Source organism: Rhodococcus sp. ACS1, assembly GCF_002300155.1.
In the GTDB taxonomy this organism is placed as follows: domain Bacteria; phylum Actinomycetota; class Actinomycetes; order Mycobacteriales; family Mycobacteriaceae; genus Rhodococcus_F; species Rhodococcus_F koreensis.
Genome location: NZ_NSDZ01000006.1, coordinates 288,017 through 518,702, shown reverse-complemented (window position 1 = coordinate 518,702; position 230,686 = coordinate 288,017). Strand labels below are relative to the sequence as shown.

General features: G+C 66.6%; 199 protein-coding genes, 11 pseudogenes and 1 riboswitch (2 of these 211 cut by a window edge). Of the genes and pseudogenes, 114 read left to right on the top strand and 96 right to left on the bottom strand.

What is annotated here, in order from left to right; genetic code table 11:
- The 4 genes in view from CJ179_RS30960 to CJ179_RS30945 are tightly spaced (at most 36 nt apart) and all read left to right on the top strand, a layout consistent with a single transcriptional unit that may run on beyond the window.
- Positions 1-240 carry the end of a thiolase family protein gene (locus CJ179_RS30960; protein WP_072943220.1) on the top strand. The gene continues 930 nt to the left of window position 1, outside the view, so 240 of the gene's 1,170 nt are visible here — the last part of the coding sequence; its start codon lies beyond the left edge, outside the window; the stop codon is at positions 238-240.
- On the top strand, positions 237-1,022 hold the full coding sequence (locus tag CJ179_RS30955; RefSeq protein WP_072943216.1) for an SDR family NAD(P)-dependent oxidoreductase: 786 nt from the start codon (positions 237-239) through the stop codon (positions 1,020-1,022). Before CJ179_RS30960 ends, CJ179_RS30955 begins: the two co-directional genes overlap by 4 nt.
- A gap of 23 nt (positions 1,023-1,045) precedes the next feature.
- Complete coding sequence (locus CJ179_RS30950; RefSeq protein WP_095863953.1) at positions 1,046-1,855, top strand: enoyl-CoA hydratase/isomerase family protein; 810 nt, start codon at positions 1,046-1,048, stop codon at positions 1,853-1,855.
- A 36-nt stretch (positions 1,856-1,891) separates the two neighbouring features.
- Positions 1,892-3,712, top strand: a complete 1,821-nt coding sequence (locus CJ179_RS30945) for a long-chain fatty acid--CoA ligase (protein WP_072943213.1) — start codon at positions 1,892-1,894, stop codon at positions 3,710-3,712.
- Between the two features lie 55 nt (positions 3,713-3,767).
- Here the strand turns inward: CJ179_RS30945 and CJ179_RS30940 are convergent, their stop codons facing one another.
- Positions 3,768-4,967 (bottom strand): TetR/AcrR family transcriptional regulator, encoded by a 1,200-nt coding sequence (locus tag CJ179_RS30940; protein ID WP_095863952.1) that lies wholly within the window; start codon positions 4,965-4,967, stop codon positions 3,768-3,770.
- A 421-nt stretch (positions 4,968-5,388) separates the two neighbouring features.
- Between CJ179_RS30940 and CJ179_RS51495 the strand changes: the two genes are divergently transcribed.
- Positions 5,389-5,622: a hypothetical protein gene (locus CJ179_RS51495; RefSeq protein ID WP_179377700.1), complete on the top strand. Its 234-nt coding sequence runs from the start codon at positions 5,389-5,391 to the stop codon at positions 5,620-5,622.
- Here the strand turns inward: CJ179_RS51495 and CJ179_RS52980 are convergent.
- Positions 5,617-5,961, bottom strand: a complete 345-nt coding sequence (locus CJ179_RS52980; RefSeq protein ID WP_257015882.1) for a hypothetical protein — start codon at positions 5,959-5,961, stop codon at positions 5,617-5,619. The genes CJ179_RS51495 and CJ179_RS52980 overlap by 6 nt on opposite strands.
- Before the next feature lie 6 nt (positions 5,962-5,967).
- Between CJ179_RS52980 and CJ179_RS30935 the strand changes: the two genes are divergently transcribed.
- The 4 genes from CJ179_RS30935 to CJ179_RS30925 all read left to right on the top strand — a co-directional run bounded on the left by CJ179_RS30935 (position 5,968) and on the right by CJ179_RS30925 (position 9,328).
- Entirely contained in the window at positions 5,968-6,582 is a 615-nt protein-coding gene (locus CJ179_RS30935) for a CdaR family transcriptional regulator (RefSeq protein WP_257015879.1), read from the top strand.
- Complete coding sequence (locus CJ179_RS52975; RefSeq protein ID WP_257015859.1) at positions 6,479-6,793, top strand: hypothetical protein; 315 nt, start codon at positions 6,479-6,481, stop codon at positions 6,791-6,793. The genes CJ179_RS30935 and CJ179_RS52975 overlap by 104 nt, the downstream gene beginning before the upstream one ends.
- A 355-nt stretch (positions 6,794-7,148) precedes the next feature.
- Positions 7,149-7,610 carry an alkyl sulfatase dimerization domain-containing protein gene (locus tag CJ179_RS52970; RefSeq protein WP_244163800.1) on the top strand — a complete coding sequence of 154 codons (462 nt, stop codon included), beginning with the start codon at positions 7,149-7,151 and terminating at the stop codon, positions 7,608-7,610.
- A 518-nt stretch (positions 7,611-8,128) separates the two neighbouring features.
- Entirely contained in the window at positions 8,129-9,328 is a 1,200-nt protein-coding gene (locus CJ179_RS30925; RefSeq protein WP_095863951.1) for a Fic family protein, read from the top strand.
- Positions 9,329-9,512: 184 nt separating this feature from the next.
- Here CJ179_RS30925 and CJ179_RS52965 read toward each other — a convergent pair whose 3' ends face one another.
- Positions 9,513-9,647, bottom strand: coding sequence for a hypothetical protein (locus tag CJ179_RS52965; RefSeq protein ID WP_257015858.1), 135 nt, complete (start codon positions 9,645-9,647; stop codon positions 9,513-9,515).
- Positions 9,648-9,742: 95 nt separating this feature from the next.
- On the opposite strand from CJ179_RS52965, the gene CJ179_RS30920 reads away from it, so the two are divergent.
- Positions 9,743-10,993 carry a pitrilysin family protein gene (locus tag CJ179_RS30920; protein WP_095863950.1) on the top strand — a complete coding sequence of 417 codons (1,251 nt, stop codon included), beginning with the start codon at positions 9,743-9,745 and terminating at the stop codon, positions 10,991-10,993.
- Between the two features lie 225 nt (positions 10,994-11,218).
- On the opposite strand, the gene CJ179_RS52195 is transcribed toward CJ179_RS30920, so the two are convergent.
- Positions 11,219-11,380, bottom strand: a complete 162-nt coding sequence (locus CJ179_RS52195; RefSeq protein WP_167372226.1) for a hypothetical protein — start codon at positions 11,378-11,380, stop codon at positions 11,219-11,221.
- Positions 11,381-12,035: 655 nt separating this feature from the next.
- Entirely contained in the window at positions 12,036-12,518 is a 483-nt protein-coding gene (locus CJ179_RS30910) for a cupin domain-containing protein (RefSeq protein WP_072943200.1), read from the bottom strand.
- 257 nt (positions 12,519-12,775) lie between these two features.
- Here CJ179_RS30910 and CJ179_RS52960 point away from each other — a divergent pair, with 257 nt between their 5' ends.
- Positions 12,776-13,087: a hypothetical protein gene (locus CJ179_RS52960; RefSeq protein ID WP_072943199.1), complete on the top strand. Its 312-nt coding sequence runs from the start codon at positions 12,776-12,778 to the stop codon at positions 13,085-13,087.
- Between the two features lie 124 nt (positions 13,088-13,211).
- Here CJ179_RS52960 and CJ179_RS30900 read toward each other — a convergent pair whose 3' ends face one another.
- From CJ179_RS30900 to CJ179_RS30885, 3 genes are all read right to left on the bottom strand, one after another.
- Positions 13,212-13,988 (bottom strand): VOC family protein, encoded by a 777-nt coding sequence (locus CJ179_RS30900; RefSeq protein WP_095863948.1) that lies wholly within the window; start codon positions 13,986-13,988, stop codon positions 13,212-13,214.
- Between the two features lie 493 nt (positions 13,989-14,481).
- Positions 14,482-15,888, bottom strand: a complete 1,407-nt coding sequence (locus tag CJ179_RS30890; RefSeq protein ID WP_072943193.1) for a DUF2252 domain-containing protein — start codon at positions 15,886-15,888, stop codon at positions 14,482-14,484.
- A 759-nt stretch (positions 15,889-16,647) separates the two neighbouring features.
- Positions 16,648-17,451 (bottom strand): S-adenosyl-l-methionine hydroxide adenosyltransferase family protein, encoded by an 804-nt coding sequence (locus tag CJ179_RS30885; protein WP_257015857.1) that lies wholly within the window; start codon positions 17,449-17,451, stop codon positions 16,648-16,650.
- A gap of 545 nt (positions 17,452-17,996) precedes the next feature.
- On the opposite strand from CJ179_RS30885, the gene CJ179_RS51490 reads away from it, so the two are divergent.
- Complete coding sequence (locus tag CJ179_RS51490; RefSeq protein ID WP_179377698.1) at positions 17,997-18,215, top strand: hypothetical protein; 219 nt, start codon at positions 17,997-17,999, stop codon at positions 18,213-18,215.
- Positions 18,216-18,451: 236 nt separating this feature from the next.
- On the opposite strand, the gene CJ179_RS30875 is transcribed toward CJ179_RS51490, so the two are convergent.
- From CJ179_RS30875 to CJ179_RS30855, 5 genes are all read right to left on the bottom strand, one after another.
- On the bottom strand, positions 18,452-18,967 hold the full coding sequence (locus CJ179_RS30875; RefSeq protein ID WP_257015856.1) for a Clp protease N-terminal domain-containing protein: 516 nt from the start codon (positions 18,965-18,967) through the stop codon (positions 18,452-18,454).
- Positions 18,968-19,146: 179 nt separating this feature from the next.
- Positions 19,147-19,386 (bottom strand): hypothetical protein, encoded by a 240-nt coding sequence (locus tag CJ179_RS30870; RefSeq protein ID WP_072943188.1) that lies wholly within the window; start codon positions 19,384-19,386, stop codon positions 19,147-19,149.
- Positions 19,387-19,598: 212 nt separating this feature from the next.
- On the bottom strand, positions 19,599-20,108 hold the full coding sequence (locus CJ179_RS30865; RefSeq protein WP_143548928.1) for a hypothetical protein: 510 nt from the start codon (positions 20,106-20,108) through the stop codon (positions 19,599-19,601).
- A 231-nt stretch (positions 20,109-20,339) separates the two neighbouring features.
- Positions 20,340-20,804 (bottom strand): pyridoxamine 5'-phosphate oxidase family protein, encoded by a 465-nt coding sequence (locus CJ179_RS30860; RefSeq protein WP_095863944.1) that lies wholly within the window; start codon positions 20,802-20,804, stop codon positions 20,340-20,342.
- 298 nt (positions 20,805-21,102) lie between these two features.
- A complete protein-coding gene (locus CJ179_RS30855; RefSeq protein ID WP_095863943.1) occupies positions 21,103-22,158 on the bottom strand; it encodes a zinc-binding dehydrogenase in 1,056 nt (351 codons plus the stop codon).
- 486 nt (positions 22,159-22,644) lie between these two features.
- On the opposite strand from CJ179_RS30855, the gene CJ179_RS30845 reads away from it, so the two are divergent.
- The gene (locus CJ179_RS30845) at positions 22,645-23,208 is read left to right on the top strand and encodes an HD domain-containing protein (RefSeq protein ID WP_095863941.1); all 564 of its coding nucleotides are present in this window, start codon (positions 22,645-22,647) and stop codon (positions 23,206-23,208) included.
- 833 nt (positions 23,209-24,041) lie between these two features.
- Entirely contained in the window at positions 24,042-24,536 is a 495-nt protein-coding gene (locus CJ179_RS30840) for a hypothetical protein (protein ID WP_095863940.1), read from the top strand.
- Positions 24,537-24,931: 395 nt separating this feature from the next.
- On the opposite strand, the gene CJ179_RS50695 is transcribed toward CJ179_RS30840, so the two are convergent.
- Positions 24,932-25,915: a nucleoid-structuring protein H-NS gene (locus tag CJ179_RS50695; RefSeq protein ID WP_218834847.1), complete on the bottom strand. Its 984-nt coding sequence runs from the start codon at positions 25,913-25,915 to the stop codon at positions 24,932-24,934.
- A gap of 1,065 nt (positions 25,916-26,980) precedes the next feature.
- Here CJ179_RS50695 and CJ179_RS30825 point away from each other — a divergent pair.
- The 3 genes from CJ179_RS30825 to CJ179_RS30815 all read left to right on the top strand — a co-directional run bounded on the left by CJ179_RS30825 (position 26,981) and on the right by CJ179_RS30815 (position 30,278).
- A complete protein-coding gene (locus CJ179_RS30825) occupies positions 26,981-27,589 on the top strand; it encodes a hypothetical protein (protein WP_095863938.1) in 609 nt (202 codons plus the stop codon).
- Between the two features lie 308 nt (positions 27,590-27,897).
- On the top strand, positions 27,898-29,244 hold the full coding sequence (locus CJ179_RS30820; RefSeq protein WP_095863937.1) for a hypothetical protein: 1,347 nt from the start codon (positions 27,898-27,900) through the stop codon (positions 29,242-29,244).
- Positions 29,244-30,278, top strand: coding sequence for a glutamate ABC transporter substrate-binding protein (locus tag CJ179_RS30815; RefSeq protein ID WP_072951431.1), 1,035 nt, complete (start codon positions 29,244-29,246; stop codon positions 30,276-30,278). The genes CJ179_RS30820 and CJ179_RS30815 overlap by 1 nt, the downstream gene beginning before the upstream one ends.
- 140 nt (positions 30,279-30,418) lie before the next feature.
- On the opposite strand, the pseudogene CJ179_RS52955 reads toward CJ179_RS30815, so the two are convergent.
- Positions 30,419-30,527, bottom strand: a pseudogene (locus tag CJ179_RS52955) (citrate (Si)-synthase); the annotation flags it as partial.
- A gap of 592 nt (positions 30,528-31,119) precedes the next feature.
- The gene (locus CJ179_RS30805) at positions 31,120-32,367 is read right to left on the bottom strand and encodes a CdaR family transcriptional regulator (protein ID WP_179377697.1); all 1,248 of its coding nucleotides are present in this window, start codon (positions 32,365-32,367) and stop codon (positions 31,120-31,122) included.
- Positions 32,368-32,526: 159 nt separating this feature from the next.
- Here CJ179_RS30805 and CJ179_RS30800 point away from each other — a divergent pair, with 159 nt between their 5' ends.
- From CJ179_RS30800 to CJ179_RS30780, 3 genes are all read left to right on the top strand, one after another.
- Positions 32,527-33,996 (top strand): NAD(P)/FAD-dependent oxidoreductase, encoded by a 1,470-nt coding sequence (locus tag CJ179_RS30800; protein ID WP_167372255.1) that lies wholly within the window; start codon positions 32,527-32,529, stop codon positions 33,994-33,996.
- Between the two features lie 14 nt (positions 33,997-34,010).
- A complete protein-coding gene (locus tag CJ179_RS30795; RefSeq protein WP_095863935.1) occupies positions 34,011-34,943 on the top strand; it encodes an alpha/beta hydrolase in 933 nt (310 codons plus the stop codon).
- A 1,660-nt stretch (positions 34,944-36,603) separates the two neighbouring features.
- On the top strand, positions 36,604-37,797 hold the full coding sequence (locus CJ179_RS30780) for an RDD family protein (protein ID WP_095863934.1): 1,194 nt from the start codon (positions 36,604-36,606) through the stop codon (positions 37,795-37,797).
- A gap of 156 nt (positions 37,798-37,953) precedes the next feature.
- On the opposite strand, the gene CJ179_RS30775 is transcribed toward CJ179_RS30780, so the two are convergent.
- Positions 37,954-39,087, bottom strand: coding sequence for a BTAD domain-containing putative transcriptional regulator (locus tag CJ179_RS30775; protein ID WP_095863933.1), 1,134 nt, complete (start codon positions 39,085-39,087; stop codon positions 37,954-37,956).
- Between the two features lie 224 nt (positions 39,088-39,311).
- On the opposite strand from CJ179_RS30775, the gene CJ179_RS30770 reads away from it, so the two are divergent.
- Entirely contained in the window at positions 39,312-40,013 is a 702-nt protein-coding gene (locus CJ179_RS30770) for a hypothetical protein (protein ID WP_095863932.1), read from the top strand.
- Positions 40,014-40,676: 663 nt separating this feature from the next.
- Positions 40,677-43,034: an ATP-binding cassette domain-containing protein gene (locus tag CJ179_RS30765; RefSeq protein WP_095863931.1), complete on the top strand. Its 2,358-nt coding sequence runs from the start codon at positions 40,677-40,679 to the stop codon at positions 43,032-43,034.
- A 268-nt stretch (positions 43,035-43,302) separates the two neighbouring features.
- On the opposite strand, the gene CJ179_RS30760 is transcribed toward CJ179_RS30765, so the two are convergent.
- Complete coding sequence (locus CJ179_RS30760; RefSeq protein ID WP_095863930.1) at positions 43,303-45,189, bottom strand: serine/threonine-protein kinase; 1,887 nt, start codon at positions 45,187-45,189, stop codon at positions 43,303-43,305.
- A 333-nt stretch (positions 45,190-45,522) separates the two neighbouring features.
- Here CJ179_RS30760 and CJ179_RS30755 point away from each other — a divergent pair, with 333 nt between their 5' ends.
- A complete protein-coding gene (locus CJ179_RS30755) occupies positions 45,523-46,011 on the top strand; it encodes a MarR family winged helix-turn-helix transcriptional regulator (RefSeq protein ID WP_095863929.1) in 489 nt (162 codons plus the stop codon).
- Between the two features lie 150 nt (positions 46,012-46,161).
- On the opposite strand, the gene CJ179_RS30750 is transcribed toward CJ179_RS30755, so the two are convergent.
- The 3 genes from CJ179_RS30750 to CJ179_RS51485 all read right to left on the bottom strand — a co-directional run bounded on the left by CJ179_RS30750 (position 46,162) and on the right by CJ179_RS51485 (position 49,427).
- Positions 46,162-48,081, bottom strand: a complete 1,920-nt coding sequence (locus CJ179_RS30750; RefSeq protein ID WP_095864041.1) for a serine/threonine-protein kinase PknD — start codon at positions 48,079-48,081, stop codon at positions 46,162-46,164.
- 361 nt (positions 48,082-48,442) lie between these two features.
- A complete protein-coding gene (locus CJ179_RS30745) occupies positions 48,443-48,796 on the bottom strand; it encodes a DUF732 domain-containing protein (RefSeq protein ID WP_179377696.1) in 354 nt (117 codons plus the stop codon).
- 478 nt (positions 48,797-49,274) lie between these two features.
- Positions 49,275-49,427 carry a hypothetical protein gene (locus tag CJ179_RS51485; protein ID WP_179377695.1) on the bottom strand — a complete coding sequence of 51 codons (153 nt, stop codon included), beginning with the start codon at positions 49,425-49,427 and terminating at the stop codon, positions 49,275-49,277.
- A 542-nt stretch (positions 49,428-49,969) separates the two neighbouring features.
- Here CJ179_RS51485 and CJ179_RS51480 point away from each other — a divergent pair.
- On the top strand, positions 49,970-50,107 hold the full coding sequence (locus tag CJ179_RS51480; protein ID WP_179377694.1) for a hypothetical protein: 138 nt from the start codon (positions 49,970-49,972) through the stop codon (positions 50,105-50,107).
- Positions 50,108-50,235: 128 nt separating this feature from the next.
- On the opposite strand, the gene CJ179_RS30740 is transcribed toward CJ179_RS51480, so the two are convergent.
- Complete coding sequence (locus CJ179_RS30740) at positions 50,236-50,418, bottom strand: hypothetical protein (protein WP_095863927.1); 183 nt, start codon at positions 50,416-50,418, stop codon at positions 50,236-50,238.
- 157 nt (positions 50,419-50,575) lie between these two features.
- Between CJ179_RS30740 and CJ179_RS30735 the strand changes: the two are divergent.
- Positions 50,576-51,202, top strand: a pseudogene (locus CJ179_RS30735) (nitric oxide synthase oxygenase); the annotation flags it as partial.
- Between the two features lie 50 nt (positions 51,203-51,252).
- Positions 51,253-51,585 (top strand): hypothetical protein, encoded by a 333-nt coding sequence (locus CJ179_RS30730; protein WP_095863926.1) that lies wholly within the window; start codon positions 51,253-51,255, stop codon positions 51,583-51,585.
- A gap of 159 nt (positions 51,586-51,744) precedes the next feature.
- On the opposite strand, the gene CJ179_RS30725 is transcribed toward CJ179_RS30730, so the two are convergent.
- Both CJ179_RS30725 and CJ179_RS30720 read right to left on the bottom strand, forming a co-directional pair.
- Positions 51,745-52,632 carry an AraC family transcriptional regulator gene (locus CJ179_RS30725; protein ID WP_095863925.1) on the bottom strand — a complete coding sequence of 296 codons (888 nt, stop codon included), beginning with the start codon at positions 52,630-52,632 and terminating at the stop codon, positions 51,745-51,747.
- Positions 52,633-52,766: 134 nt separating this feature from the next.
- Entirely contained in the window at positions 52,767-53,525 is a 759-nt protein-coding gene (locus tag CJ179_RS30720; RefSeq protein ID WP_095864040.1) for an SDR family NAD(P)-dependent oxidoreductase, read from the bottom strand.
- A 210-nt stretch (positions 53,526-53,735) separates the two neighbouring features.
- Here CJ179_RS30720 and CJ179_RS30715 point away from each other — a divergent pair, with 210 nt between their 5' ends.
- The 4 genes from CJ179_RS30715 (at position 53,736) to CJ179_RS30695 (ending at position 58,035) form a co-directional block, all read left to right on the top strand.
- Entirely contained in the window at positions 53,736-55,112 is a 1,377-nt protein-coding gene (locus CJ179_RS30715) for an alpha/beta hydrolase fold domain-containing protein (RefSeq protein WP_218834846.1), read from the top strand.
- 283 nt (positions 55,113-55,395) lie between these two features.
- Positions 55,396-56,283: a hypothetical protein gene (locus CJ179_RS51475; protein ID WP_218834845.1), complete on the top strand. Its 888-nt coding sequence runs from the start codon at positions 55,396-55,398 to the stop codon at positions 56,281-56,283.
- 685 nt (positions 56,284-56,968) lie between these two features.
- Positions 56,969-57,454, top strand: a complete 486-nt coding sequence (locus CJ179_RS30700; RefSeq protein WP_179377703.1) for a serine/threonine protein kinase — start codon at positions 56,969-56,971, stop codon at positions 57,452-57,454.
- A gap of 323 nt (positions 57,455-57,777) precedes the next feature.
- Entirely contained in the window at positions 57,778-58,035 is a 258-nt protein-coding gene (locus CJ179_RS30695; protein WP_095863923.1) for a three-helix bundle dimerization domain-containing protein, read from the top strand.
- Between the two features lie 597 nt (positions 58,036-58,632).
- Here CJ179_RS30695 and CJ179_RS30690 read toward each other — a convergent pair.
- Entirely contained in the window at positions 58,633-59,652 is a 1,020-nt protein-coding gene (locus tag CJ179_RS30690) for a zinc-dependent alcohol dehydrogenase family protein (RefSeq protein WP_095863922.1), read from the bottom strand.
- Positions 59,653-60,000: 348 nt separating this feature from the next.
- Complete coding sequence (locus CJ179_RS30685) at positions 60,001-60,264, bottom strand: hypothetical protein (RefSeq protein WP_095863921.1); 264 nt, start codon at positions 60,262-60,264, stop codon at positions 60,001-60,003.
- A 578-nt stretch (positions 60,265-60,842) separates the two neighbouring features.
- Between CJ179_RS30685 and CJ179_RS52945 the strand changes: the two are divergent.
- Positions 60,843-61,034: pseudogene (locus CJ179_RS52945) on the top strand (transcription antitermination regulator); the annotation flags it as partial.
- 7 nt (positions 61,035-61,041) lie between these two features.
- Here CJ179_RS52945 and CJ179_RS30670 read toward each other — a convergent pair.
- Together CJ179_RS30670 and CJ179_RS30665 are read right to left on the bottom strand one after the other, a co-directional pair.
- On the bottom strand, positions 61,042-62,502 hold the full coding sequence (locus CJ179_RS30670) for a CYTH and CHAD domain-containing protein (RefSeq protein ID WP_095863919.1): 1,461 nt from the start codon (positions 62,500-62,502) through the stop codon (positions 61,042-61,044).
- A gap of 15 nt (positions 62,503-62,517) precedes the next feature.
- Positions 62,518-63,041: pseudogene (locus tag CJ179_RS30665) on the bottom strand (DUF6328 family protein).
- 146 nt (positions 63,042-63,187) lie between these two features.
- Between CJ179_RS30665 and CJ179_RS30660 the strand changes: the two are divergent.
- The 7 genes from CJ179_RS30660 to CJ179_RS30630 all read left to right on the top strand — a co-directional run bounded on the left by CJ179_RS30660 (position 63,188) and on the right by CJ179_RS30630 (position 65,987).
- Positions 63,188-63,391: a three-helix bundle dimerization domain-containing protein gene (locus CJ179_RS30660; protein WP_095863918.1), complete on the top strand. Its 204-nt coding sequence runs from the start codon at positions 63,188-63,190 to the stop codon at positions 63,389-63,391.
- 148 nt (positions 63,392-63,539) lie between these two features.
- A complete protein-coding gene (locus CJ179_RS30655; RefSeq protein WP_179377692.1) occupies positions 63,540-63,863 on the top strand; it encodes an ANTAR domain-containing protein in 324 nt (107 codons plus the stop codon).
- A gap of 10 nt (positions 63,864-63,873) precedes the next feature.
- Positions 63,874-64,113, top strand: a complete 240-nt coding sequence (locus tag CJ179_RS30650; protein ID WP_143548927.1) for a hypothetical protein — start codon at positions 63,874-63,876, stop codon at positions 64,111-64,113.
- Positions 64,114-64,288: 175 nt separating this feature from the next.
- Positions 64,289-64,687 carry a histidine phosphatase family protein gene (locus tag CJ179_RS30645; RefSeq protein WP_306454256.1) on the top strand — a complete coding sequence of 133 codons (399 nt, stop codon included), beginning with the start codon at positions 64,289-64,291 and terminating at the stop codon, positions 64,685-64,687.
- A 150-nt stretch (positions 64,688-64,837) separates the two neighbouring features.
- Positions 64,838-65,161, top strand: a complete 324-nt coding sequence (locus CJ179_RS30640) for a hypothetical protein (protein ID WP_095863916.1) — start codon at positions 64,838-64,840, stop codon at positions 65,159-65,161.
- A 112-nt stretch (positions 65,162-65,273) separates the two neighbouring features.
- Positions 65,274-65,459 carry a glyoxalase gene (locus CJ179_RS30635; protein WP_095863915.1) on the top strand — a complete coding sequence of 62 codons (186 nt, stop codon included), beginning with the start codon at positions 65,274-65,276 and terminating at the stop codon, positions 65,457-65,459.
- Between the two features lie 60 nt (positions 65,460-65,519).
- Positions 65,520-65,987 carry a hypothetical protein gene (locus tag CJ179_RS30630; RefSeq protein ID WP_095863914.1) on the top strand — a complete coding sequence of 156 codons (468 nt, stop codon included), beginning with the start codon at positions 65,520-65,522 and terminating at the stop codon, positions 65,985-65,987.
- Positions 65,988-66,347: 360 nt separating this feature from the next.
- Here CJ179_RS30630 and CJ179_RS30625 read toward each other — a convergent pair whose 3' ends face one another.
- Complete coding sequence (locus CJ179_RS30625; RefSeq protein WP_095863913.1) at positions 66,348-66,551, bottom strand: three-helix bundle dimerization domain-containing protein; 204 nt, start codon at positions 66,549-66,551, stop codon at positions 66,348-66,350.
- Between the two features lie 112 nt (positions 66,552-66,663).
- Between CJ179_RS30625 and CJ179_RS30620 the strand changes: the two are divergent.
- Positions 66,664-66,951 (top strand): annotated as a pseudogene (locus CJ179_RS30620) (transporter substrate-binding domain-containing protein); the annotation flags it as partial.
- A 518-nt stretch (positions 66,952-67,469) separates the two neighbouring features.
- Positions 67,470-67,820, top strand: a complete 351-nt coding sequence (locus CJ179_RS30610) for a hypothetical protein (RefSeq protein ID WP_179377691.1) — start codon at positions 67,470-67,472, stop codon at positions 67,818-67,820.
- On the opposite strand, the gene phoU is transcribed toward CJ179_RS30610, so the two are convergent.
- On the bottom strand, positions 67,821-68,468 hold the full coding sequence (gene phoU / locus CJ179_RS30605; protein WP_095863911.1) for a phosphate signaling complex protein PhoU: 648 nt from the start codon (positions 68,466-68,468) through the stop codon (positions 67,821-67,823).
- Positions 68,469-69,198: 730 nt separating this feature from the next.
- Complete coding sequence (locus CJ179_RS30595) at positions 69,199-69,546, bottom strand: three-helix bundle dimerization domain-containing protein (protein ID WP_095863910.1); 348 nt, start codon at positions 69,544-69,546, stop codon at positions 69,199-69,201.
- Positions 69,547-70,254: 708 nt separating this feature from the next.
- On the opposite strand from CJ179_RS30595, the gene CJ179_RS30590 reads away from it, so the two are divergent.
- The 3 genes and pseudogenes from CJ179_RS30590 to CJ179_RS30580 all read left to right on the top strand — a co-directional run bounded on the left by CJ179_RS30590 (position 70,255) and on the right by CJ179_RS30580 (position 72,758).
- Positions 70,255-71,685: a DUF2252 domain-containing protein gene (locus tag CJ179_RS30590; RefSeq protein ID WP_095863909.1), complete on the top strand. Its 1,431-nt coding sequence runs from the start codon at positions 70,255-70,257 to the stop codon at positions 71,683-71,685.
- A gap of 51 nt (positions 71,686-71,736) precedes the next feature.
- Positions 71,737-71,997, top strand: a pseudogene (locus tag CJ179_RS30585) (diacylglycerol kinase); the annotation flags it as partial.
- Between the two features lie 452 nt (positions 71,998-72,449).
- The gene (locus CJ179_RS30580; protein WP_095863908.1) at positions 72,450-72,758 is read left to right on the top strand and encodes a hypothetical protein; all 309 of its coding nucleotides are present in this window, start codon (positions 72,450-72,452) and stop codon (positions 72,756-72,758) included.
- A 154-nt stretch (positions 72,759-72,912) separates the two neighbouring features.
- Here the strand turns inward: CJ179_RS30580 and CJ179_RS30575 are convergent, their stop codons facing one another.
- Positions 72,913-73,563 carry an endonuclease/exonuclease/phosphatase family protein gene (locus CJ179_RS30575; RefSeq protein ID WP_095863907.1) on the bottom strand — a complete coding sequence of 217 codons (651 nt, stop codon included), beginning with the start codon at positions 73,561-73,563 and terminating at the stop codon, positions 72,913-72,915.
- A gap of 58 nt (positions 73,564-73,621) precedes the next feature.
- Between CJ179_RS30575 and CJ179_RS30570 the strand changes: the two genes are divergently transcribed.
- From CJ179_RS30570 to CJ179_RS30535, 7 genes are all read left to right on the top strand, one after another.
- Positions 73,622-73,879 (top strand): hypothetical protein, encoded by a 258-nt coding sequence (locus CJ179_RS30570; protein ID WP_218834844.1) that lies wholly within the window; start codon positions 73,622-73,624, stop codon positions 73,877-73,879.
- A gap of 253 nt (positions 73,880-74,132) precedes the next feature.
- Positions 74,133-74,345 (top strand): molybdopterin-binding protein, encoded by a 213-nt coding sequence (locus CJ179_RS30565; RefSeq protein WP_095863905.1) that lies wholly within the window; start codon positions 74,133-74,135, stop codon positions 74,343-74,345.
- A gap of 528 nt (positions 74,346-74,873) precedes the next feature.
- Positions 74,874-75,197: a transposase gene (locus tag CJ179_RS30560; protein WP_072951788.1), complete on the top strand. Its 324-nt coding sequence runs from the start codon at positions 74,874-74,876 to the stop codon at positions 75,195-75,197.
- Entirely contained in the window at positions 75,197-76,114 is a 918-nt protein-coding gene (locus CJ179_RS30555; RefSeq protein ID WP_095860366.1) for an IS3 family transposase, read from the top strand. Before CJ179_RS30560 ends, CJ179_RS30555 begins: the two co-directional genes overlap by 1 nt.
- Before the next feature lie 102 nt (positions 76,115-76,216).
- Positions 76,217-76,675, top strand: coding sequence for an SRPBCC family protein (locus CJ179_RS30550; RefSeq protein ID WP_095863904.1), 459 nt, complete (start codon positions 76,217-76,219; stop codon positions 76,673-76,675).
- A gap of 65 nt (positions 76,676-76,740) precedes the next feature.
- Positions 76,741-77,280 (top strand): hypothetical protein, encoded by a 540-nt coding sequence (locus CJ179_RS30545; RefSeq protein ID WP_143548925.1) that lies wholly within the window; start codon positions 76,741-76,743, stop codon positions 77,278-77,280.
- 299 nt (positions 77,281-77,579) lie between these two features.
- Positions 77,580-78,462 (top strand): IS5 family transposase gene (locus tag CJ179_RS30535; protein ID WP_257015854.1). Its coding sequence is split into 2 segments (ribosomal slippage): positions 77,580-77,930 and positions 77,932-78,462, totalling 882 coding nucleotides; the frame shifts between segments, so codons are not numbered across the junction.
- A gap of 314 nt (positions 78,463-78,776) precedes the next feature.
- On the opposite strand, the pseudogene CJ179_RS54095 reads toward CJ179_RS30535, so the two are convergent.
- Positions 78,777-79,131, bottom strand: a pseudogene (locus CJ179_RS54095) (helix-turn-helix domain-containing protein); the annotation flags it as partial.
- A gap of 552 nt (positions 79,132-79,683) precedes the next feature.
- Between CJ179_RS54095 and CJ179_RS30525 the strand changes: the two are divergent.
- The 3 genes and pseudogenes from CJ179_RS30525 to CJ179_RS54090 form a co-directional block, all read left to right on the top strand.
- Positions 79,684-79,989 carry a hypothetical protein gene (locus tag CJ179_RS30525; protein ID WP_095863900.1) on the top strand — a complete coding sequence of 102 codons (306 nt, stop codon included), beginning with the start codon at positions 79,684-79,686 and terminating at the stop codon, positions 79,987-79,989.
- A gap of 453 nt (positions 79,990-80,442) precedes the next feature.
- Complete coding sequence (locus tag CJ179_RS30515) at positions 80,443-80,895, top strand: histidine phosphatase family protein (RefSeq protein ID WP_095863898.1); 453 nt, start codon at positions 80,443-80,445, stop codon at positions 80,893-80,895.
- A gap of 113 nt (positions 80,896-81,008) precedes the next feature.
- A pseudogene (locus CJ179_RS54090) lies at positions 81,009-81,080 on the top strand (hypothetical protein); the annotation flags it as partial.
- Between the two features lie 68 nt (positions 81,081-81,148).
- Here the strand turns inward: CJ179_RS54090 and CJ179_RS30510 are convergent.
- A complete protein-coding gene (locus CJ179_RS30510; protein ID WP_095863897.1) occupies positions 81,149-82,120 on the bottom strand; it encodes an NAD-dependent epimerase/dehydratase family protein in 972 nt (323 codons plus the stop codon).
- A gap of 177 nt (positions 82,121-82,297) precedes the next feature.
- On the opposite strand from CJ179_RS30510, the gene CJ179_RS30505 reads away from it, so the two are divergent.
- Both CJ179_RS30505 and CJ179_RS30500 read left to right on the top strand, forming a co-directional pair.
- On the top strand, positions 82,298-82,966 hold the full coding sequence (locus tag CJ179_RS30505) for a TetR/AcrR family transcriptional regulator (protein WP_095863896.1): 669 nt from the start codon (positions 82,298-82,300) through the stop codon (positions 82,964-82,966).
- 383 nt (positions 82,967-83,349) lie between these two features.
- Positions 83,350-83,730, top strand: coding sequence for a hypothetical protein (locus CJ179_RS30500; protein WP_095863895.1), 381 nt, complete (start codon positions 83,350-83,352; stop codon positions 83,728-83,730).
- Positions 83,731-84,048: 318 nt separating this feature from the next.
- On the opposite strand, the gene CJ179_RS30490 is transcribed toward CJ179_RS30500, so the two are convergent.
- Positions 84,049-85,020 (bottom strand): CHAD domain-containing protein, encoded by a 972-nt coding sequence (locus CJ179_RS30490; RefSeq protein ID WP_095863893.1) that lies wholly within the window; start codon positions 85,018-85,020, stop codon positions 84,049-84,051.
- A gap of 178 nt (positions 85,021-85,198) precedes the next feature.
- On the opposite strand from CJ179_RS30490, the gene CJ179_RS30485 reads away from it, so the two are divergent.
- The 5 genes from CJ179_RS30485 (at position 85,199) to CJ179_RS30460 (ending at position 93,514) form a co-directional block, all read left to right on the top strand.
- Positions 85,199-85,672, top strand: coding sequence for a MarR family winged helix-turn-helix transcriptional regulator (locus tag CJ179_RS30485; RefSeq protein WP_257015853.1), 474 nt, complete (start codon positions 85,199-85,201; stop codon positions 85,670-85,672).
- A 98-nt stretch (positions 85,673-85,770) separates the two neighbouring features.
- On the top strand, positions 85,771-89,628 hold the full coding sequence (locus CJ179_RS30480) for a Pls/PosA family non-ribosomal peptide synthetase (RefSeq protein ID WP_095863892.1): 3,858 nt from the start codon (positions 85,771-85,773) through the stop codon (positions 89,626-89,628).
- A gap of 186 nt (positions 89,629-89,814) precedes the next feature.
- A complete protein-coding gene (locus CJ179_RS30475; RefSeq protein ID WP_095863891.1) occupies positions 89,815-90,729 on the top strand; it encodes a universal stress protein in 915 nt (304 codons plus the stop codon).
- A 293-nt stretch (positions 90,730-91,022) separates the two neighbouring features.
- A complete protein-coding gene (locus CJ179_RS51470; RefSeq protein ID WP_179377689.1) occupies positions 91,023-91,262 on the top strand; it encodes a hypothetical protein in 240 nt (79 codons plus the stop codon).
- Positions 91,263-91,309: 47 nt separating this feature from the next.
- Positions 91,310-93,514 (top strand): RNA degradosome polyphosphate kinase, encoded by a 2,205-nt coding sequence (locus CJ179_RS30460; RefSeq protein ID WP_095863890.1) that lies wholly within the window; start codon positions 91,310-91,312, stop codon positions 93,512-93,514.
- A 196-nt stretch (positions 93,515-93,710) separates the two neighbouring features.
- Here the strand turns inward: CJ179_RS30460 and CJ179_RS30455 are convergent.
- Together CJ179_RS30455 and CJ179_RS30450 are read right to left on the bottom strand one after the other, a co-directional pair.
- Positions 93,711-93,913, bottom strand: a pseudogene (locus tag CJ179_RS30455) (ferritin-like domain-containing protein); the annotation flags it as partial.
- 438 nt (positions 93,914-94,351) lie between these two features.
- Positions 94,352-94,966 carry an inositol monophosphatase family protein gene (locus CJ179_RS30450; RefSeq protein ID WP_241031249.1) on the bottom strand — a complete coding sequence of 205 codons (615 nt, stop codon included), beginning with the start codon at positions 94,964-94,966 and terminating at the stop codon, positions 94,352-94,354.
- 612 nt (positions 94,967-95,578) lie between these two features.
- Here CJ179_RS30450 and CJ179_RS30445 point away from each other — a divergent pair.
- Positions 95,579-96,616, top strand: coding sequence for an alpha/beta fold hydrolase (locus CJ179_RS30445; protein WP_095863889.1), 1,038 nt, complete (start codon positions 95,579-95,581; stop codon positions 96,614-96,616).
- A 443-nt stretch (positions 96,617-97,059) separates the two neighbouring features.
- Positions 97,060-97,374 carry a WhiB family transcriptional regulator gene (locus tag CJ179_RS30440; RefSeq protein WP_072951436.1) on the top strand — a complete coding sequence of 105 codons (315 nt, stop codon included), beginning with the start codon at positions 97,060-97,062 and terminating at the stop codon, positions 97,372-97,374.
- 202 nt (positions 97,375-97,576) lie between these two features.
- Here CJ179_RS30440 and CJ179_RS30435 read toward each other — a convergent pair whose 3' ends face one another.
- The gene (locus CJ179_RS30435) at positions 97,577-97,843 is read right to left on the bottom strand and encodes a helix-turn-helix transcriptional regulator (RefSeq protein WP_012687703.1); all 267 of its coding nucleotides are present in this window, start codon (positions 97,841-97,843) and stop codon (positions 97,577-97,579) included.
- 99 nt (positions 97,844-97,942) lie between these two features.
- Between CJ179_RS30435 and map the strand changes: the two genes are divergently transcribed.
- The 15 genes from map (at position 97,943) to CJ179_RS30360 (ending at position 114,417) form a co-directional block, all read left to right on the top strand.
- Positions 97,943-98,713, top strand: a complete 771-nt coding sequence (map, locus tag CJ179_RS30430; RefSeq protein WP_095863888.1) for a type I methionyl aminopeptidase — start codon at positions 97,943-97,945, stop codon at positions 98,711-98,713.
- 410 nt (positions 98,714-99,123) lie between these two features.
- Positions 99,124-100,554: an aldehyde dehydrogenase family protein gene (locus CJ179_RS30425; RefSeq protein WP_095863887.1), complete on the top strand. Its 1,431-nt coding sequence runs from the start codon at positions 99,124-99,126 to the stop codon at positions 100,552-100,554.
- A gap of 24 nt (positions 100,555-100,578) precedes the next feature.
- Entirely contained in the window at positions 100,579-102,555 is a 1,977-nt protein-coding gene (iolD, locus tag CJ179_RS30420) for a 3D-(3,5/4)-trihydroxycyclohexane-1,2-dione acylhydrolase (decyclizing) (RefSeq protein ID WP_257015851.1), read from the top strand.
- Positions 102,552-103,340, top strand: coding sequence for an HpcH/HpaI aldolase/citrate lyase family protein (locus CJ179_RS30415; RefSeq protein WP_095863885.1), 789 nt, complete (start codon positions 102,552-102,554; stop codon positions 103,338-103,340). Before iolD ends, CJ179_RS30415 begins: the two co-directional genes overlap by 4 nt.
- 11 nt (positions 103,341-103,351) lie before the next feature.
- A complete protein-coding gene (locus CJ179_RS30410; RefSeq protein ID WP_241031251.1) occupies positions 103,352-104,563 on the top strand; it encodes a Gfo/Idh/MocA family protein in 1,212 nt (403 codons plus the stop codon).
- A gap of 30 nt (positions 104,564-104,593) precedes the next feature.
- On the top strand, positions 104,594-105,523 hold the full coding sequence (locus CJ179_RS30405) for an NAD(P)-dependent oxidoreductase (RefSeq protein WP_095863884.1): 930 nt from the start codon (positions 104,594-104,596) through the stop codon (positions 105,521-105,523).
- A complete protein-coding gene (locus CJ179_RS30400) occupies positions 105,520-106,512 on the top strand; it encodes a Gfo/Idh/MocA family protein (RefSeq protein ID WP_095863883.1) in 993 nt (330 codons plus the stop codon). The genes CJ179_RS30405 and CJ179_RS30400 overlap by 4 nt, the downstream gene beginning before the upstream one ends.
- Positions 106,513-106,642: 130 nt before the next feature.
- Positions 106,643-107,482: a sugar phosphate isomerase/epimerase gene (locus CJ179_RS30395; protein WP_257015850.1), complete on the top strand. Its 840-nt coding sequence runs from the start codon at positions 106,643-106,645 to the stop codon at positions 107,480-107,482.
- Positions 107,483-107,683: 201 nt separating this feature from the next.
- Positions 107,684-108,463: an SDR family oxidoreductase gene (locus CJ179_RS30390; protein ID WP_072951176.1), complete on the top strand. Its 780-nt coding sequence runs from the start codon at positions 107,684-107,686 to the stop codon at positions 108,461-108,463.
- Positions 108,463-109,470: a Gfo/Idh/MocA family oxidoreductase gene (locus CJ179_RS30385; RefSeq protein WP_095863881.1), complete on the top strand. Its 1,008-nt coding sequence runs from the start codon at positions 108,463-108,465 to the stop codon at positions 109,468-109,470. Before CJ179_RS30390 ends, CJ179_RS30385 begins: the two co-directional genes overlap by 1 nt.
- Positions 109,467-110,330: a sugar phosphate isomerase/epimerase gene (locus tag CJ179_RS30380; RefSeq protein WP_095863880.1), complete on the top strand. Its 864-nt coding sequence runs from the start codon at positions 109,467-109,469 to the stop codon at positions 110,328-110,330. The genes CJ179_RS30385 and CJ179_RS30380 overlap by 4 nt, the downstream gene beginning before the upstream one ends.
- A complete protein-coding gene (locus CJ179_RS30375) occupies positions 110,327-111,307 on the top strand; it encodes a Gfo/Idh/MocA family protein (protein WP_095863879.1) in 981 nt (326 codons plus the stop codon). The genes CJ179_RS30380 and CJ179_RS30375 overlap by 4 nt, the downstream gene beginning before the upstream one ends.
- A gap of 140 nt (positions 111,308-111,447) precedes the next feature.
- On the top strand, positions 111,448-112,476 hold the full coding sequence (locus CJ179_RS30370) for a substrate-binding domain-containing protein (protein ID WP_179377688.1): 1,029 nt from the start codon (positions 111,448-111,450) through the stop codon (positions 112,474-112,476).
- A 61-nt stretch (positions 112,477-112,537) separates the two neighbouring features.
- Complete coding sequence (locus CJ179_RS30365) at positions 112,538-113,596, top strand: ABC transporter permease (protein ID WP_072951783.1); 1,059 nt, start codon at positions 112,538-112,540, stop codon at positions 113,594-113,596.
- A gap of 5 nt (positions 113,597-113,601) precedes the next feature.
- Positions 113,602-114,417 (top strand): ATP-binding cassette domain-containing protein, encoded by an 816-nt coding sequence (locus CJ179_RS30360; protein WP_095863878.1) that lies wholly within the window; start codon positions 113,602-113,604, stop codon positions 114,415-114,417.
- Between the two features lie 87 nt (positions 114,418-114,504).
- Here CJ179_RS30360 and CJ179_RS30355 read toward each other — a convergent pair whose 3' ends face one another.
- Positions 114,505-115,539: a LacI family DNA-binding transcriptional regulator gene (locus CJ179_RS30355; RefSeq protein WP_095863877.1), complete on the bottom strand. Its 1,035-nt coding sequence runs from the start codon at positions 115,537-115,539 to the stop codon at positions 114,505-114,507.
- Between the two features lie 882 nt (positions 115,540-116,421).
- Here CJ179_RS30355 and CJ179_RS30345 point away from each other — a divergent pair.
- Entirely contained in the window at positions 116,422-117,786 is a 1,365-nt protein-coding gene (locus CJ179_RS30345; RefSeq protein ID WP_095863876.1) for an HNH endonuclease signature motif containing protein, read from the top strand.
- A 119-nt stretch (positions 117,787-117,905) separates the two neighbouring features.
- On the opposite strand, the gene CJ179_RS30340 is transcribed toward CJ179_RS30345, so the two are convergent.
- Positions 117,906-118,205 carry a hypothetical protein gene (locus CJ179_RS30340; protein WP_072951124.1) on the bottom strand — a complete coding sequence of 100 codons (300 nt, stop codon included), beginning with the start codon at positions 118,203-118,205 and terminating at the stop codon, positions 117,906-117,908.
- A 269-nt stretch (positions 118,206-118,474) separates the two neighbouring features.
- Positions 118,475-118,771: a hypothetical protein gene (locus tag CJ179_RS52190; protein ID WP_206012489.1), complete on the bottom strand. Its 297-nt coding sequence runs from the start codon at positions 118,769-118,771 to the stop codon at positions 118,475-118,477.
- A 357-nt stretch (positions 118,772-119,128) separates the two neighbouring features.
- On the opposite strand from CJ179_RS52190, the gene CJ179_RS30330 reads away from it, so the two are divergent.
- Positions 119,129-119,413, top strand: coding sequence for a DUF1905 domain-containing protein (locus tag CJ179_RS30330; RefSeq protein ID WP_095863875.1), 285 nt, complete (start codon positions 119,129-119,131; stop codon positions 119,411-119,413).
- A 194-nt stretch (positions 119,414-119,607) separates the two neighbouring features.
- On the opposite strand, the gene CJ179_RS30325 is transcribed toward CJ179_RS30330, so the two are convergent.
- Positions 119,608-120,138 (bottom strand): DUF1772 domain-containing protein, encoded by a 531-nt coding sequence (locus CJ179_RS30325; protein ID WP_095863874.1) that lies wholly within the window; start codon positions 120,136-120,138, stop codon positions 119,608-119,610.
- Between the two features lie 392 nt (positions 120,139-120,530).
- Here CJ179_RS30325 and CJ179_RS30320 point away from each other — a divergent pair, with 392 nt between their 5' ends.
- Positions 120,531-121,037: a cupin domain-containing protein gene (locus CJ179_RS30320; protein ID WP_095863873.1), complete on the top strand. Its 507-nt coding sequence runs from the start codon at positions 120,531-120,533 to the stop codon at positions 121,035-121,037.
- Positions 121,038-121,211: 174 nt separating this feature from the next.
- The gene (locus CJ179_RS30315; RefSeq protein ID WP_095864034.1) at positions 121,212-121,829 is read left to right on the top strand and encodes a maleylpyruvate isomerase N-terminal domain-containing protein; all 618 of its coding nucleotides are present in this window, start codon (positions 121,212-121,214) and stop codon (positions 121,827-121,829) included.
- 4 nt (positions 121,830-121,833) lie between these two features.
- Here CJ179_RS30315 and CJ179_RS30310 read toward each other — a convergent pair whose 3' ends face one another.
- On the bottom strand, positions 121,834-122,244 hold the full coding sequence (locus CJ179_RS30310; protein WP_206016310.1) for a hypothetical protein: 411 nt from the start codon (positions 122,242-122,244) through the stop codon (positions 121,834-121,836).
- 240 nt (positions 122,245-122,484) lie between these two features.
- Here CJ179_RS30310 and CJ179_RS30305 point away from each other — a divergent pair, with 240 nt between their 5' ends.
- The gene (locus CJ179_RS30305) at positions 122,485-122,892 is read left to right on the top strand and encodes a VOC family protein (protein WP_095863872.1); all 408 of its coding nucleotides are present in this window, start codon (positions 122,485-122,487) and stop codon (positions 122,890-122,892) included.
- A 190-nt stretch (positions 122,893-123,082) separates the two neighbouring features.
- A complete protein-coding gene (locus CJ179_RS30300; RefSeq protein WP_095863871.1) occupies positions 123,083-123,448 on the top strand; it encodes a YtxH domain-containing protein in 366 nt (121 codons plus the stop codon).
- Positions 123,449-123,587: 139 nt separating this feature from the next.
- Here the strand turns inward: CJ179_RS30300 and CJ179_RS30295 are convergent, their stop codons facing one another.
- Complete coding sequence (locus CJ179_RS30295) at positions 123,588-124,880, bottom strand: wax ester/triacylglycerol synthase domain-containing protein (RefSeq protein WP_072951107.1); 1,293 nt, start codon at positions 124,878-124,880, stop codon at positions 123,588-123,590.
- A gap of 113 nt (positions 124,881-124,993) precedes the next feature.
- Entirely contained in the window at positions 124,994-125,608 is a 615-nt protein-coding gene (locus CJ179_RS30290; protein WP_072951106.1) for a TetR/AcrR family transcriptional regulator, read from the bottom strand.
- 247 nt (positions 125,609-125,855) lie between these two features.
- On the opposite strand from CJ179_RS30290, the gene CJ179_RS30285 reads away from it, so the two are divergent.
- The 3 genes from CJ179_RS30285 to CJ179_RS51465 all read left to right on the top strand — a co-directional run bounded on the left by CJ179_RS30285 (position 125,856) and on the right by CJ179_RS51465 (position 128,554).
- A complete protein-coding gene (locus tag CJ179_RS30285) occupies positions 125,856-126,803 on the top strand; it encodes a metal-dependent hydrolase (protein WP_095863870.1) in 948 nt (315 codons plus the stop codon).
- Complete coding sequence (locus CJ179_RS30280) at positions 126,803-127,960, top strand: hypothetical protein (RefSeq protein WP_095863869.1); 1,158 nt, start codon at positions 126,803-126,805, stop codon at positions 127,958-127,960. The genes CJ179_RS30285 and CJ179_RS30280 overlap by 1 nt, the downstream gene beginning before the upstream one ends.
- Before the next feature lie 435 nt (positions 127,961-128,395).
- The gene (locus CJ179_RS51465) at positions 128,396-128,554 is read left to right on the top strand and encodes a hypothetical protein (protein WP_179377687.1); all 159 of its coding nucleotides are present in this window, start codon (positions 128,396-128,398) and stop codon (positions 128,552-128,554) included.
- A 46-nt stretch (positions 128,555-128,600) separates the two neighbouring features.
- On the opposite strand, the gene CJ179_RS30270 is transcribed toward CJ179_RS51465, so the two are convergent.
- From CJ179_RS30270 to CJ179_RS50685, 8 genes are all read right to left on the bottom strand, one after another.
- Complete coding sequence (locus tag CJ179_RS30270) at positions 128,601-128,903, bottom strand: antibiotic biosynthesis monooxygenase (protein ID WP_095864032.1); 303 nt, start codon at positions 128,901-128,903, stop codon at positions 128,601-128,603.
- Between the two features lie 78 nt (positions 128,904-128,981).
- Entirely contained in the window at positions 128,982-136,115 is a 7,134-nt protein-coding gene (locus tag CJ179_RS30265) for a non-ribosomal peptide synthetase (RefSeq protein ID WP_095863868.1), read from the bottom strand.
- 151 nt (positions 136,116-136,266) lie between these two features.
- On the bottom strand, positions 136,267-137,253 hold the full coding sequence (locus tag CJ179_RS30260) for a glycine betaine ABC transporter substrate-binding protein (RefSeq protein ID WP_072941241.1): 987 nt from the start codon (positions 137,251-137,253) through the stop codon (positions 136,267-136,269).
- The gene (locus CJ179_RS30255) at positions 137,250-137,987 is read right to left on the bottom strand and encodes an ABC transporter permease (RefSeq protein WP_179377686.1); all 738 of its coding nucleotides are present in this window, start codon (positions 137,985-137,987) and stop codon (positions 137,250-137,252) included. The genes CJ179_RS30260 and CJ179_RS30255 overlap by 4 nt, the downstream gene beginning before the upstream one ends.
- On the bottom strand, positions 137,984-139,216 hold the full coding sequence (locus CJ179_RS30250) for an ABC transporter ATP-binding protein (RefSeq protein ID WP_095863867.1): 1,233 nt from the start codon (positions 139,214-139,216) through the stop codon (positions 137,984-137,986). The genes CJ179_RS30255 and CJ179_RS30250 overlap by 4 nt, the downstream gene beginning before the upstream one ends.
- The gene (locus CJ179_RS30245; RefSeq protein ID WP_095864030.1) at positions 139,213-139,851 is read right to left on the bottom strand and encodes an ABC transporter permease; all 639 of its coding nucleotides are present in this window, start codon (positions 139,849-139,851) and stop codon (positions 139,213-139,215) included. Before CJ179_RS30245 ends, CJ179_RS30250 begins: the two co-directional genes overlap by 4 nt.
- A 263-nt stretch (positions 139,852-140,114) precedes the next feature.
- Positions 140,115-141,032 carry a TauD/TfdA family dioxygenase gene (locus CJ179_RS30240; protein ID WP_095863866.1) on the bottom strand — a complete coding sequence of 306 codons (918 nt, stop codon included), beginning with the start codon at positions 141,030-141,032 and terminating at the stop codon, positions 140,115-140,117.
- A gap of 86 nt (positions 141,033-141,118) precedes the next feature.
- Positions 141,119-141,319 carry a hypothetical protein gene (locus CJ179_RS50685; protein ID WP_143051471.1) on the bottom strand — a complete coding sequence of 67 codons (201 nt, stop codon included), beginning with the start codon at positions 141,317-141,319 and terminating at the stop codon, positions 141,119-141,121.
- A gap of 417 nt (positions 141,320-141,736) precedes the next feature.
- On the opposite strand from CJ179_RS50685, the gene CJ179_RS30235 reads away from it, so the two are divergent.
- Both CJ179_RS30235 and CJ179_RS30230 read left to right on the top strand, forming a co-directional pair.
- Entirely contained in the window at positions 141,737-142,483 is a 747-nt protein-coding gene (locus CJ179_RS30235; RefSeq protein WP_072941249.1) for a YcnI family protein, read from the top strand.
- Positions 142,470-144,143, top strand: coding sequence for a CopD family protein (locus tag CJ179_RS30230; RefSeq protein ID WP_095863865.1), 1,674 nt, complete (start codon positions 142,470-142,472; stop codon positions 144,141-144,143). The genes CJ179_RS30235 and CJ179_RS30230 overlap by 14 nt, the downstream gene beginning before the upstream one ends.
- Before the next feature lie 36 nt (positions 144,144-144,179).
- On the opposite strand, the gene CJ179_RS30225 is transcribed toward CJ179_RS30230, so the two are convergent.
- The 6 genes from CJ179_RS30225 to CJ179_RS30195 form a co-directional block, all read right to left on the bottom strand.
- Positions 144,180-145,145: a MetQ/NlpA family ABC transporter substrate-binding protein gene (locus CJ179_RS30225; protein ID WP_095863864.1), complete on the bottom strand. Its 966-nt coding sequence runs from the start codon at positions 145,143-145,145 to the stop codon at positions 144,180-144,182.
- Positions 145,146-145,286: 141 nt separating this feature from the next.
- Entirely contained in the window at positions 145,287-146,141 is an 855-nt protein-coding gene (locus CJ179_RS30220; RefSeq protein ID WP_257015847.1) for an ABC transporter permease, read from the bottom strand.
- Complete coding sequence (locus CJ179_RS30215; protein WP_072941252.1) at positions 146,122-146,994, bottom strand: ABC transporter ATP-binding protein; 873 nt, start codon at positions 146,992-146,994, stop codon at positions 146,122-146,124. Before CJ179_RS30215 ends, CJ179_RS30220 begins: the two co-directional genes overlap by 20 nt.
- A 37-nt stretch (positions 146,995-147,031) precedes the next feature.
- Entirely contained in the window at positions 147,032-148,147 is a 1,116-nt protein-coding gene (locus tag CJ179_RS30210; RefSeq protein ID WP_257015846.1) for an ABC transporter substrate-binding protein, read from the bottom strand.
- A gap of 872 nt (positions 148,148-149,019) precedes the next feature.
- Positions 149,020-150,927, bottom strand: coding sequence for a family 2A encapsulin nanocompartment cargo protein cysteine desulfurase (locus tag CJ179_RS30200; RefSeq protein WP_083395861.1), 1,908 nt, complete (start codon positions 150,925-150,927; stop codon positions 149,020-149,022).
- Positions 150,899-151,831: a family 2A encapsulin nanocompartment shell protein gene (locus CJ179_RS30195; RefSeq protein ID WP_095863862.1), complete on the bottom strand. Its 933-nt coding sequence runs from the start codon at positions 151,829-151,831 to the stop codon at positions 150,899-150,901. The genes CJ179_RS30200 and CJ179_RS30195 overlap by 29 nt, the downstream gene beginning before the upstream one ends.
- 472 nt (positions 151,832-152,303) lie before the next feature.
- Between CJ179_RS30195 and CJ179_RS30190 the strand changes: the two genes are divergently transcribed.
- Genes CJ179_RS30190 through CJ179_RS30175 form a run of 4 tightly spaced genes read left to right on the top strand, consistent with a single transcriptional unit; the run spans position 152,304 to position 156,851 of the window.
- The gene (locus CJ179_RS30190; RefSeq protein WP_095863861.1) at positions 152,304-153,548 is read left to right on the top strand and encodes an LLM class flavin-dependent oxidoreductase; all 1,245 of its coding nucleotides are present in this window, start codon (positions 152,304-152,306) and stop codon (positions 153,546-153,548) included.
- 29 nt (positions 153,549-153,577) lie between these two features.
- Positions 153,578-154,549, top strand: coding sequence for an LLM class flavin-dependent oxidoreductase (locus tag CJ179_RS30185; protein WP_095863860.1), 972 nt, complete (start codon positions 153,578-153,580; stop codon positions 154,547-154,549).
- The gene (locus CJ179_RS30180; protein WP_095863859.1) at positions 154,546-155,772 is read left to right on the top strand and encodes an acyl-CoA dehydrogenase family protein; all 1,227 of its coding nucleotides are present in this window, start codon (positions 154,546-154,548) and stop codon (positions 155,770-155,772) included. Before CJ179_RS30185 ends, CJ179_RS30180 begins: the two co-directional genes overlap by 4 nt.
- A gap of 47 nt (positions 155,773-155,819) precedes the next feature.
- Complete coding sequence (locus tag CJ179_RS30175) at positions 155,820-156,851, top strand: aldo/keto reductase (protein ID WP_072941267.1); 1,032 nt, start codon at positions 155,820-155,822, stop codon at positions 156,849-156,851.
- 129 nt (positions 156,852-156,980) lie between these two features.
- On the opposite strand, the gene CJ179_RS30170 is transcribed toward CJ179_RS30175, so the two are convergent.
- Positions 156,981-158,045, bottom strand: coding sequence for an LLM class flavin-dependent oxidoreductase (locus CJ179_RS30170; RefSeq protein WP_095863858.1), 1,065 nt, complete (start codon positions 158,043-158,045; stop codon positions 156,981-156,983).
- Between the two features lie 30 nt (positions 158,046-158,075).
- Positions 158,076-159,185: an acyl-CoA dehydrogenase family protein gene (locus CJ179_RS30165; protein WP_095863857.1), complete on the bottom strand. Its 1,110-nt coding sequence runs from the start codon at positions 159,183-159,185 to the stop codon at positions 158,076-158,078.
- A gap of 380 nt (positions 159,186-159,565) precedes the next feature.
- Between CJ179_RS30165 and CJ179_RS30160 the strand changes: the two genes are divergently transcribed.
- The 3 genes and pseudogenes from CJ179_RS30160 to CJ179_RS30150 all read left to right on the top strand — a co-directional run bounded on the left by CJ179_RS30160 (position 159,566) and on the right by CJ179_RS30150 (position 163,087).
- A complete protein-coding gene (locus CJ179_RS30160; protein ID WP_095863856.1) occupies positions 159,566-160,795 on the top strand; it encodes an LLM class flavin-dependent oxidoreductase in 1,230 nt (409 codons plus the stop codon).
- Positions 160,796-160,829: 34 nt separating this feature from the next.
- Positions 160,830-162,197, top strand: coding sequence for an NtaA/DmoA family FMN-dependent monooxygenase (locus CJ179_RS30155; RefSeq protein ID WP_095863855.1), 1,368 nt, complete (start codon positions 160,830-160,832; stop codon positions 162,195-162,197).
- Between the two features lie 12 nt (positions 162,198-162,209).
- Positions 162,210-163,087, top strand: a pseudogene (locus CJ179_RS30150) (sulfite exporter TauE/SafE family protein).
- Here CJ179_RS30150 and CJ179_RS30145 read toward each other — a convergent pair.
- Together CJ179_RS30145 and CJ179_RS30140 are read right to left on the bottom strand one after the other, a co-directional pair.
- Positions 163,009-164,136, bottom strand: a complete 1,128-nt coding sequence (locus tag CJ179_RS30145) for an acyl-CoA dehydrogenase family protein (RefSeq protein WP_179377685.1) — start codon at positions 164,134-164,136, stop codon at positions 163,009-163,011. The pseudogene CJ179_RS30150 and the gene CJ179_RS30145 overlap by 79 nt on opposite strands.
- A gap of 156 nt (positions 164,137-164,292) precedes the next feature.
- Complete coding sequence (locus CJ179_RS30140) at positions 164,293-165,666, bottom strand: NtaA/DmoA family FMN-dependent monooxygenase (protein WP_095863853.1); 1,374 nt, start codon at positions 165,664-165,666, stop codon at positions 164,293-164,295.
- Positions 165,667-166,117: 451 nt separating this feature from the next.
- Between CJ179_RS30140 and CJ179_RS30135 the strand changes: the two genes are divergently transcribed.
- The 6 genes from CJ179_RS30135 (at position 166,118) to CJ179_RS30110 (ending at position 173,807) form a co-directional block, all read left to right on the top strand.
- Complete coding sequence (locus CJ179_RS30135) at positions 166,118-167,230, top strand: rhodanese-like domain-containing protein (protein ID WP_218834843.1); 1,113 nt, start codon at positions 166,118-166,120, stop codon at positions 167,228-167,230.
- Positions 167,227-168,411, top strand: coding sequence for an acyl-CoA dehydrogenase family protein (locus CJ179_RS30130; protein WP_095863852.1), 1,185 nt, complete (start codon positions 167,227-167,229; stop codon positions 168,409-168,411). Before CJ179_RS30135 ends, CJ179_RS30130 begins: the two co-directional genes overlap by 4 nt.
- A 56-nt stretch (positions 168,412-168,467) precedes the next feature.
- Positions 168,468-170,156, top strand: coding sequence for an ABC transporter substrate-binding protein (locus tag CJ179_RS30125; protein WP_095863851.1), 1,689 nt, complete (start codon positions 168,468-168,470; stop codon positions 170,154-170,156).
- A 74-nt stretch (positions 170,157-170,230) separates the two neighbouring features.
- Positions 170,231-171,181 (top strand): ABC transporter permease, encoded by a 951-nt coding sequence (locus tag CJ179_RS30120; RefSeq protein ID WP_095863850.1) that lies wholly within the window; start codon positions 170,231-170,233, stop codon positions 171,179-171,181.
- Positions 171,178-172,140 carry an ABC transporter permease gene (locus CJ179_RS30115; protein ID WP_095863849.1) on the top strand — a complete coding sequence of 321 codons (963 nt, stop codon included), beginning with the start codon at positions 171,178-171,180 and terminating at the stop codon, positions 172,138-172,140. Before CJ179_RS30120 ends, CJ179_RS30115 begins: the two co-directional genes overlap by 4 nt.
- Positions 172,137-173,807 carry an ABC transporter ATP-binding protein gene (locus tag CJ179_RS30110; protein ID WP_095863848.1) on the top strand — a complete coding sequence of 557 codons (1,671 nt, stop codon included), beginning with the start codon at positions 172,137-172,139 and terminating at the stop codon, positions 173,805-173,807. Before CJ179_RS30115 ends, CJ179_RS30110 begins: the two co-directional genes overlap by 4 nt.
- A gap of 197 nt (positions 173,808-174,004) precedes the next feature.
- On the opposite strand, the gene CJ179_RS30105 is transcribed toward CJ179_RS30110, so the two are convergent.
- Entirely contained in the window at positions 174,005-175,375 is a 1,371-nt protein-coding gene (locus tag CJ179_RS30105) for an NtaA/DmoA family FMN-dependent monooxygenase (protein ID WP_095863847.1), read from the bottom strand.
- Positions 175,376-175,398: 23 nt separating this feature from the next.
- Complete coding sequence (locus CJ179_RS30100) at positions 175,399-176,406, bottom strand: LLM class flavin-dependent oxidoreductase (RefSeq protein ID WP_373560163.1); 1,008 nt, start codon at positions 176,404-176,406, stop codon at positions 175,399-175,401.
- Between the two features lie 134 nt (positions 176,407-176,540).
- Positions 176,541-176,654, bottom strand: a riboswitch (SAM riboswitch).
- A 321-nt stretch (positions 176,655-176,975) separates the two neighbouring features.
- Between CJ179_RS30100 and CJ179_RS30095 the strand changes: the two genes are divergently transcribed.
- The gene (locus tag CJ179_RS30095; protein ID WP_095863846.1) at positions 176,976-177,479 is read left to right on the top strand and encodes a GNAT family N-acetyltransferase; all 504 of its coding nucleotides are present in this window, start codon (positions 176,976-176,978) and stop codon (positions 177,477-177,479) included.
- A gap of 86 nt (positions 177,480-177,565) precedes the next feature.
- On the opposite strand, the gene CJ179_RS30090 is transcribed toward CJ179_RS30095, so the two are convergent.
- The 6 genes from CJ179_RS30090 to CJ179_RS30065 form a co-directional block, all read right to left on the bottom strand.
- A complete protein-coding gene (locus CJ179_RS30090; RefSeq protein WP_095863845.1) occupies positions 177,566-179,119 on the bottom strand; it encodes a catalase in 1,554 nt (517 codons plus the stop codon).
- A 138-nt stretch (positions 179,120-179,257) separates the two neighbouring features.
- Positions 179,258-180,589 (bottom strand): NtaA/DmoA family FMN-dependent monooxygenase, encoded by a 1,332-nt coding sequence (locus CJ179_RS30085; protein WP_257015845.1) that lies wholly within the window; start codon positions 180,587-180,589, stop codon positions 179,258-179,260.
- Between the two features lie 30 nt (positions 180,590-180,619).
- The gene (locus tag CJ179_RS30080) at positions 180,620-181,849 is read right to left on the bottom strand and encodes a PLP-dependent aminotransferase family protein (RefSeq protein WP_179377683.1); all 1,230 of its coding nucleotides are present in this window, start codon (positions 181,847-181,849) and stop codon (positions 180,620-180,622) included.
- A gap of 37 nt (positions 181,850-181,886) precedes the next feature.
- Positions 181,887-183,170 (bottom strand): NtaA/DmoA family FMN-dependent monooxygenase, encoded by a 1,284-nt coding sequence (locus tag CJ179_RS30075; protein ID WP_218834842.1) that lies wholly within the window; start codon positions 183,168-183,170, stop codon positions 181,887-181,889.
- 150 nt (positions 183,171-183,320) lie between these two features.
- Complete coding sequence (locus CJ179_RS30070; protein ID WP_373560162.1) at positions 183,321-184,634, bottom strand: MFS transporter; 1,314 nt, start codon at positions 184,632-184,634, stop codon at positions 183,321-183,323.
- A gap of 130 nt (positions 184,635-184,764) precedes the next feature.
- Positions 184,765-186,183 (bottom strand): PLP-dependent cysteine synthase family protein, encoded by a 1,419-nt coding sequence (locus tag CJ179_RS30065; protein ID WP_095863841.1) that lies wholly within the window; start codon positions 186,181-186,183, stop codon positions 184,765-184,767.
- Between the two features lie 194 nt (positions 186,184-186,377).
- Between CJ179_RS30065 and CJ179_RS30060 the strand changes: the two genes are divergently transcribed.
- A complete protein-coding gene (locus tag CJ179_RS30060; RefSeq protein ID WP_244163789.1) occupies positions 186,378-186,641 on the top strand; it encodes a WhiB family transcriptional regulator in 264 nt (87 codons plus the stop codon).
- A 215-nt stretch (positions 186,642-186,856) separates the two neighbouring features.
- Here CJ179_RS30060 and CJ179_RS30055 read toward each other — a convergent pair whose 3' ends face one another.
- The 13 genes from CJ179_RS30055 to CJ179_RS29995 all read right to left on the bottom strand — a co-directional run bounded on the left by CJ179_RS30055 (position 186,857) and on the right by CJ179_RS29995 (position 202,399).
- Positions 186,857-187,897, bottom strand: coding sequence for an aldo/keto reductase (locus CJ179_RS30055; protein ID WP_179377682.1), 1,041 nt, complete (start codon positions 187,895-187,897; stop codon positions 186,857-186,859).
- Positions 187,897-188,946 carry an aldo/keto reductase gene (locus CJ179_RS30050; protein WP_206012518.1) on the bottom strand — a complete coding sequence of 350 codons (1,050 nt, stop codon included), beginning with the start codon at positions 188,944-188,946 and terminating at the stop codon, positions 187,897-187,899. Before CJ179_RS30050 ends, CJ179_RS30055 begins: the two co-directional genes overlap by 1 nt.
- Positions 188,947-188,975: 29 nt before the next feature.
- Positions 188,976-190,310: an NtaA/DmoA family FMN-dependent monooxygenase gene (locus tag CJ179_RS30045; protein ID WP_095863840.1), complete on the bottom strand. Its 1,335-nt coding sequence runs from the start codon at positions 190,308-190,310 to the stop codon at positions 188,976-188,978.
- Positions 190,310-191,653 (bottom strand): LLM class flavin-dependent oxidoreductase, encoded by a 1,344-nt coding sequence (locus CJ179_RS30040; RefSeq protein WP_095863839.1) that lies wholly within the window; start codon positions 191,651-191,653, stop codon positions 190,310-190,312. The genes CJ179_RS30045 and CJ179_RS30040 overlap by 1 nt, the downstream gene beginning before the upstream one ends.
- Positions 191,650-192,840, bottom strand: coding sequence for an acyl-CoA dehydrogenase family protein (locus CJ179_RS30035; RefSeq protein ID WP_083395854.1), 1,191 nt, complete (start codon positions 192,838-192,840; stop codon positions 191,650-191,652). The genes CJ179_RS30040 and CJ179_RS30035 overlap by 4 nt, the downstream gene beginning before the upstream one ends.
- The gene (locus CJ179_RS30030) at positions 192,837-194,180 is read right to left on the bottom strand and encodes an NtaA/DmoA family FMN-dependent monooxygenase (RefSeq protein ID WP_095864022.1); all 1,344 of its coding nucleotides are present in this window, start codon (positions 194,178-194,180) and stop codon (positions 192,837-192,839) included. Before CJ179_RS30030 ends, CJ179_RS30035 begins: the two co-directional genes overlap by 4 nt.
- A 104-nt stretch (positions 194,181-194,284) precedes the next feature.
- Positions 194,285-195,190, bottom strand: coding sequence for a LysR family transcriptional regulator (locus tag CJ179_RS30025; RefSeq protein ID WP_095863838.1), 906 nt, complete (start codon positions 195,188-195,190; stop codon positions 194,285-194,287).
- A gap of 178 nt (positions 195,191-195,368) precedes the next feature.
- Positions 195,369-196,604, bottom strand: coding sequence for an acyl-CoA dehydrogenase family protein (locus tag CJ179_RS30020; protein WP_095863837.1), 1,236 nt, complete (start codon positions 196,602-196,604; stop codon positions 195,369-195,371).
- 176 nt (positions 196,605-196,780) lie between these two features.
- Positions 196,781-197,185 (bottom strand): rhodanese-like domain-containing protein, encoded by a 405-nt coding sequence (locus CJ179_RS30015; RefSeq protein WP_072941313.1) that lies wholly within the window; start codon positions 197,183-197,185, stop codon positions 196,781-196,783.
- 34 nt (positions 197,186-197,219) lie between these two features.
- Positions 197,220-198,896, bottom strand: coding sequence for an ABC transporter ATP-binding protein (locus CJ179_RS30010; protein ID WP_095863836.1), 1,677 nt, complete (start codon positions 198,894-198,896; stop codon positions 197,220-197,222).
- Entirely contained in the window at positions 198,893-199,765 is an 873-nt protein-coding gene (locus CJ179_RS30005; protein WP_143051469.1) for an ABC transporter permease, read from the bottom strand. Before CJ179_RS30005 ends, CJ179_RS30010 begins: the two co-directional genes overlap by 4 nt.
- A 12-nt stretch (positions 199,766-199,777) precedes the next feature.
- Positions 199,778-200,740 carry an ABC transporter permease gene (locus CJ179_RS30000; RefSeq protein ID WP_072941319.1) on the bottom strand — a complete coding sequence of 321 codons (963 nt, stop codon included), beginning with the start codon at positions 200,738-200,740 and terminating at the stop codon, positions 199,778-199,780.
- A 3-nt stretch (positions 200,741-200,743) separates the two neighbouring features.
- On the bottom strand, positions 200,744-202,399 hold the full coding sequence (locus tag CJ179_RS29995; protein ID WP_241031259.1) for an ABC transporter substrate-binding protein: 1,656 nt from the start codon (positions 202,397-202,399) through the stop codon (positions 200,744-200,746).
- A 474-nt stretch (positions 202,400-202,873) separates the two neighbouring features.
- On the opposite strand from CJ179_RS29995, the gene CJ179_RS29990 reads away from it, so the two are divergent.
- From CJ179_RS29990 to CJ179_RS52930, 11 genes and pseudogenes are all read left to right on the top strand, one after another.
- Entirely contained in the window at positions 202,874-203,251 is a 378-nt protein-coding gene (locus tag CJ179_RS29990; protein WP_095863834.1) for an ANTAR domain-containing protein, read from the top strand.
- A 422-nt stretch (positions 203,252-203,673) separates the two neighbouring features.
- On the top strand, positions 203,674-206,952 hold the full coding sequence (locus tag CJ179_RS29985; protein WP_095863833.1) for a protein kinase: 3,279 nt from the start codon (positions 203,674-203,676) through the stop codon (positions 206,950-206,952).
- 109 nt (positions 206,953-207,061) lie between these two features.
- Positions 207,062-207,370 carry a hypothetical protein gene (locus tag CJ179_RS29980; RefSeq protein WP_095863832.1) on the top strand — a complete coding sequence of 103 codons (309 nt, stop codon included), beginning with the start codon at positions 207,062-207,064 and terminating at the stop codon, positions 207,368-207,370.
- A gap of 74 nt (positions 207,371-207,444) precedes the next feature.
- Positions 207,445-208,080, top strand: a complete 636-nt coding sequence (locus CJ179_RS29975) for a VOC family protein (RefSeq protein WP_241031260.1) — start codon at positions 207,445-207,447, stop codon at positions 208,078-208,080.
- A 58-nt stretch (positions 208,081-208,138) separates the two neighbouring features.
- Entirely contained in the window at positions 208,139-209,329 is a 1,191-nt protein-coding gene (locus CJ179_RS29970) for an epoxide hydrolase family protein (RefSeq protein ID WP_095863830.1), read from the top strand.
- A gap of 159 nt (positions 209,330-209,488) precedes the next feature.
- Positions 209,489-210,379 (top strand): NADP-dependent oxidoreductase, encoded by an 891-nt coding sequence (locus CJ179_RS29965; protein WP_095863829.1) that lies wholly within the window; start codon positions 209,489-209,491, stop codon positions 210,377-210,379.
- 39 nt (positions 210,380-210,418) lie between these two features.
- On the top strand, positions 210,419-212,878 hold the full coding sequence (locus CJ179_RS29960) for a LuxR C-terminal-related transcriptional regulator (protein ID WP_257015842.1): 2,460 nt from the start codon (positions 210,419-210,421) through the stop codon (positions 212,876-212,878).
- A 163-nt stretch (positions 212,879-213,041) separates the two neighbouring features.
- On the top strand, positions 213,042-214,376 hold the full coding sequence (locus CJ179_RS29955) for an NAD(P)/FAD-dependent oxidoreductase (protein ID WP_179377681.1): 1,335 nt from the start codon (positions 213,042-213,044) through the stop codon (positions 214,374-214,376).
- A gap of 60 nt (positions 214,377-214,436) precedes the next feature.
- Positions 214,437-214,919: a VOC family protein gene (locus tag CJ179_RS29950; RefSeq protein ID WP_095863827.1), complete on the top strand. Its 483-nt coding sequence runs from the start codon at positions 214,437-214,439 to the stop codon at positions 214,917-214,919.
- A 76-nt stretch (positions 214,920-214,995) separates the two neighbouring features.
- On the top strand, positions 214,996-216,612 hold the full coding sequence (locus tag CJ179_RS29945; protein WP_095863826.1) for a thiamine pyrophosphate-binding protein: 1,617 nt from the start codon (positions 214,996-214,998) through the stop codon (positions 216,610-216,612).
- A 104-nt stretch (positions 216,613-216,716) separates the two neighbouring features.
- Positions 216,717-216,874, top strand: a pseudogene (locus CJ179_RS52930) (organic hydroperoxide resistance protein); the annotation flags it as partial.
- Between the two features lie 30 nt (positions 216,875-216,904).
- Here CJ179_RS52930 and CJ179_RS29940 read toward each other — a convergent pair.
- From CJ179_RS29940 to CJ179_RS29885, 12 genes are all read right to left on the bottom strand, one after another.
- The gene (locus tag CJ179_RS29940) at positions 216,905-217,897 is read right to left on the bottom strand and encodes an alpha/beta hydrolase (RefSeq protein WP_095863825.1); all 993 of its coding nucleotides are present in this window, start codon (positions 217,895-217,897) and stop codon (positions 216,905-216,907) included.
- A 3-nt stretch (positions 217,898-217,900) separates the two neighbouring features.
- A complete protein-coding gene (locus tag CJ179_RS29935; RefSeq protein ID WP_095863824.1) occupies positions 217,901-218,740 on the bottom strand; it encodes an IclR family transcriptional regulator in 840 nt (279 codons plus the stop codon).
- The gene (locus tag CJ179_RS29930) at positions 218,737-219,912 is read right to left on the bottom strand and encodes a CaiB/BaiF CoA-transferase family protein (RefSeq protein ID WP_095863823.1); all 1,176 of its coding nucleotides are present in this window, start codon (positions 219,910-219,912) and stop codon (positions 218,737-218,739) included. The genes CJ179_RS29935 and CJ179_RS29930 overlap by 4 nt, the downstream gene beginning before the upstream one ends.
- Positions 219,913-220,012: 100 nt before the next feature.
- Positions 220,013-220,777 (bottom strand): SDR family NAD(P)-dependent oxidoreductase, encoded by a 765-nt coding sequence (locus CJ179_RS29925; RefSeq protein ID WP_095863822.1) that lies wholly within the window; start codon positions 220,775-220,777, stop codon positions 220,013-220,015.
- The gene (locus CJ179_RS29920) at positions 220,774-222,720 is read right to left on the bottom strand and encodes an NAD(P)/FAD-dependent oxidoreductase (RefSeq protein ID WP_257015839.1); all 1,947 of its coding nucleotides are present in this window, start codon (positions 222,718-222,720) and stop codon (positions 220,774-220,776) included. The genes CJ179_RS29925 and CJ179_RS29920 overlap by 4 nt, the downstream gene beginning before the upstream one ends.
- The gene (locus CJ179_RS29915) at positions 222,717-224,360 is read right to left on the bottom strand and encodes a class I adenylate-forming enzyme family protein (protein ID WP_095863821.1); all 1,644 of its coding nucleotides are present in this window, start codon (positions 224,358-224,360) and stop codon (positions 222,717-222,719) included. The genes CJ179_RS29920 and CJ179_RS29915 overlap by 4 nt, the downstream gene beginning before the upstream one ends.
- Positions 224,357-225,748, bottom strand: a complete 1,392-nt coding sequence (gene lpdA, locus CJ179_RS29910) for a dihydrolipoyl dehydrogenase (protein WP_095863820.1) — start codon at positions 225,746-225,748, stop codon at positions 224,357-224,359. Before lpdA ends, CJ179_RS29915 begins: the two co-directional genes overlap by 4 nt.
- A 1-nt stretch (position 225,749) precedes the next feature.
- Positions 225,750-227,018: a dihydrolipoamide acetyltransferase family protein gene (locus CJ179_RS29905; RefSeq protein ID WP_179377679.1), complete on the bottom strand. Its 1,269-nt coding sequence runs from the start codon at positions 227,016-227,018 to the stop codon at positions 225,750-225,752.
- A 10-nt stretch (positions 227,019-227,028) separates the two neighbouring features.
- A complete protein-coding gene (locus CJ179_RS29900) occupies positions 227,029-228,006 on the bottom strand; it encodes an alpha-ketoacid dehydrogenase subunit beta (protein WP_072941363.1) in 978 nt (325 codons plus the stop codon).
- Positions 228,003-229,097 (bottom strand): thiamine pyrophosphate-dependent enzyme, encoded by a 1,095-nt coding sequence (locus tag CJ179_RS29895; protein ID WP_179377678.1) that lies wholly within the window; start codon positions 229,095-229,097, stop codon positions 228,003-228,005. Before CJ179_RS29895 ends, CJ179_RS29900 begins: the two co-directional genes overlap by 4 nt.
- Positions 229,098-229,630: 533 nt before the next feature.
- The gene (locus CJ179_RS29890) at positions 229,631-230,497 is read right to left on the bottom strand and encodes a sugar phosphate isomerase/epimerase (RefSeq protein ID WP_179377677.1); all 867 of its coding nucleotides are present in this window, start codon (positions 230,495-230,497) and stop codon (positions 229,631-229,633) included.
- Positions 230,498-230,508: 11 nt separating this feature from the next.
- Positions 230,509-230,686, bottom strand: partial view of an amidohydrolase family protein gene (locus tag CJ179_RS29885; protein ID WP_095863816.1) — the 3' portion only. The gene runs 1,142 nt beyond the window's last position; only the last 178 of its 1,320 coding nucleotides appear in the window; its start codon lies beyond the right edge, outside the window; the stop codon is at positions 230,509-230,511.

The window sequence follows — 230,686 nt, the reverse complement described above, 5'->3', positions numbered from 1 at the left end:
ATCAACGAGGCCTTCGCCTCGGTCACGCTCGCCTGGCTGCGCGAGACCGGCGCGGACTACACCCAGATGAACCCGAACGGCGGAGCGATGGCCATCGGACACCCCGTCGGCGGATCCGGCGCCCGGATCATGACCACACTGGTCCACCACATGCGCGAACAGGGCATCCGCTACGGACTGCAGTCGATGTGCGAGGGCGGCGGCATGGCCAACGCCACCATCCTGGAGCTGCTGTCGTGACCGCGGCACGGACCGCCCTGGTCACCGGAGCAGCACGCGGCATCGGCCGCCGGATCGCCGTGAACCTCGCCAAGGACGGATACGCCGTCGCGGTCGTCGACACCGACTTCGACGGGTACCGCGAGTTCGCAGCCGACGACGAAACCACCAGCGTCATCGACGAACTCGAAAGTCACGGCGCGCCGGTCATCGCCGCCGAAGCCAGCACCACCGACGTCGACGCGATGAACGAACTCGGGACGCGCATCCTCGACGAATGGTCGGCGCTCGGCGCGCTGGTCTGCAACGCCGGCGGCGGATCCGGGGCCTTCGACGGCAACCGGGCCTCCGCGATCGACCTCGACGACCTCGACAACGTCCTGCGCCGAAACCTGCACGGGACCATCACCACCGTCGGCGCTGCGCTGCCCGCGCTACGGCGCGCCACCGATCCCTCGATCGTCACCATGGGGTCGATCACCGGGGTCGAAGCCAAATCCACCGGCACCTACGCCCACTACGGCATCACCAAGGCAGCAGTGATGCACTACACCCGCTACCTCGCCAACGACCTTGCCCCGGAAGGCATCCGGGTCAATTGTGTGGCACCCGGACTCATCGCCACCGGTCGCGCCCAGCACCGGCTGCGTGAGCGCGCCGACTCCGGGGACGAGATCCTCGCGCGGATCGGGTCCCCGGACGACGTCGCCGAAGCGGTCCGCTTCCTCGTCTCGCCCGCCTCCGCGTACATGTCCGGGCAGATCCTGCCCCTGTGGCGGCCTCTGGTCGCCGATCAGCGATGAATCGACTCGAAAGGAACACCACCATGGGCACCACCGCGCCCTACGACTACACCCATCTGGAGATCGACCAGCGGGACGGCGTCCTCACGGTCCGCCTCGACCGACCGGACGACTACAACGCCATCAACCACGACCTGCACACCGAGCTCATCGCCCTGTGGGGACAGATCCGTCGCGACCGGCAGGTGCGGGCAGTGGTCCTGACCGGCAACGGGCGAGCGTTCTCGGCCGGCGGGAACCTCAAGGGCCCGCGGATGAGCGCCGGCCCCGAACTCGACGCCTTCTTCCAGGACGCCCGCTCCATCATCATCGAACTGCTCGAACTCCCCCAGCCGATCATCGCCGCCGTGAACGGCCCCGCCATCGGACTCGGGGCGACCCTCGCCCTGCTGTGCGACGTGGTGTACGCCTCCACCGACGCCGTCATCGCCGACCCGCACGTGACTGTCGGCGTGGTCGCCGGCGACGGCGGTGTGGTGGCCTGGCCGTGGCTGACCGGCATGGCCCGGGCCAAGGAATACCTGCTCACCGGCGACAAGGTCGGTGCGGTCGAAGCCGAACGGATCGGGCTGGTCAACCGGGTCATCGAGCCGAGTGCGCTGCTCGATCAGGCTCACGCCCTCGCGCGCCGGCTGGCCGAGAGCCCCGTGCGTGCCGTCCAAGGCACCAAGGCGGCGCTGAACATCATTCTCCGGGACACCGCGAACCTCGTCCTCGACACCGCGCTGGCCACCGAGAAGGAGTGCTTCGCCTCCGGCGACCACGCCCGCGCCGTCGAGGCCTTCCTCGCCGAGCGGGAGACCCTCAAGGCCGCGGCCCGGACCCCGGCCTGATCCGTGCCCCGCTGTGACGAAAGAGGTAACACCCCCATGATGTCGTTGGATCAGGTCGAAGAAGCGCAGAGCCTGTGCGCAGTCTTTCAGGCCACGGTCACCACCTGCGCCGACCAGGTCGCTCTCCGCACCGCCGAGGGCGACCGGACCGTCAGCTGGCGGGCCTACGGTGAGCAGGTGCGGCAGATCGCCGCCGGCCTGGCAAAGCTGGGAGTCCGGCGCGGGGACACGGTGGCGATCATGCTCACCAACCGGCCCGAGTTCCACCTCGTCGACACCGCCGTGATGCACCTGGGTGCGACGGCGTTCTCCATCTACAACACCTTCACCCCGGAACAGATCGCGCAGCTCTTCGCCAGCGCCCACAACCAGATCGTCGTCACCGAAGCACAGTTCATCGACAAGATCCGGCAGGCCGGCGCCGTCCATCCGATCGGGCACATCGTGTGTGTCGACGGCACCGGCCCCGACACGACCTCCTTGGACGGCCTCATCGCCCAGGGAGACTCGGACTTCGACTTCGAAGCCCGCTGGCGAGCGGTCCGCCGCGAGGACCTGCTGGCGCTGATCTTCACCTCCGGCACCACCGGAGCGCCGAAGGGCGTCGAACTCACGCACGCGAACGTCCTGTTCGCCGTCGCGGCGAAGGTCGCGCACCAGCAAGAGGTCCTCGGCAGCGACGTCACCGAACGCGTCCTGTCCTACCTTCCCGACGCCAACCTCGCCAACCGCTTCGCCGCCCACTACGTGCCCATGGCCAGCGGTGCCACCGTGACCGACGTCCGCGACGGCAGAACCGTTCTGCAGGTCTTCCAGGACGTGCACCCGACGACGTTCATGGGCGTTCCGATGATCTGGTACCGGCTCAAGGCGATGATCGACGCCGCCGTCGCCGAATCGGACCAACCCGTCCGTGACCAAGCCGCCTCGGCGCTGTCGGTCAGCCTCGACAAGGTTCGGCGCGAACTCGCCGGGCAACCCGTGCCCGCGCGGCTCGCCGCTGACCACGAGGTCGCCGACCGAGCCGTGCTCGGGCCGCTACGCCGTCGGTTCGGAATCGATCATCTCGGGTTCGCCACCTCCGGTGGCGCCCCGATCTCCCCGGAGGCGCTCGAATTCTTCCTCGCGCTCGGTGTCCCGGTGTGCGAGGTCTACGGCCTGACCGAGAGCGCCGCGTCCGGTATCGCTAACCACCCGAATCGAATCCGGATCGGCACGGTCGGTCAACCGCGGCCCGGTGTCGAGGTCGCACTCGCTCCCGACGGTGAACTGCTGTTGCGCAGCGTCGGTGTGATGCGGGGATACCGCAACGATCCGGTCAAGACGGGCGAGGCCCTCGACGCCGAGGGGTGGTTGCACACCGGAGATGTCGCCACCATCGACGCCGACGGCTATGTCACCATCGTCGACCGCAAGAAGGACATGATCATCAACTCCTCGGGGAAGAATTTGGCCCCGGCGAACATCGAGAATGCGATCAAGCTCGAGTGCCCGCTGCTCGGATCCGTCGTCGCGGTCGGCGACGGTAGGCCTCACATCGTCGCGCTGCTCATCCTCGATCCGGACCAGGCCGGCGTCTTCGCCGAGACCCACGCAATCGAGGACCGACGCCCGGTAGCACTTGCCGACGACCCCCGGATCCTCGCCGCGATAGCCGACGGGGTCGCGCGCGGCAATGCCCGCCTCTCCCGGGTCGAGCAGGTGCGCGCCTACACCGTGCTCCCGACGTTCTGGGAGGCCAATGGGGAGGAACTCACCGCGACCACCAAGGTGCGCCGCAAACTTGTCCACCAGAAGTACGCCGCCCAGATCGACGCCCTGTACACCCCGACGGCGGCGGCCGGGCAGCGCACCTGATCCGGCGATGCTCTCCGTACCGGTAGGCGGCCCGGGCCCGCATCAGGCGGGCCGCCTACCGGTGTTGCTCGGTGCCCGACGGACCGGGCAACCCGAGGACCGCTGCGCCCAGACTGGACAATTGGATTCGGACATCCTCCGGTGGCCCGGGCAGTTGCCTGCGCATCCGGTTGATGACGGACTGGGCGGTGCGGGACAGAGCTTCGGCCTCGGGGCCGGTGAGGTCGGGACGGACCCGGGTCAGCAGCGCCACCCATTCACTGGCGTAGTCGTGCTGCAGGCGTCGGATGGGGGCGCGCTCGTCCTCCGGTACGTTGACGACCTCGGTCAGCAACGCGCTGAGCGCGTCACCGTGCTCGACGTTGATGCGGACAAAGGACGCCAGCGCAGAATCGAGCGCGGCGGCGGAGTCGTCCGTGCCCGACAGCGCCCCGGACACATCGAAGTACAGCGCGTCGAGGCAGCGGGTGATCACCGTGACCAGGATCGCGGACTTTCCGGGGAAATGGTGATAGAGAGTCGGCCCGGTAATTCCCGCCGCGGTACCGATATCGTCCATTCCCACGGCCTGATAGCCCCGTTCGGCGAACAGTGTCACCGCGGCCGCGAGGATCGCTTCCCTGCGCGCGGCCGGCATGATGCGACCGCGCGGCTCATCCCGCGCGGACATCGCTCGTTCGACCGCGGGCAGCTCCTCGATCCGGCACACCGCCGCCGCGGCCTCCACCATCAACATGCGTGCTCGTGTGTGGTCGAGTTTGCGCCTGCTGAACATCGGATTGCTGCTCACTACCGCATGCGCGCCACCCGCCAGCATCGCCACCGCCGGCTCCTCGAGATCCGGGCGGGCGGCCGCGATCGCCTCATGCAGCGGACGGAGAGCCCGCTCGTAGCGCTCGCGCAGTGTGTCCCGCCCCGGCGGATCCAGGTAGGCCTGGTTTCGTTCCCACAGCGCGCTTGCACGGCCCTGGCGCAGCGCCGTCGCGACAGCGTCCTCGAGCATCTCCCCGAGTGCGTGGCGCGGTCCCCCGTAGGTCGCCTCGAGCTGCTCGATCTCGAACTCGACCGCAGCGGCGAGCAGATCCTGCTTGCCCCGGAAGTGCCGATACAGTGCCGGGCCGGTGATTCCGACGTCAGCAGCGATGTCCGCGATCGCGGCATCATGGAAACCACGCCGCTCGAACTGTCTCGCCGCAGCGGCAATGATGAGCTGCTTGCGATTGCGCGGGCGGCGCTGCACGACAGTCTCGGTCATGATCCGCTCCTCTCCTTCAGGTCTCCGGGCTCCGCGCTCGACCAACGGGCAACCGGTATCCCATCCATCGGTAACCACTTCCACCGCCGCCGGACACGTCCGCACCCTCCACCAGCATGTTAGCAGCTGTTCGGTTCGGCCCCGCATTACGGATGGGCCCCCGCACCCCCGGCACCACGAAACGCAACGATCATCTACCCACGCTTACAACTGGCGGTCGACCAGTTCAGGCAGTCCACCACACTGGCCGACCGAACTACGAAGTTAACGAGAATATAAGGGAAACGCGAAGCACCAGGCCGGACCCGCAGCTCGGGAGAGCCGCTGTGAAGCGTATCCGGCCGCCGCCCCGACCACCACGGACTGCACGAAAAGTCGTGACCGCGCTGCGCGACATCACACCGAAGGGCAAGAACCGGACATGACCGCCTCAACGACCAGCACCCTCGCACGACTCATCACCGACCTGAGGACCAGAGTCCCCGGCATGGCGCGCGCTGCGATCGATCGCTACATCGAGGGAACCGCACGATACGCCGAAACCGGCATACCCGAATATCTGCACCGCGAGAGCGTGCACACCATCCACACGCTGCTGACCGTGTGTCTACGATCGGCACTGGAAGACTCGCTCGATATCCCCGGATCGCTATGAGAAGTCATCGAGCGCGGCACCGAGCGAGTCGCCGAAGGACTGCTGCTGCGCGAGTACATGCGCTGCTGGCAAATCGGATTCGACGTCCTCGCCGAGGAACTGCACACCACCATCGGTGCCGGCCAACCCGGTCTCCGCCTTGCCCTTACCCGCATCCGCCACACCTATGACTGCATCCTGCGTGAAGTGATCGCGGCGTACGAACTCCACACGATGGACCTGCTCGCCACACAGGGCAACGACCACGCTCGCATCATCGACGCCCTGCTGCGCGGAGAGCAGCCGCCATTCGACGACCACGGTCAGGTACCCGCGCGTCCGGTCATCGCGCTCCTGCACATCGGCGTGATACCGGGCGAAGATTCACCGGCCCCGCAGATCAGGGGGCAACCCCCCAGCTCGTCCCTCCCGGTTCTACTCCACCGCTGCCGAGCCCTGCAGCACCGTCCAGAATTGATCGACACCCTGCGGGCGTATCTGGCACACAACCTCGATCGGCGAAGCACCGCACACGCGTTGTTCGTGCACCCGAACACCGTCGACAACCGACTCACACGGGTACACGAGCTCACCGGACTCGACGTCCGCGTCACCACCGAGCTGCTCACCATCGCCGTCGCAGCCCACGCCCTGAACATCGCCAGATGCGCCGTGCCGCACGCCGAAAACCGGGCCGGAGCCGGAGCCGACACCGCCGTGGTGGACACGGGTTCCCGGACCCACCGAACTATGACACGGTCACAGCCTTCGGTCGAATTGCTGTGCATTAGAACGATTGCCGCCGACACCCCGTCGACGAACAATGGGACAGACGACCACCACATCGCTGGTCGTCTCGACAACGAGGAGAAGCCTCGTGACCAGCATCATCGACTACGCCGACAAGGCGTGGAGCGAAGCCGATACCGCCGCCTACCACCGCGGCGACCTACGCAAGGACGGGCTACATCTCGTCGGTGACGGCGTCTATATGTGGCCCGCATTCGGCAACGTCTACGCCTTTCCCACCAGCGACGGAATCGTCCTCTACGACACCGGAGACCTCAACCGCTACCAGCAGACCCGCGGCTACAACGCGGTGATCAACCAACGCCAGTTCCAAGCTCCCACCCTGCAATGGCCCGCCGAGTACCGACACCCCGACTGCACCTTTCCGACCGCACCACCGTGAACATCGGTGAGCTGCGGATGGAACTGCACCATGCCCGCGGCGAGACCGACGACGCCGCCATCGCATGGATACCGGACCGCGGAATTCTCTGTTGCGGTGACTTCTTCATCTGGGCAAGCCCCAACGCCGGCAACCCGCAGAAAGTCCAACGGTACGCCCACGAGTGGGCGAAGACCCTGCGATGGATGGCCGGACTCGGCGCCGAAATCCTGCTACCCGGACACGGCCTACCGATCATCGGTGTCGACCGCATCCGCACCACGTTGACCGACGCGGCGCAGCTACTGGAATCGCTGCACGGCCCGACCCTCGAGATGATGAACGCCGCGGCCACCTCGACGAGATCATCCACACCGTGTCGGTCCCCGACGAACTGCTCCGCAAGCCCTACCTGCAACCGTCCTACGACGAACCCGAATTCGTCGTTCGAAACATCTGGCGCCGGTACGGCGGTTGGTACGACGGCAACCCCGCCAACCTCAAAGCCGCCCGCCGCGACGAACTCACCCGCGAACTCGCCGAACTCTCCGGCGGCGCCGAGCAACTGGCCGAGCGCGCACGCGACCTCCTGGCCCGCGGCGAGCACCGATTGGCCGGACACCTCGCACAAATGGCCACCGACGCCGAACCGAGCAACCCCATCACTCATCAGGTTCGAGTAGAGGTCTTCACCCGACTCGAGGGCGACGCACCCTCCACCATGGCCAAAGGCATCTATGCGTGGGCGGTCGCCGAATCCCGTGCCGCCCTCGACGACACCACTCGCACAACCGAACTCAGATCCATGACCGCCGGACGAACCCAATGGGCATTGTGAACCCAACACGCGCGCCCACAGCCCCGGCGCGACACTGAGCGAGGTAGTGTACCCGCAACCACGGTCACCGGATCGATCGACGCTGATCAGCACGGGAATGCAGCAGCGGCCACACGCCAGTGACGGCTCCCCCACCGGGCGCACCCCCTCTGCTTGATTCAGCCGGCCCGCTCCGTCGGTCATCACCGCCTCCGCAACCCTCGCCCGAGGCGGATCAGCGCGCCCCCCACCGGCTACCGCGCACGCGATGAGTTTTCGCGGCGGAGGATGCGACCGTCCTGGTCGAGTCGGCGTCGATCCGGGGTGCTTCCGGTCCAGGGAGTGGACCACTGGCCACCGGGCCAATGGTCCACCCGCGATGTCGGTCCATCTCGCAGATCGACCACCGGATCGTCGAATCAGGAACGAAGTCCCGAATCACCGGCGCACGGATCCCCTCTGTTCATCATGATCCGTTTCTCACCGAGTACACCGCCCATACCATTGGATAAATTACTAACCAATAGTATGGTCCGGGTATGACATCGGTTGATGACGGACAGCGGTGGCCGCCCGTCGCCCACGAGGAGCATCCCTGGGTCAGCACCACCGGCGACTACGGATCTCGACGCGAACGTCGCCTCACCTCCGGACCCTACCGCGCGGCGGTACCGCCATTCATCGCGAACCGGACCATCTCACTGAACGGCGAACTGCAGGCACTGACGGAGGAAGCGGCGACCGAACTCACCCGCTTCGACGCCGAGGTCGGCCACATCACCGCCCCGTTCGCATCCATTCTGCTGCGCACCGAGAGTGCATCGAGCTCAGAGATCGAGAACCTCACCAGCGGGGCACGCCAGATCGCGCTGGCAGAACTCGGCGAGTACGCCTCCCGCAACGCCCGCCTGATCGTCGGAAACGTCCGGGCCATGCAGGCCGCATTGGAGTTGTCCGACCGCATCGACGCCGACGCGATCCTGCAGATGCACCGGGCACTGCTCGAACACGGCGACCCGACCATCGCCGGCCGATGGCGGCAACAGCAGGTCTGGATCGGCGGCGGAAGCCTCGGCCCACACACCGCGCAATTCGTCCCCCCACACCACGACCGCGTTCCCGAACTGATCGACGACCTGACCGCCTTCGCCAACCGCGTCGACGTACCCGTGGTCGCCCAGATAGCGGTCGCACACGCACAGTTCGAAACCATTCACCCGTTCCCTGACGGCAACGGGCGCGTCGGTCGCGCCCTGATCCAGGCGATGCTGCGCGGCGGACAGCTCACCCGCAGCGTCGCCGTACCGGTGTCCGCGGGCCTCCTGCACGACACCGCCACCTATTTCCAAGCCCTCGACGACTACCGGTCGGGCAACCTCGAGCCGATCATGCGGTCGATCGCGGAAGCATCATTCGCCGCCATCGCCAACGGCCGCACCCTCGTCCGAGACCTGGAAACGGTTCGAGCCGACTGGCGCACCCGGGTGACGGCGCGAAGAGACGCGGCGGTACACCGCCTCGCCGACCTCCTCCTTCGCCAACCGGTCGTCGAGAGCAAACTCGTCACCTCCACGCTGGGGGTCACCGGCGCCAACGCGCAAATCGCGATCGACCGCCTGGTCGACGCCGGAATACTCACCCAAATCACCGACGGACGACGCAACCGGATCTGGCAAGCCAAGGACGTCGTCCGTGTCCTCGACGAATTCGCCGCCCGCGCCAAACGACGCCGAGGATGAATGCGGTGGGTTCTCACTCCCGACAGTGGAATCAGGGCACCGCCACACTACTACGCCGATCCAATACACGATCCCCCTGAGAGTGTGTCTCATGTGTAGAGCTTCTTGTAGCAGGTGAGTGCGGCGGCGAGTTGAAGAATCCGGCGAAGTGTTCGCCATAGCGCTCGCAGCGGATGGTCATACGTCAGTAGCCGGTGAGCCAGGCAGATGGGTCGGCCGAACCGGACTTGATGGTTTCCCGATCATCCGGCTCTCCGGTAATGGATCCGAAGACCCAGATCAGTAGCGCCCCGATCACGATGAGTGCTGCCACGGCCATGGGTGGACCTTTCTGCTGGGGCCGTGTGGTGGCAGCATCCCCGAAGGTGACCAATGCCCCGGCGGGGTCGATCCCGAGTGCCTAGACTGCTACGGATGGCTCGAATTGTCTCCGAGACTCTCGACAACGGCCTACCCCTGCATCGGATTCGCGTCGATGGCACGCGGGCAACCACCATCCTGATCGCCTTCGACGCGGGCGCACGCGCCGAGCGGCGGGATGAGAATGGAATGGCACATTTCCTCGAGCACGTGGTGTTCAAGGGCGGCGAGAAATACGAAGATCACCGCACCATCAACCGCACCGCGGAGCAGTTGGGCGCTCGGACGAACGCAGCGACTTCCCACGACCTGGTCGCGTTTCACATCACAGTTCGCGCGGAGGCGGCACCGCAGGCCATCGACCTGGTGACCGACTTCGTCGCTCGACCTCGGCTCGACGAAAACCATCTCGACATGGAGCGCGGTGTGGTCGCCCAGGAGATCGCCCGCTACCTCGACCAGCCTGCCTACGTTGCGAGTCGAATGGGTGCTCTCGCAACTTTCGGCGACCACCCGCTCGGCCGTCCCGTCCTCGGCCGAGTAGAACACCTGCCCACCTTCACGCGTGCGGCGCTTCTATCGTTCCGGCAACGCCGCTGGGCTGGGTGTCGCGGCGGCGCATTCATCATTGGCAATATCGACCACGTTTCCGACGATGGCGAAATATCCGACCTGTTCGAGCGGTTCCCCACGCTCGAAGAGCCGGAGCCATACGAATCGGCACCCGACTTTCTGCCGCGAACGCTGGTCGAGCGGCGCGACACCAATCAGTCGCATTTGCGAATGAGTTACCGCCTCGACTACGACGTCACTGATGCCAAGGCACGGGCCGCGGCGAGGATCTGCGCGATCATTCTCGGCGGCTCACCGAGCTCCAGATTCAACGACGAGATCCGCGAACAGCGGGGGCTGTGCTACTCGATTTCTGCGGGCATCCGCGAGTGTGCCGACGTTGGGGTGCTGAACCTCGCCGCCGGCCTCGCGTCCGCGAATTGTGTCGAGGCGTACACGCGAATGCGCGAGATCGTCGCCGAACTGTGTGCCCAGGGACCAACCGATGAGGAAGTCGCACGAGCACGCGCGGTCGCTGCCGGGCGTCGGGTGCTGGCGTTCGAGGACACCTACACAGTGGCGCTGCACACGGCACACCAGGCGATCGTCCATCATGGCGATCTTGATCCGGACGCCCTCATCGCCGAACTGGACGCGGTCACCATCGATGACGTACACGACATCGCGAGTGCCATCGATCCGGACAAGCCGTCGGTTGCCTGCCTCGGTCCGCACGACGCTGAGGAATTCTGAGCTGCGCAGCGGCGTGGAGATCGGGCCGAAACGAGAACCGTGTGGGCCACCACTCCGACCCTGCTCTGCCCAGACCAGAAATAGGAAAAACACCTTTCTGCCGAAGTAACGTCCGTCCTTGCTCAGCCACACCGCCCACTGGGCGAGGTCGATCTCGGTGCGGGCGGCGGTGATTCCGCTGCCGTCGGCGGCGACCAGGTCGGCGAGCAGGACATCTGTTCCGGATCAGGGTTCTTCCGCGAGGATCGTGTATCCCTTGTCGAGGTAGGGCTGGGCGGCGCGTTCGGCCTTCTCCGCGTGGTCGTCGAGCAGTCGTTGTGCGATGTAGCGGAACTGGTGCCGGCCAGCCGTCATCAACTTTTCGACGGCTTCGGTGTCGCCCTCCACCTCGATTATGTGGACACCTCTCCGAAGTCCACCATCACGCTGCTTTCGCGGGAGTGATGTGAAACGAATCCGACGTCGAGTGAGCTTCAAGTTTCTGTGATGTCGGCTTCCCATTACCGCTGCTCGTCCAGGTTTTGGAACACTTTCACCGGTCGTGCGGCAGAATTTGCGGACGGGGTCGGTCCTGGTGGATGGCGGAAGTTTCGTCAGGTCGGCCTGCACATCCGCACTCGACTGCTGGCGGCGGATCTCGGCAACCTTGGCCGCCGCTGCGAAGAAGGAACTCCGCGGGCGTAGCCGCGACAAACGTCGCCACGGCGAGACAGACCGCGCCGACCGTGGGCACCACGACCTGTGGCAGCCCCGAGGTCCGCAACACGGTCGCAGTCATCGCGGCAGCGATCGCACCCACACCGCCGAGGTACAGCACGGCTGCGCGAGCGTTGTCCACGCGCTTCTCGGATATGGAGTTGGGATAACGTCCGGTGTCGACGAGCAAGCAGGACCTTGCCCCGGCCAGATCGACGCGTTCACCCGGGCAGGATCCGGCGATCTTCACGAGGACGCGCAGGTGCGGCGGGCGTCGCACCAGGCGATTGTCCGCCTAGTCGAACCGACCGAACGACCGATGCGGACCCAGAACTTACCGAGGGGCTTACGTGACGGAGTTACCCGGCGCCGGGTGGACGGGGTCGATCCAGGGCACATGCTCGGGGTCGGGCACGCCCTCGATGTTCAGGTTTACCACCACCGGTTCCTGGCCGCTGCGCGCCACCACACACTCCAACGGCTCGTCGTCGAGGGCGTTGATCTCCTGGTGCGGCACGTAGGGCGGCACGAAGATGAACCCGCCGGGCCCGACCTCCGCGGTGTACTCCAAGCGCTCGCCCCACCGCATTGCGGCCCGACCGCGGACGACGTAGATCACGCTCTCCAGCTCCCCGTGGTGGTGGGCGCCGGTGCGGGCGCCGGGACGGATCGTGACCGTGCCCGCCCAGATCTTGTCGGCGCCGGCTCGGTCGTGGGTGATGGCAGCGGCCCGGTGCATGCCCGGAGTCTGTGGTGTGTTGGGGTCGAGCGAATCGGGCGGGATAACTCGTACCCCGTTGCTGCGCCAGTCGGGGGTCTCGCTGTTCATGGCTTTCGGTCCTCCCTTCCGATCCTGCCGCGCCCCCGGCCCTGGAACAAGCCTTCACCCCATTCGACGGGCGGGTTGGGGTGAGCCCGTTGAGGACTATCCCGGTCATGGCGTCTACGAGTGCGTGGATCTGTGTGTCGTCGGCTCGGAGTCGATCCGCGCGCACTGGAGGGCGAGGAATCCGTTCCGTGCCGCCCAGAGCGCGGTTGTCGCCATCGTCGAGTCGATGTCGGCGGGATGGTTTCCTCGGCGATGGCGTGCCCATCGCCCGCGCCGCGTTCGATGACAACGATCTGATCACCGCGATGCGCGAACAGCTCTATCCCAAGTTCCTCGCCTCCGCAATCGGATCAGAAGTCGTCGCCGACCGGGTGGTCACCGGAATTGAGGACCGATTGGCGCGCATCATGGTTCCTCGGCGGTGGCAGCCGATCTCGGCGCTTCGGGGCATCGTCAACCCACTCATCGACCGATCACTCGAACGCAACCCGCACATCGTCGACGCCGTCCTCACGGTCGCAGACCCGGACGAACAAGACGTGGGCACCGACGATCACGACCGACCGTGATCTATCGACCGACAGCAACCCGGTGACAACTCAGCGTCACCACCGCTCAGCCGGGGCGGATTGCGGACATCTCTCGTCGCGGACGTCCTGAAATCCGGATAGCTACTTCCTCCCCGAGACTCCTCTACCCCTGCCCACCCGGCAGCGGAGAACCCACCGTGAACTTCGCCCCGAACGGATCGGTGACATCCGCGGTCCGCCCGTACACCATGTCCGTCGGGTCGTCCGCGGTACCCCCGCGGGCCCGGGCCGCGGCGACGGCCGCGTCGGTATCGGCCACCTGGAAGAGCGTGCCCCAGGAAGACTCCGAGGCGGCCGCATCGCCCACGATGCCACCGATCTCGTGCCCGTCCGGCCTACGCAGAAAGGTGAAGTCCATGCCGGGCAGGTCGGCGTTCCCGTCCAGCGTGAAGTCGAACACCGCCGCGTAGAACTCCCGCGCCGGACCGGGATTCGGGGTCACCAAGTCGTTGCGCAACAACGTGTTCGGCTCGTTCACGAGCTCGCAGCCGACGTGCGCCCGCCCCTGCCACAGGCCGAACTGCGCACCGGCCGGATCCCGCACCATCGCCATCCGACCCTGGTCGGCGATGTCCATCGGCTCCATCAGTAACGTGCCACCCGCGGCTGCGGACCGAGCAACCGTCGCATCGAGATCGTCCGTCGCCAGGTAGACGTTCCACCAGAACTCGGTGGCGTTCTCGTCGGGATTCGGCATCAGCGCGGCGACCTTCTTGCCGCCGAGCAGACACATCGCGTACCGCCCGTACTCTTCGGGACCGACGTCGAACTCCCAGCCGAAGACCGACCCGTAGAAGGCCATAGCCCGGTCGAGATCCGGGATGCCCAGGTCGATCCACGTCGGGGTACCGAGTGGTTGATTCGTCGTGACCGCGCTCATCGCTGCTCCTCAGCTGTCGGATACCCACTCGACGCTAGCCTGCGGCACCGACATTCGACGGCAGAGCCATCGGAGGAGTCGCCGCCCTGCCCGGCATAAGGCCGCTGTGACGGTCCTACATCGTGCCGTCGCACCAGGAGGCATCCGCTGACTTCGAGTTCGAGCTCGGACCCGAAGCCTGTCGCCTCGAGGGGGCACACCAAACGCAATCAGACGTTCCTCTGCAGCGCCATGTCGACCAACCTACGGACGACGCGTGGGGTTGCGGTCATCTCGTCGAGCGCAACGTAGCCCTCAACATTGATGGCAAGGTGTACGACCCGACCGACCCGATGGGCACGATGTTCATCGGGTTTCTGGCGGGCGCGGACCACGCGGGTTGCCGTTGGTTCCCGCGGGCCTCCTTGCCCTAGCAGGTAGCGGCGACGGTCAGGTACGCGAAGAAGCAGTGACGTGTGGTCGCCGCGAAGCCGGACGACAGATACACACCGATTCACGTCGGCGGCTCACACGGCACCTTCCCCCGCTTCACCGCATCGACCAAAGTGGCGTGGTCGCGTTCAGTTTGATCCGCGTAGGCGTGCGCGAACCGGCTCAGTGCGACGTCGAGCGTGTCCGACTTTCCGACGTAACCGCCGATCATCGACGCACCACTGGTCCGCGCGTGGCCCTTCGCGAGCAGGCGCCCGCAGATGCCGGCGTAGTCGGTCAGCGCTGCCGCGCTGAGGTTGTCGATCGGGACCGCGCCCTTCATGTTCCGGAACTGCCGCACGTAGTACTGCCGGCCCTCCACCGTGGTCCAGCCAAGCAACGGATCGCTGACGGTCTGCAGGGCCTGCTGATACTCGACCACGCGCCGACCCTGGTGGTCATGCCAGGCAGACTCGCCGTGTACGAAGCGCGCCACAACGGATCGACGCGCCTGCTTGAGCTGCAGGAACAGCACGTCGTCGGCACTGCTCCCTTCGCACAGCACGACGTAGGCACGCAGTCCGACGCTGCCCACGCCGACCACTTTGTGCGCGACGTCGACGACGGTGTAGCCACTGAGCAGTCGTGCCCAATGGCTGGGCAGCGTGGTGAGGTATTCGTCGAGCCCGGCGGCGAGATGCTCGGCCTCCGCCTCGGACACCCGGGTGATCAGCGGCGGCTCCTCCACGATGCGCCGGCCGGTTTCGTCCTGCTCGGTGAATCGGGGCAGCGCCCGGTCGCTGACACGGCGCCGAGCCCGCTCCGCGGCGCGGGTGATCTCGTGGCGCAGAGACTCGTCCGACGCCGTCGCGTGCAGCCGATCGAGGTCGAGTCGCTCGAACGAGCGCGCCAGCAATGGTTGTTCCGCGAGCCAGCGCACATGCTCGCGATAGGTGGCGACGCAGGACTGCACTGCACTCTCGCACTGCCCCTCGGTCGCCGAGTTCTGCCGGCCCGCCACCCAGATGCTCGCAGTCAATCGGCGCAGGTCCCATTCCCAGCCGCCGGGATGCGCCTCGTCGAAGTCGTTCAGATCCAGCACCAGGTCGCGCTCCGGTGAGGCGTAGAACCCGAAGTTGCCCAGATGCGCGTCCCCGCAGATCACCGGCCGGATTCCGGTCGCCGGCAGCCCGGCGAGGTCCTGGGCCATCACGATCGCGGTGCCGCGCAGAAAACCATACGGCGAAGCCGCCATCCGCCCCACCCTGACCGGTATGAGCGATTCCACCCGACCCCGGTGCGACACCCCGATCTGATCCACCACATCGGGGCGATCGTCCGGTGCGCGCCACTCGCCGAGCGCCGACCGCGGTGCCTGCTTGCGCAGGCGTTTGCCGAGCGCGTACCGCTCCGCCCGCGGCGTGGCCCGGCGGCGCAACGACGCGAACGACTGCCCGTCGATGGTGGGCACCACGATGTGCGCGTCCACGGTTACTGCGCGCCGACGTCGAGGATGGGCCGACCACCACGGCGTGCAGCTTGTCCGGGTTGGTCGCGTTGCGCATCAGACAACTCGGTCACCGTCTCTTCGCTATGAGGAGTAAGGATGCATGCAGCATATCGACGGGTACCTGACACTCGCAGCGAACGGTCGCTAGCCGTCCACCGGTTGCCGGGGCATTGCATCACGTGACGGCCGGGTGCGGTCGGAGCGGGCGTTCGCGTCGCTCGCGGCGACGCCCTGGGAGGTAAGCGCGTCAGGGTGTTCGAGAGATTCTCCGATCAAGCCCGTCGCGTGGTCACCCCTCGCCGCCGGCACCCACCACCAGAACTGACGTCGGCACCGAACACCTGCCCGCCCCAGATCCTCGACGCCAACCGCCCTGGAGCGGAAGCGCTGCCCTCATCGGGTGCCACCGCCCCTGCACCGACAGCAACCTCGAGGGCCTCAGCGCACCGACGGGCCCCGCCCCGGCCGCCGGGCACATCCCCCTTCACCGGCGACAACGCGGAAAGTCCTCGAGGGCAGCCTGCGCATCAGCGAGATGGGCGAGCAAGGGGTTCGCCGGGTTGCAGGACTCGACGATCTGCCGGGCCATCTCACGCGGGTGAGTCTCCCGATCTGCTCGCTCGCCGGCGTCCACGCGCTCCCCAACTGGACCTGCCCGAGGTGGATCCACTGCGGCCGGAGCAGCGCGGCGCGGTTCGTCGGCGAATGCCGCGGTCACTTGAATGTGCCGCCGCCGGTTCACCGTCGGCGAGCGACGGTGAGCCGATCCGCCTCGCCGAGCCGCTCGACCGCCGAGCTGCCGTTCACGGCCACCGCCACGTGATCCGCCGAGTCGATCACCACGAGCAACTCACCCGACCGCACGTCGGCGAATGTGCGGGCGACGGTGGCGGGCACCATGGCCCCCTCGGCCCGGATCGTCACGTGATCACCGCGCCGTAGGCCCGCGGCAGCCAGATCCTTTGCCGTCGCTGCGAGCTGGATGTTGCCGAATCGGTCGACGGTCAGCACCTCGCTGCTGAGTTCGCCGGGTACGGCGTCAATTTCGGGTGCCCTCAGGCGCGCGAGCGAGTCCGGGTCGATCGGGGGCCCGAACCGCTCCGGCGCCACACCGACGGCCAGGTGGGCGGCGGCCGGCGCGAAGATGTCTCGACCGTGGAACGTCGCGGACACCGCGCTCAACCGATAGTCAGGTGCGGCAAGCAGGTACGCGGAGCGGACCCCGCCCAGCGCCTCGGCCGCCGGTTGCAGCAATCCGTTGTCCGGGCCCACCAACACCCCGGCGTCGGTGACGACCACGATCGGGCGGCGATCGGTGCCCACGCCCGGATCGACTACCGCCAGATGCACTGAAGGCGGCAGGTACGGCACCGTCTGTGCCAGCACCGCCGCACCCCACCGGAGGCGCTGCGGCGGCACCGCATGTGTCACATCGATCATGCGCACACCCGGCGCGAAGCGGGCGATGACGCCGTGGCACGCCGCGACGAACCCGTCGGAGAGCCCGTAATCGGTGGTGAACGAGATCCAGTCGTAGCCCACGTCGTCATCCCGTCCGTTGTTCTCGGTCCGCGGTGCCCTCGCCGGCCTCCGCCACATGGGCCGCCGAAGGGGCCAGCTGCAAGGCGAACCGATCGCCGATCGCGGCGGTGATCGGTTCGGGCGCGTTTCCTGAATGCAGTGATCGGCCCCGGCCACTCGACAACCACGTGATCGGGAAGGATCGCCCGCGTCCAGGGAAGCAGGCGTGCGTTCGGGTCCGAACGCGAAGTCCATCATGCCCCACACGAACGGGGAAGGCGTGGGCCCGAGCGTGGCCGGGACCTCTCGCGCGAGGCGCTCGAGCATCGGGCGACGCGCACGCTTGCTGCTCGACGCGTGCACCGAGTGCATTCGAGCACGCCGGTTCACGGTTCCCTGGCTCGGCCGACACTCCACCGAGGCGCCCATTGCTCTCTGCCGTGCCGTGGTGCGCAGTCCCCCTGGATAGATTGCGCGAAGGCCCGGGTCGGAACCGCAATAGACGGCGGTTGACGTGCACCACCGGATGCCGTCGTCGGATCGACCGAATTCGGACCACCCGCACCGTGAAGTTCAGAGACCCGCCCTTCCTGGTCAACGGCTGCGTGGACATTCGAACCGTCGCAGTCGAGGAGGAACTTTCCGTACGCCCGCCGCACCGGCGCGTCCTCGTCGAAGATCACCGGCAGCACCACATCGTCGACCAGGTGGAACGGGAAACGTACGAGCCGATAGGCGGCCCGTACCAGCGCTCGCACGCCGGCGCCCGGCCCCATGCTTCGTAACGCCGCCCTGGGCCGCGGTGACGCCGTCATCGGGCCGAATCCCCACGGGCGGCCTCACCGCAGTGGGAATGGTGCCGAGGACCCGCCGCGGCGTCCGGGCGCGCGGTCTCGCCGGCGGCGCAGGCCCTCTTCGGTACCCGCGCCGCCGGCACGGGCTGCGTCGAGGATCCGGTCTCGCATCCAGGCGTCGAGGGGTTGGCCGGCCGCGGCGACGCACAGCGCATGTCCGGTGTCGGTCAGCCTGAGGTTGGTGACGTGTGTCGGCTCCAACCCCAGCTCTGCGGATATCCCTTACTCGTGCCTTCCCGGAGGATGTGCTGACGCAGTTGGTCGAAGTCCACCGGTAGAACCTCGCCGAGCAACCGTGCGCCGGTCGATTCGCGGTCGTCGACGAGCGCGAGGAGGATCTGTTCGGTGCCGATGCGCTCATGGCCGAGTAGAGAAGGCTCGCGCAGGCTCTGTTCGAGGATCCGTCTGGCGTGCCGGTTGAACGGGATGTGCCCGGATCGGGCTGGCTCGCCGTAACCGGTGGTGAGCCGGCTGTCGATGACGGCCTCCGACACGTCGAACGATTCCAGCGCTCGCGCCGCTGCCCCGTCATCTTCGCGGATGAGGCCCAGCAGGATGTGCTCGGTTCCGAGATAGTCGTGGTGGTGGGCCCGGGCCGTTTCCGAGGCCAAGACGACGGTGCGCCGCGCTTGGTCGGTGAACCTCTCGAACACCGTTGCTCCCATCGGATGTGGCCGCTGCACGCGGTTACCTCATGTCCCCGTTGTGTACACCAACCGCTGGACCGGGGCGGGGTGTCTCCGTCGCCCACCCGGTGGGCCGCAGCAAGGCACAAGCGGAGGAGTACCTTGACGAGGCTGCGGGGATGCGCACGACACCCGCCTGACCAGGATAAGTAGCGTCATCGGTACTCCCCGACCCGCTACGTGAGCCTGATGATGACCCGGGAGCCGGCGGCCAGCTTCTGGGCATACGTCGTCAACTCGGGATCGGTGATCGCCGCATCCGTCGCGTCCTCCCACGCCTGCGCCACGCGACGTTTCGTCTCCTCGACCGACTTGCCCTTGCATTCGCGCTGTAAACGATCCATCACGCGTTGCAGCGTTTGTTCCACTGTGGCTTTCGCGACCTGCTCGAACTCGCGCTCGTCGAAGTCTGACACGTGTGGTCTCCGTCGTTTGAGCCCTGAGTGCGAACTCCGGCTCGGTACCTCATGGCCATGATCGACGAGACGTCGCGACGGCGATAGAGGAGATCGGCCCTGACCGCTGGTCTGTCGCCCTCGCTGCGGGTATCCGACCTCCTTCGAGGCAGGTCGGGGCAGGGTCATACCCGGCGAACCCTCCTGTCACCGAACGTAACCGGACAGCCGACTCAGCTGCTGCCGAACATGTCGCCGAACGGGTTGGACTCGCCGAGCAGACCACCGAACGGATTCGATCCGCCGAACATGTCGCCGAACATGTCGCCGAACGGGTTGGACTCGCCCAATAGACCACCGAACGGATTGAGTTCGTTCTCGTCCTGCTGATCGTCCTGGTCATCGTCCCCGCCTCGGGGGTGCTGCCCGTTCCGATCGACCTGCACAACCCCCGACACTGCGGCGGCCGCAGCGGGTGCTGCCACCGCGGCCATCGGAAACGCGGCAAGTACTCCGACGACGACGATCTTCGCCAGCAGACGCGACAGGTCATTCTCCTTCACTTGTTTCAGCACGGTCGTACCTTCCGTCGCGCCGAAGAGATCGTGGTAGCGGTCCATGTCCTCAACCAGGCGGGGCCGTCTTCGAAAAGGGCGAAACCGACCAAGTTGTCGTGCTCGAATCGTGGTCTCTTCAGCGTGGCTGTTGTCGGGTGCGCCGCCGGGACACGGCGCAACTTCCACTACACGCCTCAAACCCTGATCCTTCAACTCCCCATGCGGAACAGCCCGGGTCCAGCTGATCGGGCTCCCTCGCCGCCACCCGATCACCCACGCCAGTGCGTGCGGACGGCAATCGAGCGGATTTGGCGAACGAGCCCGGCTCCATCTGCGTGTCAACAGGTTCCGTTGCCATCGCACAGAGAAACAGTGAGTTTCACCTCCAGGTCGACCGGTAGCGTGCAGTCCACACAGCTACTCCGGGGGCGAACGTCGCACATTCGAGAAGGGCGTATGCCAGATTGTCGGGTCGACGACCGGAAACCGGCGGCCAGTCACCAGTGTGGGAACGAGTCTGACGAACAGGTTCTTCGCCCCCGCCTGCCACGGAAAGAGCGGCAGATCCACCGTGTCCATCAACTCATCGATTTCACGGATCCCCTCAGCACGTCCCTTGATCACCACGCTCCACGCTTCGTGCGCCGGCGCCTCGTAGCCGTCGACTTCCAGCGCAACCGGCGCATCCGACAGCGCAGCGGACACTTTGGTTCCTCTCCCGGACCTGAACACGATGGTTCCACGATCGACCGCATAATTGAGGGGAAAGATATCCGGGTGGTCGTCCACCCACACGGCGAGACGGCCAACACTCTCGGTACGAAGCAGTGCCCAACATTCGTTGACAGCAAGTTCCCTGACACTTGGCTCATTGTTTCCCATTGCCTTCGCCTCCTGTCATGGCATGAGAGGAACGGGGCCGTCGCGTTCCGGCACGGCGATCCGGCTCACCAAGAATCATCGTCGCTGTCTCGGCTCTTCGCGACGTATCCGCCCCTATCTGCTGTCGGACACACAGAGGTGCGGTGCCATACGACCTTCGGCCGGGGGGCCGGGGCGCGGTTCGTGTGCCCGACCTGATTCGACGTCCAACTCGTCCAACTCGGAAGCGCTGCATCAGCGCATCCTCGTAGCCGGACGCCGCAGGTCGGCCGCCTGCCGTGTGGCCGCCGACGCGACGTCAGGCGTTGAGCACAACCTTGAGCGCCTGCGTCTCGGCGGCCCGGCCGAACACGTCGTAGGCCTTCTCGATGTCGCCGAGGTCGAAGGTATGGCTCACGAACAGGTCGGCGGGCAGGGTATGTTCGGCGACCATCTTCAGCAGCGTCGCGGTGGTGTCGGTGTTCACCAGGCCCATCGCGATGGTGATGTTCGAGATCCACAGCGAGTCGAGCGGCAGCGGCACGCCGGCGCCGTGCACCCCGACGTTGGCGACGTGCCCGGCGGGTCGGACGACGTCCAGACACATCTGGAAGGTCGCCGGAACCCCCACCGCCTCGATGGCGACGTCGACGCCGAGCCCATCAGTCAACGCCATCACCTGGTCCTTCCAGTCGTCGTCGCTGGACAGCACCCCGTGTGTGGCGCCGAATCGCTTCGCCTGTTCCACCCGGTTCGCGTCGAGGTCGACGGCGATCACCTTCGACGGGCCGTACAGACGCGAGGTCATGATCGCGGCCAGCCCCACCGGCCCCGCGCCGACGACCACCACGACGTCGCCGACCTTGACATGCCCGTACTGCACGCCGATCTCGTGACCGGTCGGCAGGATGTCGGACAGCATCGCACCCTCCTGCGGTGTCACCCCGTCGGGCAGCCGATACACCGACGTCTCAGCGAACGGCACTCGGACGTACTCGGCCTGCGTGCCGTTGATCAGGTGCCCGAGGATCCAGCCGATGCCGGACGCACCCTCGTCGGCCAGGCAGTGTGAGAACACCCGCTGCTTGCACATATCGCAGTGCCCGCACGCGGAAATGCAGGAGATGATGACCCGGTCGCCGACCTGTAACGAGGTGACCGCCGAGCCGACCTCGGTGATCGTCCCGACGCCCTCGTGGCCGAGGATGCGCCCGTCCTGCACCGCGGGCACGTCGCCCCCGAGGATGTGCAGGTCGGTGCCGCAGATGGTGGTGGTCTCGATCTTGACCACCACGTCCGTTGGCTTCTCAATGGTGGCGTCGGGGACGTCCTCCCACGCCTTCCGGCCGGGACCGTGGTAGATCAGTGCCTTCATCGGTGGGCCTTTCGACTGTGGCCTTCTGCGGCGGGCCCTCGACGGTGACCGCCTAGGGCCGCCTCCCGTCAGCGAGCGAGACGGGGTCTCGGACGGATCGCCGGAACTGCCCACTCGCGCTCGCCGCTGCGGGAAGTGACGCGACGGCACCGAAATCACCCCGCTTGCGATCACCCAGCTTGCGGATCAATCCTATTCCGACGTACGCGCGCCGCACACCGGATCCAACGTGAACGGAATTCGCGGTTCGCTGTTCTTCTCCACAGGGATCTCCCGGCTGCAGGCCCCCGCCACGCCACCGTCCGTCGGAGGCGCCCGGCGATGCACTCGCACCGGCGCCTCGACTGCAGGTCCGCCCCCGCCGAGGAGAAGCGGCGAACCCCGTCCGGAGGCTGTCGGCGCGAGATATCGTGTGAACCCGACACCAGGACCGCCTGTGCGGTGGTTGGCCCGGGTGCCGATCAGCGCCATGCGGGAGGTGTGGTCATGGCCGAAGATGCGACATCGTCACCGCTGGCGCCCCGCGCCCAGGCGCTGACACTGCGCATCCTGGCCCGCGACCGCGTGCGCGTCGACCACAGCGCGTCTGTCGCCGCCCACGCGCTGGCGCTCGCACCCACGGTCCCCGCCGCCGACCGGGACACACTGGTGGCCGCCGCATGGCTGCACGACATCGGCTACGCCACCGAGCTGGGCGAGACCGGGTTTCACCCGCTCGACGGCGCCCGCTACCTGCAAGCCCAGGGGTGGCCGGCCCGAGTGTGCGACCTGGTCGCTCATCACTCCGGCGCCCGGTTCGTCGCCGCCGTCATCGGCCTGGGCGAGCAACTGAGCCGGTTCGGCTTCGTCGAGGACGCAGTCTCGGACGCGCTGACCGTCGCCGATCAGACGACCGGACCACACGGCGAGGCGGTGAGCCTGGACCAGCGACTGCGCGAGAAGCACGACCGGCACGGCCCCGACTCCGCCGCCACCCGCGCGCAACCGCAACGCGACCCCTACCTGCGGGCCGCCGCCGACCGAGTCGAGCAACGCCTGCGGCTGCACTGAACCCGCCGCCTGGTAGCGGAGACCGGCACCGGCCCAACCCCGCCCGCCGCCCCCACGGACACGAGCTGCGATCCATGCCTACACCCGCAACTCCTCAGCCTCACCAGTAGCGCTGCCCCGCACCATCTTTTCCCGATCGGCCATCGACGTCCCGTTGCCCTGTCGAGCCCCACACCCGGCAATACGCTACCTCCACCCCCTCTCCGGCGTCGCTCCCGCACACTTCCCTCCGGGCCTGCCCAGAAAGGAGCGAGGTCCGCGCGGTCAAAGATTCGGTGACCCGAACCCACACGCCCAGAAGGCCACCGACCCCATGCCGCCCTATTGCACACCGCAACCACCGACATCCCAAGTATCCGCGGCCTCACCAATTCACACAGGCAGACAATGTCAGAACCTATTAATTTGTGTTAGACATATCGGCAACAGTTGAAAGCCTGCGCAGATGGGCGGCGAACCTCGATTCGATCGCGGGGGTGAGGGCGAGCCCGGTTCCGGGAACCGCGGTGTAATCGGCCAATGCGGTCGGGTCGGGCCATAGGCCCGCGATCCGTCCCGGAAGGGGTGATCGGCTCCTCGTGCCCGACCCGCGCCACAACCTCGAACCCGCCGACGGACTCCACGGTCGCGATGCCGTCGTGACCCACACCCGGACCCGGGGTTATCCGCCGTCTCCGGTACGCCTGACACCACGTCCGGGTCGACTACAGTCCATTTTCGGCGGGCCGAATTTTGGCAGATCGTCCTGTCATGTCACCGATCGACGAAGAGGGCTCGCCGCCCAAGGTGCCGAGGTGACACCTGATGTCCAGCCCCACAGCAGGAGAGCGAAGATGAGTGAGCCCCCAAGCGAGTCCAAGGTCATCGACAACGTAACGAGGCCCCTGTACGCCACGGTCGGTGCCGGCGATGCGGCCGTCCAGGCCGTTGCCGATGCCGTCGCCGAGGTGCGCCGGCGCGCCGAGCACACCGGCACCGAGGTATCCGGGTGGTTCGAAGACGCCCGGGAGCGTGTCGGGTCACTGCCCACCGATGTGCAGGAGCGGATCGAGGCCTTCCGGCAGCGCCTCGCCGGTTTGCCCTCGGAACTGCCCGGATGGGCGCAGGTGCGGGAGGCGTTCACCGTCGAGGAGCTGCGCAAGAATTACGACGAGTACCGCAAGGATGCCGTCGACCTGTACGCCGACCTCGCCGAGCGGGGCGCGGGGACCGTCCAACGGCTGCGCACCCGCCCGGGCGTTGACGAGCGCACCGAACCGGCCGACGACGACGCCGACCGGATCGACGAGGCCAACGCTGCCCCCGCCGAGAAGGAGACGACCCGCTGAAACACCCCGACCCCGATCCCGATCCCGGGACCATAAGGTCGGTGGTACCGAGCCGCCCTCGCGCCGCACCTGCGCGAGGGTGGCTCCCGCACTATGGCCGCCCGCAGCGGGCCCACTCGACGTGGCACAGGCCCGGGCAATCCACGAACGCATCGTCGGCGATCTCGACGGGCCGACCCGCGACGGACTGCTGAACCGGTCGGCCCGGCTCCCCCGGTTCGGTCTCCGCCCGGCTGGGGATGTGCAGGGATTCGGTCGAGGACGCGGCCTGTGGCCTACCCGCCTCACGTGATCGGCCGTCCCGTCAGAGTGGTGCATGGATTCGATTGGGGTGGCAGGTTCCCCGAATAATGAACACCGAGTGGGACCGAAGACCTCGCTGGAAGCGATGTTCACTATTCGGGAGGAACCCCAGTTGCCTTGGCACCTCTCAGGGCGGACCCGGTCGGTTTGGCGGTTGCCTTGGCGGCAGCGGCCTTCTTCGCGGGCGCCTTGGCGGCAGCGGCCTTCTTCACGGGCGCCTTCGCCGCAACAGCCTTCTTCACGGGCGCCTTCGCCGCAACAGCCTTCTTCACGGGCGCCTTCGCCGCAACAGCCTTCTTCACGGGCGCCTTCGCCGCACCAGCCTGCTTCGCGGGCGTCTTCGCCGCAGCAGCCTTCTTCACGGGCGCCTTCGCCGCACCAGCCTGCTTCGCGGGCGTCTTCGCCGCAGCAGCCTTCTTCGCGGGTGTCTTCGCGGCACCAGCAGCCTTCTTCACCGGCGGCACCCCGGACGGCACCGATTTGGCAGTTGCCTTGGCGGCCACGGCCTTCCTCGCGGGCGCCTTGGCCACCACGGCCTTCCTCGCGGGTGTCTTCGCGGCACCAGCAGCCTTCTTCACCGGCGGCACCCCGGACGGCACCGATTTGGCAGTTGCCTTGGCGGCCACGGCCTTCCTCGCGGGCGCCTTGGCCACCACGGCCTTCCTCGCGGGTGTCTTCGCGGCACCAGCAGCCTTCTTCACCGGCGGCACCCCGGACGGCACCGATTTGGCAGTTGCCTTGGCGGCCACAGCCTCCTTCGCGGGTGCCTTCGCCACAGCAGCGGCCTCCTTCGCGGGCGCCTTCGCGGCCGCAGTCTTCTTCACCGGCGCCACCTCAGACGGGGTCGGCTTTTCGGCAGCAGCCTCCTTCACGGGCGACACCTCGGACGACGCCTGCTCCGACTCGGGGGTGGTGCTGATCTGGGGTTCCCCCTCGAGTCCGGCCTTGGCACCCTCCGATGCTTTCATCTGTTGCCGCAGCTTGCTGTTCGTCCAGGACCAGGCGCCCTCTCCTGCATCCCGAAGAACCCCGACTGCATTTCTGGCGGCGCGCGCGGCGCCGCTGATTACGTTCATGGCCAACTCAGCCAGCCTTCCGCAGTCACGGCCGCCGACGCACAGGCGGCCTCCTCGGACGTATCCATCACCGGACAGACTAACCGTGAATGGCAGTCAACGAGCGACCGGCGGATTGTGCGGTGCATATCGGTAAGTAGTGCGGCTGACACAAACCGCCGTCTTTCGCCCAGTCTGATGCACCCGTCGACGTTTCGTTAACCGCACCTCCGGTTGGGCACGACCACCGATATCCGACACCATCCCCACCGAATACTGCGCCGACGGTCGTCGCACACCGACAACCCGTCGGTGGACGTGAGCGATGAACCAGGACTGTCGGATTCGGCGCCGACCAGTCCGCCACCGCGACCGTCCGTCGCCTGACGTCCCGACAGAAAGCAGCCAGCGATCCGGGTCACGCACCGGGCACTCGCGCACCACACGCACGGCGTGGTCTCAGGACTCGTGATTCGTGATCGTGATTCGGGGTCCCAACACCACGGCTCGAACTGATCGCCATTGAAGAGGCGATGGACACCGATGTCGTGTTCGTCGACGTCGAGGAGACGATGGTGGACAAGCACCGTGCCCGCCGCAGCCATGCCCACGGCGTACACGCTACATCCGAACGAGGTCATCGGGGAATTCGGCGAGTTCGGGGAGCGCCGATGTGCACGCGAGGACCGCGTGACGGGGCGCATCTTGTGTGTGGGCGCCCGGGCCGATCGAGGCATCCGAGTAACCAGGCAGTGCCGGTGCGCGATCACTCGAAACCTGCCCACCGAACGCACGTCTGAGACGTCGATCAGAAGGCCGCACGGCGGAACGAATGGCCCGCCGTCCGATCACCACTCGCTCTGCACGCGCCCGTTCCGACCGAGGAAGGCGGACACCCGTTCGACCTCCACCGGGTCGAGCGAGCTGCCGGTGCGTGCCCTTGCCCCACACGGTCTGGCGGAGAAAAATTGGGTACGCAGTGGCTGCGGCCGCGGGCCGTCGACGCCCGCCGGCGGTGGACCGCGACAAGTCGGCCACCGTTGCACTCACCGAGGGGACCTGTGTCCCCGCGGGAGGAGGTTACTGATGTTCATCCAAGTCATCCAGGGAAAAGTTGCCGATCAGCCGCGGCTGCGCGAATGCATGGATCGGTGGAACGAGGAACTGCAACCGGGGGCCACCGGCTACCTCGGCTCCACCTCCGGCACCCGCGGCGACGGCACGTACATCGCCCTGGTTCGGTTCGACTCCGAGGAGGCGGCCCGCCGCAACAGCGAACGTCCCGAGCAGGGCACCTGGTGGGCCGAGACCGAGCGGTGTTTCGACGGCCCGGTCACCTTCATGGACTGCCCGGACGCGATGGAGTGGCTCGGTGGCGGCTCCGACGATGCCGGGTTCGTGCAGATCATGGAGGGCCACACCACCGACGCGCACCGGCTGTCTGAGCTGATGGCCCAGGCCGGCGACAAGCTACCCGGGGTGCGGCCGGAAATCCTCGGCGGTACGTTCGCCGCCGCCGGCGACGGCGGATACGTCGAGGCGGTGTACTTCACCACCGAGCCCGAGGCCCGCGCACACGAGAAGATCACCGTCCCCGACGATCTGCGTTCGCTGTTCGAGGAGGAAGGCCGGCTGATGGGCGAGGTCGACTACTTCGACCTGCGCGAGCCCATGCTGGTCTCCGCGTCGCGGTAGCGACAACCACCAGTCGCGCGCCGCACCGGCCTTACACACAGATGCCGCCCGGTCGCGATGCCGACAGCGATGACCCTTCGGAAGGAAGTGGATCCAGGCAACCGGATTTCACGCGAACAGCAGGATTTGACGAGTTGTCTCGAGATGTTCGTTGATCTTCTGGTGCACCCGGTGTCTTTCCCTCGGTCAGCCCCTGGGAAGCATGCTGTACTCGGCGGCGACGCACAGCCGATTCTGTCGCTGCTCTGGACGGCCGCCGGGCAATCCCGACTGGGACCGACCAGCAGGTTTGTGGGGCAGGAGGCCGGATGTTCCACCGTGGTGACCGTGTTGCTACCGAAGCCCCTACCCTCGATGAGGGTCTGGTCGTCGAGCCCGAGGCCCGCCGCCGTCCGTGGATGGACTTTCTCGTCTCCACGCCGGGACGGCTGTCCGTGCTGGGGATCCTGCTCGTCGCGGCGGTCCTCACCGCTGCTGTGATCACCTCGGCCGCGGTTGCAGCCCGGCAGCAGCGCGTCGAGACCCTCCGCACCCACACCGAACCGCTGATGAATGCCGCCCAGAACGTCTACAGCGCGTTGTCGATCGCCGACGCCGACGCCACCACGTCCTTCCTCTCCAGCGGCACCGAAACGACCGCCGTCCGGCAGCAGTACACCCAGGCGATCGGCGAGGCATCGAGCGCGTTGGTCACCGCAGCCAACGGCGTCTCGTCACAGGACGCCGAATCGCTGGCACTGCTGTCGGACATCGTGCGCAACCTCGCCGAGTACTCCAACCTGGTGGCGACTGCGCAAGCCAACGACCGGGCCGGCAACCCGGTCGCGGTGGCGTACCTGTCCGATGCTTCCACGCTCATGCAGGACACCATCCTCCCGATGGCCGAACGCCTCTACGTCCACCAATCCCAGGCGGTCGCCGATACCCAAACCCACATTGCGCAACTGCCCACGACCGCCCTCACCGTGACCGTTGCCATGCTCGTCGCCCTCATCCTCGCCCAGCTGTACCTGCGGCGGAAGAACAAACGTCGGGTCAACCCCGGCCTCGCCGCCGCCACCGCACTGATGGCCGTTCTGCTGATCTGGTTGGTCGCGGCAAGTGTGGTGTCGTCGATGGCGAGCGACCGCGCGAGAGTTGAAGGGACCCAACCTCTCGATGCCGTCGTCCACGCTCGCATTCTGGCGCAGCAGGCCCGCGCCGACGAAACCCTCGCCATAGTGCAGCGCGGATCGGACACCCGGTACGAGATCGACTATGCCCGGCGTACGGAGGCGCTCTCGGAGGAACTCGCCCGGCAGCTGGCCGACTCACACGGACGTGCCGCCGCGGAACCGATCGACGGCGCCGTGACCGCACTCGACGGGTGGCGTGCCGCGCATCAGGAGATCGACAATGCCCTCGATCGCGGTGACTACCCGGCCGCCGCGGCGATCGCCGTCGGATCCGATCCTGCCGCATCGACGGCACGGTTCGCCGCCCTCGACCAGTCCCTGCGCAGCGCAATCGACCGGCTCCGCGACGACGAGGTCGACGCCGTGACGGACACGTATCGGTCGATGTCGAAGCTGGCCATCGGTAGCATCGTAATCGGAGTTCTCGGCGGATTCGCCGTCGGCGGGGGTATCTGGCCGAGACTGAACGAGTACCACTGATGACCCGGATGACGCTACCGACACAGAGCGCGGGACCGCGAACGCGGCTCGGGATCCTCGTCGGTGTCGCGATCATCGCCACCGCCGGCGCCGTCCTCACCGCGTGCGCCGCACCGGATCCGCTCACCCCGACCGCCACTGGTCTGTACACCCGACCGATGTCGGGTGGCGCACAGATCATCGCGCCCCTGGGCACCGCGCCTCCGGAACCACCATCACCCGAATCGTGCGGTGCCCTCGCCAGCCTGCGTCCCGGCCCACCGCCGGCACCCGGACAGATGCCACCCGGCGGCTCGCTCGCCGAGATTGCCGCTCGCGGTCGGTTGATCGTCGGTATCGATCAGAACACCAATCTGCTCAGCTTCCGGGACCCGGACACCGGCACCTTGCAGGGCTTCGACGTCGACATCGCCCGCGAGATCACCCGCGACATCTTCGGCGATCCGGAGAAGCTCGAATTCCGGCTGCTCACCTCCGCAGGCCGGTTCACCGCACTCGAGAACAACGACGTGGACGTCGTCGTCCACTCCACCTCCATCACCTGCGATCGCGCACAACGGGTCGGCTTCTCCACCGAGTACCTGCGCACCTACCAGCGCCTGCTGGTCCCCAAGGGCTCCGACATCACCGGACCGGCGGACCTCGCCGGGAAGCGAGTCTGCAGCTTCATCGCCACCACCTCATTGGCCACCGTCCAACGGGTCGCGCCGCAGGCCACGATCGTCGCAGTCCCCGACTGGGACGACTGCCTGGTCACCCTGCAGAAGGCACAGGCCGACGCCGCCAGCACCTCCGACTCACTTCTGGCCGGATTCACCGCCCAGGACCCGGAACTGCAGATCGTCGGACCACCGCTCGAGACCGAACACGCCGGAATAGGGGTCAACAAGGACCGGAGCGACCTGGTGCGGTTCGTCAACGGCACACTCGACCGCATCCGTGCCGACGGCACCTGGATGCGCATCTACGACCGGTGGCTGGCCACCCCGCTCGGACCGGTCTCGGGCCCACCCCCAGCGATCTACCGCGACTGAGCAGACACGGAGTTGCAGTCCGCGTCCAAGCCTTTCCAGGCGGTGAAATTGGGAACTTGTCCAAGAACGTCGAGTCCGGCCGCGACAGCCATGCTCCGGTTCGACTGGCGGACTTCGCACTAGCAAAACAGTTTCGCCGGTCAGCTGGTGTGGGCGATCTGGTCCCAGCCCTCGACGGACTCGGGGGGCGCGAGGTGCGGGTCCGGTGTAGAAGGCGGCGGGGCGGACGAGCTTGCCGAGGCGTTTCTGCGACGTCCGCGGCATCTACCAGCCCGCGTTCCCGCAGAAACGGATGCATCGCTGCGGCGCGGGCCCGCACCGGGCCGAGCAACAGACGGTGCCCGCCGTTCAGGTGTGCGCGTTCGTGGGCGAGGACGGCGCGCAGTTGGTGGTCGTCGAGGGCCAGCTAGATCCTGTGCATAATTCTCGCAGAATCTTGCCCTGCAACTGATTATCTAAATATGTTGTATATCAACATCTTTCAGAAAAGACTCAACACCGGTCGAAACGGACATCCGCGCGGCCGTCGACACCCCGCGCGCCCCGGCGCCGGCACTCCCCCGACACCCACATCACAAACCGGGGACATGTCATCACATCGGGACACAGCACCATCACAACCGAGGCGCCCACCTCACAGGGATGCGGGTCGCCGCATTTCGGAGCGGACTCCCCTCCGCCCCGGTGCGCGGAGGGCAGTGACGGGTCGCCTCGGGGGGGTGCCACGCTGGACGTCTGTGAGCGTGCCGCACGCCGACCCAGGGGATCCGCGGCGCGCTCGAGTACTCGGTGGGGAAGGTCGCGGGTCGGTTGCGGCGATCACGGGGTACCTGAATGTTCGTCAGGTCCGGGTCAGGACCCGGGGCCCGATGTGGTGGGCGAGTTCGAGCGCGAGTTCGAGCGCCAGCCGGCGTTCGCCGGGATGGTGACCGAGGAGTTCGGTTGCACGCGCGACGCGTTGCAGGACGGTATTGCGGTGGGTGTGCAGGCGGACGGCGGCGCGGGGTGCGTTCTCGGCTTCGTCGAGGAACACCCGCAGGGTCTCGCGGAGCCGCGCCGCGCTGGGCGTGTCCACGGCGAGCGGACCCAGCGTCGTGGCGACGAAATCGGCTGCGCGGTCTTGGTTTTGCGCTGCCAGCGCCGTGACTTCGAGGTCGCGGTAGAGCGCCAGGCGCGCGCCGCTCGGGTGCCCGCTGAGCAGCCGCTGGATGGTCAGCGCCGCATCGTGTGAGCGGCGGAACCCGGTGATGCCGGGCTGGGTGGGGCCGACCGCGACGCGGACGTTGGGTTGCGCTCGGGTGAGCGCGTCGCGCAATGCGTCGAGCGCGGGGTCGGAGTCGGTACCGAGCCAGGCCCACAGCGTCGAGGTTCCGGCGGGGAGGGTCAGCGGAGGGCGCGCACCGGCGGCGCGGGCGAGGCTGGTGGCGGCGGACTCCAGCGCGCCCTGCACCTCGCCGGGCGGTTGGGTCCACAACACGAGTGCGGTATGGCGGCGGGCCAGTTCGTACCCCAGGCGTTCGCTGGCTCGGCGGCTGTCGATCGGGGCACCGTCGAGGATCAGACGAACGGTCTCGGTGCGGCGTGCGAGCGCACCACCGAGCACCTCCTCGCGCTCACGCTGCGCGTCGGCAATGACGCGGCCGATCACGTGGTCGACGTTCTCGAACAGGTGCTGCGAAAACGCCTCCAACAACTCGACGAGCTGCGGGCCCGGCGCGACGACCCGAGCGGCATGGGCGATGAAGCTCTGCCACACCAGGTTCTGCCCTCGCCGGTAGGCGTGGAAGATCACGTCGAGGTCGATGCCGCGGCGCACGATGGTGCGGACCACATCCAGCGCCTCCGGTGGGACGTCGATCGGTGCCGCGCGGCCGTCGCGGCGTGAGAGTGTCGTCAGTAGGCGCGCGACGTTCGCGCGGTTGCTTGCCGACATCTCCGCCGCGATCGCGGCATCGGCGCCCAGCGCTGGGGCCAGCTTGACCACCTCGGCGTCCATGTCTTCGACGAACCGATCGAGTTCGGCGAGCATCGAGTCGGCGACGTCACCCATGAGCCTGACGATCACCGCGGGGGTCGTTGCGCTGGTCATGAACAGAGTGTGCTACCGCACATAGTCGGGGGCAAGGTATAGGCGTACGGACATGTCGCCGGGTGTCGGTGCGGATTTACTGTGAATCACATCACACCCCCACTCGACAGCGTCCAGGAGACACCAGTGACGATCACGACCATCCCCGACGTGGAGACCATGGAATTCGATGTGTTGATCATCGGCGCCGGCATCTCCGGAATCGGCGCGGCCTACCACCTCAAGACCCGCCGGCCGGACACGACGTTCGCGATCCTCGACGGTAAGGACGCGATCGGCGGGACGTGGACCCAGTTCCGCTACCCGGGGATCCGCTCGGATTCGGACATGCCGACCTTCGGCTTCGGGTTCAAGCCGTGGACGCACAAGAAGGCGATCGCCGACGCGCACATCATCCTGGACTACCTGCAGGAGACCGTCACCGAGAACCACATCGACGAGCACATCCGCTTCGGATACCGGGTGTCGGCGGCGGAGTTCTCCTCGTCGGCGGGGCGCTGGACTGTGACCGCGCACCGTTCCGGCAGCGACGAGACCGTGCAGATCACCGCGCGGTTCCTGTTCTCCGGTACCGGCTACTACGACCACGAGGCCGGCTTCACGCCCGAATTCGACGGCATCGAGGACTTCACCGGCCAGGTGGTTCATCCCCAGCACTGGCCCGAAGACCTCGACTACTCCGGCAAGAAGGTGGTGGTCATCGGCAGCGGCGCGACCGCGGCCACGCTGATCCCCGCGATGGCCGGCACCGCAGGGCACATCACGATGTTGCAGCGGTCGCCGAGCTACGTGCTCTCGCTGCCGGCCGAGGACGCGATCGCGAACACGCTCAACAAGCTGATCGGCCCGAAGCGGGCGTACCCGATCATCCGGCGCAAGAACATCATGATGCACCGCGGGATCTTCACGGCCTGCCGGCGCTCCCCGAAGCTCATGCGGAAGCTGTTGATCGCCGGGGTCCGCCGCCAGCTGCCCAAGAACTTCGACGTCGACACTCACTTCACCCCCCGCTACAACCCCTGGGATCAGCGCCTCTGCATGGTGCCCAACGGCGACCTGTTCAAGGCGATCTCGACAGGCCAGGCCTCGGTAGTGACGGATCGGATCGAACGATTCACCGAAACCGGAATCCGGCTCGAGTCCGGCCAGGAACTCGAGGCCGACATCGTCGTCACCGCCACCGGTTTGAACATGCTCGCGTTCGGTGCGATCCGGATCAGAGTCGACGGAGAGCCGGTGAATCCGCCCGACACCACCGTCTACAAGTCGATGATGCTCAGCGGCCTACCGAACTTCGTGTTCGCACTCGGCTACACGAACATCTCCTGGACGCTCAAGGTCGACCTCATCAGCGAGCACTTCTGCCGACTGCTCGATCACATGGACGAGCGCGGCTACACCATCGTCGAACCGGTCCTCACCGATCCGGACATGGAACGGGTCCCGTTGCTCGACCTCACCTCCGGATACGTCCAGCGTGCGGTCGCCGCGTTCCCCCGTGCCGGCACCAGCGGCCCGTGGACAGCCGCGACGGCCTACGACAAGGACGTCGAGCGGCTGCGTGAGGGGCCGATCGAGGACCCCGACCTGCGATTCACCGCCCACCCTCCGGCTCTGCTGGCCTCGTGACCGTAGCGAGCACGATGAACAACGAGATCACCTTCACCAGCCACGGCGTCACCTGTGCGGCCTGGCACGTTCCGGCCACCACCGACGCACCGGACCGAGAACCCGGCCGGCCGTGCGTGGTCATGGCGCACGGCTTCGGCGGCACCCGCGACACCGGCCTGCTGGGCTACGCCGAGGCATTCGCTCAGGCAGGCATCGATGCGTTCGTCTTCGACTACCGCGGCTTCGGTGACTCGGACGGCACACCCCGCCAACATGTGTCGTTCCGCCGTCAGCGACAGGACTACCGCGCCGCGATCGAGGCGGTCCGCCGACTGCCAGGCGTCGACCCGGACCGAATCGCACTGTGGGGGACGTCGTACTCCGGAGGTCACGTCATCGCGGTCGCCGCGGAGGATCGGCGCATCGCGGCGGTCGTTTCCCTGACACCGGCCACCGACGGGCTCGCCGCCCTGGTCCAGATCGCCCGCTACGCCGGCCCCGGCCAGCTGGTTCGCGCCACCGGACACGGGCTGCGGGACCTCGCCCGTGCGCTGACCAAACGCGCGCCGCACCACGTTCCGGTGGTCGGGCAGCCAGGGTCGGCGGCGATCCTCAGCACGCCCGGCGCCGTGGAGGCCTACACCTCGATGGCCGGCGCGACCTGGCGCAACGAAGTGTGCGCACGCACCGCACTGGAGGTCGGGGTGAACCGGCCCACCACTTCCGCTCGTCATCTCTCCTGCCCGATCCTGGTGCAGATCGGCACACACGACCGCATCGCGCCGCCCGACGCCGCCCGCCGGACCGCCGCCAAGGCCGGCCCGCTCGCGCAACTGCGCGAGTACCCCGTCGATCACTTCGACATCTACCAGGGACCCTGGCAACAGCAGGCACTGGCCGACCAGCTCACCTTCCTCCACCGAGTCCTCGACCCCCTCCACAGCACACCGTCACCGACGAGGTGAGACCGCACCCACCGCACATCAAGAATGTGCACCACCGAACACCAATGGAGAAGTGATCTCCGACCCGAATCGGGTCACCGTAGTAGGCGCAGGCATCCTCGGCGGGCAGATTGCCCGGCACAGCGCATTCAAGGGAAAAGACCTCTCCGCGCACGGAATGTACGCCGACGTCAACCGCGCCGACGTCGCCGCCACCGACGAGAACATCGCAAAGACCCGGAAACGGTTGACCTACAGCACCAACATTTCCGAGGCCATCCAGCACGCAGACGTGGGTCATCGAAGCGGTAACGGAGAGACCCGACGTGACGACCAGCGTCTACGAGACCATGGCAATACCTGCCAAGCGCGACTGGGCCGGTACTCGCCAGGCTCTGACACCGCCCCGCCACACCGGCGCCGTCGCGATCATCCCGATGACCCGCAGCTGCGCCGTGAGGTGCGGTGGACCGACGCCGAGCTCCTGCAGAAGGCCGGGATCCCGAGCCTGCTCCGGTCGGGGGCAAGGTCGGTTCTCCTCGCTGCGGCTGCGGGGACTCCACCTTGCCTCCTTGGTCGTCGACGACCTGCAGGCACGGACCGGCGAACGGGGGAACCTCCACCAACGTCCGGGACGAATCACAAGGTGTGGCGACGGCAGCGCCTGGGAGTGATCCGTGAGCACACTATGAGCAATCCCCAACTCCACGTTGGGATCACGCTCGGTTTAGACGAGCGACCCACTCCAGCCGAATAACCGTCCTGCGGTAGCCAATCCGCGCACATCAGAGTTGACCACGCGTCGAAACCGACACGCTCGCCACCCACCCCAGATCGACCGGGCCACAGTGGGCGGCGCCCACGACGACGGTCCTGGACGCCGCCTCGCCCTGCGCACTTGACAAACCGGCGTACATATCAGTGTGCCAGTTTCCCGGATGGCACCGTTGTCACCAGTGCAAACGCCGGAACCACCCCGAAAATCGGCCAACCCGGTGCAACTCAGGAGATACGCGGAGGCCGCGGGTGCGTTCAGTGGATCCACAGGATCCATACCCACCTCCCGACGCCATCACATATCCGGACAACGTCTGGGCAAGTGCCTTGCACTGGCGGGCACGGCGCTGCTGCTGATACTCGAGCACATCGCGCAACAACAGCCGATGCCGAGTGCCGACTTTCTCCGCCGACAACTCCCACGTCGATCAACCGTCGCACCGTCGCTGGCCCACCCCCAGCAGATCCGCACCATGCGGGCCGATAAGAAGGGGTTCAGAGCTGCTTAAGCCCTGAGCGGCATCCTGAATGCGCACACGTTGCGGGGCCTGATTCGGCCATCGCATCGACCGCTGCGGATCGATGCTCCACATGAGTGGTGGAAATGGAGTGAATGGAATTGCTTCGATGCCTCGCACGCCGATCTCGCCCGCAGTCGGAAACGTGGTGGGTGAGGGCAAACGTTGGCAAGCAGGCTCCCCTACTTCGGAATCTGTTTTACCGCTTCAGAACCCGGGAAATCAGGGATCTCGCTTGTCGACGTGAGGGCAATTATGTTGGCGCACTCTACGAGCAGGTGCCGATCAAGGCACGCAGGTTTCCCACCATCAGTAATGGCACACCGCCGGACAGCTCAGTCACCGTCTTACCATCGAACTAGCGTCATCTCCGGAAGGCTCGGCCCATGACCGAACAACCACCAGTTCCGCCCGGCGGCTATTCACCACCCCGGCCGCCGAGGGCTTCTCAACCACCTTCGTCCGGCGGCGCGGGGTATCCGCTCCCAGCTCATCACGTGGGCGTCCTGCCGGCGGAGGCCTATACCTCATGGATCAGGCGTGTCGGCGCCTTCGTGATCGACCAACTTCTGTACATGATCCTCGCCGTTGGCTTCGGTGTCGGCGGCGGAGTGATCATCGGCATGGCGGATGGCACGTCCTGCCCTACCGGCGAGAGCACCGATGCCACGTCGTGCAGCTCGTCGGTCTTCGAAGGCATCGTTTCGTCGATCATCACTCTGGTGGTGCTCGCGTATTGGTTCTGGAACTGGGGCTATCGCCAAGGCCGGACCGGTTCGAGCATCGGTAAGTCGGTGCTGAAGTTCAAGGTGGTCAGTGAACGAACGGGCCGGCCGATCGGCTTCAGGATGTCGCTCGTGCGTCAGGTCGCCCACATCCTGGACGCGATCTTCTACATCGGTTATCTGCTGCCGTTGTTCACCGCCAAGCGGCAGACGATCGCCGACACGCTCGTGAAAACGGTCTGCCTGCCCATCGAACCGCTGCGTGCCTCGACACCGCAGCCACGCCCGGCCTACGGAACTCAACCGCCGCCGCGGTACGGCACTTCGGTCGACGGCACGTCACCGGCTCACTGGTCTCCGCGGCAACCCTACGGAACGCCAGCGAATTTCACCCCGTCCTACAACGCTCCGGGCTCGGCGTATGGCACTGCTCCGTCTGCCGGCTACGGCATCGCCCAGCGCCCCGGGACGGTCACCGCGGCAGCGGTCCTCGCCCTTGTCATGACCGCGCTGACCACTATCGCCAGCTTGGTGTCGCTCTATACGAGCAGTCACTACTATCCCAGGACCGGTGCAGTCACAGCAGCCCTATGTCTTTCCCCCGTCGGCCTTGTGTTTGCCGGGTTGTTCATATGGGGTGGAGTCGGCGTCTCGAGGGGTCGCGCCAACAAATCCCTCCTGTGGACTTCATCAGTCACAGTGGGGCTCTCTCTCGTCAATGTCGGGGTGAGCACGAGTGATTACGGACGAGTTCTCGGAGTCGTGTGCTCAGGGCTTGCCGTGGTCGTCGTGACACTGATCTTGCAAACATCGAGTAAGGACTTTTTCCGTACGAGAAGCGCTACGACAATCTAACCGGTTGCGTCGAAGTCAGCCGGCACAACCGGACGAGCGTCGGTCGCCTCGGCAACCACCACCGGAGCACCAGAGCTGGTGGTCCCCTACCAGCTGCGTAGTCGACGCCACGTAGCGGCGACAGAGTCATCGCCACAGTCGTTGGCGCAGTTGGCCCTACGGCCCAATCACCTCGAACGACCATTCGGTGCTGCCGATGCGGATGACGTCGCCATGGCCGAGAATGGCGGAGTCGATGATGCGCTCGCCGTTGATCAGCGTGCCGTTTGACGACTGCAGGTCCCGGATTTCGTATTGCGGCCCGGTAGCCACGACGATCGCATGGTACCGGCTGACGTTGCGGTGGCTGAGCACGAGATCGTTGGTGTTCTTTCGCCCGATCCGCAGACCACCGGGGGGAACCGGGATCGCCGTGCCGGCGCGGTCGCGGAGCTGTCCGGTGGCCACTCGCTGTTGCTGCTCGATCAAGGTCAACGTCATGGCGCCGGTCGTCACGGTCAACGGTTCCTGATTCAGGATTCGTTTTTCGAGGTCTTGTAGTGGTCCGGATGGGTCGATGCCCAGTTCGTCGGCGAGGGTTGTGCGTAGCCGCCGGCATGCGTCCAAGGCGTCGGATTGCCGGCCGGCCAGGTAGAGGGCGGTGATCAGCTGGGCCCACAGTGGCTCTCGAAGCGGATGCTCATTCGTCAGATCGATCAGAGTAGAGATTACTGATTCGGCTCGGCCACATGCAATTTCGGACTGGGTTCGCGCCGATGCGGTCGCCAGCAGTTCCTCTTCGAGAGTGGCGGCGAACGCATCGGCAAAGCTGTGCCCGCGTAGATCGTCGAGGACCGGCCCTTTCCACTCGTCCAGGGCGTGAGACAGTGCGGCGCTCGCCTCCTCGAATTGTCCGGCCTCGGCGAGCCGGCCACCGGTCGACGACAATGCCCGAAACCGGGCCAGGTCGAAGTCGTCGTCCGCCACCGACAGTCGGTATCCCGGTGCTACGGTCGCCAATACGGTCTTGGGGTCCACGTCGGCGCCACCGAGGGCCTTTCGCAGTTTGGACACGATCACGTGCAAACTGGCCCGGTAGTCCGGGGGCGGATCGTCATTCCACGCCGCCGCGGCGAGGGCGTCGGCCGCGACCACACGACCGCGCCGGATGAGCAGCATCGCGAGCACAGCGCGCGGTTTGGTGCCACCCAGGGACTGCGGCGCTCCATCGATGGTCAACTCCACTGAGCCCAGGACGTGGAGACCGAGCCGGGGACTTATTGCCTCGACATTCTCTGCCACACCAATCACCGAGCCTTTTCGCTCCGGGCGCCCGCGCGAGGTTGTTGCGTCGGCATCAATTATGCCGTCCCGGACATGGGATCTACCAGGCCCGGCAGCACGGGGCGTCGGCGTCGCTCGCCGGGGGATGTGCTCGACGGATGCGGGGATAGGGATTTGACCAGGATCGGATAAGCGGCGGACCACACACTTCCTCACGTCCCCAGCAAGACAATGAGAGAAGGTCCACCGTCGTGTTCACCCGCAAGATCGCCACCGCCGCCAGTACCTGCATCACCGCCGCTGTTATCGGGGTGGCAGCTCTCGGCCTCGTCGGCACCGCGAACGCGGTGAGCCCCGCCGCGGTCTCGACCATGTCAGCCTCGGTGGTGGTCGGCGATCCGGTAGGAGCCGCCACATACTGGCAACGTCAGCACGGTGACGACTGCGCGGAGATGGCGGTCGCCGACGTCGTCGGAGAAGTCACCGGCCGCAGTCCCTCCGAGGCCGAGATCGTCGAGGTCGCACGCAACACCCCCAGCACCGTCACACCGGGCCCGATCTACACGGGCGACGCGGCCGGCGGACCCGCGGACGCCGATGCCAGCACCGGCGGGACGGCTTCCGAGGACATTCCCGTGTTGCTGGCGAACTATGACATCGCCGCCGTCCTCAGCCACGCCGAAAACGCGACGGCCGGCGTCGATGAAATCGTCGCAGATCTCGTGATTGGCCGGAAGGTCATCGTCGGGGTGAACGCGGAAATCATTTGGGGCGAACGCGGTGACCGCACCACCGCCGATCACGCCGCCGTCGTCACCGGCATCGACCTCGCCGCGGGGTTGGTCTACCTCAACGACAGCGGCATCGACACCGGTCGCGCCGAGACGATCAGCCTCGACGTGTTCCTCGCCTCCTGGAGCACCAGTGACTACGAGATGATCACCACCCTGTAGATGCTGCGCTCGGTGCCTGCCGGTCCGGCACCGCCACCCCAAGCAGGCAACAGCTCGCGATTCCGGCATGGCGGCGACGCCGCGCTGATCCCACCGGAGTCGGTACGCCGGCTGTGCGCACTCATTCGGACATTCCGATCCCGACTGTGCGGTGTCCGCCGGCGGCACCCTTTCAGTGAGGCTTCCAGAGAACGCCGACATCGTCATCGACGCCGGCGTTCTCCATGTCTGCCGGCATGACCGGCACGCGACTACCACGATCGCGCACCATTCCGTATCATGAGATTGCCATATGTTACGGCAATCTTGTTGTTAGGCAGCCGAGTGAGATGACTGCTTCACGATGACTGTTCGTGTCGAGGGTTCCCAATCGGCCCACGCCCACCTCGGACCCTCGGCGCGATACCCGCGTTCGACATCGCAGGAAGGATCTGGGAGAAACGTCAACGACTCGGTTGACATGGTGATACGCAGGAAAGTAACTCGGCATGCGAACGTCATCACGGCGGTTGGCGTCGAGATGATAGTGGATGGCGCCCGGATGCCGAGATCCTGCGTTACGACTCGCGGGCGGTACGCAAGCACCGGTCGCTGGGCGCCGGACTTCGACGCTCGCGTACGAGATCATCGCACCGACACACATATGCTCCCGGCACTGCCGCTATGAACCCCGACGACTCCCCACCCAACGGGCCCCCAGCACTGGAAGTTGCGGCCGACGGGCACCGGTGGCGGGCAGCGCCGGGCCACACCTTCACCATCGGCCGGTCCGAGACCGCCGATGCACAGTTGGCCAATCCGCGCATCTCACGCTCGCATGCGGTCCTGACCACGACACCGCACGGCTGGACCTTGAGCAATCAAAGCCGAAACGGCATCTTCCTGGACGGACAGCGGGTCGATCAGGTGCCGGTGCACGGACCCACGACGGTCGTACTCGGGAACCCGTCCCACGGTGTGGTCCTGCACCTTCGTCCCGTACCGTCGGCACCACCCCCGGAACCTGCGCCGACACCATCGGAGGGCGATCGATCGCCGCGGCCCCCCACCGCTGTTCATGCGATCGAGCAGCCTCGGATCAGGATCGGCCGCACCGACGACAACGACGTGATCTTCGACGACCTGCTGGTCTCCCGCCATCACGCGGAACTGCGATATTCGGGCGGGAGCTGGGACATCGTCGACCTCGGCAGCGCCAACGGAACCTACGTCAATGGAATCCGGGTGTCCCAGGCGCGTATCGGTGAGCCGGACGTGATCGGCGTCGGTCATCAACTGCTGCGGCTGAACGGCAACAGACTCGAGGAATACGTCGACACCGGTGACGTATCCTTCGAGGCCACCGACCTGGAGTCGGTCACCGCAAACGGACGTGTCCTGCTCACGGGTGTGGGGTTCACCCTGGATCAACGCAGCCTTCTCGCGGTGGTGGGACCGACCGGTGCCGGAAAATCCACCCTGCTCAATGCCCTGACCGGGTTCCGGCCGGCCACGAGTGGGGCCGTGCAATACGGTGGGCGCGATCTGTACGCGAACTACGCGGAACTGCGACACCGTATCGGTTTCGTCCCGCAGGATGACATTCTGCACACCCAGCTCACGGTGCGCCGTGCACTGAACTACGCTGCGCGGCTGCGGTTTCCGCAGGACGTGTCCGCCGAGGCCCGGCAGCAGCGTATCGACGAGGTGCTCGCCGAACTCGGGCTGACCGGCCAGGCGGACCAGCGCATCACCAGCCTCTCGGGGGGACAACGCAAGCGCACCAGCGTCGCGTTGGAGTTACTGACCAAACCCTCGCTGTTGTTCCTCGACGAACCGACCTCCGGGCTCGATCCTGGATACGACAAGTCGGTGATGCAGACGCTGCGCGGCTTGGCCGACGAGGGCCGATCGGTGGTGGTCGTGACGCACAATGTGTCCCAACTCGACCTGTGCGATCGGCTTCTCGTCCTCGCCCCCGGGGGCCGGCTCGCATACTTCGGGCCCCCTGGGCAAGCGCTCACCTACTTTCACTGCGAGGACTTCCCCGATCTGTTCACGCTGCTCGAGCACGACACCGTCACCGATTGGGCCGCCCGCTTCCGGCAGTCGCCTCTGTACCCGGTGTACATCGGCCCGCGCCCGACCGATGCCACGCCTGCACCGCCCGGACACCGGTCGCCGCCCGAGAACCCGAACGCCCAACAATCCGCGCTCACCCAGTTCGCGATCCTGTGCCGCCGCTACCTGGCCGTCATCGCCGCCGACCGCCAGTACACGGCCTTCCTGCTGGCACTGCCACTGCTGCTCAGTCTGTTCACCCATGCTGTTCCCGGCACCGCCGGGCTCTCGCTCACCCAGGCAGCGGTCCAGCACTCGAACGAGCCCGGCCAGTTACTGGTCCTGCTGATCATCGGCGGCGCCCTGATGGGCTGCGCAGCAGCGGTCCGCGAGATCGTCAAGGAAAGGGCCATCTACCGACGGGAACACGCAATCGGTCTGTCCCGCAACGCCTATCTCGCCTCCAAGCTCGCGGTGCTCACCGTGATCACCGGTCTGCAGGGACTGGTTCTCGGGATCCTGGGATGGGTCGGGCGGCCGGGGCCGGACGGCGCCGCCCTGCTGGGATCCGGTGAAGCCGAGATCGCGATCGCAGTGATCGCGGTGACCGTCACCTCGATGATCATCGGGTTGCTCATCTCGGCGATGATCGACAACGCCGACCGGGGTATGCCCTTGTTGGTGCTCGTCGTCATGGCCCAACTCATCCTCTGCGGCGGTCTGTTCCCGCTACACGGGCGTGTGCCCCTCGAACAGCTGTCCTGGCTCTCCCCGTCGCGCTGGACCTATGCGATGGCCGCCTCCACCGTGGACCTGGCGGCGATGCCGGGATCTCCCGGAGCCGACGATCCGCTGTGGCGGCACACTCCCGAAATCTGGCTGACCGACCTCGCGATCTGCGGCGTCCTCGCCGTCATCATGATCGTGGTACTCGCTCTGCTGCTCGGCCGCGTCGATTCCCGCCGTCGCGTCGACCGATGAACGCGCCGACACCCCCAGCGGCAATGACGGCGTAACCCCCGCCTTCTCCCGTGCACCGCACCGGATTTGCTCCTGCCGAGCGGACAGGTGCGGACGGGCCTGCGAGTCGCCGGTGAAACCCACCGAGCGGCAACCCATACCGGCTCGACGGCGATCCGATCCGCCCCGGGCGGGAGGGTCGGCAGCGACGGCTCGCGTCGACTACCCCGGTCGGTCGAGCACCCGCGGTGCCCGCGACACGGCGCGGCGACCGCCGGTTGCTCCCGTCCTACTCGAACGCCCCCTGCTTCGTCCACCACTCGTACATGGGTGTCATGCCGTTCGGGTCGTCCGCGAACACCTTTCCGACCGCCAGATCGGCTTCGTTCGTCCAGGCGATGGCGGGCACCGGCGGAGTGTCGGCGGACATGAAACACGCCACCTGGCCGACGGTCTGGGGTTCACCGTGCGAACTGTACGGGCCGGGACCGCCGCCACCGTCCGGGCAGGAAATGACGTCCGTCTCATTGAGGACATCGTCGTAATGGCTCTGCAGTGCCGCGAGATCGGTGAACAGGAAGAAGCGGGCGGAGGGCGCACCGGTGGCTTGGTTCGGCTGGCAGGAGAGGGAGGAGAGTTCACCTGGGGTCGACTGTTCCGATTGGCAGTTGAATTCGCCGTATCCGGTGGGCATGACCTGCATCAGCTGCTGATCGGCGGCGGTGAATTGGCCGGACGGTTCCGGGGACGTCGGGGGTGCGGACACCGGCGCGGGAGCCGGTGCGGGCGGCGTGGGTGCCGGTTTCGCGAGCCACATCGCCACACCGGCCGCGGCCGCGACCACGACGAGCGCGGCGCCGGCGAAGACAATCCACATCCGCTTGGACGGACCCGGGCGCGGCGGCTGGCTCTGCTGGGGGCCGCCCCACCCCGGGGGCGGGGGTGGGGCGACCTGTGTGCTGTCCCACCCGGGGGGCGCGCCGGCCCCACCGTGTCCCGGGGTCGGTGAGTGTGAGTCGATCCAGGTGTCTGCGTTGGCATTCGGGGCACCGTGTTCTTGCGGTGGCACGGGGCCGTAGGGCGGAGGCGGCGGAGTGCGGGTGCCGTACGGCGGAGGCGGCGGAGTGCGGGTGCCGTACGGCGGAGGCGGCGGCGTGCGGGTGCCGTACGGCGGAGGCGGCGGGGTGTCGATGTAGGTCGGTGGTGCGGCGGCGGGCGGCGGCGTGTGCGCCGGTGGGGGTGTGCCGGTCCGTCCCGCGGCATCCGGCGGGCCGGGCTCGGCGGCGTCGCCCTGGGTTTTCTCGATGAGGGTGGCGGCCTCGTCCTGATCGCCGGCGCTGAGGGCGTCGTGGGCGGCGAGTGCGAGATCGCCGGCGGTGGCGTAGCGATCCTGCGGGCTCTTCGCCATGCCGCGGGCGATGACGGCATCGAAGCCCGCCGGCACGCCGGGGCGCGCCACACTGGGCCGCGGTGGTGGCTCGAACAGGTGTGAGCTGATCTTCACCCGGATGCTGTCCGCCGGGTAAGGCCTTGCACCGGTGAGGCATTCGTGTAGAACGCAGGCCAGCGAATAGATGTCGGCGCGGTAGGTGACCTCGCTGCCGTCGCCCTCGAAGCGTTCGGGGGCCATGTAGTCGTAGGTGCCGACGGCGGTTCCCAGCGTGGTCAGCTTCTCGTCGGTGGCCGAGTTCGCGATGCCGAAGTCGACGAGGTAGGCGAAGTCCTGCCGGGTGACGAGGACGTTCTCGGGTTTCACATCGCGGTGCACGAGCTTGTCGGCATGGGCGGCGTCGAGGGCGGCGGCGATCTGGCTGATGATGGCGACCGCCCGCGGCGGGGCCAGCGGCCCGTAGCGGGTCAACAGTGAGCGCAGGTCGGCGCCCTGCACCAGGCGCATGTCGATGTACAGCACGCCGTTGACTTCGCCGTAGTCGTGGATCGGCACGACGTGCGGTTCCTGCAGGCGGGCGGCGGCGTGCGATTCGCGGCGCAGACGTTCGCGGAAGACCGGGTCGTCGGCCAAGGCGTCGGGGAGGAGTTTGAGCGCCACGGTGCGGTCCTTGTCGAGGTCGTACGCCTCGTAGACCTCGCCCATGCCGCCTTTGCCGAGAAGCCGCTTGAGATGGTAATGCCCGAACTGGGTGCCGATCCGTGATCCCTGCGCGGTGCCGCTCATCGTTGCACTCCCTTCGGCGCGATGGTCGCAGGCGGCCTTCCGCCGGCGACCATCGTGATCGGCAAGGGGAACGGGGAGTGCAGGTCGAGCAGTGGCGTCTGTCCCCTCGGGCGGGCCGCGCACGCGATCGGCGCAGGACGGGTGTTGCGGCGGGCAGGACCACGGCGCTCTAGAGGAAGCTCCCGCCCAGATTCCCCTCCATCGCTAGATCGCCTCGCGCGCGAGGCCGACAAAGTCGTTGCGCTACCACCCCGACTCTAATAGCTCGGTAGCCGAGACACAAGGAATCCTGAAGGCACGGAGCCCTGGTCGATCCCGGGTACTCTGACAGGCATGGAACGCGATATTCGCTTGGCGCTGGCCGTCCGCGATCTGGTCCTGGCGGTGGAGCGGTATCGCGGTCACGCGGCGCGCGGGCACCTCCGCATCGGTGTGACCGAGACCGTGGCACTGGGCCATCTCTACGTCAACGGCCCTCTGACTGCGAGCGAACTCGCCGCCGAACTGACCATCACCAGTGCCTCCGCGACCGAGCTCGTCGACCGGATCGAGCAGGCCGGATACGCCCGGCGGGTGCCGCATCCCACCGACCGGCGCAAGCGGCTGATCTCGCTCAGCGACCACGGCCGCGACGAATTCAGTCGCATCTACGGGGAACTCGGCGAGATGCTCGGCGAGGTGTACCACCCGATGCCCCCCGCCGATCAGCGCCTGATCGATCAGTTCATCACCGAGGCCAGCGCCGCCATCAACAACCGGGTCCGGGCGGACGCGAAACCGCAGACCTCCCGACGAGCGCTGAACGACCAGACCCCGGCCTGACGGGCGCGCCGAGGCGGCCGGTGAGCGGTGGCAGAGGCTCCCGCTCTCACGAGATCGCACCCCGGATGGAGCACGGATCGGAGTCTTCCTGCGCGACAGTCGATCCGAGTGGCTCCCCGCAGGCCGCGGGGCTATCTCGGTCGCCAGAACCTATGCCAGTTCGAGCACCCGATTGTTCCCGAGGTCGGAGAGGTAGAGGTGACCATCGTCGCCGGCTGCGATTCCGGCGGGTCGATCGACGCCCGTGAACGGAAGGGTGGTCGGGGCCGACGAACCGGACTCCAGCTCGAACACGTCGTTGGAGTCCAAGGTGCTCAGCAGCACATCGCCGTCGTCGGAGACCGCCACCGCGTTCGGTGCGTGACCGTCACTGAACGGCAGGGTGGCGGGGGTGGACGCCCCCGCAGTGAGTTCGAGGACCCGATGGTTCCGCGAGTCGGGGACGATGACGTCGCCCGCATCGCTCACGGTGACATCGGTGGGCCGGCTGAGTCCGGTGAACGGCAGCGCGGTGGGTGTCGAGGACCCGGCCACCAGTTTCAGGACCCGGTTGTTGCCCCCGTCCGCGACATAGACGTCTCCGCCGTCGCTAACCGAAACACCAAGGGGTTCATCGAGTCCGGTGAATGGCAGCGTGGTGGGAGTGGCGGAGCCGGCGACCAGTTCGAGGACCCGGTTGTTGCCCGTGTCCGCGACGTAGACGTTCCCGCGGGCGTCCACCGCAACCGCCAGCGGGTCGTCGAGCCCGCTGAAGGGCAGCACCGTTTGGGTGGTCGCGTCGCTGGCCAGTTCGAGAACGCGGTTGTTCTTGGAATCGGCGACGAACACGGTCCCGTTCGCATCGACCGCGACCCCCTGGGGGCTTGCCAGTCCGGTGAAGGCGAGCGTGGTCTGGGTGCGGGCGGTCGGTGGGTGCGGCGACGCGAGATAGGCGGCGACCGCACCCACCCCCGCGCCCACGACCACCATCGCGGCAAGCACACCGACCACGATCGTCGTCGTCCGTCGCCACCAGCGCACCGGTCCGGCCTGCCCACCTGGGCGGGTGGCGCCCGGCCGGCCGGCGCCCTCGACACCGCGGTTCGGTGGCGGAGTGTCGATTCGCACCCGGCGCGGCGGGGCCGCCGCCCGGACCTGACGAGGAGGGCTCGGGGCGCGGATCCGGCCCGGTACCGGGGGCATCTGTGGGGTCCGGGTCTCCCGTGGTCCGGGCGCCGGCCGGGGGGACGACAGGGCGCGGCGCGCCGCCTGCGCCAAGGCGCCGCAACTGTCGAACCGGGTGTCGCGGTCCTTCGCCAGCGCCTGCCGGATCACCGGATCCATCGCGTCGGGAAGAGAGGGTCGCAGCACGGTCGGCCGCGGGATCGGCTGGTTGAGATGCGCATCGACCACCGCAGCGGCCGACCCCGAGTACGGGAGCCGACCGGTCAACAACTGGAACAGCATGCACCCGAGGGAATACACGTCGGCGCGGTGGTCGGGTTCGACGCCCGCCACCAAAGTCTCGGGCGCCGCATACACCAGGGTGGCCACCAGCATGCCCGTCCTGGTCAGACGCCGGGTCTCGTCCAAGTTCTTCGCGATCCCGAAGTCCGTCAGCAACACCCGCCACACCCCGGCACCAGCGGCCGGTCGCCCGGCGAGCAGCACGTTGGCCGGCTTGACGTCGCGATGCAGGATGCCGTGCTCGTGTGCGAAGTCGAGGGCCTGCCCGATTTCGGCGACGATGTGGACGGCCAGATCCGGTGGCAGCGGGCCGCGGCGCAGCAGCGTCGCCGCGTCCGTTCCCGCCACGTACTGCATGGCGATCCAGAGCCGGTCACCCTCGCAGCCCCGGTCATATACGGTCACGATATTCGGGTGCTCGAGTCGCGCGGTGTGTTCGGCCTCGCGCACGAACCGCGCCCGCATGTAGTCGTCGGCGGTCCCGTCGAGAACTTTCACCGCGACCCCCCGGGGCAGACTCCCGTGCCGCGCCAGATAGACCGTGCCCATCCCCCCGGTACCGAGCACCCGCTCGATCGTGAATCCGGCGAACATCGCACCCGGCACCAGATCGTGCTCGCTCATCCCCACGCACCCACCCTGCCCATCACGGAAGACCGCCTCACTCATTTCCGGTGTGCACGAGTAGTTCGTCCTCGTGAGGTCACTGTGGATGTCACCGCCGCCCTTACGGACCAGCTACCACACGAGCCCCCACCTCGCCTGGTGAACCGATCCATGGCACGCACCAAAGACTGTCGGCATGCCCGCCACGCGAGCAACAGCGGTGCGTCGGACGACCCGCAGACCGCTCGAACGCACCACCAAGTATAACTCGGTATCCGAGTTATACGGGTGCCGAGGCGGATCGTCGCGCCACCGAAATCGCGGACAGACCCATCCGTCCCCCCGCACCGCTGGCGGCACGGGGGCACGAGGACCGGGCTCAGACGGGCAGCTGGTCGGTGTACAGAGGGCAGTACACCGACACCGAACCACCGATGACGTAACCCACGTCGTACGCGGACAGGGACGAATGCTGCAGACCCTCCGCAGCGACCTCCTCGAAGGTGGCGCCATCAGCGAATTCGCCGCAAATGTGATGGGCCAGCCCGACCCCGGCGTCGTCGGTGGTGAACGTGATCCCTTCATCGGCCATGCCCTCGAGGAACACCGCGTCCTGGCCGGAGAGCGAAGTGGCGGTATCGGCGTTGGCGATCGAGACGGCGCCGAGGGCACTCACCCCGATCACGGCGGCAAGGGTCAGCGTGCGGGCGGCGGTGGTGATACGAATGAACATAACAGGCGTTCCTTTTGTCTTCGTCGGGGGAAACTGACAAGAGAAAGTCTGGAAGACCGGCCTGATCGAACCCTTACCGAATTCTTGAGCGCCGAGAACGGAACCGACACGCAGACCCCCGAACTCGGCACAATGAATCGTCCCGAGTTCGATGCACACCTTCCTTCTCGGGAAGGTCATCCTTGTGCCGAATGTCTACCGCGCCGAGGTACGGGAGAAGACCGTGCACCTGGCCCTCGAGCACCGTGACGGGTACACCTGACGAGCACGAGGCGAACCGTACGATCACCGAGCGGATATCCCCGAAAACGGAGACGCCGCGGGTGTGGGTCCGCAAGGCCGAAGCGTCCGATGGCGGCATGCCTGCTGCGTCGGCATCCGAGGCCGACGCCGAACTGCAGGCATTGCGGAGGAAGAACGCCGAGCTCGAAGACCATGGAAATACTAAAGACTGCAACGCCTTTATTCGATCGGGACGCTACCCGCCACACACGTGATCCGCCGGTTCATCGCCGAACATCGCGATCAGCTGTTCGGTCGCACCCATCCGCCCGGTGCTCACCGAGCGCGGATGCACGAACGCCTGGCGCAGCCGTCCGTTGTCGAGGCGTGCATTGTGGGACGCGTCCATCACCGCGTCGCCAGCCTCGTTCTACGTCGAGCGTAGCAAGCGCAGTCGACGCAGGCCGAAGTCTCTCTGCGACTCGCCCAAAGATGCTGGACCACCTGCACCATCAGGGCATCGAGATGGCCCGCCACACCGTCGAGCGACTCATGCGTAGCGCGGTGCCACCCCATCGAAGAGGGTCCGCACCACCGCGGCGGAGCCATCGGCGCCGCGGCCGCCGGAACTGATCGACCGGAACTTCCGCATCGATCAGCCCGACGCCCTCCACGTCGCCCACTTCACGTACGTGCCGATGATGCCCGGCTTCGCGCACACCGCGTTCGTCCTCGATGCGTTCGCCGGCACGATCGCCGATGGGGAGGTGTCGACGCCCAAAGAGAGCGCCTCCGCGCGGCGAGCGGAGAATCACACCTGCGCCGCGCGGGCGATGCACGGTAACCCATTGCGCGGAAGCATTATTCATCACATCGGGGTCGCAACATACGGCGCCCTGCGCTTCCCAGGAGACCCTGTTCCTGCAGGCACTGCTGCCGTCGATCGGGACGTTGGCCGACGCCTTCGACAACGTCCTCGCCGCGACGACCGCCGGATCCTACAAGGCCGAGGGCATCGCCGACGACTCCCCGTTCCGCATCGAGCCGTTGCGCACCATCAGCGACGTCGAGGAGGCCACCACGGCGTGAGTGAACGACCTCCCGCAGTGCCGTCCACCGCGGCCGATCGGGCACGGCGAAACCCTTCCCCCACACACCACAACGTCCGTCCCGGTCCAACAACGGACCGGGACGGACGTAATGCAGGGCACGCCGTATCAGCAGATCCAATATGTGGTCGAATAACCGTCGTCATACCAGCAGATGTAGACGTCGTCGGTGTGGCGCGGCGCGTCGGCCGACGCCGCGTTCGCTGCGCCGACACCACCCAACACAGACAAGCCGATAACCGACAGCAACATCGACGAACGGGCAAACCGGCGGATGCGGGGGGTAAACATGGCGGAAACTCCTCAAAACGGGGCGGAATGACAAATCCAAGAATCCGCCCCCACCCTTACCGATCCCTTATCGACTCCTGACCGATGGACCGAGCGACGGGACGAGTCCGCGAAAGGTCCTTCACGGACTGCTTACATCCGATCGACACACTGCCGCAACGGCAGCGCACTGCAGTCGGTGATCACGATCGGCCCGCCGCCGCGCCCCGATGGGCGGGAGTACCGCATTCTCAGCCCGTAGTTGATCCGCTACGCCGGCTACCGGCAACGCGACGGCCGGATCATCGGCGATCCCGCCCACCTCGAGATCACCGAGACCGTGACACGGATGGGCTGGCACGGCGCCGGCACGGCCTTCGAAGTTCTCCCGCTGCTGATCTCCACCCCCGACGAGCCCCTGCACCGGTTCGACGTGCCCGCCGACCTCCGGCTGAGGTCGACATCACCCACCCCGACTACGACTGGTTCGGCGACCTCGGCCTCAAATGGCATGCCGTCCCCGCCGTGTCGAACATGGACCTCGAACATCGGCGGGGTGATCTACCCGTGCTCCCCGCTCAGCGGCTGGTACGTCAGCACCGAGGTCGGGGCCCGCAACTTCTCCGGCGAGAACCGCTACAACATGCTCCCGGACATCGCCGCCAGGCTTAACATCGCCGCCAGGCTTAACATCGACACCAGCTCCGACCGCACCCCGTGGAAGGACCGGGCGCTGGTCGAACTCAACCGCGCCGTCATCCACAGCTACCGGCAGGCCGGGGTCATCATGGTCGACCACCACACCTGCGGCGATACCCGCGACAGGCGAACGGTCACGGGAGGAGGATCGAAAGCATGAACACCAACCAGACGACCGGAACCGAATGCGCACCCTGGTGCACCAACGAGGACGCCCGCGGGCGCACGGACCACACCTGCATGGGTGACAGCAGCGACTGCATCGAACTGACCGCAGCACTGGATTACCTCACATTGGACGAAGACGGCATCGAATCGTCGTTCTGCTTCGTCACGCCCGTCCGAGAGGCAGACCGTCGACCCGGCGTCTCAATGACCTGGGAGGTCGGTGACCACCCCGAGTTCCGGCCACGCCTGACACCAGGAGAGGCCCGCAGGATCGCCGCCGAACTGGTCGCGGCCGCGGACCTGATAGAAGGTGGCGGATAACCCACGAGCGACATTCGAGACCGGGTGGCGGCGCAGATCGGGATCGATCCGACCACGGCGACTCCGCTGGTCGTGTGCAGTGCTGATTACCGCGGTGATCGTTGCCATCCTCCCGTCGATTTTTGACGCCGGCCGCTGAGGGACCAGTCGCGTGCCAGGTCAGGCTGTAGCCTCACCTTCCTGACGCATTCTCAGTGCGTCGACACTCGGCGCAACACCGAACTCGCGACGGTACTCCCGGCTGAACTGAGAAGCACTGCTGTAACCAACGGAATGTGCTACTGCCGCAATGTCGTGCGGACGTTTGAACAGTTGAAGTCGTGCTTCTTGGAGGCGAATTCGCTTCTGGTACTGAATTGGGCTCATCGCGGTAACCGCGCGGAACTGCTTGTGGAACGACGAGATGCCCATCCCGCTCAGCTGCGCCAATTCCTCGACCTGGATCGGTTCGAATGCGTTGGAACGCAGGTGCCGGATAGCACGACCGATATAGGTCAGGCTGCTGTCCCTGAGGCCGATCTGGCGCACCGTTGGTCCGGCAGGGCCGGACAGGACACGCCACAGGATCTCGCGCTCGAGAAGTGGTGCGAGGACTGGTGCGTCGACCGGCCGTTCTATCAGAGCCAGCAGTCGAGCGACCGCGACGAGCATTTCCGAGGTCGCCGGATTGATCGAGATGCCGGGGGGCGGGGGCTTCAGTATCCCGGGGAGGCCCGAGGCCGCCTCCACAAGTAGTTCGGCGATCGACGACGAACGAAGTTCGAGTGCAAAACCGAGGTAGGGCTCGGCACGGGAAGCTCGAACGTAGTCGCCCGTTATCGGGAGATCGACCGCAACGGTCATGAAGGTCCCCGGTACCTGGTCATACACTCTGTCGGCGAGCGCGATTCGCTTCGCACCCTGCATCGAGAACGCGAGAATTGGCTCGGCGATCGACGGAGTTGGTTTTGTGGGGTCGGTGATTCTGTTGATCCGGACGCCGGGCAGCCCTAGGTTTTCTTTGTGCGCGTGAGCGGTGATCAGTCTGCGGATCTCTTCGATACTCACGTGATGTTCCTGTTCTCGAAATCCCTGCTGAACCGATCATATGACGTTCGAAGTCGGCGCCAGGGCAGTTGGCGTTCTGGAGTCAACCGCGCCTGGCGGTGGTTCCTCATGGGCTTTCGGGTCCGGAAGAGGCTTTAGAGCCGCTCGCCGCCGGACACCTCGAGCACCTGCCCGGTGATCCACGCAGCTGCATCACTCAGCAGGAACGCGATGACCTTTGCGATATCCTCGGGCTCACCGACCCGGCCCAGAGCGAACGCGTGGCTGATGGCCGGAAGCATTTCGGGCATCTTCGTGAAGGCGTCGTCGGCAATTCGTGTCCTCGTAGTTCCCGGCGCGACGCTGTTGACGCGGATTCCGCGCTCAGCGAGCTCTTTTGCCCAGAATGCGGTAACGGTGTGTATCGCGCCCTTCTGCGCGGCGTAGGCGGAGTAGCCCGGGTTCACTCGGTTGGGGAGCGCCGCGGTGCTGCCGGTGTTGACGATCGCTCCGCCATCAGCGAGCACTGGAAGAAGTTTCTGCGTCAGGAAATACGGGCCTTTGAACAACACGTTGTGGAAGTGGTCGAAAGTTTCCTCGGTGATGTCGGCGAACATCGCGGGACCACCCACGCCCGCATTGTTGACCAGGTAGTTCACCTCGGAAGCATCCCAGCGGGACGCCACCTCGACCTTCACATGGGCGACGAATTCGTCGATGCTGGATATGGCGGCGAGGTCCAGCGGGAGCGCGACCGCGGAGCCACCCTCGGCGGCGATCTTCGCGACGGTCTCCTCGCCCTCGCTCTTGTGGGACCGGTAGGTCGTGATGACACCGAGGCCTTGCTTGGCAAGTTGTCGGGCCGTGGCCTGGCCGATGCCGGCGCTGGAACCGGTGACGAGTGCGATCTGCATGTAAACCACCTCTTCGATTGCCGAGTGTGCTCGGTTGATTTCCATTCAAGGAGACCGAACTCCGTCGCTGTAGACCGTTGCGCTCCGATGCTTGCCTATTCCTCTGCGGCGTGGGCGAAACGAGGCGCCCGACACAACTGTCGTAACAATGGGCAAGAGGTGGAGAGCATCGGTCTACGAATTTTCTCGATGCGCTGGCTTGATTGAGTCATGAACGCAAACTACGGATTTACCTGCACGATGACCGCAAAGCCGGGCATGGGAGACCAACTGGTCGAGCTCCTGCTCACGGGCCTCGACGAGGGCAACCCGGCCGCCACGGAATGGTGCGTTCTGTATCTGGTGAGCCGCTCGGCCGCCAACCCTGACGTCGTCACGGTCCAGGAGGGCTGGACGACCGAGGAGGACCACCACCGGATCTTCGCCGGAGAGGCAGCTCAGGGAATCGTCGCACAGTTCGCCGACATCCTGGCCGGCGAGCCGACCTACGGCGACCTCATCCCCGTCCGAGGCAAGGCCGACTACCAAAAATTCTCCGCGCCTTCCGAACTCAACAGCACCAACGCGGGTCAACCCGCACCCCAGGAACCAGACTTGACCTTCCCCCACCCTCCCCTCGACCCCGAACTCCAGGATCTTCTCTTCTCCATGCCGGAAACACCGCCGCCGGACAAGCAGACCCTCGAAATGATCCGCCCCTACGCGACCCTTCCCGCCGAAACCGCCATCGCCAGTCATCTCCCCGTCGACCGTCAGGAAATCTCGATCGCGAGCTTCGACGGCACCCAGATCCCGGTCACCATCCTCAGACCTATCGGCATCGATCTCACCGACGGCAACGCACCCTGCGTCTACTGGCTCCACGGCGGCGGAATGATCATGGGCGACCGCTACTCCCAGATCGACATTCCGCTCGATTGGCTCACCAGGTTCGGCGCGGTCGTCGTCTCCGTCGACTACCGCCTGGCACCCGAGTTCTCCGGCACGACGCTCGTCGAGGACTGCTACACGGGCCTGATCTGGACCGCAGATTACGCCACCGATCTCGGTATCGACCTGAGCAAGCTCGTGATCGCCGGTACCAGCGCCGGGGGCGGACTTGCCGCCGGCACTGCCCTGCTCACCCGCGAACGCAAGGGTCCCGCCATCGCCGCCCAGGTTCTGATCGGCCCGATGCTCGACCATCGAAACAACACCGCCTCGAGCCACCAGTTCGACGGACCTGTCATCTGGTCGCGCGACGCGAACGCTTTCGCCTGGCACTCAGTGCTCGCGGATATCGGCGACGGGCCTGTCCCGAGTTGCGTCTCGCCGGCTATCGCAGACGACCTCTCCGACCTCCCGACCACCTACATCGACGCGGGCTCGGCTGAGGTCTTCCGAGACGAGGCCGTCACCTACGCCACACGAATCTTGGCCGCCGGCGGCCAAGCCGATCTGCACGTCTGGGCCGGCGGATTCCACGGCTTCGACGCACTCTTCCCGCACGCCGCGCTCTCCCAGATCGCCCGGCAGACCCGCAGCGATTGGCTCGGTCGTGTCCTTGCCGGCGCCGCTACGCACAGCCCCACCGCAACCGACAGGTAGGCACCGCAGAGACAACCCAGCGTGAGCCGCTGCAGACAAGCGCAGCGCCTCACGCTGCAAACGCCTGGTCATCGACAATCACCGAGTCGCCGCGACCACGCCATCGTCGGCCCCGCCCAGCGGGGCCTGAAGAACCCCCGCCACCTGGAGCACCATGAAATCCACCACGCGGAGCCAGATCGTCATCACCGGCCCACGGTCCTCAGTGTCCGAGCTGGTCGTGGCCCTCGAGTCCGAAGAGTTGGGACGCACACCCTGCACGCCGCCGCTTCCCATCGACACAGTGACCGCCCCGAAACAGCGAACATGCCTGACCCCGTCCGGCACTGCCCCGCAGGTCGAGGCAGAACCACCAAGGGTCACGGGACCAACGCTGACAACGACCGAGACCGGCCTCGAAGTCCGCTACACCGTGGAAGCCGACGGCAGCTCCGCGCGAGCGGTGGAGGCCCTTGCCACACAGGTCCCCGAGCTGACTGTAATCCTGGCTGAACAGCAGGAGACCGACCTCACCGAACTCACCGCCTACCGCGGCGGACGACGCATCGCCGCGGTAGACTGCGCATGCAACGGGATCGTCGTTCTGCCGTCACGGCACCAGCTCACGCTCCAGGAGTGCATCGTCCAGGCAAGCGAACGTGCGCTCGTGACCGGAAGCCTCCTGCCATTCGCAGTGTTGGACGACGTTCGCGGCAACGGCACCCTTCGTCACGACGCCGGCGCCTGGAACGCGACAGTCATCGACTGCACCGACGGCACGACACTTACACTGGCGCAGCCGGACCCGGAGGTATGGACCGCACGGATGGTCCTTACCGACGCGCGTGCACTCGCCGATCTCCTCCCGCTTCAGGCGGCCGAGGAATCCCCGATCGACACCCTGTCAGCGGTCTTCGATGACCTCCTGCCTTACGCGCTTTTCGCCAGAGACGCCTACCAGCTGCGCGACATTGCAGTGCTCGCCTGCGCGTGGGCTACTGGCCGCAGCGTTGATGCCGAAGTCGAAGAAGCGGTCGCGGAACTTTGCCGGCGACTTCCCGTTCGAGCCGTCGCGGAGGCCGCGATCGGATCGGATGAAGAAACACCTGCTCGTGAGGCACTCATCCAGACTCTGAACCGCTTGAGCACCGACCAATGTGGTCTGCGCGTCGTTGGGGGTTCGGCGTCATGACTTCCGGCAGGGCAGCTGGCCACCGCAGCACCGCGAGCTTGACCGACGCAGAGATATTCGTACGCGAGACGATCCGCCAGTGGAACACGGTCGGTGCTGTCGCTCCGAACAGTGCCACACTGGCCCATGCACTCCAGGTCGGCAGGGTGGGCACTCCCCCGCAGCGACAGCGCCATCAGTTGCAGTGCCGCCACCTCCGTCCGTCGACCGGGCAGCGCTGCTACCTCGTCCCGATCGAGGGTGAGCCCACCCCTCGTCAACCAGAAAGGACCGCGACTCGTCGACGACGAAACGCAATGCTGTGGAATCGATTTCGCCCAGCTCCTCTCGTACTCGCATCCGGCTCAGCGGCAGTCCGGTGCGCGTGGTCGACCCGCCCGGACTGCCTGGCGCCCGTCGCACAGTCAAACGTTCTCCGGTGAGCGCCTCCACCACGCCGGCAAGATCGTCCGAGGACAGATGACCGTTCGACGCGCCCGCACCGTCCTCATTCGAGGTTTCCTCGCCGGTCTCCTTCATCGGATACCAACTCCCCGTCGAATTCTTTTGACAGCACAAAGTATATAGATGAACCGCGGGTCACCGCCGAATCACCGAGCACGGTGAACGACAGTGCTACCCCGCGTAAACCGGGTCTTACCAGGGGTGTTTGCGGCGACCGTGGTGGAGGTGCACCATCGGGGTGGTGCGCAGACTCCGCTGGCCCGCGACCGCACCCCCGCCCTGCGGCGGTGTCCAGGTGCACGGTCGCCTGCAACTGTCCGCGGACACCCACCTGACCCTGAACCTGTCGCGGATCATCGCATATCCCTCCGGTCTCGCGGTGCACCTGACCCTGACCGCGACGGGCCACCCAGCCGAACGGGCCCAGCACGAAACCCGGCCACTCACCGACCCCGCGGACCCATCGGCGCAGTGGTCGTATCTGGATGTGTGGGCCGGGACGGACTACCTCGCGGTCGCCGACCCGTACCTGCACCACCCGGATCGGCAGGAGTCCACCGCGGGGACATGCCGGTACCGGACCCAGCCGATGTACTGGCTCCCGGTCTCGCCACCGGCACCGAGGGTGGCCCTGACCGCCGAATGGCCACGGATCGGCCTCCCCGCAAGCGTGACCACCGTGGCACTGTCCCCGGCCGAACACACCCCAACACCCCGCCGCAGGTGAGGTCCGGATGAGTCCGGGCCAGTTCCGATCGACACCCCGGAGCTCCGGATAGCGTGCCGTGAGCCGGGCGACCGGGTGGTGAGCCTCGGAAAGTTGCTCACACAGGGCGCCCTCCTCCGGCCAGAGGCGCGCACCCAGACGGTCCGAAAATCCGGGATCAACCGAGACGGCGACGCTGCGATCCAGCGACACATCGCCGCAGCCCACCGACCGACACGTCAACCCGACAACCCACGGGCTCGGCGCCGACGGCCAGCCCGTTCCACCAGATGGACCCGTGAGAAACAGCCCGACGGGGAGAGCGCAGGAGGACAGTTTTCGTCATGGACGTCACCGAAAGGCAGCATCTCGACGCGGTGCGCGCACAACTGGTCCGGCGGTATCAGTTCCTCGACCCGCAGCTAGTCGACGAGAAGGTCAACACCGCTTATCACCGGTTCGACGGATGCCGGATCCGGGACTTCGTCCCCCTGCTGGTCGAACGCGCCGCCAGCAGATCACTCGACGCGGCCATCGCGGCTGGGGCAACAACACCCGCCACGGTGCCCGCGGCGGCCCCGATTGAGCACCACATGGTCTAGGCAGCTCCGGCCGGTGTGGACACGACGGGCACGGCGCGCTCACAGGTGATCGTCGCGCTTGTGTTCGGCGAGGAGGGATCCTCCCGCCTTCCGCCGACGGGAAGACCGCCAAGGCAGCTGTGTGAATCGTGGACCGCGACCGGGAGCTCAGCAGCGTTGCTCCGACTCCCCGCACTGACCGAGTTCCCCATCTCGGGAACGACGGATGACCGGGTGCGATCGAGTCCGTGTTCGGGGCGGCCGCTGAAACGGAGCCCGCCACTCGCGGAGGCAGGTGGCGGGCTCCTCGCACGGCCTCGCTGGGCCGGTGGTGTGATCCACGGGAACAACCGGGCGATCACCGTGCCGGGCTGATCGCCGTACCCACGGTATCGGCACAACATGGCGTCACGGCGGCGGGAGGATGGCCGGCGAGTGTCGACACGCTGATCCGGGCGGTGCCGCCGCCAGCGTGCGGTGCACCGGATGGCGCGGAGTCCTTGCCCGCGCTGGATGTTGTCCAAGACAGTTCTCGATGAGTGCGGTTCGACTCGGCAGAACATCCGCGAGGGTCGGGCCGATCACTGCTGGGCGCATCCTCGTCCGCACCAGTGACTCCTAGTGTTCGAATACCAGCAGCGGTTTGCCCCCGTGTGCGGGAGCTTCGGCCAAATAGACGGCTTCACTGAACTTTCCGACGGGGATCGGCTGACCCTCGGGCACGCGCAACGCGCCGCTGTCGACGAGCTGAAGTGTCCGGGCGATCGTTGCGGCCATCCGATCCTTCGGGGTCTCGGTGAACCAGCGCAGCAGCCAGAACCCCCGAACGGTCTTGGTTTCGTAGATCAGTGACCGCGCGAAGATGGGGATGGTGAGTTTGTCGGGATCGGTTTGCCGGTGCGTGGACAGCGCCCCGAAGACGATCAGCTCACCGTGCGGTACCAGCGCACGCGAGACGTCCGCACCGACCTGACCGCCGACGCAGTCGATCGCCTTGGACACGCCGTCGTGGCCGGCGATGTCGGTCACCCGGTCGCGCAGGTCCTCATCCTCGGTGCAGATCACCGCGGTGCCCCCCAGCGCGAGGATGTCCGCGACAGCGGATCGACGGCGGACCACGTTGAGGGTCTTGAAGCCGACGTGCGCTCCGAGTTGGATGACCGACTGGCCCACGGTGGAACCGGCTGCGGTCTGCAGGAGCCATTCACCCGGTCGAACATCGAGTTCGTCACCGGTCAAGATCACGGCGGTGAGCGGATTGGCGAGGATCTGGGCGGCCGTGGAATCGCTCATGCCGGCGGGAACAGCCAACACGCTCTCGGCATCGGCAACGACATACTCCTGCCAGGTGCCCGTGACTCCGATCGTGATGACGCGTTGCCCGACGGTCAGACCGTCTGTGCCGCTGCCGAGTTCGTCGATCACGCCGACGGATTCGATTCCGGGCACTTCGGGGAACTGCGGGGTGAATCCGTATCTGCCGCGGATGGTGTGCAGGTCGCTGGCATGGACTGGGACCGCTGTCACCCGGATCCGGACCTCGCCGGGACCGGGCTCAGGAATCGGGCGGGTCTGCAGGTGCAGGACCTCGGACGGTTCGCCTAACGTGTCGGCGACGACAGACTGCATGGTTGTCATCTTCCTGGCGCTCCTTCGATCGGATCCAGATCTCACACGGCTTGCGTGTGCATCGCGTCGGCCTCGCCCCTTGTCGGCGAAGATTCGAATCGGCGCGACCCACTTCCAGCGCTACCAGATCTCATGCTGCCACCGCGGCCCAGTTGTCGGGGTCTAGATCCCCGGCGGGACCGCCCCGCGCCCTATGCCATCGATGAGGGCCAGACGCGCCGCGCGCTGGCCGAGACAGTGGTCGCATCTCCCCGCGAGGTGACCGGCGGTGCACCACAGGCCTTGCCGCAAACCCGGGACCGGCGGCACCGGCGTCGGGCCGGCCGGTCACCTGTACTACTGTTCGGCCGCCATGCCTTATTTCACGCCCGGAGATTCCGGTGACGGATCGACGGTCAGGTCATCGGTGTCGACGAACACCAGTCGCCCGTCGTCGAGGGCGACCGCCCACCGGTGCACCGGCGCCCAGTCGTGGCCCCGGTCCTGCGAATGAATCAGGTCGGCGTAGTCCTCGACGACCGCACCGGTCGCCGCCGTCTCCGACGGCCTGCGGACCAGGACCCGGGCACCGACGCGCAACGCATCTCCGAGTTCCGGTGTCTTCTCGCTCATCTCGGTCATGCGCTCCCACCTTCTATTCAGCTGCCGCTCCCAGAGCATAAACAGCCGCCTTCCAGTTCGTCACCGGGATGTGACGACCGTCCCGAGATCGTGAGTCGTCGAGTCCGGTGGCACGGCGGGCGGTCGCTGGCCTCGCATCTTCCGCCCGATCGTCACGGCTTCGCCGACCACAAACGCGACCGGAACGGCGACCAGCATCGATGTGAGAGCGATGCCGGCATCGACAGCCAACCGGAGGACCCCGACACCACTGGCAACGAGCTCTCGGAATCTCATATCTCTGACCGCCTTCCCGGCGGGTATTCGTACGCCGGAGGTTCCGGCACTTTGCCAGAACATTACTGAGGTCGCAGCTTCTTGACAAAACTCCCGCCACCGCCAGAACGTCGGGGTGCCCACCCTGTGTGTGCCTCTCGACCTCAGAATGGGCGCCACCAGCACACAGTCGAATGCCACGACTGCCCATCCGGTCGGCCCTGCGACCAAAGGGATTCGCCCCTTCGCCGCGCAGCCAAGGGTGCCGGGTCCGGCCATCCGGCCCACGCAACTCTCCGGCTATCGATGCGCTGGAAGTGGGCGTGGATTCAGAGCAGGTGTTCGGTGGCGGCGAACCGCAGCGGGTGGGAAACCTCCAGTTCTTCCTGGTTGGACAGCGGTGGGAATGGTCCGACGCCGTGGCCCACATGCACGGCTACCGGCCCGGCGAGGTCACCCCGACCACCGAACTGCCGCTCCGACGCCGATGTGTACGGCCTGGAGAGTCACCGCGCGAGCGGATTAGCTGGTAAGACGCGCGGCATCCGCCCGCGCCCGCTGGGCCGCCTGCAGTTCGAGTCCGTACAGCAGTCCGAACGCGAACCCGTTCTCGCCCGGCGTGGTTCCGGCGCGTGCACCCAGGGTGCGGAGTGTCTCGGTGGCCACGACGGAATCCTGGTGCTCGCCCAGCACCTGCTGGATCTCTTTGTACTTGCCGGCCTTCTTCTTGGACTTCTTCTTCCCGAGGACCGGTCTCGCCAGCTCGGCGGCGTAGCGGGCCCGCTTGGCGGCCTTGCGCGCCCGATGCAGCGCCGCGTCGTCGGTGTCGGCGACCGCGGCGGTCAGTCTCGTGTTCGCCTTACGCCCGGCCTTGCGTGTCGCCTTCCGGACGGAACGAGAATCGGCCGGCGCGGTGAACGGCGGGTCGGTGCGCCACCGCGCCAAGGTGGCCATCAGGGCCCGGTAGCGGTCGCCGTCGAGGGCCTCCATCGCTTTTGCGAGGTGGCGGTGTTGCTCGGCGAGCAGATCACCCTCGATGCGGGCGGCGACCGGTCCCATCACCAGCTCGCTCGGCAGGGCGGCCACCTTCTCCGCGAACCGTTCCCGCTGCACCTGCCGGTCCCGCACCTCACCGAGCACACCGGCGTACCAGGACAATTCGGCATCCAGCGTGGTGCGCGCCTCGGTGTCGAAGAGGTTCTTGAACACCCGTAGGGTGCTGCGGAACCGTCGGATGCCCACCCGGGTGGAATGGATCGGGTCCAGCCCGCGGCGCAGCCACACGTCACCGGCGACGATCGCCTGGACCTGGGCGTCGAGGTACTCGGTCAGTGCCCGTTCCGCCGTGCCGCTCGTGTCGGCGCCGGGTGGGTGGGTGCCGGCGAGCGCCCGGCCGAGCTTCGACGCATGCGGCGACGGCCGGGCACCGGCCTTGGCGAGACGTTTGCCGACCTTGGTCAGCACCATCGCCTGCCGGGACTTATCGCCGCCCTCACCGAGTTCGACTTCCACTTCCCGCCACTCGCTGACCACGGCGACGTCCCCGGCGACGGTGGCCTGCACCAGGTCGTCGGCCACCTCCGCGAGCAACTGCTGATCCCGGTCGTACAGGCGGTGGGTGCGCCGGACGGTCGAGAGCGCCGCCACCTGGTGCAGGGGTTTGCCCAGGCCGATGCCGCGGACCAGGGTGGCCAGCTCGTCGGGAACAGTGTCCCCCTCGCCGGGCGGCAGGGACAGCTCGGTGCGGGCCTTGCCGGCGGGCACCTTCAACTGCCACCCGGTGTCGGTGTCCCCGGTGCGGCGGCGCAGGGTGAGGTGCTGGCGGAGCAGATCCCGCTCGGCGGTGTCGTAGTAGACACTGGTCAGGTTCACCGAACCGGTGTCGATCCGGCCACCGGCCGGGATCACCCCTTCGAGATCCGGCAGCGTGAAATCCTGGGCCACGTCGTACTTGTCTTCCCGCTCACGCTGCGTCGACACCATGAGTCCAGTCTGCCCTCACACCGATTCGTGTGGTTGCCGATCTCCGGTAGAGCGCCGGGCGAGCAGCGACGGCAGGATCCAGAACCCGAAGAACATCAGCATCGCCACCGCGGTCGCGATGATCCCACTGCGCATGTCGACCACGAAGCTGAAGATCAGCAGCACCACGCCGACGAGGGCGAGGCCCAGGACGGCGATGCCGCCGATCGCCAGTCGCTGTCCGGTCGCGACGAGGGTCGGGAGGGCATGCTGCCGGAACAGCAGTCGGTGGATGCCGACCGGCGCGACCAGCGTCATCGTCGTGGTGACCGACAGGGCGACGGTGGCGAGGTAGATCACCTCCTGGGCGTCGACAGCTCCTCGAAACGCTGCTGGAACGGCAGCGTCAGCAGGAAGCCGGTCAGGAGTTGCACACTCGTCTGCACCACCCGCAACTCCTGCAGCAGGTTGCTCCAGTTGCGGTCGAGTCGCTGGGTTTCGGTTTCGTCGCGGACCCGGCGGTTCCATGCGGCGTCGTCCCGACCCTCTGCGCTGTCCATGCCCAGGCAGTACCCGATTTTCGGAATGATGAACGTGGAACGACTACCGCCGGGCAGCGGACGACACTCTCGCCCGGAGATATGTTGATCACAGACCCCCGGTGCTGGATTGACCTGGGAGGTCGTGGGCAAGAACAATTCGTAGTATGAATTCCGCGGAAGAGGCACGCCAGGTCTCGCAGGTCACCACACGGCTGCTCACGAAGTTCCCGACCGCCTCGCCGGAGGTGGTGGAAACCGCTGTGGAAGAAGCCGTCGCGCACTTCAAGGGCGGTCGCATCCGGGATTTCGTTCCGTTGCTCATCGAGCGCACCGCGACCGCCAAGCTTGCCACCCTGATCGAGAGGTAACCGCCGAGGCACGGCGGGATGCTTCCGACACTGCGCAGGCGGACCTTTCCGGTGAGGTGTGAATGCCACCGTGCTCGGGTACGCCAACTTCGATTGACCAGCTCGATCGTTCGTCGGGAAGTGCCGCCACCTCGGGGAGGTGATGCCCATGACGTCGGTGCCCGAACCTCACCCGAGCACCGGGCATGCCGGGGTGGGTGTCCAGCATGCGAGGGATGGGCGGGAGACGCTGTCGGTGGCGGAAGGCATCCTGATCGCATTACGCCGTTGCAGCCCGACCGAGGCATTCGACGAACTGCTCCGGGTCGCGCACCGTCATCATCTCAGTGTGCTGACTGTCGCCCATGCTCTGGTGGATCTCGCCATCGGGGCCCGCCCACCTCTGGGATCCCCGGAACGGCACGCGGACGCCTCCGGAGCGTTGGCCGAGTGGGAGTCACGTCTCGCGCATCGGCCAGGGTCTTCGCGGTAAGTCGATCACTTTGCTGACCGTGGAGGCGGCGCTGCTCGGCCAGGATCACCGCGCACAGCAACAGATAGACCGCGGGAACGATCAGGACGACGGCGACGAGGACGACGAGGACGACGACAACAGCCAGCACTTCCACGGCAACTCCCCAGGCCGACAAGTGAACTGCGACGGCACCACCCCCGAGCAGCGCGGCAGCCACAGCATGTCCACCGTATGCCGCCGGGGCGACCTGGCCGCAACCGGTCGGTGAACATCGCCGGAGTCCGTCACACCGGGCGCCCCGTCGCACCCCACATCCCGGCATTGCGAATCGTCACGATCCGTCTCATCCCGGCGCCTGAGCTGGCCCGCGCACACCCACTCGTGAGGGAAGGCCCTGCAATGTTCGTCCTGCTTCGGCACGCCCACGCGATAGCGAAGCAGAGCTGGAGTGGGCCCGACGCCCAACGACCTCAGCCAGGAACAGGCCGAGGGGGCTCGTCGACACCCTCACCGGAGTCGAGCTGCGCGTCCTGTATTGCAGCCCGACCACCCGCTGCCTTGACACCCTCGCGCCCCTGGCTGCCGCCCACGGCCTTCCCATCCACGAGCACCCGCTGCTCGCCCCTGACGCCGCGGCCGAAGTTCTGCGCGCCGCCCTCGAAAGCATCGACCTCACCGGCACCCTGTGGTGCACCCACGGCGAGACCCTCACCGCGCTCGCCGCATGCACCCGCACCGACGGCACCCGTCCATTTCCCATCGGCGACACCGCAAAGGGCGGGGCCTGGCTGCTCAATGCCCACACCTCGCTGCGGTACATCGACCCCGATCCGCCTCAATAGCTCCGACGGTGGCACGCAGCCGCCGCGTCAGTGACGCGCATCACATCAGATCTGGGGGTGGTCGGCGTAACGTTCCCGGCCCTTCCGGACACCGTTCGAATAGCCGCAGACGCTGGGCCCGCGGCATCCGAACTAGGACCACCGATCAGCATGAGCACCACACAGCTTCACCCGATCACCCGTTCCGCCACCAGCACCTCCTCCTGGAAGCGCCTGGCTACCGTCGCCGCCGCGACCATCGCAGTCGGCCTCGTCCCCATCGCCGCCGCGAACGCCACCACCGCCGCACCGGCCCCCGCGCAGCCCGTCGCCGCCGCCGTCACCCACGACAACCCGCTCGACCGCGACAACGACATGCAGCAGCAACGTCAGCACGACCGCCAGCGTGACCAGCGGCAGGACCGGCGCGCCGAAACCACCATCCTCGACCAGATCCTCCTCGACGGCTGGACCAGCAGCAGCACCCAGCTGTAGCGCAGCCGCCCTGTCGCGGGGTGCCAGCGGCGACCAGCTGCTCCCCCACACGGGTCTGACGGCCTCGCATCCGTACGTCACCCCGTTTTCAGAACACGGCAAGAAGGCAATCATGAGCACGACCGACACCACCGCCACCACATTCAGTAGTACCGCCGACCTGACCCGCGCGTTGATTCGCGCGGCGATCGCTCACGGCGAACACGAGAAGCGCACCGGGGCAGAGGATCCGAACTGGCCCGACTGGTACGCCGCCTACATGGTCGCCGAACAGGCCGGAGCGGAGCTGCCCGCCTAACTGCCCTTGACCCCGTCCACCGGTCTACCCCTCACCTGCACAAATTCCAAGGAGAACGCCATGTCCACGATCCACCTCCACCAGACCACCACCGCCACCCCGGAACAATTCCTCGACGCGCTCACCGACTTCGGGCCCGGCCGCCAGGCGTTATTCGGTAACAGCGCCGACGACTACCTGCAGGTGCACGAACTCGGTACCGACCACGCCGATGTCACCGAGGGCTCCGGTGGGGCCTGGGAACGCCTGCACTACGACTGGACCGACCCCCGCCGCATCGTCATGACGACCACCGACTCCAACCTGTGGGGCGAAAAGTCCGGCCACACCTACACCCTCACCCCGATGCCCGACGGGACCACCGACGTCGACGCCGTCGTGGTCCGCGACGGCAAGAATCTCAAAGGACGAGCACTCGGGGCCGTGCTCGGCGTCATCGGCACCCGCGTCCTGGGAAAGCCGTTCGACAACACCGTCAAGGCCATCGAAGCCCGCAACGCCACCCCACGGACCGCGAACAACACCTGAACCCCACGGCCGCGCCGTCGAGCACCGCAACCACGGCGCTCGACGGCGCCCCCGCGTCCGGAAGCCCGTGGAAAGCGAAAGCCGAGCCTGGCTGCGGCCGCGACGGACCCACCGTCACGACGTCAACGAGGGCGGTGTCTTCGCCGACGTTCGCGGCCCCCGCACCGCCGTTCCCGCAGCGAGAAGTCTTCGCTGTCGAGCGCGGGCACGGGTGAACAACGGAACCCGCCATCCGGGCCAGGCAGGGTGGCGGGTTCCTCGCACGGCCCCGCAGGGCCGGTGGCAGTGACCGGTAACCGGTTTCCGGGTGGTCAGTCGAGAGCTGATGCGTCGCGGGTCCTCCGCCATCACGTCAAAAAGTCATGCCGCGAGCAACGAGCCGAGCTTCACCGTCGCCGCACGCTCGACGAGCAACGGAACGAAATCCCGAATCGGGCATCCCGAAAACTGGGCGACCGCCTCGCCCACCGCGGTCCCGACCGCCTCCCGCGATGCGGCCGGGAACTTGTTCAGCAACCGTACCGCGACCTGCGACAGCTGGCGCACTTCCTCCGCAGTGTTCATACCCCAAAGCCTGCGCTCTCGATCTCGGCGGCTGCGTGTCCCGAGCGGAAACGGGGATTGAACAGACCATGAACACCCAGGCGGGGGTCATTCGCCGGTACGGTTCCGGGCTGACTGCCTGGTCGTCCTCCCACAGCGTCAGGCCGACGCCGCCAGCAGCGACGACACCATTCTCGAGGGCCTCGCCGCCCAGGACTCGACCTTCGAGATCGGCGGTCCCGCACTGGAATTCGAGCCGTACGGCGTCGGCATCAACAAGACCAACACCGATCTGGTGCACCGGGTCAACGGCACCCTCGAGCGGATGCGCACCGACGGGACGTGGACGACCCTCTACCGACGTTGGCTGACCGCCCTCGGCCCGCCCCCCGATCCACCCGCCCCGACCTACCGGGACTGAAGTGCCCCCATTCCGGGAGCAACCCAGCCGCCGAGGACGAAGACACCGCCCACGACGCAACGCTGCTCGACCATCGCAGTATCGATGGCGGTCGGGTCGTCCGCCCCGAGAAGTCACGACGACCTCACTTCCCGGAAACGCGGTGGTTGCTCCACGCCGCATACGATGGTGACGCACCCAGCACATCAACCGGATGGTCACCCGCTGATGACGACTCCCTCGCCCCGACACCCACTCGCTGAGCCCATCCCGAACCCTCGCCCGGACAGGCACCCGTCCACGACCGACCTCACCGGCGTGTCGAGGACGTCACCGGTGGGCGGCCGCTTCCCCGCCCTGGCGCCGAGAACGATCCCCGCGTCCCGTGACGGGCCGCGCGCGGCACCGACCACCCCACCGGCCCACCACATCCGCGACCCGCACGGCCGCGGTGCGTGCGCGCTACCGGATCGGGCGGGTGAGCGTGGCCGGGCTCGTGACCGTGTCGGCGGGGGTGCTCTGCCTGGCGTTTGGGTGCGGTGTCCGGGGCCGCGCTGGTGTTCGGGATCGGTGCCCTGACCGCGCCGGCGATGATCCTGATCGCGGTGACCACCAACGGATTCCTCACCGCCGGTGCGGTATTGATCACCGGCGCCCCCCACCTCGACCACAGCGATCGGCGGCGGTTCAATGGTCCCCGCCGCCGCGCTCCGATGCCCACACCCATCGACGACAGCAGGCAAACCATGACCGACATACCGGTCGAGTACCCCGCGCGATTCAACACCACCGAATGGATCAAGGCCCACCTCGAGCGGATGGGCCAGGCCGACCCGGCCACCGGCGAAACCCGGCACGAGCCCGACCCGAGGACCCACCAGCCCGACTAGTCATTCGTCGGGAAGTTCTCCGGTGATCACGAAGATGACGCGGCGACTGATCTCGACGGTGTGATCGCAGAACCGTTCATAGAACCGACCGAGCAGCGTCATGTTCACCGCGGACGCGGCCCCGTACAGCCAGTCGTCGCCCTTGGTCGCGGCGAACAGCTTGCGGAGCAGCTCGTCGGTTCGCTCGTCCGCCCAGATCAAGTCCAACGCCGTCGCCTCGTCTCGGGTCCGCACGACCTCCCGGGCTGCCGCGGCCTGCGCCGTCGCCGCGACGCCCATGTCCGAGATGATGCCCCGCAGCTCGAAGGGAACGACCGGTACGGGGTGGTGCAGCCGCGCCACCTCGGCGATGTGCGCGGCCAGGCTGCCCATCCGCCGCAGGTCTGCAATGTTGTGTATCCCGCTGATCAACGCCCGCAGATCCTGCGCCACCGGTTGCTGACGGGCAATCATGGTGAGCGCGCGATAATCGAGCTCCCGGCCCCGGGTGTCGATGTCTGCACACACCTCTGCGGCCCGGTCGGCCGCGTCGCGGTCGGTATCGAGCAGGGCGCGCGTGGCACAATCGATCGCAACCTCCGTCAGGGCACACAGCTCGACGAGGTCACTTCTGATCTCCTCGAGCTGTTCGTCGAATTGTTCCCGCATCGTCCCGGATTCCCTCTCGCTCTGGATTACCCGGCTGTCCGAGACACTCGGGCTCGGCGGCACGCTGCCTGGGAATACCCGCTCCCGAGGAAAACAGTCCTTCACTGATCGACGTCTGTTCATTGGACGTCGTCGATTTGGCACCCGCGATGGACTCGGGGCCGAGTGCTTCGATCGCCACCTGGTGCTCCCAGTACACCTCTGATCGTCCGCGCGACACTCCCGGACCCCTGAGCCCGCCTCTTGTTCCTTTTGTAACGGACCAGAACCCCCTTGTCAGGGGCAGCCCGCAGTGCTCCCTGCCTCATGGCAGAGCCACGCCCTTGTCCGGAGCCGGGTTCGTCCCCCTACAGGAGCCCAGGTCGGACAATCCGCCACCCGCGGCCCCGCGAACGTGGTGGCGGCTAAGCAACCGGCGAGCCTCCTCCATGCAAGGATGACAGCCGCGTCCGACCATCCGAACAGCAGCGCACCAGGCCGATTCACGGTCGGCTCGAAGGTGTGGTTCCGCGGCGGTGCCGGCGGCAACCAGATCGCCCGGCTGCCCGGCACGGTCGTCGAGGACTACGGCGACGAGGTCGCCGCCAATGCGCACCTGGGCCGGGACTGGGCGCCCGTTCGGCGCGTTGGACGAGGGGCGGCTCGACTTCAGCGACGGACACGACCTCGAGGACCGGTGATCCGGATCGGACTATCAGGTCCGAGCCGAGCCGAGCCGAGCCGGGAACGCCTACTCCGTGGCCGCCGCGGCGATCGGCATTCGGGTGTCCGGGTACCAGCCTCGCAGCCAGCCCGCCCACGACCTGCGGCGCGCGATCACCTCGGAACTCATCACCTCGGAACCGGCCTTCGGCGCCGCCTCGGGCTCGACGGGTACGACGGGGACGAGCCCCTGAAGTTTCTCTCGGGCGAGCCGCTCGACCAGAAGCGGAACGAAGTCCCGCACCTTCCCGGTCGCGAAGTGCTCGTGCGCCGAACGCACCACCTGTTCGATGCTCTCCCGGGGCAGGTCCGGGAAGCGCGAATCGAGGCGGTCTATGACTTGGTCGATGTGCAGCAACTCTTCATCGTGCGTCATGTAGAAAATCCTCCGCCGCGCCCACAGGCGGGGTCAACGAGCGGATCGAAGACCTCGACGATCCTCGTCGCGGTGCGCCTCGCACACGTGCGCGAATCGACCGAAACGCCGGTACAGAGCAGCAACCGCGACGAGCAATGCATCAGGACAGCCGTCTCATTTCCTTCGAATCCAAGACACTGCTTCTCGATTCATACCGGAGGCAGTGTGCGACCCCCAACCAGCACAGACGGGCACTCTTACCGGTCCGGCGATTGAAGGAATCTGCTGTCAGCGGTCTCCAGTGCAACGACGTGTGCGCCGGTTGAAGCTCTGACGTGCAAGCACGAATGGAAGCCAACGAGTGGGATCAGGCGACGGTGAGCAAGCGGGCGCACCTGAACCCGTCGACCGTGTCGAGGTGGTTCACCTCGGGTGCGGACCGCAGTAATGCAAAACATCCGCGCAGTAGCCGAAGCCTTCGGCCCCCCAGTAGTAGAGGGGATGATGGCCGCCTAGACACTCACAGAGGTGGAGCTACAGGTGAAGATCGTGGCCTCGCTGCAACGAATGTAGGTTCTTCATCGCCTGCAGCTCGTGCAGGGGCGAGGTCCGAGGCCACCGATTTCCAGCAGCGGGCGCGCCGGTCGCGCAAGATGGTGGGGCCGGTTCGATGTAGGCCGTGGTCACCCCTGATCCGCGGACGAAGACCACCCGAGGGATCACGCCATGACAGAACGAGACCCATTCCCCGATCCATCACCCGCCGGTGCGGGCGACCAGCCGACCCGGGCGGCACGGATCGAACACGGCGAAACGGTTCGGCGCCGAATCCCGTTCGACGCCATCGCCGAACACGCTCCGCACCGCGACCGCGACCCGGTCGGCCTGCTCGAGTCCCAGGGGGCCACCCGGGTCCCCGACCTCGTCCCCATCCGGTACGGGCGGATGGCCGAGTCACCGTTCGCGTTCTACCGCGGCGCGGCGCTGGTGATGGCCGACGACTTCTCCCACGCCTCGGCCACCGGCCTGCACACCCAATTGTGCGGGGACGCCCATCTGAGCAACTTCGGACTCTTCGCCACGCCCGAGCGCACACTCGCGTTCGATGTCAACGATTTCGACGAAACCTATCCCGGCCCGTTCGAATGGGACGTCAAACGACTCGTCGCGAGTCTCGCCGTCGCCGGGCGCGACAACGGGTTCAGCCGGAAACAGCGCAAACCGATTACCCGTGCCTGCGCGGCCGAATACCGCGAAACCATGACCTACCAGGCCGAGCGTGGCGAGCTCGCGGTCTGGTATTCCCATATCGACGCCGCCGCGCAGTTAGACGAGCTCCGCGACGTTCTGGACTCCTCGACCCGCAAACGCGTCCGCAAGACGATCGACAAATCCCGCGGCCGCGACAGCCTGCAGGCACTGTCCAAACTCACCACCCTGGTGGACGGGCAGCCGCGCATAGTGAGCACGCCCCCACTGATCGTGCCGATCGAGGAGATCTTCACCGGCACCGAAGCCGAACAACTCGACCAGGAGCTGATCCGGCGAATGCGCGACTACCGCGACACCCTGCAACCCGCCCGCCGTCTCCTGTTCGATCGATTCGAGTACGTCCAAACGGCACGGAAGGTCGTCGGGGTGGGCAGCGTCGGCACCCGGGCCTGGATCGTCCTGCTCCGCGGCCCCGGCGGCGACCCCCTGTTCTTGCAGGCCAAGGAGGCACAACCGTCGGTCCTCGAAAAGTACGTCGACGGCCCGGCATTCACGAATCACGGCGAACGCGTCGTGACCGGGCAACGGCTGATGCAAGCCGCGAGCGACATCCTTCTCGGCTGGCAACACGGACCCGACGCCGACGGCGCGGTGCGGGACTACTACATCCGCCAACTCCGCGACGGCAAGGGCTCGGCCGTCATCGAGACCATGAATCCCGACACCATGGCCCTCTACGGACGGTTGTGTGCCCGGGTACTCGCGTATGCGCACGCCCGCGCCGGTGACCGGTTCGCGATCGCGGGGTACCTCGGTTCGGACGATGACTTCGACAAGGCGCTGGCCGCATTCGCCGAGACCTACGCCGACCAGAACGAACGCGATCACGCCGCGTTGCGGCAGGCGATCGACGCCGGCCGGATCACCGCGCACCCGGGGACATGACGATGAGCGACAACCGATCCGCCGCCCCGACACCGCGACACGAGCCCGCCGCTCGCGGTGCCCTGCGCCCGCACCGCCCCGCGCGGACGAACCTCGGACACCGCCGTCCGTGAGGTTCCCGCTCCACCGGCGTGGCGTCCGGTGCTGATCATGAACCCGCACTCCGGTGGTGGCAAGGTCGCGAAATTCGACCTGTACCGCAAGTCCGAGGAATTCGGCGCCGAGGTGGTCCTGCTCGAAGGCCCGGGCACCGTCGATGTCACGGAGCTGGCCCGGCAGGCGGTCGACCGCGGAACCGAACTGCTGGGCGTGCCACGGAGCGCCATTTCACGGAGAATGCACCGTGTGGACATCCCGCGTCCATCTCGGTGTTCGACGCTGACACCGGACACCACGCACATGTCCCCGGCGACGATGACCGTGGCCGGGAACCGACCATTCACCACGAGGCAGGAGCACCGCCATGTCGCCGCCCACCGACGTCCCCGGCAATGTCGGGCTTGCCTGGGCCCAGACCCCGCGGCACCTCCGGTGCTCCTAGCCACACCCCAGCCCGCCGCGTCCCCTCATCCGCGGCACCACCGTTCCCCGTCTCCCCGCCCGGAGGTGGGGAACAGTGGTGTCCGCACCCCATCCCCCGGTACGCCGATCGCAACCGCCGTCCGGGAAGCGGTCACCCACTTCGCGGACACCCGGATCGACGAGTCCGTCGCGCTGCTCGTCGAACACAGGGCGACCGCGCTGCTCGCCGCCACAATCGGACCATGACCCCCGAACCAACGGCGAACGACCAAAAGCGTTCGCAGCCATGCGGATTCCTCGGCCAACTCGAACCGGAGATCGAGGCCCTCGCACACTGCGTCGACAGGGCCGAGGCGTTGATGCAACGCATCCAACGAACCCACGAACTTCGCGCGGAGCGGCTATCCGCCGAGACCGCGGCCCTGCGCGGCGGGCTGTACACCGAGGCCGCAGCCCTACGCCGTGAGCTATACCAGGTGCGCCGACTCGTCGAGGCGATCGCGTTTCGGTTCCCGACGGTGATCCTCCGCAACGTCTCCGCACTCGACTGACCACACCGGGGTCCGCACCCCCTCAGGCGCACGGTCTGCCAACATCCTGATGTGTGCGCCGCGGCAGTTTCAAAAAACGGCAGCTTCGACGGCGCCACCATGCCGAGCGACTGGACCCCCTCCACACGGGCCACGGCTAGGAAACTGAGCGCAATCAGCCGGTCTTGATGTCGACGTAGATCGCAGCATGATCGGGGGCCGCGTGGACCGGGGAAGTCATGGTCGGAAAGTGTTCGAACAGGGTGCCATGCTTTCCGCCCCACACGCCCTTGCGGAAGATCGCCCCGCTGGTCGCCCGGTCGAACAGCGCGGGTGAGAGCAGCACGTAGTCGATCTTGTTCCCGGCGGTGCCGTTGGCGTAGGTGCCGGGTCGGCCGCCGTCGTCGAAGCCGGCGACCTCGACCCCATCCCGCAGGTCGGTGTCGGCGAGCAGCGGCGCGAGGGGTTCGCTGTCGGGGGTGTCGTTGAGGTCGCCGGCGACGGCGACGAACTCCACCCCGTCGGAGCGGAGTTGTCGATAGATCTCGGCGATCCGCTCGGCCTGCAGTTGGCGCAGGGCGTTGTTGTCTGCGGGCCGCCCGTATCCCTTGCTCTTGAAGTGGTTGACCAGCACCGTCAACGACAATCCTGCCAGGGCGCTGTCCTCGGGGAAGGCGAAGGTGTACTCAGGGCAGGCGCGGCTGAAGATCCGGCGCCCGGTCGGTGCAAGGTCGTCGACGTGCGAGCGGATCCCCCGCAGCGGGTACGCCGCCTTCGACAAGATCCCGACGTCGATGCCGCGGTCGTCGTTTCCGTCGATCACCATCACGTGCGGATATACGGGATTGCGTTCCGGGTCGACGATCGCGGCCTCGGTGAAGCGTTTGAGCGATCCGGTCCTCGGCCTCGATCACGGCGGTGATGTCGGCGTTCACCTCGCGCAGCACCGCGTAGGCGGCGGTGTCGGATCGGTCGAGATCCAACGCGACCAGCAGGTCCAGGATCAGCTTCTTGTCACCGTCGGTGTAGGTGTACTGAGCGATCAGGGTCCCGAGGCAGGCGTGCGCGTCGAGGATCTCGCTCCCACAGCCTTTCGGCTCGCACGCCCGACGCAACCGCCGCGGGCGGCATGGTCGATGTAACGGGTTGCCTCACAGTTGGATTCGTGGGAACCAGCGATTGTCACCAAACATGTCCCCGGATGTACACGAACACGACGCCCGTAGGGTACGCACAATTTTCACCCGCGGTCACTGTCACCCATCCGCACAAGGGTCGTGGGTCCGTCGATCTGCACAGCGGTCGTGGTCGGGTGCGAGCGGCCTGCGAAGGCCGGTTCGTCGACCGATGACCGCGGCTATCGTCGGGGCTACGCGTCAAGAGAGGGAGCTCGCGATGCGTCTGTCCACCCGAAACCAACTCGCCGGAACGATCACCGAAGTCACCATCGGCAGCGTGATGGCCACGGTGAAGGTGCGACTCGACGGGGGCGACCAGATCGTCACCGCGTCGCTCACAAAGGAAGCTGTCGAGGAACTGGGCCTTCAGGCTGGAGTGGCGGCGACCGTGCTCGTGAAGTCCACCGAGGTGATGCTCGGCGTCGAATAGTTGTCGATCGGAGGACGCCCCTGCAACCTATTGGTTGGTCACCTAGCGTCTTTGACCGATCCCCTTCCGGCGTCTCACCAGTTAGGTATCCCAGTAACGACCGTTACGGGAGCTGGCCTTATGAGATCCCACAAGGGTGCCCTTCGGAAAGAGCCGGACCGGGCGAATCGATTCGAATGCAATCAATACTGGTATTGCTTGCATTGCAGATGCCGGTATCTGGGGATGCGCGGGGTCGATCATCTCGACGTGGAAGGACCGGATGTCTCAAGTGCGAGCAAGCTTTCAGGCGATGGCTGTAGTTGCCTCACTAGGCGTCGTGGTGCCTCAGTACTGGCCGGTACTTGCGAGGCACCTTTCGTCTACACCGTCTGCCAGCGCTTTGTCGTGCTAACCATCAGTGACAGCGACGCTGGCACGAGAGGACCATTAAACGGGCCGGTCTCTATTCTTCTGACCATGTGAGGTTCCCCCCGGAAAGTGGACACCGACTTGGCGGGACACCGGTCCCGCTGGAAGGATGTCCGTATGCCCCCTCGCAAGCGTCGGTCGTTCACGACCGAGTACAAGGTCGAGGCTGCCCACCGGGTGATCGACTCCGGTCGCACCATCGCAGAGGTCGCCCGAGAACTCGGCCTCAACGAGAGTCTGTTGGGTGAATGGGTCAAACTTGAGCGGCGCAGAATCGCCGCCGCAGAGTCCCACGGAGAGAAGCCTTTGGACGCGGCCGAACACGCCGAGCTACTCCGATTGCGAAGGCAGGTAAGCGAACTCGAGAAGGACAACGCTTTCCTGGTAAAAGCTTCGGCGTACTTTGCCGCGATGCAGAAGAACCGACCCGGTTCGATCTGATGGCCAAGTACGCCGGCCCCGACAACATCGAAGAGACCGCCGGCACCGCCGCGCCGGAAGGTGAACGGTTCTCGATCCTGCGGATGGCGAGACTGCTGGAGGTGTCCACATCGGGCTACTACCAGTACGTCAAGCGCAGAGTCGCCACGGTGTTGACGCCGAGGCAACAGCGTCGCGCCGACCTCGAAGTCAAGATCGTCGAGATCCACCGGGAATCGAAGGGTACCTACGGGTCGCCGCGGGTCACGGCCGAGTTGCGGGCGCGTGGTGAGGTGGTGAACGCCAAGACCGTGGCCAAGATCATGGCCTCGCTCGGTGTGGAGGGCATCAGCCCGCGCACGTTCAAGGTCAAGACCACGGTGGTCGATCCGCAGGCGTCGTTCCCGCCGGATCTGATCGAGCGGCACTTCGATCGGGGCCGGCTCGATGCGGTCTGGTTTACCGACATCACCTACCTCACGTGCGGTGAGGGGGACATGTTCTTGTGTGCGATCCGGGACGGTCATTCACGGAAGGTGTTGGGATACAGCATTGCTAATCACATCAGCGCCGAGATGGTCACCACCGCCATCGATCGAGCCGTGGCCACGCGCGGTGGGCGGTGTCGCGAGACGATCCTGCATTCGGACCGGGGTGGGGAATACACTGCCCACCTGACCGCGGCGTCGTGTGTGCAGCACGGGTTGCGTCGGTCGATGGGTGCGACCGGGATTTGTTGGGACAACAGTCCATCCGAATCGTTTTGGTCGATCTTCAAGCATGAAGAATACTATCGGCACGTCTATGCAACGAAGGCTGATCTCGTTGCTGGCGTTGACAACTGGATTGTCTTCTACAACACTGTTCGACGGAACTCTACGGTGGGGATGCACAGTCCCGACAGCTACGAGAAGTTGCTTCAGGTGGGAGTCGCCTGAGGCACGCAACCCCCTTGTCCACCGTTCGGGGGGAACCTCAATGCACCGATTGGGAGCGTGAAGAGGGCCGGTCACGGCCCGATCCAGTCACCACCAAAAGGGATGATCACCATGCCGGTTACCGAACAGTCCGTCGTCATTGCCCGCCCTGCGTCGGAAGTATGGGACTTTCTCACCGATGCGGCGAACTGGCCGTCGTGGGAGGCGTCGATAGTCGAATGCGAGCAGGTCACCGACGGGGAGCTCGGGGTGGGCACCCGGTGGCGCGGGGTGAACCGAGTCCTCGGTAAGCGGATCGACTGGGAGACCGAATTCGTCGAGTACCAGCCCGGGAAGGTGGCCACGTCCAAGTCGGTGGAAGGGGACAAGATCGGTGTCACCGCGACGACGCGGATCGAGGAGGTCGACGGCGGCACCCTGTTCACCTATCGGGTCGACACCGAAAGCGGTCTCGGTGGAGTCTTCGGCAAGCTGGCGGACCCACTCGTCACGAAGGCGTACTCCCGCATGATGCGGGCGAGTCTGGACAACCTCGCCGACCTTCTTACCACCGACAGCTGACGCCCGTCTCGATCCACGCTATGTACCTCTCACGTTCGGTGTCTCACCGATTGGCGTCTCGGTTAATGACCGATATCTTCAGTCGGTCTCATCCGATCTTCGATGTAGATCAATATGCTTTCAGCGATGGATGCTGCGTGGCGGGACAGGTAACGGTCTGCGCGTCCCATGACGCAGGCGGTGGGGCCAATACAGGTGAAGCGAGCGCATGGCGCGACGAACTCTGCGACAAACTCAGGCTGCGGTACCTCATCTTGGAACAGTGTCAAGAATTCCTAGTGCTGTGGGAGAGGATCAAAATGGCCGATACGAAGAGCGTATGGGTGAAGTTCGATGATTTGTCATCCGACATTCGGGACGAGGAGTGGAGCCTCTACCAGGGTGAGGCAAAGAGCGATTCCGAATATTTTGGACGGCTACTTCGGAACCCGCTGCCCATCCTCATGGAGGAGCTTGAAGGAGTTGAGTCCGACTGGCATGTCATCACCAATTTAATTAATCACCACGTCTCGTTCGAGGGTGACGCAGTAGCCCGGACCGCCATGGTGATGCCAGAAGAAAAGACTGTCGTTCTGACCTTCTACAAGCACCGTCCCAACACATAGATGTCGAACGCTGGTTGCCCGCCGTGATGGCGGTCCTGATCAGCACCCCGGCGTCAGCCAGTTCCGTGCCCGGTCGGCCCGCTCGGCTGGCGCAATTCCTCGGTTCCGCAGGCCTCGGTAACTCAGGGAAGGACGGCGAGCCGGGCTTGCAGCCAGTCGAGGTGCTCGTCGCAGAGGGTATCGGCGAGCTGAGAATCCATGGCGTGCAGGTGTGATCGGGCGTGGTACAGGTCCACGACCGATCACCGCTAGGGCGTGTCTCCCAATGATTTGGGGTGTTGTGCTGCAGACTCTTCGCTGTGGCAGACGTTGTTAATCGGTTTGAGGTGTTGACGGACAAGCAGTGGGAGTTGCTTGTGCTGCTGTTGCCCAGTTCGGATGGGCTGCGGGGGCGGAAGTTCCAGAACAGCCGACTCGTGGTGGAGGGGATGCTCTACCGGCTGCGTACCAGGCTCCCGTGGCGGGATCTACCTGCGCATTTCGGCCCCTGGAAGACAGTATGGAAACGGCACCGACGCTACGCCGGGGATGGAACGTGGGATCGGGTGCTCATAGCCCTGGCCGCGATGGCCGATGCCGGTGGCGACCTGGATTGGGCGGTGTCGGTGGATTCCACCGTGGTGCGGGTGCACCAGCACGGTGCCAACGCCGCGCGTGACACAGGGGGAACTACCGAATTACACGAATCTGCTTGACGAACCGGTCGATCACGGCATCGGCCGGTCCCGCGGCGGGTTGACCTGCAAAGTTCACCTGGCGTGCGATGGCGACGGACGTCCCTTGTCGGTGCTGGTGGGTCCTGGCCAGGCCGGCGACAGCCCGATGTTCGGCCCGCTCCTGGAGGGCATCTGCGTGCCGCGCATCGGTGGTGGCGCACCCGGTACGCGCCCGGACGAGGTCCGTGCCGACAAGGCGTACACATCCAAGGCCAATCGAGAACTGCTACGCAGCAAGGGCGTCAAGGCGGTCATTCCCGAGAAGTCCGATCAGGTGGCCAACCGCAAGAACAAGGGCAGCGCGGGCGGGCGTCCACCAAACTTCGATGCCGAGTCGTACAAGGGCCGCAACGTGGTGGAAAGGGCCTTCAACAAGGCAAAACAGTGGCGAGCGGTGGCAACCCGGTATGACAAGCTTGCCCTGACTTACCGGGCTGGATTCCTCCTCGCCGGCATCGTCGAATGACTCAAACTATTGGGAGACATGCCCTAGTGCGCGTCGAAGACAGCCTTGCTGCCTTCGGGTCGGGCAACGGTCTGCGAGGCTAGCGGATCCCGCCACGTCCATCGTCATTTCTGTCGATCCACACGGCCAGCGCGAACCCGGGTCGACCAGTGAGCCGAATTTGGGTGCTCGAGCTGTGATCACCCGGTGGGCCCGACCGTAGTTTCCAGCGTAAAAACAACGATTGAGCCGAGTTGAGGCAATCAGGTCGAAACCCGTTGGGAGAGCGTGACGAAGCTAGTAGGCATCGTGTGAACACCGGCCACAGCTCGGAGTCAATCTGTCGCGGACGGCTCGACTCCCGCGCGTCGGATGGCGCGGTAGACGGTGGATCGGGCGACGTTGAACAGTTCGGCTAGTTCGGTGGTGGTGTGCCGGCCAGCGCGGTGCAGCTCGACGAGGTGGGGTTCCTGGTGCGGGCTGAGCTTGGGTTTCTTGCCGCGGAGCCGACCTTTGGCTTTCGCGACGGCCATCCCTTCTCGGGTGCGAGCCCTGGCCGGGTCGGCTCGAACTCCGCGATCACGGCAGCGTCGTGAACAACAGCCGTCCGATCGGATCGGTGGGGTCGTAGACAGATCCACCGATGTTGAGCTTGACTGTCCGGCCGGTGCGCTCATCGGCGATTGGTCGGCGTACCCAGAGGCGCTCAAGTGCGCAGACCTCGATCACTCGGATCGGGCGGGACCGTTCGCCGGCGGGACGACGACGCGAACGGTGAGCGAACGCCGGATTCCTAGAGTGTGAATCCCCAGGCGTGCTCCGCGTCGGAGCTGCCGACTCGAGCTTGCCGAGCGATTGCCTTACGAAAAGCGGTTTGAGACACCATCAGTCCCACGTTGGGACGTTGCAGGAAGCGGAACCGAGACGATGAGCAGCCCTGAAGAATGCAGAATCACCCAGAACTGCGCACCGGGCGGTCACTATGACACGACGTTGAGCAGTGCCGTCACAAGAGCACGCATCGCCCGCACGGTCGCAGCGAACGAGGGAATCTCCACGCACCAACTCGTGGCCCTCCTCGACGTGACGGAATGGCCGATGCAGCAGCTCCACAGCTACGCGCTGGCAGCAGGAGCCCGGGCTGACAGCGAAGGTCGTTGGTGGCCCCGGCCGACGAATGGGCCGCCGTTCGCTGACTCCTTCCCTGTCTAGGTCTAGATCCAAACGTCCGGCAAAGGATCGATGATCGGTCAGTTCATCTGGGGCCAGCAGCCGCGTGGACTCGCCTGGACAGACGACGATGTCGGCGGCGGTGTGGCTACCACCGCTCGGCGGATCGCGGTCCGGGTCCGGGGGATGCGCATGCCCGCTCGAGTTCGTCGAGGACCAAGTCGCCAGGTACTCGTACTCGTCGCCGAAGTCGTACCCGGGTTGTATGGCGTGCTGCGCGACGAACTCGGTGAGGTGGGGGTACTCGTCCGGCCGGAGTCGGCCCAGGATCGTCTCCGCCATCGAGGCGAGCTCCAGGAGAAACCCGCGGGCTGCTGACTACCAACACCGCGTCGTGGTGGCGCAACGTCCCGGGCGGGGATTGGCCCGCGACTCCAACAGAGCGGTGGCCCAACGATGACGTGCGTGCACTCCGCGCGCCGAGATTCTCGCCGCCGCGTGGCCGCCTACCAGTCGGACCCCATCGTCGGCGGCGAAGACGCCGTCGAGGATGTCCTCCTTGTGCGCCAGGTGCCGGTGCAGAGACATCGCCTCCACCCAGAGGGTGTCAGGACCCGGTTGCGGAGTGCAGGCGGGTGTCGCGCCCGCCTCTCCCGCGTGAGCGCCGGAGCCACGGTGGTGGCGCGGACGCGGCAGGGTCGACCGGCCCGGGCGCGCCGACCCTGAACCAGGCATCTCGACGGTCGGCGTCTGCTCGCTGCCCGACGACCGTCGGCACTATCCTGTCCGGCGGTGGCACAACGCCGGACCGATGTCCCCGGGAGGGCAACCATGTTCGTGCTGGTGCGTCACGCGGACGCCGTCGCCAAGAAGGCGTGGCAGGGCCCGGACGTGGTCCGCCCGCTCAGCCCCCTCGGCCACCAGCAGTCCGCTCATCTCGTCGATGCCCTCGCCGATGTCGCACTGTCCGCGTTGTTCTCGAGTCCCACCGTGCGCTGTCGGCAAACCCTGCAACCCCTGGCGGTGGCGCGTGGACTGCCGATCGTCGACGATTCGCGTCTGGTCAGGGACGCCCCGGTCGGTGCGCTGCTCTCCGCGCTCGGCCGGTGCGACGACGGGACTCTCTGGTGCACGCACGGGGAGGTGTTCGACCAACTGGCTGCGGCCGCGACCGCCCACAGTGCCGCGCGCTTTCTGCCGACCGGGAAGACCGCGAAGGGTGGTCTGTGGATCGTGCACCCTGACCGCGGTCCCCGCTATGTCGGGCCGAACCCTCGAACCTGACCGGCCGATTCGGGCTCCGACCACCGCGGCCATGCCACTGGACCCGGTCGGCCAGCAGTCGGCTGGGATCCGGCGCCGCCGGCAGCCACACGGAACCCGCCACTCGCCCAAGCATGTGGCGGGCAATGGATTCCCGTCGTCACGTTCCTGCAGGTCTCGGCCACCGCTACGTCGAAGACGTCGCCAACGGCTGGGCCGCCGTCCTCCAACCGCCCAGGTGGACACCGGAGAATGACCGAACGACTGCGCCCCATCATGCGCGCCGACGAAGGAGGCGGTTGGCGTGCTCGTCGTGGCGGCGGGGCGCGGTGTATTCCGCGACGGTGGCCGCCACCGCGTCCTCCAACGGGGTGGCGTGGTCACCGAGCACACTGGTGTACGCGGTGTGGTCGACGACGTGGTCCTCGTCGAACTCGTAGAGCATCTCGGCGATCTCGCGAACCGCCGGCACCATTGACCCGACCAGACGCAATTGCCAGGCCCGGACCGGGCGCAGCCGCAACGGTGCCGCGGCGGCGAGGCCCGCGGCGATGGTGGCGAACTCGCGGGTGGTGACGGTGGTGGCGTTCGGGACGTGCCAGGCGTGCCCCCAGGTCGCCGGTGTCTCGCTCAACCGGACCAGCGCCTCACCGAAGTCGGGGACATAGGTATAGGTGTGGAGGCGGTCGGGATCGCCCACCACGTCCACCCGCTCGCCGCGGCAGAGCGGTCCGAAGAAGCGGTCGCCGACCGCGGACGCAGTGACGCCGGGCCCGAAGAAGTCCGATGCCCGCCCGGCCACGACGCGCAATCGCCCGGCCTGGTGTGCGTCGGCGAGGTCGCGCCACATCTGTGCCCGCACCCGGCCCTTGCGAGTGGTCGCGGCCAGGGGGAGCACCTCGGTGAGCGGCCCAGAAACTGGGCCGTAGCCGTAGACGTTCTCGGCCGCTACCAGCAGCGCCCCGGCCTCGGCGGCGGCGTCGACCACCCGACTCTGCAAGGCCCGGAACTCCTGCGGCCAGCGGTGATAGGCGGGTTGGGCGCACTGGAACAGCACCTCGGCTCCGGCGGTCGCGGCGGCGGCCGCGCTCGGGTCGCCGAGGTCGGCCCGCAGGCTGATCGCCCCGGGGACCGCCTGTCCGGTGCGGGTCACCACGGTGGGGGTGATCCCGCGCGCGGTGAGTGAGGAGATGACGGCGCGTCCGACCGGACCGGCACCGAGCACAACGTGTGATGTGGTGGCCATTTTTTGGTGACTCCTTCGAGGGGGCGGGCAGTAGGGCCGGCTTCTGCGATCACCGGCACGGCAGAGCCAACAGCACTTATCGACTATCGATCGAATTCCGGACAGTGTTCGACATGACGAGTGTACTGTTCCCGAACGATGTTCGGAAGATGGCGGAATTCTGGGTAGTGTGGACCGATGTCCAGTGGGAAGCCGGAGACCCGACGGGAACGGCAACGCCGCGAACTGCTGACCGAGATCGAGGCCGAGGCGCGGCGCCAGCTCACCCAGGGTGGGCCCGGAGCGGTATCCATGCGGGCGATCGCCCGCGCCGTCGGACTCGGACCTGCCTCGCTCTACACCTACTTCGGCAGCCTCGACGAGGTGTTCACCCTGCTGCTCCTCGGGAGCTACCGAAACCTGGCCGCGGCCACCATGAAAGCGGTCACCGCCTTCGACGACGCACCGCCGGCGGACCGGGCGATGATCGGGACCCTGGCATACCGGAACTGGGCCCTGACACATCGCAGCGAATTCAACCTGATCTTCTCCGACCAACTGCCCGGTTACCAGGCCCCGCCCGGCGGCCCGACCATCGCCGCACAGACCGCGGTGTTCGCACCGATCGTCGACGCCCTGGCCGACCTCGACGCCGCCGAGCTACCCGCCGACGAGCTCGCCGTCGTCTGGACGGCGTTCCACGGCGCCGCGACCCTGGAGGTCAATCACCACCTCGTCTGGGTCGACGATCCGGCCGCGGTGTACGAGCTGGCAGTGCGCCGCGCGTTCGCCGGCGCCGGTCTCCCCACCCCCGCACCGGACCTGCGGACACGATTCGAGCAGTGGGTGGCGACCGCCCACCCGTGACGTCCGAACCCAACCCGCCCGTGAGGGAATTCAAAAGCCGCCGGATCGCGGAAGGATGCCCGAGTCAAATGCGCTTGCTCGCAAGATCGGTGGCGCGCGCGGACGACAATCCCGCACGAAAACAGTCGCTTCGTCTTTTTGGGCAACACATGGCGGCAGATTCCTTCGTCGTGCTCGGGGACACCACGGTGGCTCGGCGGGTGTGTTCGTCGCTGGCGCAGCGCGGGCACGAGGCGCGCCACCTTGTCGGGCCCGACGACGAACTCCGTATTCGACCGCACCATCGGGGACCAACTGGCGCGGTTCCTGCCCCAGTGCGATGTCACCTCACCCGCGGATCTGGCCGCCCCGTCACTAGCCGGTTCGTGCATTGACCCGGCCGGTTGGCGGTCACCCTGGTCGGCCAGCGGCCGCGGGGCATCCGCGGCGTCGGTGCGGTGCTCGACGAGGTCCCGGTCACCCTCCGGGCGCCACGCCCGTGGCGCACCTGGCCGATGCAGGTGGCCGGCCTGTGGGGCTCGCACGAGACCGGCACCCGGATCCTGCTGGCCGGGTTGCTCGGGCTCGCCGCCGTGCTGGTCGGGGACTGGGCGTGGCTGATGTCGGGACCAGCCGACCCGCCCGCCTTCCGGCGGAGAGAAGACTGGTCTCATGACCGGTCACAGGCGGTGGACGCCACTGCCGCCACATCGCACACCGACGCCACCATCAGCGGAGGATTTGTACGACGACCTGCGAGAACGACTGCCCGCGGAGCTGCGTGATCAACCCGACGATGAGATCCCGCAGCTCTGGGCGGCGTGGTCCGAGGCGCGATCCGGGTACGACGCCGCTCACCTCATCCGAACCTTCCAGCTCGCCCCGACGCTCGCACATCGCCTCATCGACCTCGCACACGAGCGTCAATCCTGACCCAGGCGCACCAGCGAAACGGTCCGGCGCCTGCGCATGGGTGGCAGCCGATGGCGCCACACCGCGGTTCGACAGTCCCGTCACCCGAGTCGGCATATCAGAACTCACCGCGTTCCGGTCAATGCGCCAGTCGACGAATCCCCAAGGAGCACATCGTCCTGCTCGGCCGGTCATCGCCAGAGGGGGCGTGCCGCCTTGCGTGCCGCCCGCCACTGATCCTGCAGGCGTTCGGCCTGCTCGTCGCCGATCCGCAGTTCCTGTTGATAGAGGATGCCGAGCCCGAAACTCGACTGTGCGGTGTGATCGCGGGCGGTCAGGATACCGAGGAGCCGCTCCCGCGCCACCGCCGAATCCTGGAATTCGCCGAGGACGTCCTGGAAGTCGTTGAATTGGTCCAGTGCACGTTTCGTCTTCTTCGGGGCGAGGGGGCGGATCACCTCCATTGCGTAGCGCATCCGCTTCGCGCCCTTGCGGGCGCGGTGGATCCGCTCGTCGCGCTCGGTGCGGGACGTGCTACCGCTCACCTTGTCGACCCGTTTGGACACCTTGGTGGCCAGTTGTTTCAGCGTCCGCACGAGGTCCGCCGCCGTCGCGTTCCCGGTCGCTGCGCCTGTGGCCGGTGCGTGCGTCGACGGGCCTGGTCGGGATCTCGCGGCGAGTTCGTCGACGATTCCGTTCAGCGAACTGAGGAGCGCACGATAGCGGTCCGAATCGAGTGCACCGAGCGCCGGGTTCCGAGCCACCTGGGCCTGTTCGGCGAAGTACTCGTTCACGCGGGCGTACACGGATTCCTGAGCGGGTAGGGCCGCCGACTCGGTGATCCGGGTGATGATTCGCTGCCACTGAACCTCGACATCGCGCGCCTCACTCAGTCGTCGGCCGAGCCATCGCAGGTCCAGGACGAGCGGCTGCGCTGCCTCGGTGAGTCCGAGCCCGGGGGCGTATGCCTGTAAGGCGCTGCGGGCGCGTCGCGCCGCCTTGCGCATGTCGTGGATCGCCTCCGGCTCGTCACGCCTGACGGCGATGTCGGCGACGCCGAGATTGTGGATCTCCCGCTGCAGGTACCGGCGGAGGAAGTCTCCGGGTTCGCTGGACTTGCGACTGCGTCTTTCCTCGACGGCGGGGGCCTGTGTGGTGCTCATCGGAGCCCTCCTCGGTGGTCGGCGAACCCCATGACTCCACTGTCCCACCACGCCGAGCGCGTGGGTGTGAGTCGGCCAATAATCTTCGATATCGCCGCTGGTCAAGACCGTTACCTGCGGCGACACGTCGACGATTGCGGGTGTTACCCATCATCTGCATCCCCCGCAAAGTGCTACGGTGGTCGGCGTGCCCAAATCGACCACCCCTCCCGACGCGTTGCTGCGCAGCGCAGCATTCGTCGTTGCCGACCTCCATCGGGTGGGGCGTGTGCAGCTCGATTCTGCGCTGGCCGACGAGGGGTTATCCCTTCGAATGCATTGGATCCTTGCGTGCCTGAAGCAGGAGGGTGAGCTCACCCAACGTCAGGTGTGCGACGTTCTCGCCGTCGACCGCAGCGACATGGTTCGCCTGGTCGACGGCCTGGAGAAACGAGGCTTCGTGGTGCGAAGAAAACATGCCAAGGATCGACGAAAGCAGTTGCTCTCGCTGACCGAGGACGGCGAGCAGGCGGTAGCCCGGACCGAAGAATTGGTCGACGGCGCCACCGACACATTGTTCGCCGATCTCACGGTGAAGGAACGCCGGACCTTGCATCGGCTCGCGCTGCGCGCCCTGGGCCATCCGAAGGAACTCGCCGACATTGGCGCCTGACGCCGACGCGACCACCGTCGCCCGCGTCACTGTCGCTCATCGATCTTTCGGGTGCCGGGTACCGGCCTGCCCACCCCAGAGAGGAACAACGGTTCTCCATGTCCGTCTCACTCAGCGAACGGCTACTTCCCACCGAATTCACCCGCGGTGATCTCGCGCCCCCGCCGCGCACCCTTCTCGACATCCTCGACGCGACCGCACGCCTGTACCCCGACGCGCCCGCGATCGACGACGGCGAGGCCGCTATCACCTACGCCGAGTTGATCGAGGCAGTGCGAGAGGGTGCGCGCCGGCTGGCGGGCCGCGGGGTGCGGGCCGGAGACCGGGTCGGCGTCCGGATGCCGTCGGGTTCGCGGGAGCTGTACCTGGCGATTTTGTCCACGCTGGCAGCGGGCGCCGCGTACGTCCCAGTGGACGCCGACGACCCGGACGAGCGGGCAGAGTTGGTGTTCGGTCAGGCGCGGGTCAAGACGATCGTCACCGCGGAAGGCGCCCAGGCCTTAGCGTCGGTGCCGGCCGAGGTGTGTGTCCCGACGCCGGATGACGACGCCTGGATCATCTTCACCTCCGGATCCACCGGCACCCCGAAGGGGGTCGCCGTCTCACACCGCAACGCCGCCGCCTTCGTCGACGCGGAGGCCCGGTTGTTTCTGCGTGATGCTCCGCTCGGCCCCGGCGACCGGGTCCTCGCCGGTCTCTCGGTGGCCTTCGATGCCTCCTGCGAGGAAATGTGGCTGGCGTGGCGACACGGGGCCTGCCTGGTCCCGGCGCCCCGGTCGCTGGTGCGCAGCGGCATGGATCTCGGTCCGTGGCTGATCTCCCACGACATCAGCGTGGTCTCCACCGTGCCCACGCTGGCGGCGTTGTGGCCCGCGGAGGCGCTGGAATCGGTGCGGCTGTTGATCTTCGGCGGCGAGGCCTGCCCACCCGAATTGGCCGCGCGCCTGGCGGTGCCGGGCCGCGAGGTGTGGAACACCTACGGTCCCACCGAGGCCACCGTCGTTGCCTGCGCCGCGCCGTTGACCGGGACCGGCCCGGTCCGGATCGGGCTGCCACTCGACGGCTGGGACCTGGCAGTGGTCGACCCCGACGGCCACCCGGTCGCCGAGGGCGAGGTCGGTGAGCTGGTGATCGGCGGCGTCGGGCTGGCTCGCTACCTCGACCCCGCCAAAGACGCGGAGAAGTACGCACCGATGCCTACCCTGGGCTGGGACCGCGCATACCGCAGCGGCGACCTGGTGCGGCTCGACCGCGCCGGGCTGCTGTTCCAGGGCCGCGCAGACGACCAGGTCAAGATCGGCGGCAGGCGCATCGAGCTCGGCGAGGTGGACGCGGCGCTGCAGTCGTTGCCCGGGGTCTCCGGGGCCGCTGCCGCGGTCCGCACCACCGCCTCGGGCAGCGCCATCCTGGTCGGATACCTCGCCGCACCGCGGGACTTCGATGTGACCTCGGCGAGGACTCTGCTCGCCGGCCGGATTCCGGCCGCGCTGGTGCCCCGACTGGCGGTCCTGGACGAACTCCCGATCCGGACCTCCGGCAAGGTGGACCGGGCCGCGTTGCCCTGGCCCCTGCCTGGAAGCGATCGCCGCGATGCGACGGCGCCCGCTCTCGCGGGCACCGCGGCCTGGGTCGCCGAGCTGTGGACCCGGATTCTCGGCGCCGAGGTCGGCGGGCCCGACGACGACTTCTTCGCGATCGGCGGCGGTTCGCTCAGCGCCGCCCAACTGGTCAGTGCGCTGCGGGAACGCTTCCCCGAGATGACCGTCGCCCAGCTGTACGACCACCCGCGGTTGGGGTCACTGGCCGAGTTCCTCGACGACCTGGCCCCTGCGTCAGTGGTCGAAGCGCGCACAGTCACCCCGACACCGCGCGACACCCAGTGGGCGCAACTCGCGCTGACCGTGCCACTGAGCACCCTGACCGGACTGCAATGGGTCACCTGGTTGGCGCTCGCGAACAACATCGCGGCACGGTTCGTCGACCTCCCCTGGGCACCGACGCTGCCCTGGCCGGCGGTGGCGGCGATGTTCCTGCTGTTCATCACCCCGCTCGGCCGAATGACCATTTCCGTGCTCGGAGCCCGCATCCTGCTGCGGAGGGTCACACCGGGCACCTACCCCCGTGGCGGCTCGGTGCATCTGCGACTGTGGCTGGCCGAACGCCTTGTCGAGGCCAGCGGCGCCGCGAACCTGTCCGGTGCACCGTGGATGATCTACTACGCCCGCGCGCTGGGCGCGAAGATCGGCCGCGGCATCGACCTGCACACCCTGCCCCCGGTCACCGGGATGCTCGAACTCGGTGACGGCTGTTCCGTCGAACCGGAGACCGACCTGTCCGGTTATTGGCTCGACGGCGACGTCCTGCGCGTCGGGTCGATCAGTATCGGCGAACATGCGACGGTCGGCGCCCGGTCGACGCTGTTTCCCGGGGCCACGATCGGGCGCGACGCCGAGATCGCCCCCGGGTCCGCGGTGCTCGGCAAGGTCAAGGCCGGTCAGCGCTGGGCCGGATCACCCGCCGCCAAGGTCGGCAAGGCCCGCCACCGGTGGCCGGCGCAGCGTCCCGAGCCCGCGACCCGATGGGTGCCGGTCTACGGTCTCACCTCGCTGGCGCTGTCCGCGATGCCGCTGATCGCGCTCGGCTGCGGGTTGGCGTTGCTCGGCTGGTGGATCCGGGGCGCCGAAACCGTCGTGGCGGCCGCCGCGGCAGCGCTGCCGATGCTTCCGGTCGCCACCTTGCTCGCGCTCACCGTGTTCGCCGCAATCACCGTGATCGCGGTCCGATTGCTCGGGCTGGGCCTGCGCGAGGGGTACCACCCGGTGCGGAGCCGGATCGGGTGGCAGGTCTGGGCCACCGAGCGTCTGATGGACTCCGCTCGCACGTTCCTGTTCCCGCTGTACGCGGGCCTGCTCACCCCGGCGTGGCTGCGTCTGCTGGGCGCGAAGATCGGGAAGGACGTCGAGGCCTCCACCGTCCTGCTGCTGCCGAAGTTCACCACGGTCGCCGACGGCGCGTTCCTGGCGGACGACACGATGGTCGCCGGGTACGAACTCGGCGGCGGGTGGTTGCGGATCGAGCGCGCCAAGGTCGGCAAACGGGCCTTCCTCGGCAACTCCGGCATGGCCGGGCCCGGACGCCGGGTACCGAAGAACGGTCTGGTCGCGGTGCTGTCGGCGGCGCCGAACAAGTCGAAGGCCGGCTCGTCGTGGTTGGGCAGCCCGCCGGTGCGATTGCGCCGGGCCGCGAACGAGACGGACGCCGCCCGCACCTTCGCGCCGCCGCTGCGGCTGAAGGTCGCCCGCGCCGCCGTCGAGACATGCCGGTTGATCCCGGTGATGGTCACCTTCGGAATCGGGCTCGGCGTGTTGTTCACGCTCGAGGCGTTGGCCGGTGCCTTCGGCTTCCTGACCGCGGCCGCGGTCTCCGGTGGTGTCCTCATCCTCGCCGGTGCGGTGGCCGCCGCGGTGTCGGTGGCCGCGAAGTGGGTCCTCGTCGGACGGATCGAGGCGATCGAGCACCCGCTGTGGAGTTCGTTCGTGTGGCGCAACGAGGTCTGCGACGCCTTCGTCGAGACGGTGGCCGCACCGTGGTTCGCACGGGCGGCCACCGGCACCGCGGCACTGAACGTGTGGCTGCGGGCGATGGGATCGCACATCGGAACCGGCGTGTGGTGTGAGACGTACTGGCTGCCGGAGGCCGATCTGGTGCATCTCGGTGACGGCGCCACGGTGAACCGGGGCTGCGTCGTGCAGACCCACCTGTTCCACGACCGCATCATGAGCATGGATACCGTGACCCTCGGTGCCGGTGCCACCCTCGGACCGCACTGTGTGGCATTGCCCGCCGCCTCCCTCGGCGAGGGCGCCACCGTCGGTCCCGCCTCGCTGGTGATGCGCGGTGACACCGTCCCACCGTCCACCCGCTGGCAGGGCAACCCCATCGCACCCGCGACCTGACCGACCCACGTACGGCAGGAGTCAACCACCCCAGGCGAGCTCCTGCGCTGGGTAACGACGTTCGTGTACACGGACAGCTCGGAGCCGCTCGGCGACGTGGGTCGGCGGGGTCGGCATCGTGTTCCTACCAATCGTGTTCCTACCAATCGTGTTCCTACCAATCGTGTTCCTACCAAAGGACTCGACATGAACACACCGGCAAGTCGAGGGGTGGTGGTCGGTGTCGACGGATCACCGGCCGCCCGTAGAGCTGCTGCATGGGCAGCGGCACTCGCCTCCCGCACCGGGACACCGCTGCGGGTCGTGCACACCCTCCCGGAGGCCCTCTACCTGATGACCGATGTCGCGGTCATGGGGCAGGGGCCCGCCATCGCTCAACACCGCAAGGCCGGTGAAAAGGTTCTCGATGAAGCGTCCACCGAAGTGCGCCTCCGATTCCCCGAACTCGACGTGCACTCCGACCTGGTGCCCGGCCCGACCGCTCCGGCGCTGGCGGCAGCAGGTGCGACCGCGGGGATGATCGTGCTCGGTGCCGGCAGCCCACCGGGTGTGGGGGCACTGACGGCGGGATCGACCGCCATCGCACTCGCCAGGCATGGCACCTGCCCGATCACGGTGTGCCGCCAACAGTCCGAGATGTTCCCGGATCGGCGGCCGGTCGTCGTCGGCATCGATGACAGTGATTCCAGCGCCGCCGCCGTGTTCGCTGCCTTCGAGTTCGCGCACCTGTTCGGGGCACCCGTGGTCGCCGTCCATGCGTGGTCGCCCCGGCACGCGGCCGGGAACGTGACCATCCCATTCCTGGTGGACCGGGATGCCCTCGAGGAATCCGAACATGATGTGCTGGCCACACACCTCGCCGAGGTAAGGGAGCGGTACCCCGGCGTCGCTGTCACCGAGGTGGTCGAGCCGACGACTCCGGCCCGGTTGATCCTCGATCGGGCCACCGACGCGCAACTGATTGTCGTCGGCAGCCACGGCCACGGTCGTCTCGCCGGCGCAATCCTCGGATCGGTGAGCCACCATCTCCTGCACCACAGCCCGTGCCCGATCATGATCCACCGCGCACGACACCACTCGAATGTGAGGAGTGGCTGTTAGCACTGGATCAGTCGTCGTACGAGCAGGTGATTGCCGCACTCGAGTTACTCGCGGACCGCAGCTCTGCCGGCCTCTGGTCGATACGGTGAAGGCATCAGGTCACATGAACATGAAGGAACTCAGTCCGGGGTCGAGTGGCCGCTCGGAGCTGCAGGTGTTGTTCGCGGTCGACCCCGAACTGAAGGCGATCCTGCCGGTCGCCGGCAACAAGGCCGGGAAAACCTGCCCGGCGCCCACGGCGCCGACTCGGCCGGGATCCCCACACCCCCAGATCGTGGCCCCGCAGAGGTTCGGTGACGAACGCGATGTTCGGGATCAGGACCACCTCGGTGACGACGGTCAGTGTTCTCGAACTGTTCCTCGACCTGCTCCGCGAGTTGATTACCGTCGAACAACCCGGCAAGCATCTCGTGATCGCCGTCGAATTGATCCAGGCGCCTTGCCAACGGACCGGGCAGCCGACAGGGCACCTTTTCCGCTCGCGGGCACTCGGCGACATACGGTCTCACCCCCGGATCGACGGTTTGGTATGACGATTCTTCTACAGGACGGATGTGGGCGGAGGGTGGATGATCGAGGAGTGAGCAACGGCGACGCACCCGATCAGAACACCGACATCAATGTGGAGACCGGTGGACGCGACGGTCGCGTCCTCGCGCCACCGCCGACCATTCCCGGGGCGCCGCCAGCCGCGACCAGCGCAGTGCCGAGTGCGCTCGCCGACGGGCTCCCCGAAAATCGCTACTTGAACCGTGAACTCAGTTGGCTCGATTTCAATTCACGGGTGCTCGCACTCGCCGAGGACACGTCGCTGCCGCTGCTCGAGCGCGCCAAGTTCCTCGCCATCTTCGCCTCCAACCTGGACGAGTTCTTCATGGTCCGGGTCGCCGGTCTCAAGCGCCGCGACGAAACCGGTCTCTCGGTGCGGTCCGCCGACGGCCTCACCCCTCGTGAGCAGCTCGCACTGATCGCCAAGCTCACCCAGGAGATCTCGGACAAACACGCTCGGGTGTTCCTCGACTCCGTGCGGCCGGCGCTGGCCGCCGAGGGGATCTCGATCGTCCGCTGGTCCGATCTCGACGACGACGACCATGCCCGGCTGACTGTGCACTTCCAGGACCAGGTGTTCCCGGTCCTCACACCGCTCGCCGTCGACCACGCACACCCGTTCCCCTACATCAGTGGCCTGAGCCTCAACCTCGCGGTGACGGTGAAGGACGCGCTCACCGGTGGCGAACACTTTGCGCGTGTCAAGGTTCCGGACAACGTGGGCCGGTTCGTCCGCGTCCGCCGCGACGAGACACCCTCGTCCATCGACGCGTTCCTCCCGATGGAGGAATTGATCTCTGCGCACCTCGACGCGTTGTTCCCCGGCATGGAGATCGTCGAGCACCACGCGTTCCGCATCACCCGCAACGCCGATTTCGAGGTCGAGGAAGACCGCGACGAAGATCTTCTGCAGGCCCTCGAGCGGGAATTGGCCCGCCGACGCTTCGGCTCCCCCGTCCGGCTCGAGGTCGCCGACGACATGACCGAACACATGCTCGACCTCCTGCTGCGCGAACTCGACGTCGACCCCGGCGACGTCATCCAGGTGCCCGGACTGCTCGACCTGTCGTGCCTCTGGCAGGTGTACGCCGTCGACCGGCCCGCCCTCAAGGACGCACCGTTCGTGCCCGCAACGCATCCGGCATTCGGCGAGCGGGAAACACCCAAGAGCGTCTTCTCCACCCTCCGCGACGGCGACGTCCTGGTCCACCACCCGTACGACTCGTTCTCCACCAGCGTGCAACGCTTCATCGAACAGGCCGCCGCCGACCCCCAGGTCCTCGCGATCAAACAAACGCTCTACCGCACGTCCGGCGACTCCCCCATCGTCGACGCCCTGATCACCGCCGCCGAGGCCGGCAAACAGGTTGTCGCACTGGTCGAGATCAAGGCGCGATTCGACGAGCAGGCGAACATCAAATGGGCCCGCAAACTCGAAAAAGCCGGCGTACACGTGGCGTACGGACTGGTCGGGCTCAAGACCCACTGCAAGACGTGCCTCGTCGTCCGCCGCGAGGGGTCCACCATCCGGCGTTACTGCCACATCGGCACCGGCAACTACCACCCCAAGACGGCCCGGCTGTACGAAGACATCGGTCTGCTCACCGCGGCACCGGAGATCGGCGCGGACCTGACGGACCTGTTCAACTCCCTCACCGGCTACTCACGGAAAACCCAGTATCGCAACCTCCTCGTCGCGCCCTACGGCATACGGCGGGGCATCATCGAACGGATCGACGGCGAAGTGGCGCGCGCACTTCGCGGCGAGGACGCGGGTATCCGTCTGAAGGCCAACGCGTTAGTGGACGAACAGGTGATCGACGCGCTCTACCGTGCGTCGCAGGCCGGTGTGCCCGTGCAGATCGTCGTCCGCGGAATCTGCGCGCTGAAACCGGGGGTGCCCGGACTGAGCGAGAACATCCACGTCCGGTCGATCCTCGGCCGTTTCCTCGAACACTCGCGGGTCCTGCACTTCCGCGGGGCGGACGAATACTGGATCGCCAGCGCCGACATGATGCACCGCAACCTCGACCGCAGGGTGGAGGCCGGAGTCCAGGTGAAAGATCCGCGGCTCACCACGCAATTAGGCGGCCTCTTCGATTCGGCGCTCGACCCGAGGACCCGGTGCTGGGTGCTCCACCCCGACGGAAGCTGGGCCGCGTCACCCGCCCACGGCGAAGACGTCCGCGAACATCAAGAGGCACTCATGCGGGCCCGGACGACCAGCGGGTCCTGACCCTATGAACGGCCCCCGTCATTCACCGAGTGGGTCCGAATCCGGACGATCCACAGAACGGTGATCGGATTGGTGTATCGCCGTCGATCGCGATGGTGTGTCCGACGGCGAGTGAGGCAGCGAACGATCACTGCTCGTTCGACACCATGGGCCAGCGGTTTCGGCGGGACGGTCATTCCCGGGAGGTCAGGTCGTCCGCCACGATGGCGCGCACGTCGGCCGGCTCGGTCACTTCCTTGACTGCAGCCACTGTCTCCGAGACGTTGAGGTCGTCGTAGCCGTCGATGGGCAGCTCGCCCGGTTCGAAGACTCCGGCCGCGGTACGGGCTGTATGCAGCGCTTCCGCGACCCCGTCGGCTCCTTCGCGGCGGGTGACCTTTCCGCGGTTTCGAGGGCGCTCATCCCCCGGCTTGCGCGGCACCCGACCACCTACCAAGCCGGCGCGGACAAGAGGCACACGCGAACACTCGCCGGCCACATGCCCGCCACCGCACCGACACCTTCCGGGACTACCGTGGTGGGCGGTTGGTTAGACCCGGAAGGGGGCCGATCGCCTCGGTGGGGCGCTGAAGTCGTCGCGCATCGTCAGGGCGCTCGGCTCTGGCCGGCCAACCGGGTCCCCACGGGCACGGGCACCCCACGACAATGGCCGGGACGGCGCTCAGTGGCGTCGAGTCATGGCTGCTCGAGCGGATCCGAAAACAGCTTCGTTGAAACGTAGTGCTCCACTCCTGAGGGTAGCCGCGGCCCTGTCGAGCGATCCCTCTGCAGGACGGTCCGTGCTCAGGCTGTGGGCTTGCCGGGATCAGGCTCCGGCTACCCAGGATGCACGGGCTGCTACGCCTCTGCGATGAGGGTTCGGAGCTCCTCGCCGAGTTCGGGGGTGGCCGCGACGATCCCGCTCCAGCGGCGGGTGAGGTCGGTGTCGAACTCGACGGGCCGGCCGAAGGCATCAAGGACGACGCCACCGGACGCGCCAACGAGGACAACGGCCGCGGCGATGTCCATGAGACGGTGGGTGTCGCTTCCGGCGTCGACGAACGCATCTACGGCTCCCGTGGCCACCAGGACGGCGTCGAGGGTGCTGCAGCTGAGGATCCGGATGCGGGTCGCCTTCTGCGCGACGCGGGTCCACGCGTCCCAGTTGCGCGGGTGCGGGCGCAGCATCGACACGGCGGCGTCCGCGACGGACCGGCAGCCGCTGGTGAGGTAGGGCGAACCAGTGCGTGACGCCCACCAGCGCTCGTCCGTGTGCAGCCAGCTGGTCATGGCCTCGGTGAACTCACCGTCCACGACGACGGCCGCGCTGAAGCAGGCCAGCGGCACACCGGCGGCGGCGTTGGCCGAGCCGTCGACCGGGTCGACCACCAGGGTGACGGCCGAGCCGACGTTCAGGCGCTCGATCTCGCACTCCAGTTGGTCCGCGATGGTGCGGTACCGATGCTCCGTCATGGCGACCACTGTCACGTGCCTAGTTGTACGGACAACTGCCCTGCAGGTAACCGGGAAGGAAACGCCGCTGAACGTGCGGGCAAGTTGTCAGGCATTCCGCGCCCGTGCGTGGTTGAGGAGGACCTGGACTCGCATGTTGTCTCAGGACTCCGTCAACACATCTGTCTCAGGACCTCGCGGACAGTCTGGTCAGTGGTTGAAATGCAATTAATCGGTCGAGTGTGCGTTCGCGTGATGTGCACTTGGCCCGCAATCAGGTGACCGCCTGCTGGCGATGGCACCGACACTGCCCGAGCGCACTCAGAGCGCTCTGATCGGCGCCGGCCAGGTCGCCTGGCAGCAGGTTCAGTCGGGCTCCCCACATCGGAAGCGACATCGAGCGGCACGGCCCAGGGCCCCGGCGCCTGGTGATCGGCGCTCGGTGATCGCCCGCGTGTAACGCCGCGGCCTCCACCGCGAATAACCAGCGAACGTTGTCCACGCCCACTCCGGGGCACGGGAGACAGGCAACAACCACCTGATGTCAACACCCGCGGGTGGGGCGTGTCGCCACGGGTATCGACGATGCGCAGCGAAGAATCAACGTAGAACGCAACAAGCGAGGAGGGTCCGATGAACCCCAGCCGGATGCGCAGACTCCGGCCGGTACCCAACACCGAGCCGCAACTGACGTTCCGCACCATCCACGGATACCGACGCGCCTTCCGCATGACCGGCAACGGCCCCGCACTGCTACTGCTGCACGGCATCGGCGACAACTCGACGACATGGACCGAGATCATCCCGCACCTCGCCGAGAACTACACCGTCATCGCACCCGACCTACTCGGCCACGGCCGCTCCGACAAACCCCGCGCCGACTACTCCGTCGCCGCCTACGCCAACGGCATACGCGACCTACTCTCCACCCTGGGAATCGACCACGCCACCGTCATCGGACACTCACTCGGCGGCGGCATCGCGATGCAATTCGCCTACCAATTCCCACACATGGTGGATCGGCTCATCCTGGTCTCCGCCGGCGGCATCACCAAGGACGTTCACCCACTCCTGCGCCTCGCAGCGACACCGATCCTCAACGAGGCACTGAAATTGCTGCGCCTGCCGGGAGCGGTGCCCGCGGTGCGATGGGTGGGAACGGTGTTGACCCGGCTGCACGGCACCCCCCTGCACCCCGGTGCCGCGCTGCACGACACCCCGGATCTGGTGCGTATCTTGACCGAACTGCCCGACCCCACCGCATACGAGGCCTACCTACGCACCCTGCGTGCGGTGGTCGACTGGCGCGGACAGACGGTGACCATGCTCGACCGCTGCTACCTCACGGCCAGTCTCCCCGTTCAACTCATCTGGGGAGACCGGGACACCGTCATCCCCGTCAGCCACGCCCACACCGCGCACACGGCAATGCCCGGCTCCCGCCTGGACATCTTCCCAGACGCCGGGCACTTCCCCTTCCGGGACGACCCCCTGCGCTTTGTCCACACCGTCGAGAAGTTCCTCTCCGATACCCGCCCCTCACCATTCGACGAGGCCAGATGGCGGCAACTACTCAACACCGGAACGGTCCAGGCGGCCCTCACCCCCGACGCTTCGACGCGTGCCACCGTGCTCGACGCGGTCGGACCCGCCGAAAGCAAAGCCACCTGACTCGCGCTCACAGGACCGACCCCGGGCACAACACCCACCCGGCACCCGGGTACGAACCCACACGGCACGGTCACCGGCCGCAGGCAGGCGCCCCTCCGGCGCCCATGGTGGCTTCGGCATGGCGGTACCACCACACGACACGTCAGGCGCTGACGTCGCCACCCACGGGACCGCGCCGAGGCCATCTCCGTGCGCGTTTCAGCACGAAGTGTGCGTTTTACTGCAAGACCGGAGACCCCCGCCGGAGGGATGCTTTATGCAGGCCATGACACAGCATGCGGGAGCGCACTCTGATGACTGCAGTACACGAGAACGTCGGTGCCACAGGGCTTCCTGATGGAATCGCAACGCAGCTGTTCATCGGCGGACAGGCCGCCAGTCGCACCTCGCCGCGCGATCCACTGAGCGTGTCACCGTTCAATTCCGAAAGCGACCCATCTGCTGTGCCTGATCATCCGCACCACCCCATCGACCGGAACTGGCAGCACCGCGCCTCCTGCCGCGGCACCGACACCGACATGTTCTTCTCCCCCGACGGTGAACGCCGTAGCGTCCGCGCCCGGCGCGAGCACGCCGCCAAACAACTCTGCCAGAGCTGCCCCGTACTCACCGACTGCCGCACCCACGCCCTCACCACCACCGAAACCTATGGCATCTGGGGTGGCCTCTCCGAAACCGAACGCGCCCGCCACACCCGACGCACCCGCCGCGCGACTTCCCGATCCCCGGGCGGCACACTGCGCCGTCTCACTCTCTAATGGGAGACGACCAGCGAGCCTTCGACAGGTAACGGACCCCGTGGGGAAGCTGATCACCGAGCCGCCGACCGGTGAGCACTATTCCATGTTCGCGGCAACGTCTACATCACCCCATAGGGGATGTTCAGCCAGGCGCAGCTGCAGTACTGCGTCGAAACCCTCGGCGTCGACCGCATCCTCTACTCCGGCGGCGCCTCGCTTACTACCCGGTCTGCTGAAGGTTCAGTTCGGGAAGGCAGATCTGGGCGAGGTCCTCCAGCGGGACCGCCAGCACAGCCGCGAGTGCGGCGACTGTCGTGAAGGCCGGAGTTGCCAGACGTCCAGTCTCGATCTTGCGCAGGGTCTCGGGTGAGATCGACGCGGCATGCGCCACTTCGGCGGGCTTGCGGTCGCCGCGCGCCTGCCGGAGGTAAGCGCCGAGTCGCTTGCCGGCGGCGCGCTGCTGCGGCGTCAAAGGGGATCGCACCATGCGACAAGGATACGCCACGCTCGGTATGAAAATACCGAGCCATCCACTAGCCTGGTATTTCTATACCGGGTTGTCTGCGAGAAAGTGGAGTGTGAGCGCGTGTTGGAACTGAAGACGTCACAGGAGATCGAGGCAATGCGCACCACCGGCGCGTTCATCGCCGAACTGCTCGACGACCTGCAATCGCGCGCCCTGGTCGGGGCGAATCTGCTCGACCTCGAACACCGCGCCCGGCACCTGATCGAGGAGCGCGGAGCGCTGTCCTGCTACTGGGACTATGCGCCGTCATTCGGCCGCGGTCCGTTCCACAACGTCATCTGCCTGTCCGTCAACGATGCGGTGCTCCACGGGCTACCGCACGACTACACCCTGCGCGACGGGGACCTGCTGAGCATGGACATCGCCGTATCGATCGACGGGTGGGTGGCCGACTCGGCGCGCAGCCTGATCGTCGGCACACCCCGAGTGGACGACCAGCGACTGATCGAGGCAACCGAGCGCGCCCTCGCCGCCGGTATCGACGCCGCACGTCCGGGCGGGCGCCTCGGCGACATTTCCGCGGCGATCGGTGCGGTAGCCGCCGACTACGGCTACCCGGTCAACACCGAATTCGGCGGGCACGGACTCGGTCGAACGATGCACGAGGACCCGCATGTGTCCAATCAGGGGCGGGCCGGGCGGGGCCTGGTGCTGCGACCCGGACTGACCCTCGCACTCGAGCCTTGGTTCGCCCGCGGAACCGACAAGATCGTCTACGACCCCGACGGGTGGACCATCCGATCGGCCGACGGCTCGCGGACCGCCCACAGCGAACACACGATTGCAATCACCGACGGTGATCCGCTCGTCCTGACACGCCGCTCGTCCTGAGCCCGGTCGGCGACCGACTCGAACTCCTGGTCGTCGGCACGTCCGGATGAGGTGAATTTGATGGGTTATCAATCTTGATTGAGGTGCCAGTCACAGCAAGACTGGCTGCATGAGCATCAGCAATTCCCCACCGAAGTGGCACAAGCGCTCGCGGGTCCGTAAGTCCGAAGAGACAAGCCCCGCCTACGCCTAGTTCACCGGCCGCTGCGGCCTCCGGTGACGGCGATACCACGCAGCCCGCCGCGCGAGCGCCGCGCCGGGCGTCCCGGTCCGAATCCTCTTTTCGATTCGGGTACAGACTTGTCCGAGCGCGGCGGGTATTCGACTCGGCACCAATCTTTTTCAAGTCATCCTCAGTCGCCCTGCCGTCCTCACGGTGGGCGGCGAACGAGTCCCGATATGGAGCCGACATGGACATGTTGCTCGCTGGTGAGTGGCGTGGCGCCACTGACCGCACCACCGACCTCATCCGATCACCGTTCGACGGCCGCATGATCGATTCGGTTCCGGTGGCCACCGCCGCCGATGCCGCCTTCGCCCTGGACCGGGCAGAGGCCGGTGCCCGAATCCAGCGAGCCACTCCCGCTCATGAGCGGGTGGCGACCTTGATGCGTGCGGCCGATCTGGCCGACGAACGGGCGGAGGACATCGCGCAGACCATCAGCGCCGAGACCGGGAAGCCGATCAGCGAGGCGCGCGGAGAGGCCGGCCGGTCCGGCAGCATCATCCGGTTGGCAGCGTTCGAGGGCAGCCAGCTCTACGGCTCGACGCTGCCGCTGGACGCCAACCCCGGAACCGGGCTCGAGAAGGTCGGGTTCACGCTGCGCCAGCCCTGCGGGATCGTCGTGGCGATCACACCGTTCAACTACCCGGCCCTGTTGGTGTTGCACAAGATCGCTCCCGCGCTGGCCGCCGGTAATGCAGTAGTACTCAAGCCTGCCCGCACCACCCCACTGACCGCGCTGAAACTCGCCGAGTGCTTCGTCGACGCCGGCCTCGCCCCCGAGTCCCTGTCAGTTCTGACCGGCCCGGGCTCCGCGCTCGGTGACGTCCTGGTCACCGACCCACGGGTACGCAAGGTGTCGTTCACCGGCTCGACCGGAATCGGCACCCGCATCAGTTCGCTTGCGGGAGTCAAGAAGCTGTCGCTGGAGTTGGGTGCCTCCTGCCCGGTGATCGTTCTCCCGGACGCCGACATCGAACTTGCCGCGTCCGCCGTCGCGGCCGGTGGCTACATCAACGCCGGTCAGGTCTGCATCAGCGTGCAGCGGGTCATCGTGGATCAGTCCGTCGAGGCGGACTTCCTCGACGCCCTGGTCCCGAAGGTCGAGAGCATCGTCGTCGGCGACCCCGCCAACACCGACACCAGGCTGGGCTCGCTGATTTCCGAAGCCGAAGCCACACGCGTACATTCGGCGATCGCCGAGGCCGCGCTGGCCGGTGCGAAGGTCCTCACCGGCGGTGACCGGGACGGCGCCGTCGTCACCCCGACCGTCGTCGCCGGCGTCGACCCCTCTTCCCCGTTCAGCCGCGACGAACTGTTCGGCCCCGCGGTCGCGGTCTCGTCCGCCGCCGACATCGAGTCGGCGATCGACCTCGCCAACGACAACGACTACGGCCTCGGCGCAGGACTGTTCACCTCGGACGTCTCGGCGACCACGCGGGCGATGCGGCAGATCGACGCCGGCAACATCCACATCAACTGGACCCCGCTCTGGCGCGCCGACCTCATGCCGTACGGCGGCCTGAAGGGCAGCGGCATCGGCAAGGAAGGCGTCCGCTCGGCGGTCGAGGAAATGACCGAGGAGAAGACCATCGTCCTCCACGGCCGCCCCTGGTAACCCGCCTCCCCCTCAGGCACTTTCGTGGCACTCACAGAAAACGACGACATGACATCACTGAGCACACACAAGACCGTGCGGCTGACCACGGCCCAGGCGGTAGTGAAGTATCTCGCGGCGCAGTACTCGGTTGCCGACGGCGACCGTCGCCGCCTCATCCCGGCCGCACTGGGCATCTTCGGGCACGGCAACGTCGCGGGCCTCGGACAGGCCCTCGACGAACTGTCCGACGAACTGCCGTTCATTCAGGGTCGGCACGAGCAGTACCTCGCTCACATCGCCACCGCGTACGCCAAGGCCAGCCGCCGCCGCGCCACCCTCGCGGTGACCGCGTCCATCGGACCGGGTGCGCTGAATCTGGTCACCGCCGCCGGTTTGGCCACCATCAACCGGCTCCCGTTGCTGCTGCTACCCGGTGACACCTACGCCACCCGGCACCAGGGACCGGTGCTCCAGCAACTCGAGCACGCCAGCGAATCCGACACCACCGTCAACGACACGTTCCGTCCGGTGGCGAAGTTCTTCGACCGCATCAACCGCCCGGAGCAACTGCTGACCGCGCTCCCGCAGGCGATGCGAGTACTGACCAGCCCCACCGACACCGGTGCCGTGGTGCTGTCGCTGCCGCAGGACATCCAGTCCCACGCGTTCGACTTCCCCGTCGAGTTCTTCGAACCGCGTGACTGGAAGATCCGCCGCCCGCTGCCCGACCCCGCGGAGGTCGACGACGTCGCCGCCCAGATTCGGGAGGCAGAGCGTCCGGTGATTATCGCCGGTGGCGGCGTGCACTATTCGGATGCCACCGCGGCACTCGAGGAACTCGCCGAGCAGGTCGGGATTCCGGTGGTCGAGTCGTTCGGCGGCAAGGGCGCGGTCAGTCGCGACGAGTGGTGGCAGGTCGGCGGCGTCGGCCTCGAGGGCAACTTCGCCTCGAACAAGCTGGTCAAGCAGGCCGACCTGGTGATCAGTGTCGGCACCCGGCTGACCGACTTCGTCACCGGCTCGCAGTCGATCTTCGAGAACGAGAACGTCCGCTTCGCATCACTGAACGTGGTCGACGCCGACACCCGCAAGCAGGGTGCCACCGGGATCCTGGCCGACGCCCGTCTCGGCCTCGTCGCGCTGACCGCCGCGCTTGCCGCACACACCACCAGCACCGCGTGGCAGGAGACGGTGCGGACGGCGAAGGCGGACTGGGCCCCGATCCGGGCCGCCGCCCTCGACCCGGACACCGCATTCGACCCCGCCGAGCACCCGGACGCGCCGGTCACCGGTGCGGTGCTCACCCAGCCGCAACTGATCGGGCTGCTGCAGGAGCATGCCCGCGGCGGCGACACCATCATCGCCGCCGCCGGCGGCCCGCCCGGCGACCTGCAGAAGGTCTGGGACGCCACCGGCGACCGGCGCGCGCATTTCGAATTCGGGTTCTCCTGCATGGGTTACGAGATCCCGGCCGCAATGGGCGTGCGCCTCGCCGAGGGCAACCACGGCCATCGGATCGTCACCTTCATCGGCGACGGCACCTACCTGATGGCCCCGACCGAACTGGTCACCGCTGCCCAGGAGGGCCTCGACGTCACCATCGTCGTCTCCGAGAATCACGGCTACCAGGTCATCCACCGCCTGCAGATGAACCGCAACGGAAGGGAATTCGGCAACGAGTTCCGCTACCGCACCGACGGCGACATCATCGCCGACAGCGGGGACAAGGCGCGCCTCGAAGGCGACTACCTGAAGGTCGACCTGCGGAAGATCGCCGAAGGACTCGGCGCCATCGCGATCCGCGCCACCACCACCGCCGAAGTTCGACAGGCGCTGAACGAGACCCGTGAGGTGTCCGGGCCGGTGGTCATCGTGGTTCCGACGGTGCCGCACGTGGACCTGCCCGGCGGGGACGTCTGGTGGGACGTGGCCCCCGCCGAAGTCTCGAACCAGGAATGGGTGCAGAGCCTGCGCGCCGATTACGACAACGCCGTGGGACGGCAGAGGTGGTTCGGATGAGCAACAACAGCCCTCTCGACGCCGGAACCCTGCGTCAGCGTCTGGCACAGGGTGAGACCACCGTCGGCACGTTCGTCGGCATGGCCTCCTCGACCGCGGCCGAGGTGTGTGCCGCGGCCGGTGCCGATTGGATCCTGCTCGACCTCGAACACGGTGCCGGATCGGAAGACGCGCTGCGGGATTCGATTCTCGCCGCCGGCGCCTACGGGGTTCCGACGGTGGTGCGGGTCGAATCCGGGGAACGTATCCGGATCGGGCGGGTCCTCGATCAGGGTGCCGCCGGTGTGATGGTGCCGCGCCTGGACAAGCCCGATCAGGTAGTCGACGCGATCACCCACCTGGCGTACCCGCCTCGCGGCGACCGCGGGGTCGCCACCTACAACCGCTCCTGCCGGTGGGGCATGGACCGCTCCGTCCTGCTCGCCGAGGAGCAGGCGACGCTCGGGGTGATCCAGATCGAAACCCTCGCCGCCCTCGACGCGGTCGACGAGATCGCCGCCCAGGACGGGGTCGACGTACTGTTCGTCGGCCCACTGGACCTGTCGTTCGCACTCGGGGTGCCGCTGCAGTTCGACAGCCCGGTCTTCACCGCGGCCCTCGGGCGGGTGCTCGAGGCCGCCCACCAGCACGGCAAGACCGCGGGCATCCTCGCCGCCAACGCCGCGCTGGCAGCCGGCTACGTCGAACTCGGCTTCCGATTCGTGGCCATCGGCTCCGATTCCACCCTGCTCGCCGCGGCGCTGTCCGAGGCGTTCGCTACCGCCCGCCCCGAACAAGACCAGTAAAGGAAGTCATCGTGAGCACAACCCGCACCGTCGGAGTCGGACTGATCAGCGTCGGCTGGATGGGACAACTGCACGCCCGCGCGTACCGCGACGTCCCGATCGTCTACCCCGAACTCGGGGTCACCCCGAAGCTGGTGATCGCCGCCGATACCGCCGCGAGCCGTGTCGACTTCGCCAAGAATGTCCTCGGTTTCGCCGAGGGCACCACCGACTATCGCGAGGTGCTCGCGCACCCGGACGTCGACGTCGTCTCCATCTGCGCACCGAATTTCCTGCACGCCGAGATCGGCATCGCCGCGGCGAAGGCGGGCAAGCACTTCTGGATCGAAAAGCCCGTGGGACGCAGCTACACCGAGACCGCGGCGATCGAGGCCGCGGCCACCGACGCCGGGGTGATCACCTCGATCGGGTACAACTACCGACACGCCCCCGCCGTCGAGCACGCCCGGAAGCTGATCACCGAGGGCAGCCTCGGCCGGATCACCAACGTGCGGGCCTCGTTCTTCTCCGGATACGCCAACGAACCCAACGGCGCCCTGTCCTGGCGATTCGACCGCGAACTCGCCGGCTCCGGTGTGCTGGCGGACCTGTTCAGCCACGCGAGCGACCTGTGCCAGTACGTGGTCGGGCCGATCGCCGAGATCAACGCGCTCACCAGCACCGTCTACACCGAACGCCCGAAGCTGGCGATGGGATCGGGCACCCATTTCGCGGTCATCGAGAACGGTGAGATGGGTCCGGTGGAGAACGAGGACTACGCCGCCGCGCTGGTGCGGTTCGGCTCCGAAGGCCCCGGGTCGGGTGCGGTGGGCACAATCGAGGCGTCCCGGGTGATCGTCGGACCCGAGTGTGGCTACCAGATCGAGGTCTACGGCACCGAGGGCTCGCTGAAGTGGGACTTCGAGCGGATGAACGAGCTGAAGGTGTGCCTGGGCCGCACCAACGCCGAACAGGGCTACCTCACCGTCAACGCCAGCCCGAAGCACGGCGACTACTCCCGCTTCCAGCCCGGCCCGGGCAACGCCCTCGGCTTCGACGACCTCAAGACGATCGAGGCCAAGAAGTTCCTGCTCGCCGTCACCGGTGGGCCGCAGGAGAACTCGAACGTGCACGACGCCGCGTCGGCGGCGGCGATCGTCACCGCCGCCGAGACCTCCGCCGCCACCGGGCAGTGGCAGAAGCTCGACGTCGTCGCGGGCACCACCGCCTCCCGCACCGCCTGACCACCGCTTTCGACACCTGCAAGGACGCTGATGTCAACAACGATCTCCACGCAACTGTTCGTCGGCCTGGGCCCGCTCGACCGGGAGCTCGTCGACCCGTATCTGGCCGCCCATCACCAACTGGTTCTCGACCCCACCGAGGAACAACTGGCGGTCGCCGAGGCGGCGATCGTGCGGGCGGCGTTCACCGTCGACGCAGCGATGCTCGACCGGATGCCGTCGCTGAAGGTCCTCGCCCGCACGGGAGTCGGCACCGACCTCGTCGACGTCGCCGAGGCGCGGCGGCGCGGGATCCCGGTGGTCATCACCCCGGGCACCAACACCGTCTCGGTCGCCGAGGGTGTCCTCGCGCACCTGCTCTCGTTGGTCAAGCGCCTGCCGACGCTGACCGGCGTGGTGCGGCGCGGCCGCTGGGCCGAACGCGGAAACGTGACCGTCGGGGACCTCGAGGGAGCAACGTTGGGCATCGTCGGGTTCGGGCGGATCGGCCGCAAGGTTGCCCAGATCGCCGAAGCGTTCGACCTGACCGTGCGGGCCTACGATCCGTTCGCCGAGATCCCCGAGGCGTACCGGTGTGCCGATGTCGACGAGGTGCTCACCGCGAGTGACTTCGTCACCCTGCACACGCCGCTGACCGCGGAGAACCATCACCTGATCAACGAGACGAGGCTGGCAGTCATGCGGCCGGGATCGATCCTGGTCAACTGCAGCCGCGGCGCGCTGATCGACCTCGACGCTGCGCACGCGGCGTTGCAGTCCGGGCACCTCGCGGGACTCGGCCTCGACGTCTTCGATCGCGAACCGCCCGAACACCACCCGGTGTTCGACCACGCCAACACAACTCTCAGCCCGCACCTGATGGGGTTCACGGACCGGGCGATGGCCCTGACGATCCGTGCCGCGGTCGAGGGCGCCATCGCGGTTCTCGACGGCCGCGACCCGGCCGCGGTGGCGTCATGACCGTCCGGGTGGGTGTGATCGGCGTCGGGGTGATGGGCGCCGATCACGTCCGGACACTGCACGCGGTGGTCTCCGGGGCAACGGTCACCGTGATCACCGACTTCGACGCCTCCCGCGCCGCCACGATCGCGGAAGAGGTCGGCGCCCGCACCGTCGCGACCGCGGCAGAGCTGATCGCCGCCTCGGACGTCGACGCGGTGATCATCGCGTCCCACGACTCCGCCCACGCCGAGCAGGTGAGTCTGTGCCTCGATCACCGCAAGCCGGTGCTGTGCGAGAAGCCGCTGGCCCCGAGTGTCGACGAATGCGCCAGCCTGGTCACCCGGGAAGAGCACCTGGCACTGGCGAATCCGCTGATCTCCGTGGGTTTCATGCGCCGATTCCATGCGCCGTACCAGGAATTGGCAACGGCGATCCGGTCCGGATCCGTCGGCACCCCGTTGCTGATCCGAGCATCCCACCGCAACGTGACCGCATATCCGGGTGGAAATTCGACCGACACCGTCACCAACTCCGCAATTCACGAAATCGACATCACCCGTTGGCTTCTCCGGTCCGAGATCGTCGAGGTCAGCTGGCACGCACCGAAGTCCACCTCCATGGACACCTCCCGGCGCGACCCGCAGATTCTGATGCTGCGTACCGCCGACGATGTGCTGACCGTGGTCGATGTGTTCGTCAACGCACGATACGGTTACGACGTGCGCTGCGAGGTGGTCGGCGAAACCGGAGCAGTGAGCCTGGCGCCGAGTCACGCCCTGACGGTCGACGCGTCGCTGCGTTCGACGGCCACGTACCCGGAGGACTGGCGGCCGCTGTTCGCCGACAGCTACCGGCGGCAGTTGCAGGCATGGGTCGACGCCCTCACCGAGGGGACCCGCAGCCCATTGGCGTCCGCCCGCGACGGTCTGCGCGCCATCGAGGTGGCGGAAGCGCTGATCGTATCGATGAACAATGTGGGCGCCGTCACCCCGGTGAAGAATTCATGACCGTCGCTCTACGACTTCCTCGCCATCCGCGTTCTACGATCGAGACGACCACCGAAGGGTACGACGAGGCATGACCCACTCACCACGTCCGGAACTATTGGCCGCATGCTGGACTTCAGCCGGTGACGTGATGCCTGCACGAGGTTCGGAGCGCAGTCCGGTCCCAATCCGGGACCGGATCGAAGCGGTCGCCCGAACCGGCTACACCGGATTCGGATTGACCCGCCCCGACCTGGTCGCCGCGCGCGAGACGATCGGCCTGGGCGCCGTCGCGAAGATGCTCGCCGACAACGGCATCACCCATGTCCAACTCGAGTGGATCACGAACTGGTGGACCACCGGGGAGGCCCGCGCAGCGTCGGACGATGTCCGCCGGGACCTGTTCGAGGCCGCCCCCGTCCTCGGAGTCGACAACATCAAGGTCGGCGCGGACGACGACGGTATCGCCGTCTCCTTCGACCTGCTCTGCGAGCAGTTCGACGCGCTCGCTACGGACGGCGCCGCCGCGGGTGTGAAGATCGCGTTCGAGAACACCCCGTTCTCGCACCACGTCAAGACCACCGAACAGGCTGCGCGGTTCGTCCAGGACGTCGGCAACCCCAACGGCGGGCTCATCCTGGACATCTGGCACGCCTTCCGGGGTGGGACGGACTACGACACGTTGACGGAGATCATTCCGTCGCGCTTCGTGTTCGGCGTCGAACTCGACGACGGTTGGACTGCCGTGCGGGGAACCGATCTCGAGGACACCTTCGACAACCGGGTTCCCTGTGGCGAGGGCCAATTCGCCGTCCCGAAGTTCATCGATGCGGTCCGCCGCGTCGGCTTCGACGGACCGTGGGGTATCGAGCACATGTCGCAGGAGTTCCGGAAACTGCCCGTCGCCGAGGCACTCTCCCGGGCACGCGACGGCGCCCTGCGGTGCTTCGAGGTCGCCGACCTGGCGGCCGCGAATGGGGACGACAGCTGATCTCATCGGCTCTCCCATCGCCATCCGGTCTGCGGCGGTGAGGTGAAAATGATGGGAATACCGTATTGATTGAGGCGTGCGTCACAGCAAGACTGGCAAGGGCACACAGACAGTGGATTGTGCAGTCGCTGCTCGGACTGGCCGTGTGCATCACCGACCCACCGGCACAGACGCCGATGGGGACAGAACGAAAGGAATCCAGTGGCCACCCTGTTGAACGGGAAAGTCGTTCTGATTAGCGGCGGGACGCAAGGTGTCGGCGCAGGCGTCGTGCGAGCCGCGGCCCGCGAAGGCGCCCGAGTGGTCTTCACCGGCCGCCGGGCCGAGGCCGGCAAGACCCTGGCCGCCGAACTCGACTCCGAGGGCGCGCAGGTCCGGTTCGTGCAAGCGGACCTCGTCGACCCGGCCGAGGCGACGAACTCGGTGACCCGGACCATCGAGGAATTCGGCCGCATCGACGCACTGTGCAACGCGGCCGGCCTGACCACCCGCGGCACCCTCGTCGACACCACGCCGGAGTTGTTCGACCAGCACATGGCCGTCAATCTGCGGGCCCCGTTCTTCACCATGCAGGCCGCCGTCGCGGACATGGTGGCGCGGAAGGCGCCGGGAACGATCGTCAACATCATCTCCATCGCGCAGCACGGCGGGCAGTCCTACCTGGCTCCGTACGTGGCGGCGAAGGCCGGGCTGGCGGGGCTGACCCGCAACGCCGCCTACGCGCACCGCTTCGACCGGATCCGGATCAACGGTCTCAACATCGGCTGGACCGAGACCGAGGGCGAGACCGCGACCCAGCAACGCTTCCACGGCGCCGACGACAACTGGGCCGCCGAGGCCGCGGCGAAGGTGCCGATGGGCAAGCTCGGGCAGGTCGACGAGATCGCCGACATGGTGGTGTTCCTGCTCTCGGATCGCAGTGGCGTCGTCACCGGCTCGGTCATCGACTGGGACCAGACCGTCATCGGAGGGCAGGACTGATGGGATCGACACTCGGCGTGATCGGCCTCGGCCGGATCGGCGCATTCCACACCGACACCCTCGCCCAATTGCCGGGGGTGGACGGCCTCGTCGTCACCGACGAGCGTCCGGACGTCACCGCAACCGTGGCCGCCAAGTTCGGGGCGCGCGCGGTCGAGGACGCAGCTGCGGTCTTCGCCTCGGGCGTGGACGGGGTCGTGATCGCGGCCGCCACCCCGGCGCATGCGCCGCTGATCCTGGCCGCCGTCGATGCCGGGATTCCGGTGTTCTGCGAGAAGCCGGTCGCGTTCACCGCCGACGAGAGCTACCAGGTCGTCGAGCGGCTGAAGACGTCGACGGTGCCGGTGCAGATCGGGTACAACCGCCGGTTCGATCCCGCGTTCGTCGCCGCCCGCAACGCCGTCGTGCGAGGGGAACTCGGCTGGCTGCACACGGTGCGCTCGACGACCCTCGACCCGGCGCCGCCGCCGGCGGAGTACGTGGCCGCCTCCGGCGGCATCTTCCGCGACTGCAGCGTCCACGACTTCGACATCGTCCGCTGGGTCGTCGGGCAGGAGGTGACCGAGGTCTATGCTGCCGGATCCAATCAGGGCGATTCCATCTTCGCCGACTGCGGCGACGTCGATACCGCCACCACCACCCTGACGTTCGAGAACGGCACCCTCGGCGTGGTGTCGAACACCCGCTACAACCCCCGCGGCTACGACTGCCGCCTCGAGGTCCACGGCTCCCAGGACAGCGTCGTCGCCGGCTGGGACGCAAGCGCCCCCGTCCGCAATCTCGAACCCGGCGTCACGTTCCCGGACGGCCCACCGCACCGGTTCTTCATGGACCGCTTCACCGCCGCCTACCGCGCCGAACTCGGCGCGTTCCTCGAGGTAATCGCCGGCACCGCACCGTCGCCGTGCACCGCCGCCGACGCCCTCGAGGTGGCGTGGATCGCCGAGGCGGCCACGCTGTCCCTCTCCCACCACCGACCCGTCCAGATGAGTGAGGTTCGACGATGATTCGTATTGCAGGAGCACCTATTTCCTGGGGTGTCTGTGAAGTTCCCGACTGGGGACACCAGCTCGGCGCCGAACGGGTGCTGTCGGATATGCGCGACGCCGGTCTCGAGGCCGCGGAAATCGGACCCGAGGGCTTCCTGCCGTCCGACCCCCGGCAACTGGCCGACACTCTCGCCTCCTATGACCTGAAGGCGGTCGGCGGGTTCACGCCGGTGCTGCTGCACGACCCCGATCACGACCCGGTCCCGGACATCACCGGCACCCTCGCCGCGTTTACGGCGGCCGGTGCCGAGGTCCTGGTGCTGGCCGCAATCACCGGCACCGACGGTTACGATTCACGCCCCGACCTCGACGACGCCGGCTGGAAGACGCTGCTGGGCAACCTCGACCGGCTGCACCGCGTCGCATCGGACCAGGGCATCCGCGCCGTCCTGCATCCGCACGTCGGAACGATGGTCGAGAGGAACCTCGAGGTACAGCGGGTGCTCGACGGCTCCTCGATCCCCCTGTGCCTCGACACCGGCCACTTGCTGATCGGTGGCACCGACCCGCTCGAGCTGGCCCGGGCCGCCGCAGATCGGATCACCCACACCCACCTCAAGGACGTCGACGCCGAATTCGCCGCCCGCGTGCAGGCCGGTGAGCTCAGCTACACCGACGCCGTCGCGCAGGGCATGTACACCCCGCTCGGCACCGGCGACGTCGACATCGAAGGTGTGGTCCGGCACCTCGTGGACTCCGGCTTCGACGGCTGGTTCACCCTCGAACAGGACACCATCCTCGCCGGCGAACCCGAGGGCGAGGGCCCGGTGGCGGACGTGAAGACCAGCGCCGCGTTCCTGCGAAGCCTGTCGCTGTGACATCCCTGCGGATCGGGGTGCTCGGCGCCTCGCGGATCGCGGAATCGGCGATCGTGAGGCCGGCCCAGATCCTGGGTCACCGGCTGGTCGCGGTCGCCGCCCGCGACCGCGACCGGGCCGAGGCGTTCGCGCAGACCTACGGTGTCGAACGGGTCGTCGACTCGTACACGGATCTGATCGCCGACCCCGAGGTCGACGTGGTCTACAACCCGCTCGCCAACGCCTTCCACGCCGAGTGGAACCTGAAGGCGATCGAAGCCGGCAAGGCGGTGCTGACCGAGAAGCCGTTCGCGCGCAACGCAGTCGAAGCCGAACTGGTGCGGCGCGCGGCGCGGGAACGGGGAGTGCCGATCATGGAAGGGTTTCACTACCTGTTCCACCCGATCATTCAGCGGATGTTCGGCCTGCTCGAGGACGGCACCCTCGGGACGCTGCAGCGGGTCGAGGTGGTCATGCGGATGCCCGAACCCAAGCCGGACGATCCGCGGTGGAGCCTCGACCTCGCCGGCGGGACGGTCATGGATCTCGGCTGCTACAGCCTGCACGTGCACCGGCAGCTCGGCCGGTTCGCCGGCGGCGAACCCACCGTCGTCGCGGCACGAGCGATCGAACGCGACCCCGGGGTCGACGAATCCTGCGACATCGACCTGGTGTTCCCCAGCGGCGCAACGGGTTCCAGCATCAACTCGATGACCTGGGACCGGTTCGAGATGACCCTGCGCTTGGTCGGGGACCGGGGCGAGGCCTTCGCCCACGATTACCCGCTGCAGTCCGGCGATGACCGCATCACCGTCATTACCGACAGCGGTGCCGTCGTCGAACGCCTCGGAACCCGCTCGACGTACACCTACCAGCTCGACACCTTCGCTCGACACCTTGCCGACGGGACCGCGTTCCCGATCGACGCCGACGACGCGGTCACCACCATGGAGCTCATCGACTCCACGTACCGCGCCGCAGGCCTGCCCCTGCGGTAGGTCACCTTCTCCCCACCGGGCCTCGAGAACCGACTTCCCGCGTCCGGTCCGGTGGGGTTCTCCACCCACACTCTCCCTGTCTCCCCTCCCTCGCTGCTTTTCCATGCCTGCATGGTTGCGGCTTCCGAAAGGCCAACCACATGGATACACACGACGGCCGGCCCGTCCCGTTCACAGGCAAGCGCACACGCCGGGTGACCACCCTGGCATTGGGCATCGCCACAGCCGTGTTACTCGCAGGATGCTCGAGCACCGGCGGCAAACCCGAGGCAACGGGTAGTGGCATGGCCTCGGGCACCGCGGACACCCCCCGCGCGACCATTGCGATGATCACGCACGAGGTTCCTGGTGACACCTTCTGGGACCTCATCCGCAAGGGCGCGGAAACCGCGGCGGCCAAGGACAATATCGAACTGCGGTATTCCTCGGATCCCGAGGCACCGAACCAGGCCAACCTCGTCCAGAGCGCCATCGACAGCCGAGTCGACGGCATCGCCGTCACCCTCGCCAAGCCGGACGCGATGTCGCCCGCCGTGCGCGCCGCCACAGACGCGGACATCCCCCTCGTCGTCTTCAACGGGGGAATGGACCAGTACAAGGCCCAGGGCGTGGCCCAGTACTTCGGTCAGGACGAGAAGCTCGCCGGCATCTCGGCCGGGCAGCGCCTGACCGCCGACGGCGCCAAGAAGGCGCTGTGCATCATCCAGGAGCAAGGCCAGATCGCACTCGAGACCCGGTGCGCGGGTGTGATCGAAGGATTCAAGGGACAAACCGAGATCCTCAACGTCAACAGCAAGGACCTGCCCTCGGTCGAGGCGACGATCACCGCGAAACTGCAGCAGGATCCCTCCATCGATCACGTCGTCGCGCTCGGCGCACCGATCGCCCTGACCGCCATCCAGTCCAAGGCCAACGCCGGCAGCGGCGCGACGATCGTCACCTTCGACACCAACGCCGCCCTCGTCGACGCCATCAAGGCCGGGGACGTCAAATGGGCCATCGACCAGCAGCCGTTCCTGCAGGGCTACCTCGCGGTGGACTCGCTGTGGCTGTACCTGAACAACCGCAACACCATCGGAGGTGGAATGCCGACACTGACCGGCCCCTCCTTCATCGACCAGTCCAACATCGACTCGATCGCCGAGTACGCCAAGGCCGGAACCCGCTGAGCACGGTGCCCGGCACAGCATCGCGACTGCCGGGCACCGTCGGCGTAACGGAAGGAAAGTCATGTCCACACAGCAAGATCTGGACCTTGCCAGTCACAAGGTCGTCCACGACGAACGGGTGAAGGAACAAAAACGCCTGCAACGGCTGCTGGTCCGCCCCGAGATCGGGTCCCTGTTCGGTGCGATCGCGATCTTCGTCTTCTTCATGGTCGTCGCACCCCCGTTCCGCAGTCCCGAGGCGCTGGCCACGGTGCTCTACGCCTCCTCCACGATCGGGATCATGGCGTGCGCGGTGGCGCTGTTGATGATCGGCGGGGAGTTCGACCTCTCCGCCGGCGTCGCGGTCACCACCAGCTCGCTGGCGGCGTCGATGATCGCCTACAACCTGCACCTGAACCTGTGGGCCGGCGCCGCCCTCGCCCTGGTGGTCTCGCTCGCGGTCGGGTTCTTCAACGGCTACCTGGTGATGAAGACGAAGATCCCCAGCTTCCTGATCACCCTGAGCTCGTTTCTGATGCTCACCGGCATCAACCTGGCCGTCACCAAACTCGTCACCGGGCAGGTCGCCACCCCCAGCGTCTCGGACATGGCCGGGTTCGACTCGGCGAAGAAGGTGTTCGCGTCCTCGTTCGTCGTCGGCGGGGTGTCGGTGCGGATCACCGTGCTGTGGTGGCTGCTGTTCACCGCGATCGCCACCTGGGTGCTGTTCAAGACCCGGATCGGGAACTGGATCTTCGCCGTCGGCGGCAACCAGGACTCCGCCCGCGCCATCGGCGTCCCGGTCACCAGGGTCAAGATCGGGTTGTTCATGACCGTCGGGTTCGCCGCCTGGTTCGTCGGCATGCACCTGCTGTTCTCGTTCAACACCGTCCAGTCCGGGCAGGGCATCGGCAACGAGTTCCTCTACATCATCGCCGCGGTGATCGGTGGCTGCCTGCTCACCGGCGGGTACGGCACCGCGATCGGCGCCGCGATCGGCGCGTTCATCTTCGGTATGACGAACCAGGGCATCGTCTACGCCGGCTGGAACCCGGACTGGTTCAAGTTCTTCCTCGGCGCGATGCTGCTGTTCGCGGTCATCGCCAACAATGCCTTCCGCAACTACGCCGCCAAGAGGTGACCCGTATGAGTACCATCGAACAGATGCCCGTCGATACCGAACCCGGTGGTGGCGACAAGATCCCGCTGATCGAACTGAAACACGTCGGCAAGCAGTACGGCAACATCATCGCCCTGCAGGACATCAACCTGCGCGTGAAGGCCGGGGAGGTCACCGGTGTGCTCGGCGACAACGGGGCCGGCAAGTCCACCCTGATCAAGATCATGGCCGGGCTGCACCAGCAGAGCGAGGGTGAGCTGCTCGTCGACGGTGAAGCCCTCACGTTCGGCTCCCCGAAGGAGGCCCTGTCCAAGGGCATCGCCACCGTGTACCAGGACCTGGCGGTGGTATCGCTGATGCCGGTGTGGCGCAACTTCTTCCTCGGCCAGGAACTGCGGAAGGGACCGCTCAAGACCCTCGACGCGAACGGTATGCGCGCCACCACGATGTCCGAGTTGTCGAAGATGGGCATCGAGCTGCCCGACGTCGACGCCCCCATCGGCTCGCTCTCCGGCGGTCAGCGCCAGTGCGTGGCGATCGCCCGGGCGATCTTCTTCGGCGCCCGCGTCCTGATCCTCGACGAGCCCACCGCCGCCCTCGGTGTCAAACAGTCCGGGATGGTGCTGCGCTACATCTCCGCCGCCAAGGAACAGGGCTTCGGGGTCGTGTTCATCACCCACAACCCGCACCACGCCTACATGGTCGGTGACCACTTCGTGCTCCTCAACCGCGGCCGGCAGAAACTGGACTGCACCTACGACGAGATCAGCCTCGAAGAACTCACCCAGCAGATGGCCGGCGGCGACGAACTCGAAGCACTCACCCACGAACTCCGGCGCTAGGACACCCCGTCCCCGGTCCGCATCGACACTGCACCGCCCCGAATTGCCGGGGCGGTGCAGTCGTCCGCGGATACTCCTGAATCACCGTCAGGGCATATTGTAAGGAGTGATGATCCGGATCGGCGACATCACCGTGGTCACGCCCGACAGCCCGCCACGTCCCTGAATCAGCATGCGGCAGGCCAGGTTCGCGTCCGACCGCAGGTCGTGATCGAGGACGGCCGAGATCTTCTTGTCGCGGAGCAACTGCTTGTTGTCCCGATCGAGGTCGTGGGCGATGAAAACGCGGTAGCGGCGGCCGAGCTTCTCGAAGGCGCGCACGGTCGCCATATTGCCGCCACCGATCGAGTAGACCGCCTCGATGTCCGGGTTGCGTTCGAGTGCGTCGAGGACGAGACGCTCAACCGTCGTGTCGAGGCCCTCACTCTCGGAGATGTCGATCAGTGTGCGCTGAGAGCCGCTCCCCCCGACACCGCCCGAGCGGCGCAGCGCGCCGCGGAATCCCATCTCGCGCTCCTCTTCGCCGCGAAACGCGTTGCTACTCAGGGTGACGAGGACACTGGACGCGCTGTCGCACAGCCATTGCTCGAGCAGGTAGGCGGCTGTCTCCCCCGCCGCCCGGTTCTCGATTCCGACATAGCCGACCCGACTGCTGTTCGGCACGTCGGTGGCGTAGGTGACGACGGGGATCCCCGCCTCGGTGAGCCGGTCTATGGCGTCGGAGACCTCGGTGGTGTCGGGCGCCTTGACGATGACACCTTGTGAGGGGCGTGTGACGAGCTTGTCGAGTGTCTCGACCATGGCAGGCACCGAGCCGGTCTCCCGGAAGTGAAACCGGGTCCGGACCACGGCAGGGGCGAGGGACGGCAGTTCCGCCTCCACCGCCTCGCGGAACGCCCCGGAGAATCGGGGCGGCGCCTGCATGACGACGTCGAAGAGGTACTTTCGCCCTGCCAACCGCAGCTGGGAACGCTGTTTGTCCAGGTCAGCGATCGCTTGCGCGACTTCTGCGCGGGTTCCCTCACGCACCCCCGGGCGGTTGTGAAGCACGCGGTCGACGGTCGCCTCACTGAGGCCCGCCTGCTGGGCGATCTCCCGAACCTTGTAACGACTGTGCGCCACAACTTCTCCCTCGAGGTGAAAATGATGGACGATGCCAACTGATTGAGGCACGTACCCCAGCAAGATTAGCAGGAATACACGAAAGATGCTCCCAATGAACAACTCCCGCACCACCACACGGGGAGTCGCCGCCCGCGGGAGCGTGGTCGGACGATAGGTCGTCCGGGAGCGCCGCTTTACGAGCACTCCCGAAAGGCACACCATGCACTTCGCTTCCGAACACCGCCTCGACGACGTCCTTGAACGCGAATTCACTCTGTGTGAAATCTCCGGCATCCTGTGGACGCCGAGACCCGCATCCGCGCGGGCACCGCTGATGCTGGTCGGTCACCCCGGCGGACCGCAATGACGTATCCCCAACTGGTGGCCCGAGCCCGGCACGCCACGGCGGAGGGCTTAGCCGTGGTCAAACCGCGCATCAACAGGCTCTGGACCCGTTCGACGCCCTCGGTCCAGGGAGAAGACGCTGCACGCCAATACGGACGGGCACACCGGCGTCCCCGGTTGCCCTTCGCCCGGTACCTGAAGCAGGGCAGGACGCCGCTCACCGGAGACCGGCACCCTCCCGTTTTCGACGGTCGTACGTATTCGTACTCGCAGCCGCCCCCGGGCCGACGGTATTCGTCCGGCCTCCCGGGGTCCCGAGCCGTCAATGCAACGTCCGTGGTTCCTCGTATCGGTGAGTGGCACCCGGTCGCGCAGGGACTGCCTCTTCGCTTGCTGAACGTAGACCGGGAAGCGGAGATGGAAGTGTCCAATTGTCTGGACACTCCGTTGCGCGTCCCTGTAGCGCACGGGGTGCGCCGTGCTGAACATGCATCGGCACAGACGAATTGAGGGAATTCTCTTGACTCGAACTGGCGTTCGATCTAGTCTTGATTCATGGGGGACGGGGAGAGAACTCAGGGGGCGTTGCCGGACGGTGATCCGGCCGACGTCGACACGCTGCGGTTGACCGAGGCGCAGTTGCTCGAGACGGTGCTGGCGGTGTCCGCGGAGATCACCCGCCTCGAGGCGAATCGGGTGAGACTGATGGACGCAGTGGATTCGCGCTGCCGAGTCGTCGTGCTGGGCCATCCCAACGCGAAGGCGTGGCTGGCGGCGCACACGATGCTCGAACCGGGGGCGGCGGGACGGATCGTGAACCTGGCACGGGGGCTGCGGGCGCAGCCTACGGTCGCCGGAAAGTTCTACGGCTGCAAGATCTCCGCGGATCATGCGGGGCTGATTCTGCGGTTCTGCGAACGACCGCCGAAAGGAATGCCGCTGAGCGCGCTGGGTCCTGTACTGGACGCGTTGCTGACTGCAGCGGACGGACCACAGGCCCGCACCGACCTGATCCGAGAAGGTATCGCGAAGGTGGAGCGAATCTTCGAAAGCGACGAGCACCCCGCGAGCGAAGACCTCGACCGCAACGAACTGCACGCATCGAAAACCCTGAACGGACGGGTATCGGTCAAAGGCGATCTGGATGCGGTGACCGGCGAGATGCTGCTGACCGCGTTGTCGAAGCTGGCCGCACCCCGGCCGGCCACGGACGGGGCCAGAGACGAACGCACCCCGGGACGGCGCCGGGCCGACGCGTTCACCGAACTGCTGCGCCGCTATCTCGCAGCAGGATTGAACGGCACCGAATCCGGCGAACGCCCCCACATCAGCGTGCAGGTGCGGGCGGGAGACCTCGCCGACGCCCGCGGCACCGACCGCAGCGACTCGGGCGCGCAGGCTTCAGGCACCGGCCCAGCCGACCCAGCCTTTGGCGACCGGCCTACCTCTGCGGAGGACTGGGCTGCGGTGTTAGCTGAAACGGGGGTGGCGTGGGCGGCCTGGATGGGACCGCTGACGATCACCGCCGCCCGGCATCTGTCGTGTGATGCGCAGGTGAGCACGGTGATCCTCGACGATCACGGTGCACCCCTGGACGTCGGGCTGACCAGCAGGACGGCCACCAGAAAGCAGCGACGAGCGTTGGCCGTGCGCGACGGTGGATGCGCATTCCCCGGGTGCGGAGCGCCGGCATCGTGGTGCGAGGCGCACCATGCGGTCCACTGGGTCAACGGTGGCCTCACCGACATGGACAACCTCGTCCTGCTCTGTGGTTTCCACCACCGGCTCATCCACCACGACGGGTGGGGGGTGCAGATCGGCGACGACCGGCACCCGTGGTTCATTCCACCACCCGGCGTCGACCCCTTCCGGAAACCACTGCCCTCGCACAACCGGCGGGCCGGCCCGGCTGCGGCCTGACAGACTCAGCGCCGCAACACAACTCCATCCCACCACAGACGCCCCGCATCCGAGCCCCCCCCCACTCGGATGCGGGGCACCCGCCGTGACAAAACACCGCAGCATCAGACCCCGCCGTGTCAGAACTCGATGACGGCCTTGCCGCGCACCTGCAGGTCGAACTCCGTGTACGCGGTTTCGGCGTCCTCGATCTTCCAGCGATCGGTGAACAGCGCGTCGACGTCGATGCCGTGCTGCGCGACGAAGCGCGCGCATTCGCCCATCCCGACGTTGGAGAACGTGTAGGAGCCGATGATCGAGATCTGCTTGATCACGATGTCGGGCGACACGTCGAGTTCGATGTTTCCGCCGAGGCCGACCAGGGCGAGGGCGGCGGCGAACTGGATCGCGGATTGGCCGATGGATCCGAGACCGAACACGGCAACCGTGTCCCGCCCGGTGACGTCCGCCCGCCGGAGTGCGCCGAAGGCAGTGCCTGTGCCGCAAGCGATTGCAAGGAGGGGCCGGTACTACTTGTCGGTTGACGCATACACCAGTTCGAGGATCCCGGACGGGAAGGCCGTGCTTTTCACCAAACGCAGGGTCACGGGCTTATTCAACTCTGGGAACAGCGGCGCCCCCTTGCTCGTGGCAGCGGGCAACACTCACAGCCGGTACTCGTCCACCACCCCGAGCTTGATCAGGGAGTTCACGAACTCGGTGCCGCCGGCGGCGACGAGGTCCTTGCCGGGTTCGGCCTCGAGCTTGGCGATCTCCTCGGCCGCGTCACCGCTGACGATCCGGGTCCCAGTCGTACGGCTGATTTCAAGGTACGAGAGAACATGACCTTGGGGATCTCGTTCATGGCCCCGGCGGACGGGTGATCGGAGGTGGGCCAGTAGCCGGCAATGATCTCGTAGGTGTTGCGGCCTATGAGGAAAACCCCGGCATCCCACAGCCGACTGACGAAGTATTCCTCCTGCTCGGGGTCGTCGATGCTCATCATGACGTCTCGAATTCCGTTGTCCTCGTCAGCGCTCTTGCCATCGAGCGAACGTAAACCTCCAAGAGTGATTCCAGCCCTCCGAAGCTGGTCCAATACATCGACCAGCCAGGATGTTACTGCGGGTGGAAACGGGGACCAGAAGTTCCAGCTGTCTGCAGCCAGATGAATGAAGCTGTTTCATATCATTCACCTCCTACGGCACGCTGTGAGCGTAGACGGGCAGGACTTCTCGAGCGGCTACTCGCAGTGATTGTTTATTCGGCAGTAGCCTTGTGCGCACTATGCGCCACTGGCGGGATGGACGCTTCTGGGTTGATCGATGAACGACCATCGTATGGGCCGCGAAGGAGAAAGAGCATGGCAGATCCCCGACCCCTGGACATCACCTTCACCGCCCGGCTGAGCAAGGTCCGTCCCGGGGACACGTGGACGTGCGTGCAGCTACCCGACTCAGCACGGATATTCGGTACCCGTGGTCTGGTCAAGGTCGCTGGGACCATCGACGCGCACCCGTTCACCGGAGCGTTCATGGCACTGGGAGATGGCACCCACAAGCTGCCCGTAGCTGCTGCCATCCGCAAGGCGATCGGCAAGAACGACGGTGACGACGTCGAGGTACACCTCACCGAGCGACTGAACTGAACTGAACTCACCAACGGGAAGACGTCCGGTACGGGATCCACTTTCGGGATGGGCCTGCCCACCGTGAGCCTTTCGCCGGGGATCCTCGAGCGACAAGACGATCGCCGAACACGCACAGCGTGGGCTCCCAGCGCTACCCGAAGGCACCTTCGGTCACGGCTTCTCGCCGGAAGATGTAGTTGCTGTCCCCAGCATCACCTCGATGTGGTGGCGTTCTCACGTCGGCTGGCAGTGAGTGCAATGCAGGAGAGGACGGCCGAGGCAAGGCCCAGTCCCGTGCGTATCCAGTTCCAGCGATACCAGGAGGTCAGTTCGGCGTGCACGGCCCGGGGTGGGAAGGCGGGGTCGAGCATGGCCAGGTTCGCACCCAGGAAGTAGATCGGGAGAAGTACGAAGGTCCCGACCATGCACGTCGTCGCCAGAGCCCACGCAAGGCGGCCTGGTCGGCGATTCGTGACGGTCGAGTACGTCGTCATGCTCAGCAGCAGGACCGAGGCGACCTCGAACGGGAAGACCGTCGCTCCGGTGGCGGGCCCGGAGCTCGCGAATTCCGACAGGAATGCGGCCGGATCCATTTCCCGCCAGTGCGGAACAATCACGGTCTGTGTGAGCAGGGCGCCCCCGGCGAAGGCCGAGGTAACGGCAACCGAGGCGGTCGCGATGATGCGGCCTGTGGGCCCGGTCGCGGGTCCGCGAGGAGGCAGGGCACTCGCGGGCTGAGCCATTGAGCCACTCCGGATCTCTCACTCGTTCGGTTCCGGTCGGCGGCGTTTGCGTTGGCCACAATTCCGCACAACTCCATAGTCGCCACCTTGACGCTCTTCGTCGACAAGCAAGGGTCTGTCTGTGGCCGGTGATGGATCCGCTTTGGCGGCGGGCCATCTGCCCATCGTGCGTTGGGCGAGCGACCTCGCGCGACGGTAAAGGTCCCTCAAATCAGTCTCGGTCTTGACGCCATGGCACCGTCGGACTTCTTCGTCACTCGCGAATCGATCGTGGAGCCACGATCATCAATCGGCTATGCCCCGAGACCGTTGACAATTTCTGCGCCGTCGGCGGAAAGTTGATCAGAGAACTTGTGACCCGATTTGTCAACGTCGGTGAGTAGGCGAGAAGCGTGAGCGTAACCGATCCCCCACCGCTGGTCGTCGTGCCGCCAGGAACCGGACAGACCGGTGACCTGGGCCCGATTGGGGTCGAATTCAAACTCTGGGGCCGTGACACCGGTGGGGTGCTGTCTGTCGTCGAGCACCCGTTCCCAGTCGGTGCGCTGGTGCCGCCGCATCTACATACGCGGGAGGACGAATTCTCGATAGTTACTCAGGGTGTAATCGGGTTCCGCTCCGGCGACCGGGAGGCCGTTCTCGAATCCGGCGGATACATCACAAAACCACGCGGCGAAATGCACGCCATGTGGAACGCCGGCGGCGCCCCGGCGCGCATGATCGAGATCATCAGTCCGGCCGGCTTCGAACATTGCTTCCTGGAAATTTCTGAACTGATCGCCGCCGGCGCGCCGGATGTCACCCAGATCGCCGAAATTGCCGAGCGTTACGGACTGCAATTCGGCGAACCCGACTGGTTGCCCGACGTAATCGCCCGATACGGCTTGACACCGACGTGAGCCCCGCCATGTGCGGTGTCGTTCACTGGTCGCGGCTGAGACCGAGCTAGAGGTACCGGCCACAGGACCGATCCGCGCGCGCCTCATGACGGCCCGATTCCCGCTGTCGACGCCGGCAGACTGGGATGGCGCCGAGTGCGGGCGGTGAACACTGGCGGCTGCAATACTGAGCTGATGGACGGTCCAGCTGCTCGAGCCTTCGACAGTGCCGCCCGACGGTTCCTCGAAGTCAGCGCGTCCGCGACAGGTCACTATGACTCCCCCGGTCTTGGTGAGTGGTCCGTGCGCGACCTGCTGGGGCACACCAGCAGGTCGCTGACGACGGTGGAGACCTACCTCGACGTCGCCGGCGACGACTCCGGCCCGGTAGACCTGGTTGATGCCGTTGCGTACTACCTGGCCATCGCCGGTGCCCTGGCTGACACCGCAGTAGTGGCACAGCGGGGACGCGCCGCCGGCGCCGCCCTCGGAGAGGACCCGATGGCTACGCTGAGCGCTCTGGTTGCCCGGGTACCCGAGCAGGTCCGGGCCACGCCGGCCACCGCCCTGGTGCGCACACCCTTCGGGACGATGACCTTGCAGGGCTACCTCCCGACCCGAACCCTCGAGCTGACAGTGCACACATGCGACTTGGCAGCCGCCCTCGGCGTCAGCGCCGATGTCCCCCACGATGCGGTAGCCGAGACGTTCGCCGTGATCGGTGGCCTGGCCGCAGCACAGGGAACAGCACCCGCTGCGCTGCTGGCCTTGACCGGCCGCCTTCCCCTGCCAGCCGGTTACTCGGTGCTCTGACGCGTCACCGCGTTCTCGTCAGCCCGAGTCGACTGTGCCGACAGGAAGATGGCGAACCCACATCGACTCCCTTCTCCGACACCGACACCGATCCCGAGTGGCCGAGCTGACTCGACGGCTGAATGTAGGTGTCGAAACCCAGGGTGAGGGTGTCCCCGCGCGGTGGATCGACGGTCATGTAAGTCCGCGAGGCATCGCTGGTTTCCGCAGACGGCTCCGGTGTCCATCCCTGCGTCTCGAATATGTCGACGTAGTCGGATTCGACGACGATCACCACCGGCTCCGAGGAGCTGCCTGGTTTCCGGACCGTGAGGTCCCGCGGCACGTCCAGTCCTGCGCGCGCGACCTTCGGGTACGTGAGGGTGAGGGCGTACGCGCCCCCGAAGCATGGGGGCGGTGCCGCTATCGTTGGCATTGTTCCTGAACAATACTGGTGCTCAGCATCTTTCGAGGCGGCCCTCCGGCCCGAACAAGGGGGAATTCAGGCCGGAAGACCTGGCTGGCGCGCCGCCATCGCTTGCTGCGCGCGCAGCGTCCACACGGAGTACCCGCGACTGTCCGGTTCATGCCCCGGCGATCACCCTGATTCGCGCAGCAGAATATGCGACGGTTGACCCATGAGATCTCCAGCGCCGAATGTAGAGCGGAGGACATCATGTTGCTCGATGGGGTCAACCATATTGCCTGGATATCCAAGGACGCCGCCCGCCTCGGCAGGTTCTATGCCGACGTATTCGACGCCGACGTCGGACCGACGCGGCCGCACGGCCGCGACGGAGGAGAAACGATGACCGTCATCCGGATCGGCCCGCATACCGAGTTGAACATCTTCGTGATCGACGGCAACACCGAAGCCGAGCGTCAGACACCGATGTGGGGGCGGGGTCGCATCGACCACGTCGGTCTGCAGGCGGCCTCACCGGAAGCCTTCGAGGTGATCCGGCAGCGGCTGATCGACGCGGCCGCCAGCGATGGAGCCATCAACGACTTCGGTACTGCACGGAGCGTCTTCTTCCGGGACCCCGACGGCCTCGAAGGGGAAGTGCTGATAGCCACGCCATGATGAATACCGACCACTCGGCGCTCTCGTTTGAGGCGCCGTCACGTTGATGGCGTTCACCACCGCGTCCGCGGGCCGATCCACAGTGCGGGCATGTGCGTTTGGGTTCTTCAGTTGCGGGCACGCTGTGTAGAGGGCATTCGGACGACGGTCCGACTGACCCGCTCGAGCCACACAACAGTCAGGAGATGTCATGCAGAAAGTGTTGACCTTCGCGGCGGGAGCGGCCGTGGGCTTCGTCCTGGGCACCCGATCCGGCCGGCAAACCTACGAGAAGATGCGACATCAGTCCGTCGAACTCTGGCACAACCCCACCGTGCAGGAAAAGGTGAGCGAAGCGACGGAGACCGTCAGGGACAAGGCGCCGCAAGTGCAGCACAAGGTCGGTGAACTGGCGAAGAAGGCGACGCACCGCCACACCGACACGAACTCGACGACTGCGCCCACCAACGGAGCGTCGCTGGGTGACGCTGCGACCCCGTCTCCGGCGGCCCCCATTCCGACCGACGCGGACACCACGGCCGGTGTTCCGCCGACGCGCGGCGAATCTGCGGGGTGAGCTTGGATCATTCGTTGCCCGCGTTGGAGGTTTTCGGGCGAGCCGTCACCGTGCCGGATCATGTAGTCGGCAGTCGCGAGCACGCCGGAGTGATGCGGAACTCGATGCCGTGGTGTCCGTGTACCCATCCAGGCACACGTCAAGGCGTCGATGCGGCGTCACGCAATTCGGCGTACGAATCTTCCATCGCCACCGCCAGCCGGGCAACATCGGGCAGCGCCTCGGGGTCGGTGCAGAGCCCGATTCCGACGATCCCGGCGCAGGAAATCGCCGAGATCCGCAGCGCGTGGTGAACGGCCGGCTCCGAGGACGAGAAGAGTCGCTCCACCCGACGCCCGGAAACGCTCACCGGCACCGGCGGGCCCGGGACGTTCGAGATCGCGAGGCTGAACTCCCGCGCACTCCCGGCCAGTCGCTGTACAGCCTCCCCGACGCGCTTCACGCGTCCGAGAGCGTGGAAGAGATCATAGAGTTCGTCGGCGTCGTCGAGGTGCTTGCGCTTCCTGGTCTCGGCGCTGATCCGGTCGAGTCGGGTGAGCGGATCCGGCTCGGCGAGCGGCAGATCGATGTTCAGGAAGGAATCGCGGTTTCCGACCTCCGCTCCCTCATCTCGGTGGTGAAGGCTGACCGGAACCTGAGCGCGAAGGCGCGGCAGCGCCCCCGCTCCGGCGGAGAGCCAGCTCCGCAGGCCGCCGGCGACGATCCCCAGGAGCACGTCGTTGACGGTGGCACGAGTGGGACGCGAGGCCCCTATGGTTTTCAGCTCCGAGAGCGGGGCGACGGTGAACGCGAGCTCGCGGGCGGCACTGATCGGACGGTCGAAAGGCGAGCGTGAGCCGCGGTGGCCGAGCTCACGGTGCATGGCCGCCGGCATCCGCAGCACCTCGTCGACCTTCGAACGCTGCGTCGAATCGGTGCGAACACCCGGTCGCGACTCGCGCGGGCCCGGTTCGGCGTGTCGATCCCAGAGAACGTCGTCCAGGAAGCGCACCGCAGCAATCCCGTCGGCCATCGCGTGATGGATCCGGACGGCGATCGCCTCGCGCCCGTCGCCGAGGGGTCCGATCAGATCGAGCGTCCACAGTGGACGCTCGCGGTCGAGGTGCTCGGACATCAGCGTGCTGACGGCCCGCCACAGATCGGCCCGCGACGCACACGCAGCATCTTCCCGGCGCCGGATGTGGTCGCTGATGTCGAAGGCGGTCGCCGCGGTCCAGCGCGGCTCCGAACCCGAGGTGTCGATCCGCTGCGTCGCGCGCGGCTGGCTCGAAAGGCGCTCGGCCACCGCTGTTCGCAGGGCATCGAGGTCCAGCGGGCCGGAGGCGGGCTCGAGAATCACCAGCTTCAGGGTATGGCCGGATATCACCGCCGATTCAAGCCCCAGAATATGGGCATCGTCGGCGGAGAGCCGATCGGGATCCTCGCGGGTCACCTCGGCAAGTCTATTCGCGTCTGCACCTCGTCGAACCAGGAACGTCGAACCAGGAACGTCGAACCAGGAATGCAACCCCGATTGCGCCGCTCGTCCGGCATGGCCCACGGACTTCATCCAGTGGACGCCGGACTCCCCGTGACGGCGACCGCAGATCCGACCCATCGGCGCAGATACGCACGCAGTTCGTCCTGGCTACGCGGCGGGTTTCCCGGCGAGATGAAGAACGACTGCATCGTCCGCAACTGATACTCGACGAGCTCACGCAGGGCGTGCTCCCCGTAGCCGTGCCGCTCCCAGTCGACGTCGAAGCGCCGGATCATCGTCATTCCGAAGGCGAGGGCTTCCTCGGACGTGATTCCCTCGGTATGTGAATGGGAACCGGACAGCATGAGGCCGAGCTGCGGAACGCGGGGCGCTTCGTTGAGCGTGTAGATCACGGCCTCGACCACAGCCTCCGCGGGATCCTCGATGCCGGCGACGTGTTCCGTCAGGCGGTCGAGGAATCCGTCGACCGCGGCGATGGCTGCAGCTCGTAGAAGCGAGTCGGTGCTGGGAAAGTACCGGTACACCGTCTGACGGATGACACCGAGGGATTCCGCAACATCCGCGATGCTGATCGCCGTGCCGTTCCGGCTGATGAGCTCGACTGCGGCGATGACGATTCGCCGGGACGCTTCCTCGTCACTTCCGGGTGGGCTGCCACCCCACCCACGCCTGCCTGCCACTGCCCGTGCCCCTACCTCTCGCACTGCGTCGTCGGCCCGAACGGACTGCACGGGACGACGGCACTGTGCCCGACCTGGACTCAGAGGTTACCGCGAGCGCGTCCCGCTTCCGGCCACCGCAGTTCTCCCCGAATCTGCCGAAAAGTAATCATACAGAGACTATGGTCTGTGTATGTTGTTGAGGCTTGGGTCTCCACCTGCCCACAGACTTCAGTCCACTCATGCCGCACGAGACGAGGAATTGCACATGTCCGACCTGCATCCCAGAAAGATGGATTTCGCGTTCGACGAACAGGACGTCCCGTTCCTCTGGAACCCCGACAACCCCGCCTGGTCGAGCATGTCGAACGCGATCTCCTTCCTGGCCATTGGTTTCGAGAAAATGATCGTCAAGGCGATCATGCAGGCCAAACCGTTGATGACTCCCGAGGTCGCGGAGGAGGCCGTGGCGTTCATGCGCCAGGAGGGCCACCACTCGAGCGCGCACCGTCAGCACGTCAAGGCCCTGATCAGGCGGTATCCGGGACTCCAGAACACGCTCGACGCGGTGATCGGCGAGTACGACCTCCTCACCGAGGCGACGAGTCTGAACTACCGACTCGCCTACACCGCGGACCTGGAGGCGACGTTCACACCGGTGTTCAAGCTGATGCTCGACAACGACGCGACCCTCTTCCGGCCGGGCGACGACCGGGTTGCGTCCCTGTTCATCTGGCACTTCGTCGAGGAGGTCGAACACCGTAGCTCAGCGCTGGTGATCTTCAATTCCCTTGTCGGAGATGAGCTGTACCGGATGAGGATGGCGCCCTCGATCTTCACGCATGTGATGAAGGTCGTCCGAATCGCCTGCGCCGGGTTCAACCAGCACGTCCCACTGAGGGAGCGGAAGGTCGATTCGATGTCGATGTTCGCGACGCACCGCACCAAGCAGAAGCTGCTCACCACGTTCGCGCCCTACCTGAGCAAAGGGATAATGCCGCGCGCGTTCGACGACCTCCCCCGCGGGGAACAACTCACCGCCCTGGCCGGCGTCGTCCGGAGTCAGATGCCGAAGCACAACCCGACCCACGAGAAGCTGCCCGCGCTCGCCGACGAGTGGTTCACCCGATACGACGCCGGCTACGACTGCACCCGCTGGTACACCGCCGAGTCGGGTGAACGTCGGACCGAGTCCGCGGCGGCGGTGGTCAACTGATGATCGATCTCTGCTCACCCACCTTCGACCAGCTGTCGACGGCGCTCGGCTTCTCGTGCGCCGAGGCCGGTGGACTCGTCGAGCTCCGCAATCCGTTGGCCCTGGAGAACTGGACACTGCCGGTTCTCGAGTTCACGATCGTGCTCGGGTCGGTGCTCGCACTCGTGTTTGCGATCCTGCGCTGGCGCCGCAGCGGCGATCCGACCACCCTGGCGCTCTGGTTCGGCGCCACCGCGTATCTGTTCGTCATCGAACCGCCGCTGTACTTTCCGGCGGCGTTCGGGATCGAGGAACACGTGGACACGATGTTCGCGCACAACGTGTTCACGGTGGACTTCCTGTGGGGCCGGCTACCCCTGTACATCATCGCGATCTATCCGCTGATGGCCACGCTGGCCTTCGAGCTCGTCCGGATGCTCGGCGTCTTCCGCAAGTACGGCGTGCTCGTCGGCGCGGTCTGCGTGGGCTTCGTGCACCACGCGTTCTACGAGATCTTCGACCAGCTCGGACCGCAGCTGAGGTGGTGGGAATGGTCGACCACCAACCCGGTCAACCAGCCCATGTTCGATGCGGTCCCACTGCCGAGCGTCGTGGTGTTCGCGGCACTGTGGCCGATATCGCTGGCACTGTGCGTCCAATTCTTCGTGGGTCGCCACACCGACCGGGGCCGAACCTTCACCGGACTCGAACTGGTCTGGCGGACAATCGTAATCGGCCTCCTGGCGTCGGCCGGCACGTTCATCCTCCCGATCCCCGCGACCATCCTCGGGATGGAGAGCACCACGGTCCGGGGATTCCTCTACGCGGCGGAACTCGTCGTCGTCACGCTCGTCGCGATCCCGGTCCTGTTGCGACAGTGGTCGCGGCTGCGCGGGCGGACGTCTGACGTTCCCGCCTACTCGAACAACTTCGTTCGTGTCTACAGCGTGGTGTACCTCGGCGTGATGGGCCTGCTGTGGGGGACTGCGTTACCGGACTACCTCGCCGCCGTCGACGGCGTCACGAGCAACGGCGATCCCATCGGAAACATCTGGTACACGATCGCCTGCTTCGCGATCGCGATTCTGTGCGTCGCCGCCACCTTCACGGTGCCGCGGAATTCCGTGGACGGACATGGTCCGGTCTCCGGCGAAAGGACGCCACACGCTGTCCGATAGCTGTCGCGCATTCTCGTGATCGACGACCGCCTCCTGCCAGTCCCGGTCGGTGACCGGGCCGCTGTGTGCGGTCGGAGCGGCCACACCCAGCCGAGTGCCGATCTGCTCCCACGACCGGCCACCGGCGAGCGCATCGATCACCGACCGGGCGAGGAGTTCTTCGTCCTGTTCGCGCGATAGACGGATCGGGGATTGCACCAGCCGGAGCTCTCGACGGTTCGGGGCCGCCTCCTCATCCATTCGGGCGACTGTACCGGGGCCGGACTTCCTGTCCATTCGCCGAACGACACGGCTTCGATACCCCGGACACATGGCCACCGGGCCGAGTGGCACACGACCGGGTATGTGGTGTACAACATAGTCGGCCACGATGTGAACCAGATCACAGACGTGACCCTGAGGCACACATATCGGTACCCGACGAAAGCAGGACGCATGGCGACAGTCTCGATCACCCCGGCAACTCCCACCGTGTCGCGGACGCCCCGCCACGGCGGCTCCATGAGCACCGCGGAGATCAAGTCGAGGATCGAGGCCATGTTCGCCGACGACCGCTCGCCCGCCCGGCGTGCGGGCACCGCAATCTCCCCGTAGCTGTAGCGGACGCTGTGCTGCCCTCGGCCTGGTGCGCGACGTCGCCCTAGAGGGCAGACACATCGAGAGGCGTGTAGTGCTCCACGAGCGGGAAGGGATCGTAGAAGTGGTGCAGCAGGTCCTTCCACTGCTGGTATCCACTCGACTGACGAAATCCTTCGGTGTGGTCTTCGAGTTCATCCCACTCGACCAGCAGCAGGTAGACATTCGGGCGCTCGTGACCGCGTGACAACTGCAGCCGGCGGAATCCGGGCATCGACGAGATGATCGACTCGGCCTGCCCGAATGCAGATTCGAACTCGGCGACCCTGTCTGGGGTCACGGACAGCAGTGCATGTTCCAAGATCACCCGCACAGTATGCGACTTCGCACGGTCCCAACGATCGCGGGGCGTCGGCACAACCGCCGACGCCCCCTTTTCCAGCCGCTATGACACGACGACGCGCGTCGCCTTGTCGGCGATCATCACGTGGTGTGCGAGGACGGGTCCGATGCCGGCGAGGGCTTCCGGACTCGTCATCTGCTGGTGCGACACGGGAACGTTGTGCACGAGGATCTCGCCGCTGATGTGCGGCCGCCACGCGGAGACTCCCGTGGGGGCATCGAAGGAATCTGCCGCTCCGAAGTACAGCAGATCGACGCCGCGCGGTGTCGACGGGCGGTGCGCGAGCGCGAGGTCGACCGTCTGCGTGAACACCCGGTGCACGGCCTCGAGGTCGCCCGCGGTCACGGCCGCGAACGGTCCGCCAGTGCGCCGCAGCACCTCCACGGCACGATCGGCGGTCGTCGCATCATCTCCGTCATCCGGGACCACCGCGCCGAACTCCGCGAGAAGCGCTGCCATGGTGGGCTTCTCGGCCGTGCGATCGAGGCCCCCGGCCAGATGGGTGTCGAGCATCGCGAGGGTGACCACCTCGTCGCCGGCGCCCGTGAGCTGCACCCCCATCTCATGGGCGATCTGGCCGCCGACCGAATAGCCCACCAGGTGGTACGGGCCGTGCGGCTGCACCGCGCGGATCCGGGCGACATACCGGGCAGCGAGTTCCTCCAGGGAGCCGACATGCAGGTCCGGGTCGGTCAGCGCCGGGGACTGCAGCCCGTACACGGGACGGTCGCCGAGGTACTGCACCAGTCCGGTGAAGCACCAGGCCAACCCGATCGCCGGATGGATGCAGAACACCGGGCTGCCGGTTCCGGTGGTACGCAGCGGCAGCAGCACGTCCAGTGACCGGTCGGCCTCATCCTCCGATCCGGGATCCTCCGGCGCCGTGACGATCATGTGTGCCAGGGATTCCGGCGTCGCATGGGTGAAGATCCACTGCACCGGCACGGCCCGCGCGGAAGACTCGGCGATCCGGGCGATCACGCTCGTCGCGGTGAGCGACGTGCCACCGAGCGTGAAGTAGTTGTCGTCGAGGCCGACACGGTCCAGTCCGAGCCCCTCGGCGAACGCGGCGGCCACCACCTCCTCGGTCGCGTTGCGCGGCGCCCGGTACTCGGCGCGCCCCGCGGTGAAGTCCGGTTCCGGCAGGGCCGCACGGTCGAGTTTCCCGTTCGCGGTCACCGGCACGGCGTCGAGCACCGTCACGGTCGCAGGGACCATGTGCGGGGCCAGGCGCGCGCGGGCGTGTGCCAGGACCGCGGACGTGTCGAGTTCCGATCCCGCGACGGGGACGACGTAGCCGGCCAATCGGTCGCCGCTGGTGTGCACGACTGCGTGGTCGATACCGGGGTATCCGAGGAGGGCTGATTCGATTTCGCCGAGTTCGACGCGGAAACCACGAATCTTCACCTGAAAATCCGAGCGACCCACATACTCGAGCACCGGCCCACCCGGACCCTCCCGCCACCGCACCACATCCCCCGTCCGATACATCCGCTGCCCCGGACCACCGAACGGATCCGCAACAAACCGCGCCGCCGTCAACCCCAACCGATTCCGATACCCCCGCGCCAACGCCGGACCCGACAAATACAACTCCCCCGCCGCCCCGAACGGCACCGGCCGCAACCGCGCATCCAACACCACTTCACCGAACCCACCAACCGGACCACCAATCGTCACCGACTCCCCCACCACCAACGGCTCGCTCGCATTCGACATGATCGTGGCCTCCGTCGGCCCGTACGCATTGAACATCTCCCGACCCGGCGCCCACCTCGATACAAGTTCCGGCGGGCACGCCTCACCGGCAACCACCAACGTACCCAACACATCCAGACCGGACGGATCCAACGACGACAACGCCGTCGGCGTCAACACCGCATGCGTCACCCCCTCACAATCCAGGATCCGCGCCAACTCCTCCCCGCCATACACCGTCGGCGGCACCACCACCAACCGGCCACCCATCCCCACCGCCCACACCAACTCGAACACCGACGCATCGAAACTCGGCGACGCACACTGCAACACCCGCGCACCGGTGACCGATCCAAAACCCGAACGCTGCGACGCCACCACATTCGCCAACCCCCGATGCGTCACCACCACCCCCTTCGGCAGACCCGTCGACCCCGACGTATAGATCACATACGCCGCCTGACCCACCCGCACCGGAGCACCCCGATCCGCATCCGACACCGCCCCCGCCGACACCGACGACAACCGCTCCACCGTCTCGGCATCATCGAGCACCACCCACCGCACCGCACCCGGCAACCGATCCACCGAAGCCGACACCGTCACCCCCACAACCACACCCGAATCAGCAACCATGTGCTCGATCCGACCCACCGGATACTGCGGATCCACCGGCAAAAACGCCGCACCCGTCTTCGCCACCGCCCACACCGACACCACCGACTCCACCGACCGCGCCACCGCCACCGCCACCACCGACTCGGCACCCACCCCCACCCCGAGCAAAACCCGCGCCAACCGATTCGACGCCGCATCCACCTCCCGATACGTCAACCGCCGCCCCCCACACACCACCGCCACCGCATCCGGATCCACCCCCACCGCCGCCGCCAACAACCCCGGCAACGACACCTCCGGGGCCGACCCCCCACCCACCACCGGCGTCAACCGATCCAACTCGTGCGCGCCGAGGACGTCGATGTCACCGATCGGGCGATCCGGCGATGCGGTGACAGCGTCGAGGATCCGGACGAACTGATCCGCGAAGCCGCGGACGGTGCCTGCGTCCAGGACGTCGGTGGCGAATCCGAATGCGGCGGACATCCCTGCGGGCGCGCCGGTTTCGTCGACTTTCTCACTCAGGGTCAGGAACAGGTCGCATTTGGCGACCTCGACGCCGGAGTCGACGACCTCGACGGTCAGACCGGGCAGTTCGAGTCGGCTCTCCTCGGTGTTCTGAAATTCGAGCAGCACCTGGAACAGTGGGGCGTGCGCCGTGGACCGCACTGGGTCGACCGCCTGCACGACCCGGTCGAACGGCACCTCTGCCTGCCCGAACGCGCCGAGATCGGTGTCGCGGACGTGCGCCATCAGGTCGGTGAAGGAGCGGTCGGGTGGGACGTCGGTCCGTAGCACCACGGTGTTGACGAACATGCCGACCATCTCGTCCAGTGCCGCGTCGCCGCGGCCGGCGACGGGCGTGCCCACTGCGAGATCCGTCGCACCGCTCAGCCGACCGAGCAGGACGGCGAGAGCGGCGTGTGCGGCCATGAACAGTGTCGAATCATGGCTCCGAGCAAGTTCGGACAGCTTCCTGTGCAGGTCCGCGCCGATCACGAACGGCACGGTGGCGCCGTGCGAAGACCGCTGCAGGGGTCGCCGGCGGTCGAGCGGCAGCTCGAGCAGCTCGGGCATCCCGTCGAGGGTTCGGCGCCAGTAGTCCAGCTGCGCCGAGATGAGCGAGTCCGGGTTGGTGTCGCTGCCGAGGGTGCGGCGCTGCCACAGCGCGAAGTCGGCGTACTGCACCGGCATCGGCGCCCACGCGGGCGGACGTCCGTGTGAACGTGCGGTGTACGCGACCATTACGTCGCGGGCCAGCGGCGCCATCGATGATCCGTCCGCCGCGATATGGTGCAGAACCAGGGCCAACACGTGTTCGTCCGGACCGATCCGCAGAAGTGCGATGCGCATCGGGACCTCGCTGCGCACGTTGAATTCGGCCGACGCCAGTGACACCAGCTCGGTGCGCAGCGCCGCTTCGTCAGCGACGGTGACCGGAGTGAGGTCGAGGGTCACCTGGTCAACAGGCAGCACCACCTGGTGCGGGCCGTCCGCGGAGCCGGGGTAGACGGTGCGGAGTGGTTCGTGCCGGTCGACGACGTCCTCGAAAGCGGCGCGCATGGCCTCGATGTCGAGTTCGCCGGACAGGCGCAGCGCGATCGGAATGTTGTAGGCGGGCGAAGCCGTGTCGACCTGGTTGACGATCCACATCCGCTGCTGCGCCAGCGACAGCGGCAGGCGATCGGAGCGTACGCCCCCGGTGAGTGCGGCACGCGCCGCGACGCGGCGATCTGCTTCATCGGCGCGGGCGGCGAAGCCCACCACCGTGGGTGCCTCGAACAGCTCGCGGACCCCCAGGCCGGTACCCAGTGCGGAGTTGATGCGGGCGACGACGCGGGTCGCGCTCAGCGAATTGCCGCCCAGGTCGAAGAAGTTGTCGTCGAGCCCGGCCCGGTCGAGTCCGAGTACCTCGGCGAAGGCATCTGCCACGGTCCGCTCGGTTCCGCTGTCCGACGCACGGAAGACGGTGCGTACCACCGCGAAATCCGGTGTGGGCAAGGCCTGCCGGTCCAGCTTGCCCACCGGGGTGAGAGGCAACTCGTCGAGGATCACGATCGTCGCGGGCACCATGTGCGCGGGCACACTGCCGCGCACATGGTCGGTGACCTCGGCAACGTCGGGTTCGCCGTCACCGGACGGTAGAACGTACGACACCAGGACGGTGTCCCCGGACGGGGCGGTGCGACCGAGGGTCACCGCGAACGCAATACGGGGATGCTGCGTCAGCACCGCATCGATTTCGCCGAGTTCGACGCGGAAACCACGAATCTTCACCTGAAAATCCGAACGACCCACATACTCGAGCACCGGCCCACCCGGACCCTCCCGCCACCGCACCACATCCCCCGTCCGATACATCCGCTGCCCCGGACCACCGAACGGATCCGCAACAAACCGCGCCGCCGTCAACCCCAACCGATTCCGATACCCCCGCGCCAACGCCGGACCCGACAAATACAACTCCCCCGCCGCCCCGAACGGCACCGGCCGCAACCGCGCATCCAACACCACTTCACCGAACCCACCAACCGGACCACCAATCGTCACCGACTCCCCCACCACCAACGGCTCGCTCGCATTCGACATGATCGTGGCCTCCGTCGGCCCGTACGCATTGAACATCTCCCGACCCGGCGCCCACCTCGATACAAGTTCCGGCGGGCACGCCTCACCGGCAACCACCAACGTACCCAACACATCCAGACCGGACGGATCCAACGACGACAACGCCGTCGGCGTCAACACCGCATGCGTCACCCCCTCACAATCCAGGATCCGCGCCAACTCCTCCCCGCCATACACCGTCGGCGGCACCACCACCAACCGGCCACCCATCCCCACCGCCCACACCAACTCGAACACCGACGCATCGAAACTCGGCGACGCACACTGCAACACCCGCGCACCGGTGACCGATCCAAAACCCGAACGCTGCGACGCCACCACATTCGCCAACCCCCGATGCGTCACCACCACCCCCTTCGGCAGACCCGTCGACCCCGACGTATAGATCACATACGCCGCCTGACCCACCCGCACCGAACCACCCCGATCCGCATCCGACACCGCCCCCGCCGACACCGACGACAACCGCTCCACCGTCTCGGCATCATCGAGCACCACCCACCGCACCGCACCCGGCAACCGATCCACCGAAGCCGACACCGTCACCCCCACAACCACACCCGAATCAGCAACCATGTGCTCGATCCGACCCACCGGATACTGCGGATCCACCGGCAAAAACGCCGCACCCGTCTTCGCCACCGCCCACACCGACACCACCGACTCCACCGACCGCGCCACCGCCACCGCCACCACCGACTCGGCACCCACCCCCACCCCGAGCAACACCCGCGCCAACCGATTCGACGCCGCATCCACCTCCCGATACGTCAACCGCCGCCCCCCACACACCACCGCCACCGCATCCGGATCCACCCCCACCGCCGCCGCCAACAACCCCGGCAACGACACCTCCGGGGCCGACCCCCCACCCACCACCGGCGTCAACCGATCCAACTCGTGCGCGCCGATCGCGGCGAGTGGAGTGCCGGGGTCCGCGGCGAGCAGTTCGTCGATCAACCCGACGACGGCGGCGTGATGCGACCGCAGTTCGTCGTCGCGGTAACGGTACGGGTTGGCCTCGAACTCGACGATCGTCGATGCCGGGGTGCCGCTGCGATACACGTTGACGGACAGGTCCGGGACGGGACCGGTGGTGAGGATCCGGAAGTCTCCGGTCAGCGACCCGAACGTGAGGTCCTGATCGAACAGCATCACGTTGATCATCGGTCCCGAGATCCTGCGGGCTTCGGCGGACACACCCAGGTCGCGCAGGATGTCCTCGACGTTGCCGCGCTGGTGCCGCATCGCTCCCATCAGTTCGTGCTGCACCCGGGCCACGAGGTCGCCGACCGTGTCCCCGGATCGGACCTGCACCAGCAGGGGCGCGACGTTGGCGAGCATGCCGCTGGACCGTCGCAGAACGGCGGTGGTGCGGGCAGACAGCGGAATGTCGACGAGAACGTCCTCCCGTCCCGTCCGCCGCGAGAGATGGCAGGCGAAAGCGGCGATCAGCGCGGCGGCCGCCGTCGCGCCCGGCCGGCCGCCGGTGTCCTCGAGCCGGGCGACGGTATCGGGCGACAACGCCGTGCGCACGGTCAGGCTGTGGGCGGCGGGGGGAGCCTCGACATCGGTCAGGGACGCCCCGTTCGTGCGCCTGTGGAGTCGTTCGGCCCAGTAGTCGCGGTCGGACGAGAACCGGTGGGATGCCCGGTAGTCCTCTTCGAGACGGTGCAGGGCGTGCAGGTCCGCGGCACGGTTCGGTTCGGGGGAACGGTCTTCGACCGCCGCGGTGTACAGGGCAGCGACACGGTTGACCAGCGTCATCGCCGCATATCCGTCGAGGGCGACGTGATGGATCCGGCTGTACCACAGGTGCCGCTCGTCACCCACGCACAGCAGCGACGACTCGCACAGGTGGTCGTGTTCGAAATCCACTCGTGCCGTGTAGTTGTCGTGCATCCACTCGTCTGCTGCCGCCATCGGGTCGGATGCGCCGCGGAAGTCGACGACGCCCATGGCCGCGTCGGCAGGCGGATCGATCACCTGGTGTGGTTGCCCGTCGACGTCGATCAGACGCAGGAACACCGACTCGTATTCGTGGCCGGCCACGAGCGCGACCTCACGGAACAATTCGACGTCCAGCGGCCCACGAATGTCGACGTACTGCGCGATGCAGATCGGCACATCCGGGGCGAGTTGCTGCGCGAACCACAGCCCGTGTTGTGCCGCAGACAGCGGGAAGGGATCCGTTCGGTGCTCACGGTAGGTCGCTGGTGCGGCGTGTTCCATCAAATCACCAATCAGGGTGTTTGCGCCGCTGGGCTCACGGCGGGACGCTCGGTCCGTCTGTACAGGGGCGCCGGACAAGCCGGTGCCACTACAGTCCCTTGGAACGCCGTGCGCGAAAACACACCCTAGGTGTGTGGTGTGGGCACCCTGATCACTCCACGAGCGACTCGCTCTTCAGCCAGTCGTACGCGACATCTGCGGGATCCTCGCCGTCGATGTCGACTCGGCCGTTCAGTTCCTGCATCAAGTCGTCGGTCAGTCGCTCGGAGACCACACCCAGCAGGTCGGCGATCTCCGGATATCGATTGATGATCTCGTCCCGGACCACCGCGGTGCCGCTGTAGGGCAGGAAGAACTTGCGGTCGTCGTCGAGGACTGCGAGGTTCAGGTTCTTCACGCGACCGTCGGTGGTGTAGACCATTCCGAAGTTGCAGGGTGCGCTCTCCGCCGTGGACGTATACACCACACCGGCATCCATCCGGGTGACGTTGCTCGACGGAACACCGCCGGGCGCGTTGAGGGGGATGCCGTAGGTCTCGAGCATCGGAACGAACCCGTCCGCACGACTGAAGAACTCGTCGTCGACGCAGAATGTCCGTTCGGATTCCGGCAAACGTGCGACATCCGAGAGCGATGTGACGCCCAGCCGCTCGGCGGTCGGTGCCGATGCGGCGAAGGCGTACGTGTCGTTGAAGTTGGCCGGAGGCAGCCATTCGAGGTCGTGGTCGCGCTGCTCGACGTCGTGTACGCGCTGCCACAGTTCCCCGGGATCCGGGATCGTCTCCGTCTCACCGTGGTAGTTCACCCACCCCGTGCCGGTGTACTCCCACAGGATGTCGGCGTCACCGTTGAGTTGTGCTTGCCGTGAGGACGCGGATCCCGGCGCGCCCGTGAGGTCGGTGACCTTCGCGCCCGCCGCGGCCAGGTAGGTCGCGGTGATCTTCCCGAGAAGCACCCCCTCAGTGAAGCTCTTGGACGTCACGACGAGGGAGGAATCCGCCAGTGGGCGATCGCCGCCGGGCAGGGTCGCGTCGTGGAACGTGCCCGAAGAGCTGACCAATCCACAACCGGAGGCCACGCTCGCGGACACCGTGACCGCGATCGCGGTCGCAGCAAGTCGAAGACGCAGCCGGTTCATGCCACTCCTCGCGGGGTTGCGACGAGCTCGACCAACCGTCCGAGCCAATCGATGATCAACGCCAGTAGTCCGACCAGGATGGCCCCGGAGATGAGCAGTTTCGGCAGGAACAGTGTGACTCCCGTCGTGATGAGCGTGCCCAGGCTTGTGGCGCCGATGAATGTGCTGAGGGTTGCCGTGCCGACGAGGATCACGAGTGCGGTCCGGACGCCGTTCAGGATCACGGGAACGGCGAGCGGCAACTCCACCTGCACCAGCGTGCGCAGACCCGAGAAGCCGATGCCTCGCGCGGCCTCGATGGTTCGTCGATCGACCTGGTCGATACCGACGATCGTGTTCTGCAGGATGGGCAGGATCGCGTAGACCACGAGCCCGACCACTGCGGTGCGGAATCCGGTGCCCAGCCACATGGTGAGCAGAACGATCAGACCCACGGCGGGCGCCGCTTGGCCGACGTTCGCGAAATTGACCACTACCGGCTTGACCGGTCTGGCCTTCTCGCGGGTGAGCACGATTCCCAGGGGAATGGCGATCAGGACGACGATGACCGTGGCGGTCAGGGTCAACGTGATGTGGTCGAGGATCGTCGTCCGGAGGTTGCTCCAGCCCAGTGACGCCTCCTCGGTCGGCGTCAGCGTGGTGGACCGATACCACAGGATGTACCCGGTACCGAAGACGACGATGAGAAGGGGTTCGAACCACACATCCATCGGCAAGCGACGAAGCCGGTTCACGGGGTCGTGCCCTCGGTGTGCGCGGTGTACGTGACGTGCCCGTCGCCGGCCCGCGCGTCGGACAGCTGTCCGCGGATGACCGCCATCACCGTCGCGATGGTGAGTGCCCCGGTCACCGCACCTCTGCTGTCGGTGACGAGGACGCCGCCCTGGCTCGCGGCCAGCATGGAGTCGAGCGCATCGTTGAGCGTGGACGACGGCGCCACCACCGGGAGACGCGGGTCGACGTAGTCGGACACCCGATCCTTGGTGGCCACTTCGTCGAGCGACGGCCACGCTTGGGCCCGGCCGTCGCCGTCGACGACGACGATCCACGTCACGCCCTGTGCTCGAGCACGACCGATGACCTCGTCAGACGGCTCGCCGATTCTCGCGGTCACCACCGGATCGTGCTCGACATCCTTCACCCGCGACAGAGTCAGGTGGGCAAGCGTCGCACCCGACCCGACGAACTCCTCGACGAAGGGGGTGGCCGGCTTCGCCAGAATCTCCTCGGGCGTCGCGTACTGCTCGATGTGGCCGCCCTCGGAGAGGATCAGGACCTTGTCTCCGAGTTTCGTGGCCTCCTCGAAATCGTGTGTCACGATCACGATCGTCTTCCCGAGTTCGTGCTGGATTGCGATCAGTTTGTCCTGCAAGCGAACTCGAGTGATGGGATCGACCGCTCCGAACGGCTCGTCCATCAGGAGAACCGGCGGGTCCGCGGCGAGTGCACGTGCCACCCCGACCCGCTGCTGCTGCCCGCCCGACATGTCCTTGGGGAGCCTGTCCTCGAAGGTGGCGGCATCGAGTCCGACGAGATCGAGCAGATACTCGGTGCGTTCGGCGATGCGTTGCGCATTCCACCCCAGCACCCGCGGAATGGCGCCGATGTTCTTGGCCACGGACCAGTGTGGGAACAGGCCACCCGACTGGATGACATAGCCGATCGACTGCCTGAGCTTGTCCGGATCTTCGCCGGTGACGTCGCGGTCGCCGATGAAGATGCGTCCCTCGGTCGGTTCGATGAGGCGATTGATCATTTTCAGTGTGGTCGTCTTGCCGCACCCCGACGGACCGACGAATGCGACGATGTGACCGGCCTCGATATCGAGATCGAGTTTCTGCACGGCCGGCTTCGTCTGGCCACGATACTGCTTCACCACTCCGTCGAGCCGAATGGAGGCACCGGTGACCGTGCGCTCGCCGGCCACCGTATCGGCGGCGCTCCCGGTCTTCTCGTCGGTCATGACAATCCCTTCGCGATGGTGAGCCGCCCGAGGAGGACGAGCAGGCCGTCGAACACCAGGGCGATGACGACGATGAGCACGGTTCCGGTCAGTGCCATCTCCACGGAGTTCGTCCCTCCCAATCGGGACAGGCCGTTGAAGATCAGCGAGCCGAGTCCCGGCCCGAGGACGTACGCGACGATCGCGGCGACACCGACGACCATCTGAGTCGACACCCGAATCCCGGTGAGGATGACCGGCCAGGCCATGGGCAACGACACCGAGAACAGGATGCGTCGACGGGAGAGCCCGATCCCGCGTGCGGATTCGATGACCGAATCGGGAACCGAGCGCAGGCCGACGATCGCGTTGCCGATGACAGGCATTGCCGCGAAGAACGCCAGCATGATGAACGACGGCACGACTCCCAGCCCGAACGGCACGATCAGCAGGGCGAGCAATGCGAGGGACGGGATCGTCAACGCGACCCTGCTGGTGGTGAGTGTCAAGGCCGAGAAGAGCGGCAGGCGGTGCACCGCGATGGCGATGAGCACGGCGACGATGGTGCCGACCAGCACAGTTTGGAACGCGAGCGATGCGTGCTGATACGTCAGGAACCCGAGGAACTCTCCCCTTCCCTGCAGGTAGTTCCACATGTTCACGAGATTCCCCCTTGCGGCCACCGTGTTTCGGGGGCACATCGACTCCAGTACTCCGCCCGTGCCGGACGGCGACGATACCGCCCGGATACCGACGACGACCGAGTACCCAGTCTCGCCGATCGCAGACCGATCCGCAGGAAAGGGGATCGGCATGTCCGCCAACTGCGGCGACACCGATCGACGCAGAAATCAACCGTTTTCGACACAGTTGAAATCAGCTCGAGCCGAACACCTCGAGGCGTGATTCCGCGGCCGAATTACTGTGCCTCGAAGGGGTCACCCTCGAGTGCCTCGGACTTGCGGCCGTCCGGTCCGGCGGGCACGTCACCTTCGAGGGTGATGCGGAACAGTCGACGGTCGTCGTCGGTGACGAGGTCGTTCGGCGCGAGATGGACCGACGAACGGTTGTCCCAGAACGCGATCGACCCCGGCTCCCACTTGAACCGCACCGTGTACTCGGGGCGAGCCAGCTCTTCGTAGAACAGGCCGAGAAGGCGACGACTCTCGTGGGCCGACACACCGGCGATCTGCTGAGTGAAGCCCGGGTTGACGTAGAGGGCCTTCTCCCCCGTCTCGGGGTGCACCCGCACCACCGGGTGTTCGCTGACCAGCGGGCGCCGCTCGACACGGCGGAGGTAGTCCTCGGTGGGCGTCGAACCGGCGTCGGGCGCGAATCGGTGCACCGCACGCAGTTCGTCGGCGAGTCGCTGGATCGGCGCCGACAGACCGTCATACGCGGCGACGCCGTTGGACCACTGGGTGTCGCCGCCGTACGGGGACAGCACCTCCGCGCGCAGAATCGACGCGAAGGGTGGGTTGACCGCAGCGGTGACGTCCGCGTGCCATCGCACCTTGTCGTAACCACCGCTGGACGCGACCCGCGATGTGAAGCGATCGCGGAAGATCGGATAGATCGTCGGATGGTTCGGGTCGGGAATCGAGTCGAAGAGTGGGTGTGCCGGAGTCGGCTTCCCGAAGTACGACGCGAAACGTAGGTGCTGGTCGTGGTCGAGGAACTGTTCTCGGAAGAACACGACCTTCCACTTCAGCAGTGCGTCGCGGATCGCCTGGATTTCGTCGCCGGTCAGCTCGCGGGTCAGATCGACGCCGCGAACCTCGGCGCCGGTGTATCCGGACTGCGGGATCACAGCGAGTCGAGTTGCGGCCTGCGTCATGTGAACTCCTTCTGTGGGGACTTTCGGCAGCGGCATCGGGCGACACCGTCCACTGCGTTCGGGGCAAAGGGCGACGGGACTGAGGTTCAGGCGGTCCGGCGGATCGTGTGGGTGGCCGCGCACATCGGGCACCACGTCGCCTCACCGACGATCCACCCGTTGGTGCGTGCGAAGGCGACCGCCTCCCGACGACCGGCGACGGCGGCGTCGAAGCGGTGCTCACACAGATCACACCGCAGCATCCATCCACGCTTCCCTGAGGACCGCACCAAAATGTGAACAGTCATGTCACCCCCGTGACTTCGTCAGACTTCGTTCTCAGCATGGCACACCCTGCCCCGCGCTGAGTTGTCCCACACAGGCGCTCCGGGCCGCCGCCCGGATTCGACTCTCGTGTTCGACTCCGGGTGTGCAGTCGAGATGTAGGCGCGACACTTCTTCGCTCCCAACGGATTCAGAGCTATCGCACGCGCCGACCAGTCGCCAAATCCGCCCTCCGCAGTCCCTGCCGTGGGCACGAACCCGAGTAACCATCACGCCGATCCGAACCCTCCGCCGCATCTGCGAGGAGCATTAGCATCGTTGATATTCAGCGGTTTCCGGTGTCTGTTCGCGCGGACGGTCCGGCGTCTCGCCAGCAGTCCCCACCCGAAACACACCAGTCATATGCAACCAACTCGCGCGGTCAATGGAGTCGATTCAGTATGTCGAACAATGAAAATGTCAACGTCGGTCGCCGGTGGAGTGCGATTGCGCGCCGCGTCGCAGCCGTGACGGCGCTCGGAGGCGTGGCACTGCTCGGCTTCGCCGCACCTGCCGCGGCGCATGTCCACGTCGACAGCGCGGAGCAGCTGTCGAAGGGCGGATACGGCCTGGTGCGCCTCATCGTTCCCACCGAGTCGGACGACGCGTCGACAATCGGTCTGTCCCTCACGGTCCCCGAGGGCGTCGACTTGACCTCGGCTCGGACGCTGCCGATTCCGGGATGGACGGCGACGGTCGAACGTGAGCAGTCGGGCGACGGGGAACGGGTGTCACGAGTCAGATGGCAGGCGACGGATCCCGCGAACGGATTGAAGGCAGCGGAATTCGGGGTGTTCACCCTGTCGGCGGGACCGTGGCCCGAGGACGTCGACTCGGTTCCGCTACCCACTGAGCAGATCTACAGCGACGGATCGGTGGTGTCCTGGAACGAGGTTGCCGTCAACGCAGGCATCGAACCCGAACACCCGGCTCCCGTCGTCACGCTCGCCTCCGGTGGCGCGCACGGCGACGGGCACAGCGGCACACCAGATTCGGCACCGGCCGACGGTTCGTCCCATGTGGCCGCGTCCGACAGCGATTCGACAGCGTGGCTGTGGCGCACGATCGCTGTGGTCGCCCTGGTGCTCTCGCTGGGGGCGACAATCGCGGTGATCGCTCTCGTGCGTCGGGGTCATGTCCGAACCTAGCCCGCCGGTGCTCGTGCAGAACGACAACCGCCGATTCGCGGTCACGATGACGCGAGCTGTTGCGTTCTCCTGGCTACTCACGCTCTTTGCGACGGCAGCATGGTTGGCGCCACCCGCGTCGGCCCACGCCACCATCGTCTCGACCACTCCGGGCGACGGATCGCACGTCGACGTGTCGCCGGAGGTACTGGCCTTCGAGTTGAGTGAGCCGGTCACGCTGGTCGAGGGGTCGGCGCAGCTGATCGACAGCACCGGTGCCCGCCACTCGGTCGCGACCGACCGGGTCGAGGAAGGTGGCCGCCGGATCGTGTTCGTGGTCGACGGAAAGATTCCCGACGGGGCGTATCTCGCTACGGCACGGGTGATCTCCGCAGACACCCACGTGGTGTCGCTGTCGAGCAGATTCACGGTGGGCTCGGTCACCCAGTTCGGTCACGCCCTCGACGCCGGTGTGACAACAACCGGAGCCGAGCAGTACCTCCGCTACCCGAGCAAGTCGGCGGTGTACCTCGGTGTCGTCCTGTCCTCGGGCCTCATGATCGCCGGCCGCTGGGTCTGGCCCACCGCCCTGGGCGACCGCCGTTTTCGCACGGTCTACCGGGTGGGAACGGCGATATTGACCGTCGGGCTGCTCGGTCGATTCATCGTGCAGGTTGCGGGGCAGTCGGGCGGGCTGGTCGACGCGTCGGCGTCGGCTGTCGCAACCGTCCTGGGTGCTCAGCTGGGTGTCGCGATCGTCGTGGCGGTGGTGCTGAACCTCGCCTGCTTCGCGTATCCGCCCGGGACTAACCGGACCGCCGACGTACTCGGGTACCTCGAGGCCGCGTCGGCGGTTGTCGCGATCACGCTCGGCGGTCACGGGGGGTCCACCGAAAGATGGCCGCTGGCGTTCATCGGCACCGCTGCGCACGTATACGCCGCCGCTGTGTGGCTCGGCGGAGTGTGCATCCTGGCTCTGGTAGTCGACGGTGCCGCGCAGCTCGAACGATGGCATCGGGTGGCCGCAGGCCATGTGGTGCTCGTGTCCGCCACAGGTCTGACCCTCGCGATCCTGCAGGTCCGTCCCATCGAGGCGCTGTTTCGCACCTCGTACGGACTGGTGCTGACCGTCAAGGTCGTACTGGTCGGGCTCGTCGTGGTCGCCGGCTACCTGACATACCGTCGGTACCGCCACGGAACGACCGACCCGGCCGGTGACCGCGGTGAGAACCCGCGGCGCTCGCGCACCGTGATCGTCGAGGCCGCTCTCGCGGTCGCGGTCCTCGCTGCGACGTCGTTGCTGTCGTCTCTCACACCCGCCAAGGACAGCTACACCACGAGTGTGTACACCGAGCTGAACTTCGGTGCGTCGGAGATCCTGGACGTCGAGATCGACTCCGTCCGCCGCGGCCCCCAGACATTGACCGTCCGGTTCCGGACCCCGGATGCTGGGTTCGCCGCGGGCGCAGCGCTGCCCGACGTGGACGTCGAACTCTCCTCGGCCGTCGCCAATGTCGCACGGATGCCGGTCGAACTCACCAGAACCGGACCCGACGGCGACGGACTCACTTGGATCAGTGACGGGGTGATCGTGCCGACCGCCGGGGAGTGGAAGGTCACGGTTCGGTTCGAGGGCACCCACGGACCCAAGCTGGCGTCCTTCGATTACGAGGCCCTCTAGAGAATCCGGCACTGTCGACAGGCCCCTGACCGTGCGTCACTCGCTCTCCGCCGCGGCCACCGGAATGTTCGCGCCCCGGAATTTCGTTTCCAGGAACTGGGCCAGTTCTGGGCTTTCCAGCGCACGTGCCAGTTCGAGCACTCGCTGGTCACCCGCCAACCTCGACGGCGCGACGAGCACATGCGCATAGGGATTCCCCGGGCCCGGTTCGATCGCGAGCGCGTCTTCCGCCGGCGTCAGACCGATGGATGCCGCGTCATCCGGATTGAGGACCACTGCGTCGTAATTTTCGTACAGCGACTGGAGGTAGTCGTCGTAGCCGAGTCCCAGGAGTGTCAGGTGCCGGAGCGAGTCCAGCACGTTCGCCTGGGTAATCGTGAGATCCACCGCCGAGGTACCCCCGAACGGGCGATCCAGCTTCACCAGCCCCGCGCTCTGCAGCAGATAGAGTCCACGCGCGAAACCGGTCGACGTCGCGGGGAGCACGACCTGCGAGCCATGGGGAAGACTCTGTCCGGTCACCTCGTCCGCCACCAGGCCCACGTTCACCCAGCTCTCGGTGTCTTTCACATCCTTCCATTTCGACGAGTACAGGCCGTATGGAACGACATTCACCTTCGACACAATGCTCAGATTGTCGTACGAATGCGTGCCGAGATCGGCTTCGAACGCGGGGATGTGCTGATAGAAGGAAAGGTCGCCGTCCCCGGCGGCCACCTTCCCGTTGGAATCTTCCGACGCGTCGACGAGTTCGATTTTCGCCGAGGCCGGCAGGAGATTCTCGACCGCGTACTCCAAGATCTCGCGGTCGTCACCGGCGCCGACGTAGACGACGAGCGAGTCCCCGGAACCCCCGGCGGTCTCGTAATCGACCTGTGTGTCCGACCCGCAGCCAACCAACCCTGTAACGGCCGCCAGCGTGAAGGCGACGGTCGCGAGGACGCTGCGCCGGTTGAGAACCACCGTTGCGTTGACACGGCTGTGGTGACTTGCGCGTTGCATCTGACCACTCACTCCACTCTCAGAGGTTTTCGACACGGAACGACCGGCACCCAGGAACTCGGGCGCCGGGTTCCTGGGTGCACGGAAAGCTGACGACGATCTACCGACCGTTGCGGACGCCGGTACGGACTCGCGTGTTCGTCACTTGTTCGTCAGTCCTCGCTGCCATGCGGTCAGTCGCCATTCGGCACCGGTGAGCACGCCGTTGACGAGGATTCCGATGAGACCGAGGGTCAGGATGCCGGCATACATTGGGGGGGTCTGATAACGCAACGCGGCGTTGTTGATGTAGATACCCAAACCCTGCGCACCACCGACGAGTTCGGCGGCGACGAGAGCCGTGAACGCGTTCGCAGCAGCCAGACGGATCCCCGGGAAGATCGCCGGGATCGCCGCCGGAAGAACCACGCGGCTGAAAATGTACACCCGCCCGGCTCCGAGTGTCCGGGCCGCATTCAGCAGGATGCGCTCCACACCCCCGACCGCTCCGACCGCGTTGATGAAGATCGGCCAGAAGCAGGCCCACACGACAATGGCCACCTTGGACTCCTCGCCGATTCCGAGGAACACGACGAAGACCGGCAACAGCGCGAGCAGCGAAAGATTCCGGAAGAACAGCAGGAGCGGTTCAGCGAGCTTCTGGAAGATCCGGAACGATCCGACGACGATGCCGAGGGTGATGCCCGCCACGAGCGCAATGGCGAATCCGGTCAACGCACGCTCGACACTCGGCCAGATCTCGGAGCGCAACGTGCCGTCCGTAAGTCCGTCGACGAACGCCGTGGCCACATCCTGTGGCTTCGACAGATACAGTGCGCTGACGTACTCGGAATCAACGATCCACCACCAGAGCACCAAAAAGGCTGACAGCCCGATGATTCCGTAGATCAATCTGTCGTATTTCACGAGCCACGGGTTGGGCGCCTTGGGCGGAGTGAGATCCTCGTCCAGCAGGTGTTCCTCGCCGCGTGCCGGCTCAGTGATCGTCGTTGCCAATGTGCACCTCCTCCTCTAGGACGCGCGCGACGCGCGACCGGATGTGCGCGAACTCCTCCGAGTTGCGGGAGTCGCTGTCCCGGGGCCGCGGAAGCTCGATGTCGAACAGCGTCTTCACCTTGCCGGGTGCACGGGTCATGACCGCGATCCGATCCGACAGGAAGATGGCCTCGTCGATCGAGTGGGTGACGAAGAGGATCGTCTTCTTCGTGTCACCGGATTCCCAGATACGCAGCAACTCGCCCTGCAGGAACTCACGCGTCTGCGCATCCAGGGCGGCGAACGGCTCATCGAACACCAGGATGTCGGGTTCGTAAGCGAGAACGCGCGCGATCGCGACCCGCTGACGCATACCACCGGAGAGCTGGTGAGGAAGCCGGTTGGCGGCGGCTTCCAGGCCCACCGTCTTCAGCACCTTCGCTGCCCTCGCCCTGCGTTCCGCCTTGGGGACGCCGCGAATCTTGAGACCGACCTCGACGTTCTTCTGCGCCGTCAGCCAGGGGAACAAGGCGTAACCCTGGAAGACGACGCCGACGTTCTTGTTGACGCCTTCGACTCGTTTTCCGTCGACGAGAACAGCTCCGCCGTTGTGAGTCTCCAAGCCCGCGAGGATGTTCAAAAACGTCGACTTGCCGCAGCCACTCGGCCCGAGGAGGGAGAGGAACTCGCCGCTCTTGATCTGCAGGTCGAATCCGTCGAGGACTGCGGTGGCGTCCTTGGTCGACCTCGATCCCGGTTTCGGATAGATCTTGGCGACGCGCTTCGCCTCGATCTTCCAGTCCGTACCGTGGGCACGGGGCGCGATCGGCCCCGCGTCCTGCTCGAATCGTTCAGCTAGCACTTGTTGAGTCATGTCGTGTGACTTCCTGTCGGGTGCGGATGGCGCCGGATCACTTTTCGAGGCCCTCGATGTCGACGAGGTGCGTCTTGAAGATCCCGTCGTTCTGCTCGTCGGTCACGATCTCAGTGTTGTCTTCCTGGGATTCCAGAAGGTCTGCGGACTTCGCGTAGGGGTTGAAGGCGTTGGTCGCAACATCTTCGGGCTTCAGATTCTCCGAGCCCGGCAGCGGCTCACCCACCTCTTCCACGAGATCCCACCACAGCTGCAGGCTCGCCTTGTCGAGCAGAGCGTTGGGTGCGTAGTGCCAGTTGGTGGTCTGCTCCACCGGATATCCCGTGGTCTTGCCGGCGATCTCCGCGGACTCCTTCGGGTGGGCGTTGGCCCAGTTGGCCGTCTTCGCGATCACGCCCACGAACGCACGCGCCGCGTCCGGGTACTTCTGCAGCCACGCGTTGCTCGCGACATACGGTGCCTGGCCACCCAGCGGGCCCCAGTCTTCGAAAGACGTGAAGGCCTGGGTGAACTTGTCCGGCTGGCTCTGCAGCACACCGACCAGCGGCGGGTGGAAGACCCCGAGGTCGACCTCGCCTCTTTCGATCGCTGGTGCAATGAGCTCGTTCTTGAGCTCGAGGAAGTTGACCTTGTTCAGATCCACACCGTTGTTCTGCAGGTATCGCTTGATCACCAGGTCTGTGCAACTGTTGGACCCGGAAAGACCAATCGTCTTGCCCTCGATGGCCTTCAGATTCTCCTTGGTGATGTCCGAGCCCACCTTGGTGAAGTAGGCCATGTGAGGCATGTCGGGCAGGTCGAGCATGCTCGAGGCGATGGCCGTGAACTTGAAGCCCTTCACCTTCCCGTCGATGTCGTTGTTGAACATGCCCGTCGCGATGTCGATCGCGCCCTGATCGAGCAACTGCACCGCGGGCACAGCCGTGGCAGGCCCGACGTACTCCGGACGGACCCCGGCGTTGTCCCAATACCCCAATTCGTCAGCGATCCTGACCAGCGACAGGGCGGTGGGCGAGTTGGCGAAGCGGAACGTCACCGCCCCGTCGTCATCGCTACCACTGCCGCACCCGGCCAGCACCAGCGGCGCTGCAACCAACAGCGCCGACCAGGTGGACAACTTCTTCGTCAGGCGCATGTTGCCGAAGACGCTCATGCTCGCGCCTCCCGGTGCGTGGTTCTGCCACTCACGGCATTTCCTCTCTCTCGCGGTGGATGTGGTCGTCGGTTCCCGGTTGGCCGGTCACTCCCGAGGAATAATTCGATTTAGAAGATAAAGCTCGGGCACAGGCTTTTCCTACGGATAGATTCACCATGAGCCAAGCTCCCATGACCCGAAGCAGCATGAGACCGCGTAAAACCAAGTGGTTCAATGGATATGGACTTGCTCGACCGGGCAAGAGGTGACGGAATATGAAGAATTTATTAACGATGGAGCAATGATCTTGTAGATGGGAATTGTGAATCATCCTTTCCCAGTGCAATAAGTTGATCAGCTCATGAGTCACTGCATCTGAATGTCGCCCTCATCCCTGCGGGCGTGCCCTGAGACTGTGTAGCCGAAGGCTCGGCCGGCCGCCGGTGCGGGCTGCTCCGCCCCGACTATCAAGCCACGACCACACCAAGGCAGTTAGCGGCGGGCGAACTGATCGGCGGTGCGGGGATGGGCTGGGGTTTGACCGACATCGTGTGGCTCGGCGCGGTAGACGAGGAGCGCGGGGCCGGGGAGCTCGAGACCGCGGTGTCCACTCCGCTGCCCGACTCGCACTGGCGCGCCGTTCTCAACGAGATCGCGCCCAGTTCCTCCAGGTTCGTGGCCTCGCCCCGATCGTCCGTACGGCCCAATTCGAGCAGTACGTTCGCTGACTCGGCGAGTTGCGGTATCCACATCTGGGTCAACCGCAGACCTGGACCGACTAACGCGAGTCTGCACGGCGCAGGATGACACCGGCAACCACGGTCGAAAACGCGGTCGCGACCAGCACCGAAGTCGTGATCCAGGCAGCGAACCTGGGGCCGGGTTGCCCGTCAGGAGCGGCGACCGGCATCGGCGGCCAGTTGGTGGAGGACGGCGACCATCCGGTCCACCTCCTCGCAGGTGTTGTAGAACGACAACGACGGCCGCACCGTGCCCTCGACACCGAATCTCCGCATGATCGGTTGCGCGCAGTGATGTCCCGCGCGCACCGCGATGCCCTTCGAGTTGAGCGCCTTACCCACCTCGAGCGGCTCGTACCCGGCGAGCACGAATGAGATCACGCTCGCCTTTTCCGCCGCGGTACCGATCAGCCGCAACCCCGGAACGTTCCTCAGTTCTGCGGTGGCGTATTCGAGCAGGACATGCTCGTAACGGTTGACGTTCTCGATCCCGATCCGCTCCACGTACTCGATGGCAGCACCCAACCCCACTCCGTCGGCGATACTTCCGGTACCGGCCTCGAACCTCCCTGGTGGCAGCTGATAGGTGGACCGCTCGAGGGTCACGTCGGTGATCATGTTCCCCCCGCCGTGCCACGGCGGGGTATCCGCCAGTACGTCGGACTTGCCGTACAACGCGCCGATCCCCGTGGGGCCGAAGATCTTGTGCCCGGAAAAGACGAAGAAATCCGGGTCCAACGACTGCATGTCGACCCTGGTGTGCGGCACCGACTGCGCGCCGTCGACCAAGACGATCGCACCCGCACGGTGCGCTTCTTCCGTGATCTGGCGCACCGGGGTGATCGTGCCCAGCGCATTCGACACCTGGGCCACGGCCACGAGCTTCGTACGGTCCGACAGCAGCCTGGTGTACTCCCCCATCATCAACTGCCCCGAGTCGTCCACCGGGATCACCCGGATCACCGCGCCCGTCTCCGACGCCAGCATCTGCCACGGGACGATATTCGCGTGATGCTCGAGATGCGCGATCACGATCTCGTCGCCCTCGCGAATGTTCTTACGTCCCCACGTCTGCGCCACCAGGTTGATCGCCTCGGTGGCGCCGCGGACGAAGACGATCTCCTCCGCCGACGAGGCACCGATGAACCGTGCCACCGTCTGCCGTGCCTGCTCGTAGGCATCGGTCGAACGCGCAGCCAATTCGTGTGCGGCGCGATGAATATTCGAATTCTCGTGTTCGTAGAAATAGCTGATCCGGTCGATCACCACCTGCGGTTTCTGCGTCGTGGCGGCGTTGTCGAACCACACCAACGGATATCCATTTACTCGTTCACCCAGGATCGGGAAATCACGTCGAACCGCGTTGACGTCGAATCCGGGATGCGCATCCGCCACGGCGGGTCCGTGCGGCCCGGCCCGTCCGATCTGCGGCGCAGTGTCGGCCCCTGCCGTGCCTCGGTCGAGAAAGTAGAAGCTCGGTGCTCCCACGTCGGAGGACGATGGGGCGGACATCGACGCGCGCGCCCGATCGGACACCGCGGGAATCTCTTGTGCCGAGACGGGGATCGTGTACCCGCGACTCGTGTCGACACCGCCCGACCCGGGCCGATAACCGTTCGGTGGGTCGAGGAAGTAGAACGACGACGATGCAGGGGCGTCCGTGGACACACCTGGGAGTTCGGTGGTCAGTTCGGACGGTGAGACACCCTCGTCTATCCACGGCGCCGCGATCTCGGCTGGGGTGGCGCCATACGACGTTGCGGCGCTACTCGCGGATGATCCGCCCGGCGGGCCGGTCGGTGACGCCGGCGCGACGGGGACCTGGCTCTCGAAGCCCTGGGGAACGGTGACCGTATCCAGCGACGCGCCCGGCACCTGGCCCGGCTGACTCGCGCCGTCTGTCGCGGCAGCTGCCGGTGACGCGGCGGCACCCGACCCCGGTAGGCGCGAGAAATATTCGCCGGCCAGCCTGTTCAACGTCGCTTCGTCGGGCAGTTCCCATCCGCCGAAACCTGGCTGGTCGTCCGGCTCACTTCCGGTATGAGGGGGCGTAGTCATGGAACTTGTCCACCTCCGCGTCCTCGAGCAAGGCGATAGCGTCGTCGGTCAGGATCGCGAGCGAGCAGTACAGCGAGACGAGATATGACGCGATTGCGCTGCGGTCGATTCCCATGAATTTCACCGACAGGCCCATCCCCTGCTCGCCGGCCAGGCCCGGCTGGTACAGACCGACCACGCCCTGGCGGGACTCGCCGGTTCGGATCAGCAGGAACTTCGTCTTCCCGCCCTCGACCTTGACCTTGTCCGAAGGGATGATCGGGATGCCCCGCCATGTCACGAACTGGGAACCGAACATGCTCACGGTCGGCGGCGGTACACCGCGGCGCGTGCATTCCCGGCCGAACGCGGCAATCCCCTCGGGATGGGTCAGGAAGAAGGCCGGCTCCTTCCACGTCCTGGCGATCATGTTGTCCAGATCGTCCGGAGTCGGGGGCCCACCGACCGTGGAGAGTTTCTGCTTCTTCGCCGTATTCGCGATCAACCCATAGTCCGGGCTGTTGATCAGCTCGCCCTCTTGATGCTCTTTGATCGCCTCGATCGTGAGCCGCAGCTGCTGCGCGATCTGGTCGTGCGGGCTCGAGTAGAGGTCGGACACCCTGGTGTGCACGTCCAAAATGGTGTGAACGGCCTTGAGCCGATACTCCCGCGGTTCCTTCTCGTAATCGACGAAGGTCTCCGGCAGCGGGGACTCGTCGAAGTTGTCACACTTGATATCGACCGACTCCGGATGCACCACCCGGTTCAACCGGTAGATACCGGCTTCCACCGGAATCCAGCTCAGGCAGTGCACCAACCACCGTGGGGTGATCGACTCCATCTGCGGAACGGACTTGGTCGCATTCGCCAGAGTGCGCGCGGCATCATCACCCAATGCCATCGGCTGCGGTTTTGCATTCGTCATCGGCCACTCCTGCCCGAGCGTAAGCGCCGGACAGCCGCCCGACAGTGCCCAATCTTAGGCCCTTTACCTGCGGGAATCGACCCCGTTCCCCGACCACTCGACGATCGGTGTGCGAACAGAATCGTCGCGAAGGCCCTGCACATGGGGAGCGGCCCGCGGCCCCTTTTCGTTCGCGACCTCGCCGCGGCGAGTTTCCCGTCAGTTCCGGTCTGTACTGGTGTCAGTGGACACGAAGCGTAGGCGAGAGCCACAAGTCCGGTCCGCCCACCGCTGGTAGACGTTCTGCTGCCACAGCACGTCGTTCCACAGCCACTTCTGGTCGGCCGCGGAATCGAGGACCATGCGACCGGTGTGGTGCGGGCTTAAGACTCTTTCCAGTGAATCTGCACGATTCGAACCATTTCCATTCCATGGCCATTCGACGACAGTGATCCGATCGATCCACACCCGTCATCGATGAAGGGACCACCGAGTGAGCGGCCGGCTTCATATCAACGTCAACATCCTCAACGCCGGGGTCTTCGGTGGATCGTGGCGGTTCCCCGGGACGGACGGCCTGGCCAGTTACACGATCGACCACTACACCTCGATCGCGAAGAAGGCGGAGGCCGCCAAGCTCGACGCAGTATTTCTTGCTGACGGACCTTCGCTCGACCCGAGTATCACGCACCGGACAGGCAACAACCTCGAGCCGACCACGGTACTGGCGAGGGTTGCTGCACAGACCGAGCGGATCGGGCTGATTGCGACGCTGTCATCGTCCTACAACGATCCTGTCGAGCTCGCCCGACGACTCGGCGACCTCGATCACCTCAGTGGTGGCCGGTTCGGCTGGAACGTCGTCACGACGGCGGGGCCGATCGCCGCGCGCAACTTCGGACGCACCGGTGAGCCGGACCACGGCCTCCGCTACCGGCGGGCAGCAGAATTCGTGGAACAGGTCGTCGCCGCATGGGCCGCCAGAACCGACTTCCCCTCGCCCCAGGGTCGCCCGGTCGTCGTCCAGGCGGGAGGCTCCAGCGACGGCAAGCAGCTGGCATCGCGCGTCGGCGAGGTCGTCTTCTCCGCCGAGCAGGACATTCGGAAGGCGAAGGCTTTCCGCACAGAGTTACGCGACGGTGCCCTGCGTTTCGGCAGGAACCCGAACGAGATCGTGATCCTGCCTGGACTGTCGACTGTTCTCGGTAGTACCGAGGCCGAGGCGATCGAGCGGCGCGAGCTGCTGGACGACCTGCTCCCCGACGCCTACGCGCGCGGCCGGCTCGCAGGACAACTCGGCTTCTCGCTGGACGGGCTTGCCGACGACGAACCGATCCCTGCGGAGCTGCTCGCCCAACCGGACGAGGCCGGCGGGTCACAGACCTTTTACCGGGTCGTGAAGGACATCATCGACCGGGAAAACCCGACTTTGCGACAGCTACTGAAGAAGCTGTCGGGGGGTGGTGGGCACCGCATCGTGGTCGGCACCCCCGAGCAGGTCGCCGACGACATCGAGCGATGGTTCCACCATGGCGCCGCTGACGGGTTCAACGTGATGCCCGACGTATTGCCCTCCGGGTTCGATGATTTCGCCGACCACCTCATCCCCGAGCTGCAGCGGCGCGGCCTCTTCCGCACGGAGTACGACGGAACGACCCTGCGTGACCACCTCGGTCTCGACGTCCCCGACGTACCGGCCGGGGTGTGGGACCGCGGACGTCTCGAAGCCGCTCGCTGAACAGTCTCAGAAACCAGAAGAGGCAACACATGAGTACCCCGATCCTGATCGACCTCGCCGTCGGCGACGCACTCGCTGGTGCCGAGCCCGACCGCTTCGCCCCCGTCTCGCCGGCCGCGGCTGTCACGGTCACCGAGGCGGCGCAGGAGGCCGGCGTCGCCGCGCTGCGCCTGTTGGACACTGCCGGTGGCCGTCGCGCGATCGACCCGAGCGTGGCCGGTGCGTATCTCGCCGGCCGGTTCGGCGACATCGGCTACCTCGTGGATGTGCCGACGAACCACAACGCGCCGTACAACGTGGCTCGGCGCGTCCTGTCGTTCGACCGCGCCACCGCCGGCCGGGTCGGTGTGGTCCTGCGCCCCGGCGCCGACGACGAGGTGAGTGCGGCCACCGTGCCGGACCCGGTCGCCGCCGGTCCAGTGGAGCGCTGGTCCGAATACGCCCAGATCCTCACGCGCCTGTGGGAATCCTTCCCCCGGGACGCGCTGATCGGGGACCAGGAACGCGCACTGGTCGTCGACGACGCATTGATCCGGGCGATCGACCACGAAGGCCGCTTCTACCGGGTTGCGGGGCCGCTGGACGGACCCTCGTCCGTGCAGGGACGCCCGGTCGTCGTGGCCGCCGACCTGGACGTGCTCGGCGGGGCGGCGGTGGCACAGTCCGCCGACGCGGTGGTCGTCGATCGGGGGCAGTCGGCGGGCGCAGACCTCGCTCTGACTGCCGGCCTCGAGCAGGCCGGCCGAAAGCGCGAGGACGTCGCTCTGATCGGGCGCGCCGAAGTGACGCTGTCCGCCGGCGCCAGTGCGCGCACACTGGCCGACGAGCTCGCCGGATGGATCGACCGCGACAAGTTGGACGCTGTGGAGCTGGTACCCACCGGAGGGGTCGACGGCGTCCTGGCCGCGGTACGCACGCTCGTGCCGCTGCTGTCCGCCTCGACAGGACCGACGCTGCGGGCATCCCTCGGCCTGCGCGACACCGTGGAGGCGTTGTCATGACCGCTGTGTACCCAGAACACGAGTCGATCGCAGCGACATCGGTCTCCGGACTCACCGTGGCGGGTATCCGCGCCGCAGTCCGCCCCGTCCTGCGCCGTCTGGGCGACACCGCCGGGACGCGGGAGAAGGCGCGCGACTACGCTTTCGGCGAGGTCCGTGCACTCGCGGACGCGGGAATCGCGCTGGTCGGCGTCGCCCGGGAGGACGGTGGTGCTGGTGGTTCGCTGCGTGATGTGGCCGAGGTCGTCATCGAAGTGGCGCGCGCCGACTCCAGTGTGGCGCAGGCATTGCGCAGCAGTTTCCTCGTCGCCGAGCAGGTATCGAGCCGACCCGATCTGCCGCACCGCGAGGTGATTCTGACGCGGCTGCGCAACCGGGATCTGTTCGCCGGAACGAGCAATGAGCGAACCGGAGGCGCGAGCGGGCAGATCAATGCGACGGCCCGGCGTGAGGGTGCGGGCTGGGTGGTCGACGGCGAGAAGTACTACTCGACCGGCGGGCTGTACGCATCCTGGTTCTCGACCCAGGCACTCGCCGAGGACGGGACGGTGGTTCGGTTCACCGTGCCCGTCGACCGCGAGGGAGTCGAACGGCTCGACGACTTCGACGCCGTCGGTCAGCGGCTCACCGCCAGTGGCACCACCCGCCTGACCAACGTGCGCGTATCCGACGACGAGGTGACCTTCCCCGACCAGGCCCAGCTCGACAACCCGTGGCCCGGCAGCTTCGCGCAGTTCTATCTCGCGGCGATACAGGCCGGTGTGGCAGCGCGAGCCCTCGACGACGCGGTCGGGTACGTGCGGGAGAAGGCCCGGCCGATCAAGCACAGCTCCGCGGACACCAGCGTCGAGGATCCCTATGTGCGGCAGACAATCGGGCAGATCGCCGGCCGCGCCCAGGCGGCGCGGGCCGTCGTGCTGTTGGCAGCCGAGACACTGGAAGATGTCCGGGGACTCACCGGGCCCGCCGCACGCACCGCCGGTGCTGCTGCCGCGGTTCACGTCGCGCACGCGAGCGCGATCGCAATCGAGTCCGCGCTCGAGGCTGCGGAACTGCTCTTCGACGTGGGCGGTGGCTCCATCACCAATCGAGACCTCGGATTCGACCGGCACTGGCGCAACGCGCGCACGGCCGCCAATCACAACCCGCGGCAGTGGAAGCAGGCGATCGCGGGGGCTTACCACCTGACCGGCGAGGAACCACCCACCACCGGCCTTTTCTGACCACCGACCCACAACAACAACCGATCAGAACGGAAGAGTCGACACCGATGACCGCCAGCCCCTTCGACCTCACCTACGCCGCCGCCGAGGACCGCTACGAGAAGGTCCCCTACCGTCGCTCCGGAAACTCCGGCCTCGATCTGCCTGCCTTCTCGTTCGGCCTGTGGCAGAAGTTCGGTAGCGACTACGCCTTTGCGACCCAGCGGGAGATCATCCTCCACGCATTCGACCTGGGGATCACCCACTTCGACAACGCCGACCGCTACGGCCCACCGCACCGCGCGGCCCAGCAGAACTTCGGCAGGGTTCTCGCGAAGGACCTCGCGCCCTACCGGGACGAACTCATCCTGTCGACCAAGGCAGGCAATCCGATCGGTCCGAGCCCCTATCTCAAGGGCGGCTCGCGCAAGTCGATCCTCACCTCGCTCGACCACAGTCTGCGCGACCTCGGCACCGACTACGTCGACATCTTCTACCACCACAGCCCCGACCTCAGCACGCCGCTGGAAGAATCGGTCGGTGCACTGGTCAGCGCGGTGGAGCAGGGCAAGGCGCTCTACGTCGGCATCTCCAACTACCTCCCCGATCGCACCCACGAGGCCGCCGAACTGCTCCGCCAGGCCGGTGTCCCGCTGCTCATCCACCAGGCGCGTTACTCGATCTACGACCGGCGCCCCGAACAGAACGGCCTGCTGGACACCGCCCACCAGGACGGATTCGGGCTCATCGTGTACTCGCCGCTGGCGCAGGGCCTCCTGACCGACAAGTACCTGGAGACGATTCCCGAACACGCACGGGCGCAGAACAGTTCATTCCTGACGCCGGATGTGATCGACGAGACGTACCGGCAGCGCACCGCCGAACTCAACAAGATCGCCGAGGCCCGCGGGCAGTCACTCGCCCAGCTCGCGTTGCAGTGGGTACTGCGCAGGCCGGAGGTCACGTCGGCGCTGATCGGGGCGAGTTCGACCGAGCAACTCGACCACAACATCGCCGCCCTGAACTTCCCGGCGCTCACCGACGACGAACTGGCGCTCATAGAGGAACACGGCGTGCACGGCACGGGGCTCGAGCTCTGACCGAGCAGATTTCGGCAGACGACAACTGAAAAGCCCGCCCGGGCCGATGCTGCGACAACCGCGGCATCGGCTCGGGCGGGCGACAGTGAACGCCAGGCTCGTTCCCCCCTCTGGCTAGCGCTTCCGCGCTCACTCCCCCAGTAGCGGCAGCAGCTGAGTGCCCTGACGTTCGATCTCCCGCAGATACGGGGTGTCTGACAGCACGAAATGGGTGATGCCGAGGTCCTGATACTTGCGCAACGACTTCGCGACGTCCTCCGGGGAACCGACCAGCCAGGTGGTGCCTGCGCCGCCGCCACCGAACTTGCCGGGTGCGGTGTACAGATTGTCGTCGAGCACCTCGCCGCGAGTAGCGAGGTCGAGGAGTCGCTGCTGTCCCACGGCGGTCTGGCGGTGCGGGTTCTGGGCCGGTGCACCCTGGTTCTTCGCCATCTCCGCTACCTTCGCTTCCGCTTCGGCCCAGGCCTGCTCGGTCGTGTCCCGGACGAGGGTGGTGATCCGCAGACCGAACTCGAGCGGTGCGTGCTCTCGGCCGAGTTCCTCACTCAGCGCCCGCAGGCGCTCGATCCGTTCCCGCACCCCTTCGAGGGGTTCGCCCCAGAAGAGTTGGACATCGGCTTCGGCGGCCGCTACCCGCTCAGCGGCGTCGGAGGCCCCACCGAAGTAGAGCTTCGGGTGGAGCCGGTCTCCGCGCGGCGCGATCCGGGGCAGCACCGTGGAGTCGGTGACCTGGAAGTGCTCGCCATGGTAGGTGACGTTCTCCTCCGTCCACAGCTTCCGGACGAGCTGCAGGAACTCCTTGGTGCGGGTGTAGCGGGCGGCCTGGTCGCTCTCGCGTTCGCCGTACGCTCCCAGGTTGTCCTTCCCGGACACAATGTTGACCCGGACCCGGCCACCGGACAGGTGGTCGAGACTCGCTGCAGCGGAGGCGAAGTGAGCCGGGGTCCAATACCCGGGCCGAACCGCGACGAGTGGCTCGAACGTCGACGTCCGGGCAGCGAGGGCCGTGGCGACGGTGAGGGTGTCCGGGCGACCCCACCCGGTGCCGATCAATGCGCCCTTCCAGCCGTGTTCCTCCAGGGCCTCCGCCTGGGCCGTGAGGGTGTCGAGGCTGTTGTGGTCGACCGTGACGGGCTCGCCGCGGTGTCCCGGCGTCACCTGATTCGGGATATACCAGAGGAATTCGAGACTCATGGGATGGTGATTCCTGTTCGGTGGTGGTGATCAGCGGGCGAGTTCGGCGAGCTGGGCTCGGCGAACGTCGGTGGTTTGTCCTTGGACCAGGACGAAGAGCGCCGACCGTGCATGGAGCTGCGCCGTGTCGTCGCCACTCAGTCCCCGACCGGCCCGCGCTATGAGCAGAGCTCGGGTGATCGTGGACAACGCCTCGCCGCTGGCGACCTTGGTCGCGAGGCGTTCGCCGATCCGATGCGGACCGCCTCCCGCGGCAATGGCCTCATCGGACAGCTCGTACGCGGTGCTCCGAATCCGCGCGATGCGTGGCCGCCACGTCGCCGCCACGTCCTGGGCGAGCGGGTGTCCGGACTGCTCCAACTCTCGGAGGACTGTTTCTGCAAGCCCGAAGTGGTGACCGCGTGCGTCGCTCGCCGTGCCGATGTCATTGAACCGCGTGGTCTCCAGCGATTGGGCGGAGAGCACGTGCTCGTCGGGTACGAACACGTCGTCGAGCTCGACCCGCGCGGTCTTGCTGCCGGCGACGGCGCCGAGTCGGAGCGGGCCGACGCTGTGCGTGCGGTCGCTCACCGGCACGAGCGCGGTGACCACGGTCTCCGTCTGCCTTTCCACCGCGGCGACAGTCAGGGCGTTGTTGAGCCCCCACCCGCTGACCCAGGAGATGGCGCCGGTGAAGATCCAGCCGCCGCTCGCCCTTTCCGCCGCGATGTAATGGTCGGGAAACCTCCGGACGTCGCTGACTCCGGCACCGAGCACGAGTTCGCCACGCAGAATTCGCTCGGCGAGCTCCGACACCGGTTCGCCCGGTTTCCTGGATTCCACGATTCGCTCGGCCATCGGCGCGTGCTGAGCCCAGACGAGCCACGTGTTGAAGCACGCGCCGGCGATGATCTCGTGCAGGCGGCGATCGGTGTTGCGGTCGATGTCGAGGCCACCGTATTCCCGCGGCGCTTGATGGTTCAGGAGCCCCAGCGCAGCGAGTTCGGCGATAACTTCTCTGGTGACTCCGTCACGGTCGGTCGACAGGGCTTCGGGGCGCAGTACTCGTTCGGCGTACTCCCGCACCCGAGCGACGAATGGGTGGCGGTCTGCGGCGGTCACGGATTCGGCCGCACTGACGGCCGTGTTCGCCGCTGTCATGTCGCCCCTTCCCTACTTCGGTCCCAGAGGGATGCCTGGCACGCGACGAGTGACGGTGGCCGGCATCCGGACATCGAGAGACTAGCCCCGGTTGTCACCGTCGCTCGGTCACCGCCTCCGTCCTCCACGACGAGAAACAGGGCCTGACGTGGGACAGTTCGATGCGATCGGACATTAATTCGTCCCGATCGGAAACATGCAGCGCAACTGCACCTTCGGCTGCCGAGGTTTCGATCGAGCTGAAGTAAAGGGGCGCTGGAACAGACGACGAACCGTAGGCTCGCACGCGACCATCCGGAGCGACCGAGAGACCCCTTGGTTCGTGGTGCGACCGAGCCGTTTCACCGTCACTGCTCTTCCCGAGACTGGAGACTTCGTCGATGACCTCGAATACCCCGTTGCATCTCGCCGCCGCCCTCGACGGTGCGGGCTGGCATCCCGCCGCGTGGCGCGAGCCGAACTCGCACCCGGACGCGTTGTTCACCGGCGCCTATTGGACCGACCTCGCTGCCGTCGCGCAGCGCGGCCTGCTGGACTTCGTCACCATCGAGGACAGTCTGGCGGCACCGGTGAATCGCCACGCACCCGACGCGGCCGACTCCGTGGACCGGGTCCGGGCGCGCATCGACGCGCACCTCGTCGCGGCGAGGATCGCCCCGCTCACGCGGCACCTCGGCCTGATCCCGACGATCACCACGACGCACACCGAGCCGTTCCACGTGTCGAAGGGCATCGCGACCCTGGACTACACCTCCCGCGGTCGCGCGGGATGGCAGGTCACGGTGTCCGGGCACGCCGATGAGGCCGCGCACTTCGGCCGCCGCACCGTCCCGGAACTCACCGAGCAGGCCTGGGCGGCCATCGCGGAGGGCACGCTGCCGCAGGTGTTGGTCGACCTGTTCGACGAGGCCGGCGACTTCGTCGAGGTCGTCCGCCGGCTGTGGGACAGCTGGGAGGACGGCGCAGAGATCCGCGACGTCGAAACCCGCCGGTTCATCGACCGTGACAAGCTGCACTACATCGACTTCGAGGGTCGCTACTTCAGCGTCCGCGGCCCCTCCATCACACCGCGACCGCCGCAGGGGCAGCCGGTGGTCACCGCGCTCGCCCACCAGGCACTGCCGTACGAACTGGCGGCACGCGGTGCCGACCTCGTGTTCGTCACCCCGGCCGACGACGTCCACGCGCAGTCAGTTCTCGCCGATGTCGCCGCGGCGTCCGAACGGGTCGGGCGCACCGGTGAGCCGCTCCGGGTCTATGCCGACCTGGTGGTGTTCCTCGACAACGACCGCGAATCCGGGGCAGCCCGGCTGCATCGCCTGGACGGTCTCGCCGGGATCGAGTTCGCCTCGGACGCCGCCGTGTTCACCGGCTCCGCGGACGAGCTCGCGGACCGGCTCGCGGCATGGCAGCAGCTGGGATTCGACGGCTTCCGGTTGCGGCCGGGTGTCGCGGTCGACGATCTGGACGCCGTGTCGTCCCGGCTGGTGCCGATCCTGCAGCAACGCGGCCTGTTCCGCACCGCGTATCCGGACACCTCCCTGCGCGGGTTACTCGGCCTACCCACCGACGTTCCCAACCGGTACGCCACGGGAACCCCGGCCGCCTGAGACCCCGCGACCCTTCAGACAAGGACATGTTCCGATGAGCACACCCAAGAAGCAGGTCATCCTCGGCGCTTACCTCGGCGGCGTCAACCACCACACCGCATGGTGGGATCCCCGGGCGGGCAGCCAGATCGAGTTCGATTCGTTCGAACACACCGCACGAACCGCCGAGCGCGGCAAGTTCGACTTCTTCTTCCTCGCCGAGGGTCTCGCCCTGCGCGAGCGCGCCGGGCAGATCTTCGACCAGGACATCATCGGCCGCCCCGACACGTTCACAGTGCTCGCGTCCCTCGCCGCCGTCACCGATCACCTCGGACTGGCAGGAACCATCAACGCCACGTTCAACGAGCCGTATGAACTCGCGCGGCAATTCGCGTCGCTCGACCAGCTGTCGGGTGGTCGAGCGGCGTGGAACGTGGTGACGTCGTTCGACGCATTCACGGGTCAGAACTTCCGACGCGGTGGGTTCCTGGACCACTCGCAGCGCTACGAGCGCGCCGAGGAGACCCTCGAAGTGGTGCGGCAGCTGTGGGATTCGTGGCGCGGTGACGACGTCGTGGCCGACAAGGAAGACGGCCGCTTCCTGCGCCGTCCGGGCGCCGGAACCTTCGACTATCACGGCAGTCAATTCGACATCCGCGGCCGGTTCACAGTGCCGCGCAGCCCCCAGGGCCGACCGGTCCTGCTGCAGGCCGGCGTGTCGCCGCAGGGGCGCGATTTTGCGGCAGGCAACGCCGACGCGATCTTCTCGCCCTACGGGAAGCTGCCCGAGGCCGCTGAGTTCTACCGCGACATCAAAGCGCGTGCGGTCTCGTTCGGGCGGAACGCCGACGACATCAAGATCCTCCCCTCGGCAAGCTTCGTCCTCGGCGACACCGAGGCCGAGGCGTGGGAGAAGTACCATGAGGTCCGCAACCAGCAGGTCACCGGCCAGACCGCGCTGATCCTGCTCGAGCAGATCTGGAACCGCGATCTCTCCGCGTTCGACCCCGACGGACCCGTCCCGGGCATCGAACCGGATCCCGACGCGCCACCGATCATCCAGGGCCGCGCATTCACGTACCAGGACCGGTTCGAGACCGTCGCAAGACTGCGAGCGGTGTCCGAGGAGAACAAGCTCACCTTGCGGGAGACCGTCATCGACCAGTTCGAACGTGGCCCGATCGTCGGCACCGCCGGACAGGTCGCAGAGAAGATCGATGCGTTCGTGCAGAACGACGGCTCCGACGGATTCATCATCGGCTCCCACCTCGTGCCTTCCGGTCTCGACGAGTTCGTCGATCACGTGGTGCCGCTGCTACAGGACCGGGGCGTGCTGCGCACCGAGTACACGGGAACAACGTTGCGCGACAACCTCGGCCTGCCGGTGCCGCACGACCGGATCTCCGCAGCCACGCAGGCGTAGGAGAGTGTATGGCTGTTCGGCACAGACACTTTCGCAATCATTCCGGGGCCGCGTGGAACCCTCGAGCGACACACGCTCTCCGCGGATCCTGCAGAATCACTGGCACTTTCGTGCCAGATCCCTCAAATCGAAGAACTACAAGTAATTCGATCAGGCAAATTCCAACTCGGCTCATCGGTTGCGTCTGGCGTCACCACGACCACCCTGCTGCTCGCCGTCGGCACCAATCCGGCGACCGCCTCGGCCACCGTTCACCTCGCCGAAATCGGAACCACACTGATCTCGGGTCTGTCCCACTGGCGATTCGGCAACGTCGACTGGAAGGTGGTACGAAGGACCGCCCTTCCCGGAGCGATCGGCGCATTCATCGGCGCGACGGTATTGTCGAATCTGTCGACCGAAGCAGCGGCACCGGTGATGGCATTGATCCTGCTCGCCTTGGGTTGTACATCCTCATCCGATTCACGTTCCAGGGCATCCCCCGCGACCGACTCGGGAAACCGCTCCGCAAACGTTTCCTCGCCCCACTCGGACTCGTCGCGGGATTCGTGGACGCGACCGGAGGCGGCGGCTGGGGTCCCGTCGGCACCCCGGCGATTCTCGCCAGCGGCCGCCTGGAACCACGGAAAGTAATCGGATCGATCGACACGAGCGAGTTCGTCATCGCCGTTGCGGCAAGCCTCGGATTCCTGTTCAGCCTGGGGACGCAGGGTGTCAACGCAGGCTGGGTCGGGGCAGTCCCGAACCCGCACTGCCATAGTGCGCCCAACCCAACCCAACCCGCACCGTCGTGGTGGTCCGAAACCCGAGATCAGCTCGCGGGCGGCGTGCCGATCACCGACGCACCCTCGGGTGACAGGAATGCCGGCGGGGTGCCGTTGAGGACATAGTCGCCGAGCTGCTGCTCGCGGTAGATCAGGGGGTTGTGAGAGGCGAGGGTTCGCACGTTGCGCCAGTGCCGGTCGAACTGATACTTGCGGTCCAGCGCGGACGCACCGCCCACCTCGAAGATCTCCGTCGTCGTCTTCAACCCGAGCTCGAGCACGATGGACTGCGCCCGGTACGCGTCCAGCTCCGCCTTCAATTCCAGCGCCACGGCCTCCTCCTCCCCCTTCGGGGTGCGTTCCGCTTCCGGGGTGATGGTCAGCGCGTACCGGGCTTCGGCGGCGGCGTCGAGTGACGCGGCGGCATCGAGGGCGGTGGCGCGGATCGCGTAGGCGGCGGCGTCGGCACGGCCCACGACTTGCTGGATCAGCGGATCCTTCGCGGCAACAGGTGCTTTCGCCTGCGGGTAGGTGCGGTGCCTGCGGCGTACGAAGTCGGCGATCTCGTCCGTCGCCCGGCGGACGATGCCGGCGATCGTCGCCAGGTGCGTCAGCTGGAAGTGCGCGAGGTGCCCGGCGGTGCCGCCCGGTGGCGGGAACAGGAAACCGAGTCCCTCCACCTCGGCGTCGGTGAAGACGGTGGTGCCGCTGGCGCTGGCCCGCTGCCCGAACCCGGCCCAGTCGTCGATGCGCTCGACGCCCGGGGCGTCGGCCTTGACGACGGCGGTGTGCCGGTCGCCGGCCTCGTCGAGCACCGCGACGGTGAGGTAGTCCCCGTAGAGGGCGCCGGTGCTGTAGTACTTGGTGCCGTTCACCACCAGGCGGCCGTCCACCTCGCGCAGCGTCGTCGCGGGCTTCTGGAACGTGCCATCCCGTTCGCTGACCGCGGTGCCGAACACGATGCCGTTACCGATGCGGCGCAGCCACTCCTGCCCACGCGGGGTGTGACGCTCGCGCCAGCAGTCCTCCACGAACCGCGAGTGCACCCGAAGGGCGTGCGGCAGATTCGATTCCGCGGCCGCGAGCTCGATGACGAGCAGGTAGAGCTGTCGCAGGCTGGCACCGTCGCCGCCGAACTCCCGCGGCACCCGCACCGCGGGGAACCCCCACCTCACGGAGCCACCCGGCCTGCTCGAGGGCGAGGCGGCCACTCGTTTCCCGCTCGAGCGCCCCCTCGGCGATCCGCGCGAACACCGGGCGGTATTTGGCGAGCAGTTCCTCGTCGGTGGGGCGGGCACTCGCACTCACGGGTTCGACGGCAAGATCGGTGGTCATCGGTTCTCCTGGGTGGAATGGGCGGTGCGCGGGTCGGGAAGGCCGAAGCGGCCACGGATGGTCGGCGAGTCGTACTCGGTCGGGAACACGCTCTCGGCCTGGAGGATCGGGACCACCTGCTGCACGAAGCGCTCCAGATCGTCGTGCAGCAGGGGGAAGTGGGCGTTGTAGCCGGAGACGGCCCCGGCCGCCCACCAGTCGATCAGCGCGTCGGCGACCTCCTTGGGGGTCCCGATGACGAGTCGATGGCCCCCTGCGCCACCGACCAGTCGGATGATCTGCCGGGTGGTGGGTTCCTCGGTGCGCACCAGATCCTGGACCGCCCTGCTGAAGCCGACAGGGCGGGTCTGGTCCTCTTGCGGCTCGAACCATTCTGCCTTCAGCGGTCGGTCGACGTCGACGGACCGGGGAAACGCCGGGTTCAGTACGCGTTGCTGCTCGAGGAAGCGGGCGATCAGATCGTCCTCGCTGCCGGCGCCGCTGAAAACCTCGTGCCGACGCAGCGCTTCCTCTCGGGTGTCGCCGAGGTACACGTTGACGCCGGGAAAGAGCCGGATGCTGTCGGCGGGTCTGCCGTGCCTGCGGGCGGCAGCGTCGAGTGTGGCCGCGTAGTCGAGTGCCGCCTGCTTCCCCAGCAGCGCCGCGTACACGATCTCGGCGTGCTTGCCTGCGAAGTCGATACCCTGCGCGGAGGCGCCTGCCTGCGAGATCACCGGGTGTCCCTGCGGACCGACCGGGACGTTGAGGGGGCCACGCACGTCGAAGAACTCGCCGTGATGGTCGATCGTTCGCGCCGTCGTCTCGTCCCACAGCGGACCCGTGGGCTCCGGTCCCTCCGGGGTGTCCCAGGACAGCCACAGTTCCTTGACGACCCGGAGGAACTCGTCGGCCTTGCGGTAGCGGTCCTCCCGGTCGAGCAGTTCGTCCGCCGAGAAGTTCGCCGCGATGTCGGGGTTGAAGTTGGCGACGGCGTTGAAGATCACCCGTCCACCCGCGATGGAGTCGAGACTGGCGAGTCGGCGGGCGAGGTTGTACGGCGAGTTGTAGCTCGTCGACGCCGTCAGCACGAAGCCGATGTCCGGGATCGCACCCGCGATCGCCGAGAACAGCACGATCGGGTCGAACAGGTGGCTCGGCCCGTTGTCGGCGGTGCGTTGCAGCGCCGAATGATCCGAGACGAACACGGCGTCGAGGGTTCCCGATCGCGCGATCTCGGCGGACCGCCGATAGTGCTCCCAGTCCGCGAAACGATTCCACGTGGTGCCGGGCCAGTTCCACGCCTTCCTGGACGCACCGGCACCGACGATGGACGCCGCGAGCGTCAATCTCCGCTGTGGTCGCCGTGCCGGCGTGTCGGTTCCGGTGCTCATGTCGAATGCTCCGTTCGATGGATGTTGATAGGCGCAGCATCAATGCGACTCCGCCGCAGCACTTTCAGCTGGGCGCGAGTGGGCGCCGCCCCGGGGGCCGCCGGTGGTTCGCCGCAGGGTCGGCGAGCGTGGGGCACAGCGTCCCTCCCATCTGACCGACTCACCGCCGGTCCCGTCAACGAATACGATCGCAGTGGTTGAAATACCGAACACTGATGGGACAGTGTGTTTCTCGCCGGTCCTTCGCGTTACGCGTCCAGCCGATGACAACACTGGAACCAGCGTGATTTCATTTCCGAACTCGGCGCATCGGTGCGGGTCACGGGCGGGCGCACGGTTCGGGCTTCGCTCTCATGACCGTCGGCGCCCGATACCCGGGCTACGGTGTGGCCATCGGCCGCCGCGCCGCGAATCATTCCAACCGCTAACCAGCGAAGGTGGGCAACACTCCGTGAGCACTTCATCGATCGACAAGGCCTCCACCGTCGAGAAGACCATCGACGTCGACACCCTCCGGCTGTGGCTGGCCGACGATGCGGAACTCGCCGTCCTCGACATCCGACCGAGTGACGAGGTCGGCTACGCGTCGCCGCTGTTCGCCACCAACATTCCCGCAGACCGCCTCGAGGCCGAGATCGACCGGTACGTGCCCCGCGCGGTCGTACGGACCGTCCTCGTCGACGGCGGTGACGGCGTGGCGCAGCGCCTCGCCGAGCGCCTCGCCGAGGCCGGGCGCAGCGAGGTGCACGTCCTCGCCGGCGGCATCCCCGAGTGGACCCGGAACGGCACCGAGGACCTGCCGACCTTCGACGTCCCCGGCAAGGACTTCTCTCTGGGAATCCGCGACGAACGCGACACCCCCTCGGTGTCCGCCGCCGAACTCAAGACCCTCGAGGACCAGGGCGCCGACGTCGTCGTCATCGATACCCGCACCCTGCCCGAGTTCACCGCCGGCCACGTCCCCGGCGCGGTCGGCGTGCCCGGCGCGGAGTTGCTGCTGCGGTTCGCGAACGTCGTGCCCTCCCCCGATACCCACGTCGTTGTCTCCTGCGCGGGCCTGCCACGCGCGATCATCGGCGCCCAGACGCTCATCGACTCCGGTGTCCCGAACAAGGTTTCCTACCTGCACGACGGCACCCGGGCGTGGAAGGAGGAGAACCTCGAGCTGGAAACCGGCGCGACCGCCGTCTATGCACCGGTCGACCACGCCGCGCGGGAGGCAGCCGCACAGCGTGTGGAGACCATCACCGCCAACGACACGTTCCCCCGCATCGACGTCGAGACCGCGCAGGCGTGGGCGGCCGACCCGGACCGCACCACGTACCTTCTCGACGTGCGCACGCCGGAGGAGTTCGAGCAGGGACACGTACCCGGATCGATCACGTCCGAGGGCGGACAGCTGCTCGGGGTCTCCTACCGCACCATCGCCGTGCGCGGCGCGCGTGTGGTCTTGATCGACGACCTCACTGGTGCTCGCGCTGCGGTCGTCTCGCACTGGCTCCAGCGCCGCGGATTCGAGATCGTGCTGCTGCTCCACGATTTCGAGTCGGGCGTCAACCGATGACCTTCACCTTGGACGTGTCGATCGCCGCGAGCAGCGCCGACCGGGTCGACGCCGCCGACGAGCTCCCACTGGTGGCGCAGGTTCGGGACTTCGCGTATAACACGCTCGCACCCCGGGCTCTGCAGACCGACCGCGAGGGCCTCACCGCCGACACCGTCGAGGAACTGCGGCGCCTCGGGCTGCTCAACCATCTGGCCCCGGCCCGGTTCGGTGGCGCCGAGTTGGACAAGGCCGCCGAACGCCGGGTCCACGAGCACCTCGCCTACGGCGACTTCAACACGTGGCTCGCCTGGGCACAGCACACGGGGTTGATCGTCCACTTCACCGATCTGGCCGACAGTGGCGAGCCGATCGGCGAACTCGGTGAGCGGGTGCTACGCGGGGAGATCCTCACCGGGACCGCGGTCAGCGACGCCCGGCACTACCCCACCCGATATGTCCGCGCCACCCCGGTCGACGGCGGATGGACGATCACCGGCACGGTGTCCTGGGTGAGCGGCTGGGGGCTCAACACCCTGCTGTCCGTCGCCGCGATCGACCCCACGACCGAGACCCAGCTGCTCGCGCTGATCCCGGCCGACGACGAGCGGTTGCGCGCCGAGCCGCTGGGTCTCGTCGCCGCCAACGGAAGCCGCACGTGGCGAGTCACTTTCGAGGGAGCCTTCGTCGCCGAGTCGAACATCGTCAAACGCACCCCGAGATCCGAATGGAATCACCGTGATCAGAACATCGTCAGCGACGTCAGGCCGCAGGTGTTCGGGGTGGCGCGCGCGATCCTCGACGAATTGGACGCCTCCGGCACTGATGCGGCCGTCGCAGTAGCGCAGGCATGGGCACCGCAGTTCGCCCGCTATCGGGCACTGGCCTACTCCCTGACCGATCGGGCGGCATCGGATCCGAAAGGCCCGCAGTATTTCGAGGACCGGCTCACGCTGAAGGTCGAGGTACTCCGTTCGCTACACGAGATCGCCCGGGCACTGACCGTCTCACGGGCGGGATCGGGGATTCTCGACACCGATACCGCTGCGCTGCACGCCCGTTCCGCGCCTTCCTTCAGATCCAGAGCCAGAACGAACACTCGCGGGCAGCCCAGCTCGCACACATCGCGGCAGCGGCACACCACTGAGAACCTGTGGCGTGGCACGGCACGCAGAGGAGTCGCCGCACGCGATTGCCGTTAGATTCACTGCGCTTTAATATCGTGCCCGCCAGTCACTTTGACCATATATTCCTGCCCATGGAAACAACAGTTCACGCCCCACGGCCGGTGCGCGAGCGCCGCCGACGATTCCGAGGCGTGTTCGGCGTTCTCGCACTGACCGGTGTCCTCGCTCTGACCGGATGCAGCAGCACCGTCGACGCTGCGGGCGGCACCGGAAGCGGCGATCCGCAGAGCGGCGGCACCCTGCGGATCGCGCTTCTCAGCTCCCCCGAGTCGCTCGACCCACACCTGAACACGTCCTTCGCGGCCAGCAACTACGGCAACAGTGTCTTCGACAAACTGACCTGGCAGGATCCGGAGACCGGCGAGATCGGTCCCTGGCTGGCCACCGCCTGGGAGGTCAACGACACCAACACCGAATTCACGTTCACGCTGCGTGAGGGCGTCACCTTCAGCGACGGCACCCCGTTCAACGCCGACATCGTGAAGAAGAACTTCGACCAGTACGTCTTCGGAGATCCGGCGCTCGGCATCAAGCCCAACGGCGCCACCCACCTGAAGTCCTACCAGGGCAGCGAGGTCGTCAGCGACAACGTCGTCAAGATCGTCTTCAAGTCCCCGTCGGCCAGCTTCCTCCAGTTCATCTCGTACTCCGGCAACAACCAGCCCGGCATCATCGGCCAGAAGACCCTCTCGTCGAACGCCGAGCAGCGGCTCGACCCGACGAACATCGTCGGCACCGGCCCCTTCGTCGTGACCGAGTACGCGCCCAAGGAGCGCACGGTGCTCACCAAGCGCGCCGACTACAACTGGGGCGCTCCCGGCCTCAACCACGAGGGTCCGGCCTACCTCGACAAGGTCGAGTTCGTGACGATCCCCGAAGCGAGCGTGCGCACGGGCGCACTGCAGTCCGGAGAGGTACAGGCTGCGTTCGACATCCTCCCCACCGACGAGACGGTCCTCGAGGCGCAGGGCTTCGATATCACCTCGCGGACGATCGCCGGACTCAATCTCGGCTGGAACATCAACACCAGCCTCGAGCCCACCAACGACATCAACGTCCGCCGCGCGATCGTGCGGGCCACCAACCGCGCCGGGTTCAAGGACACCGTTCTCGCTCCGTCCGAGGGGCAGGCGAAGTCCGTACTCGCCGCACACGTCCAAGGATCGACCGACTACACCGACGACGTGTTGAAGTTCGACCTCGAGGAGTCCAAGCGGCTGCTCGACGAGGCCGGCTGGAAGGTCGGGGCCGACGGCATCCGGGAGAAGGACGGAAAGAAGCTGACGCTCAAGGCGACCGGGCACTATCTGGTCCCGAACAGCCGATACACGTACGAATCGATCCAGGCGTCGCTCAAGGAGATCGGCGTCGACCTCGACTTCCAGTTCGACGCAAGCAACATCCCGACCGACCAGGTCAACAAGGAATACCACCTGATCAACACCAACCGTAGCCGCAACGATCCCGCGATCCTGAACGTCAACTTCAACCCTGACCGGGGCAACTCCGCTCGCATCCCCGCGGACTTCCCCGACCGGCAGAAGATCGCCGACACGCTCGAAGCACTCGAGTCCACGCTGGACCCGACGCAGCGGGCCGCACTGACCGAACAGGCGCAGGAACTCGTCCTCGACGAGTACGTTCTGTACGACCCGGTGTTCGAGCCGTCACAGGTGGCCGCGTCGAAGGGCGTCCACGATATCGACCTCGACGCCACCAGCCGGCTGCACTTCCTCCGCACCTGGATCGACCAGAGCTGATCAACCCGTCCCGGGTCGGTCCCCTACGGACCGGCCCGGGACGCCGTGTAGACACACACTCGCAAAGGATTTCCATGGCACGCTACGTCCTCCTGAAACTGGGACGAAGCCTGGTGGTGGTGTGGGGCGCGTTCACCGCCTCCTTCATCCTGCTGTACACGCTGCCCGCCAGCCCGGTCGAACTGCTCTTCAACCCCGAAGAGCGCAACGACATCTCGCCCGAGGCCTACGCGCAGATCGAGCAGCAGTACGGCTTCGACCGCCCCGTATTCGTCCAGTACCTCGCCCGACTCTGGGCCGCACTGCATCTCGACTTCGGGTCTTCCGTCCAGAACGGCAAACCGGTGGTGACGGCGATCGCCGAGGCCCTCCCGAAGACCGTCGTGCTGGCCGTGGCCGCGCTGGTAATCGCGGCGCTCATCGCGCTGGCGGTCGCCTGGGTCGCCACCTACATCGAGTCCCCGTGGCTGCGGAACTTCATCGCCGGGTTGCCGCCGCTGCTGGTGTCGTTCCCGAGCTTCCTGCTGGGCCTCATCATCATCCGGGTCTTCTCGTTCCAGCTCGGCTGGTTCCCTCCGATCAGCCGCGACGGCCTGCACGGGCTCGTGCTCCCCGCCTTCGCGCTGGCGATCCCCGTCGCCGGCCCCATCGCCCAACTGCTGTTGCGCAATTTCACCACCGAATACAGCTCGCCCTATGTGCTGACGTCGTTCAGCAAGGGCCTGCGCAAGGCGACGGTGATCAACGGCGACGTCCTGCGCAACGCCAGCCTGCCCGCCCTCACCCAGGGCGGCATCATCGTCGGCGAACTGCTCGCCGGTGCCGTCATCACCGAGACGATTTTCTCCCGCAACGGGATCGGACGACTCACCGAGCAGGCGGTCCGCGCGCAAGACGTTCCCGTCGTCCAGGGCGTCGTCATGTTCGTCGCCCTCGCGTTCGTCACTGTCAACTTCATCGTCGACGTCGCCTATCCCCTGATCGACCCTCGACTCAAAGCCGCCCGCGAAGGAATGTCCGTATGACGATCGACAGCGACCGCACGCTCGTGGCCGAGCCACCGGTGGCCGACCCGGTGCCGGCCGCCGTCCCGGAACTCGCCGCGACACCACCCCTCCTCCTCCCGCCACCGGTCGACTCACCGGACGCACCGCCACGCCGACGGTTCGGGGCGCTTCCCTCGCTCGTGTCCCGCCCGGGTCTCGTTCTGGCGGTGCTGGTCGTCACCCTGGCCGTCGCCTGGTGCTTCGTGCCCGGACTGTTCACCTCGAAGGACCCGTACCTCCCGGACTCCACCGCGATCCTGGTCGGCCCCAGCGCCGAACACCTTTTCGGCACCGACCGTCTGGGCCGTGATATCTACTCACGGACCGTGCACGGCGCGGTGATCACGCTCAGTGCGACACTCCTCGCCGTCGCCATCGCCTTCGTCATCGGCACCGCCCTCGGCGCGATCGCCGGATTCGTGGGCGGCGCGGTCGAACTGGTCATCATGCGTGTCGTCGACGTCCTCCTCTCGGTTCCCGGCCTGCTACTCACCATGGTCGTGGTCTCCGCCCTCGGATACGGCACCATCAACGTGGCGATCGCCGTCGGCGTCTCCGCAGTCGCCAACTTCGCCCGGGTGATGCGCGCCGAGGTGCTGCGTGTCGTCCAGGCCGACTACATCGAGGCCGCCGCGAGCATCGGCACTCCGCGACTCACCATCCTCACCCACCACGTGCTGCCGAACTCGCTCAGTTCGGTCGTCTCCCTCGTTCCGCTGCAGTTCGGTGCCTCGATCCTGGCGATTGCGGCGCTCGGCTTCCTCGGGTTCGGTGCTCCGCCACCGGAACCGGAATGGGGCCTGCTGGTCTCCGAGGGCCGTGACCTCCTCGCAGTCGCTCCCTGGATCGCTCTGCTCCCCGGTTTCGTCATCCTCGCGGTGGTCTTGTCGAGCAACCGCATCAGCCGTGAACTGCAACGCGACGGAGGCATCCGATGACACTGTTGTCTTTCGAGAACGTCGAGATCTGGTACTCCGGCCGCGGCCGGAGCGCGACCAAGGCAGTCTCCGGGATCAGCCTCGACGTGCAGGCCGGTGAACTGGTCGCCATCGTCGGCGAATCCGGTTCCGGCAAGTCCACCCTCATCCGGTCATCGATCGGCCTGTTGCCACGCACCAGCCGGGTGAGCGGTCGAATCCTGCTCGGCGGCAAAGACGTCGCCGGGTGGAGCCAGAACAAGTTTGCCCGCTTGCGGGGCAGCTATGTCGGCTTCGTCCCGCAGGATCCCGGCGTTTCGCTCAACCCTGTCAAACCGATCGGCAAGCAACTGGAGGACGCGCTGCGCAACCGACTCGGAAAGAGCCACCTCCTTCCGTTCACGACCTCGGCGCAGCGGCACAACCTGAAGTCACAGACACTGAAGTTCCTGGAACTGGCGGGCCTTCCGGATCCGTCCCGCATCTACGCGAAGTACCCGCACGAACTGTCCGGCGGCATGAAGCAACGGGTGCTCATCGCGATCGCCCTGTCCGGCGAGCCGGAGCTCCTCATCGCCGACGAACCGACCAGCGCGCTGGACGTGACGGTGCAGAAGCAGATCCTCGACCACCTCGACCGGCTCCGCACCGAACTGGGCATCGGCATCCTGCTCGTCACCCACGACCTCGGGGTCGCGCTCGAACGCGCCGACCGCGTTGTGGTGATGCGCAGCGGCGTCGTCGTCGAGGAGGGCCGCAGCGACACCCTCCTGCACCACGCGAGAGATGCGTACACGCGGCGGCTCCTCGACGCCGCTCCCGGTCTGCACGTCGGAACCCTGGAGCCGCGACCGATTCGGGTCGGCACGCTCACTCCGCACTCGTCCGCTGAACGCACCTCCGCCAAGTACGCGATCGAGGTGAAGGGTGTGTCGAAGACGTTCCACGCCGCGCACAGCAGCACTGAACCGGTGGTCGCGGCCGACGACGTCTCGTTCCGCGTCGCGACCGGAACCACGCACTCACTCGTCGGCGAGTCCGGTGCCGGCAAGTCCACGATCGCCCGGATCGTCGCGGGCCTGCGGACTCCCGACGAGGGCGAGGTCACCCTCCTCGGGCAGAGCGAAACCTGGAGCCGCCGGGAGCTGAGCAAGCGCCTGCAGTTCGTGTACCAGAACCCGTATTCCTCGCTGAATCCCCGGCTCTCGGTCGCCGACCTGATCACCGCGCCGCTGCGTGTGCATCGCAAGGACATCGACCGCAGGCAGCGGCACGCGATCGCCGAGGAACTGCTCGACGGCGTGCGGCTGGACCGCAAGTACGCCTCCCGCCGGGCCGGGGAGCTCTCCGGCGGGCAGGCGCAGCGCGTCGCGATCGCTCGCGCCCTGTCCCTGAATCCCGAGATCGTCATCCTGGACGAGGCGGTGTCCGCGCTCGACGTGTCGGTACAGGCGGAGATCCTGCAACTGCTCGTGGACCTGCAGGCTGCGTACTCACTGACCTACCTGTTCATCACGCACGACCTCGGAGTCGTGCGGCTGATCGCGGACACGGTGACGGTGATGCGTCACGGGACCGTCGTCGAATCCGGTCCGACGGCACAGATTCTCGACGACCCCGCGGACAACTACACACGCCGGCTCGTCGACTCCGTGCCGGGCACCGAGGCGCTCCGCATCCGTGGCTGAGTTTGGTATCCAGGGATTTCACACCCACGCACAGGCGGCGCAGCCGCACTAGAAGAGGCCGCTGGTCGGGGGTTCCACCCCGGTAACGAGGAATGCCCGCCATCGGCATCCGAACCCGGACGACGGGTGGCCGCGGGGTCCAGCGGTGAATTGCCCATCGCTCGCCCTGACACGCTCGGGCCACCCTCGATACCGCCTTACACGGAAGGCAAGCGCAGGTGGTCGCGCAGAGTCTCGGTCGTGTACCCGGTTCGATAAACCCCGCGTTCCTGCAATTCCGGTACGAGTCTGTCGACCAGGTCGTCGATCGAATCCTGCAGGTGGTACGGGTTGACGTTGAATCCGTCCACGACGCGATGTCGCACCCAGTACGCCCAGCGATCCGCGATCTGGCCGGCGGTCCCGGCCAGGTACCGCGAGTTCGGGGCCACTTCGAGGACGAGCTGCCGGATGGACAGCCCCTTCTCTGCGGCCAGTGCACGCCACTGGGTGATCTGATCGAGCTTGCCGGTGCGGTCCGCGATCGCCAACGTCCCGCGCGACGGATCGAGTTCTCCGTCGATCGGGTCGATGTCCGGCAACGGGCCGTCGGGGTCGTATGCCGAAAGATCTTGCCCCCAATAGTGTTCGAGGAATGCAATGGCCCGGTGCGGGTTGTAGGCGTTCTCGCGGAGCCACCGAGCCTTCTCGTCGGCGTCCTCGGGCGTGTCTCCGATGATCACGGTGACACCGGGAAGGATTCGGAGCGAATCCGTGGACCGGCCGTGGGCGGACAGTCGCGCCCGGAGGTCGCGTGCGTAGGCAACGGCCGCGTCGAACTCGTTGTTCGCCGAGAACACGACGTCGGCATGACGGGCCGCCAGGTCACGGCCGCCGACGGAATCGCCGGCCTGGAACAACACCGGCCGCCCCTGTTTGCTCGACGGAACGGTGGAGATCGCAGTGGCGTGCAGAAGGTCACTGTGCCGCGCGATGACCGCAGATCGGTCGGCGGGCAGCCAACTGTCCTGGCGGGCGTCCGTGGCGACATCAGCGAGCGACCACGCGGCCCAATATTCCTTGGCCAACTCGACGAGTTCGGTGGCCCGCTCGTAGCGGTGTTCGTGCGGCAGCCATCCACCACGCCGAAAGTTCTCGCCGGTCCACGCGTTGTCGGTGGTGACGATGTTCCATCCCGCCCTTCCGTCGGACAGGACATCCAAGCTTCCCAGCCGCCGCACAAGGTCGACCGGCAGACTGTACGTGGTGTTCTGCGTGGCGACGAGTCCGATCCGGCTGGTCACCCCAGCAAGCGCCGACAGTTGAGTGATGGCGTCGGGGCGGCCTGCAATGTCGGTGGCCAGTGCCGCACCGCGGTTCTCCCGCACACGCTGGCCGTCACCGAGGAAGAACGCATCGAATAAGCCCCGTTCCAGGGTTTGAGCAACCCGCAAGAAGGTTTCCGGGGATACCTGGTCGGGGGCCTTGGCATCTTCCCACACCGTCTGCGGGCCGATTCCCGGGTAGAAAACACCGAGGTGGACCTGCGCGTCGGCATCATACGGCGCTCCGGTGTCCGGAGTGGACATGGCAAACTCCTGCCTGGTCGTGGCTAGTTGGTGGTCGATGTGAAGCGGCTGAGCGGCCGAGGTAATCCGAGCGTCTCCCGCAACGTCGAGCCAGGTTTCGGAATCCGGTACAGTGACAACTCCTGCAATACGGGAAGGACCTCGTCAACCAGAACGGCGAGGTCGGTGGTGAGGACGGCGGGATGGATCCGGACACCGTCCACCTTGTCCGCCAGGGACCAGACCAGGTCGACGAAGTCCCGTGCCGAACCCGCGAATCGAAGCCGTCCCCGGTCCGGCCACGGCGAATACCCATCGAGGCGCGCAAGGCGGGACTGCGCGGACTCGGTCTTCGTATCGAGAATCACCTCGACATCGGCGAGGGTCACAGCCTGCTGTCCTGCCGCCGACGTCCCGATTTCGGTCACATCCCGACCGGACAGCAGCACAATGTCGAGAAGATCCGACACCCCCAATTCCGCAGCTCCCACGACGACTATCTGACCCTGCGGTGAGCGGGGTGTGATGAGCGGTCCGACGACGCTGAAGAACTCGCCCTCGAACCCGACGTGATGCACCTTGTCGGGATCGAGGTAGCGACCCGTCGCGGCATCGCGGATCACGGCATCGTCCTCCCACGAATCCCACAGCTGCCGGGCGAGCTCGATGACGTCTCGGACCTCGCGCTGTACGGCCTCGGGGGCACGTGGCTCGAATCCGACTGCACCATTGACGTCCGCGGAGTTGTCCGAGCCGACCACCCATGCCGCGCGACCCCGACTGCCGTGATCGAGGCTGGCCAGCTGCGTCGCGAGATGGAACGGTTCGGTGGTGAGGGCTTGCACCGTCGGCGCCACCCCGATACTGGCCGTCGTCATCGCCACGAACGACGCACGCGTCCCAGCATCCAACCGTCCCACCGGGTACGCGCCCTCCCCCGGCACCACTCGGTCGTCGATGGTGACCAGCGCGAAACCGGCGGCCTCTGCGGTGTCCACGACCGACCTGAGGATCCGGGGAGAGAGCACATCCGCAGGCGGGCGCCCCCACACACGCCACGCGGCGGGATGACCTCCCGCGCCATCTATCTCGACTGCCAGGTGTAGCGGTTTGGGCGCTCGAACCACGACGAAAGTCCTTTCGAAGGAGTGCGGACGCGCACCGGAGACCCAGGGTCCACGGACTCCTTGCGCGCTTGCGGAATCAGTTGTCGATTCCGCCGGGTCGTCACCTGGAGCACCCCGCCGCGCGGGAGGGTTGCCGACCAGCAAGCCAGGGCTCGATGCTGGTACTCATGACCGTCGACACGAATGTATCACGGCACGTGAGACCGAAAAGCGCACCGTCACAACATGCTCAACGGTTCCTATAGCTCACGACGGGGACCGTGCGAAGCTTTACGCTCTCGGTGATTGAAATTCACCTGACGGGACACGCCATCCGCGTATGGGAGAACCGTCGGCGCAACGATGCGACATCGGGCCATTAGCCCAATCGCGCTCCAAATGGAAGAGTTTCAATCGTCGGATGACATTGAGGTTGCACTGATTTCAACCATCGACCGACGCGTCGGCACCATGGCACTGTGGTTCGTCGAATCTACGTGTATGGAGATACTGTCATGACCGAAAGCGCCACGCGCACCGAGCTCGTCGTCCGCACAGCCCAGTGGTCCGATCCCGACGCGGTCACATTGCGGGCGGCTATGGCGGCAGAAGTCGGTCCTCGATATTCCGACCGAGTGTCGGATGCTGTTCGTGCTACCACCAATGCCGTGGATCCGGAATCGGTGCACGTCACTATCCTGTTGTACGTCAGCGACATCGAGGCTGCGGAGCCACGTGCTGTCGGCCACGCGGCCCTGCGCTGGAACGGCGACGACCTCGAGGTGAAGCGGATGTTCGTCGTCAAGGAGCACCGTGGTACCGGTGTGTCGACCGCGCTGCTGAGCGCGGTCGAGGATGCGGCACGAGAGGTGAGGCGACCGCGCTTGATTCTCCAGACCGGTGACCGGCAGCCCGACGCGGTCAGGCTGTACGAGAAGAGTGGCTACTCGAGGATTCCGATCTTCTCCCCGTATGAGGCCTTGCCCTTCTCGAACTGCTTCGAGAAGGTATTCGGGTAGGCCTGCCGAATCGAACGGCCGCCACCCACGAGCCACGGCGCATTCGTCGGCCGTCCCCGCACCCGGGGACGGCCGACGACCTGCGGTCAGACAGACGCAGTGGTGCTCGACACCGCAGCGGAGTCGAGTGCCGTCGTGTCCACCGTCTGCCCGTGCGCCGCCTCGACACCCTCACGGACCCGTCGGCCGAGACCGGCATCGACATTCGTCCAGTACTCGTACACGCGGCTCAGCACCGGCTCGCGGACGCCGTTCGACACATGGCCGACGATGTTCGAGACCAACCGGTCGCGCGCGGCGTCGTCGAGCACCTCACGCACCAGCGTCCCGGGCTGTGCCCAGTCGCTGTCCTCCGCATGCTGGATGTAACCGGCGCGGACCGCGCGGCCGTCGAACTGCCATGCGCCCTCGTCGTTGTCGGACCGCGACGGATCGGCCGCCGGCCCGCCGTACGAGTTGGGGGCGTACACGGGGATCTCCGGGTCGTTCCACAGGATCTGCGACGCCCCGTCCTTGTACGAGTAGGAGTGCACCGGAGACTTCGGCCGATTCACCGGCAACTGCGCGTAGTTGGACCCGATCCGGTACCGGTGTGCGTCGGCGTACGAGAAGATTCGGCTCAGCAGCACCTTGTCGGGGCTCGCCCCGATTCCCGGCACCAGATTCGACGGCTCGAACGACGCCTGCTCGATCTGAGCGTGGAAGTTCTCCGGGTTACGGTTGAGGGTGAGCTTGCCGACCTCGATGAGCGGGTAGTCCTTCTGCGACCACACCTTCGTCAAGTCGAACGGATTGAACCGGTACCCCTCCGCGTCCTCTTCGGGCAGGATCTGAACCTTCACGGTCCAACTCGGGAAGGCGCCGTCCTCGATCGCGTGGAAGAGGTCGGCCCGGTGGTGGTCGGGATCGGAGCCGGCGAGCACGTCGGCCTCCGCCTGGGTGAGGAATTCGATTCCCTGGTCCGTTTTGAAGTGGAACTTCACCCACGACCGGTTGCCCTCGGCGTTCACAAACTGGTAGGTGTGAGAACCGAATCCGTCCTGGTGCCGCCACGTCTTCGGGATCCCACGATCGCCGAGCAGCCAGGTGACCTGGTGTGCCGACTCGGGACGGAGCGTCCAGTAGTCCCACTGCTGGTGATTGTCGCGCAGACCCGAGTCTGGACGCCGCTTCTGAGAGCGGATGAAGTCGGGGAACTTGCTGGGATCCTTGATGAAGAAGACCGGAGTGTTGTTCCCGACGAGGTCGTGGTTTCCCTGCTCGGTGTAGAACTTCAACGCGAATCCGCGCGGGTCACGCCAGGTATCGGGGCTGCCCTGCTCACCTGCAACTGTCGAGAACCGGGCCAGCACCTCGGTCTTCTTGCCGGGCTGAAGGAAGTCGGCTTTGGTGTATCGAGAGATGTCGTGCGTGATCTCGAGTTCGCCGAACGCGCCCCCTCCCTTCGCGTGCACGACCCGCTCCGGGACGCGTTCACGATTGAACTGCGCCAATTTCTCGACCAGGTAGTGGTCGTGGAGCAGGATCGGTCCCTGGGCGCCCGCGGTGAGGGACTCGTTGTCGCTCGCAACCGGAATGCCTGCGTTGGTAGTGGTGGGCGGAGTCTTCGTGCCGTTGCCGTTCGAATGCGGATCAGTCATCGTCGCTAACCTCCAGATGGTCGGTGATCGTTGTTTCCGTTGGGCTGTAACGGAAAATATTGAGTCGCGGGTTGATGTCGCGGGTGCTGTCGGCCGACATCCGCGACACCGCCGCTGCAGCGCAATCGCGACATGTCCTCAGGTGAGCTGGGGCGTGTTCTCCGCCAACGGCAGATCGAATCGCTCGCGCAATGTCCGCCGGGGATAGTGATCGAGCCGGGCGCCCGACCGCACGAGGCGCGGCACTACCTCGTCCACGAACAACCGAAGGTCGTCCGGTAGCACCGGGAGTTGCAGCGTGAACCCGTCGACGACGCCGGAGTCCCACCACTCGAGGAGGTCGGCCGCGACGTCGTCCGGCGTGCCGATCACGAGGCGGTGACCACCCTCGCTCCGGCGGGCCAGGTCCCGCAACGTGATGCGCTCCGAACGGGCGACGTCGTAGAATGCCCGGGTGAACCCGACCGGTCCACGCTGTCCGGGCACTGGTGCCAGCCGCTCGGGGTCGACGACATCATGAGCGGCGAGTCCGTCCAGTGCCGGGCTCAGTCGGCGGACGAGGGCGCCGATGAGCGACTCCTCCCCGTCGTGACCGTTGAGCCGCTCGTGCAGACTCCGCGCCTCCGCCTTCGTCTCCGCGACGACGGGAACGAGACCTGGAACGAATCGAATCGACTGCGGGTCACGGCCATGGGCCAGTGCCCGCTCACGCACGTCGCTGGTGTAGTCGCGCGCTGCTCCGATCGACAAGAGTGGCGCGTAGATCAGGTCGGCGTGCCTGCCGGCGAAATCGATGCCCTGCTCGGAACCGCCGGCCTGGGCGATGAGCGGGTAACCCTGCGGACCGAGCGGCACGTTGAGCGGACCCTGGACGTGGAAGAACTCTCCGGCATGCGCGATCCGGCGAGCGCTGTCGTCGTCCCAGAGTGCGCCGTCGGCGCGCGGAAAGCCCTCTGCACGGGCGTCCCAACTGCTCCACAGTCGTTTGACGACGGTGATGAATTCGTTCGCACGCCGGTACCGCTCGTCGCGGTCGGGCAGGGAGTCGCGACCGAAGTTTGCGGCGACGTCGGGATTGAAGCTGGTGACGGCGTTCCACACCACACGGCCACCACTGATGTGGTCGAGCGTGGCCAGCCGACGCGCCAGATTGTAGGGCGAGTTGTAGCCGGTCGAGGCCGTCAGCAGGAACCCGATGTCGGGGACGTTCGCTGCGAGCGCTGAGAAGAGGACCAGCGGATCGAACGAGTGAATCGGCCGAGACGTGGTGTCCCGCTGCAGAGCCGGGTGATCCGAGATGAACAGTGCGTCGAGCGCGCCGGAGTGCGCGATCTCGGCGGCCTCGAGGTAGTGGCCGTAGTCGAGGAACCGATCCCAGGAACGCCCCTCCGCTCTCCACGACTTCGCGCTGTAGCCGGTGCTGTTGATTCCCGCGTTCAGGATCAGGGCCCGACGTCCGGCAGTGGTCATCGCGGTTCCTTTCGACGTGAGAGATGTGGATCAGGCGAGCGGCGCGGAGTGGATCTCACGGACGGCCTTGGCGATGCGCTGCGCCCCGAGCCGGAGGTTGTCTTCACTCTGGTTCGTGAAGCCCAAGCGCAGGCTCCGTGCGTACAGTCCGCTCGCGGCGGGATCGAAGTAGCGGCCCGAGGAGAAGTCGACGCCCAGCGCGTTCGCGGCGGCACGGACCTCCGCGAGATCGATGCCGGGGTCGGTCACCGTCGCCCAAGCGAAGATTCCGCCCTCGGCCTGCGGAATCGACACCAGGTCACCCGCCTCGGTGGTGAGAACGTCGGCCAGCAGATCCGCTCGCTCCCGGTAGAGGGTGCGGGCGTTCGCGACGATGCCGTCGAACAGTCCTGGCCGACCGAGCAGATGCGCCACGGCGGACTGGGTCACCAACGATGGATGCTGATCGAGGTTCGCGCGTAACCGCAACAGTCCGGCCTGGAGCCAGGACGGGGCGACAGCCCATCCCAGTCGGAGCCCTGGTCCGAGGGTCTTGGAGAAGGTATTGATTCGCACCACACGGTCGCTGTCGAGCGGGAAGTCCGGGACGGCCGTGCCCCGGAAACGGAGTTCGCGGTAGGGATTGTCGGAGAGGACGACGAATCCGTAGCGCTCGGCGAGGGCGACCAGCCGCAGCCGGTCCTCGGCTGCGAGGGTCGTGCCGGTCGGATTGTGGAAGTCGGGGATCACGTAGAACAGCTTCGGGATCCGCCCCGCCTGCAGATGGCCCTCGAAGACGTCGAGATCCAGTCGGCCGCCGGTGTTGAGTACCGGCAGGACCTGGGCACCGTAGTGGTCGAGCACCCGCAGCGCAACGGGAAAAGTAGGGCTCTCGACGGCCACCAGGTCGCCGGGGTCGAGTAGTGCGGCAAAGACCAGGCTCAGTCCGTGCAGGGCACCGTTGGTGACGACCACCCGGTCCGGATCGACGACACCGGACTCGTCGCTCTCCCGCCCCGCGATCCACTCGCGGAGGCTGGCGATGCCTGGAGCGACCGAGTATTGCAGCGCCCGAGCTCCGGTCGGGGGTGTCGCGAGGGCGACGGCGAACGCGGCCGCCAGTTCGTTCACCGGGAGCGCCTCGTCGGCGGGGACCCCTCCCACCAGGCGGATCGCGTCGGGTTGCAGCGAGTCCGGCGGCGGTCCGAACCCACCCGCTTCGAGCGGGCGAGTGATCAAGCGGGACAACGAGGACGGAGGAGAGGATGTGAGGCTCGTCATGTTCGAACTTCCTTCGTGGGCGGGAGTGTACGACGGATCACGCAGCGAGGACGCGGTCCGGAATCGTGGGGAGGCCGAGATTCCCTCGAAGCGTGGCGGATTCGTATTCGGTGCGGAACAGTCCGCGCTTCTGCAGGATCGGGACGACATACTCGGTGAACGCCTCGACACCGCCCGGACCCTGCCCGGGCATGACGATGAACCCGTCGGCACCGCCCTCGACGAACCACTGCTCGAGCCTGTTCGCGACCTGTTCGGGTGAGCCGACAGCGCGACCGTGACCTGCGGACCGTTGCTGCAGTGTGATCAACTGCCGAACCGTCCAGCGTTCGTCCACCGCCAGTTCGCGGAACACACCGTACCGACTCTGCCTGCCTTGTACCGATGCGACCGGTGGCAGCCACGACGGCGGAATCGTGTCGTCGAGCGCGAGGCCGGACAGGTCGACGCCGGCCAGTTGACCCTCGAGCGCGGTGCGGGAGGCATCACTGTAGTGCTGCTCGAACAGGTCGTCGTCGATCCGCGTGGCCTCGTCCTCGGTGCCACCGATCGTTGTACTGATCCCGGGTAGGACGAGGATGTTCGCCGGGTCGCGGCCCGCTGCCGCGGTCCGGGCCTTCAGGTCGCGAGAGAAGTGCTGCGCTCCGCGCAGTGTTTGCTGCGCGGTGTAGACGCCCTCCGCGAACGCGGCAGCGAACGCCTTGCCGTCGTCGGACGATCCGGCCTGGAACAGCACCGGATGGTGCTGTGCGGACGGCGGCAGCGGAAGGGGCCCTTCGACGGTGTAGAACTCGCCGCGGTGGTCGATCGGGACAGCAGACCGGTCGTCGACCCACGAGTTCCACAGCGCCTGGACAACGGACACATGTTCGAGTCCTTGCCGGTACCGTGCCTCGTGTTGGGGCAGCGGTGCGTCGCCGAAGTTGCGCTCCCCCGCAGCCGACGTCACCGCGTTCCACCCCACGCGGCCACCGGAGAGGTGGTCCAGCGACTGCAACTGTCGCGCAAGGTTGAACGGCGCGGTGAACGTCGTCGACACCGTCGGGACCAGCCCGATGTGGTCCGTCACGGCAGCGACCGCCGAGAAGAGTGTCAGCGGTTCCGGTTTCGTGCCGAGCTCGGTGTCGGAGGTCAGTCCGTCGGCAGCGAACAGGACGTCGAACTTCGCGGCTTCCGCAGTCCGGGCGAGATGGATGTAATGGTCGAGGACGCGGCCGGGATGCCGAACGTCACCGGGACGGATCTGCCCGCGGGCACCGTTACCGGGCGGGTTGGTGAGGAGGCCGAGCCGGATCTGCCGGCGTGCGGATTGTGCTGACACGATTCTGTGCTCCATTGTCGTTGTGCGGCGGGCTGAATCACGCAGAAGCTGTCCTCAGTCTCCAAGCCGCCCCGCCGACCTACAAGAGTTTGTCTCGCACCGATCCGAAGCGGCCGATGCTGCAGCGCCGACGGCGGGGCCACGGAACCGTCATTCTCGTCTCCTGCGGCCGTCCCGGACGGCACATGCCAACGACAACAACAGCATTCCGGCGCACACTGCAAGCCCCGCCGCCATCGCACGGCCGTAGTTCCCGGCGTCCGCGGACAGGACTCCGAGATACAGGCCGGGCACCGCGGCGAGGCTGACGGTCGCCGACAACCGCTGCGACAGCTGCAGGAATCCCACGGCCACGCCGCTCACACCGGCCGGCGCATGCTCGAGCGTCATCGCACGGTTGGGGGCGTCGACGAATCCGCTCGCGACCCCGGACAGAACCGCCAGCGCGGCGACCACCGCGAGCACCGACGTCCGCGGCAGCACAGTGACCGCGAGCACGTATCCGGCGACCACGAACAGTTCCGCGACGATGGCACCCACCACCGCGGCGCGACCGAACCGGGCGACCACCCGCCAGCCGACTGCCGAGGTCACCGCCATCATCACCGAACTTCCCGCCATCACCAGGGCCGCGTGCAGTGGTGCGATGCCGAGTCCCTCGATCAGATAGAGGCTCATCACGGCGTTCATCGCCAGGAGGGCGCCGAACCAGAACAACGCGACCGCCGTACCCAGTGTGTAGCCACGTGCCCGCATCAATGCAGGCAACAGCACCGGCGTGCCGCCGCGACTCGCGTAGCGCCGTTCCCACCAGCGGAAACACCCCAGAGCCAGGATCGAACCCGACACCGACAGCACCGCTCGCGTCGCCCCGAAGTGCGACACCATCGGCAACAGCAGAAGCGTCGTCGCAGCCGCGATCAGCCCGAGACCGACGACATCGACTGTCGCCCCCGACCGGGAGCGGCTGTCACGACGCAGGAACAGCGCGCCGAGCGCAACGGTGACGACCGCGAACGGCACGTTCAGCACAAGCAACAGCCGCCACCCCCAATCGGGACCCCCGACCCCGAGGAGCACACCACCGACGATCGGACCGATGAAACCGGCAAGCCCCCCGGCCGTTCCGTATGCCGCGAGTGCCTTGACTCGACGAGGCCCGGAGTAGCGGTCGGAGATGATGCCGAGGACCTGGGAACTGACCACTCCCGCCCCGACGCCCTGGCCGAGGCGGGCCGCAACGACAGTCCACGGCTCCGCGGCGAGGGCACCGACCAGGCCCATGACGGCGAACAGGCTCAAACCCGCAAGGAACAGCCGCCTTCGGCCGATCAGATCCCCCATCCGCCCCGCGGGGACGAGGGCGAGACCGAAGGTCAGTGAGTAACTCGCCAGAATCCACTGCACGTCCGCCGTCCCCGCATCGAGGGACGACCGGATGGCCGGCAAGCCGATGCCCAGCACAGCGGAGTCGAGGAGTGTGGTGAAACCGGCGGCGGCGCAGACGAGCACCTCCCGACGTCCCGCCGTGTCGCGAAGCGCCGGTCCGGCATCGGTGCGTTCCGGTGCTGTGTCGAGGTCGGTCAGGATCGGCCTACCGATGCTCGCCCGCGGCGGTGCGGATGTCGTCGGCGTCTGCGAGCGCCACCACCCGCCCGGCCTCGGCCACGACCACCGGCCCCCGGTGTCCGCCGATTCGCCGCACTGCCACCGACAACTCCTCGGTGACTCCCACGACGGGCAGCGGCTGAGCGACGTGCGCGCCGACCGGGTCGTCGTCCGGAGCGTCCGACAGCGCCTCGGGACCGACGGCCCCCAGGATCTCCGCGACCACGATCGGACCGGTACCCGGGCGCGCCAGCACGACGGGTAGCGCCGGGGTGTCCGTGAGCAGGTCACCTGCCTCGGCCACGGTCACGGTCGACGGCACTGTCCGGGGTGCGATTCCCCGGCCACCCAGTGCGTCACCCACGACGGGTCCGCTCGGGGCGTGGTAGAGCGGGAAGCCGAGCCGTCCGAGCCACTCGTTGTCGAAGTACTTCGACAGGTACGCCCGGCCCGAGTCCGGGACGATCACGACCACGACGTCGTCCGGGCCGAGAGTCCGCGCGACCCGCAGGGCGGCGGCGACCGCGGTGCCGGCGGAACCCCCGACGAGGAGTCCTTCCTCCCGGGCGAGGCGGTGCAGCACCGTGAGGGCCTCGACGTCCGTGATCCGCTCGAGTCGGTCGACGACGTCCGGGTGGTAGGAGTCCGGCCACTCGTCTGTCTCGGTCTGCGGGTGCAGGAAGTGGCCGACGGATTCGATGTACCAGGCCCGGCCGTCGCCCCCGCCGTACACGGAGGTTTCGGGGTCCGCGCCGACTGTCTGCACGGCACCGCCGGAGACCTCGGCCAGGAACTCCCCTGTCCCCGTGATGGTCCCACCGGTTCCGACTCCCGCCACGAAATGGGTGACCCGGCCCTGAGTCTGACGCCAGATCTCCGGTCCGGTCGTGGTGCGGTGCGCGTCCGGATTGGCCGGGTTGTCGTACTGACCGGCGAGCCAGCCGCCGGGAATCTCCGCCGCGAGCCGAATGGCGACGTTGCGGACGAATTCAGGATGATGACTGGGCCGTCCGCCGGGCGTCACATGCACCTGCGCCCCGTGCGCGCGCAGCAACCCGATCTTCTCGGCGCTGGTCTTGTCGGGCACGACGACGACCGAACGGTAACCCCGGGCGGCAGCAACCAACGTCAGACCGACCCCGGTATTGCCCGACGTGCCTTCCACGACGGTGCCCCCGGGTAGCAACTCTCCCGATTCCTCCGCCGCGCGAATCATGGCCAGGGCGGCACGGTCCTTCACACTTCCGCCGGGATTGAGGAACTCGAGCTTGGCGTACACCGTCGCGGAGATGCCTTCGGTGACCCGGTTCAACCGAACGAGGGGCGTGTTGCCGATGGCATCGGTGATCGAGTCGTAGACGCCGAGGCTCGCAGCATCGACTGTGGGTGGATCGAGGATGGTCATGCGTCTACCTTTCGAGGCCGCGCCGGTGTCACTCGATCAGCATGGCAAGGACGGTCGCCGAACAACAGGATTCGAGTCACGCCGATCGGATCTTCGCATCCTCGAGATTCGAATTCTTCTCCGGCGACAGCCGATCGGCTGTACTACGGGACGACCCGAGACCGAAGGGGGTAGTCGAAAAGATGTCGACACCGGTGACAACACTGCAGCGTCACGACACAGAGCTGTGGCAGTGGCGACTGTCGGCGCGTTGCCATGAAGAGGACGCGGAGATCTTCTTCCCGGCGGACGCCGAACGCAGGAACGCGCGCTTCGAGCGGGAAGATCTCGCCAAGGAGTTCTGCCGCGGCTGCGCGGTGGTGGAGGAATGCCTCGCGTATGCGCTCGACACCGGCCAACAGCACGGAGTCTGGGGAGCGACGACGCCGGGGGAACGGCTCGCTCGACAGGGTCGCTGAGCTACGTTGAGCGCGAAAGCCGAGTTATATTCGCAAAGAATTGATTTGGTGCGCCGCCCCCGGAAAGCAAGTACGTTCAGTATGCCGCGGTCTTGGGAGAGGCTGCGGTGACATGCGGTGTTCGAGAAGAGGGGTAAGAACACCGGACGTGGTGGATGGCCCCGTCAACGACGTCTCCTCGAGACGCGTTGGCGGGGCCTCCGCCGGCCCTCGTGTTACGCGGCGGGGCTCCGTCGCAGCTCCGGCCGGGCCAGCGCCTCGGGAATCTTTCCGGTGTCGCGCTCGGTGAACACCGTTCCGGGCGGGACGATCTCGTCGATCCTGTCCAGCACTTCACCGGACAGTGTCACATCGACGGCGTCCAGATAGCTGTCGAGGTGCTCGATGGTGCGTGGTCCGACGATCGCGGATGTCACATCAGGATGGGCCAGCACGAACGCCAAGGACAGTTGGATCAGGCTGATGCCCAGTTCTTCCGCCAGCACGGCAAGTGCGTCCGCGGCTGCGAGCTTGCGGGCGTTGGCCGGTGCGTCGATGTCGAAGCGGCCCTTGATCAGTTCGGTGCGGTACGACTCCGGCTGCGGAGCACCGATCCGGTACTTCCCACTGAGCCAGCCCGCGGCGAGCGGACCGTAGGTGATCACGCCGAGCCCGTACTTGCGCGCGATCGGCAGGGTTTCCCGTTCGATGCCGCGGATCAGCAGCGAGTACGGAACCTGCTCGCTCGACGAGCGCTGCAGGTTTCGGGAGTCCGCCACCCACTGGGTCTCGACGAGTTCCGCGGGCGAGAACACGGAGGTTCCGTAGTAGCGAATCTTGCCCGCCCGAACGAGATCGTCGAGTGCTCCGACAGTTTCGCCGATCTCGGTGTGCGACTCGGGCCGGTGGACCTGGTACAGGTCCAGGTAGTCGGTGCCGAGGCGCCGAAGACTGCCCTCCACGGCCTCGGTGATCCATCGACGCGAATTGCCGCGATGCTGTGGATTGTCGTCGACGGCGTTGTGAAACTTGCTCGCCAGGAACACGTCGTCGCGGCGGCCCTTCAACGCCTTCCCGACGATCTCCTCGGATTCCCCGCGCGAGTAGGTGTCTGCCGTGTCGACGACGTTGATGCCCGCGTCCAGCGCCCGGTGGATCACCCGGATGCCGTCCTCGTGCGTAGTCTTGCCGCGGGCCCCGAAGTTCATCGTGCCCAGCGTCAACGGGCTGACCTTCACACCCGTGCGTCCGAAGACGCGGAAGTCCTGCAGTGCCATCAGTGGTCGTCCTTCGCTGTGGTGGCGCGACGGCGAGTTGCCGCGTCGGTCAGTGACGGCGGAAGGTAGCCCTCGTCCGCCGGGCTGATCGTGACTCCGGGGGCGACGATCTCGTCGATACGGTCGAGGATGTCGCTGCCCAGTCTCACGTCGACGGCGCCGAGCTGACTCTCGAGGTGCTCGAGGGTCCGCGGCCCGATGATGACGGAACTGACGGCGGGATGCTGGAGGACGAAGGCCAGGGAGAGGTGGATCAGCGGCAGGCCCGCGTCGTCGGCCAGCTTCTGCAGTTCCTCGGCGGCGGCCCGCTTGCGCTGGTTGGCGAGCAACTCCGGGTCGTGGCGGTGCGGCTGCCGGGTCAACCGGCTCGACTCCGCGGCATCCGTCTCGCCCGCGCGGTACCGGCCCGACAGCCAGCCCCCGGCGAGCGGGCTCCAGGTGAGGACGCCCAGCCCGTGCTTCTCGGCGATCGGCAGCGTGGCGCGTTCGGCGGCCCGCGCGAGAATGGAGTACGGCGGCTGCTCGGTGACCGGACGCTGCAGGTGGCGCCTGTCGGCTGCCCACTGTGCTTCGACCAGTTGGTGCGGCTCGAACGTGGTGGTGCCGAAGTAGCGGATCTTGCCCTGCCGCACGAGGTCGTTCAACGCGCCGAGGGTCTCGTCGAAGTCGGTGTCGGGGTCGGGGCGGTGGATCTGGTAGAGGTCCAGATGATCGGTCTGCAACCGTCGGAGGCTGCCCTCGATCGCCTTGAAGATCCAGCGCCGCGAGTTGCCGCGATGGGTGGGGTCGGACCCGATCTGGCCGTGGAACTTGCTGGCGAGGACCACGTCGTCGCGGCGGCCGTGCAGCGCCTTCCCGACGATCTCCTCGTTCTCGCCCTGCGAGTACACGTCGGCGGTGTCGACGACGTTGATTCCGGCGTCCAGCGCGCGGTGGATGATCCGGGCGGCGTCCTCGTGGTCGGTGTTCGCCCAGGACCCGAAGTTCATTGCGCCGAGCGTGAGCGCGCTGACCTGCACACCGGTCCGTCCGAGGTGGCGGTACGTCATGATCTGGTTTCTGCTTTCTGTCGGGGCAATCATCTGCGGGAAAACGTGTTGATCGGTTCGCGGAGACCGAGGTGGCTCCGGAGTGTGCGGCCGGTGTAGTCGGTGCGGAAGAGCCCGCGGGCCTGGAGGATCGGGACGACGTGGTCGACGAAGTCTTCCAGGTACGAGGGCAGAACGGCCGGGATGACGGTGAACCCGTCGACGGCGCCCGACCGCCACCACGTCTCGACATGATCGGCCACCTGCTCCGGAGTACCGACCACCACGCGGTGCCCACCGAGGAACTCGGACAGGAGCTGCCGGACGGTGTGCCCGGTGTCGGCGGCGTACCGGGTCAGCGACGCGAAGAAGCCCTGCGGTCCGACCCTGTTCTCCGGCAGTGTCGACAGCTGCTCGGGGAGCGGTGCGTCCAGGTCCAGGTCCTCGTCCGGGTAGCCCAGCCACCGGGCGAGTGCCCGCACCGGGGCGCTGTCCGGGTGCAAGCGCGACTGCAGGATGTCGAACTTGCCGGACGCCTCCGCGGTGGTGCCGGCGACGACGGGGACGAGTCCGGGCAGGATTCGGATCTGGGCGGGGTCGCGACCGTCCGCGGCCGCGGCCGACCGGATCTCCCGGGCGAACTGCTGCGCCGGCCCCAGCCCGAACTGGGTGGCATAGATCGCCTCCGCATGGGCCGCCGCGAAAGCCTTGCCCTGAGCGGACGAACCCGCCTGCACCAGCACTGGTCGGCCCTGTGGGGAACGGGTGACGTTCAGGGGCCCGGCGACGGTGAAGAACTCGCCGCGATGATCCACGGCATGCACCTTGTCGGGGTCGGCGAAGCGTGCCGACGCCTGGTCGCCGATCAGTGCGTCGTCTTCCCAGCTGTCCCACAGCTTCTTCGTCAGTTCGACGTACTCGCCGGCACGCCGGTAGCGTTCGTCGCGCTCGGGGAGATGTTCGATGCCGAAGTTACGGGCGGCGTTCGGCTCGAACGTGGTGACCACGTTCCACCCGACCCGGCCGCCGCTCACATGATCGAGCGAGAGAATTCTGCGCGCCAGGTTGTACGGCAGATTCAGTGTGGACGTGGCGGTCGGGATCAGCCCGACACGTTCGGTCGACACGGCCAGAGCGCTCGTGAGCAGAATCGGGTCCAGTGTGGCCGCGGGACCGCGGGCGATGCCCGGCTGCTGTACTGGGATGTCCGGGAACAGTAATCCGTCGAGGAGTCCGCGCTCCGCCACGGCGGCCACCCGGCGGTAATGGTCGAGACTGATGAACGACTCCGGTGCCAGCTCAGGATCCAGCCAGGCGGCCGGGTGATATCCGGCGCTTCCGACGTTGACGAGGAAGTGCAGCGAGCGACCGTCGACTCCGCCCATCACGCCACCACCCGGTCCGTCGAGGTCGGCACGGTGTGAGCCGGGATCTTCAGGCCCAGGTGCCCGCGCAGAGTTGTCGTCTCGTACTCGGTGCGGAACCGGCCGCGGCGCTGCAGGATCGGGACGACATGGTCGACGAAATCGTCGAATCCGCTGGGCAGCACGTCGGGCATCAGGTTGAACCCGTCGGCGACGCCTTTGTCCACCCAGTCCAGGATCGCGTCGGCGATCTGCTCCGGGGTGCCGGTGACGATGCGGTGCCCGGCGCCGCCGCCGAGTCGGCGCAGTAGTTGGCGAACTGTCAGATTCTCGCGCTGCGCCAGTCCGACGGCGATCTTGTAGAACGTCTGCGAGCCGCCTGCCTCGTCCGCGGCCGTCAGCAGGTGCCAGGGCAGAGGCCCGTCGAGGACCAGCGCGTCCTCGGGGACGCCGAGCTGACCCGCCAGTCGGGTGAGCGCATACTCGGGCGGCACGAGTTCGGCGAGTAGGTCGCGGCGGCGCAGCGCTTCCGCCTCGGTGCTGCCGATCACGGTCGACAGGCCCGGCAGGACCACGACGTCTTCGGCCCTGCGCCCGTAACCGACGGCGCGGGCCTTGACGTCTCGGTAGTACTCGGCAGCTTCCTGTTCCGTCTGCGCGGCCGTGAAGATCACCTCACCGACTCGGGCGGCGAGTGCCCGCCCGTTCGTCGATGCACCGGCCTGCACCACCACCGGCTCCCCTTGTGGTGAGCGCGGAACGTTCAACGGTCCGGCGACGTCGAAGTGGGGGCCGTGGTGGTCGGTGCGGTGGATCTTGTCGGGGTCGGCGAATCGCCATGCCGGTTTGTCGCCCACCAGGGCGTCGGGCTCCCAGCTGTTCCATAGTTTCCGCACCACCTCGACGAACTCGGCGGCCCGGGTATAGCGGCCGGCGTGGTCGGGTTCGTCGTCGAAGCCGAAGTTGCGCGCCGGTTCCCTGCCCGCCGTGGTCACCACGTTCCAGCCCGACCGGCCACCGCTGAGCTGGTCGAGTGTGGCGAAACGCCGTGCGACGTCGTACGGGTCGTTGTAGGTCGAGGACAGTGTGCCGATCAGACCGATCGTCTCCGTCGCAGCGGCGACCGCGGCCAGCACGACGGACGGTTCGAGGCTGTTGAACGGCCGGTAGCGCAGGTCTTCCCGGATCGCCGGACCGTCGGCGAGGAAGATCGCGTCGAGCCTGGCTGCCTCCGCTTTCCGGGCGATGTCGATGTAGTGGTCGAGCCCGAAGGAGGCGAGCGGATCGGTACCGGGAAACCTCCAGGACCCACCGAAGACGCCTGCGTTGAGAATGTTGACGTTGAGGTGAACTTGCCTGCTCACTGCTCCTCCTCGGCCGGCGCGCCCGCTGCGATGGCGGACTTGCCGAGGTTGGCGACGACGAAGTCGCTCTGCGGGAAATGAATCCGGCCCACCATGGCGTTGCGGTGGTGTCGTTCGAGTGGGTTGCTGCGAGACAGTCCCGGGTTCCCGGTGAGGTCGAGCGCTGACTCGGTGATCCGGATCGCCGTCGTCGTCGCCACGTGCTTCGCCAACGCGGGCAGGGCGCTGTTGGTCTCCACTACCGCCGCCGCGTGCCGCAGCAGTGCACGGCTGGTCTGCAGTTGCGCTTCGATCTCCCCCACGCGGTCGTGGAAGCGCGGCACCGTGGCCAGCGGCGCGCCCAGCGCGGTGGGCACTCGGGTGTGGAGGTACCGGACCAGCCAGTCCCTCGTCGCGATCGACACCCCGTTGTAGTTGGCGGCCAGGAGCAGGGGCAGCGCCTGCCTGCCTGCACTGCGGACCTTGCCGGTGCCGTCGTTCGGGTCGCGCAGATCCACCAACCGGGAGTGCGGAATCCGGGCATTGTCGAAGATCACGGTCTGCGTATCCGACGCGCGCAGCCCGAGGTGGTCCCACGTCTGCTTTACCCGCCAGCCCGTGGCCTGGCGGTCGAACAGGAACGTGGCCACCTTCGGCTGGGGATCCGCGGTGGTGGCTGTGACGGTGAACCAGTGCAGCCCCGAGATACCCGTTCCGTAGGCCTTCTCGCCGTCGATCCGCCAGCTGCCGTCGGGCAGGCGGGTGGCCGTGGTGGCGGGGACGCCTCCGCGGGACAGACTGCCGAGTTCGCGTTCCACCGCGAGACCGTTGATGAGGGCGCCCTCGGTGACCGCTGTGCGGAACACGGCGGCCTTCAGGTCGTCGGGCCACGGGTTGTCGGGTCGTTGGAGCGTCAGGTGGTTGGTGTAATTCCACTGCAGGATCAGTCCCACCGACGGGTCCGCCGCCCCGACGCGCTCGATCACCTCGACGGCCTCGGCAATTCCGGCGCCGCCCCCACCGAACTGCTCGGGCACCGTCAGTGACTGCGCCCCGATCCGGCGCAGCGCATCGAACGCGTCGAACGGGAACTCCCCGGTGAGGTCGTGGTATTCGGCGCGGGAGGCGATGAACTCGAGAACCTCGCGGAATCGGTTTTCGTCGAGTCCTCGCACGGTGGTGCGGGGTTCGGTCACTCCGACAGTCATGTGAAGCTTTCCTTCCTGGTGCGGCCGGCAGTCTCGGTCACCTCGAGGCCGAGATTGCCCCGCAGAGTGCGGTGGGTGTATTCGGGGCGGAAGAGTCCGCGGCTCACCAGATGCGGCACCACCTGTTCGACGAAGGCCTCGAGGCCGGTACCCACGTCCCCCGGCATGATCGTGAAGCCGTCGGTGGCACCGCTGCGGAACCATGCTTCGATCCGGTCCGCGATCTGTTCGCCGGTCCCGACGGCCAGCTGGTGACCCGCCCCTCCTGCGAACTTGTGGATCAACTGCCGTGCGGTGAGGGGTTCGCCGGCGAGCAGTGCACGTGTGCTCGCGGCGAATCCGGCCGAACGGGGCAGCGACGACTCCGTGCCCGGAAGATCGTCGGCACTGATCACCGTGTCGAGCCGGAGCCGCTCAGGATCGAGACCGAGTTGTCCCGCGAGCTGCCGCAATGCCGGCTCGAGCGGAATCGTCTCGCGCAGTTCCTCCTCGCGCCGCCGGGCCTCGGCCTCGGTGCCGCCGACGACGGTGATGAGACCGGTCGAGACTTTGACCCGGTCGGGGTCGCGCCCGTTCGCCGCCGCCCTGCCGCGGATGTCGGTCCTGAGGTTCCTCGCGACGTCGACGGTCTGTGCTGCCGAGAACACGAGATCCGCGTACTTTCCCGCCAGGGCGAGGCCGCCTTCCGACGCGCCTGCCTGCACAATCAGCGGCCTGCCCTGTGGTGAGCGCGGCAGCGGCAACGGGCCCGCGACCGACAGGATCGGACCACGATGGCCGGGAGGAGTGATCCGGTCCGGGTCGGCGAACCGCCCGCTCTCGGTGTCCCCGATGATCGCGCCGGCTTCCCACCCGTCCCAGAGCTTGGCCACGACATCGACGAATTCGTGTGCTCTGCGATATCTTTCGTCCTTGTCGGGAGGCTCCGAGAACCCGAAATTGGCGGACGCCGCTGGATGCTGGGTGGTGACCACGTTCCACCCGGCCCGACCGCCCGTGAGATGGTCGAGCGACAGGTATCGCCGGGCCAGGTTGTAGGGATCGTTGTAGGTGGACGATCCCGTCGCGATCACCCCGATGTGTTCCGTTCCGGCGGCCGCATCGGCCAGCATGACCACAGGATCGAGACCGAGGCCGGGAGCGTGGTGAATGTCCGAGGACAGCGCGGGACTGTCACCGACGAAAACGGCGTCGAGGTGTCCGCGCTCGGCGATCCGGATGAGACGACGGAAGTGCGCCGGATCCACGAAATCGCCGGGGTTGTTGCCCTCCACCCGCCAGGAGCCGCGGAAGTGCCCGGGTGTGAGAAGTGAAATATTCAGGTGCAGTTGCGAACTCATGGTCACGTGCTTCAGTATCGAGCGGGAAGGTGAGGCGAACAAGCCAGTGACGCTACGAGATTCGTTAAGAAATCCTCAAACCGGGTCGGACGACCGCAGACGGTTCACGACGCGAGCTGCAGTGGCCCCGCGACCATCCGCAATGCCCTGATGGCCGCGGCCACCGCGGGGCGCTCGATCGACGCCTGACGGTACGTGACGCCGATCTGCCGCGCGCCGTTGGCGACGGGGCACGCGACGAGGTGCCGGTGGGCCTCGGAGACCGCCATCTCGGGGACCACGGCCACCCCGAAACCGGCTTCGACCATTTCCGCCATCCCTGTGAAGCTGCCGCACCGATGCTCGATCCGGGGCGTGAATCCGGCCTGACGGCACGCGAACATCACCGACACGATGGAGGGGGCCCCGTCGGAGGCGGCGATCCAATCCACGTCGGCGACCGCGCCGAGCCCCTGCTGCCTCGCGCGCTCCCGCAACGGAGTCGGAGCCAGGAGCACCAGTGGGTCGTCGAACAGGAACTCCGAGGCGAGACCGGCGGGAAGGTCGCGTGCACGGAACGAGTAGGTGTAGGTGATCGCCAGATCGACTTCCTGCTGCCGGACGGCAGGCACCGAATTGACCGGCATCGCGTCGATGAGTCGCACCCGCAATCCGCGGTGCTCTCGACCCAGTCGCGTGGCCACCGGCAGCGCGAGCCGGGTCAGGGCGGTCTGGAATGTCGCCAGAGTGAGGACGCCGGTGACGGATTCTCCCGTCGCCGCGACGGCGCTCTCCGCTTCTTCCAGTGCGGCAACGACTCTCGACGTGTGATCGACCAGCACCCGGCCCGCGTGGGTGAGACGCAGCACGCGCCCCTCTCTGCGGGTCAGGACCGCACCGACCTCGTCCTCGAGGATCCTCAACTGCTGGGACACCGCGGACGTGGTGATCCCGTGCAGTTCGGACACAGCCGTCATCGTCGTGTGCTCGGCGAGGTCGCGGAGCAGAATCAACCGTCGAATGTCATACACAGGTGGTCCTCGTGGGTAGATCGGCCGGTCGCGCGGGATCTCCGGTCGACCGTATTCCCATCCTGCCCACCGGCGACCGTTCAGCACAGGTTTGTGATCACGACGATTCTGTTCAGTACACCTTGTCGCGCGCACTCGATCCTCGACGCCAAGGCTCTTTCCGGGGATGGAGCGGCGATCAAGAATTCTTCGGCTCGCCGTACCGGTCGGCGAACGACTTGGGTGTGGTGCCGTTGACCAGGTAGTCGCCGATGACCGTCGGCTTGTAGACCACGGGGTTGTGTGAGGCGAGAGTGCGGGCGTTCCGCCAGTGGCGGTCCAGATTGCGTCCCTCTCGCACCGCGGAGGAACCACCCGCGTTGAAAATGAGGTTGGCGGAGTCCAGGACCGCGTCGATCACGGCGATCTGCGCCGCGGACGTGTTCACGAAGACCTCTGCGAACAGGTCGCGGGTGGGCCCCTCGGCCGCGAACCGTGCGTTGACGTCTTCGAGTTCCTGCGCGATCCGCTGCAGGATGCTGTCGACGACCAGAACGTTCTTCGCGATCTTCCCGACCACGCCGAGGACCGCGTAGTCCGACGTCGCCGCATCGGACGGCGCATGCAGACTCGTCCGGGTGCGGCTGCGCACGAGTTCCACTGCGTCGTCTCGCACGTTGCGGTTGATCCCCGCCAGCGTCGCCACGTGCACGATCTGCACGAACGAGGACTGCTGGTCGAGGAATCCCGGGCGGTGCCCGAACTCGCCGAATTCTGCGACCGGTGCCGCCTCGAACTTCGTGGTTCCACTGGCGGTGAGCCGTTGACCGATCCCGTCCCAGTCGTCGATACGGTCGACACCCGCCGCGGTGGCCGCCACGACCACGAAACGGCGCCGCGCATCGCCGTCCGTCACGGCGACCCGGATGTAGTCGGCGTAGAGGGTTCCCGTCGTGTAGTACTTCTCGCCGGATACCACTGCCTCACCGTCGTGGTCGGTGACGGTGGTCGAGATGTCGAACGTTCCCCGGCCGGTGGGCTCCGACTGTGCGTTGCCGAATGCCGCTCCCGCACCGATCTTTTCCAGCCAGTGGGCCCGAACCGGTCCGTCGTCCAGGTTGCGGAGGATTTCGACGGTGGTGAAGTGCCCCCGCAGGATCTGCGGAATGTTGGAATCGGCCTGCCCGAGCTCCGCGAGGAGTTCGAAGAGCTCGGGCAGGGTCGCCCCGTGGCCACCGAACTCGACCGGGACGCGCAGAGCACCGAACCCCGCGGCGAACAGCTCGGCCACCTCCGCGTATGGCAGCTCCCGGGCGCGTTCGCGCTGCGCCGCGCCGGCGGCGATGCGCGCGAAGATCTCCCGGAACCGCGGGAGGGAACGGTCCACGGCGGTGGAATGGTCGCTGACGCGGCCGGTCAGGGTAACAGCGGTCATGAAGGGTCTCCTCGGACGACGTGATCGAGCGCCGTCACCCGGACGGGTGACGGCCGACGGAACGGTCTACCGGCCGGGCCCGAAGGGAACGACCGGAAGCCCAGGTTCTCGTCCCATCTCATATCGAGACATGTTGCCGATCAACACAATCAGCCTTGACGCTTTGTGTAGATCCGCTAAATCCGCGTCTCGTCGCCGTGTGCCCGTGCAGGCTCGTTCGCGGGCAGGCCTGCGTCCTTCCATGCGGCGAACCCGCCGTCGATGTGCACCACGTTGCGGAAGCCCCGCTCGAGCAATCCCTCCGCCACCGGGCCGGACCCCGCAATGGATCCGCACACGACGACGATCGGCTGGTCGAGCGAGATGATCTCGGCGTGCTTCGTGGGTGAGTCGAGTCCGAACTGTTCGTCGAGTGCGTCGCGGTCGGCAACGATCGCTCCCGGGACCTCGCCGTTCTCTCCGCGCCCCTTGTCGCTGCGCACGTCCACGAGCACGGCGCCGCCGTTGACGGCCGCGGCCGCGAGCACCGGGGTGACGAGGGCGGGGGTGAGTCGGCCGGCGGTGTCGGTGTTGTCGGTCATGTGATGTCCTTTTCGGTAGGTGGTTGTCCGGATGTCAGAGCGCAGCGGCGAGAAGTTGGTTCTCGCCGGGTACGGCGTGCAGTAGGTTTCGGGTGTAGGCCTCGCGCGGCGCGCCGAAGATGTCGTCGACACGTCCCGACTCCACCACCCGCCCGCCGCGCATCACGGTGACGTCGTCGGCGATCAACCGCACCACGCCCAGGTCGTGGGTGATGAACAGGTACGTCAGCCCGAATTCGGCCTGTACGTCGACGAGGAGTTGCAGGATCTGCGATTGAACCGAGACGTCGAGGGCCGAGACCGCCTCGTCGAGAACGACGATTCTCGGGTCGGCGGCGAGTGCCCTCGCGATCGCGACGCGCTGCCGTTGCCCGCCCGACAGTTCGACGGGTTTGCGCCGGAGAAACGTGCTGTCGAGCGCCACCGCGTCGAGCAATTCGACCACCCGTGTGCGGCGTTCGGTTCGATTGTTCCGAATCTTGAACGCAGCCAGAGGTTCCGTGATGATCTGCTCGATGCTGAGCTTGGGGTCGAGTGACGAGTAGGGGTTCTGGCGTACCAGCTGGATCCTGCGTCGCACCGGCCGGAACCGGCGGTGGGACAGTCCGTCGATCCTGTCGCCTTCGAGCAGAACCTCGCCGGCGTCCGGTCGGCTGAGCCCGACCGCGATTCGCGCGAGTGTGGACTTGCCTGCTCCCGATTCACCGACCACGGCGTGGGTGGAACCGGCGGTCACACCGACGGTCACACCGTCGACCGCGACGAACTCGGAGGCCTTCGAGCCCGACCCGACGGTGAACCGCCTGGTCACGTCGCGCAATTCCAGGACGGGGCCCGCAGCCGCGGTGTCGTCCACGGCGCGCGCCGCGAGCGCGAGCGGTGACGGACCGAGGCGCGCGCTGCGGAACGACGGCGCCGCGGCGATCAGCGACCGGGTGTATTCCTGCCCCGGATTCTCGACCAGCTCCCGTGTCTCGCCTTGTTCGACGATCCTCCCCTGCCGCATGACGACCACGCGGTCCGCCCGGTCGAACGCCACACCGAGGTCGTGGGTGACGAGTAGGACGCCGAGCCCGAGGGTGTCGCGGAGAACCGCGAGGTGGTCGAGGATCACCTTCTGGACCGTCACGTCGAGCGCCGACGTGGGCTCGTCCGCCACCAGCAGTGCCGGATCACTCGCGAGGGCAATCGCGATGAGGACTCGCTGCTTCATCCCGCCGGAGAGTTCGTGCGGGAACTGCGAGTAGATCCGTTCGACACTGTTCAGTCCGGCGAGGCGCAGTTTTTCGAGCGCCAACTCCCGCGCCGGACCCGATTCGACCTTCCGGTGCAGCCGGATCGCCTCGAGGACCTGCACCCCGACTCTTTTCACCGGGTTGAGCGAGGTGCCGGGATCCTGTGGAACGAACCCGACGAACGGACCGCGCAGCTGTGCCAGCTGCCGGTCCTTCCACCGGGTCACGTCCCGCCCACCCAGGTGGATCGTGCCGGACTCGATGGACGCCGACGACGGCAGGAGCCGCAACGCGGCATGGACGGTGGTGCTCTTGCCCGAGCCCGATTCACCGACGACGGCGACGAACTCACCCGGGTGGACGCTCAGCCCCACACCCTCGACGGCGGTCTTCCCGGCCCCCCGAGCGGTACGGTAGCTGACCCGCAGATCGTCGATCTGCAGCAGTGGACCGTGCCCCTGTTCGACGTCGCTCATCTCTGGTCTCCTAGCGATTTGCTGATGCGGTTGGTGGCGAGCACGACCACGGCGATCAGGACGCCGGGCAGGATCGAGATCCAGGGGTAGGTGGCGAGGTAGTCGCGCCCCTCCGACACGGCGAGCCCCCACTCGGGCTCCGGCGGCGGCGCTCCGTAACCGAGGAAGCCCAGTGCCGCCACGGCAAGGATGGCCGAACCGCATTCGAGCGCAGCCAACGACAACACGGCGGTGACCGAGTTCGGCAGCACGTGCCGGACCACGACCCGACCGAAGCCGGCTCCCGATCCGTAGGCCGCCTCCACGTAGTCGCTCTGGGCGACCTTCAGCACCTCGGAGCGCATCACCCGGGCGAATGCCGCAACCGCGGAGATCCCTACCGCCAACGCCACATTGAAGGTTCCGTATCCGAGTGCCGTCACCACCGTCATGGCGAGCAGGAGCGCCGGAATCGCGAGCAGCACATCGACGAAGCGCATGACGATCGCATCGGTGCGACCGCCGACGAACCCGCTGAGCAGACCGACGACCGAACCGACGACGAACCCCACCAATACCGCGAGTAACGTCGCACTGAGCGTCGTGGACGCCCCGAAGATCACGCGGGCGAGGAGGTCCCGGCCGAGACGGTCGGTCCCGAAGAGGTGGTCGGGACCGGGTGGGCTGAAGCTGGCGTCGACGTCACCGTCGTAGGGACTGAACGACGTGAACCAGCCCGGCGCCACCGCCCAGAGAACGACCGTGACGATCACCAGCCAGGACAGGACCAGGCCCGGTGCGGTCGACGCGAGCCGCACGAACCGCACGAACCGGTCGCCGGCGGTGTCGGCGGTGGATGAGGCCGATGAGCGGAAATCGAATGTGGTCACTGTGGTGCCTCCTTACCCGGCCGCCGGGGCGGCGCCGGCCAGGACCCGCGTGCGCAGCCGCGGGTCGAGCAGCGGATAGACGATGTCGACCACGAAATTGACGACCACGAAGACGACGGCCGCGAACACCACCACCGCCTGCACGAGCATCACGTCCTGCGTGCGGACTGCCGTCTCGGTCAGCCGGCCGAGGCCGGAACGCGAGTAGATGGTCTCGACGATCACCGCGCCGGCCAGCAAATTCCCGAGGGTGAGTCCGGCAATCGTCAGTGCGGGCAGGCTCGCGTTCTTGAGAACATCGCGCACCAGAACCCACAACCGGCTGGCGCCCTTCGCGACGGACACCGTGACGTAGGGCGCGTTCAACCCGAGTTCGATGTTCTTCAGCAGCAGCTGCGCGATGGGCGCCGACACCGGTATCGCCAGCGTGACGGCGGGCAGCACGAGCGAGGCGAAGCCGTCGTTTCCGATGGGGGGAAACCATCGCAGCTGGAACGAGAAGACCTGCAGGATCGCGAGCCCCACCAAGAACACCGGTACGGACACACCAGCCGCGGGGAGGGACGCGATGGCCTGCGACAGCCACGAACTGCGGGTGTACGCCGCCGACAGCGCAATTGCGAACGCCACGATCACCGCGAGCAGCAGTGCGGCACCCGCGAGGATCGCCGTCTGCGGCAACACTGCGAAGATCATCGACCACACGTTCTCCCCCGTGCGCACCGAATGCCCGAAGTCCCCGTGCAACGCACCGAACAGTCGCGTGGCGTACTGCACGACCACCGGCTGATCGAGACCGTAGTGTGCGCGCGCCGCGTCCTTGTCGGCGTCACTGACCAGTTCCGCCTCGCTCGGGTCGAACATGAGGTCGACGGTGTCGTACGGAAGCACGTACAGCAGGACGAACGTGAGCGAGTACGCCGCCCACACGACGAACAAGGACTGACCCAGTTTGGCGAGGATGTACCGTCCCATTGTTCAGCCCTGCTCTATCCAGGTGTCGTAGAACACGTTTCGCGACTGTGCCTCGTAGCCCACGTTGTGGACCTTCGGGTTGGCCGCGGTCACCTGGGCCGGGTTGTACACCGGCACACTGAGGATCTCCTCGTTGAGAACGAAGTCCTGCGCCGCGGCGGCCGCGGCGGCACGCTTGGCCGGATCGAGTGTCTCGTTGACGGCGCGGAACGTGTCGATCGCCTTCTGCCGGACGGGGTTGTCCGCAGTGATGGCGGCGCCGTTCGTGAACAGCGGCGAGTAGGTCTGCTCGAGCACCGCCACGTCCGATCGGCTGGTATTGAACACCTGGACGTTCCATTTGCCCTGCAGCTTGCTCGCCGCCTGGTAATCGGGGATGGGAAGGACCTGCAACTGCAGGTCCACACCGATGTCACGCAGATCCTGCTGGATGAGTTCGAACGCGGGCTTGTTGATCACCAGGTTGTTGATGGCGAGCAGACTCAGGTTGAGCGGCTTGCCGTCGGCGTTGACGCGAATACCGTCCGGGCCTTCCTTCCAGCCGGCCTGATCCAGGATCCGCTTCGCCTCGTCCTGGTTCTCGACCAGTCGATCGCTGAAGTCCGCATATCCCGGCACGCGCTCCGAGACCACCGAGGACGACGGCCGGTAGCTGTCGGTCAGTACCGTCTTCGCCAGCGCGTCCCGGCTCCAGCCGAGTTTGACGGCCTCGCGCACGGCACGCTCGTTGGTCGGGAAGAGATCGGTCTTGAAATCGAATGCGATATCGCGGCCCGGGATCAGCTGGGGAACGATCTCGTAGCCCTCGGCGCGCAGCGGCGCCTCGTCGGTCGTGTTGACGTCCAGGATCGCGTCCACCTCACCCGAGCGCAACGCCCCCGTCCGGACCCCGGCCTCCGGGATGACGAGCACTTCCACGGCGTCGAGGTAGGCGTCACCGTTGTGCCCCCGGCTCGCCGGCGCCCAGTTGTATCCTTCCCGCTTCCGCAGGACGGTCTTCTCCTGGTACACGTGTTCGGTCACGACGAACGGCCCGGTCGCCACGATGTTCTGTGGAAGCGCGCGGTCCTCTTTCCTCAACTGCAGCGTCGTGTGCCCGAGGATCCCGGCAAAGTACATCGAGAGACCCTGGAGGAAACCGGCACTCGGCTTGTCGAGGGTGACCTTCACGGTGCTCGGATCGATCACCTCCGTGCCGACGTACCCGCCCCAGTACGCGGATACCGGGACGACACCGAGTTCCTTGTTGCCGAAACCGAGGAGGTCGAAGTTCTCCTTCACCGAGTCCGCTGTCAACGGCGTGCCGTCGCTGAACGTGACGTCGTTCCGCAGGTGGAACGTGAATTCCGTCAGAGTCTCGTTGACGTCCCAGGACGTCGCCAGCCAGGGCTCGAGAGCACCCGATTCGGGATTCTGATAGACGAGCTTGTCGCTGATGTTGCTCGTGATCAGCGACTCCGGGTACGAGCTACCGGAATGCGGATCGAGGTTCGCCGGCGCGTCCAGGACGGCGAACCGGAGGGTCCCGCCGGGAACCGGATCCCCTCCGACGTTCGAGGAGGCCACCGACTGGGATGCGGCGCACCCGGTGAGCACCAGTGCTGCGGCGGCCGTAGCCGCAATCAGAGCTGTTGCTCTGCCGACGAATCTTCGGGTCATCTGACGGAACTCCTCAATGCATGGACGAACGGAAGGAAGGAAGACGAGACACGCGCGTGGCGCCGAATCCACCCCGACGACGGTCGGGCGGACGGGACGATCAGGGGATCGGAGGTACAAACTCCGAATCGGGTGCCCGCAGGCGCCCGGTCACGAGATCAGCGACAACAGTGGAACGCAGCGGAGGAGAACAGGGGGCCATGGGCGCTCATCACGTTCTTCCTTCCGCGTCTCGACACTCGTCACAACTGTGACCAGCTGAGTGTGCACAGTGCCGGAATGACGAACAACCAACCTGAACTACGAGGTTCTTTAAGATTGGCTCAAGGGAACGATCGGCCGACGATCGGCGGCCGCAGTGTGCCCGGTCGAGCTGATCTGTATCCCCATCCTCGGTGAACGGGGACGGGAATGCGACCGTATCCGTTTACGACTCCGCCACCCGGGGAATGTCGTAGGCGAAGGTGATGCCAGATGTTGAATTCCGAGATCTCGAACCCCGTGCGGACCGCCCGAAGCTTCCTCGACCGGCGCCGGGGGCCGTCGGACCGTGAACTCGTGACCACTGCGAAGGCGGTCCTGATCACCAGACGCGGCTACAGCGATGCCCAGGCTTTCGACGAACTACTCGACGTGGCGCGCAGGCACCACCTCTCCGTGCAGGGCGCTGCCCGGTGCCTGATCGATCTCACCAGCAACACCGGTCACCTCACGAGTCGCAGGCCGGTCGCATTCCCCGAGTGGGAAGGACTCCGCGGACCGTCCTCCGGGCACCACCGTCGTCCGTCGCAGCGGATGGACAGTCTGCAGGGACGCCACCACCCCCACCTCGCGACACAGGTTCGACCGTGATGACACCTGATGTGTAGGCGAATGTGCCAAGTGGGCAAGATAGGACGCCGCCGCGGAGTTACCCCGGCGGCGCCATGCACTTCGTCAAGAGTTGGTTGATGAGCGTGTCGATATTGCGACGCGCGGTGACGGGCCGCGTTCCTCTGCCGCGGCCCGTGCCCGATATAGGCCGAAGGCGGTCGGACCGGCCTCACAAGCGACGGGTTCGAGGATGCGAACTACTGCCGGAGCGGGGCATGCCGGCGACCCGCTTGCGGAGGTGCTCGCGCGGATTGAGCGCTGGGTTGACGCAGCTAGTGAAACAGGCATGACCATTCGCAACGCCACCGTCATTGCAGCGATATCCTTGGATACATCCGCGAGAGGCCGGCAGTGATGCATTTCTTCGACAGTGGCTCGGACCGGAAGAATCGATGTAGTCAATGACTGACATCGATCCTTTCGCGACGCAACGTGGCGCGTCGGGATCGGTCGCGATGGACCTCGCAGCCGCCGGATTCGAGGACGCACAAGAGGTCGGCCGCGGTGGTTTCGGGGTCGTCTACCGCTGCACCCAGGCGGCGCTCGACCGCACCGTGGCAATCAAGGTCCTCACCGCGGACCTCGACGAGGAGAACCGGGAACGGTTCCTGCGTGAGCAGCGCGCGGCGGGCAGGCTGACCGGACACCCCAATGTCGTCAATGTCCTCCATGTGGGCGTCACCGACAGCGGTCGGCCGTACATCGTCATGCCGTACCACGCCCAGGACTCACTCGACACGCGGATCCGGCGCGACGGACCGCTCCCGCTCGACGAAGCGCTGCGGCTCGGGGTGAAGATGGCCGGTGCCCTCGAGACTGCCCACCGCCTCGGGATCCTTCATCGCGACGTCAAGCCCGGGAACATCCTGATCACCGACTACGGCGAGCCGGCCCTGTCAGATTTCGGCATCGCCCGTATCGCCGGCGGGTTCGAAACCACCGCCGGCGTCGTGACGGGTTCGCCGGCGTTCACCGCCCCCGAGGTGGTGACCGGCGAACCTCCGAGTGCTGCTGCCGATGTCTACGGCCTCGGTGCCACGTTGTTCGCTGTGATGACCGGTCACGCTGCCTTCGAACGCCGCAGCGGGGAGCAGGTGGTAGCCCAGTTCCTGAGGATCACGGCCGAGCCCGTTCCGGACCCACGGAAGCACGGCATTCCCGAGGACGTCAGCACGATCATCGAACATGCCATGTCCGGTACCCCGGCGAGCCGCCCCTCCGCCACGGAACTCGGTCAGCAACTCCGCGCATCCCAACGTCTCCATAATTTTCCCGTCGACGAGATGGCACTGCACACCGAACCGGGAGACAGCCATCGCGAGGAGAAAGTGGCGGCGGCCGACCAACCCGTTCCCACCGCGCACGAATTCTTTCGTGAAGTGACAAGTTTCGTCGGACGCCGAAATGAAGTGGCCGCGGTCAAGGCGCGGCTCGCGGATTCTCGGATAGTGACACTCACGGGATTCGGAGGGGTAGGTAAGACCCGGCTGGCGTGCCGCGTCGCCTCGGAAGTGCGCAGAACCTACGCCGACGGCATCTGGTTCGTGGATCTCGCCGCGATCTCCCTTCCAGAACTTGTCGTCAGCGCAATTGCCGAGGCGCTCGATATTCGAGACGGAGTGACTGCGGATGGAACTCACTACCTCTTCGAATTCCTCGGTGGAAGGCATGCACTCATCGTCCTGGACAACTGTGAGCACTTGATCGAGGCGTGCGGAACAGTCGCCGCCGACATTGTTCGGCGGTCGGACCGCGTGCAGATCCTGGCAACCAGTCGGGAACCGCTCGGTGTGCTGGGTGAGGCCGTGTTCGAGGTTCCTCCCATGTCGGTTCTAGATGAAGCTCAGCTCGTCGAGGGACGAGACGGAAAGAGCTTTCATTCCGAGGCGGTCGATCTTTTCGAGCAACGCGCCGCATCCGTCGTCCCCGGATACACCCTCGACGACCAGAGCCGCCTGGGGGTTGCCCGTCTGTGCCGGCGGCTGGACGGCATCCCTCTGGCCATCGAACTCGCAGCCGTCCGGATCAGGTCCCTTCCCCTCGACCGCGTCCTGTCACGGGAGGGCGCACTGTTCGATCTGTTGACCCGGGGAAACCGTGGCGGTCCGGTGCGGCATCAGACGCTGCGTGGCGCCATCGATTGGAGCTTCGATCTGTGCTCGCCGGAGGAACAAGTCCTGTGGGCGCGGCTGTCGGTCTTCGCGGGCGGTTTCGATTTCGATGCAGTCGAGAGCGTGTGCACTGATCCGGACATCGTTCCGGATGCTCTCGAATTGATCTCCACTCTTGTCGAAAAATCGGTCATTTCCACCGTTCAGTCCGGATCCACGGTTCGATATAAGTTGCTGGAAAGCATCAAGGATTACGCGGTCGAGAGACTTGCCGAGCAAGGTGACCAGGACAAGTGGCACAGGAATCACCGCGACTATTTCCTGCGGATGTCGGAACGCAGCGAGGCTCAGTCACTGGCATCGGGCCAGCTGGAATGGAACCGTCGCCTCCGGCACGAGCGTGCGAACCTGCGGTCGGCGCTGGAGTACTGCCTGTCCACCCCAGGCGAGGCCCGAACCGGTCTGCGGATGGCAGGTTCGCTGTGGTTCTTCTGGAACGCGAGTGGCCTGCTACGAGACGGGCGGTACTGGCTGACCCGGGCCTTGGAGGCCGACCGCCAGCCGAGCCGCGAGAGGGCGAAAGCGCTCTGGGTGATCGGTTGGTACGCAATGATTCAGGGCGACATCACGACCTCCAAGCGCTACTTGCTGGAATGCAGCGACGTCGCGGAATCGGTCGGTGATCGAACCGCCCAGGCGTTTGCGCTTCAGTTCAGAGGCGCGGCGGAGGAGATCGACGGAAATCTCGAAGAAGCGTTGGAGCTTCTCACCGCCGGCATGTCACACCACGCCGAGTCAGGGGAAGTCAACTCCCTGACACTGTTGGGCGGCGCCCAATTGGCTTTCGTGCACTGCCTGTCCGGCAACCTCGAACAATCCCTTGCTTCGGCGGAGGAAACCATCGCCCAGGGCAAAGCGCTGCCGGAGCGGTTCTCGACGTCGTGGGCGCTGTGGGCGCGCGGACTCGCACTGTGGACCCAGCGCAAGTACCCGCAAGCTTCGGATTCGTTGAAAGAAGCGATCGAACTGAAGCAGTCACTGAGCGACTGGTTGGGTGTGAGTGCATGCACCGAGATTCTTGCGTGGATCGCGATCGAGGAAGGCAATCCCGCTCGATCCGCACGTCTGCTGGGTATCGGGCGCACTCTGTGTGGCGAGATGGGGAGCTCTCCGCTCTTCGGAAACGAAGAGTTGATCCGCACACGAACTCGTTACGAGAATCGCACCCGTCAGCTGCTGGGTGACTCTGCGTTCGAGCGAGAATCCCAGGCCGGTGAACGCCTCGAACACCTCGCGTCGATCGAATTCGCGTTGCAAAAGCGCACGTCCAAGCCGGCGGCGCAGGACACTCCTTCAGCGCAGGTGAAGCTCACCCCTCGTGAGAAAGAAGTGGGAAAGCTGGTTGCGGAGGGACTCACGAACAAGGAGATCGCGGAACGGCTGGTCATCTCGCCCCGTACCGCAGAAGGACACGTAGACCGCATCCTCACGAAGACCGGGCATCGATCCCGCGCGCAGCTTGCCGCCTGGATCGCCCGCGAGGAGAGCATCGATTCCCGAAAGCCGTAGTTCGGCCTCCGCTGGGTCCACCGGGGGCATACCTGCGTAGGAAATGCAGGTAGTGAAGCACGTAGATCACCGCCGTCACACGCGCCGTGCAATTGCGAGTCTTATCGGCATGAACAGCACGCACCTCCACCAGAACAACTCACACACCAGCATCTCCTCCTGGAAGCGGTTCGCCACCGCCGCGGTCGCCACCGCCGCACTCGGCGTCATCCCCGCCGGCACTGCAGCCGCGACCACAGCTGCCGCCACCCCCGTCGCCGTCGTCGCCGCACATGGCACTCCCCGCGACCACGACAACACCATGCAGCAGCAGAGCCGGCACGACCGGCAACGCGACCAAAGGCAGGACCGCCGCGCCGAAACCACCATCGGCGACCCACTCCTTGCCGGCTGGCACAGCAGCAGCACCCCGATGTAGGGCGTTTGCACCGTCGATCGCCCCACCCCACCGTCACCACCCACCAGAGAAATCCCCAGAAGGAAGTAATGAGCATGACCGAAACCCGCACCACCGAGGCGACCACCACCGCGACGGTCGCGACCGTCGACATGAAACTCGAGGTCCTCGTCCTCCCCGTCTCCGACATGGATCGCGCCACCGACTTCTACACGAAACTCAGCTGGCGACGAGACTTCACACCGCCCGACTCCGGCGTCGTCCAGTTCACCCCGCCAGGCGCCGCCACCTCGATCCATTTCGGCACCGACCTGACCACCGCCGCACCCGGCTCCGCCACAGCCTTCCTGATCGTCTCCGACATCGTCGCCGCCCACCAGCAGCTGGTCGCCGCCGGAACCGATGTCAGCGACATCTTCCACTACACCGCCAACGGCCCGGTCCCCGGACCGGACCCCGACCATTCCAGCTACAACTCGTACGCCAGCTTCCACGATCCCGACGGCAACACCTGGAAGTTGCAGGAAGTCACCACCCGGCTGCCCGGCCGCATCGACTCCGCCGCAACAACATTCAGTTCCCACCGCGAACTGGTGAAGGCGCTTTTCCGCGCGGCCATCGCCCACGGTGAACACGAGAAGCGCAACGGCGGACAGTACGACGAGAACTGGCCCGACTGGTACGCCGCCTACATGGTCGCCGAACAGGCCGGGTCTGAGCTGCCCATCTAACGCTCCGATCCACCCAAAAGCCATTCTCCACCAACAATCAACACAGCAAGGACCCCACATGTCTGTCACATCCGAAGTCGCGATCCGGCCGTTCACGATCGAGTTCCCCGAGACCGAACTCGAGGCGCTGCGCCAGCGCATCGCGGCCACACGGTGGCCCGACAAGGAGACCGTCGCAGATCACTCGCAGGGCGTGCCGCTCGCGACGAGCCAGGCACTCGCGCAGTACTGGGCGTCGGATTATGACTGGCGCAAGGTCGAGGCGAAGCTGAACGCTCTGCCGCAGTTCATCACGGAGATCGATGGGCTCGACATTCACTTCATTCACATTCGCTCGAAGCACGAGGACGCGTTGCCGCTCATCGTCACGCACGGGTGGCCCGGGTCGATCATCGAGCAGCTGAAGATCATCGAACCGCTGACCGATCCCACCGCTCATGGTGGTGACGCATCGGACGCTTTCCATCTGGTGATTCCGTCGGGGCCCGGCTACGGGTTCTCCGGCAAACCGACCACCACCGGCTGGGGCCTCGACCGCATCGCACGCGCCTGGATCGAGCTGATGAAGCGCCTCGGATACACGCGGTACGCGGCTCAAGGCGGCGACTGGGGCGCGATCGTCACGGAACTGATGGCTCTGCAGGCGCCGCCGGAACTGGTGGGCATTCACACCAACATGGCTTCCGTGGTTCCACCCGAGATCGATCAGGCGCTCCGCACCGGCAACCCACTGCCGTCCGATCTCTCCGACGACGAAAAGGCCGCCTCCGACCAGCTGGCATTCTTCTACCAGCACATCGGCTACGCCGTGGAGATGGGGACGCGCCCACAGACACTGACCGGATTGACGGATTCGCCCGTCGGACTGGCAACGTTCATGCTCGACCACGACGCGAAGAGTTTGGAGCTGATCGCCCGGGCCTTCGCCGGACAGCCCGAAGGCCTGACGCGAGACGACGTCCTCGACAACATCACGCTGTTCTGGCTGACGAACACCGCGGTGTCCGCAGCTCGGCTCTATTGGGAACTCACGTCCCCGGCGTTCCTCGCCACCAGGGGCGTCTCCATCCCGGTTGCCGTGAGCGTCTTTCCCGACGAGCTCTATCAGGCACCGCGCAGTTGGACGGAGAAGGCGTATCCCAACCTCGTCCACTACAACAAGCTCGACAAGGGCGGGCACTTCGCGGCCTGGGAACAGCCACAGCTCCTGGCTGAAGAGATTCGCGTGGGCCTGCGGTCGCTTCGATAGCCGAGCGCCGTCGGACGTGTGCACCGGCCCACGTCCTGCCGCGGGCGACCGGGTGGCTCACTGCGAGCCTCCCGGTCGCCCCGGCTGCGCGGCCACGCCGTGCGTTCTCTGCGCCACAGCCCGACATCGTCTCGTTTCACACAAGAAAAGGTATGAACCATGTTCGCTGTTCAGTTCGATTCTCCTGGATACATCGATGTGCTCCAGGTGCGAAATATTCCAGTCCCCAGTCCGGGTGAGGGTGAAGTACTCATCGCCCTCGAAGCATCGGCGATCAATCCCGCGGACGTGAAGATTCGTAGCGGGATGATCACACCTCAGGGAACTGCGCCGTTCACGCTCGGATACGACCTGGTGGGCACCGTAAAACAGACGGGCCCGAATGCCGGCCGGTTTCTGCCCGGTGATCGGGTCATTGGTGCCTCGACGTCGGCCGTCACCGGAAACGGGACATGGTCGGAGTTCGTCTGCCTCCCGGAGACGTCCCTTGCCCGTGCCCCCGAAAACGTCGACCCGGCCATCCTTGCCCAGTTACCCCTACCCGGCTTGACAGCGATGCAGGCCGCCGATGCTCTGCAGTTGACTCCGGGATCCGACGTGCTCGTCGCCGGAGCCGCCGGCGCGGTCGGACGTATCGCCCTGCAGCTTCTCCACCTCCGCGGATACCGCGTGCACGCGTTGGTTCGGCGGGCCGAGCAGGCGGAATCATTGCCGACCGGTGTAGCCGAGGAAGTACATATCGGCTCACTGCCGGTCTCCCGCGTCGACGCAGTGATCGACACCGCAGGAATTGACCTGTCCGCCGCGTTACGGCCCGGGGGGCACTACGTCACCGTTGTCCCGGGAAGCCCGCCCCACAGCGTGTCGCCGGAGAGCGCGACGCTGGTGATCACCCACGAGTCCGGCGCGATGTTGCACGCACTCGCCGAACTCCTCGCCGCCGGTGAGCTCGACCTCCCCGGCTCGACAACGTTCACGTTCTCAGAGATCGAGGCTGCTCACCACGAGTACGACCGCCAGCTGGGACGCCGCATCACGCTCGTCGTCTGACCGGCACGGTAGCGGCCCACCGAGATCAGCGAAGAATCCATGAACGACGAATCCAATCGAGCCGGGCCCGCGGGCCGCCCGACCGAACTCACCCCGATGCCCGTGCCGCCGCCCGACGCGAAGGCACGATCGGGCGGTGGTTCGGGCAATTCGATGCCGGTCCGGGGCCGAGGCCGGACCGGAAACCTGCCGGTGGACCTGACCGGTTTCGTCGGCCGTCGCCACGAGGTGGGCGAGACGAAGAAGATGCTGTCCGCGTCCCGGCTGGTGACATTGACCGGGATCGGGGGCGTCGGGAAGACCCGGCTCGCGCTGCGAGTCGCCACCGACTCGCAGCGAGCGTTCACCGACGGGGTGTGGCTGATCGAGCTCAGTGAGCTCTCCGATCCGGAGTTGGTGACCGGTGTCGTATCGGATGTCCTCGGACTGAGGAATCACACGGTGGACGCACCGTTGGTCCTGCTGACCGACCACCTCGCCGACAAGGATGTGTTGCTGGTGCTCGACAACTGTGAGCACCTGGTCGAGTCGGTGGCGGCACTGGCGGCCACCGTGTTGCGGACCTGCCCAGGGGTGCGCATCCTGGCGACGAGCCGGGAGCCGCTGAGGGTCAGGGGGGAGGCGGTGACCCGGGTTCCGCCGATGCAGACCCCCAACCCAGACCATGCGCCGTCGCTTCGCGGGGTGCCCGGCTACGAATCGGTCGCGTTGTTTCTGCAACGAGCCGTCGCCGCCGTTCCCACGTTCGAACTCACGGAGGACAATCAGGTGGCGGTGGCGCAGATCTGCGCTCGCCTGGACGGATTGCCATTGCCGATCGAATTGGCCGCAGCTCGGCTGCGAGTCATGTCCGTGCACCAGATCCTCGACCGCTTGACCGATCGATACCGCCTGCTCACCGGCGGTAGCCGTGCCGCACCAGACCGGCAGAAGACGTTGCGGTGGTCCATCGACTGGAGTTACGAGCTGTGCACCCCGCAAGAGCAGCGTCTGTGGGCGCGGTTGACGGTGTTCGCCTGCAGCTTCGAACTCGACGCCGCCGAAGCCATCTGCGGCGAGGGTGATCGGGGCGACGATCTGCTCGACGTCGTGTCGGCACTGGTCGACAAATCGATCTTGATCAGGGAAGAGGCCGGCGACGTGGTCCGGTACCGGATGCTGGACATCTTGAGAGAGTACGCCCAGGAAAAACTGCAGCCGGGCGAATACCCCAACCTGCGCAGACGCTTTCGGGACTGGTACCAGGAGCTGATCACGCGTGCCGCGGCCGACATCATCAGTCCTCGTCAGCTGCATTGGCTCGATCTCCTCGATAGGGAACAGCCGAATCTTCGTGCTGCCCTACATTTTGTGCTCTCCGAACCAGACGAGGCCGACGCCGGACTGCGCATGGCGGTCGGGTTGTTCCCGTTCTGGATCTCCCGCGGATACCTGCGGGAGGGCCGGCTCTGGCTCGACCGGGTCCTCGCCGCCCACGTCGGCGAATCCGGTGCGGATCCGGCCAAAGCCCTGTACCTGGTCAGCCTCTTCGCGGGAGTGCAGGGAGACGTGACTGAAGGTGTTGGTCTGCTGGCCCGCGCCGATTCCCTCGAGGATCGGCCGGGCGCCACCTGGATGCGTGCGCTGCGGGGATTCGTCCGAGGATTCCTCGCTCTCTACAACCGCGACTCCGTCTCCGCCGTAATGTATTTCGATGAGGCGATCGGTGCCGCGCAAGAAACCGAGGGTGCCGACTTCTTACACGTAGTGAGCCTGTTGGGCAAAGGGCTCTCCTACGTGTCGCTCGGCGACGCGTCCAAGGCGCGCGTCTGCCACGCGGAAATGCTTGCCCTCGCCGGGACACTCGGCGACTTCGTGTACTGCGGGCGGTCCGCGATGATGGGGGCCTGGGCGTGGTGGTGCGATGGTGATCGCACCCGGGCGCGAGCGGTCATCGAGGAGGGAATCCGACTGTCGACTCGTGCCGACGACTCGTTCGGCATCGGCTGCAGCCTGGAAGCGCTCGCATGGATCGAGACCGACCACGATCCCGGCTGCGCCGCAGTCCTTCTCGGAGCCGCCGCCGCAATCTGGCGGGACGTCGGCGGAACCATGGCCAACTATCTCACCGGTCTGAGTTACCACAGCGACTGCGAACAGCAGGCACGCCGTGTGCTCGGTGACCGACAGTTCGACGAGAAGTACCAGCACGGCAGCGCGTTCAGCGTCGACGACGCGGTCGAATACGCCTTCGATATACAGCCCGTGCCTGCGAAGAAGTCTCCCGAAGTCGGCACCCTGAGCCGACGTGAACGACAAGTCGCCGAGCTCGTCGCCGAGGGGCTGACCAACAGGGCGATCGCCGCAAAGCTGGTCATCTCGCAGCGGACCGCACAGGGGCACGTCGAACGGATCCTCTCCAAACTCGGCTACACCTCGCGAACGCAGATCGCCACGTGGCTCGTGGAACAGCGACACCAGCAGAACCCCGGCCCCGAGATGCGAACTCACCACTCATGACCAGGCCGGCGTTGCATACCGCCGCCACTGATCGCACCGACCAGCCACCACGGCGACCGTGACCGATCGCCACACCGTGCGTCCCCCTCTCTTGTCAGGTGAGTGGACGAGCGATACCATCACGATTACCAAAACTGGAAACACATTTCGAAAGTAGGAAATCTTGAAGGTCCAGCGAATTGCCGTGATCGGCGCAGGGCCCGCCGGGCTGAGTGCAGCCAAACACCTCATCGGACGGGGCTTCGACGTCACCGTCTACGAGAAGGGGTCCGAGGTCGGTGGGCTGTGGGTATACGACAACGACAACGGGATCGGCGCGGCATATCAGTCGCTGCGGATCAACTCCGAAGCGAAGGACACCGGTTACCGCGACTTTCCGATACCCGCGGAGGCATCCCTGTTCCCCACTCACTATGAGATGCGGGCTTACTTCGACGCCTACGCCGACCACTTCGGTTTGCGGGCGCACATCGTTGTCAACACCACGGTCGACAGCGTCGAGCCGGTAGCAGAAGCACCCGCCTGCCCGCGCTGGAAGCTGAAGCTGAACGATGGCACGGAACCCGAATTCGACCGTGTGGTGGTAGCGAACGGACACCAGTCGATCCCGAGCCACCCCCCGTTCGCAGCCGACTTCACGGGTGAATACCTGCATTCACGGGACTACCGGGCGCCGGATCGCTTCGCCGGAAAGAAGGTCCTCGTGATCGGGACCGGAAACAGCGGCCTGGACATCGCTGCGGATGTCTGCATTGTGACGGACCGAACGGTGCTGGCTGCCCGCTCTCCCGTTCTGATCATGCCTCGAATGATGTTCGGTGCTCCGTTGTCACGCTTTCTGGCGAAGGTGGAGCGCCCCTGGCTACCTTGGCCGCTGGCGCGCCGGGTCCGAGAACTGGTCACGCTGGTCGCGCACGGGCGGATGGAGCAATGGGGCTTCACGACACCGAAAACACGGACGCACCCGGCCAGTCACCCGACCGTGATGTCCCATATCGCGTGGAACCGAATCGCGGTCCGTCCCGGAACACACAGCGCCGAAGGCACTACCGTTCGATTCGACGACGGAACGGAAGAGGATTTCGACGCCGTGATCGCCGCGACCGGCTACCAGTTCGACATCCCGTTCCTCAGTAGCGAGGTGTCGCCGATCAACGGTGGACGCATCGACCTGTATCGAAGGGCCGTGTCGCCAAATTGGCCCGGCCTCTACTTCGTTGGACTATTCGACGTCAGCGGCGGCGCCAATATCCGGATGATCGACATCCAGAGCCGTTGGCTCGCCTCTGTCATCGCCGGAGACGTCGACCTTCCCGACGAGGCCGCGATGCGGGTGGCGATCGCTGCAGAACACGAGCAGATGGCTCGGCTGTATCCGTCGGGGCGGCGGTACGGACTCGAGTTGGACCCACGTGAGTACGGTCTCGCCGTTCGTGAAGACCTCGCGAAGGCGAAAGAGAAGGCCGCGGTATCGGCTCAGATCCCGCAACCTGTCTGATCGGTTGTGCCTCAACCGATACGAATTCCCCCCGGTGTCACCGAGAAACAAAGGAACGAGATGAGCCACCCCGTCGTAGCCGTCAATCACGTGAGCGTGCCAGCTCGTGAACTGGGTGAGTCGGTGCGCTTCTATGAAAACTTTCTGCATCTCGAGCAGGTCCCGTCCCCGACCTTCGCAGTTCCGACCGCGTGGTTCTCGATCGGTGACAGGACACTACATGTATACGAGTACGGGGCGACGACGGACGTAAGGCAGATTCATCACTTTGCGTTGGAGGTCAGCGATTTCATGGGCCTGTACGACCACGCGACGAACCTGGGGATCAAAGAAGAGGGATTTCTCAGCACCATATATGAGCTTCCGGATGGCGGGGTCCAGATGTATGTCCGAGATCCGGCGGACAACCTCATCGAATTGGTTTGCCGCGACCGGTCGACAGTGGACCGTGGCCGAATTCCCGAATACAAAGTACTTGCCGACACCATCTCACAAGAGCCGGCGTCAGAAGGCGCGCGGATGTTCAATTACCACGTGCAATGACCGCGGCGCCGTTGGGAATCCGCCGACTGATCGGCACAACGTGGTCTCGAGACGTTCTGAACGAAAGGGTCAACCGATGCAGGTCTACAAGGCTCTCGCCCAAGGGCTGATCGACCATGGGGTCGAGACAATGTTCGGCCTGATGGGCGACGGCAACCTCTACCTGGCGAACCACTACGCCTCGATCCCTGGAGCCACATACATCGCATCGGCGCACGAGGCCGGCGCCGTGTTGATGGCCAATGGCTACGCCAGCGTTTCAGGAGAGGTCGGCGTGGCGACCGTCACCCACGGTCCAGGATTGGCCAACGCCCTTCCGCCTGTGATCGACAGCGTGCGGAGCCGGATGCCGATAGTGTTGATCTGCGGCGACACCGTCGAGGGTGACCGAAACACCCTGCAGGACATCGCACAAAGAGACCTGGTTCTTCCGACAGGGGCCGGTTTCGAACAGGTACGGCGCCCCGAGACCGCTGTTCAGGATTTGCGCGAGGCCCTGTGGCGGGCGACCGCAGAACGCAGACCGATCGTACTCAACGTGCCGGTGGACTACATGTGGAAAGAGGCTGAGTACCAACATGACCCTCTGCCGACTGCGGACCGGATCACCACACTGGACCCTGACGCGATGGACCGAGCGGTCGGGATTGTTGCTGCCGCCGAGCGACCGATCGTCCTGGCCGGCCGCGGGGCGGCGACGCCGAGCGCTCGGGCAGCCATCTGCCGGCTCGCCGAGCGTCTCGGTGCGCCGGTCGCAACCACGTTGCGGGGAAAGTCGCTGTTCGCGGCGGACCCAGGGGCGCTGGGAGTATTCGGCACACTCTCCACCTCCGCCGCTCTGGACCAGATCGGCAAGAGCGATTGCGTCATCGCGTTCGGCGCGAGGCTGAATTCCTGGACCACGGATTCAGGGGCCCTCCTGGACGGCAAGCGAGTCGTGCAGTGCGATACCGATCCACAGGCGATCAGGCGACACATCGATGTCGATGCTGCTGTGCTGGGCGACGCTGCGACGATCGCGGACGCGATCCTCGGGTATCTCGACGAGGCAGAAGTCCCTGCCCGCCGGTTTCGGAATGACTGGATCGAGAAGTCAGTTGATAGCGAGGACTACGAGATCCCAGCGTCTCCCACTTCTCTCGTGGGCAGTATCCCATTCCGTGAGACCGTGCGAGCAATCGACCGATTGATTCCAGAGGACCGAGTGGTCGTAGTCGATGCCGGTCGCTTCATGTTTGCAGGATATAAGCTCCTGCACGTTCCTGACCCCTATTCACTCGTGCATACCTGCAACTTCGGCGCGATCGGCCTGGGCATGGGGAACGCGATCGGAGCCGCGCTCGCCGCGCAGGGCAGGCCCGTATTACTGGTCTGTGGAGACGGCGGCTTCATGCTCGGTGGAATCACTGAATTCGTCAGCGCCGTGCAAAACGGGATCGACTTGATTGTCATGGTCCTGAACGACTCGTCCTATGGCGCCGAGCACATTCAGTTCCGCAACCGGGACATGGACCCTGCCCGGACACTGTTCCGGTGGCCGGATCTTTCGGCGCTTGCAACTGCCCTCGGGGGCGAGGGAGTCACCATGCGAGTTCCCGACGATCTCACAACGGTGGAGAAAGCTATCGTCAATCGCACACGACCGCTCCTGATCGAGGTCGAGCTCGACCCCGACGACGTGCCCACTGACTGATCGGAGTCATGAGCCGGTCGATGCTCGACTTGTTGGGAATAACCTACCCGAAGTACCCAGTGCTGCTGGTGTTCTGAGAACGGGACCTCGCGATCCCCATCGAGATGGGCGGGTCCGGCGACGGCACCAACCCCGAGCAACTCCACACTCCAGCTCGTCGGCCGTCAGGCCGGGGCCAACGTCGCCGACTCGGCCGTCGGCGCCCGCAGGGATCGGCTCCACGGACGGCGGCAGATTCGGCCTCGCCGTCACCCTCGAGGTCGCGAGGGTCTGATGCGGACCCGGGGCGATGTCAGGGCGAGGCCGGATCGCCCCGAAGGGCGCAGCGCAGCGCCTCGATGCGTTGCGCCCATGCCTGACGGGTGCGCTCCGCCCCGGGAGCCAGCTGGTCGAATCCGTGGTACGCGCCGGGGTGGACGTGCAGCTCCAGGGATACCCCTGCTGTCGCCAATGACTTTGCGAAACGCAGGTTTTCGGAGAGGAATAGATCGAGCGAGCCGACGTCGAGGAAAGTCGGCGGCATGCCTCTCAGATCCGTCGCGCGGGCCGCGGCGGCGTCGGCGGGGACCTCGGTTCCTCCTGCCCTGTCACCGAGGATGTGACGCCACGCTTCGATATTGTGCTCGCTGTCCCAGACGCCGAGCGCCGGCTGAGCGCCTTGCACGCCGGTGCGGTCGTCGAGCATGGGCGCCGCCAATGCGAGGAGCGCGATGCGGGGGTCTCTGCGGTGGCGCCAACGCAGGGCGAGCGCCGCTGCGAGCCCTCCTCCTCCGCTGACGCCGTAGACGGCAACTCTGTCCGGGTCGATCCCCAGTGTGTGACCCGAATCCATCATCCAGGTCAGTGCTGCCGTGCAATCGTCGATTGCAGCCGGGTAGGGGTGCTCCGGGGCCAACCGGTAGTCGATCGAGACCGTGGTGGCCCCAGTGCCCGCAGCGAGTTGCGCCGCATATGCGTCCTCGGCCTCGATGCTGCCCATGACCATTCCTCCGCCATGGATGTAGAGCAGTCCGCCCTCGCAGCGGTCTTCGGCAGGTTGGTAGATCCGCGCCCGAACTGTCGAACCCGCCTCCAGAACGATGTCGCTACGGACGACTGCAGGCTGCTCGCCAGGGGCCGTGACGCTCATGCCCAGCCGGTCGTACAGTCGACGCCTCTCTTTCAGGTCGGCGACGCTGAGGAAACCGCGTGGTCCGAGAGAATCACGCAGCGTCGCGAGCTGTCGGCGCATCTGCGGGTCTATCCGGTGTGCCTCCGGGATGTCGGTGTCGCTGGGTGCCCTCATGTTTCAGCGCCGCGCCGCTCTTGCAGCAGACTTCGTGGCAGTTTCGCCGGCCGCCCCGCTACCGGGGGCGGCGGTGCCAGGCGAAACCAGTTTGGCGAGGTCGTTGACGCCGAGATCGTCTTGGATGTCCGCAGCGGTCCGCTGGCTCTGCTCGATCAGCTCGTCTTCCCGGGCGGTGTCGAGGCCTGCACTGAGCGCGGAAACGTGGATCGCAGCCACCATCGTCCCGGCGGCGTCGCGAACCGGAACAGCGATTCCAAAAATTCCCGGATAGCCCTCCTCTCGGCTGACGGACAGTCCACTCTGCCGGATCCGATCGAACTCGGCTTCCAGCAATTCCGGTTCGGTGATCGTGGTGGACGTCAACCGGCGTTGCGGACGCGCAAGCACCCGTTCGCGCAAGTCGTCCTCATATGCGGCATACAGTTTTCCGACCGCGGTGGCATGCAGCGCCAGGGAATCGCCGATCCTGATGTTGACCGACACGGGCTGCGTCCCTCGAAATCGATCCACGTACACGATCCGGTCGCCGACCCGTACCGCCAGGTACACGTCGTTGCCGAGGGTCTTGGCGAGATGTTCGAGATGCCGCCGCCCGAGCGTACGTACTTCGAGCGAATTCATGATCTTGATCCCGACTCGAACAGCCCGCGGGCCGACCGTGTAGCGGAGATCGTCTGTGGCCGCGATAATTTCGGCGGCGAGCATCGTCTGCAGCAGGTTGTGAGTGCTGCTGACCGGCGCGCCGACCGCCTGACTGATCTCGGTGAGCCGCAACCCGTCGGGTGCGTCGACGAGTGCGTCGAGGACATCGAATGTCCTCAAGAATCGATCCGGGTTCATGCCTTGACCTCCTGAGCCGTTGAAGCGATCGAGCCAGATGCGAGCAGCGCATCGATCCTTGCTTCATCCATACCCGCTTCGCGGAGCACCTCCACCGAGTGCTGTCCCGGTTCCGCCACCCCGCGCCGCACCTGTGTGGGCGTGCGACTGAATCGGGGAGCCGGGGCCGGCTGGGTGATGTCGTCCACCTTGATGAACGCATTCCTCGATACGTTGTGACGATGACTGGGCGCTTCCAGCATGGACAGGACCGGAGTGACGCACGAGTCGGTGTTCTCCAGCAGCGCCGTCCACGCGTCGCGGGTCCGCGTCCGGAAGACCTCTGCGAACACTTCGCGTAGCGCCGGCCATCGACTACGGTCCCACTGATCGGGAAGATCGCGCCCCTCGAGCCCGAGAACCGAGAGGAGGTTTGCGTAGAACTTCGGTTCCATGGCGGCCACCGCGACATACTTGTCGTCGGCGGTGGCGTACACGCTGTAGAAGTGGGCGCCGCCGTCGTTCATGTTCGACTCCCGGTCATGGTCCCACATGCCACGCCCGGACAGCTCGTACATCATCGTCATCAGCAGCGCCGAGCCCTCGGCCATCGACGCATCCACCACCTGGCCCCGACCCGAGTTCTTCGCTTCGAGCATCGCTGCGACCATGCCGAACGCGAGAAGCAGGCCTCCACCGCCGAAGTCGCCAATGAGGTTCAACGGCACCGTGGGCGCCTGATCCCGGCCGCCGATGTGGTGCAGCACGCCGGCGACCGCAATGTAGTTCAGGTCGTGACCGGCACGCTGGGCCAGGTCGCCATCCTGGCCCCATCCGGTCATTCTCCCGAAGACCAGGCGCGGGTTTCGAGCCAGGCACACCTCCGGCCCCAAGCCCAGGCGTTCCATGACTCCGGGCCGGTATCCCTCGATCAGTCCGTCCGCGTTCTTCAGCAGTTCGAGCACGGTATCGATCCCACCGGGGGACTTGAGGTCGACTGCCACCGAGCGGCGCCCCCGGCCGAGCCCCCCGGTGGTCATTCGGACCAAGTCGTCTGGTGTACCGCCATCCGCGGAAGGTACCCGGTCGATGGTGATGACATCAGCTCCCAAGTCACTCAGTAGGAGAGCGACGAAGGGCGTCGGTCCGATGCCTGCAAACTCGACCACACTGATCCCCGCCAACGGACCCATACTTGAACTCCCAACACTCAATTAGCCACATTCTACATAATAACGGATTTGAATTCGATATCTCGAAAGGATGGATCCTCGGGTCAATCTCGACGCAGGCTCACCGCGGCCCCATCCTGATCGCGCCGTCGAGCCGGATCACCTCACCATTGAGCATCGAATTCTCGATCACGTGCTGCACGAGACCTGCATACTCATCGGGATTGCCGAGCCGACTCGGGTGCGGAACCTGCGCCCCCACCGAGGCGCGCACCTCATCCGCGACTCCCGCGAACATCGGAGTTTCGAACAAACCGGGGGCAATGGTGACGACGCGGATCTGGTGCCGGGCGAGTTCCCTCGCTGCCGGCAGCGTCAGTCCTGCGACTCCGCTCTTGGAGGCCGCGTAGGCCACCTGCCCGACCTGCCCCTCATATGCGGCGATCGAAGCAGTGCAGACCATCACGCCTCTCTCTCCGTCGGTCTGCGCCTGCTCACTCATCGCGGAAGCAGCGTGCGCGATGAGGGCATAGGTTCCGCCGAGATTCACAGCCACCGTCTGCGCGAACAGCTCTCCCCTGTCGCTGCGCGGGCCCACCAGACTCCCGCTGGTCGCAATTCCAGCGGCGGCCACCGCGATCCGCAGCGGAGCAAGCTCCCGTGCCGTCTGCACGGCAACACCCACGTCGTCCCACTTCGTCACATCCCCGGGTACGAAAACGGCGCCGCCGCCCAACTCTGCGGCGAGTGTCGCGCCTGCCGCCTCCGCCCGGGGGAGGTCGAGTAGCACTACGCTCGCGCCGGCTCGGGCCAACCGGCGAGCTGCAGCCGCGCCGAGCCCCGACGCTCCCCCGCTGATCACTGCGGAGCAACCTGCAATCTTCATTCCATGTCTCCTGAGGTACGTTCGGTGGTCCGGAAGTCGCCCAGATCGGCTCGGCGGATCATGTCCCAGAAGTCGACCACCTTGAATGGGTTGTTGACCACGACCCGCCCCTTGGAGTTGCGGTAGTAGACGTCCATCCCGGGGTGGGACCACACCATCCGAGAGTGTGCGTCGTCCACTTTGCGGTTGTAGTCGTCATAGACGTCCTGGCTGCACTCCACGGAGTCCAGGTCCTTGGTGATCATCTGGTTCATCAGATCGACGATGTAATTCATCTGGAGCTCCATCATGGAGATGAGGCTTCCTCCGTGCCCGAACTGGGTGTTGGGACCGTACAGGCAAAAGAAGTTGGGGAAATCGGGAACCGCGACGCCGAGATAGGCACGCGCGTCGTCACCGTCCCAGGCCGCCTCGAGTGTGCGGCCGCTGCGGCCCGTGATCCGCATGGGGGCGAGGAATCTGACGACGTCGAATCCCGTGGCGAACACCAGAACGTCGACTGGATGTGTGAGACCGTCCGTGGTGTGGACGCACTGATCCTGGATCTCGGCGATCGGTGTCGTCTGCAAGTGGACGTCTTCGCGGGCCAGCGTGGCGAACCAGCGGTTGTCGAGCAGCATTCGCTTCCCGAAGGGCGGATAGGTCGGCAGCACATCGCCGAGCATCTCCAAGTTCCCGTCGAGCTCCTTGACCAGGTATCGGGTGAGGAAACGCCGGTGGCCGTCGTTCACCGCATTGATCGACCGATGCTGGTGCGGCCATTGAGCATCTCTCTGCAATCCGTCGTGGCCGCGGTCGTTGAAGATCCAGGTCAGCCGAAGCCGATACCACGACCGGTACAGCGGGACCTCAGCCATGAGGTAGCGGATCGGCTCTGGAACGTCGACCTTGAATTTTTCGAACGGGGCGGCCCACTGTGGCGACCGCTGGAATACCGTGACCGACTCGGCGGCATCGGCGATCGCGGGAACCAGCTGCATCGCGCTCGCCCCGTTGCCGATCACCCCTACTCGCCGGCCTGCGATGTCCAGGTCCTCCGGCCACCGCGCTGTGTGGACCACGGGCCCGGTGAACGAATCGGTGCCCGGGATCGCGGGGATCTTCGGCTTGTTGAAGGCGCCGACTGCGCTGATCACGATCGCAGCAGTGGTGGTCGATCGGTGACCGTCCTGGTCGATCAGATCCAGCGTCCACCGCCGGGTGTCGTCATCCCAGGTGGCACCCTCGACCTCGATGCCGAACCTGATGTTCGGGCGAATTCCGAACCGGTCGGCAATCTGTTGGAAGTAGCCGTGCAACTCATCCCGTGAGGCGAACCATCGGGACCAGTCGTGCCGCGCGAACGAGAACGAGTACAGGTGACTCGGTGTGTCGACACCGCATCCCGGGTAGCGGTTCTCCAGCCATGTTCCGCCGACTTCGTCGTTCCGCTCGAGCACGGTGTAGGAAATGCCCAACTCGCCCAGCCGGTATGCGGCACAGAGGCCCGACGCGCCGGCGCCGATGACGACGGCATCGAAGCCCGGGGGCGGGACCATCGGGGGAGCCGCGCTCGTCCCGCCCGCCCCGACCTGCAATTCGTGGGTGGCCATGTCGGCGTACTGGTCGGGCACGTGCTCGCCGACCGACACGCGCAACATCTCGATCAGCTGGTCGGGTGACAGTTGCGCAACCGCGAGGGAACCGCTCCTGCCCCAATTCAGGATCGCCTCTGCGGCGGCGCGTCGAATCTCGTCCTGGAGCGACTGTTCGAGCCCGGCTGTGTCATTGTCGCTGAGCCCCCGTACAGGGGTCGGCAGGTAGGGCTCGGCCAACCAACGCTGCTCCCCTGTCATCTGGAACAACACCATCAGCAAGGTCGGCACGTTGGCCACCGCCACAGCCTCGCGAATCCTTCGTTCGTCCAGCCGCGAGGTCTCCGCCCCGACATCGGTGTTCGTCACTCTGTGTACTCCTTCGTGTTATCGGACGACGCCCACACTTCCTTGGCTTCGTCCAGCAAAGCGTTTCGAATGAGCTTCCCCGTCAAGGTTCGAGGTAACTCGTTATGTTTCATCACGATTCGGCCGGGAACTTTATAGGAGGCGATGTGATGGCGGCAGTAGTCGACCAGCGCGGCCTCGTCTGCGACGGCGGAGCCCTCGATGCGGACGAACCCGATGGCGACCTGTTCCTTGTCGGTGTCGTCGACCCCCACGACCGCCGCCTCCAAGACCTCGTCGTGAGTGAGCAGGAAGTCCTCCACCTCGAGCGGGGAGACGTTGATGCCACCGGTCCGGATCATCTCCGAGGCACGGCCGGCGAAGTGCAGCCTGCCGTCGTCGTCGAGTCGCCCTAGGTCACCGGTACGGAACGTGCCGTCTTCGGTGAACGCAGCGGCGGTCTCATCCGGCTGGTCGAGATAGCCGGACGAGACGAAGCCGGACACTGTGATCTCGCCGACCTTCCCTGCGGGCAGTTCGGCGCCGGTCTCCGGGTCGATGATCGAAACCAGGTTTCCGGCCAGCGGTGACCCCTGGATCGAGCATTTCATCTCCAGTGGCCAGTCATGCGGAGTGACCGTGGCGCCGCCGTACATTTCCGTCGACCCGTATGCGTTGCAGATGTCGCTCACACCCAGTTCTTCTGCGGCGGAGCGGACATCGGCGTCCGGGCCGATCGTCATCCCCCGTCGCAGACTCGCGGTGCGGGCGCGGGAGAACCCCGGATTCGCCAGCAGGCTACGGGTGATCGAGGGCAACGTGTAGATGGCAGTGCACTGGTGCCGCTCGATCTGCTCGAGGACTCCGCCTGCATCGAAGGTCTCCTGGAGGACGCTCGTGCAACCGGTGACGAGGGCGACCATCAGTGCGTTGGCCCCGCCGTAGCTCCAGAAGAGCGGGACAGGCACCACGATTCGGTCCTCGGGTGTGATCCCCATCCGCTCGGCGACCTCCCGAGCATGGTCGATGGCATCGTGTTGTCCGAGCCGGACGGCTTTCGGCCTCGATGTCGAACCCGATGTGTAGAGAACCAGAGCGGTGCCATCGGTGTCGGTCTCGACGTCGGGGACGGCGCTGCCGCGACGATGTTCGCCGAGGTCTCGGAACGCGTACGCCCCCGCCGGGACCCGGTTTCCGATGATCACCACACCACGCAGTGCGGGGTAGGCCACGGAACGCCAACCTGGCCCGGCGGCACTCCACGCTTCGGGGACGAGTTCGCGGATCGTGGCCATCAGGTCGGTCGGGCCGAATCCATCTACTGTGATGAGCACCTCGCAGCGCGAGTGGGTGAGTAGATGATCGAGATCCCACCGCCGCGACCACGTCGCGAAGGCGGCCACGGTGGCTCCGACCGTTATCGCGGCATAGGTGGCGACGAGCCACTCTCTGCGGTTCGTGCACAACAGACCGACCCGGGTTCCCGGGCCGACTCCGATCGCGCGCAGCCCAGCCGCAGTCGACGCCACGGACTCCGCAAGCTGACCGTGGCTGAGCTCTCCTTGTTCGTCGATGACGGCGGGCTGGGAGCGGCGTTGTCGTGAGGTGTCCTGAATGATCTCGGAGATCGACGCGGGCAGCGGCGTCTCGGCGGTGTTCATCGGTTCCTCCTGCGTGCAGCGCGACGGCGCGCGGCCACCGCGGCCGCATGCACCGTCTCCACCAGAGACGGATGTGGGTGAATGGTGGCCACCAAATCTTCGGCGCGGCAGCCGGTCTCGACTGCAACTGCGGCCTGGGCGATGAGATCACACGCGCTGGGGCCGACCATGTGTACCCCGAGCACCACGTCCGTCTCCGCGTCGACGACGATCTTCACCATCCCGTCGGCCTCGCCGAGCACCACAGCCCGCCCGGACGTGGCGAACGAGCTACGGCCCACTACTACCTCGTACCCCTGCTCCTCGGCCTGCTCCGCCGTCAGCCCCACGGCCGCGATCTCCGGATCGGTGAACGCGATGAGCGGCACCTGCGCGTCGAAGGCGCTCGGCAGCCCGGAGATCGCCTCGGCGGCCACGACTCCCTCTGCCATCGCCTTGTGGGCGAGCGCGGGTCCTTTGGTGATGTCCCCGATGGCGTAGACATGGGGCAGCGCGGTTCTGCCTTGCTCGTCTACCGGGATGTGTCCGGTCGCAGTCACTGTGAGTCCCAGCATGTCGAGCTGCAGGTCGCCGGTGACCGGGCCGCGGCCCACAGCGACCAGGACCGCGTGCGCGGGAACCCGGTCGTCTGTGCCGTCCTTGCGGATCAGCAAGTCATCGGCCTGGACTCCGACGGCGGTCGTGCCGAGGCGGATGTCGATCCCCAGCTCGCCTGCGCGCTCGGTGACCACCTGCACCAGGTCGGGGTCGAATCCCGCAAGCAACCGGTCGGTGGCCTCGACAACGGTGACGTGAGTGCCGAAATGGGCGAACGCCATGCCCAGTTCCATCCCGACGTAGCCGCCTCCCACAACTACGAGCGAGGGCGGCACCTCGTCGAAGGCGAGCACTCCCGTCGAGTCGAACACCCGGATCCCGTCGACGGGCAGAGCCGCGAGCTCGACCGGTTGGGAGCCGGTGGCCAGGATCGCCTGCTCGAACCGAAAGTGCTGGACGTGATCACCGCTCTCGACCGATATCCGGTGCTCATCGAGAAAGAACGCGGTGCCCGACACCACCCGCACCCGGCCCAGGGTGGCGCTGACGCCCCCGACCAGCCGGTCGACGACCTGCTTTCGCCAGGCCTGCAGACCGGAAAGGTCGATTCTGGACTGCAGCTGTGGTCCCTGGACGGGAAGTCGTGCGCTACGGGCAAGGTCATGAGCGGCGGTCGTGAAGACCTTCGAGGGAATGCATCCGACATTCAGACACACCCCACCGAGATCGCTCCGCTCGACGAGCAGCACCTCTTTGCCCAGCTCCGCGGCCCGGGCGGCGGCCGTGTACCCTCCAGGGCCGCCACCCACCACCAGTACCTCGACGGGCTCGGCCATCTCTCCTACAACCATGTCATCCTTCCTCGACGAGAAGCTGCACCGGCGCCTCCAACAGCGCGATCAGTGCCTGGCAGAAGCCGATCACGACGTCGCCGTCGACCAGCCTGTGGTCGGCGGAGTACGAGATCGGCAGCAACGTACGTGCGACAATTTCGCCGTCACGGACGACGGCCTGCGGGGTGGCGCGCCCGAAGCCCAGGATGCCGCCCTCGGGTGCGCGGATGATGGGTGTACCGAAGTTCCCGCCGAGCGGCCCGTGATTGCTGATGGTGAACGTGCCCTCCTGCATCTGCTCGATCGCCACCGTCCGGGTCCGTGCCGCGGCGGTGAGGGCTTCCACCTCGCGCGCGATGGCCAGCAGCGGCTTCCGGTCGGCGTCCTTGACCACCGGAATGACCAGACCGTCAGGCGTATTGACGGCAAACCCGACATTTCGCCGTGCCCGCACGACGATTTCCTGGGCTGAGTCGTCGAAACTGGCGTTGGCCATGGGGAACTGGGCCAGCGCGAGCGCTGTGGCCTTCACCAGGAACGGGGTCAGTGTGAGACCGATTCCCTTGGCCTCGGCTCCGGGCAGCAGCGTCTTGCGCAGGGCGAGCAGATCCCCCACGTCCGCGTGGTGCATCGCGACGGTGTGCGGGATGTCGCGGAGTGCCCGGACCATCGCCTCCGCGGTACGCCGGCGCAACCCCCGGACCGGTATTCGCTGGTCTTCTGTGAGACGGGCCGGCTGGTGGGATCCGGACTCCGGAAGCGAGCGCTCGGTGGCTGCCGCCCCAGCGGGGCCGGAATTCTCCTGCGGCGCCCCGTGAACAGCAGCGCGAACGTCGTCGTCGCTGATGCGTCCTCCGGGCCCCGTGCCCGCGAGGCCCTCGAGGCTCACGCCGACCTCCCTGGCGAGCCGCCGGGTCGCCGGCGTTGCCAGTGGCCTCTTCTGCACACCGGATCCGTGTGCACTCTGGGCAGTGTGATCGGCCGAGCCGGCCGGCGGCGCGCCTGCCCCGCCGTCAACGGACTGCGCCCGCTCGGCCGGCGTGGGGGCCGAGCCATCGGCGATGACGATGAGACGTTCGCCGACCTGGACCATGGCGCCCTCTGGTGCACAGAGTTCGGCGACCTGGCCGGTTGCCGGGGAGGGCATTTCTACCAGCGCTTTATCGGTTTCGATCTCGGCGACGGGCTGGTCCTCGACGACCTGATCTCCTGGGCCGACGAGCCATCGGATTATTTCCGCCTCTGCGATGCCTTCGCCGATGTCGGGCAAGTGAAAGGTATAAGACATGTATCGATCCTCAGAAGTGGACGGCAGCGCGGATCGCGCGCAAGATTCGCCTCGCGTCGGGGATGTAGTGATCCTCGAGCTGGGGCATGGGAAACGGGATGTCATATCCGCCGACGCGGGTGACCGGGGCTTCGAGGTGGAGAAAAGCCTCTTCGGCGACGGTAGCGGCGACCTCGCCGGCAAACCCGCCGGTGTAAGGAGCCTCCTGAACTACGATCGCTCGGCCCGTGCGCGCCACAGCCTCACGTATGGTGTCGCAATCGAGCGGGACAAGTGAGCGCAGGTCGATGACTTGCACATCGATACCCTGCTCAGCGGCAGCAGCCGCGGCCTCCATTGCGACCTGGACCATCGCGCTCCACGCGATGACGGTGACGTCGGTCCCCTCACGTGCGATGCGCGCCTTACCGAACGGGACGAGGTGGTCACCGTCGGGAACGTCGTCGCGCACAAGCCGATAGCCACGGAGCGGCTCGAGGACGAAGATCGGATCCGGATCCCGAATTGCAGTGGCCAGCAACCCCTTCATGTCCGCTGCCGTCGCGGGGGCGACCAACCGCATCCCGGGGTTGTGGGCGAAGAGCGCTTCGAAGGCGTCGGAATGCAGTTCTGGGGTACGTACGCCACCGCCGAAGGGCGCGCGAATGGTCACCGGCATTGTCAGAGCACCGTTTGTGCGATAGCGCATTCGGGCGAGCTGATTGCCGAGCTGATGGAACCCTTGCTGAGTGAAGCCGAGGAACTGCATTTCGACGACGGGCACCAGGCCCGAGCCGGCGAGCCCGACGGCGGCGCCGATTATCCCCGCCTCACTGGTCGGCATGTCGAAGACGCGGTCCGCCCCGAACTCCGTCTGCAACCGGTCCGTCGCACGGAAGACGCCGCCCGACTTCCCGACATCCTCGCCGAGCAGGACAACCCGCTCGTCGCGGCGCATCTCTGCCTCGAGCGTGCTGCGCACCGCTTCCACCATGTTCATGCCGGTCATCGGTTCTCCTCGATACTGCTACGCAGTTCTTCCTGCTGGCGACGTAGTCGCATATCGGGCTCTGCGTAGAGGTGGTGAAGCATCTGCCCGGGGTCGGGTGGCGGCGTGGCATCGAATTCGGCAACTGCCGTGGCGATCTGGTCGTCGCACCAGGCGATCGTGTTGGCGTCAGCGGTGTCGTCCCACTGTCCGAGGCCGACCAGGTAGGCCCGGAACCGGTGGATCGGATCAACCCCGGCTGCCCGCTCGTCGAAGTCGGCGGGTCGGTAGCGCTTGGGGTCGTCGGCTGTCGAATGGGCGCCGAGCCGATGGCATCGCGCCTCGATCAGTGTCGGGCCGTCGCCGGCCTCGGCGCGGGTCCGCGCATCCGCGACGGCTGTGTAGACCGCGAGCACATCATTGCCGTCGACTGCGATCCCCGGAAATCCGTATCCTGCTGCGCGCAACGCCACGGACTCTGCGGCCGATTGCTCATGCCACGGGATCGAGATGGCCCAGCCGTTGTTCTGACACACCATGACGAGTGGCGCACGTTTGACGCCTGCGATATTGCACGCCTCGTGAAAGTCGCCCTCATTGGAGGCGCCGTCGCCGAACTGGGTCAGTACCACGCCCGGCTTGCCCTGCAGTCGCATTCCCCATGCGAGCCCGACCGCGTGAGGCAGGTGCGCGCCCAGCGCGACCTGCTGCGGCCACAACCGGCCGTGGGACGGCAGGGCCGATCCCGCGGGATGCCCCATCCGCTGCAGAAGGTAGGTGGACAACGGCAAACCCCAGTGCAGCATCGTGAGTTGTTCACGGTACTGGGGCACGAAGTGGTCTACTTCGGCATCCATCGCGTATGCCGTGCCGACCGCGGCGGCCTCCTGCCCGGACAGCGGCGGGTAGGTGCCGAGTTTCCCCCTGCGCTGCAAAGAAATTGCCTTCTGGTCCAGGCGGCGTCCAAGCATCATCAGGCGCAGCATCGCACGCTGGCGCTCCGGCTCGATCTGCGGCGGCTCCCCTACCAGCATTCCGTTCTCGTCGAGTATCCGCGCAGGCGTCAGCACGTGCGCTGACGCGCTTGCATTCGGCGTGTTTGTACCGTTCATGACGTCCTTTTCTGCCGTCGGGGACGGCGTCCGCGATGGCGGTCCGCACTCGCCCCCTCCGCGTCCTTGTCGGCCGCGTCTCGCTGGCGGCGCTGCTCCCCTCGGGATCGGACCGCGGCGATGGTCTTCGTAAATTCGAAATCGAATTCCTAACATCGAATACTCGTCGCTCGGGTACGCCATGTCAACCCTCTTTTCTTTCGCGGCACCCCAATTCGGTCTCGTGTATCGCCACATGCCGGCGAGCCGGAGGCCCGTGGGCCTCCGGCTTGCCGGCTAGCTATTGATCTGCGTGCCTGAATGATTCGGCCCGAACGGCAAGGACCGTACGCATCCCACCGCCACGAAGAGCATGGAGACCGAACCCTGCGAAAAGGCATGACCGTGTGTTCATGCCGATAAGACTCGCAATTGCGTGGCGAGTGCGACGGCGGTGATCTACCTGCCTCACTACCTGCATTTCCCACGCAGGTATGCCCGCGTGGATCCAGCAATGCATGCCGTGGGTTCAGTCTGGCCCGGCACGCACGAACCTATTTCCCTGCCAGCGCTTCGATCGCGCCGTCGTAGCAGCGGCGTGCTGCCTCGGCGGGTTCGAGTCGGGCAAGTTCGTCCGAAATCACCTCGACGGACACCGGCGCGGTCACACCGCCCTCGGTCACGGCGTCGACGAAACCGTCGAGGTCGAAGTCACCGGTGCCCGGCACCGCCCGATGGTGAAGGGTCTCCACCAGGAAGTCGGGATCGGCGGGGTCCTTTGGACCGTCGTTGATCTGGATCATCGTGACTCGTCGAGACGGAATCGATCGCAGCATCTCGAGGTCGTTGGCTCCGCGCGTGTGGTGCCACGAATCGACGCAAAGGCCGGCATTGTCTCGGCCGGACTGCTCGACGATCGAGAGAGCCGTGCCGGCGTCCGGGATATTGGTCGTCGGCACGAACTCGAGAGCGATCTGCAGCCCGACGTCGGCCGCACGATCGCAGAGCGATGCGAATCGCTCCACGACGTCGGGTTCCAGATCCGTTCGGTCGAATGCCCCGACAGCTTGCAAGTGCCGTGCGCCGAACAGTTCGGCCATGGCCCAAAACTCGTTCAGGTCGTCGGGGCTGGTGTAGACGAGCCCACCGCCGAACGGCACGCCGGTCTCGGCCGTGGGAACGGCAAACCCGAATACTGCTTCGAGCTCGACGATCTCCAGACCGTTGTCGACCACGACGGCCTGGAGCTCCTTCGGGCTCATCTCCTCCGCGACGACCCGACGGTAGGTGTCCAGGCTGATGCCCAGCGCGTCGAAACCGGCGGCCGCCGCCACCTCGATGCGTTCTCGAAAGCTGGCCGTCGTCACAGTGGTCATGTTGGCCAGCACCACGTACTGCTGGCGACCATTTACCTCGATCATTCCCTTACCCGCTACCGAAGAACCGGCTCGGGGGCGCCCGCCGCGGACCCGCTGATCGACCATTTCTCGACGTCACCGCTGCGCGAGAGCGGCGGTTCCTTGTGCCAGACGCCATCCTTCATGATGCCGGTGAACGTCGACTGATTCTGCAGGATCGCGATGTCCTCCAATGGGTCACCATCGAGAACC

Bases quoted from the DNA above. Each gene is read 5' to 3' on its own strand.
- CJ179_RS30715 (WP_218834846.1), top strand. From the start codon at position 53,736: ATGAACGCAAACTACGGATTTACCTGCACGATGACCGCAAAGCCGGGC.
- CJ179_RS30400 (WP_095863883.1), top strand. From the start codon at position 105,520: ATGACCGTCCGGGTGGGTGTGATCGGCGTCGGGGTGATGGGCGCCGAT.
- CJ179_RS30950 (WP_095863953.1), top strand. From the start codon at position 1,046: ATGGGCACCACCGCGCCCTACGACTACACCCATCTGGAGATCGACCAG.
- CJ179_RS51495 (WP_179377700.1), top strand. From the start codon at position 5,389: ATGACCGCCTCAACGACCAGCACCCTCGCACGACTCATCACCGACCTG.
- CJ179_RS30625 (WP_095863913.1), bottom strand. From the start codon at position 66,551: ATGAACACTGCGGAGGAAGTGCGCCAGCTGTCGCAGGTCGCGGTACGG.
- CJ179_RS30370 (WP_179377688.1), top strand. From the start codon at position 111,448: ATGGATACACACGACGGCCGGCCCGTCCCGTTCACAGGCAAGCGCACA.
- CJ179_RS30655 (WP_179377692.1), top strand. From the start codon at position 63,540: ATGACGTCGGTGCCCGAACCTCACCCGAGCACCGGGCATGCCGGGGTG.
- CJ179_RS29980 (WP_095863832.1), top strand. From the start codon at position 207,062: ATGAACAGCACGCACCTCCACCAGAACAACTCACACACCAGCATCTCC.
- CJ179_RS30910 (WP_072943200.1), bottom strand. From the start codon at position 12,518: ATGAACAGCGAGACCCCCGACTGGCGCAGCAACGGGGTACGAGTTATC.
- CJ179_RS30120 (WP_095863850.1), top strand. From the start codon at position 170,231: ATGGCACGCTACGTCCTCCTGAAACTGGGACGAAGCCTGGTGGTGGTG.
- CJ179_RS29905 (WP_179377679.1), bottom strand. From the start codon at position 227,018: ATGTCTTATACCTTTCACTTGCCCGACATCGGCGAAGGCATCGCAGAG.
- CJ179_RS51465 (WP_179377687.1), top strand. From the start codon at position 128,396: ATGGCGACAGTCTCGATCACCCCGGCAACTCCCACCGTGTCGCGGACG.
- CJ179_RS30175 (WP_072941267.1), top strand. From the start codon at position 155,820: ATGACCGCCAGCCCCTTCGACCTCACCTACGCCGCCGCCGAGGACCGC.
- CJ179_RS30385 (WP_095863881.1), top strand. From the start codon at position 108,463: ATGGGATCGACACTCGGCGTGATCGGCCTCGGCCGGATCGGCGCATTC.
- CJ179_RS30300 (WP_095863871.1), top strand. From the start codon at position 123,083: ATGCAGAAAGTGTTGACCTTCGCGGCGGGAGCGGCCGTGGGCTTCGTC.
- CJ179_RS30575 (WP_095863907.1), bottom strand. From the start codon at position 73,563: ATGGTGATCGACGGAAACGACGACCGCGGCATCGACGTCGGGATCTTG.
- CJ179_RS30445 (WP_095863889.1), top strand. From the start codon at position 95,579: ATGAACCCCAGCCGGATGCGCAGACTCCGGCCGGTACCCAACACCGAG.
- CJ179_RS30095 (WP_095863846.1), top strand. From the start codon at position 176,976: ATGACCGAAAGCGCCACGCGCACCGAGCTCGTCGTCCGCACAGCCCAG.
- CJ179_RS30635 (WP_095863915.1), top strand. From the start codon at position 65,274: ATGAGCACGACCGACACCACCGCCACCACATTCAGTAGTACCGCCGAC.
- CJ179_RS30115 (WP_095863849.1), top strand. From the start codon at position 171,178: ATGACGATCGACAGCGACCGCACGCTCGTGGCCGAGCCACCGGTGGCC.
- CJ179_RS29915 (WP_095863821.1), bottom strand. From the start codon at position 224,360: ATGAACACCGCCGAGACGCCGCTGCCCGCGTCGATCTCCGAGATCATT.
- CJ179_RS29970 (WP_095863830.1), top strand. From the start codon at position 208,139: ATGTCTGTCACATCCGAAGTCGCGATCCGGCCGTTCACGATCGAGTTC.
- CJ179_RS30200 (WP_083395861.1), bottom strand. From the start codon at position 150,927: ATGACTACGCCCCCTCATACCGGAAGTGAGCCGGACGACCAGCCAGGT.
- CJ179_RS30195 (WP_095863862.1), bottom strand. From the start codon at position 151,831: ATGACGAATGCAAAACCGCAGCCGATGGCATTGGGTGATGATGCCGCG.
- CJ179_RS30285 (WP_095863870.1), top strand. From the start codon at position 125,856: ATGTCCGACCTGCATCCCAGAAAGATGGATTTCGCGTTCGACGAACAG.
- CJ179_RS30085 (WP_257015845.1), bottom strand. From the start codon at position 180,589: ATGACCACTGCCGGACGTCGGGCCCTGATCCTGAACGCGGGAATCAAC.
- CJ179_RS30740 (WP_095863927.1), bottom strand. From the start codon at position 50,418: ATGTTTACCCCCCGCATCCGCCGGTTTGCCCGTTCGTCGATGTTGCTG.
- CJ179_RS30405 (WP_095863884.1), top strand. From the start codon at position 104,594: ATGTCAACAACGATCTCCACGCAACTGTTCGTCGGCCTGGGCCCGCTC.
- CJ179_RS30920 (WP_095863950.1), top strand. From the start codon at position 9,743: ATGGCTCGAATTGTCTCCGAGACTCTCGACAACGGCCTACCCCTGCAT.
- CJ179_RS29975 (WP_241031260.1), top strand. From the start codon at position 207,445: ATGACCGAAACCCGCACCACCGAGGCGACCACCACCGCGACGGTCGCG.
- CJ179_RS30760 (WP_095863930.1), bottom strand. From the start codon at position 45,189: ATGAGCGGCACCGCGCAGGGATCACGGATCGGCACCCAGTTCGGGCAT.
- CJ179_RS30800 (WP_167372255.1), top strand. From the start codon at position 32,527: ATGGAATTCGATGTGTTGATCATCGGCGCCGGCATCTCCGGAATCGGC.
- CJ179_RS30215 (WP_072941252.1), bottom strand. From the start codon at position 146,994: ATGACTCAACAAGTGCTAGCTGAACGATTCGAGCAGGACGCGGGGCCG.
- CJ179_RS30480 (WP_095863892.1), top strand. From the start codon at position 85,771: ATGTCCGTCTCACTCAGCGAACGGCTACTTCCCACCGAATTCACCCGC.
- CJ179_RS30245 (WP_095864030.1), bottom strand. From the start codon at position 139,851: ATGTGGAACTACCTGCAGGGAAGGGGAGAGTTCCTCGGGTTCCTGACG.
- phoU (WP_095863911.1), bottom strand. From the start codon at position 68,468: ATGCGGGAACAATTCGACGAACAGCTCGAGGAGATCAGAAGTGACCTC.
- CJ179_RS30180 (WP_095863859.1), top strand. From the start codon at position 154,546: ATGACCGCTGTGTACCCAGAACACGAGTCGATCGCAGCGACATCGGTC.
- CJ179_RS30125 (WP_095863851.1), top strand. From the start codon at position 168,468: ATGGAAACAACAGTTCACGCCCCACGGCCGGTGCGCGAGCGCCGCCGA.
- CJ179_RS30690 (WP_095863922.1), bottom strand. From the start codon at position 59,652: ATGACAACCATGCAGTCTGTCGTCGCCGACACGTTAGGCGAACCGTCC.
- CJ179_RS30730 (WP_095863926.1), top strand. From the start codon at position 51,253: ATGAACACCAACCAGACGACCGGAACCGAATGCGCACCCTGGTGCACC.
- CJ179_RS30780 (WP_095863934.1), top strand. From the start codon at position 36,604: ATGACCGAACAACCACCAGTTCCGCCCGGCGGCTATTCACCACCCCGG.
- CJ179_RS30750 (WP_095864041.1), bottom strand. From the start codon at position 48,081: ATGAGCGAGCACGATCTGGTGCCGGGTGCGATGTTCGCCGGATTCACG.
- CJ179_RS30325 (WP_095863874.1), bottom strand. From the start codon at position 120,138: ATGGCTCAGCCCGCGAGTGCCCTGCCTCCTCGCGGACCCGCGACCGGG.
- CJ179_RS30595 (WP_095863910.1), bottom strand. From the start codon at position 69,546: ATGACGCACGATGAAGAGTTGCTGCACATCGACCAAGTCATAGACCGC.
- CJ179_RS51485 (WP_179377695.1), bottom strand. From the start codon at position 49,427: ATGGACGCGTCCCACAATGCACGCCTCGACAACGGACGGCTGCGCCAG.
- CJ179_RS29945 (WP_095863826.1), top strand. From the start codon at position 214,996: ATGCAGGTCTACAAGGCTCTCGCCCAAGGGCTGATCGACCATGGGGTC.
- CJ179_RS30045 (WP_095863840.1), bottom strand. From the start codon at position 190,310: ATGGGCGGAGTCGACGGTCGCTCGCTGCACTTCCTCGTCAACGTCGGA.
- CJ179_RS29925 (WP_095863822.1), bottom strand. From the start codon at position 220,777: ATGAAGATTGCAGGTTGCTCCGCAGTGATCAGCGGGGGAGCGTCGGGG.
- CJ179_RS30015 (WP_072941313.1), bottom strand. From the start codon at position 197,185: ATGACCGACAACACCGACACCGCCGGCCGACTCACCCCCGCCCTCGTC.
- CJ179_RS30210 (WP_257015846.1), bottom strand. From the start codon at position 148,147: ATGAGCGTCTTCGGCAACATGCGCCTGACGAAGAAGTTGTCCACCTGG.
- CJ179_RS30225 (WP_095863864.1), bottom strand. From the start codon at position 145,145: ATGCAACGCGCAAGTCACCACAGCCGTGTCAACGCAACGGTGGTTCTC.
- CJ179_RS30250 (WP_095863867.1), bottom strand. From the start codon at position 139,216: ATGACCGACGAGAAGACCGGGAGCGCCGCCGATACGGTGGCCGGCGAG.
- CJ179_RS30360 (WP_095863878.1), top strand. From the start codon at position 113,602: ATGAGTACCATCGAACAGATGCCCGTCGATACCGAACCCGGTGGTGGC.
- CJ179_RS30815 (WP_072951431.1), top strand. From the start codon at position 29,244: ATGACCCGGATGACGCTACCGACACAGAGCGCGGGACCGCGAACGCGG.
- CJ179_RS30555 (WP_095860366.1), top strand. From the start codon at position 75,197: ATGGCCAAGTACGCCGGCCCCGACAACATCGAAGAGACCGCCGGCACC.
- CJ179_RS30165 (WP_095863857.1), bottom strand. From the start codon at position 159,185: ATGACAGCGGCGAACACGGCCGTCAGTGCGGCCGAATCCGTGACCGCC.
- CJ179_RS30820 (WP_095863937.1), top strand. From the start codon at position 27,898: ATGTTCCACCGTGGTGACCGTGTTGCTACCGAAGCCCCTACCCTCGAT.
- CJ179_RS30305 (WP_095863872.1), top strand. From the start codon at position 122,485: ATGTTGCTCGATGGGGTCAACCATATTGCCTGGATATCCAAGGACGCC.
- CJ179_RS29895 (WP_179377678.1), bottom strand. From the start codon at position 229,097: ATGAACGGTACAAACACGCCGAATGCAAGCGCGTCAGCGCACGTGCTG.
- CJ179_RS29995 (WP_241031259.1), bottom strand. From the start codon at position 202,399: ATGACCCGAAGATTCGTCGGCAGAGCAACAGCTCTGATTGCGGCTACG.
- CJ179_RS50685 (WP_143051471.1), bottom strand. From the start codon at position 141,319: ATGACTGTTCACATTTTGGTGCGGTCCTCAGGGAAGCGTGGATGGATG.
- CJ179_RS30155 (WP_095863855.1), top strand. From the start codon at position 160,830: ATGAGCACACCCAAGAAGCAGGTCATCCTCGGCGCTTACCTCGGCGGC.
- CJ179_RS30450 (WP_241031249.1), bottom strand. From the start codon at position 94,966: ATGACGGAGCATCGGTACCGCACCATCGCGGACCAACTGGAGTGCGAG.
- CJ179_RS30630 (WP_095863914.1), top strand. From the start codon at position 65,520: ATGTCCACGATCCACCTCCACCAGACCACCACCGCCACCCCGGAACAA.
- CJ179_RS30765 (WP_095863931.1), top strand. From the start codon at position 40,677: ATGAACCCCGACGACTCCCCACCCAACGGGCCCCCAGCACTGGAAGTT.
- CJ179_RS30805 (WP_179377697.1), bottom strand. From the start codon at position 32,367: ATGACCAGCGCAACGACCCCCGCGGTGATCGTCAGGCTCATGGGTGAC.
- CJ179_RS30105 (WP_095863847.1), bottom strand. From the start codon at position 175,375: ATGTCCACTCCGGACACCGGAGCGCCGTATGATGCCGACGCGCAGGTC.
- CJ179_RS29940 (WP_095863825.1), bottom strand. From the start codon at position 217,897: ATGAGGGCACCCAGCGACACCGACATCCCGGAGGCACACCGGATAGAC.
- CJ179_RS29990 (WP_095863834.1), top strand. From the start codon at position 202,874: ATGTTGAATTCCGAGATCTCGAACCCCGTGCGGACCGCCCGAAGCTTC.
- CJ179_RS50695 (WP_218834847.1), bottom strand. From the start codon at position 25,915: ATGAACGTAATCAGCGGCGCCGCGCGCGCCGCCAGAAATGCAGTCGGG.
- CJ179_RS30310 (WP_206016310.1), bottom strand. From the start codon at position 122,244: ATGCCAACGATAGCGGCACCGCCCCCATGCTTCGGGGGCGCGTACGCC.
- CJ179_RS30130 (WP_095863852.1), top strand. From the start codon at position 167,227: ATGACCTTCACCTTGGACGTGTCGATCGCCGCGAGCAGCGCCGACCGG.
- CJ179_RS30640 (WP_095863916.1), top strand. From the start codon at position 64,838: ATGAGCACCACACAGCTTCACCCGATCACCCGTTCCGCCACCAGCACC.
- CJ179_RS30330 (WP_095863875.1), top strand. From the start codon at position 119,129: ATGGCAGATCCCCGACCCCTGGACATCACCTTCACCGCCCGGCTGAGC.
- CJ179_RS30925 (WP_095863951.1), top strand. From the start codon at position 8,129: ATGACATCGGTTGATGACGGACAGCGGTGGCCGCCCGTCGCCCACGAG.
- CJ179_RS30230 (WP_095863865.1), top strand. From the start codon at position 142,470: ATGTCCGAACCTAGCCCGCCGGTGCTCGTGCAGAACGACAACCGCCGA.
- CJ179_RS30860 (WP_095863944.1), bottom strand. From the start codon at position 20,804: ATGGGAAACAATGAGCCAAGTGTCAGGGAACTTGCTGTCAACGAATGT.
- CJ179_RS30235 (WP_072941249.1), top strand. From the start codon at position 141,737: ATGTCGAACAATGAAAATGTCAACGTCGGTCGCCGGTGGAGTGCGATT.
- CJ179_RS30365 (WP_072951783.1), top strand. From the start codon at position 112,538: ATGTCCACACAGCAAGATCTGGACCTTGCCAGTCACAAGGTCGTCCAC.
- CJ179_RS29950 (WP_095863827.1), top strand. From the start codon at position 214,437: ATGAGCCACCCCGTCGTAGCCGTCAATCACGTGAGCGTGCCAGCTCGT.
- CJ179_RS30795 (WP_095863935.1), top strand. From the start codon at position 34,011: ATGAACAACGAGATCACCTTCACCAGCCACGGCGTCACCTGTGCGGCC.
- CJ179_RS30525 (WP_095863900.1), top strand. From the start codon at position 79,684: ATGATCGGTCAGTTCATCTGGGGCCAGCAGCCGCGTGGACTCGCCTGG.
- CJ179_RS30940 (WP_095863952.1), bottom strand. From the start codon at position 4,967: ATGACCGAGACTGTCGTGCAGCGCCGCCCGCGCAATCGCAAGCAGCTC.
- CJ179_RS30900 (WP_095863948.1), bottom strand. From the start codon at position 13,988: ATGAGCGCGGTCACGACGAATCAACCACTCGGTACCCCGACGTGGATC.
- lpdA (WP_095863820.1), bottom strand. From the start codon at position 225,748: ATGGTTGTAGGAGAGATGGCCGAGCCCGTCGAGGTACTGGTGGTGGGT.
- CJ179_RS30720 (WP_095864040.1), bottom strand. From the start codon at position 53,525: ATGCAGATCGCACTCGTCACCGGTTCCAGCGCCGGCATCGGCCAGGCC.
- CJ179_RS30080 (WP_179377683.1), bottom strand. From the start codon at position 181,849: ATGACGAGCCTCACATCCTCTCCTCCGTCCTCGTTGTCCCGCTTGATC.
- CJ179_RS30565 (WP_095863905.1), top strand. From the start codon at position 74,133: ATGCGTCTGTCCACCCGAAACCAACTCGCCGGAACGATCACCGAAGTC.
- CJ179_RS30090 (WP_095863845.1), bottom strand. From the start codon at position 179,119: ATGACTGATCCGCATTCGAACGGCAACGGCACGAAGACTCCGCCCACC.
- CJ179_RS30160 (WP_095863856.1), top strand. From the start codon at position 159,566: ATGACCTCGAATACCCCGTTGCATCTCGCCGCCGCCCTCGACGGTGCG.
- CJ179_RS30475 (WP_095863891.1), top strand. From the start codon at position 89,815: ATGAACACACCGGCAAGTCGAGGGGTGGTGGTCGGTGTCGACGGATCA.
- CJ179_RS52965 (WP_257015858.1), bottom strand. From the start codon at position 9,647: ATGGCCGTGGCAGCACTCATCGTGATCGGGGCGCTACTGATCTGGGTC.
- CJ179_RS30515 (WP_095863898.1), top strand. From the start codon at position 80,443: ATGTTCGTGCTGGTGCGTCACGCGGACGCCGTCGCCAAGAAGGCGTGG.
- CJ179_RS29890 (WP_179377677.1), bottom strand. From the start codon at position 230,497: ATGATCGAGGTAAATGGTCGCCAGCAGTACGTGGTGCTGGCCAACATG.
- CJ179_RS30055 (WP_179377682.1), bottom strand. From the start codon at position 187,897: ATGGCACTGCAGGACTTCCGCGTCTTCGGACGCACGGGTGTGAAGGTC.
- CJ179_RS30170 (WP_095863858.1), bottom strand. From the start codon at position 158,045: ATGAGTCTCGAATTCCTCTGGTATATCCCGAATCAGGTGACGCCGGGA.
- CJ179_RS30660 (WP_095863918.1), top strand. From the start codon at position 63,188: ATGAATTCCGCGGAAGAGGCACGCCAGGTCTCGCAGGTCACCACACGG.
- CJ179_RS30425 (WP_095863887.1), top strand. From the start codon at position 99,124: ATGGACATGTTGCTCGCTGGTGAGTGGCGTGGCGCCACTGACCGCACC.
- CJ179_RS30695 (WP_095863923.1), top strand. From the start codon at position 57,778: ATGGACGTCACCGAAAGGCAGCATCTCGACGCGGTGCGCGCACAACTG.
- CJ179_RS30345 (WP_095863876.1), top strand. From the start codon at position 116,422: ATGGGGGACGGGGAGAGAACTCAGGGGGCGTTGCCGGACGGTGATCCG.
- CJ179_RS30490 (WP_095863893.1), bottom strand. From the start codon at position 85,020: ATGAGCACCACACAGGCCCCCGCCGTCGAGGAAAGACGCAGTCGCAAG.
- CJ179_RS30845 (WP_095863941.1), top strand. From the start codon at position 22,645: ATGGCCGAAGATGCGACATCGTCACCGCTGGCGCCCCGCGCCCAGGCG.
- CJ179_RS30945 (WP_072943213.1), top strand. From the start codon at position 1,892: ATGATGTCGTTGGATCAGGTCGAAGAAGCGCAGAGCCTGTGCGCAGTC.
- CJ179_RS30840 (WP_095863940.1), top strand. From the start codon at position 24,042: ATGAGTGAGCCCCCAAGCGAGTCCAAGGTCATCGACAACGTAACGAGG.
- CJ179_RS29960 (WP_257015842.1), top strand. From the start codon at position 210,419: ATGAACGACGAATCCAATCGAGCCGGGCCCGCGGGCCGCCCGACCGAA.
- CJ179_RS30000 (WP_072941319.1), bottom strand. From the start codon at position 200,740: ATGGGACGGTACATCCTCGCCAAACTGGGTCAGTCCTTGTTCGTCGTG.
- CJ179_RS30010 (WP_095863836.1), bottom strand. From the start codon at position 198,896: ATGAGCGACGTCGAACAGGGGCACGGTCCACTGCTGCAGATCGACGAT.
- CJ179_RS30510 (WP_095863897.1), bottom strand. From the start codon at position 82,120: ATGGCCACCACATCACACGTTGTGCTCGGTGCCGGTCCGGTCGGACGC.
- CJ179_RS30065 (WP_095863841.1), bottom strand. From the start codon at position 186,183: ATGACCATCCTCGATCCACCCACAGTCGATGCTGCGAGCCTCGGCGTC.
- CJ179_RS30020 (WP_095863837.1), bottom strand. From the start codon at position 196,604: ATGACCGCTGTTACCCTGACCGGCCGCGTCAGCGACCATTCCACCGCC.
- CJ179_RS30505 (WP_095863896.1), top strand. From the start codon at position 82,298: ATGTCCAGTGGGAAGCCGGAGACCCGACGGGAACGGCAACGCCGCGAA.
- CJ179_RS30030 (WP_095864022.1), bottom strand. From the start codon at position 194,180: ATGAGTTCGCAACTGCACCTGAATATTTCACTTCTCACACCCGGGCAC.
- CJ179_RS30560 (WP_072951788.1), top strand. From the start codon at position 74,874: ATGCCCCCTCGCAAGCGTCGGTCGTTCACGACCGAGTACAAGGTCGAG.
- CJ179_RS30590 (WP_095863909.1), top strand. From the start codon at position 70,255: ATGACAGAACGAGACCCATTCCCCGATCCATCACCCGCCGGTGCGGGC.
- CJ179_RS29965 (WP_095863829.1), top strand. From the start codon at position 209,489: ATGTTCGCTGTTCAGTTCGATTCTCCTGGATACATCGATGTGCTCCAG.
- CJ179_RS30395 (WP_257015850.1), top strand. From the start codon at position 106,643: ATGCCTGCACGAGGTTCGGAGCGCAGTCCGGTCCCAATCCGGGACCGG.
- CJ179_RS30580 (WP_095863908.1), top strand. From the start codon at position 72,450: ATGACCCCCGAACCAACGGCGAACGACCAAAAGCGTTCGCAGCCATGC.
- CJ179_RS29930 (WP_095863823.1), bottom strand. From the start codon at position 219,912: ATGGGTCCGTTGGCGGGGATCAGTGTGGTCGAGTTTGCAGGCATCGGA.
- CJ179_RS30315 (WP_095864034.1), top strand. From the start codon at position 121,212: ATGGACGGTCCAGCTGCTCGAGCCTTCGACAGTGCCGCCCGACGGTTC.
- CJ179_RS30415 (WP_095863885.1), top strand. From the start codon at position 102,552: ATGAGCAACAACAGCCCTCTCGACGCCGGAACCCTGCGTCAGCGTCTG.
- CJ179_RS30035 (WP_083395854.1), bottom strand. From the start codon at position 192,840: ATGACTGTCGGAGTGACCGAACCCCGCACCACCGTGCGAGGACTCGAC.
- CJ179_RS30550 (WP_095863904.1), top strand. From the start codon at position 76,217: ATGATCACCATGCCGGTTACCGAACAGTCCGTCGTCATTGCCCGCCCT.
- CJ179_RS30110 (WP_095863848.1), top strand. From the start codon at position 172,137: ATGACACTGTTGTCTTTCGAGAACGTCGAGATCTGGTACTCCGGCCGC.
- CJ179_RS30825 (WP_095863938.1), top strand. From the start codon at position 26,981: ATGTTCATCCAAGTCATCCAGGGAAAAGTTGCCGATCAGCCGCGGCTG.
- CJ179_RS30545 (WP_143548925.1), top strand. From the start codon at position 76,741: ATGACCGATATCTTCAGTCGGTCTCATCCGATCTTCGATGTAGATCAA.
- CJ179_RS29935 (WP_095863824.1), bottom strand. From the start codon at position 218,740: ATGAACCCGGATCGATTCTTGAGGACATTCGATGTCCTCGACGCACTC.
- CJ179_RS30185 (WP_095863860.1), top strand. From the start codon at position 153,578: ATGAGTACCCCGATCCTGATCGACCTCGCCGTCGGCGACGCACTCGCT.
- CJ179_RS29900 (WP_072941363.1), bottom strand. From the start codon at position 228,006: ATGACCGGCATGAACATGGTGGAAGCGGTGCGCAGCACGCTCGAGGCA.
- CJ179_RS30280 (WP_095863869.1), top strand. From the start codon at position 126,803: ATGATCGATCTCTGCTCACCCACCTTCGACCAGCTGTCGACGGCGCTC.
- CJ179_RS30240 (WP_095863866.1), bottom strand. From the start codon at position 141,032: ATGACGCAGGCCGCAACTCGACTCGCTGTGATCCCGCAGTCCGGATAC.
- CJ179_RS30435 (WP_012687703.1), bottom strand. From the start codon at position 97,843: ATGGTGCGATCCCCTTTGACGCCGCAGCAGCGCGCCGCCGGCAAGCGA.
- CJ179_RS30265 (WP_095863868.1), bottom strand. From the start codon at position 136,115: ATGGAACACGCCGCACCAGCGACCTACCGTGAGCACCGAACGGATCCC.
- CJ179_RS52190 (WP_206012489.1), bottom strand. From the start codon at position 118,771: ATGATGAGCATCGACGACCCCGAGCAGGAGGAATACTTCGTCAGTCGG.
- CJ179_RS30380 (WP_095863880.1), top strand. From the start codon at position 109,467: ATGATTCGTATTGCAGGAGCACCTATTTCCTGGGGTGTCTGTGAAGTT.
- CJ179_RS30260 (WP_072941241.1), bottom strand. From the start codon at position 137,253: ATGAACCGGCTGCGTCTTCGACTTGCTGCGACCGCGATCGCGGTCACG.
- CJ179_RS30745 (WP_179377696.1), bottom strand. From the start codon at position 48,796: ATGTTCATTCGTATCACCACCGCCGCCCGCACGCTGACCCTTGCCGCC.
- CJ179_RS30685 (WP_095863921.1), bottom strand. From the start codon at position 60,264: ATGACCGAGATGAGCGAGAAGACACCGGAACTCGGAGATGCGTTGCGC.
- CJ179_RS29985 (WP_095863833.1), top strand. From the start codon at position 203,674: ATGACTGACATCGATCCTTTCGCGACGCAACGTGGCGCGTCGGGATCG.
- CJ179_RS30670 (WP_095863919.1), bottom strand. From the start codon at position 62,502: ATGGTGTCGACGCAGCGTGAGCGGGAAGACAAGTACGACGTGGCCCAG.
- CJ179_RS30140 (WP_095863853.1), bottom strand. From the start codon at position 165,666: ATGAGCACCGGAACCGACACGCCGGCACGGCGACCACAGCGGAGATTG.
- CJ179_RS30755 (WP_095863929.1), top strand. From the start codon at position 45,523: ATGGAACGCGATATTCGCTTGGCGCTGGCCGTCCGCGATCTGGTCCTG.
- CJ179_RS30050 (WP_206012518.1), bottom strand. From the start codon at position 188,946: ATGACGTACCGCCACCTCGGACGGACCGGTGTGCAGGTCAGCGCGCTC.
- CJ179_RS30855 (WP_095863943.1), bottom strand. From the start codon at position 22,158: ATGAAGGCACTGATCTACCACGGTCCCGGCCGGAAGGCGTGGGAGGAC.